We start from the raw sequence: 228,038 nt of genomic DNA, 5'->3' as shown, positions 1-228,038 counted from the left end.
CGACAAAGGCTTCGTGCCCCAGCCACAACGATGGGTCGTCGAGCAGACCTACGGGATCTTGATGTTCCACCGGCGCCTGATTCGCGACTACGAGCACCGTCCAGCCAGTTCTGAATCACGGGTGTATTGGGCGATGGCGGACGTGATGTCCCGGCGCCTGACCTCCGTGACCCCGTCCTGGCGGTGGACATGGCCAGGCCCGATACCCGCCCGCCCGATCCCGGAACCTGGCTTCTGGACCGCCTCGATACCCGCGAACAGGCCCTGACCCCGCGGCTCAGCGAACTCAGCCAGGAGGCCGAGCATCTGCGGATCAGCCGTAAGCCGCGGCATCCTCGTCGAAACCGAGCCCGGCTTGTTCACTCAGCCGTGACGACAGACCGAGCGGCGACCCATCGACCAGCAGACCTCATCCAACCGCAACGACGAAAAGGGCGTCAGCTCACGTAACGCACTCTCAGACGGCCACGACGCTGACGCTGCGGCGAAGGCGGCGGCCGCCGAGCGGGCGTGGCTGATCGAGATGATGCGCGGCCGCTCCGCAGTCGGCCGATGACGGGCTCCGCCCGGGTCCGTGCAGTGGGCCCTGACAGCGCTGTTGGGCAGCCCGGTGTGGATGTTCAGGTGCTGTCGGGATTGGTGAGGTCGTCAGCGGCCATCGCCCGGCGCCGGTCGTCGGCATCGAGGGGGAAGAAGGCGCCCAGCTGGGCGATGTCGGGGACGGCGTTGAAGACGCCGTATCGGCTGCGTTGCTCGGCGGACAGGAAACTGACCGGCATGGGGCTTCCAGGCGAGCGAGGGCGCCCCACCGCGCACGGCGCGGCATGGGCGCCCTCGGCCATCAGCAACGGCCAGCCAGATGATCAACATGACCGATGACGTGGTGCATTGTGCCAGTCTCACGGCAGCCGTGATCACGTCGTCCAGCACATGACGAGGCCGGCCGGCCGAAGGATGGAACGACCCGCGTGGCCGGGGGCGCGAGATCACCGCCGTTGACGGGCGACCGACTTCAGATCGTGGCTGGGCGGGTGTCGTATCGCGGCCTGCGCCGATCGTCTTGTTGGTGACGGACCGGTGCGGACGCGCGGCGCGCGCCCTGCGGACAGGCCGAGAAGATGGAGTTGGTCATGAATCCGACGCTCAACACGATCGACATCGTGGTTTCCGACATGGACGCGACGATCGCCTTCTACGCCCACCTCGGGCTGGAGTTCAAGCTCGACCCGAACACGCCCGAGCACGCCGGCTGCGACCTGCCCGGCGGGCTGCACATCATGCTGGACACGGAGGCGTTCCGCACCCCGTTCCTGCCCGGCTGGAGCGCGCCGACCGGCGGGCCGCGCACGCTGCTGTGCTTCGAGTTCGACAGCCCGGCCGGGGTGGACGCCACGTACGCCGAGCTGGTCGAGGCAGGCTACGGCGGGATCGCCGAGCCGTTCGACGCGTTCTGGGGGATGCGTTACGCCACGGTGGCCGACCCGGACGGCAACGGCGTGGATCTGTACGCGACGCTCCCGGCAAACTGACCATAGCGAGGAGGCCAGAAGGTGAAGTACGTGCTGATGTTCGTCGAGACCGAGCAATTCGCCAAGCAACTGGAGGCGATGGGCGAGCTGGAGCAGCAGGCCGCCTACGCGGCCGTCGGACAGTGGTTCGCCGACCACGCCGACAAGATCACCCACCATACGCATCTGGCGCCGGTGCACACCGCCACCACGGTGCGCCTGGATCAGGGCGAGCCCGTCGTCACGGACGGGCCGTTCGTCGAGGGCAAGGAGGTGGTCAGCGGGTTCGCCGAGGTCGAGGTGGCCGACCTGGACGAGGCGCTGAAGATTGCTCGCTCCTGGCCGGCTTGCCCGATCGTGGAGATTCGCCCCATCTCATGAGCGAGCCGGTGCCCGAGCAGGTGAGCCGGGAGGTGCTGGCCCGCGTGGTGCGCGAGCACGCGGGCCGGCTGGCCGCGTCCTTGGTGTCGCTGCTGGGCGACTTCGCCGCCGCCGAGGACCTGGTACAGGACGCGGTGGAGGTCGCGCTGCGCCGCTGGCCGGTCGAGGGGATCCCCGAGCGCCCAGACGCCTGGTTGTTCACCGTGGCCCGGCGGCGCGGCCTGGACGTGCTGCGCCGGGAGTCGAACTACCGGGCCAAGCTCGCCCAGCTCACCTGGCCGGCCCCCGCCCCGCGTGACGACCGGTTGCGGCTGATCTTCACCTGCTGCCACCCGGCGCTGTCGCGTGCCGCGCAGATCGCGCTCACGTTGCGCGTGGTGTGCGGGCTGTCGGCCGAGCAGATCGCCGCCGCGTTCCTGGTGCCCGAGTCCACGGTGGCGCAGCGCATCACCCGCGCCAAACGGAAGATCGGCGAAGCCGGGATCCCTTACCGCGTCCCGGCGCAGGAGGAGTTGCCGTGGCGCGTCGGCGAGGTGCTGGCGGTCATCTACCTGCTGTTCAACGAGGGCTACCTGTCCAGCACGGCCGAGCGGGCCCAGGCACGTGACCTGGTCGAGGACGCCGAGTGGCTGGCCGCGCTCTTGGCGAACCTGCTGCCGAAGGAGCCGGAGGTGGCCGGGCTGCTGGCGCTGATCCGGCTGCACCGGGCGCGGGGCGTGGCCCGCTTCGACCCCCAGGGCCGCTTGGTGCTGCTGGCCGATCAGGACCGAGGTCTGTGGGACCGGCAGGCCATCGAGCAGGCCACCGCCCTCCTCACGCGCGCGGCCCTCGCCCACCGGCGGCCGGGGCCGTACCAGCTGCAGGCGGCGATCGTTGCCTGCCACGCCGAGGCCGAGACCTTCGCCGCCACCGACTGGGCGCAGATCCTGGTGCTCTACGACATGCTGCTGCACCTGGCGCCCTCACCGGTCACGCGGTTGCACCGGGCGATCGCCCTGCGGCACGTCCAAGGCCCTGAGGCGGCCCTGGCCGAGCTGGAAGACCTTGGCGACGTGCTGGAGCGCTACCCCCTCTTCCACGCCACCCACGCCGAGTTACTGCGTGATCTGGGCCGCCGTGAACAGGCGCGGCGGGCCGATGAGCGGGCGCTGGAGCTGACCGCCAACCCGGCCCAGCACGCGCTGCTGGAGCAACGCCTGGCCTGGCACTGAGGTTGCGCCTCATCACCACGGTGGCCACCTCTACCGGGGTCCGTCCTGCCGGCGGTCAGCAGACGGTCGCGCCGATGATGGCGGGCGTGCTCCAGCGGTCCAAGGACAGCCGCACTGCGGCGAGAGCGCCGGCCAGCCAGTGCCAGTGCGCGGTGGCGAGCCTGTCCCGGGCCCACTGGCCGAGTGAGATCGCCAGGGGCAGGGCAATGGTGAGGAAGACCAAGGTCATGATGAGCAGGCCGGTGACGTACGGCAGGGCGAACCAGCGGGCGACGCTGCGGTCGCGGCCGCTCATCGTGGTCAGTTCGTCTCGTTCGGCGGGGGTGAGGCGGAGGAGGCGGGCCTTGGTGGTCAGCCAGGTGGCCCGGTAGAGGTTGTGGCAGCGCAGGGCATTCGCGAGCAGCGCGTACGAGTCGCTGCGCAGTGGCAGGGCCGCCCACTGCCGGATGATGCGGGTGACCTAGGACGACCAGGGCGAGGAAGCGGTCGGCGGCTGCGTGCGGGTGGGCCAGGCGCAGGCGGAAGATCGCGGGAACGCCGATCGCGCGTCCTGCCATCCAGTGCCAGGCCTCGTGCAGGCCGGTGAGGACCATGGTGAGCAGGAGCCCTGCGAGGAGCGACAGGCCCGGGCTCGGCAGGAACCAGGCATCCTTCCGCGCAGTTCCTTCCTGGGTGGCCGCGGCGGAGTCGGGCTCTGCTTGTCACTGGTGTTCACCGCAGGGTGAGCGGTGTCTTGGGTTCGCTGGGACCGCCCTTCCCGGAATGACCGCCGTTCCCGGAACCCGGACGCGCTGGAGCGGAGGGCGCGCCCGCCGCGCGTGTGGCGGCACGGCGGGCGCGCAGGCCGCCGGCCAGGCAGAGCGTGAGCCCGAGCACGAGCCAGGCGACCAGGACGATGAGGGAGTGGGCAGCGCCGCGGCCGTCGAAGAACGCGGTGGAGCGCAGCAACTGGCCCCCCGCCCCCGGCGGCAGCAGTTGGCCGAGCGCGCCGGACCAGCCGGGCAACATCTCGGGTGCGGTCGCGGCGCCTGACAGGGGATTGCCGATGAGCATCACGGTGGCGGCGCCGAGGCCGAAGCCGGCGTTCCCGAGCAGGGACGCCAGGCCGAGGATGCTCAGGGAGGTGGCCGCGACGGTCAGGGCGATCGCGCCGCTGCTGGCCCAGTAGTGGCCGCTGAGCGAGCCGAGCCAGAACTGCAGGATCGCCGCCACCGCGAGGCCGCCGGTGACCGCGAAGGCGAGCGCTCCGGCGACCCGGCGACCGGTGCCGCGGACGAGCGTGGTCAGCAGCAGCCCGGCGAGCAGGCCGCCCATGGCCAGGGGCAGCGCTCCGGCAGCCAGGCCGGCGCCGCGCGGGTCGTCGGCCGGCAGGGCGACGAGATCGCGGACGGCGGCCGCGGGACCGGCGTCCTGCGCCTGACCGAGCGCGGTCGCGATGCCCTGCAGGGTCTGCGCGACCGCCGCGCTGGCGGCGGAGGCGATGATGACCTGCGGGGAACCGGAGCTGAGGTCGATCGCCCCGTACACCTGCCGGTCGCGGATCAACCGTTCGGCGGCCGCGGTGTCGGCGACCTCGGTGATCTCGAAGCCGCCCGGCAGGCGCTGGTCGAGGGCGGCGCTGGTCCGCTTGGCCAAGGCAGCCGGCCCGGCGACGGCGATCGGCACGTCGTGCACCGACGAGCGCACCGACGGCCAGGCGAAGGCGGTGAGCAGCACGGCGATGCCCGCCGTGAGCAGGACGACTGTCCTGGCCACCGCCGCCCAGGGTGACGGTGCTGTGTCGGCTGCCGGCGCGGCCCGAAAGGCCACGTCTACTCCTATATATAACGTTTGCGTGATGCCTGTGGCGAGGGTGGACTCAGCCTGGAATGCCCGCGCCGTACAGGGGTGTCGAGCAAGTCGCGACCGCTGAAGAGTCACCTCAGCGTGCGCGGCGATGCGGGCCGGCTTTCGCGAGTTGCGGACGCAGCAGAGGTCAGTGACGCGGGCGTCCTGGCCCGGACCCGCCATGACGCCGTCGGTCCGGCCGTCCGTGCGGAAGGGAACCGCTCGCGTCCCTGCGCCCGTACATGACTGGTCCCGCCTGTCACCCGCACCTCCTGTTCCGTACACAAGACGCCGGCCCGCACCACCGTGTGACACCCCGTCCTCTGTGGTTCGTTGTGGCGTACGACACAGCACCGCACTGTCACAAAGTTCGTGGCACCGACGCCACATGGTCGTCAGGATGCCGCGCGCCCCAGCACGTGGGAATCAGCGCTCTGCCGCCAGCCGAAAGAGGAAAGACATCATGAGCAAGGTTTGGTTCGTCACCGGTTCGTCCCGCGGCCTGGGCCGCGAGTTCGTCGAGGCCGCCCTGTCGCGCGGCGACAAGGTGGCCGCGACCGCCCGGACCGCCGAAAGCCTCGACGACCTGGTCACCGCCTACGGCGACCTGGTGCTTCCGCTGAAGCTGGACGTCACCGACACGGCCGCCGTCCACGCGAGCGTCACCCGGGCCAAGGAGCACTTCGGCCGCCTGGACGTCATCGTGAACAACGCCGGCTACGCCCAGGTCGGCGCGGTCGAGGAGCTGACCGGGCAGGACCTGCGCGACCAGCTGGAGACCAACCTGTTCGGCGCGTTGTGGGTGATCCAGGCCGCGCTGCCCTACCTGCGCGAGCAGGGCTCAGGGCACATCATCCAGCTGTCCTCGGCAGCCGGCCTCATGGCGATGCCGCTCAGCGGCGCCTACAGCGCCTCCAAGTGGGCGCTGGAAGCCCTGAACGAATCCCTCGCCCAGGAGGTCGCCGGCTTCGGCATCAAGGTGACCGTGATCGAGCCCGGCGGCTTCGCCACCCGCTCCGGCAAGAACCCCGACCCGCTCGCCAACGGCCACCTGTCCGAGCCCGACCCGATCTACGACGGTCTCCGGCAGCGCATCGCCGCGTACGCGGGCAAGCAGCCCGCCGGTGACCCTGCCGCCGCGGCCCAGGCGCTGCTCAAGCTCGTCGACTCCGACAACCCGCCCCTGCGGGTCCTCTTCGGGCAGGGCTTCTACCCCATGCTCCAGCAGGTCTACGCCGACCGGCTCAAGACCTGGGCCGACTGGCAGGACCTCTCGGCGGAGGCGCACGGCACCCTCGATCGAGAAGACCGCTGACGCAGGACCGAGTCCACGCTCACCAGCGAGAGCCAACCGACAGGAGCGACACATGAGGCATCGCATCGTCGTCCTCGGCGCCGGCTACGCCGGGGCCTACGTGGCCGGGAACCTGGCCCGCCGGCTGTCCCGCACGGACGTCAAGATCACTGTGGTCAACGCCGTGCCGGACTTCGTCCAGCGCATGCGGCTGCACCAGCTCGCGGCCGGCCGGGACCTCCAGGCCCCGACGCTCGTTGGCGTCTTCGCGGGAACGGGGATCGAGCTGCGCCTGGCCCGCGTCACCGCCATCGATCCCGAGCGCCGGATCGTCACCATGGCCGACGCCGACAGCGTCGCCGGCGGTGGCGGGGAGCTCGGCTACGACACGCTTGTCTACGCACTCGGCAGCCGCGGCGACGACGGCAGCGTTCCCGGCGCGGCCGAGCACGCCTTCGACGTCGCCGCCCGCCCCTCGGCGCTACGCCTGCGTGAGCGCCTGGACAGCCTGGACAGGCGAGGCGGAGGCGGGAACGTGGTGGTCGTCGGCGACGGGCTGACCGGCATCGAGTCCGCCACCGAGATCGCCGAGGCCCGGCCCGGCCTGTCGGTGACGCTCGTCGCCCGTCACGAGCTGGGCGCCCGGCTCTCCGCCGGAGCCCGCCGCTACCTGCGCCGGGCCTGCGACCGGCTGGGCGTCACCGTCGTGGAACACACCAGCGTGGAAGCGGTCGAGGCGACGCGGGTGCGGTTCGCCGACGGCACCACCCTGCCCTCCGACGCGACCGTGTGGACGGCCGGGTTCGCGCTCAGCCCCATCGCCGCCGCCGGCGGGTTGCAGGTCACCGGGAAGGGACAGATCGTCGTCGACCGCACCATGCGGTCAGTCTCGCACCCGGACGTCTACGCCATCGGCGACAGCGTCCACGCCATCGGCGACAACGGCCGGCCACTGCCGATGTCCTGCGCGTCGGCCGGCTACACCGGCCGGCAGGCCATCGAGGCCATCGTGGGACGCCTGACCGGCCGTAGGATCGCGCACACCAAGCTGGTTCACACGTACAACCACATCAGCCTCGGACGGCGGAACGCGATCCTGCAAACAGTCGACGACCAGGGGCAGGCGAAGCCGAAGTACCAGGGCGGTCGGCAGCCCTCGCGGGTCCAGGCGGCCATTCACAGGACGGCGCTGTGGGCCACCATGCACCCCACGTACGGCTTGCCCAAGCGCAGGCACCGCCTGGCCACCGCGCCGCCGTACACGACCGCAGAGAAGAGCCACGCGTGACCGCCACACGGGCCCGGCAGCTCGCCTCGTCGGTGCGCCCGATGGTGGCAGGCCCAGGCGGATCGGTGCGAGCAGGTGCTCGTCGGGACGGGGTGCGATCGCGTTAGGACGGGCGCAGCAGTGACGCCCCACGCCCGGCCAGGAAGGCGGCACCATCACCGGGCGGGGCTCCGCTTCCTCGCGTCGGGACTTCAGCACCCTGCTGCTCGCGGCCGCGCTGATCGCCCTGGCCGCCGGGCTTGTCGCAGCTGTCTGAGCCCGGCGCCGCATCGCAAGGATGCAATGCATGATTCTGGTCACCGGCGCCACCGGGAACGTCGGCTCGGAACTGGTGAAGGCACTCACCCAGGCCGGCCTGCTGACCCGCGCCCACCAGTCTGAGGTCGAGATCCCGCGGCCCCGCGCACGCCGGCGCCTTCCGCGAGGCCGCCTGGACATCCTCGGCTTCTCCACCATCGACCAGCGTCATGAGTGGACGACCTTCGACAGCGTGACCCCACCGCAGAACACGCGCAGTGGCGGGTCGGCGGTGTCGGCGAGCTCCAGCATGGCCTGACCTGCGACCACCGGATCTCCGACGTCCCGCGCCTGGGCGTACGCGGCGTGAGCCCTGCGGGTGGCGTCGTAGAGCGGGTTGGGCGGGGCCTGGACGCCGCTCACGCCACCATGCTGCTGCGCGCACTGCTGCTGACCCACAGCGAGATCAGCCGGTGACAGACGATCACCCACCATGATCAGGCGTCACCATCTGCCCGAACACCGCCGAACGAACTCAGACAAGGGGATGACCTGCGATTTCAAGATGGACCCGGCTCAAGGATGCGCATCACCCTCGATGCTCGCCCGACGGATGATCGCCGTTTCGAATCACGCCGGAAGGTGACGCGTAACCCAGCAGTGGAAGGAAGACCTCGTCGGCAACCGCGGCCAGGTCGGCATCGGATGGCCAGATCCCGAAGACCACGAAGTCGTCCCGCAGCAGGCTGATCGGCAGGGTGATCACCCGTCGCGGCCAGGGGCCGGGCGGGATCTGACCGCGCTCGGCCGCGCGCTTCAGCACCGTGGACATGGCGTCCGACAGGGCGGAGTTGGCGATGAGGTCCCGCAGTCGCTGTGCCAGCCGCGGGTCGTGAACTGTGTCCGCGATCAGCCCGGAGACCGTGTCGCGGCGGGTGTCGCCGAGGTTCGTCTGCGCCTGACGCAAGAGGTCCAGCACATCGTCGCGCAGATCACCGGTGTCGGGGACCGGCACGTTGGCGAACCGGCTCCGCAGCGTGTCCAGCACCAGCTCGGGCAGGCTGCTCCAGCGGCGGTACAACACGGCCTTGCTGGTACCGGCGCGGTTCGCGATGCCTCTCATGGTGGACTTCGCGTAACCCAGTTCGGCCAGTTCCTCGCGAGCCGCGTCCAGAATGGCGTCTTCGAGCTCGGCTCCCCGGCGGCGCGACATGGTCTCGCCTGCGGACGGAGCCGTCCTCGGTGTGTTCGGCATCACAACTCCCAAGAAACCTTGCGTTCCCTGATCGCCGAGCTTAGCCTGATCATAAGGAACTCAGGGTTCCTTATTTCGAGAGGTGACATCATGACAAATTCCGTCACTCAGGCTCCGCCGTCATTCCCGATGCCCCGCTCCTGCCCATTCGGTCCGCCGCCGCAGTACGAGCAAGTCAGACGGGAGGCACCGATCTCGCGGGTGACCCTGCAAGACGGCAAGCAAGCGTGGTTGATCACCGGGCACGCCTTCGCGCGAAAATTCCTGTCCAGTGACAAGATCAGCTCGAACCGCGCGAACCCCGGTTTTCCGCAGCTGATTCCCGGGGTCGCCTCGGTGCCACTGAAGGGCACGATCGTCGCCATGGACCCGCCGGAGCATTCCCAGCACCGGCGCATGATCACCAATGAGTTCACCGTCAAGCGAGTCAAGCAGATGCGACCGGAGATCCAGCGGATCACCGACCGGTCCATCGACGAGATGCTGGCCGGACCGCGGCCGGCCGACCTGGTGGAGGCCTTGTCGTTGCCGGTGCCGTCGCTGGTGATCTGCGAGCTACTGGGAGTGCCCTACGCTGATCGCGGTCAGTTCCAGGGCAGAACGAAGCTCATTCTCAGCCGCAACGCGACCAGCGAGCAGCGACGCGACACCGCATTGTGGTTGCGCCAGTACATCAACGGCCTGGTCGTGGGCAAGGAGACCGAGCCGGGCGAGGATCTGCTGAGCCGGCTGATCGACAAGTACCACGACATCGACGCCTATGACCGCGAGACCCTGACCGGGATCGGGCTACTGCTACTGGTCGGCGGTCACGAGACCACCGCCAACATGATCTCGCTGAGCGTGGCCTCGCTTCTGGACGATCCGGAACTGCTGGCCGGGTTGCGGGAGCGGCCCGAGCGGACCCCGCAGCTGGTCGAAGAGCTGCTGCGCTTTCACTCCATCGTCGACAACGCCACTTCCCGGGTGGTCGTCGAAGATTTCGAACTGGACGGCGTCACCTTCCGCGCCGGCGACGGCGTCATCGTGGCGGCCGCGGCCGCCAACCACGACCCGGACGTGTTCACGCGGCCGGATCAGATCGACGTCGACCGCGGTGCGCGGCACCACCTGGCCTTCGGTTTCGGGATCCACCAGTGCCTCGGACAGAACCTGGCCCGGCTGGAGCTGGAGGTCGTGCTGAACACGTTGTTCGCACGGATCCCGGACCTGGCACTGGCGGACCCGGTAGAGCGCCTGCCGTTCAAGAGCGACGCACTCGTCTACGGCATCCACCGGCTGCCGGTGACCTGGTAAGAGACACCTCCATGAAGATCACATTGGACGAGGGAAAATGCTGCGGTTCGGGCCAATGCGTGCTTACCGCTCCTGAGCTCTTCGATCAGCGAGAGGAGGACGGGATCGCGGTTCTGTTGCATCCATACGCTGATGCGGAGCAACACGAATCCGTCCAGGAAGCAGCCATGGTGTGTCCAGGACAGGCGATCTCGATCGAGGGATCACCATAGGGGACCAGATGGTCATTGTGGGCGCGTCCGTGGCGGGCATCAGTGCCGCGGACCCCCTGCGACAACGCGGCTTCACCGGCCGGATCACGTTGTTGGGCAGCGAATCCGTCTTCAACCGAACCGATCTTGACTGGTTGGGAGGATCATGGCCTTCGATCGCGGCAACGGATGGTGACCGAGCAATGTGTTCGACGTCAGATCTTCCACGTGTCGTTGGCAGCTGGCCGAGGCTCGATCAGGGCGTGTATTTGGTTGTGATCAATCTGCGGGATCCGCCCTCGTCTCGGGGCCGTTTTGCGTGACGCGGGTGCAGTTGACGGATGTGGAGTGGGAGTTCATCGAGCCCTACCTGCCGATCGGTGGGTTCGGCCCGTACCCCGAGCGGCTGCGGCAGCAGTTCGAGGGGGTGATCTGGCGGTTCCGGACAGGCGGGCGGTGGCGGGAGATGCCCGGGGAGTTCGAAGCTGGGCTGGAGGGCATGATCGCGGAAGCCGCGCAGCGACGCGAGGTGGACTTGTCCCTGGTCAGCGTGGACTCCACCACCGCGCGGGCTCACCACGACGCTGCCGGGATGCACCTCGGCCCAGGCGTCGTCACCGCCCTGGAGAAGGCCGCCGGGGAGGAGAAGACGTCCTGAAGTAGGCCACCCCTGAGCCTGATCTCTTCGCGACGGCTGTGGAGGCTGAGGCTCAGCCTCTCTGTGTCCGCTCCAGCCATGCCACGAGCATGTCCACCGTGCCCTCGAACAGATCGTCCGGCCGCTGCGGGCCTGCTTCTGCGAGAACCCGGCTCAGATGCGGCGTGTCGAGGTCGGCCACGGCGCGCTGAACCTGCGGGGCTGCGGTGGCCCAATCGGCCGGGTCCACCCCGGCCGGTGGCCGGTCGTGCCAGGAGTCGTAGAACTCGGTGAACCCGGCGATCAGCAGGATCAGGTGTTGATACGCACGGTGTGCGTCTTTCGGGCTCAGTCCGAGCTCGAGGAGGAACCCGAGCACGGTGTCCTGGTGACGTGCCAGGGTGTGCTGCGGGTCGGTGAGCGTGGCGAACTGTCCGCTCATGGCCAGGGCCAGCAGCCCTGCGTGACGGCGGTACCAGGAACGCGGCTCCCTGCAGTACTCGCGCAGGCTGTCTCGCCAATCATCCGCATCGAGCCGCGGTGTCGGCGCGTCCTCCTGGGCGACGCTCAGCGCCAGCGCCAGCACCTCGCGTTGGTCAGTGACGTAGTTGTACAGCGCGCGAGGCGAGACGCCGAGTTCGTCGGCCAGGATCCGCATGGTCAGCGCCGTGGGCCCGTTCCGCGAGATGAGCGTCAGCGCCGCCTGGCCGATCGACTCTCGGGTCAGGGTGGGCCTGCCCTTGCGGTGGGTGGGGCGGCGCCGCGTACGCGGGGTTTCGGACACGGGGCAAGACTGATCGAGCGTTGAACTTCACACATGTTGACTTTAAGTATCCGGCCCGGCAGCATCGACGAGGTGAGGCGGTCGACCTCGGGCTGGTGGCCGCGGTGGCGCCGCTGGCGGCGGTGTTCCCGCACGGGATGCACACCCTGATGCGCCAGATCGCGAACGGGCACGGCCTGGACGGGCTGGGGCTGCCGCACCTGGTGGCGCTGGCGTGGTCTGATCCACACGGTACGCACCACCGCCAGGACGATCCGGCAGCGGCGACGCCGGCGCATGCTGGTCGACGTGGTGGCCGATCACTGGCCGGACCACGACGCCTACGTCCTGCCGGTCGCCGAGCGGGTGGCCAGCTGCGTACCGGGCCGGCATCGGCGCATCGTGCTGAGCCAGGGCACGGTGGTCCTGCTGACGACGCAGGAGTTGGATGCCGTCCTGCGGCATGAGCGGGCGCCCGCACGCGGGCGCCACGATCTGGCCCTGCTGCCGTTCGTGGCGCTGACGCACGCGTTCCCGTGGCTGACGCCCGTGCGGACGGCACGGCAGGCGGTCGCCGTGCTGCTGGAGATGATCGCCGACGATCATGCCTGCCGCGCGCACGGCGAGCTGCCGTTGGCGCGCGCCCTGGTCCGCATGGCGGCCGGCGAGTCCGCTCCAGGTCCGGCGGCCACCTTCGCGTTGGCGGACGCGGGTGTCGTGGAGCGCCTGCAGCGCCTGCTCAGCCGGCGCGACCAGCCTCGTTGGGTGCCGGCGGCGGCCTCTTCGACGGCAGGGCACGGAGTGACGGCTCGACGGCCGGGCTCCCGATTCACACACGCGCAGGGCCTGCCGGCCGTGCTGATCGCTGCCGGCGGCTCCGGCCGACCCTCAGCCCACCGCCGAGCAACTCCGCAAGCAACTGAGCCGGCTGCAGAAGGACTTCGACGCCGTCGTGGCCGACTACAACGCCAACCGGGTGGCGCTCGCCGCCGCGGAACGGGCGGAACGCTCGGCCGCGGCGGGCTTGCGGGCCGCTCAGCGCGATTTCGATGCGGCCCGGCGGCAGATCTCCAAGCTGGCGACCCTGGCCTACCAGACCCCTCAGGTGCCCTTCAGCCTCCCATGGGCGCCGGCGAGCCGGGCAGCCGCCTGCACGCGGGCGCGATTTCGCACCTGCAAGCACAGAACCAGCAGGCGATGCGCAGGCGGCACGGCAGAGCGGCCGGCCGCAGGTACACCGCATGGCCAGCGCCATCCTGGCCGCCCAGCAAGCAGAGATCGACCTGATGCGGCGCATGCTGACGGCACGCGGCGCCACCGACACCTCACCACCGTCCGGCTGAACGAGGAGGCCAGGGATGACCGCACGCCTGACGCGCCTGCTCCTCGCCACCACCGGCGCCTCCGTGGCCGCCCTGGTGATCGGTCTGCTGTCCGGAGGGGCGGCCTTCACCCCCACGATCGCCGGTCTCGCCGACTCCGGAGCCGTGACCCGCTGGAGGTTGCCCGCCGCCAAGCTCGCCGCGAACCTGTCGGCCGTCGTGACGATCGGCGCGTTGCTGATGGCAGCGGTTCTGCTGCCCTCCGACAAGGGGCTGTTGTCAGCAGAGGCGAGCCGGTACGCGCGCCTGGCTTCCCGCGCCGCGCCGGCGTGGGCCGTGGCGACCATGCTGTTCACGCTGTCGGACATCATGGCGGTGCCCGTCATCCAGCTTCCCGGTCCAGCGGTGATCAGCTTCATCACGTCCATCCCGCAGGGCGCGCTCGCCGGCGCCCTGATCGCCGCGGCGGCCCTGCGCACCCGCGCCGGCGCGCCCGCCGACGAGGTCACCGCCTCCCGCGGCTGACACCTCAGAAGGCAGAAGATCTCATGTCCATCCTCATCGCCTACGACGGCTCCCCAGACGCCCGGCACGCCGTCGAAGAGACCGCACGTCTCTTCCCGGGAGCCTCCACCGTGGTTCTCTACGCCCGCCAACCGCTGGAAAGCCTCGCCGCCTATCTGGAAGGCCATCCGGCTCTGGAGGACCTGTGCGACCTCGACGCTCGAACCTTGGACGCCTCTGAGCACCTGGCGGCCGAAGGCGCCGAGCGTGCTCGGGCCCTCGGGCCGAACGCAGAACCTCGCGTTGCCTCTGTCCCCGAGAAGACGGCCGCCGAGGCCATCGTGGACGTGGCGGAGGAGACCGACGCATCGTTGATCGTCCTCGGTTCCCGTGGGCGCCGAGGGTTGTCAGCACTGCTGTCGGGCAGCACCTCTACCCGGGTCGTGCACTCCACCAGCCGGTCAACGCTGATCATCCCGTCCGGACCGCTGGCCGCTGCTCGCCGTGACGGCCGAGCAGGTGCCGAACGCTGAGGCGTACGCGCCCGGCTCCCGAGCCATCCGCGGAGGCCGGGGGCGCATACGCGTCTGTTGAACGCGATGCCCGTCGCGTGCGTATCCACACGTGACACCAGATCAGCTACCGCTGATAGTAAGTCGGTCCTACCTAGGGAAATTGCACGGAACAGGGCAAAAGCCTCCGCGCCTTCTGTACTATTTCGGCCCAGGCTCAGTGACTTACGAGGAGGCATCGTAGTGGCCGTGTGGACGAGGCTCGGGCGACCAGCAGTAGCCGCAGCATTAGCCTTGATCGCACTGGCCGCGACGCCCAGCGGCGCTCTCGCAGAGCCGTCGCCGGCCAAGATCCGGGCCAAGCTGGTGAAGCTGAACGAACAGGCCGACCAACTGGTCGAGCGGTACAACCAGGCGAATGAGGCGTACAAGTCGGCCAAGAAGAAGTACGAGAAGCTCAACACCGAGCTCAGCCGCAAGGACGCACAGGCCCGCGCGCTACGCGAAGAACTCGCCACGATTGCGAGCAACAGCTATCAGGCCGGCCCTTTCGGGGGCTGGCCGGCGTTCGCCCTGCAGGGCAACTCCGAGGCGGCTCTGAGCAGCATGGCCTCCCTTGAGCAACTGGCGCAGGACCGAGCGGCCAAAATACTTGCCTACGAGGCGGCGACGAAGGACCTGCGCGATCGGCGCACGGAAGCGCAGCGGGTTCTGACAGAAGCCGACGACGCTCGTGACAAGGTCCGCGACGAGAAGACGAAGGTGGACAAGCTGGTCAAAGAACAGACCAAGCTCCTGCGCCGGTTGGGCACCTTCCAGACCGGCGATCCCAACAGCCCCGGCATCGAGTACACCGGCCCGGCATCCGGCAACGCCCGCCGCGCGCTCCAGTTCGCCTTCGCCCAGGTGGGCAAGCCCTACCGATACGGCGGCACCGGGCCCGGCTCCTACGACTGCTCCGGCCTCACCCAGGCCGCCTGGCGCACCGGCGGAGTCGAACTGCCCCGGACGACCTGGACTCAATGGGCGTGGGGCGCCAGCCGCCGAGTTCCCCTGGATGCGCTGCAGCCTGGAGACCTGCTCTTCAGCAAGGGGCTCGGCCACATGGGGATGTACGCCGGCAACGGCAAGATGGTGCACGCGCCGCAAACCGGCGATGTCATCAAGGTGGTCGACCTCGACGACTACTGGCGCAACCGCCTGCTCGGTGCGGTCCGCCCATGATGGTCAGCGACGCTGTGCGACACCGAGCACGTAGTCCCCACCGATCCGGGTGACCCAGCGATCATCCACCTTCAGGCCATGGCGGGGCAGTTCGGCGAGGAACTCCCCCGCCGTGAACCGGTCTTCCTCGGGATGCTCAAGCAGACGCCGGAAGGACGGGCGTGCCAGGGCAGTCGCCGTCACCTCGCCGAAGTGGAACCCGCCCCTTGCGGCAAGGACTCGCGCTGCCTCAGCCAGTGCGGCTCGCCGATCAGGGATGTGGTGGATGATCCCGAAGGCGACACGGAGATCGGTGGCGTCGCCCAGCGCCAGCCGCACGTGCCCGGCGTAGCGCACCGACCGTCGCCGAGCGCCGATCTCCAGAACCCGGGTGCCCGGAGTTCGCCCGCCCAGCTTCATCAGCTGCGGCGCCTCGTACCAACGTTGCAGCGCTCGGCGTGGCGAGCTGTTGACCAGGAGCGTCTCGAACCGATTCATCAGCATGGGAGGCCCCTTTCCGCCGACGTCCGCTCCAGTCCGGTGGTCAGGGCAGGCGGAGTACGTCACTCGGCAACTTCGGATCAAGAAAACAGCGGGTGGCGCAGGAGACTCTCCCTCGCCACCCGCGATCCTTTGACCATCGCGCTGGCAAGGAGTCTTCGACCTGCTGCGTCAGGCCTTGTAATCGGGGTAGCCGTAGCCCACGACCTGGGACTTGGGCCGGATCCGCTGCTCGACCTTGCCGTTGCCGGTGTTGCCTTCGATCGCGGTGATCGTGCCGTTGCCGTTGTCCTGCTTCACCATGCCCACGTGGTCGATGCCCGAGGTGCTCTTGCCGTTCCAGTCGTAGAAGACGATGGCACCGGGCTTGGCCACCGTGCCCCAGCGCTTGTTCGCCTGGAACCACTTGGCGTAGGTGACGGTGTAGGCGTCCCAGCCGACGGTCGGCCGGGCGCCCGCCTTCTCGCCCACCCAGGAGACGAACATGGCGCACCACGGGGCGTTGGCGTACGCCTGAATGCTGCCGCCGTCACGGGCGATGGTCTCCTTCGCCCGCTGCGACGACATGTACCAGCTGTGGAATGGAGTCCCGCCGCCCGCGGAGTTCTCCGTAACGCCGATCTGCGACTCGGCAATCTTCAGCACCGCCTGTGCGCTCGCCTGAGTCGCCGGCCTCTGGGCCTGGCTCTGGGATTCATGGTCCGCGGCGAAGGCGGGGCCGGCGGCGAGAACGGCACCGGCTGCCACGCTGAGCCCCAGCGCGAGGCGGGAAAGGTTTCCGGGCATGAGGGCACGGGTGAAGCTGTGCTTGGCCATTACTGAAATTGCTCCTTGCTTCCATGCCGCCTACCGGGTTAGCTGACGGGTTCGGGCGTGGAAGTGCCCTACGGAGCGCTCACATGGAGCACACCGATTCACCCCAGAAACAGATGGGTCCCCGGTTCCGCGAGATCGCGAATTCGGCGGCCGCGTCACATCCGCACGTATGACGTACGCGCTGGTGAGACACGGTCTCGGCAATATGGAGGCGCCACGCGGCAAGCGATGCTGCCAGGCGTACGCCTTGAGTCCTTGAAGGTAAGCGAACTGCATAGAAAGATGCAAGCCAACCTCTGGACAATGCAACGGAATCCCCTGCGCCATGGGCGATGGCGAGGAAATTCTTTACCTACTCCCGATAGTAGATCCAGTTTGCCGAAGCTCATTGGCAGTCTGTTTCACGAAACGTGGACGCGACGGAAGCAGTGCGCCGATGAGCACGGCGCCGAGCGCCACGCAGACCGCGCCCGCCGTGAGCCCGCGTGAGTAGCCCAACATGGTCAGCGCGGCCACCCCGACAGCGCCACCGATCTGCTGGACGGAGGTGAACAGGGCCGACCCGAGACCGGCGTCCGCCTCGGTCGTACCGTCGACTGCGGCCGTGGCCATGAGGGGCAGGCTCAACCCGTTGCCCACGCTCAGTACGAGCATGCCGGGCAGGACGTGTGCGGCGTAGGAGTCGCCCGCCGCCACGTCGGACAGCAGCAACAGACCGGCGATGTTGACCACGAACGCCAGCAGAAGCGCCCATCGTGTCCCGATCCTGAGCGAGAGGCGGGACGACAGCCACATGCCTGCCAGAATGCCCGCACCGTAAGGCAGGTAGGCGATGCCGGCCAGCAGCGGGCTATATCCCAGAGCGGTCTGCACCTGAAGCATCAGCAGGAAGGACATGGCGTACATCGCCATCGAGAACAGCAGAGTCGCGCCGTTGGCGACCACCCGCGTCCGCGAGGCCAGGAACGATCGGGGCACCAGCGGCGCTGCCGCCCGTGACTCCGCCACCAGGAAGGCCACCATCAAGGCGACGGAGAGTACGACGGCACCGATGACGAGAGGATCGCTCCAGCCGGTCTCCCCCACTCGCAGCAGCCCGTACACCAGCGACACCGCAGCACCGGTGATCAGGACCGCGCCGGGAACGTCGAGGCGGCGCCCTCCGGGCGCGCGGGACTCGGGGACCAGGCGGGGCAGCAACGCCAGCGCCACGGCGACGACGGGCAGGTTGATCAGGAAGATCCCACGCCAGGACGCCAGGTCGGTCAGCGCCCCGGACAGCACCAGGCCCGTGGTCCCGCCGAGGGCCGCGATGCCGCCCCAGATGCCCAGCGCCTTGGCCCGCGCCTCGGGCCCCGGATACAGCAACGTGATCATCGACATCGCGGCAGGGCTGGCCATCGCGGAGCCCGCGCCCTGACCGAACCGCCCGATGACGAGCTGCCACGGCTCCTGCGCGAGCCCGCAGGCCAGGCTGGCCAAGCCGAACAGCGCCACCCCGATGAGGAAGACGCGACGGCGGCCCAGCAGATCCGCCATCCGGCCGCACAGCAGCAACAGCCCACCGAAGGCCAGGAAGTAGGCGTTGACTACCCAGGGCAGCCCGGACGCGCTGAAGCCCAGCTCATGGCGGATGCTGGGCAGGGCCACGCTCACGACGGTGTCATCGAGTACGAGCATGAACTGGACAAGACACAACACGATTATCGGCACCCGACGACGCTATTGATCTGCCATATTTGGCCACAATCCGCGATGGGGACAGACTATGTCGCATGGAGGACATGGGCGCGATCATCGTCGGCCACTTCCCACTGGCCTCTGGGGACTGGATCCCCCCGCACAGCCACACCCACCACCAACTCGCCTGGACCCGGCGCGGTGTCCTGAGCGTCAACGTGGGCCAGGTCTACTGGGTCCTGCCGCCCACCAGGGCGCTGTGGCTGCCGGCGGGTATCGCCCACGCGACCGGCGCGACCCGCGACGCGGTGCTGTGCAGCCTGTACCTGGCGCCGGAGCACTGCCCCCTGGACTGGCGCGAGCCCACCGCCGTCGGCGTCGATGGCCTGCTGGCCGAACTGATCGGCTACCTGGCCCGCACCGACCTCGCCGACGACGCGCGGCTGCGCGCCGAGGCCGTGGTGCCCGACCTGCTGCGTCCGCTGCCCACCAAGCCCATCGACGTGCCGGAACCCACCGACGAGCGGGTCCAGATGGTGGCGGCCGCCCTGCTGGCGGACCCGGCCGACTCACGCAGTTTGGAGGCTCACGCTCGCGCGGCCGGTGTGAGCAGACGGACGTTGACACGGCTGTTCGTGCGCGACACGGGCATGAGCTTCGACCACTGGCGCACACAGGTACGGCTGCGCGCCGCCCTGCCGCTGCTGGCCGAGGGGCAGCCGGTGTCCCGGGTGGCACACAGCGTCGGCTACGCCACGGCAAGCGCGTTCCTGGCGGCCTTCCGCCGCACGGTCGGCACCACACCGCGGCGCTACCTGCTCAGTCGTTGACTCATGACCCTCGCTGCGACGAACGTCCGGCCCGGGCAGCAACCAGGTGTGGTCAGAGCCGATTGAGGGGCCCTAGCCCCGAAGCGTGGAGTTTCAGTGCAACTTCGGTGAGTGGCGTGCTAAATGGCCTTCCATAGCGATATCTGAGACAGACCTGGCGGTCCGGGATGTGAAGTTCGCAGCCTGACAGCAGCCGTGCTGCCGTATCCGGACGAGCGGCAGCGCCGCTTGTATCCGGCTGCTGAGGCCGATGCGCTCGGGCATGGCGGGATCGTGGTGGTGGCCAGGCTGGCAGAGGTGTCGGAGCCGACCATCATGAGGGACTCCTCGAGCTCGCGGGTGGTGCACCGGTTCTGGGCCGGGTGCGCCGTCCCGGTGGCGGACGAAAGCCGGCTGCTGAGCATGACCCGGGCCTGGCGCCGGCGCTTGAGGCGTTGATCGAGCCGCGGGAGATCGGTGATCCGGTTTCCCCGCTGCACTGGACCACGGCCTCGCTGCGGGACCTGGCCCGGGAATCAACCGCAGCCGGGCACCCGATCAGTGCCCCGGCAGTGGGCGATCTGCTGCGCGGCGGGGTTCAGTCTCCAGGGCATGGCCAAGCGGCGCGCCGGCAGCCAGGTTCCCGACCGCGACGCCGAGTTCCAGCACATCAACACCACGGTCGAACAGTTCCTCGCCGACGGTTCGCCGGTAGTGAGCGTGGACGCCAAGAAGAAGGAACCGATCGGTGACCTCGCCCGAGCCGGCCGCACCTACCGGCCCAAGAGGAAGCCGATCACGGGCCCGATCACGACTTCCCTTCGCTGATGCCCCGGTCGCGATCCCGTACTCGGCCTTGAACTCGGGCGGGTAGTTCTTCATCACCATCAGGAACATCTCTTCCCCTGGACCTCAAGATCCAGTCTCCGAGGTGTCTGAGATTCCACGACAGCACTCCGGCTTGGCATGGCCGGACGGTGAGCAGTGGCCGTTTCGGTGGCGAAGCCTGGTCAAGCTATTAACTTAGCGTCACGGGCCAACTACAGTGAGTTACTGATGGTCGCAGATCGCGACCCGAGTCACCGGAGGTGCCCCCATGACACGCATCCCCACCAAGATCGCCGCCATACTCGCGGCGGTCATGACGCTCATCCTCACCCCAGGCGTCCCCGCCCATGCAGCCGAAACAGCCTATTTCCGCATCACCGACACCGACGGCCGCCCCCGATTCAACATCGAGCTCCGCGACGAAGCCAAGATCGCACACGCCCGCCGCATCCTCAGCGGCGAGGAAACCGGGCGCATCCACGTCCACGGCCGGATCATCAAGCGCCCCGTCCCCTACAACCCCGGATGGAGCTTCCACCTCGACCCCAACACGATCGACTTCTTCGAAGTAGCCATCGAGGTCTGCGACTCCAGCATGCAATACCTTGAGGACCACCTGGATGAGGCCGGCGGCGCATTCCTGCCCGGCGGCCACTGGTGCCCGTGGAGCTCCCGCCTGGTGGCTGAGATCCGGCCCTCATAGCCCTGACCTGCAAGCGATGCGGCACCTCGGGAGGGCATTTCCCGGGGTGCCGTTGTGAATCGCCGTTCGGTGGACACCAAGGTCTCCATCAAAGCCAGGGCGGTTCAGAACACCCCGCCTCTTCTGCCATTCGGCAGGTTGTGATATCCGGGCCTATCAGTAGAACCCGCCTTCGTGTTCCCGGCTCGCGTCTCGGTCCTGCAGGAGCCTCTGCCGTGCGCACCCTGACATGCGCACGATCACCACGCCAGGACACGACGCCGCTGGCTGCCGGCGTGGGCGGCGGCCTCGCCCCTTTGCGGGCGGCTGGTGGACAAGCCCTCCCTGACCGGCACAGGCCCGCCCTCGAGAGCGGGCGGCCCTTCCCGTGCCGCTCCTGTCAGTCCACCGCCGGCGCGCCGGTGAATATCCCCGAGGCCCACCCCAGCACTCGGCGCCGCGCAGTTGGATCCTCCAGCCCGGCGAGCATGTCGTGAATCTTCCCCATCGCTGCCAGTTCTGTGTTCACCGCGGTGCTGCCGCTCTTGGCCGCGATTTCCACCTCCACCTCTTCGACGCGGTCGCCGGGCTCGCCATCACCAGGTCCTCGCCGCTTGCGATGCTGGCCCTCATCCGCTGCTCCGGTGGAAGCGCTGTGCTCTCTTGTGTCGTCCTGCTTGGCATGCGACCGACCGGACGGCCCGCCCAGTTCCTTGAGCAGCGGAACAGCAAATCGCTCGCGTAAGTCACGTTCGCGCAGGCAAGGCCTCCCGAAGCCCCGGCGGGCGGCGGACCCTCGCAGCTCCTGGACGAGCTCGCACAGGTCGGCTCCGGCGCCCGCCAGGATGCGGGCGGCGCCGTTGGCATGGCCTTCGAGCAGCCCCCACACCAGGTCCTCGCCGGTGACCGGGCGGCCGGACGCCCGCCACATGGCCACCTCGACGGCCTTGCGGGCGTGCAGGGCGAGGGACAGCTGGCCGAGCGGCCCGTACAGCATGACCCGCAGCGGCCGCACCGGGGAGCGGCGCAGACTCCAGGGCGCCGGGTCGTCGGCCCCGGCCCTGGTGCTGCGGTGGGCCCGGTCGAGGTCGATGCCGAGCGTGGCGAGCAGCGCCCTGGCGTCCCCGGTGTCCACGCGCTCCGGCGTGGGCCTGGCGGCGGTGGCCGCGCTCTGCGGCGGATGTGGCCAAGCGCCTGCCGCTGAGCGGCGGCGATGGTGGCGAGCGCCGGCGAGAACCGGCGTAGCTTCAGTGCCTTATGGTCCTTTGATCCGGGGCGTGAGCCCTGCGTCCCAGGCCAGGACGGTGTTGAGGTCTGGTCAGCTGAGCAGGCCGCGCAGGCCTTTGGCGAGGAACAGCAGGGCGAAGACCAGGAGCAGCAGCAGGGTGAGGGCGCCGTTGTGCCGGATGAGCCAGCCGCGCATCCGCTGAAGTCGCTGTTCGCCGCCTGCGCTGAGGGCGGTGGCGTAGGGGGTGAGCACGCCAATGCTGCCGATGACGACGAACACGGCGGCGAGGATGAGTTGCCGGCCGAGCGGCAGCGGCTCGTGGGCGGCGGTGATGGCGCCGCCGGCCAGGGAGGCGAGGTTGACCGGGTTGGCGACGATGAGCAGTGCCGCCACAGCGATGATCTTGGGTGGGTTCAGGGTGTCCATGGCGGCGAGCCAGCGCGGCACCCGCGGGGCCGCGCCTTCCCGGCGGCGGATGGCCCGGCGGATCCCGATGCAGGCCATGAGGAGCAGGAGCAGGCCGATGATCAGGGCGAGCCAGGCGACCCAGGCGGGCCGGGCGTGCCCGGCGGCCCCGGCGGCGCTCAGCAGCGTGATGAGGGCGAGCAGCACGACCCAGCTCATGATCAGCCAGGTGAGCTCGAACAGCAGCGCCTTGGCGCGGCCGTTGGCGCTGATCAGCAGGGCGATGACGGCCACGACGGGGAACGGTGAGACGATCAGGCCCAGGGTGTAGGGCAGCATGTCGGCGAAGGCCTTACCCATGGTCATTCTCCCGGTAGGCGACGGCCGCGGCCTCGTTGGAGTCGTAGTAGGTGAGCTCGGTCAGGCCGTAGTGGTCCAGCAGGTGGCGCAGGTGCGTGGTGGCGCGGGCGACGGCGAAGGTGACGCCGCGTTCGCGCAGCATGCCGGTGGTTTCGCGGAGGGCGGCCGCGCCGGTGGTGTCGACGTCGGTGATGGCCTCGGCGTCCAGGACGATCCAGCGGGCGCCGTGGTCGGCCAGGCGGGTGATCTCGGCTTTGAAGGTGCCGGCGTTGGCGAAGAAGAGCTGACTCTCGAAGCGGTAGACGACCAGCGGGCCTTCGGCGGGGCCGCGGAGGTAGCGGCCGTGCTCGCCTGGTCGCAGGGTGGCGGTGCTGGGCCGGGCGGCGCGCCGGACGACGTCGATGGCTGAGAGCAGGAAGGCGATGATGACGGCGGTGAGCGAGCCGAGCACGGGCACGCCGAGCAGGCACACCACGGCGATCCAGAATTCCGAGCGGCGCAGCCGCCACAGCTCGGCCAGCTTGCGCACGTCGATGAGCCGGACGACGGCGACGGCGACGATGCCGGCCAGGGCGGTGTTGGGCAGGTAGGCCAGCACACCGGAGAAGAACGCGACCAGGACGGCGACCACGATCGCGCAGACGGCGCTGGGGATCTGGGAGCGGGAGCCGGCGGCGTCCATGGCGGCGGTGCGCGAGGCGCTGGAGCCGACGGTCATCGACTGGGTGAGCCCGGCGGTGACGTTGGCCAGGCCGAAGGCGCGCAGCTCCTGATTGGCGTCGAGCGCATACCCGTGCTGTTCGGCGTAGCGGCGGGCGGTGAGCAGGCCGTCGGCCAGGGTGACGGCGCAGATGGCGATGGCGCCGGGGACGAGCGCGGCCCACTGGCCGAAGGTGATCGACGGCCAGTGCGGGACCGGCAGCCCGGAGGGGACGTGGCCGAGCACCGAGACACCGCGCTGGTCGAGCCCGGCCCAGGCCACCACCGCCGTGGCGGCCACCAGCGCGATCAGCGGGCCCGGCAGGGCGGGGGCGAGCCTGCGCAGCGCGACGATCGTCAGCATGGTCGCGACGCCGACGGCGACGCTCCACAGGTGGGCTTGCGGGAGCTTGGTGAGGATCTCCCACAGCTCGGGGAAGAACCGCTCAGCGGTGGTGTGGATGCCGAGGATCTTCTTCGCCTGGCTGGTGAGGATCTCCACAGCCAGCCCGGCGATGAAGCCGACCAGGACCGGCTCGGACAGGAAGTTGGCCAGGAAGCCCAGCTTGAAGGCGTAGAACAGCAGGAACACCACCGCGCAGACCAGCGCCTGCGCATAGGCCAGCTCGACGTACTGCGGGCTGCCGGGGCGGGCCGCGATCGCAGCCAGCAGGGAGGCGATGAGCGCGGCGATGGGCGCGTCCGGACTGGCCACCAGCTGGCGGGAGGAGCAGAACACGGCGAACACCAGCATCGGCACGATCGCGGCGTACAGGCCGGCGATCGGCGGCAGCCCGGCGATCTGCGCGTAGCCGATGTTGAGCGGGATGGCCAGCGCGGCCAGCGTGACACCCGCGGTGATCTCCCGGGGCCAGGCCAGCGGGCCACGGATGCCCGCGGCGAACCAGGTCACGACACCGGCTCCCCCAGCCGCTCGCCGTCCCGCATCACGCCGTTGATCGGCGGCACGTCATCACCGCCATGATCGAGATCGGGTGGCCCTGCTTCTCGGGCAAGGCGAAGATCAGCAACCGAGACCCCCATCCACACCATCGCTCCCCCCGGTTTGCGACTGGCTTACCCCATTTGAACTGGGATGATGCTTGACGATCCGGCAGGCTTGCGCCAGCTCCGGCGTGGCTACGAACCAGAGGTCGGGCCATGTGAGGGGAGGCTGTGGGTGGGCTGGTCCGCCGTTCCCGGGTGGGCGGCTCTGCGCGGCTACCGGCGGGCGTGGCTGCGTCCGGATCTGCTGGCGGCGCTGTCGCTGTGGGCGGTACTGGTGCCGCAGGCGTTCGCCTACGCGCAACTGGCCGGGCTGCCCGCGGCGTCGGGCCTGTACACCGCGCTCGGCGCGATGGTCGGGTACGCCCTGTTCGGCGGGACCCGCCTGCTGAACGTCGGCCCCGAATCGTCGGTCGCGGTCGTGGTGGCCGGCGTGCTCGCGACCGTCGCGGGCCGCGAGCAGCCCGCCGTGGCGGCGCTGCTCGCGCTGCTGATCGCCGGTTTCCTGCTGATCGGGTACGTGGCGCGCGCGGGCGTGGTGATGCGGCTGCTGTCCACTCCCGTGCTGACGGTTACCTGGCTGGTTCCGGCGTGGTGATCATTGTCAGCCAGCTGGGCAAGGTGACCGGCATCAGGGCGAGCGGCACGACCCTGGCCAAGACCGGCACCGTCATGAGCCACCTCGCGAACCTGAACGTGTGGGCGCTCGGGTGCGCGGCCTGCCGATGCCGAGCCTGCCCTGGACCGCTCTGGCCGACCCGCTGTCCAGCACGATGTCCCTGCTCGGTCCCGCCCTCGGCATCGCCCTGCTGGTGTATGCGAGCAGCGTGCTGACCGCCCGCGCCATGGCGGCCAAGGAGGGCAAGGACGCCGACGCGCAGCAGGAGTTCCTCGGGCTGGCCGCCGCCAACGCCGCCGCCGGGCTGCTGGGCGGCTTCCCGGCCAACGGCAGCGACTCTCGCAGCGCCCTGCTGGCCGGCTCGGGCGCGCGGACCCGGCTGGCCGGACCGGCCGCCGGCGTCTCCATCGAGGCCGTACGCCGCCGCCCCGGGCGGGGCCGCCGGCGAACGAGCCCGTGCGGGACCTGCCCTCATCGTCAGAACGCGCCTTCCAGCGTCTGATCGCAGGCGGACTGCCACAAGCTCCGCGGCTACGACCTGCCGGCCTTTGCCCAGCGTCACGCTGTGGCTGTGGCCATCACCACGACCGGAACTCACCTCGTCTGGGTCGAGCTGATGAAGGCACCATGGCTGTTGGAAACCCGTCTGCTGCACCCGCACACATTGCGAGCTTGACCAGCTCGCCTTCTCTGAACCAAGTGAGGGGCGGCTGGGTACGAGCCCTCACGAATCTGGGTGTCAGTTTCCGAGGTCGAGTGCACGGATGCGCGGAGTGGTCTGCACGCCTGCAGGCTTACTGTCGGGTGTCGAAGATGCCGGCTTGGTGGGCTCGGGAGGCGGCCTCTGTGCGGGTGGAGACGCCAAGCTTGGTGAGGATTCTGGCCACGTGGGTGGGACGGTGTTGGTGGTGATGAACAACTCCCGGGCGATCTGGGGATTGGATCGTCCGTGGGCGAGCAGGCGCAGCACGTCCAGTTCGCGGCGGGTCAGATCGAAGACATGGCGCGCCGGTGCCGTGGCCGCGTCGCCGAGGCGGCCACGGTCGGTGAGGTCGTCGATGCGTGCGAGCAGCGGTTCAGCGCCCAGATCGGTGGCGATGGCGTGCGCCTCGCGAAGTCGGGAGCGGGCGCCGGGTCGGTTGTTGGACGCCAGGGCGGCGCTTGCCGCGTCGGTCAGCACGGCCGCGGTCTCGTAGCGGTTGCCGAGGTCGCGCCAGGCCGCGGCGGCCTGGTCCCAGGCGGGCAGGTTGTCGGAGGTGGCCGTTGCGTGGAAGGTGAGGCGGTAGGCGGTGAGCGTCGGTGCGGCGGGCCGCACGGTGGCGATCATGCGGTCGAGGTCGGCGAGCCGGTCGGCGCTGTGGTGGGCGACCTGCCGGTTGCGCGGGGCCGAGCTCCGTCGTACGCGCTGCACCCGGGCCCCGAGCACGGCGAGCCGCAGCAGGTGGTGCGGCGGCCAGGCGGGTGGCGGCGCCAGATGCTCGCCGAGGATGCGATCGGCCGAGTCCGGGTCGCCTTGGTCGATCGCCCAGGCGATCCGCTGCAGGGCCAGGCCGGCTTTGACCTCGGTCGCTGCGAGCGTGTGCCGGGCGAACTCCGTCAGCTGACGCAGCAGCGTCTCGAACCGGCCGATCTCGCCTCGGCAGCGCGCGATGTCGGCGGCCGCCAGGCGCAGGAACGCGGCGTAGAGCGGTGGCGGGCCTTCGGCGAGCGCGTCCTGGACGACCGTGAGGGCCTCGTCCCATCGGCCCAGGAACGTCAGGGGGAAGGCGCGCGCCGCGGCGAGCATGCTGCCGCGGGATCGGGCCTGGCCGAGCCGTTGCGCGGCCTGCTGCCCGGCGTGGGCCATGTCCGCTGCCTGCGCATACTGGCCGCAGGCCTCGATGGCATCCGCCTCCCATGGGAAGGTGGTCAGGAAGGTGTGCTCGTCCCCGGCCGCCTCGGCGATGCGGCGGGCCTCGCCAAAGGTGCGTCTGGCCGATTCCAGCTCTCCGGCGGCGCCGTCGAGCTGGGCCACTATCAGCAGGGCCGGCGCTCGCAACCGGTCGTCGTCGAGCCGCTCGGCGATGCGCAGCGCCTCGGCCGCGTGATGCCGTACCTGGTCGGGATGATGTGCCACGACGCCGACGAAGCCCAGAGCGGACAGCAGTCGGCTACGCAGCGCGTCCGAGGCGTCCGACCGGCCCGGTGGCAGCAGCGTGACCGCGCGCTCCAGGTCGTGTGCGCCGGTGCCGTCGGTGCGGTTCTGCATGCGGCCGCGCAGGCCGAGCAGCCCGGCCACGCGGTGCGCATCCACCGCCGGGCCGAGCATGTCCAACGCCGCGGTGCAGTGGGCGATGCCGACCGCGGACTTGCCCGCCGCGAAGGCCGCCACGGCCGCCTGTTCGAGCACGGCCGTACGGTCGGCGCCGATGAGCTGTGGCGGGTCGGCGACCCGCGTCCATTGCGTCAGTACCACTTCGAGCAGGTGGAGCTGCTCGTCGTAGGCGTTCTGGCGGCCGGCGCGCTCGGCAGCTCGCCATGCGGCCGGCAATGCGCGCGCGAACTCCCTGGCGGCCGTCCAGTGCTCTGCCAGTGTGGCGCTGTCGGGTGCGCGGCAGGCGAGTGCGCCGGGGTAGCGGGCGTGCATGCGACGCCGCCTGGCCGGCAGCAGCGACGCGTACACCGCCTCCCGGATCAGGTCGTGCCGGACCGCATACCCCTCTTCGCCGGCCGTCACGAGTTCCCGCCCGGCCAGGTCGGTCAGGGCCGACGCCAGCGGCTCCTCCGGCATGGTGGCGATCTCGTGCAGGATCTCGTCGGTCACTTCGGCGCCGGCCACCGCCAGCATCGCCATCACCTCGCGTACGGGGTCGGGCAGGCTGGTGATCCGATCGAGCAACAGGGTTCTCAGGTCGTCGGCCGCCGCCTCATCGGCGCTGCGCAGCGCCTCGACGAACAGCGGGTTGCCGCCGCTACGCCGGTGAATCCGGACGCTCCGTGACCGCTCTGGCGGCCGCCCGTCGAGCAGCGCGAGCAACTCGGCCACGTGCTCGTGCTCCAGTGGGTCCAGAACCAGGCGTACCACGTCGCCGCCGCGGCCCAGCGCGATCTGCTTGAACTTGGCGAAGACCGGGGTTGAGGAACCGGGGAACAGCCGTTGTCGATGAGAATGATCTTGTGCGGGGATGGCGACGGTTCCCGTCGGGTTGGCCTGGGACTCCTGTAGCCCCGGCGAGCCGCAAAGTAGGACCGGGACTCCTAGCGCTACGGCCAGGGGCGACGCAGAGCGTGAGCTCTGGTGGATCGTGGGGCCGCTCAGGTGTGTCCGTCGGCTGGGCCGTGAATGATGCGGTGGATGGTGGAGCGGCCGACGCTGTACTCGGTGGCCAGGTCCGCCAGGGAGACCTCGCCTCCGGCGTGGCGGCGGCGGATGGAGCGTCGGGCGGGTTCGGGCAGTTTGGGTTGCTTGCCCTTGAGCTTGCCGTTCTTCTTGGCCTGGGCCATGCCTTCGCGGGTGCGCAGGTGCCCGAGGTTGGCCTCGTACTCGGCGACCATGGCCAGGGTCTGCAGGAACAGCCGTCCGAACGGGTCGTTCCAGTCGTAGACGGACGCGCCCAGGCCGAACAGGACACCGCGGCCGGACAGTCCGGTGAGGATGTCGTTGGCGTCGGCCATGTTGCGGGCGAACCGGTCGAACTTGGTCACGGTGAAGATGTTGCCGTCCCAGACGGTGGCCAGGGTCTGGTAGAGGCCGCCTCGGTTGCGGCAGGTGGTGCCGGAGAAGCCGCGGTCGATGTAGATCCGGTCGGCTGAGACGCCGAGCGCGAGCAGCTGCCCGGTCTGGATGGTGCCGTCTTGTTCGTCGGTGCTACAGCGAGCGTAGCCGACACGTGCCGGTTGCCCGGGCGGCTGGTGTTCCGGTGGGGATCGCCTTACGGAACACCACCGGACCTCCCGCGCGAGATGCGAGGGCCGCCCGGCGGGGGATGGCGTCCTGCTCCCAAAGCTGTCTCGAACCTCAATGCAGCTGTGAGCTAGATCACGGTTGAGGTTGACCTTGGGTCAGGGTGGAAGCTCGGCGCAGCGGCGCGACGCCGACCCGGACATGACAACTTCGAAGGGCAACCATCATGACGATCACCCTTTCCGATCAGGACAAGAGCACCCTGCGGATTGCCGCGTACGGCGCCGTGTCGCTGATGGCCGCCGCCGGTGCCGCCGGCAAGCCTCACAAGATCGCCACCAACGGTGGCATCGCGCTGGCCTCGGCCACCGGCCTGATCGGGCATGTGCTCGCCGACTACCCTGAGGGCAAGGACCTGACCGGCAAGTCCGTGGCCGAGATCGCCGACCGCGTGCTGCCGGCCCTGACCGCGACCATGAACCTGCTGAAGCAGCAGGATCCGGCCGAGGCCGGCAGCTTCCGCAGCACCGTCCTCGTCGCTGTCGAGACCGCCCGGATGCACCAGGACCGGCCGAGTCCCGCCACGGCCGAGATGGCCCGCAAGATCACCGAAGCCCTCGACGCCGCCAGGGTGGCCGTTGCGGACAGCAGGGCCGTGCCGGAAGCTGCGGCCGGGCAGGATCGCCCGGAGCTGGAGAAGGCGATCGAGGAGATCGTAAAGTCCGGTTTCGTCGGGGTGTCGCTGCGGGTGAACGACGAGCGGGGCGCGTGGGCCGGCAGCGCCGGGGTGGCCGAGCTGGGCGGGACCGCCAAGCCGCCGGTCAACGGGCATGCCCGGATCGGCAGCAACACCAAAACCTTCACCGCGACCCTGGTGCTGCAGCTGGTGGCCGAGGGCAAGATCGAGCTGGACACCCAGGCGGCCGACTACCTGCCCGAGTTCGGGCTGGACCGGCGGATCACGGTGCGGATGCTGTTGCAGCACACCAGCGGGCTGTTCAACTTCACCGGCGAGGTCTACGACGACGGGTCGATCGTGCACGGGATCCCCGTGCCCTACGGCACCACGGGCAAGGAGTGGGTGGACAACCGCTTCCACACCTACCGGCCCGAGGAGCTGGTACGACTGGCGCTGTCCAAGCCGGCCCGGTTCGAGCCGGGGACGGGCTGGAGCTACTCCAACACCAACTACGTGCTGGCCCGGCTGCTGATCGAGAAGGTCACCGGCCGCTCGCTGACCGAGGAGATGCAGCAACGAATCCTGGGGCCGCTCGGGCTGTCGGGCACGGTGGTGCCGGACGCCTCGCCGGAGATCCCTGAGCCACACACCCACATCTACTACCGCCACGAGGATGCCGGCCGGCAGAAGACGATCGACATCACCCGCCACAACCCCTCCTGGGTCTCCACCGGCGGTGACATGATCTCGACCAGCCAGGACCTCCACACGTTCATCACTGCGCTGATAGGCGGCAAGCTCCTGCCGACCCCACTGCTGGCCGAGATGTGCACCCCACGCGCCACGGGCATCCCGAACTTCGAGTACGGGCTGGGATTGATCGTCCAGAAAACGGATTGCGGCGGCACCGTCATCACCCACAACGGCGGCACGGTCGGCTCCACGACGCTGATGTACAGCACACCCGACGGCAGCAAAACCATGACCGCCGTACTGAACTGGGTGGACGACGCCGACATGTCCATGGCGACAACGGTCCAGAACGCCCAGCAAAGGCTCGTCAACGAGGTGTTCTGCGGCAAGCAGGCCGATCCTGCTCAGCCGGCGGACTGAACACCTGTGACCCGTACGCCTCCAGAGGCGACCCCTTCCGGTCGTGCATCAGGGAGAACGTGCATGGGGGGCCACCTGCTCGGCCGGGGTCCGCCTTGTCGCCGAGCTCGAGCACAAGGCAGGATTCAGCCGATGAACGGAGTCACGATCGGGCAGGCGGCGGCCTTCGTCGGCGTCACGGTGAAGACGGTGCGGCACTACCACAAGCTCGGCCTGGTGCAGGAGCCGGAGCGCGACAGCTCCGGCTACCGCAGGTACGGCTCGGCCGAGCTGCTACGGCTGGTGCAGGTCAGGACGCTGGCCGCCGCCGGGGTGCCGCTGGCCGACATCGGGCCCCTGCTCGACGCCGACGCCGCCCAGTTCGCCGCCGCGCTCGCCGACGTCGAGCGGCAGCTCACCGAACGCATCGAGGAGCTGACCGCGCGCCGTGACATGCTGCACCGGCTCGCAGACGGAGACCGGACCCTGCTGCCCGACCGCGCCGTGGCGCTGCTGGAGCGGATGTCCGGCCTCGGCGTCCCCGCGGAGCAGGTGGCGGCCACCAGGGAGGGCTGGGTGCTGGCCAGGGCCCTGGTCCCCGAGGGCTTCGACAACTTCCTCACCCATGTCGAGCACGCCCTCGACGATCCCCGCTTCGTCGCGTTGAGCAAGCACGCCATCCAAGCCACGGCATGGGAGCCGGACGACCCGCGGCTGGCCGAGCTCGCCGCTGCCATCGCCGAGCACTTCCTCGCCAACCCCGCACACCTGAAGATCGTGACCGGCCTGCAAGCCCGCACCGACGCCGCGGCCCGGTACCACCTGATCGCCCACCACGGCGAAGAGCAGGGATCGGCCGCGGCCCGGGGGGTCGCGCTCGTCGAGGCCAAGCTCCGCGCCGCGGGCATCCATATCCCCAGACCAGACACCCACTGATCGCGCCGGTCCCCCGGGCCTTCGGCCCGAGGGACCGGCCGGGGTCTGCCGGCGGACGCCGCTGGAGCGGCTCGTCCCACGCTGGGTGCATCTCCTCAGCCATCCACGCGTCCTTCGACGGAGCGGCCAAAGGACAGGATCGCGCTGCCAGGCCGGGCACGACGGGGCGATTCGCCGTCCAGCTCAAGGAAAGCCTCAGGACAAGGACGCCGGTCGTGGCCGCTACATACCCTCCTCGTCCACGCCGCTGTCGCCGTCGGGCACGTCGGGTATCTCGCCGAGCTGCCGCAGCCCTTCGGCCGGGGCGGAGGAGGCGATGACGTAGCGGCCCAGGACGACCACCTGACAGACGCCAGACGGTTGGCTCCTTACCAGAAATGATCACCTCCAGCCCGCGTCAGAGAAGCAAGCTCATTCTCATCGATAACGGCTGCTCCTCGGTTCCTCAACCCCGAGGACGCCGAGACGGATCCACTCGTTGCGGCGGTTGCGGATCGTGATGGCCGAGCAGGTCGTGTCGGCGATCGCCTGGTAGGAGCAGCCGAAGCGCAGGAGTTGCAGCGTTCTGTCGAAGATGATCCGGTCGCTGATGCGCGGGCGGTGGCAGCCCAGCGGATGGTCCGGGTGGTGCTGCGGCCGCATACAGCAGCAGGGACGCGGATTGGTCCCGAAGCGGTTCGGTCAGCCATGATGGCAGCACAGGCACAGGTCTCCCCAATGAGTGGTGTGCCTTGTGAAGTTGCTGGTCACGGCTCTGATGTGAGGGGCAGGAGAACTACTGGCGCTGGTCGTCGGCTGGTGTCCACGACCATCAGGTCAGAGGCCATATGGCCATGCCGCGGGTTCGCCCTTGGTCCGCAGACCTTCCCGGTCCGCGAGGCGGTGGAGCCGCCGCTGTCGGCTCGTGGAGCGACAGCAGATCCTCAACGTCACCGGCCCGCAGGTAGTCCATGAACACGGGCCCCACCTGCTGAGGTGTCTCGGCACGGCGCCGGGCGGTGAGGCCGACCTGCTTGTCGCCCCGGTCGGCCGCGGCAAGCAGGTCGGGCGGGGTGCGTATCACCGCGGGAGGGTCGGGCCTCGGCCTCGCGCTGTCACGCGGCGGGGCGTCCCGCGGGTGATCGTGGACGAAGTCGATTTTCAGGCTGGTGCGAAGGCTGTGATTGCGTCGACGAGGTCGGCCGGAGCTTCCAGCGGGATCAGGTGACCCGTGTTCGGAATCACCGTGAAGTCGGCTCCGGGGAGGTAGGGCACCAGGTTGTTGGCGAGCACGTCGACGGGCTCGACATGGTCGTTCTCTCCGGCGACGACGAGGGCGGGGACGCTGATCATGCGGGTGTGCTCGCAGACGTCCTCCGCGATGCCGCGCAGCGGCCACTCCGTGCGGGCGGCGTCGCTGCTGGCCCGCGAGTCGGTCGCGATCTGCGACTTGATCGCTTCGGGCAGCTCTGTCGCGGTGAGGATGTGATCCCGTGCGTCAGCGACGGACTCGTCGGAGTCGTAGGCGTGGGAAAGGCCTTCCCGGTACTCGGGAGTGATCTCTACGGCGGGCTTCGCCGGAGCGGAACCGACGAGGATGATCCCGCGAAGGCCTGCAGGCCGGGTCGCCGCTATGAGCTGCGCGATCTTGCCACCCATGGAATGTCCGACGAGGACGTATTCGGTGACGCCCGCGTCGGCGATCACGGCGAGCGTGTCGTCGGCGAGTTGGCGGAGGGTGTAGGGGCCGGTCAGGCTGCTCGAGCGGCTCCACCCGCGGAAGTCGACAGTGAGCATGTCGCGTCCCGCGAGGCGGTCGACGACGAGGTCCCAGGTGCGGGCGGATCCACCCCAGTAGTGCAGAAACACCAGGGTCGGTCCGGTCCCCGGCCGGTGGTCATAAGCGGGCAGGAGGGGCTGCTGCGTCGTGTTCATCGAGACTCTCTTGATCAAGGTTCTGATGCGGTTGTTCTGTGTGTTCATCCAATCTCTTCCGCTGCGCCAGGGCATCGGCACGACGGGTCACCTGATGGTGGAAACTGGACAGATGACCGTGATCCGGCAGATGACGTACCAGCCCGCCGGGCGCCGTGCCGCCACTGTCGAAACCATGACGTTCGGCCGCCTTCGCGAGCTGAATGACGGCGGGACACAGCGTGCCGACTTCCACGTCCTCGCCGTCGTCGATGCCGGGCACGGATCCGTCACCGTGGACTTCCTCCGACACCCGCTCCAGGAGCGGTCCGTGGTGTGGGTCGCTCCTGGGGCTGTGCACCGATGGGATGACATCGCTGGCGTGGCTGGGCACGTCGTGCTGTTCGTGCCGACCGCGCCGGTCACCCACGCCACCCGGGAGCTCGTCGCGTCCCCGGACCTGGTCGCACACTGGTGCATTTCCGACGCGGACTGGCCGTTCGTCGACGCCGCGCGCGACCATCTCCTCCTCGAAGCATCCGCCCCACCCGGGGATATCTCGACGGAGCTGCCCGAGATCCTGCTCTCCGCGCTCATCGCCCGGCTACGGCCCCCTCACGCCGAAGCACGGTCGATCAATCCGGTGTTCCGACTGTTCCGGTCCAGCGTCGACGCGCACTTCCGGGAACATCACGACGTCGGCTACTACGCCCGGACACTGGGATACGCGCCCCGCACCCTCACAAGAGCGGTGCAGCAGGTCACCGGCCGCAGCGCGAAGGCGTACATCGTCGATCGGATCGTCCTGGAGGCCAAACGGCTCCTCGCACACGACCGCCTCACTGCGGCCGCCTGCGCCAACACGCTCGGCTTCTCCGACGCGTCCAACTTCTCGGTGTTCTTCCGGAAGGCGACAGGCATGCGCCCGGGCGCGTGGCAGGCGACGGGGGCGGCATCACCGACGTCGTCCTCGCCGCCGGCCAGGCCGCGCCCCAGGACACCGGGCTGGCCGGCACCCGTCCCCATGAGCTGCGCCACACCTACGCCACCCGCCTGCGCCACGAGCGGCGAGCCCGTTCAGGGGTGAGCCCGCTCGCGGCTCAGCTCGATCAGGTCTTGAAGCACCCTGTCGGTGAGCAGGTCGCCCACGAAGCCACGGAACTGGCGCATCGGCAGGGATTCCACCATGCGCAGCATGTCGCCGTGCTCGGCGGCCTGCTCCTGCTGTTCCTGGGACATGTTCGCGGCCATGTGGGCCATGAGCGCCGGTCCGACCGCGGGATGGCCGAACCACTCGGCGACGCTGGAGTGCAAGCTGAGCTCCTTGGCGATCACCTCGCCGGCGAGCTTGATGGTCTGCTCGGCCACGATCGTGGCGGCGTTCTCGCCGATCTGCACGGTGTAGTCGCCGGGCGCGACGAGCCAGTGGTGCTCCAGGACGTCCCAGTAGGCGAAGGCCCGCGCGTCCAGCTCGAACTCCACCATGGTGGACTGGGCGGGCTCCAGGAACACCTTGGTGAAGGCGCGCAGCTCGCGGGCAGGTCGCCGGACGGGTCCTGCGTCGGTGGCGACGTAGAGCTGGACGACGTGCTTGCCGGGGCGTGTTCCGGTGTTGGTGACGGTCAGCGACGCCTTCGCGGTGTCGTCGCCGGTCGCCTCGACGACCAGGTCGCTCACGGCAAAGGTGGTGTAGGTCAGGCCGTGGCCGAAGGGGAAGCGGACGGGCCGTTGCACGGTCTCGTGGTAGCGGTAACCGACCATGACGCCCTCGCCGTACCGGACGATGTCCTGCTCGCCGGGGAAGTTCACGAACGACGGGGTGTCCTGCAGGCGCAGCGGGATGGTTTCCGCCAGCCGCCCGGACGGGTTGACCCTGCCGAACAGGAGGTCGGCCAGGGCACCGCCGCCCGCCTGGCCGAGCAGCCAGCCCTCCAGGATCGAGTCCACCTCGTCATGCCAGCCCTCCAGGGACACCACCCCGCCGTTGGACAGGACCACGACGGTACGGCGGGCGGCCGCGGCGGTGGCGCGGATGAGCTCGACCTGCTCGCCGGGCAGCTCGATGGTGGTGCGGTCGTAGCCTTCCGACTCGTCGGCCTCGGCCAGTCCGGCGAAGACGACGGCCAGGTCGGCCCCCTCGGGGTCGGTGGTGACGGTCCGGTTTCCGGCCAGCTTCCTGATCTCCTCCAGCGGGATGTCCACCCGGGTGGGGTTGATGTGGGAGCTGCCGCCGCCCTGGAAGCGGGGCTCGGTCGCGAAGGGGCCGACCACGGCGATGGTGCGGATCTCCGGGCCGACGGGCAGCACGCCACCGTCGTTCTTCAGCAGCACGGCGCAGTCGGCGGCCAGCTCGCGGGCCAGCGCGTGGTGGGCGTCGGCGTCGAAGCTCCCCGGCCGCGCCGGCCATGTGTCCACCATGGCGCGTACGCGCGCGACGGACCGGTCGATGACCGCCTCGTCGAGCCTTCCCTCGAGTACGGCCCGCACGAGCTTGGCGTCGTTGTCCGGGTTACCGGGCATCTCCAGATCCAGCCCGGCCTTCAGCGCCGCGACACGGTCGTTGACCGCGCCCCAGTCGGAGACCACGACGCCGTCGAAGCCCCACTCCTCGCGCAGCACCTGCGTGAGGAGCCAGGGGTGCTGGCTGGCGTAGGTGCCGTTGAGCTTGTTGTAGGCGGCCATCACCGTGGCGGGCTCGGCCTGCGTGACCACGCGCTCGAAGGCGGGCAGGTAGATCTCGCGCAGGGTGCGCTCGTCGACCTCGGCGCTGACCCGCATGCGCCGCGTCTCCTGGTTGTTGGCCGCGAAGTGCTTGACCGACGCCCCCACCCCCTCGGCCTGCAACGTTTCCACGTGGGCTGTGGCCAGCACGCCGGTGAGCAGCGGGTCTTCGGAGTAGTACTCGAAGTTGCGCCCGCACAGCGGGGAACGCTTGATGTTCACTCCCGGCCCCAGGCTGATCTGCACGTCCAGCGCACGGGCCTCGGCGGCCACCGCGGCGGCCAGCCTGCCCGCGAGCGCGGGATCCCAACTGGAGCCGACCGCCACGGCGGGCGGGAAGCAGGTGGCGGGCAGGCTCTCGTGGATGCCCACGTGGTCGGCCTCCCCGCTCTGCCGCCGCACGCCGTGCGGGCCGTCGCTCAGCACGGCGGACGGGAGGTCGCCGACCGGCTCGGTGCTCCAGAAGTCCCGGCCGGACAGCAGGGACGCCTTGTCTTGCAGGTTCACGTGATGGCTTCCTTCAGGTCGTTGCGCAGTTCGTCGGAGGCGCCGGGAATGAACTCGAGGACGCTGTTGAGCGAGAACGCGGCGGCCTCGGGAGCGTCCCCGTCGATGGGGACGCCGGGGAAGTGCTTGGCGAACACCTCCTTCAGCGCCCGCCACACCACCGGATCCGCGGCGAGCGTCTTGAGCGAGGTGTCCATGCTGTACGGCTCCCGCTCGGGCTGAGCGAGTTCGCAGGTGAAGGTGTGGTGGCCGGCGGAGATCTCGGCGCTCTGGCCGTCAGGCAGTTCCACCACGGCCTGCGTCCCCTCGGGAATCGTGGCGTCCAGGGTGAAGCGGTCGTCGATGCGCCAGGTGATGCGGACGTCGCCGTGCACGGTCCAGTGGCTGAGCGTGGCGTGGGTGAGGCCGCCGCCGGGTTTGGGGGCGATCAGCATCGTGCGGTAGCCAGGCTTCAGCGGGGTCAGGCCGCCGACAGTCTTGTGAATCCAGTCGCACACCGCGCCCAGGGCGTAGTGGTTGAGCGAGGTCATGCCGGTGGAGTTGAGCGTGCCGTCGGGCTGGATCGCGTCCCAGCGCTCCCAGATGGTGCTCGCGCCCATGGTCACCGGGTAGAGGAATGAGGGGCACCCGGTCTCCATCAGCATCAGGTAGGCCTCGGTCAGGTGGCCGGTCATGCTCAGCGCGGGCAGGATCAGCGGGGTCCCGGCGAAACCGGTGGAGATCCGGTATCCGGCCTTCGCGACCAGCTCGGCCAGCCGATTTCCCGCCTTGGCCTGCTGGTCGGGGTCGAGCAGGCCGAAGCAGATGGCCAGCGCGTAGGCGGTGGCGGTCTCCCCGGCGACGCGGCCTTTCGGGGTGAGGTATTCCGCGCGGAAGGCTTCTCGCACCCTGTCGGCCAGGGACTGGAAGTCCTCGGCGTCCTCGGTGCGCAGGATGCGGGCGGTCTCGGCCATTTCGCGAGTGGTCTTGGCCAGGTAGGCGGCGGCCACCAGGTGCCGGTCGGTCTTGCCGCCCGCCGGGTTGTCGGCGGGCGCGTCGGGGTCGAGCCAGTCGCCGAACTGGAAGCCAGTGCTCCACAGCCCGTCCTCGTCCAGGCGGGTGGCCACGTCGCGGATGAAGGCGGCCATGGAGTCGTAGCTCCTGCGCAGGATGTCGGCGTCGCCGTACTCCTGGTAGAGCGTCCACGGCAGGCTGACCGCCACGTCACTCCACAGCGCGGTCGGGGTCGAGGGGTTGGACAGCACGTTCGGGACCACCCACGGCACGTAGCCGAGGGCGCGCTGCTCGGCGGCCAGGTCCTGCAGCCAGGAGCCGAGCACCCCGCGCACGTCGTACAGGAATGCGGCGGTGGGGGCGAAGGCGTTGAGGTCGCCGGTCCAGCCCAGCCGTTCGTCGCGCTGCGGGCAGTCGGTGGGCACGCCGACGAAGTTGCCGCGCATCGACCAGACCGTGTTGGCGTGCAACCGGTTGAGCAGGTCGTCGGAGGTGTCCAGCCAGCCGGTGCGGCGCATGTCGCTGTGCACGACGACGGCCTTGACCTCGTCGAAGGGGCCGTCGATCTCGGCGTAGCGGAAGCCGTGGAAGGTGAAACGCGGCTCCCACGTGGCCGTGCCGCCGGCGTGGATGTAGGTGTCGGTGGACTTGGCCGAGCGCAGGGTCTCGGTGTCGAGCTCGCCGTCCTTGAGCAGCTCGGCATGGCGGATCGTCACTCTCTGCCCGGCCTCGCCAGTAACGGTGAGCTTCACCCAGCCGGAGAGGATCTGCCCGAAGTCGACGATCTTTCCGGTGATCTTCACCGGGGCGATCTCCTCGATCCGGCGGATCGGCTCGGCGGACCTGGGCACCAGGGCGTCCAACGGCCAGGCGAACGGCTCGACGGGTGCCCAGCCGCCGGTGAAACCGGGCAGGTGCCAGCCCTGCGGCTCCAGCCGGGCGTCATAGGTCTCCCCGTCGTACAGACTCGCGGCCAGCACCGCGCCGGTACCCGCAGTCCATTGCTCGTCGGTGACGATCACTTCGGTCCTGGAGCCATATGTCAGCTCCAGCCGCATGTACAGCGCGGGCCGATCGGTGTAGTGGCGGCTCTTGCCCTCGTAGCCGAGGCGGCCGGATGCCCAGCCTTCACCGACGATCGCGCCCAGCGCATTGCTTCCCGAGCGGATCAGGTTGGTGACGTCGTAGGTGCTGACCTGGAGCCGGTGCCGATAGGAGGTCCAGCCGGGGGTGAGCACCTCGTCCCCGACGCGGGCGCCGTTCAGGTACGGCTCCACGATGCCCAGCGCGGTCACCTGCAACCGGGCCCGCTCAGGCGGCCGGTCGGCGGTGAACTCGTGCCGGAAGTAGGGGGCTTCGGCCTGGAACGGCGCGGTGACGAACGACATGGACGCGAGGCTCCTCAGCGGACGGACTGGATACGAAGGACGATCAGGCCGCCGAGCAGGGTGCTGGCGGCGGCGATCAGGTAGAGCAGCGTGTAGTTCTTCTCCCCGCCGCCGGCGCCAACGGCCAGGAACAGCGGCGCGATGAACGGCGCGGCCGACTGCGGCACCGAGGTGGCGAAGCCGAACACGCCCAGGTAGCGGCCCGCGTTCGTCTCCCGCTCAGGCAGGACGTCCAGGGCGAGTGCCTGGTCCACGGCGGAGAACATCCCCAGCCCTGCCGAGCAGATCAGCGACCCGGCGAACAGCAACGGCACGCTGGAGGAGAGCGCCATGGTCACCGAGCCGAGCGCGTAGATCGTTCCGGCGGCAAGCACGAAGACCCGGCGGCGGCGCAGATTGTCCGACAGGAAGCCACCGCCCATGGCCCCCGCAGCGGTCGCCAGGACGCCGATGCCGGAGACCACCGCGAGCGTGGCGGCCACATCCTTGACCTCCACTCCCAGACGGGAGGCGAAGAAGAAGGCGGTGAAGGTCGTGTTGAGCGTCAGGCCGAAGTAGAAGGCGAAGCGCCCCGCCCAGTTGAGCGAGAAGTCGCGATATCTCCGCACCGGCCACGTGTACAGCACCAGCAGCGACCTCGCCGTCAGCGGCTCGGCGGGCGGCATGTCACGGCTGTCGGCCTCGTCGACCAGCCAGGCGAACGCCACGATGGCCACTACGCCGATGGCACCGGGCACGAGGAAGAGCAGCACGGCGTCGTCGGCCAGGCCGCCTGACAGGATGACGCCGATGACCGGAGCGATCAGTGTCGCGAATCCGCCGAGCCCGGCCACTTTGCCGCGTTGCTCTTCCGGGAGCCGGTCGGCCTGCGAGATGATCAGGTTGCCGAAGGCCTGGCCCCACCCGAACTGGGCCAGCACCCAGCCGGAACCCAAGACGAGCACGTTCGGGGCCAGCGCCATCACGACGAGGGAGACGACGCCGAGCAGCATGCCGCCGAGGATGAACGGGCGCCGGCGGCCGAAGCGGGTTCGGGTCCGGTCGCTCAAGGTGCCGAGGACAGGCCCGGCCACCAACGGCACCAGGCCACCGATCCCGGTGATGTAGCCGAGGTACTCCTCGTGGCCGGGCGCGAGCTCGCTGAGCCGGACGGACAGGGAGATGGCCACCGGCGTGATGAACGCCATGAAGACCCCGAACTGGGCCAGGACCATCAAGGCGATGTAGCGGGACCCGACCCTGGGCAGTACGGGGGTGGTCGGTGTGCTCATGAAGACCCCACAGGTCGAAGAGGGGTGGAAGGCGTGTCCCGGATGCTAGCCATCGACTACTTACACGTGCAAGTGATCGGAAGGTCACATTTCATGCAGGTGAAGCAAACGGTCTACGCGGACTCGCGCTCCACGACATGCAGGGCGGCGCCGGGGAAGGTTTCCAGGTCAGGCTGCTCGCCCTGGAGAGCGTCCAGGAGAGCGCGGGCGATGTGCGCGCCGAGCTCGCCGCTGTCCTGGGCCACCGTGGTGAGCGGCGGTACGGCGAAGCGCGCCGCCGGAATGTCGTCGGCGCCGATCACGGCCAAGCTCTCTCCCCGCGCCCGCAGACCGGCCTGCAGCGCCAGCGCGACCTCGTCGTTGTAAGCGCAGATTCCGGTCACGCCGGCGCCTCGCCACGTGCCGATCACTTCCGCCGCCGCCTCGGCGTCCAGCGGAACCGTCGAGAGCACGGGCCGCGGCAGCCCCGCCTCCGCGCACACCAGCGCCACACCTTCGGCCCGCGCCCGCCCCAGCGCCGTCAGGCGCGGCTCGTCCGGCAAGGCGCAGGCGAGCCTCGTATGGCCCTTCCCGATCAGATATTGGGCCTGCAACCCGCCCACACCCAACACCCACAGCGAGCCGCCGACGTCCTCGCCAGGCTGGTCGGTGTACGGCAGGACGGCGGAGATGCCGGCGCGCCGCATGCTCTCCAACTCCACGGCGCTGAAGGGACGCATGCCGAACACGGCGGCAGGAGTGAGGGACGTCCAGAGTCTGGCCAGCCCGTCATCGCCGGCGGCGTGCACGTGGGTGACGAGGGTCAGCCCGGCCTCGGCCAGGACGTGCGCGGCCCGGTCGACCAGGTCGGCCATGGTCGGCCCCTGGGGCCAGTCGGGCAGCACGAAAAGCACCACGTCGCTGCGGCCGCTGCGCAGCGTGCGAGCCGGGGCGTAGGGCGTGTAACCGAGGCGTTCGGCCGCCTGCAGCACGCGCTGGCGGGTCGACTCGGGGATGGACTGACCGGGCGTGTTGTTCAGCACGTAGCTGACCGTCGCCCGGGACATGCCTGCCTCCCTGGCCACGTCCACGCTGGTCACCCTGCGCTTGGCCGCTCCGCGTGCCGCGCTCTCCGCCACGGCCCGCCGCTTGGCCTTCTCCTCCGCCACGTGCTCCCTCGTCGCGTTTGCCCAACTGCTTCAACGATGTTAGCGTCTGGCCGTCGTGGAGTTACACGTGTAAGTGACGATGTCGTGAATGCCGGGTCGCCGTGCGATGAGTCCTCTGTGACCTGGTGGGCGGGCTGTCACGCGCGGACGGTGGCGCCGCGAGCCCAGCACTGGTTTTGGAGGACATGCACATGGAACGGCTCGCCGGCCGACGGATCCTGATCACTGGAGCGGCATCGGGCATCGCCCGCGCGACCACGCTGCGACTGCTCGAAGAGGGCGCGCACGTCGTGGCCGCCGACATCGCCGAAGACGGCCTGCAGGAGCTGGCGGGAGCCGAGCGGCTCACGCTCGCCACGGTCGACATCTCCGCGGAGAACTCGGTGAACGCCCTGGTCAGTACGGCTGTCGCCGAGCTGGGCGGGCTGGACGCGGTAGTCAACGCGGCGGCGATCCTGCGCGGCGCGCACACCCACGAGTGCTCCCTGGAGCTGTGGAACCACGTCATCGGCACCAACCTGACGGGGACCTTCCTGATGACCCGCGCCGCCCTGCCGTACCTGCTCGAAAGCGGTCACGGCGTGGTGGTGAACTTCAGCTCGACCGCCGCGTTCTTCGCCCACCCGTTCATGGCCGCGTACTCGGCCAGCAAGGGCGGCATCTTCTCCTTCACGCACTCCATCGCCCAGGAGTACGGCAAGCAGGGCCTGCGGGCGGTCAACGTGGTCCCGGGCGGGATCAGCAGCGGGATCACCAACAATATCGGCCACCTCGTGCCCGAGGACACCGACTGGGACCTGTTCCTCAAGCTCACGCCCGCCCTGCCCGGTGGCATCCCGGGGCCGGAGAAGGTCGCGGGCGTCGTCGCCATGCTGATCTCCGATGACGGCGCGTTCATCACGGGTTCCGAGATCCGCATTGACGGCGGCGCCCACCAGTAAGGCCCTCCACTCGGGCGGCGCGATGAGCCCGAAGTAACTCTATGGTGCGAATCGGTGCGGTGCTGCTCGCGGGGCGCTGCGCGGCCGTGCCACCACCGCAACCACCCACGAACGCGCCCACGACGTTGCCCCGCACCGGAATGTCGACGCCTGACGCCGGCGTCCAGACGCATTCTCCGCGCCGTCGCGGCGCGAGGCGTCATCGCTGATCTTGAGGAATCCCCTATGTCCGCAGCTCGCCCGACGTTCCGCAACCCCGTCGTGCGGGGCATCGCGCCCGACCCGTCCGTGTGCCGGGTCGGCGACGACTACTACCTCGCCAATTCGACCGTGGACTTCTGGCCGGGCATCGCGATCCGCCACTCCACCGACCTGGTGCACTGGGACCTGATCGGCTACGCGGCCACCCGGCCCGAGCAGTTCCGCCGCGACGGCGCCGGCGGCCCGTTCACGCTCTTCGCCCCGACCTTGCGCCACCACGACGGCACGTTCTTCCTGGCCTGCACCAACAATGGAGACACGGTCACCCGATGGGTTGGACTCTGCGATCTCGAGCAGCTCTGGGGCTTTGACACCTGCGCCTGGGACATCAGCGAGCCAGTGGCCTGGCTCCACAAGAGGAGCCCGGCGTCACCGGCCGCGCTCCTTCCCGTCGGGCACCCGGTGCGCCATGACGGCGAGATTCTCCAGTACGGAGTCAATGGCGTCCATATGGCGTCCAGATGGCGGACGGACCTCTATGAGCGCTGCGGCCCTGGTCTGCCGCTCATACGTAATGTTCCTCCTTCAAGCGGCACGCGCCCCGGACGTCGGTTTTCGAGTCCATGCCGGTGGCCTTTTCCTGGTCAGCCGCCGGGTCAGGAGCGCGATCGCGGCTACGGTCAGGTGTGCCTCACTGTGTGAAGGCTTGCGCTCGTAGTCCATCGCATTGCGACGCGCGTTCATCAACCAAAAAATGGATCTTTCGACGATCCACCTTCGCGCAAGTACCTTGAACCCGGTCTGACCTGGCCGTTTGGTCACGATCTTCAACGTCAGGCGCAAGAAGCGGCGGGCCCACACCACCAGCGTCCCGGCGTAGGCACTGACGGACCGGACCAGGGTGAGCTGCGGATGCAGCATCCGCAGCCGGGCCAGAAGTTCCCGGGCGGCGTCGCGGTCGGGCTGCCCGGACGGGGTGACCATGATGCCCATGAGCAGGCCGAGCGTGTCCACGACCAGATGACGTTTCCTGCCCCCTACCCGCTTGCCGGCGTCGTACGAGTGTGAGCGGCCGGTGACGGTGGCCGCCGCACGCACGGTCTGGGAGTCGATGACGCCTGTGACCGGGTTCGGGCACCGGCCGGCGCGCAAGCGGACGGCGCGGCGGAGCTGATCACGAATCTGGTTGAACACCCCGGTCCTGGCCCAGCCTCCCGCGGTCTCGACCGTCCAGTAGATCAGCACGCCCCGTTTGGTCCGCCTGTACCGCGAGTTGACCGAGGAAGCGCGGTACGGCACACGCCGAAACGACGGGAACCCGGTCGTCGACGCGGATATCGACGCCGCCCTCGCCGCGGTCGTCGAAGCTCGTCAAACGGCTGAAGTGCAGGAACTGTGCGTGCTTCACGGCGCCCGCAAGCGCGGTCGCACCTGGGAACAGATCGCCGAACTGATGGGGGGCGAGTCTCACCCTTCCCTGGGGCGCCGTCACGCCCGATCAGGCACGGCGTCGGTATGCGGAACTGAAGAGGCGGCACCCCGACGACATCATCCTGCGCGCGAGCGCCGAGCACCGTGACACCCCAGCGGCACCATGAACGACGGCTTGGACCTTGGCAAGCGCCGTGAGGCGCTGCGCCGCCTTGTGCAGCGCCAGGGCACCACCGCCGAACGTGACCGCGATGGTTATCTTCGGCCTCATCACCGTCGGCATCGAAGCCGAACTCGCCGAACTGGACGATGGCTGGCGACCGCTGCGCCCCACGCTGGTGCACGAGTCAGGCACCACCTTCCTGGTCAACCTCTGATACCCGAACCCTGGAAGAACCATGATCGTGGCCGCCTGTCGGCGTGCGGGGCCGTATGAGCGGCTCACTCCTGAAAACCCGCCGCAGGCTCAGCCTCTGTTCTGGCCCCCGCGTCAAGCTCTACGGCCCGTTCCGGTTGGAATGGGCACCCGGCTCCACCTCATCACCGCTTACCCGCTCACTTCCCCTCACCGAGGGCGGATGTAGCCGGGCTGGCCGGCGGGCTCGCGCCGCGGCCGGCCGGCCCGGCGGCCTTACTCGGCGGAGGGCGGGGACGGCCGCGTATCGGTCCAGCCGGACTCCAGCACCCTGGTGACCCGGTCTTTCACCTGTGGCATGCCGCCGGTGACTTCGAAGGTCAGCACTTTGGAGGTGTCGGGGTCGATGATCAGTCTGCCCTGGGTGGGTTGGCCCTGCTGGATCGGGAAGGTCACGGAGACGCCCGGCCGCCCCTGCGGATCGGTGGTCCGGCCTTCGACCCGCACTGCGGGCAGCGTCGCCAGCGCCTGGTAGGCGGCGCTGCGCACCTGTGGGGAGGCGGGCAGCTCGTACAGGAGCGAAGCTAGGGTACGTGGCAGCCAGTCCTCCGCCGAACCGGCGAAATCCTGATCGCTACGGATCGCCTCAGCGGCCCGCTTCTTCAGCGCTTCGGGGTCGGCGGGCAGCGCCTCGATCTCCTTCAGGGTCAGGGGCAGGGCACTCCAGTAGAGCTTCTGCTCCCCCTTGAGCCGGGTGAGCGTGCCCTCGCCGGGCGAGGTGGAGTAGACGCCGCCGTCCTTCCCCATCTCCCATTCGGCCGGCGAGCCGTCCCGGCGCCATGCCTCCACATCCAGGGGGCGTGCGGCCAGCTGCCTGCGGCCGATCCAGCCTCGGCCATCCTTGGCCACCCACGTCTCGGAGAGGTATGAGGTTTCCAGATGGTAGGTGTTACCGTTCTGGCCGTACGGCCCCGCCGAGCCCACGTACAGCTCCTTGAGGTGCCAGTAGGCGCCTTCCGGGGCGGCTTGGGCCTTGGTAGCGGCGGCCAGCAGGATCGACGTGCCCGACAGGGCGGTGCCGCCGGATGTGACCGTGGGAGAGGGCGCTGCGGTGAGGGTGACCTGGCCGAGGAAGACCGCCGCCGCGGCCGCGGCCGCTGCGAGCCCGATGGCACCGGCCCGCCGCGGCAGACGCCGGGCCGTCCGGTGCGGGCGCGCCTGGGTCGCCATGATCGCCGCACGCAGTTCGCGCGCGCCGGGCCCCTGATCCGGCGCGTGTGGTGCCGGGTCGATGGCCCTTACCAGGTTGTCGATGTCGCTCATGCTTCCCCCATCGCGATTGTCAAGGACGACTGCCGCTCCAGCGCCGCCGCCATCCGTTTGCGAGCCCGATGCAGCCGGGTCCGGGCGGCAATAGCCGTACATCCCATAACTTTGGCGATCTGCTGGCTGGTCAGGCCCTCCCAGCAGGCCAGCGCCAAGACCTCGCGGTCACGTTCGGGTAACCCGTCGAAGGCGGCGCGAACATGGTCCAGATCGACCGGTCTGACCGGCCGGTCGGCTGCCAACTCCGCACGCAGCCGTTCGGTGAGAACAGCTCTGCGCAAATCGCCGCGCTGCTGGTTAGCCAGCACGCGGCGGGCCACCCCGTACAGCCACAGCAGCGCCTCCTCCCCCTCGGGCACATCCCCGATGCGCCGCCAGGCGGTGAGGAACGTCTCGGAGATGACGTCGGCCGTGTCGTCGGGCGAACCGGTACGGCGTGCGGCGTACTGGTGTATCGCCGGGTAGTACGCGTCATAGACCGCTTCGAAGCGATCTCGGTGTGTCACAGAGTCTCCTTGCCGAAAGGTGCCGGACACCTGGTAAATGTCCGGCACCTCCCGGAATGTGGCAGCTGGCTATGAGCAGTTTGCGCTACTCACCCTGTAGTCCGGACGCCATACCGTCGCCGGGGCTGGTGTAGCTGGGAGCGCATCGACCGAACACCGCCACTGCCGACGCAGGTGCCCGAGGACGGGAACGCCCTCAGGGTTGTGATCGGGGCCGGGGCTCGACCAGTTCTTAGATAATCTGCGTTATCTGGCAAGGTAGCGATCACCGACGTAGCGCGAGTTGGGCGAGCGTTCCTCACTGCGGAGGCTTCGTTTCCCTGTTATCTGGCAACCCGGCGGATCAGGGAGGGCGACACGATGGATCTGATCATCGTCGAGCAGCTCGGGCACTCCCACCCGCTCGCCCGGCACCTGGACGATTGCCTCACCGACCTGGCCAACGCCGGCGCCTCCGTCCACACCCGGCGCGCCTACCGCGGCGACCTGATCGCTTTCGCCGCCCCACCACGGCGAGGAGTCGGCGCACTGACCGCCGCGCCGATCCGGGCCTTCCTGGCCGAGCTCGCCGGCCAACCGCGAGCGCAAGCGCGCCGCCGTCGCCTCCTTCGGCAAGTGGGCGGTCCGCCACGACCTCCTGGCCGCCAACCCGATGGACCGCATCGACACGGTCAAGGTGCCCAAGAGCCTGCCCCGCCCCGCCGTGGCCGCCGACGTGGCTGAAGTGCTGGCGGTGATCTGCTCGCGGCGGCCGCGTAAGGACCTGCCGCTGGACCGGCTGCGGGATCGGGTGCTGTTCTAGACCGCCTACGTCTGCGGCGCCCGCGCCTCCGAAGTCTGCGGCCTGTACGTGGAGGACCTCGACTTGCGCCTGAACGACGAACACGTCCGCATCCACGGGCAAGGGCGGCAGCGTCCGCACTGTCCTGTTGGACGACCGCGGCTACGTCACCCTGCTCAAGCTCTACCTGACCCACGCCGGCTACACCGCCGGGCCGCTGTTCCGCGCCTCCATCAACGGCCGCAGCGGGCCGCGGTCCTACGACGCCGCCCACCACCGCTGGCAGACCTACTGCGCCGCCGCGAAAGTCAAGATCGACATCCACCAGCTGCGCCACGCCCACGCCACCGAGCTCATCAACGCCGGTGTCTCCATCGAGGCAGTTCGCCGCCGCCTCGGTCACGCCTCCATAGCACGCCGCCCGGATCCCCAGCTGCTCCATCACGTAATCACGCAGGTCCACACGGACTTCCCGTGGATCCCAGCGCACGTTGTTCAGTAACCGCTGCATCCGATGAGGCTGCGCATCACCCGCGGCCTCGGCCAACTGCCAGCAGTTCTTCCGTTCCACCGGCGCCAACAAACCGACCAGATGCGCCCGCGTGCCGACGCGGCTCCACCCGCCCGAACCGACTAGCAACCCGCGCGAACAACTCATCCAACCCCGCCGCCCACGACTGGAGATCCTCAGACGTCACCACATCCGGCACGGATGAGACTCTAGATCACAGAACATGACTGTAGTACTAGCGCCTCGTGCAGCGAGCGGAAGCCGATGGTGCGGCGCTGGACGGCGCCGATGGTGCGGCGCTGGACGGCGTCGACGCGCTGGTGGAGACGTGCCCGCCACTCGGCGAAATGATGATCTAGACGCTGGCATCGCGCAGGCGCGCATCTCCGGCTCCCCGCTCGACCGGCACGAACCAAAGGGTTACCTGGAGCGCGCCGGCACACGCGCCTCGCTCGGCTAGTGAATGTCCAGGCGGTGCTGGAGCCGCGCACGCGTCGCCATCGCCCCGAGCGCGATCATCACGACCCCCAGCACCAGGTGCAGCCAGTTGTCGGCCGTGTTGAACGGGACGAAGTTGGCCCCGCCGCCGTGCGGGACGAACAGCCCGTAGAGCCAGAGCACCAGGTAGATGATGCCGCCGATGAACAGGAACCCGCGTGCCCCTGCCCACGTCCTGGCCAGCAGGACGCCAGCGACCCCGAACACCAGGTGGACGATGTTGTGCAGGACCGACACCTGGAACAGGCCCAGCAGCATCGCGCCCGACTCGTGGCCAGCGAACTGCATCTGACCGTAATTGGTGGTGATGCCGGGGATGAACCCAAGAATGCCGATCAGCAGGAACACGGCGCCGACGATGAGCGCCGCCAGCTGAACGGGGGTCTTGGTGGCGGAGGAAAGAACGCCGCTCATGGCGCCTCCCTTGTTGTACTGGTGATAGTCATCAGCGCCTACCCCTCAAGGCGGCCCTCACACACTGTGACCTACAGCAGGTCAGGCAGGGATCTTCGTAGTTTTGGCGGCTTTTGACACGTTGGTTAACGGCACCCCCTCTCTAGGGCGACCACGCTGCACGTGTCGGCCTCGCGGCGTCCTGTGGGCGCCAGGGGCAGACCTCGCGCCTGCCCGCTTCCGAGCCGCTCGGCGCCCACGTCGCCGGTGGCAACGGGGACAAGGGGCACCGCCTCGCGTGACGCCGGCTCACTCCCCCGCCCGATCGCGACTGATCGCAGCCCGGTGGAGTGACGTGGGCACCCGCAGAGAAATGAGCCGATCATGACCGCAGACAAGGCGAGGAAGAGGGCGATCAGGGCGCGAACGGCCCGGACCGGCGAGGCGTACAACGCGGCCGCCCGCGCCCTCGACCACGAGCGCCAGGCCAACGCCGAGCCCGCCGTCCCCACGTCCCTTGCGGGCCCGGCCCGGGACGGCCGCCTGTGGGTCTCCTCCTGGGACGGCAACCCCCGAGCACGACGTCAACCCGGCGTGCGGCCACTACCTGCGCGCACCGTGCGGCGGGTGCGGGGTCTGCCCCATCTGTGACGGCTGCTACTGCGCCGAGCTGGCGCACGAGGCCGCCATCGACGCCGAGATTCATCGGGAGATGCGCGAGCACCTGGAGCACGACGAGCACCGGCCGGACTGCGAGCGCTGCGAGCACGAGCGCCAGGAGACCGCCGACTACACCGCGTGTCCGGAGTGCGGCCTGGCCTACCCGGACGGCATCGGCGACCACCACAAGCACAACCCGCCCTACTGCGGCGTCAGGTAGCCGGGGAACCACTGCCACATCCATCGGTGCGGGCCGGGCAGGGCGGAGGCGATCAGCTCGCCGGCGAGCCAGATCAGGGCCCAGACGGCGGTCGGCCAGAGCAGGCGGCGCAGCCGGCTTCGGACGAACCGGCCCGCGGTCGTCCCGCGTTCTTGAGCCCGCTGCCAGCCGACGAGGTCGGCGTACCCGCCGACCAGGAAGAACACCGGCATAATCTGCAGCACCCAGGTGGCCAGCCAGCCACCGGGCACGGCGTGGATCGGGTTGGGCATGGACAGGCTGCCGTCGGCGGTGCGGTGGGTGACCGACAACGTCCAGTGCCAGAGGGGTCACGACCACGATGCACAGCGCCCGGGCGGCGTCAACCACGCGGTCGCGGGACGCCGGCGTGGCCGCAACCAGCCTGTCGAGTGCCGATCGTCCATCGCTCAGCGGTACAGCTCCTCGATGTCGGCCGCGAAGTCCTTGTGAACCAGGGCGCGCTTGACCTTCAGGGTCGGGGTCAGATATCCGTTCTGCTCGGTCAGGTCGATCGCAAGGATGCGAAACCTGCGGATCGACTCGGCCCGGCTCACCGACGTGTTGGCCTCGTCCACGGCCGTCTGCAGCCTGGCCAGCAGATCCGGGTCGTCGCGCAGGTCGGCCGGGCCGGCCTGCTCGGGCCTGCCGGCGGCCCGCTTCCATGACGCCAGCGCCTTGGCGTCCAGGGTGATCAGCGCGGCGGTGTACGGCCGCCGGTCGCCGACTACGACCGCCTGGCTGATGAGCGGGTGGGTGCGCAGGCGGTCCTCCAGCGGCTCCGGGGCGAGGTTCTTGCCGCCGGCGGTGACGATGATCTCCTTCTTGCGGCCGGAGATCGTGAGGAAGCCGTCCTCGTCCAGGGCGCCGACGTCGCCGGTACGCAACCAGCCGTCATCGGTCAGACTCTCCCTGGTCTTCTGCTCGTTGCGCCAGTAACCCCGGAACACGATCGGGCCCTTGATCAGGATCTCGCCGTCGTCGGCGATCCGGATGTCGACCCCGGGCAGGGGCGGCCCCACCGTGCCGATCTTCTGCGCGTGGGGCAGGTTCACGGTCGCGGCGGCGCTGGTCTCGGTCAGCCCGTAGCCTTCCAGCACGGTGATGCCGATTCCGCGGAAGAAGTGACCCAGCCGGACGCCCAGCGGCGCTCCGCCGGAGATGGCGTAGCCGACCCGGCCGCCGAGCGCGGCCCGCAGCCGCCGGTACACCAGCCGGTCGCACAGGCGGTGTGCCAGGCGCAGGCGTCGGCCTGGCCGCCCGTCGTCCAGCGCCTGGCTGTAGGCCACGGCGGTTCGCTCGGCCCAGTCGAAGATCCTTCCCTTGCCCTGAGCATGGGCCCGCTGCTGAGCAGCGTTGTGGACCCGCTCGAAGACCCTGGGCACCGCCAGCAGGAACGACGGTTTCAGGGCGGCCAGGTCCTCGGTCAACCTGGCCCGGTCGGCGTTGTGCGCCAGGCACACGCCCCGCTCCACGCAGGCCAGCTGGATCACCCGCGCGAAGACGTGCGACAGCGGGAGGAACAGCAGGGTCGAGGCGTGCCGGCCGAAGATCTGCTCCAAGCTGTCGATCGCGGCGCGGGCCTCGTACAGCAGGTTGCCGTGGCTCAGCATGCAGCCCTTCGGGCGGCCGGTGGTGCCCGAGGTGTAGACGATCGTCGCCAGGTCATCGGCCGATACCATCCGGCAGCGCTCACGCAACTGGGCGTCGTCCACGTCCCGCCCGCCCTCGCGCAGACGGTCCAGCCCGCCGCCGTCGATCTGCCACACCCGCGGCGGCCCGGGCAGGCCCTCGGACGCGTCATCGACCAGGCGGCGATGCTCCTCGTGCTCGGCCACCACGGCGACCGGGCCGGCGTCCTGAAGCACCCAGCGGATCTGCTCGGCCGAGGAGGTCTCGTAGATCGGGACCGGCAGCGCCGCCACCGTCCACAGGGCATAGTCCACCACCGTCCACTCGTAGCTGGTGGCGGCCAGCAGCGCGACCCGATCACCGGGCTGGATCCCGCCGGCGAGGAAGCCGGCCGCCAGACTGCGAACGTCGGCCGCGAACTGCCGGGCCGTCACCGGACGCCAGCCTCCGGCCGACCGGCGCTGGAACAGGACGAGGTCGCTGTTGGCCCGTTCGTCGGCGAAGACCGCGTCGGCGAGCTGGGCATCGGGCGCGACGGTCATCGGGGCCGGGGCCGTATTGACACGCATCGTCGATCTCCCATGAGGAAAGGCCAACCAGGCAGACGGCGGCACCGGGCGTCGCGGGTATGGCGGCGATTAGCAGCCAATGGTGTTGTTTCCCCAGGTCAAAAGGCACAAACGGGGAAGGCGATACGAGGGCGCGGCCCGGTTCATGACGGCCAGCAGGATCCTCGCCGGTGGCCGGCCCGACCGCGCCTGGGGTAGGCGGCTCGCCACGCTCACCCGCCCCGCCGTCCTGGTCCTGGTTCTCCTGGACGACTTCGACATGCGCGAGCTCACCGCGCCCCAGGCCGACGACCTCTACGGGCTCATCACCATGACACAGGCGGAGCTACCGCCCGGACAAGAGTCCCTCGCCAACCGGGAAACAAGCGACAAGGAGACTGACAAAACGTCCAGGACCTGGGGAATTACCTGATCAGAGCCCCTGGGGAACAACGTAAGCGCCGATATCCAGGTGGATGGAGTCTCTCGTGCCAACCACCGAAACCGAGCGCCGCACCGCCACCGTGGACGTGGTGAACCGGCTCGCCCATCCCACCGACGCTGACGTCGCCGCGGTCGACGCGTGGTGGCGCGCCAACAACTACCTGACCGTCGGCCAGATCTACCTGATGGCCAACCCGCTGCTGCGCGAGCCGCTGGCCGGCGAGCACATCAAGCCGCGGCTCCTGGGACACTGGGGCACCAGCCCCGGCCTGGCGCTGGTGTACGCGCACGCGTCCCGGCTGATCCAGCACACCGGGCAGCAGATGATCTACCTGGCCGGTCCCGGGCACGGCGGCCCGACGCTGGTCGGGGCCGGCTACCTGGAGGGTACCTACACCGAGATCTACCCGCACGTCACCATGGACGATGAGGGGCTGCTGCGGCTGTTCCGCCAGTTCTCCGCACCCGGCGGGGTTCCCAGCCACGCGTCGGTGCCGACCCCGGGCTCGATCCACGAGGGCGGCGAGCTCGGCTACGTGCTGCTGCACGCGTTCGGCGCGGTGATGGACAACCCGGATCTCATCGCGCTGGCGGTGGTCGGCGACGGGGAGGCGGAGACCGGTCCGCTGGAGGGGTCGTGGAGCGGGATCTCCTTCATGAACCCGGTTCGCGACGGCGCGGTGCTGCCGGTCATCCACGTGAACGGCGCGAAGATCGCCGGGCCGACCCTGCTGGCCCGCAAGGACCGGGACGAGGTCCGGTCCCTGCTGAGCGGACATGGGTATGACGTGATCGAGGTCGAGGGTGACGACCTGCCCGGCATGCACCATCGGTTCGCCGACGCGCTGACGCGGGCGTGGGTGTCGATCCCAGCACCAGGAACAGCGCGGTGGTCGGCCGAAGCAGTCGGTCGGTACGCCGCCGCACCCAGCTGATGCCGTCGCTGTACCGCTTCAAAATTCATCGCATGGGGCTTGAGCTAGGCGTTCTCCGGAGCGGCTACGCGGCTCGATGGTACTCATTTATCAACCCGTCGAGCACCTTCCTGCGTTCGATCCGGCCTCCAACGGTACGACGGTCCGCTCGTCCTGATCGGGTGGCCACTGCGCGCGGGACTGGTGCGGCCGGTGGCCGTTGTAGTGATCGGCGTACTCGGCCAGCACCGAGCGCAGGTGCCGTTCGCCGTAGATCAGCATGCGGTCAGTGCACTCGGCCCGTACGGTGCGCACCCACCGCTCGGCATAGCAGTTGGCCCGCGGTGTGCGCGGCGGGGTCTTCAGCACCGTCACGCCCTCGCCGGCAAAGACAGCGGTGAATTTGGTATCCCGTTCGCGGATGAGGAAGCGGAAGGATCTGACCCGGTCACCGAGGTCCATGAGTAGGTTGCGGGCCTGCTGGGCCATCCAGGCGCTGGTCGGATGGCGGTCACACCGAGGGTGTGCACGCGCCGGGTGGCGATTTCCATCACGAACAGCACATACAGACGCTTCAGAGAAATCGTGTCGATGTGGAAGAAGTCGACGGCCAACAGCCCTTGTGCCTGGGTGCGCAGGAACGTTCGCCATGAGGTGTCGGCGTCTCGGGGAGCCGGGCCGCTGCGCCGGCCCCGCAGGATCCGCCGCACTGTCGCTTCGCTCACGCGGTAGCCGAGCCCGACCAGCTCGCCGTGCACCCGGCGATATCCCCAGGCCGCCTGTACGCGAATCCCAGCGCCCCGGCGTACGTGGCCGGTGAACACGGCGTCGGCGTTGCGGACGCCGCCGACCGAGGCCGCTTCGTAGATCAGCCGGGCGAAGCGCTTGCCGGTCACCGCGCGTACGCCGCGCAGCGCTGGGCTGTCGAGCAGGAACTTTTCGGCTTCGGCGAAGCGGGCGTCGTTCGCGGCGGGGCTGCCCTTGTCGTAGACGATGATCAGGATGGCCTGCGGATCTCGGGCGACCACCTCCTCCCAGCCGACCTTGGTGTAGGCCTTGTTCTGGTCTCCGAAGAGGTTGCGCCCGCCGGCCTTGACATCCGCCTCGACCCCGCCTGACCGGCCCCTCGCAGCGCGGGCGCCCGCCCGTGCCGCGGCGGGCAGGTGGCCACACCCCACCGAAGCGGTGGTGCGTCAGGCCTCCACCGCCATGAGCATCAGTCCGTGCCTTGGTGTGGGCGCAGCGTCGGCAGGCCTGCGAGGAACGCGGTGAGGGCGCGCTTCAGTGTCGGGAGGAACGGCGGGCGGCCGGCGGCGATCCACGGCTCCCGCGCGTAGAGCTCGGCCAGTACCGGAGGCGGGTGAGCCATCGGGTAGAGGAACGCAGCCAGCGCGGTGGCCGTCCCGAGCAGTTCCAGGCCTTCACCGTCGGTCAACCCGGTGACGCGCGCCACTTCGGCCCCGATCTCGGCGCCCGCGTCGAGGAGTGCCACCTTGAACGCGCGGGCCGCCTCGAGCGACACGTTGTGCTCCAGGCCGGCCGCGGCGTAGCCGAGGAGGTCGCACAGGAGCGGCCGTGCCTCCAGCGTCTCGGCGAGCGCGTCGACCACGTCGCCCGGACCGTCGGCGGCGCGCAGCCGCTCGGTCACCGCTTGTTTCCAGCCTTGCCATTCTTCGGCGGCGAGTTCGAGGTAGATCTCCTCGCGCGTGCCGAAATAGCGCACCACGTTGGACTTCGCCAGCCCCGCGGCCGCCGCCACGGCGCGCAGGCTGACCGTGCGCACGCCCGAGCGCAGGGCGAGCTCGCGCGCGGCGGCGAGGATCGCCTCGCGTCGCTGTTGCTTGTGCTCCGGCCGCCTGGCCCGCAGAAACTCCGGCTCTGTCATGTTCCCGGACAGCATAACGGCACTCGTAACAGACCGCTGTCCGCTTGTTAAGCGGACAGTGGTCTGTTAGCGTCGCCGGGTACCCCATCGACGGAGGAACCATGCCCGCTGTACGGCTGCAGGTGAACGGGACCACCCAAGAGCTCGACCTGGAACCGCAGGTCAGCCTGCTGGATGCGCTGCGTGAGCGCCTCGGGCTGACCGGCGCGAAGAAGGGCTGCGACCAGGGCGCGTGCGGAGCCTGCACCGTCCTGGCCGACGGCGTGCGCGTCAATGCCTGCCTGGCACTCGCCGTCCAGTACGAGGGCCGCGAGATCACCACGATCGAGGGAGTCGCGAGCCCGCTCCAGGCGGCGTTCGTCGCCCACGACGGGTTCCAGTGCGGCTACTGCACCTCCGGCCAGATCTGCTCGGCGATCGGCATGCTGGCCGAGCACGCGGACGGCGAGCCGAGCGCGGTCAGCGAGCACCTCACCGCCGACGGCGTGGAGCTGACCGGCGCCGAGATCAGGGAGCGGATGAGCGGCAACCTGTGCCGCTGCGGCGCCTACAACGGCATCGTCGCCGCGATCCAGGAGGTCGCCGGGGCGGACGCCGCGGCCCGGGTTCCGGCGGAGGCGGCGCGATGAGGTCGTTCGCGTACGTGCGCCCGCCCGACGTGGCCACCGCCGTCCAGGCTGTCGCGACAGAGCCGGACGCGAAGTTCCTCGGCGGCGGCACCAACCTGGTCGACCTGATGCGCGAGGGAATCGAGCGGCCCGCAACCGTCGTCGACGTCACCGGGCTGCCGCTGGAGGAGATCGAGGAACTGCCCGGTGGGGGCGTGCGCATCGGCGCGGGGGTCCGCAACAGCCGCCTCGCCTCGCACCGGCTGGTCCGCAGCCGGTACCCGATGCTGGCCCAGGCGATTCTGTCGGGCGCGTCGGCGCAGCTCAGGAACATGGCGACGGTTGGGGGCAACCTGCTGCAGCGCACTCGTTGCCCGTACTTCTACGACGGCGCGGCCACCTGCAACAAGCGCGAGCCGGGGGCCGGCTGCGCCGCACGCGAGGGGTTCCACCGGGGCGGCGCGATCCTCGGCGCGAGCCCGGCCTGCGTGGCCACTCATCCGTCCGACATGTGCGTCGCGCTCGCCGCGCTGGACGCCGTGGTCGAGGTGGAGAGTGTGCGCGGCGTCCGCCGTATCGCGCTGGCCGGCCTTCACCGGCTGCCCGGCGACACCCCGCACCTCGAGACCGAGCTGGCCGCCGACGAGCTGATCACCGCCGTTGAGCTGCCCGCATTGCCGGTCGCCGCGAACTCGCGCTACCGCAAGGTGCGTGACCGCGCCTCGTACGCGTTCGCGCTGGTCTCGGTCGCCGCCGCGCTGGAGGTCCGGCACGGGGCGGTCACCGGCGTGCGGCTCGCGCTGGGCGGGGTCGCCGCCAAGCCGTGGCGGGCCTCGAAGGCCGAGCAGGCCCTGCTCGGCGCGCCCGCCACGGAGGAGTCCTTCCGGCACGCCGCCGAGATCGAGCTCGCGCCCGCCGAAGGGCTTCCGGGAAACGCATTCAAGATCGAGCTCGCCCGGCGAACGATCGTCGCGACGCTGCGCCAGGTGCTCACGGAAGGAGGCGCGGCATGACGGGACCGCGCGACGTCGCGAACCAGAACCAGCTCATGACCCAGATCCAGAGCCCGCCGAGGCCACAGACCGCGGCGGGGCCGGTGGTGGGCAAGCCTGTCGACAGGGTGGACGGCCGGGCCAAGACGAGCGGGCAGGCGCGGTTCGCGGCCGAGTACCCCTACCCCGGTCTCGCGTACGCCGCGCTGGTGCACGCGACGATCGCGCGCGGCCGCGTCACCGGATTCGACGTGGCCGAGGCCGCCGCCGTGCCGGGCGTGCTGGCCGTCCTCACGCACGAGAACGCGCCCCGGATGAAGCCGCCGCCCCGGGCGACCCTGGCGAACATGGGCATGATCCTCATCGGGACCACGGTCAACTACCTCAACACTGACGAGGTGCACTGGAACGGCCAGCCCGTCGCGGTCGTCGTCGCCGAAACCCTGGAGGCCGCGCGCGAGGCCGCGGGACTGGTCAGGGTCGCCTACCGGCAGTTCCCGGCCACTGTCGACTTCGCCGCCGAGGAGGAGCACGCCGTCCCGCTGAAGGGCAACCCGCTCATGCCAGGAAGCGCGAGGAAGGGCGACGCCGAGACGGCGCTCAAGGCCGCCCCGGTGTCGGTGGACCTGCGCTTCACCACCCCTCCGCTCAACCACAACGCGATCGAGCCGCACGCCACCACCGCCGTGTGGGACGGCGACCTGCTGACCGTGCACGAGGGGACACAGGGCACCACCTCGCTCCGTGCCCATCTCGCGGCCAGGTTCGGCGTGCCCGAGGCGTCCGTGCGGGTGATCTCGCCGTTCGTCGGCGGCGCGTTCGGCGGCAAGGGCCCGGTGTGGGCGGGCACGCTGCTCACCGTGCTGGCGGCCCGCGCGACCGGGCGGCCGGTGCGGATGATGCTCACCCGCGAGGGCGTCTACCGCACGGTAGGCGGACGCTCGGCGTCCATCCAGCGGGTGGCGCTCGGCGCGACGGCGGACGGTGGGCTGACCGCGATCATCCACACCGGCGTGACCAGCACCGGGCGGGTCGGCGGTCTGCCCGAAGCGGTCACCTCGCCGTCCGGGCACCTGTACGCCGCGCCGAACATCCTCCTCCGGCACAGCCTCGTCGAGCTCGACCAGCTTCCCAACACCTTCATGCGTGCCCCAGGCGAGGCACCCGGCACGTTCGCGCTGGAGGCGGCGGTGGACGAACTCGCCTACGAGCTGGGCATGGACCCGATCGCGCTGCGGATGCGCAACGAGCCGGAGACCAACCCGATCGACGGCAAGCGCTTCTCCCACCGGCTGCTGCGCGAGGCGTACGCGTACGGCGCGCAGCGGTTCGGCTGGGCGGACCGCACGCCGGAGCCGGGCTCGATGCGGGACGGCCGGTGGCTGGTCGGCATGGGCGTGGCCACCGCGCATCACGGGACGATGCGGTTCACCGCCAACGTCACGGTGCGGCTGTCGGCGGACGGGAGCGTGCTGGTGCGGTGCGGCCTGCAGGAGGTGGGCGTGGGCGCGGCGACCGTCCAGGCGCAGATCGCGGCCGACGCGCTCGGCGTGCCGTTCGAGGCGGTGCGGGTGGAGCACGGCGACTCCACGCTGCCCGCCGGGTCCGGTGCGGGTGCCTCCGCGCAGACCGTGAGCGTCGCCGCGAGCCTGCTGACCGCCTGCGACAAGCTCAAGCGCAAGGTGCGCGCGCTGGGCGAGGGCGGGTCGTACGCGGAGATCCTCGCCAGGGCCGGAAAGGACCACGTCGAGGCGGCGGTCGGCTCCGGGACGCGGCTCGGCGCGCTGGCCGGGCAGGCGAGGTTCATCGCCCGCTTCGTCCGCGACCAGCGGCGCTGGGTGAAGGCGGGCTGCGGCGCCCAGTTCTGCGAGGTACGGGTGGACGCCGACACCGGCGAGGTGCGGGTGTCGCGCTGGCTCGGCGTGTTCGACGTCGGCAGGGTGATCAACGCCAAGACGGCCACGAGCCAGCTCCGGGGCGGCATCGTGATGGGCATCGGCATGGCACTCTCGGAGGAGACTCTGGTGGATCCGCGCACCGGGCGGATCATGAATCCGAGCCTGGCCGAGTACCACGTCCCCGTGCACGCCGACATCCCGCCGATCGACGTCCACTACCTGGACGAGCCCGATCCGACCATGCCGCTCGGGCTGCTGGGGCTGGGCGAGATCGGTGTCACGGGGGTGGCCGCCGCGATCGCCAACGCCGTCCACCACGCCACCGGCAAACGCGTCCACGACCTGCCGATCACCCTGGACAAGCTTCTTTGACCGCACCATGTCCTCCACGGGGTCCTCCACAGGGTCCTCCACAGGACGGAGCCGGCGGCTGAAGGCGCCGGCATCGGCCCGCGCAGGACGAACCCGATGCCCCCTCGCCGCTGCGGGGGCATCCGTGCCGTCGGCGTGCCGGTGGGGTGGAGTCCGAGAGTCAGCCGGTCTGATCACCGGATCGGACCGATCGGCGTTCCCAGGCCAGGGCCGCGACCACACCGATGGCATAGGCGACCAGGTCCCACGGGTCGGGGAACGCGCCGACCAGGACACCGCCGATGCCCGGCGGGGTCATGCCGACTATTTGGTAGAACTCGACGGCGGCGGCGATCGCGGCCGTGGCCAGGGCGCGGCGTGCGGCGGTGGTGCGCCACAACAGGCCCAAGAACGCGTAGACCAGCATGGTGGCGCCGACGTCGCTCACGTAACCGCGGACGAACGGCTGTCCCGGGCCCCGGTAGAGGAGGGTGAACGCGCCGACGGCGAGGGCGACGCCACCCAGAAGGACCATGGCACGGCGCATGAGATTGACATCTTCTCCGAATCTCAACGATGAGGACGAACCTGATCATAGGAGTCGTCCCTCATGGCGGCATGCTGATTGCGTCAGGTCAGCGACCGCGGTGCAGTGCCATGGCGACGGCAGCCGGTGCGCCAGTACCTGACCCGACGCTTCATCAAGGGCTGAACCCCGAGCCGGCCCGATGGGCGATCAGTTCGCCGGTGCTGCGGCTGATCGAGACCCATCAGCACGCCACCTTCCTCTCCAGGCCGCCGGCCGCTGCCGTGATCGCCCACGACGGCGCGCCCACCGGGGCGCCGGGCACCTAAGCAACCGCAGTTGACTATCGCCGGTTTAGTCAACTACGGTTGCTTACATGCCGGCAGAAGACGTACCCGTACCCCAGGACCCCGCCGACGCGCTCGCGGCGGTCGCGGCGCTGCGGCGCCTGGCCGACCAGCTCGAGGACGCCGCGGTGGAGCAGGCCATGCGCGCCGGGTGGAGCTGGCCGGAGGTCGCCGAGGCGCTCGGCGTCACCCGCCAGGCGGTCCACAAGAAGCACGGCAAGCGGCTCATCGCCGCCGGCGTGACGCTGAGGAGACGACAGTGAGCACGATCGACCACTACATCAACGACATCATCGGGCGGGGGGCGGCCGAGGCGCGAGAGGAAGGCTCCGCCGCCACCGAGGCCCACCACCTCCTGCTGGCCATCGCCGCCGTCGAGGGCACCGCCGCGCACCGCGTGCTGACCGCGGCGGGGCTCGGGCGGCAGGCGATCAGGGATGCGCTGGACCGGGAGTTCGAGCACAGTCTCGACGCGGTGGGGGTGTCCCTGGCCTCCTACGACCTCCCGAAGCCCTTCCGCGACCCCAAGGATCATCCGAAGCCCGGCGCCTCCGCCCGGCTCGCGCTCGAACGCGGCTTCGCCGTCGCCAAGGGCAAGAAGGACCTGCGTCCCGCCCATCTGCTGCTCGGCGTCCTGAGCGCCGACATCGGCACCGTTCCCCGCGCGCTCGCCCTGGCCGGCGTCGACCGGGCCGGCCTGATGGATCGCGTCCAGGAGACGCTCACGCGCGAAAGCTGGTAACCAGCACCCAGCCCCCACGCTCCGGCCCCGTTCGGGCCGCGATGCGCCATGCCCTCGCGCCGGGCTTCGCCGGCATGCGCTCCGGCACGAGGTCATCCGATCACGAAGAGAGGTCATCTCATGACGAAGAGCAACGACATCGTGCTCGACGTCGGCGGGCTGCGCATGCGCTACGGCTCGCTCGACGTCCTGCACGACGTCACGTTCCAGGCCCGCCACGGCGAGGTTCTGGCTTTGCTGGGACCGAACGGCGCGGGCAAGACCACCACGATCGAGATCCTGGAGGGCTTCCGCATCCGGTCGCAGGGCCGGGTCTCGGTGCTCGGCGCCGATCCCGCGCACGGCGACGAGCTGTGGCGGGCCAGGCTCGGGATCGTGCTGCAGTCCTGGCGCGACCACGGCAAATGGCGGGTACGCGAATTCCTCGCCCACCTCGGCACCCACTACGCCCCCTACGCCGCCCCCGGGATCCCGCGGCCCTGGGACCCCGACGAGCTGATCGGGCGGGTCGGCCTGACCGAGCACGCCGGCAAGAAGCTCAAGACGCTGTCGGGCGGCCAGCGGCGCAGGCTCGACGTGGCGATCGGGCTCGTGGGGCGCCCGGAGGTGTTGTTCCTCGACGAGCCGACCACCGGTTTCGACCCGCAGGCCAGGTCCGACTTCCACGATCTCGTACGCGACCTGGCCGACGCCCGCCAGACCACCGTCCTGCTCACCACCCACGACCTGGACGAGGCCGAGAAGCTGGCCGACCGCATCCTCGTGCTGAACGGCGGCCGGATCGTCGCCGACGGCACCGCCGCCGAGCTGGCACGGCGGATCGCAGGCGAGGACGAGGTGCGCTGGGTGCGCGACGGGCGGCGGTACGCCGACAGGACGCCCGACTCGACCGCGTTCGCCCGCGAGCTGTTCGCCCGCTACGGCGACGACGTCCAGGAGCTGGAGGTCCACCGGGCCTCGCTGGAGCAGACGTACCTGGCGCTGGTGCGCGAGGCCGAGGGAGTGGCCCGATGAACGCGACCGTACTGCGCGCGGGCTGGTCCCGGGGCCTGATCGAGCTGCGGCAGTCGTTCACCAACGGTGCCGAACTGTTCTCCCACTTCCTGTGGCCCGCACTGATGGTGGCCACGCTGTTCTTCATCCGGGACCTGCCGGTGGGCGCCCTCCTTCTCGGCGCGCTGGCCTTACCCGGCATCCTCGGCATGAACGCCGCGACCGGCCTGATCAGCATGAGCCAGCAGCTCACCGCCGACCGCGAGGACGGCACGCTGCTGCGCGCGAAGGCGACCCCGCACGGCATGCCCGCTTACCTGATCGGCAAGGTGATCTCGGTGTCCGGCGGCCTGCTGGCCGACCTGGTGATCTTCCTCGTGCCCGCCGTGCTCCTCGTCGAAGGCCTGCGGATCGGCCCGGACTCCTGGCCGGCCCTGGCCTGGGTGCTGGCGCTCGGCCTGGTCGCGACCCTGCCGATCGGCGCGGTCCTGGGCTCGGTGTTCACCACCGCCCGCGCCCAGGGGCTGGTTCAGCTGCCGTTCCTCGCCTTGATCGGGATCTCCGGCATCTTCTACCCGATCACCGCGCTGCCCGAGTGGCTGCAGTGGACCGCCCAGATCTTCCCGATCTACTGGATGGGGCTCGGCATGCGCTCAGCCCTGCTGCCGGACTCGGCGGTCGCCGTCGAGATCGGCGAGTCCTGGCGGCACCTGGAGACCGCCGGAGTGCTGGGCGCCTGGGCGGTGCTCGGCCTGCTCGTGGCGCCGGTCGTGCTGCGGCGGATGGCACGCGGGGAGTCCGGCTCGACGGTGGCGGCACGCCGTGAGCGTGCCCTGCAGCGGGTCGGGTGAAGGCCGTGACCGTCACGACGGTGACCGGCCGATCCCTGGCGCCGGACCTGGCCCGGGGCGTGATGCTGCTGGCGATCGCGGTGGCGCACGCGCCGGTGTTCGCCACCGGCACGGCCTTCGGGGTGCTCGACGGCGTGGCCGCGTTCCTTGACCATCTGCTCGCCCACAACCAGGCCCGGCCGATGTTCGTGTTGATGTTCGGCTACGCGCTGGGCCAGTTCGCGTACCGGCATCAGGTGCGGGGCGGGGACTGGGGCTCGCTCAGGAAGCTCTTGCGGCGCCGGAGCCGATGGCTGATCGTCATCGGATTCGTGCACGGAGTGCTCGTGCCGCTGGACATCATCGCGGTGTACGGGCTGACGTTGCTGATGCTCGTTCCCCTGGTGCGGGCCCGGGACTCGGTGTTGTGCTGGACGGCCGCCCTGACCCTTCTCCCGGCGGTGCTCGTGACCTCCGGGCCGGTCCTGCTGGCCTTGGCCGGCGCCGTCGACGTCGCGGGGGCCGGGATCATGCCGGCCGACCTCAGCTCCCACCTGCTGTCCGGCCTCCAGATGTGGCCGGTGAAGACGGTCCTGGGCACGATCGACATCGTGCCGGGCATGATGCTGGGCATCTGGGCGGCTCGCCGCCGCGTCCTGGACGAGCCCGAGCGGCACCTGATCCTGCTGCGCCGCGTCACCGTGATCTGCCTCGGCGTCGCGCTCGCCGGCCGGCTCCCGGGAGCCCTGCTGCTGTCCGGCGCGTGGACGCCCCCCGCGCCTTGGGCGGCCGTCCTCGCACACACCCTCACCGGCCATGCCGGCGGCATCGGCCTGGCCGCCCTCATGGGGCTCATCGCGACACGGTCTCGCCCCGGCCCTCTCACCGCCGCACTCGCCGCCCTCGGCCGGCGCTCGCTGACCTTCTACCTGTTCCAGTCAGCGGTGTTCCTCGCCCTGTTCTACCCGTTCACGCTGGGCCTGTCCGACGACGTGGGCTTCGCCGCCGCCTTCGGAATCGCCCTCGCGATCGGCGCCGTCTCGATCGTCCTCGCAAACTGGCTGCATCGCACAGGTCGTCGAGGCCCGATGGAGGTCCTCCTACGGCGCCTGACCTACGGCCGCCGCAACACAACGGCCTAGTGTTGCTCACCATGTCGAACCCGGCTCGCGCCCGGCTCTGTGCGGGTTCACACCGCGCCGTTGATCACCGTCGTCCGCCGAACTCCCAGTCGTGCACCTCGATATCGGCATGGCGGTCCGGGGCCAGGATGGTGCGGGCCGTATCCCGATCCGTCGCCCGGATCAAGGCTGCGGTGCCCAGCCAGGTCGCGCCGTCGTCGGACAGCAGCGGCCCGTAAGCGATCAAGTCGTCCCGCCGGTCGGGCGGTGGGACGAGGCCGGCGGCCGGACCCGTGCCAAGGCCCAGAACCAGATAGCGGTCGCCGCCCTCGCGGCCACCGGAGAAGTCCCACATGGTGCGGCCCAGCACGTTGCGCCAGCGGCGCAGCATCACGTCCCGGTACACGCCGGCCTGGAAGTTGGGCTCGTCGAAGGCGAACGCCCGCGCGGCGGCCGGGTCCGGCAGGTCGACGATGTGCACACTGCCGGTGGCCGTGTCGCCGTCGAGGGTGGGGCCGCGGGCGATCAGCCGATCATCGTAGCGGTCCATGTAGGACCAGTGCTCCTCGGCGAGCTTCTCGCGCAGCGCCGCGGAGCCGGGCCGGTCACGGTGGTAACAGAAGAATTCCATGTCGAGCCTATCTATCACGGTTTGCGGCAGGGGGGGCGGGCGCGTCGGGGGCAGGGGCGTCGGCAGGGCGGAGCGTGGACGCGATTTCGTTCGTGCCGATGAGTTTTGTGCGGATCCGTGGTCGACACGGGCTGGACACACCGGCAGCGGTGGGCCTGTGCTGGGAACACGTCCCGGCGCGGGAGGAAGCACATGGAGGCAGTGATGAGCGTCGACGACTCCAGCCAGGAGCACACCATCCGGACTGGCGAGCAGGGGACGCGGGTGAGCGGTCCCAGGGTGTTGGTGGCGGGGGCGAGCATCGCGGGACCCGCGCTGGCCCACTGGCTGCGCCGGCGGGGGGCCGAGGTGACCGTGGTGGAGCGGGCTCCCGCGCTGCGTCCCGGCGGGCAGGCGGTGGACGCGCGCGGGGTCGCCAAGGAGGTCATCCGGCGCATGGGGCTGGACGCGGCGGTGCGCGCGGCGTGCACCGACACCGCCGGCGCGCACACCGTGGACGCGGACGGGAACGTGCTGGAGACCTTCCGTGCCGACGACCACGGTGGCGACGGGTTCATCGCGGACATCGAGATCCTGCGCGGGGACCTGTCCCAGGTGCTCTACGACGACACCCGGGACGGTGTCGAGTACGTCTTCGGTGACCGGATCGCCGAGCTCGGCCAGGACGCGGACGGGGTTGACGTGGTCTTCGCCGGCGGCGACCGGCGGCGCTTCGACCTGGTGATCGGGGCCGACGGGCTGCACTCGCAGTTGCGAGCGATGGTCTTCGGGTCGCGCGAGCGCTTCATCCGCCATCTCGGGCTCGTGCTGGCCTTCTACAGCGTGCCCAACGAGTTCGGCGTGGACCGCTGGATGATCGACCATCAGGAGGCCGGGCGGTCCGCCGGCCTGCGGCCCATCCCCGACGCCACCCGGGCGATGGCCATGTTCTCCTTCCCCGCGGTCGACTTCGACGTCGATCACCGCGACGTCGCGGCGCACAAGCGCCTGCTGCGCGAGCGGATGGACGGTTTCGGCTGGTTGACCCAGCGCATCCTCGCGCACGTGGACGACGCCCCGGACTTCTATCTGGACCAGGTCGCTCAGGTGGTGATGGACCGCTGGTCGAGCGGACGGGTGGGGCTGCTCGGGGACGCGGCGTTCAGCGCGTCGCCGATGTCCGGGGCGGGCACCGGGCTGGCCCTGGTCGGCGCCTACCTGCTGGCCGGAGAGCTGGCCGCCGCCGGGTGGGACCCGGAGGCCGGGTTCGCCGGCTACGAGGCTCGGATGCGCTCGTTCGTGGAGGCCAACCAGGAGATCGGCCGGTTGCACGTACACAGCCTCGAGGTCCCGGGGCCGGACGCCGAGCCGGGCCCCGATTTCGCCGGCGAATGGTTCACCGAACTGGTCGAGCGTGCGATCAACGGCGTCGAGCTGCCCGACTACGCGGGGGTGCCGGACTCCGGGGCGTCGGCCGGGCTGCCGATGATCTCGTCGGCCAAGCCGTAGGTGTCACATGACGTGCCGAGAGGGACCACGCTTCGGTAGGACACCGCCGGACGACCCCCGGTCATGCCCCGGCACCCGCGGCTTCACCCGCCGTTGCAACCGGCAGCACACCGGCCCGCCGCCGTCCGCCGCACCCGGCCTCACACCCCGCAGGATCGGCGGAGCAGAGGTGAGTGGCTCCGTGCACTCCTCTCCCGGCGAACACCGTCGTCGCGTCGCCGAGACCGAGGAGTACGTCGCGACGCTGCACCGGACGGTGGGGGCCCCGTGCTCTTCGCGCCGGGCGAGCATCGGTTGCTCGTGGACCCGAACGCGAACGGGCCTGATCCTGGTCGACCCGGCCACCGGAATGCGCTCCCGCCCACTCGGCGGCCTGTTCGCCCGCCGAGTGGGCGGGAGCGCATTCCGGAAAGCCCCGTCAAGGGCCCTGTCGTGACGGTCAGGTGATCTTGCGGAGCACCACGCCGAAGAGGCGGTCCGCGGTCAGGTAGCCGGTGTGGCGGGAATCGTGGGAGCGAGCCGGATTGTCGCCCAGGACCACGAGGCATCCGGCCGGCACCCGATCGTCCTGAAGTGCGGGGACGGTGGCACGTGGTGCCGGATCGCCCGGTACGGCGGCGGCCCGCTTGATGATCCAGTACGTGCCCGGCCGGTCATGGGCGATGTCCCTGAGCACGACGACCTGCCCGGCACTCACCTCGTCGATGGGCGTCCGCCGCACCAGCACCCGCTCACCCGGCCGGTACGCGGGCAGCATGCTCTCCCCTCGCACGGTCACCACGAGATACCGCCGGCGCACCCACCACATCGCGAGCGCCCCGGCAAGGGCGAGCCCCACCAGCGCCATCACCGCGCCGCCTCCGTCAGGTCGTCCCGGTAACCGGCGGCCTGCCGGGTGAACAACCGTGCGTACGTGCCCCCGTCGGCCAGCAACCGGTCGTGGGTGCCCTCCTCGGCGACGACGCCGCCGTCGAGGACCACGATCCGGTCGGCGGTGCGTACCGCGCCGAGCCGGTGGGAGATCACCACACTCGTACGCCCGGACCGCAGCGACGCGAGCCGCCGGTGCACCTCGTACTCGGCCTCCGGGTCCAGCCCCGCACTGGGCTCATCGAAGATCATCAGGTCGCGGTCGTGACGCAGGAACGCCCTGGCGAGGGCCAGCCGCTGCCACTGCCCGCCGGACAGCAGCACACCGTCACCCTCCTCCGGGGAGAACGCCCGGCTCAGCAGCGTGCCATAGCCGTGCGGAAAACCGGCAACGGCGTCGTGGACGTCCGCGTCCCGCGCCGCCCGCTCGATCCTGGCCTGGTCCCCGGCGGCGGACAGGTCACCGATGGTGATGTTGTCGGCGGCGGTCAGCTCGTAGGACACGAAGTCCTGGAAGACCGCGCCGATCCGGGCGCGCAGCTTCTCCGGCGGCACGTCGCGCAGGTCGACGCCGTCCCACGTGATCGCGCCCCTGGTCGGGTCGTAGAACCGGCACAACAGCTTGACCAGCGTGCTCTTGCCTGCGCCGTTGTGCCCGATCAGGGCGACCGTCTCCCCGTGCGGGACGAACAGGTCCACGCCGCGCAGGATCCACGGATGGTGCTCGCTGTAGCGGAACCACACGTCGCGCAGCTCGATGCCCCGGCTCAGGGGCGGCAGCGCGCGAGGGCGGGCGGGCGCCGGCAGGTCGGGGGCGTCGGTCACGATCGCGACGTGGTGGCGGAAGGTCAGCAGATGCTCGTACGCCATCACCCCAGCGCCCACCATGCCGCTCAGCGCCGCCTGCACGCCGGCCACGGCGGCCACGAACATCGCCACGTCGCCCACGCTGAGCCGCCCCTGCCCGGCCGCGAGGATCCCCCACACCAGCCCGGCCCCGGACACGATCGCCGACGCGCCCGACAGGCTCGCGTGGATGACGAACTCGCGCCGGTCCAGCCGGCGGCGGGCGGCGTTCGCGGTACGCAGTTCGCCCAGCATCCGCGACCGCAGGAAGGCACCGAGGTCGAACAGGCGGATCTCCTTGGCGGCCGGCGCCGTGGACATCAGCTCGGCGTAGAACAGCTCGCGGCGCTCGGCCGGGCCGATCCGCCACAACATGGCGTTGCGCTGCCGCGACATCCGTACCTCGATGAGCAACGCCGGCACCGCCGACAGCACCACCAGGACGGTGAAGGCCGTGTTGATCAGCGCCAGGGATCCGACGAAGCCGGCGGCGGTCACGGCACCGCGAGCGGCCGCCAGCGCGGAGTCCACGAGCCGTCCCGGATGGCTCGCGCTCTGCTGGGCCAGCCGCAGCCGGTCGAGGAACTCCGGGCTCTCGAACCTGGCCAGCCCCGGGAGCCGGCACACCGCGGCGAACAACTCGTCCTTCGCGCGCAGCGCCGTCCTGCGGTCCACCTCAGCGCGCAGGTAGTCCCCTGCGTGCGTTGTCGCCGCGGCGGCCGTGGTCACGACGGCGACGGTGACCGCCAGGGCGAGCAGCGTACCGGTCTGCCGGCCCGCCACCCCGTCCAGCACCGCCTTGGTCAGCCAGGCCACGGCGATCGGCGTGGCGGAGGCCACCAGCGTGACCGCGAGGTAGCCGGCGACGTACCCGGGCGCCGACCGCCACACCAGCGCGGCGGCGAGCGTCCAGTCGCGCCCCGGTCCGGCCGCGCCGTCGCCGGCCGGTTCCGTCACGCCGGTGCCCCGGCCGGCAGGCGCGAGATCTCCGGCCCCACCGCCAGGAGCCTGCCGCCCGCCGCCACTTGCAGGAACGTCGGATACGCCGGCACCCCGAACGCCCTGCTCACCGCACCGTCCACGACCACCTGCGCCACGGGCAGCAGCATGCCGAGCATCTCCCCGGGCTCGCCCGCCCGGTCGTCGAGCACCGCCACCACCCGGGCCCGATCCTGCCCCGCGGCCCATGCGGCGAACGCGGGCAGCTTGTCGTGACAGCCCTGGCAGTCGGGCGACAGGAAGGCGATGACCGTCCCGTCCGGCAGCAGGTCCCGGGTCAGCCGGGTGCCGTCCGTGGTCGTCGCCTCGAACTCGCCGACGACGTCGCCCACGGCCAGCCGCCCGCCCGCGCCAGGTGGGCCGCCCATCAGGTCGACGGCCTCGTACAGGGCGTCGATCAGCTTGGTGTGCTCCTTGAGCCGCCGGACCACGCCGAGCGTCAGCACCAGGTCCACCGCGCACAAGACACCGACGAAGGCCACGACGGCGATCAGATAGGACATACGACACCTCCGTGTGGGAGTGCCCGGCCGGCCGCGCCGGCCGGGCACTCAGGTCATGAGCAGTAGATGTAGGTCTGGCAGGAGCCGCACGTCTTGCCGGTGGGGCGGTAGCAGCACCACCGGCCGGCGTTGATCGGACCGCAGCACTCCCAGCCGCAGTCGGCCGCCCGCGCCTCGGTGTGCGGCGCGACGAGCTCGAGGAGCCGGTCCGCCATCCTGGTCACGACGCGCATCGAACCTTCCTTTCGATTGGCGCGGCGGGCCCACGCCCGCCGCTCGTCGCAGCCTGGGGCAGAGGTTTCAGCGATTTCTCAACGAAGTCTTAACGGCCACGGCCACGGCAGGTCCCCGTACGTCCCAGCGGACGTGGCCGTGCGTGGACCTCAGCCGATCTCAGCGGACGTGGCCGTGCGTGGAGATGCGGTCGCGTACCTGGTCGGCGCGCGGGTCGCCGACGGCGTCGTACCAATGCGCGGCCTGCTTCCACGCCTTGAGCGCCGATGCGACGTCACCTGCCCGCAGGTGCGTCTCGCCCAGGCGAACCAGCGTGGCCGCTGCGGCGTGCGGGTCGTCGCAGCCCTCCAGCAGCTCCACCGCCCGCTCGAAGCCGGCCACCGCGCCACGGGTGTCGCCCTTGAGGTCGAGTACGTGGGCGATGCTGTCCCACGCGTGCCCCTCCCCCTGGGCGTAGCCGACCTCGGCCAGCATGCGCTGGGCGCGGCGGCAGTCGGCGAGCGCCTCGTCGTACGCGCCGGTCTCGGCACGCAGCCAGCCCGCGTTGTTCAGCGCCCGTGCCTCGCCGACGACGTCGCCGGCCTGCCGGAACAGCTCCATCGCGCGCAGCGTGTGCCGCAGCGCGGGGCCGGCGCCCTCCTTGCTCAGCACGACGCACATGCCCAGGTGGACGTGCGCCTCCAGGCCGTGTTCGCCCAGCTCGCGATGCAGTTCCGCGGCCCGCTCGAAATGGTCGACGGCCTCGCGGTCGCGGCCCAGCCTGGCGTGCGCGCGGGCGATGCTGTTGTGGCAGCGGGCCCGGGCCAGCCCGTCGCCGAGCCGTTCGGCGGCGGCCAGCGCAACCGCATGCATCCGCAGGGTCTCCTCCCACAGGCCGCGGCGCTGCATGAACTCGGCGAACGCCCACGTGAGCTGCCAGGCGTGCCGATCCAGTCCGGCCGCGATCGCCTCCTCGAGCAACGGCGGCAGGGCCGGGGACTCGTCGGCGTACCAGCGCAGGGCGTCGGCCGGGCCGGCGAAGCGTTCGGGCGTCGTCCCCCGGGCCGGAGGATCCAGGGACAGGCTGTCGCGGTGCGGATAGCACAGGTCGTTGGCGGCGCACGCCGTGTGCACGTAGTGGTCGAGCAGACGCCGGGTGGCGGCGCGCCGTACCGTGCGGCTGTCGGTGGCGTGGGCCCGTTCGGCGGCGTACACGCGCAGGAGGTCGTGCAGCCGCAGGTGGCCGAGCTCGCGGACGTCCACCAGGTTGACGCGCTCGAGGTGCGCGGCCAGCTCCTTCGTCCGGTCCACCGGCAGCGCGGCCAGGCTCGCCGCCGCGGCCGGTGATACGCGCGGGCCGGGGTGCTGCCCGAGGCGGCGGAACAGCCGGGCCACGGGCGCGGGCAGGCTCTGGTAGGAGCGCCCGAACACGCCGCGCAGGTCGATCGCGGGATCGTCGTGGGCGAACGGTGCCAGGTCCGCGCCGGGCCGTTCGAGCTCGGCGGCGACCTCGGCCAGTGGCAGATCGACGCGCTGGGCCAGCCGGGCCGCGACGATCGCGAGGGCCAGCGGCAGCCGGCCGCAGCGCCGTACGATGCGGGCCGTCGCCTCCGGTTCCCCCGCCGGCCGGTGCTCGCCCAGCCACGCCACCAGCAGCCGGTACGCGTCCGTCCCGGGCAGGACGTCCAGCCGCAGCAGGTACGCGCCCTCGGTCACCGCCAGCCCAGGCAGCTCCGCCCGGCTGGTGACCAGCGTCAGACTGCCCGGCGCGGTGGCCAGCAGCGGGCGGACCTGCGCGGCGCTGCGGGCGTCGTCGAGCACGACGAGCACCCGGCGGGAGGCCAGCAGGCTACGGTAGAGACCGATCCGCGCCTCCGTCCCCGACGGCAGTTGCGCCTCCGGCACGCCCAGCGCGTTGAGGAACCTGGGCAGCACCGTGGCCGCGTCGGCCGTGCCCAGGTCGGCGTAGAGCTGGCCGCCGGGGAAACGGTCGCGGTGCAGGTCGGCCCAGCGCAGCGCCAGCGACGACTTGCCCACCCCGGGCGGCCCGGAGATCACGCACGCGGCGGCGGAGGGCCGGCGCCCGCCGATCATGGCCTCCAGGCGTTCGAGCTCCGCCGCGCGGCCGACGAAGTACCGCAGGGCGACCGGGAGTTGCGCGGGGACCAGGCGCTCGGTGACCTCGCCCGGGCGCAGCAGCGTGCGATGCACGCGTTGCAGGGACGCGCCCGGCTCGACGCCCAGCTCCTCTGCGAGCGTGGTCCGTACGCGGGCGAAGTGCGCCAGCGCCTCGGCCGTCCGGCCCCAGGCGTGCAGGGCCTCGATCAGCGCGGCCGCCACCACCTCGTCCAGTGGGTGCTCCTCGGCCAACGGCGACAGGGCGGTCACCGCGGCCGCGGCGTCGCGGGGTGTCATCGCCCGCGCCCAGCGCAGCACGGCCTCCTTGCGCTCGTCGCACAGGCGGCGGCGGGCCCGGTCCACCCACTCGCCGGGCAGGCCCGTCATCGGCTCGCCGCGCCACAACGCCAGGGCCTCGTCCAGCATCGGCACCGGGTCGGCCGCCGTCATCGCCCGATCGGCCAGAGCGCGGAACCGCGCCACGTCCACGGCCGCCGCATCGACGTCCAGCAGGTAGCCGCCGAGCCGGTGGACGACGGCGCCCTCGTCGGCCAGCACGTCGCGCCTGATGCGGGTGATGATCGTGTACAGGGTGCGCCGCGCGCCCTGCGGCACGCTCTCACCCCAGACGCGGGCGAGCAGCGACTCGACCGGCACCACCCGCCCGGTCTCCCACGCCAGTGCGGCCAGCGCGAGCGCTACCTGCGGAGGCCGCACGGCCCGGGGCTGCCCCGAGCGCTCGACCTCCACCGGCCCGAGTAAGCGAATCAGCACGACGTCCCTTCAATTGGATCTTCCGAGCGTAGCGAGGTGAAGGGCGCATCGGGGCGGCTGCTGGATTCGCCCCCCAAGCGTTCGGGGGCATCTGCCGGATTCCGGCCGGGTCTGTAGATCGCTTGTCGCTCTTGCCCGACTCGTCCGGTGGCGATTAGGTTGCGCTGGTGCAGTACGTCGATGTGGCCGCCAGAGCGCTGCTGCTCACCGTGTTCGCGCTCGCTCTGGTGAGCAAGATCACCAGCCGCGGGGCCTGGATCGCGTTCGCCGATTCGATCCGGGCGATGGATGTGATCCCCCGCGCGATGACGCCCGCGGCCGCGGTGGTGACGGCGGCGGGCGAGGCAGGCGTCATCGTGCTGGCCGCCGTACCGGTGCGGTGGGCCGGGTCGGCGGCGTTCGTCCTCGCGAGCTTGCTGCTCGGTTGCCTCACCGTCGCCGTCGTCATGGTCGTCCGCAGGGGCGCCGCGGTCCCCTGCCGCTGCTTCGGCGCCACCGAGACGACCATGGGCATGCCGCACGTGGTGCGCAACCTCATCCTCGCCGGGACGGCCCTGCTCGGCCTGGCCGCGTCGTTCGTCGGCGGCTCGTTCGACCCGCTCTTCACCGCGGTGGTCGCCCTCTTCGGCGCCGTACTCGGCCTGCTCATGGCCCGGTGGGACGACCTCTACTCCCTCCTCGGCACGTCCTGACCTGCTGGCCGCCGGCCGGCAGGTGGCGTCATACATCGGCCGGGATGGCCTTCACCCCGGCCCGGACCCATGGTCTCGTCGTCGGCGCGCGACACCTTGGTCACCGCGGCGCCGCACGCGAATGGGCCACAGGCGGGACAGATCCGCCCTAAGATCGGCGCCGGAAGATCAACGACAACAGGGGGCGTCACATGGCCGAGGCGGATCACCTACCTGCCGGCATCAACCCGAACGTGCCGAGCGTCGCCCGCATGTACGACTACTACCTCGGCGGCCGCGACAACTTCGCCGCTGACCGCGAGGCGGCCGAGAAGATGATCGAGATCGGCCGCCGGACGGGCAACGACGCCCGCGAGCTCGCGCTGGCCAACCGCGCGTTCATCGGCCACGCCGTACGCATGCTCGCCGAGGCCGGGGTGCGCCAGTTCATCGACATCGGCGCGGGCCTGCCCACTCAGGACAACGTCCACCAGGTGGCCCAGCGACATGCCCCCGGCTCCCGCGTCGTGTACGTCGACAACGATCCCATCGTCCTGGTCCACGCCCGCGCGCTGCTGGCCAGGGACCCCGACGTGCTGGCCGTCGAGGGCGACCTCAAGGACCCCGACGCCATCCTGGACGACCCGCGCGTCACGGAGCACCTCGACCTCTCCGAGCCGTTCGCCGTCCTGCTGGTCGCGGTGCTGCACTTCATCCCCGACGACGCCGAGGCCAACCGGATCGCCGCGCGCATCCGCGACCGGCTCGGTCCCGGCGGCCATCTGGTGCTGTCACACCTGCTGTACTCGGGTGACGCCGTGAAGGGCGCCGCCACGGCCGGCCAGCAGGTCTACTCCAGCACGACGTCGGGCGGCCTGGCGCGGCGCGGCTACGACGAGATCGTCCCCTTCTTCGACGGCCTGGAGCTGCTCGGCCCGGGTGTGGTGCCGGTGACCGACTGGACGCCCGACGCCTCCCCTGGCGGCTCGTACGACCTGTCCAGAGGCGGCGTCCTGGCCGGCGTGGGCCGCGTCAAGTCCTGAACCCCGCCCGGCGCGAACGCTCAAGCGTCCGATCCGCGCGGGAGCCGCAGCACCCTCTCGGTCGAGGTTGTCAGGGACGTGCGGCTCTCACAGGACCCACATGTGCCCAAATTCTGGCGTTATGTCAACAGCGCGGCCGTCTCCTGTTAGATTCGGGAGTCATGATCAAGGAGAGGCGCGTCCACCGCCCCGTCACGGGTCGCTGAGGCGTAACGGGGTGCTCCACGGTTCGGGGACCTTCGACGGGGGTCTGATCCTGTCCCCGCGCGGCCGTCCGGTACGGCGAGGCCAGGACCCGATCGTGTGCCGTGCGAGCAGCCCGGCGTGCAGATCGACGCGCCGATCGACGATAGGAGCAATGTGCTGAGAAGAACTCCCCTGCTCGCCACCGCCCTCATGGTGTTGACGACGCTGTTAACCGTCCCGATGGCGGGGACGGCCGGCGCGGCGGTGACCGGGCAGGACGTCACGGATGCCGTCGGCAAGCGCGGCATCACCTGGGGGCCGTGCGAGGAGGAACCCACCGTCGAGTGCGGCACGCTGAAGGTGCCCGTCGACTGGTCCAGGCCCTACGGGCCCACCATCGACCTGGCCCTGGCCCGCCGCAAGGCCACCGACCCGTCCGCGCGGATCGGCTCCCTGCTGAGCAACCCGGGCGGTCCCGGCAACTCCGGGGTGAACGGCATCCTGCGGCCGTCCGGCTTCAGCGAGGACGTCCAGCGGCGGTTCGACATCGTCAGCTTCGACCCTCGCGGCGTCGCCCGCAGCGGCTCGGTGACCTGCTCGGCCTCGGTGTACAACCAGATGCCGAACCCGGTCATGACCAGCCAGGCCGACTACCTCAAGTGGGTCGCGTTCGACGCGAGGCTGCGCTCCGACTGCCGCAAGCTCACCGGCCCCGTGTACGACCACCTCGACTCGGTCAACGTGGCCCGTGACATGGACGCCATCCGCGCCGCGCTCGGCGACGACAAGCTGACCTCCTACGGCGTCTCCTACGGAACGCTGGCCCAGCAGATGTACGCCGAGCTGTTCCCCCACCGGATCCGCGCCATGGTGCTGGACAGCAACATGGACCATAGCCTGGACGCCAAGGCGTTCCAGGTGAGCGAGGCGGCCGCCGTCGAGGACAGCTTCGACGAGTTCGTCGCCTGGTGCGAGCGCGACAGCGAGTGCGTCCTGCACGGCCGCGACATCCGGGCGCTGTGGAAGGGCCTGCTCGAGAAGGCGGACCGGGGCGAGCTGTTGTGGCCGGGCGACGGCCGTCCGGTGAGCGCCCACAACCTGCTGTGGCTCGGCGTGATGCTCAACGAGGGGCCCGCCTGGCGGCAGGAGGCCAAGGTGCTGCGCGCGCTGGACGGCGGCCCGGTGCCGGACGACATGCCCGGCCCTCCCGGCAACTGGCCCGTGAACGGCGAGCACGCCGAGCTGCCCACCGCGATCCTGTGCGAGGACTGGAACCTGTCGCTGCGGAGCTACGGCGAGTACGCCGAGGTGATGCGTGCCTCCAACGCGGTGGCCCCGGACATGCGGTACAACCCGATGCCGATGGGCGACATGCCGATCTGCCAGGGCCACCCGGTCAACAACCCGCAGCACCCGCTGCAGTACAGGGGCAGCACTCCGCTGCTGGTGACCACCACCATGCACGACCCGTCCACGCCGTACGCGTGGTCGGCCAACGTGGCCCGGCAGCTCGGCCCCAAGGCCACCCTGTTCACCTACGAGGGCTGGGGCCACGGGGTCTACGGCATGACCGAGTGCACGACGGCCGCCATGGACGACTATCTGATCTCGCTGACCGTACCCGCCAAGGGCGCCCGCTGCCCGGCGGAGGAGCCGCAAGGCTAGGCGGAACGGCGGTGTGAGGCACGTCCGGTTCGGGCGGGCGGCACGGGGAACAGACCGATGGCAACACCGGGAACTGCGCCCCGTGCCGGCCCACACCGGCCGCACCGCTCCCTCGCCCTGGCCGGCGCCATCGCGGTGCTGGACGCGGAACGCCGCGCTGGAGGGCCGCCTGATCGCGGCGACGCTGATGCCTTCGGCATCGCCCGGGCCCGGGCGCTATTGCCGGAAGCCGGTGAGCTCGATGAGGGCGTCTGCGACGGACGGGAACAGCTCGAGGTCGTCGACCGCGTGACCCGGCAGCACTCCGCCATCGATCACGATCAGCCGTCCGTCGGCGGCCCTGGCGTGCTGGGAGGCCGACGAGACGATGTCGCAGCCGCGCCCGTCGATCGCCGTCAGACAGGTGAGGTCCATGACCAGCAACGGGGGGATCCGGCTGACCAGGGCGTTGACCACGTACTGCTGGAGAATCAGGCAGGCCACGCCGTCGAGCCGCCCCGCCAGGGACAGCAGGGCGACGTCCCCGTGCCGGTCAAGGCGGATGTCGAAGTCGGGATCGTCCGGGTGAATGTCCGGCTCCGCGGAATCCATGATGTACGTCCCTGGTCCGAAGGCGCGCTTCTACAGCGCCGACCAGACTTCCCGGCTCACCCTGAGACGACCCTAGCAGTCCGTTGCCTTGTGCAACGCTCGCAGTGCGAAGAAGGCCGGAATGGCCGAACGGCACCTCCGAACTCAGTTGCACCATGCAAGGATATTCGGACAAGCAGCGTGGACGGGTCGAGCCGCCACGCGGCATCGACCACGACATCGCCGGGCGGGGTGACGTGGGGGTGGCCAGGATGATGTCGTGGTGTGCCGCTCTCTGGCGCAAGGCATCGCTTCCCCTGCTCGACGCCCGACCGTGTACAACTAATCACCATGAAGGAGCGCTCACCGGACCGGGTGGACACCGAGGATCTCCAAGCCGTCATCTCGGCTGTCCTCACCGGGTCACGGTTGCTGGTCGCCATCGCCGCCCGATCCCTGGCCGCCGTCCAGGACCAGGTGACGCTCCCCCAGTTCCGCATGCTGGTCGTGTTGTCCGCGCACGGCGAGACCAAGCTCGTCACCATGGCCGACGCGCTCGCGGTCAACAGCTCCACTGCCTCGCGGATGGCCGACCGGCTGGCCACCGCCGGGCTGATCGCGCGCGAAGTCAACCCGCACAACCGCCGGGAGACCCTGATGCGGCTCACCCCGGAGGGCCAGCGGCTGGTCGACGATGTCAGCACGCGCCGCAGCGAGGAGATCGCCGGCATCGTCTCGCGCCTGACGCCGATGGAGGCCCAGGCGTTGATCGCCGCCATGACGGCGTTCAACAGGGCGGGCGGCGAACCACCGGCGACCCTGCGCCATCCCCTCGGCTGGCCGGACCAGTAGGCCCGTCACCCCTCAGCCGCTCCATGCCCGGCCTGCCCGGTGCGCCCGAACTCCTTTCTCAGGCTGGTCCACGCCGGGGTCGGCGTCGGCGATGTGATGCTGACCTCGCCCTGGCGGCGGCCGCGATGGCCGAGGACGACGTGGCCGAGCGGCCGCGAAGCGCCCACCGCGCCCGCGCCGTGCTGCACAGGGCACTGTTCACCACGGACCGGCCACACCTGTCACCTCCCTCGATGATCGGCTGACGGAGGAAAGCCGAAGTCGTCGTGCCATTCGATCACGGGGGTCTGCCCGCCGAAGGGAATCGGCAGCCAGACGTAGTCGGCCACGGACGTGTTGACGTCCAGACGTGAAGAGGCCGGGGTCGCGCCCGGCCATCGGCATGCCCGGCTCCACGCTGACCATCAACGGCAGCCACCGCTACCGCGCCGTGCAGCCCTGAGACCCGATCCGCGGGAGATCGCCTCCTTCCTGAACGCGCTTCCGTCGCGCCCCGCGCTAATGTGATCTTGTGGCGGACGTGCGTGCGGGATGGCTGACGGCATGGCGGATCCTGCTGATCACGGCGACCGTGGCGGGCCTGGCCTGCCTGACCTCGTCGATCGGCCGCCCGTGGGCGTACTTCACGGTGCAGAGCAACGTCATGGTGACGCTCTACTACGGCTGGCGGCTGATCATGGGCCGCAGGCGGCCGGCCTCCGCCGACGTCAAGGGCGCGGTGACGCTGTATCTGCTGGTCACCTGCCTGGTCAACTACGTCTCGCGCGACCTGGAGAATCCGCTGGCGTTGCTGGACGGGGGCGGCGCGCGAGGGTGGGGCAACTTCCTGCTGCACTACGTGACGCCGCTGATGGCGGTGGCCGACTGGGCCGCGTTCGACCGGGGACGCCAGGCGCGGTGGGCGGCACCGTTCGCCTGGCTGGGGTATCCGCTCCTGTACGGCGCCTTCGTGCTGCTCGCCGCCCCTCACCTGCCGCGCCGCTACGTCTACCCGTTCCTGAACGTGGAGCGGCTGGGCTGGCCGACGGTGGCGTCGGCGGCGGCCGGCGTGCTGGTCGCCTTCGTGGTACTGGGCTACGCCCTGGTCGGCCTCCGCCGGCTCACGGCCCCCGGACCGCCGAAGAGCTCGCAGAGTGCCTCGACTGTGAGCGAGCGCCGGTGACGGCCGCTGCGAGTGGCTTTCCAGGCCCGAGCCGGCGACGACGGGGCGCTGCCGGCGCGCGCTGCCCCGTCCGCCGGTGCACTGATGCTGCTCGGTTTCTCCGGTGGTGGTCAGGTGGGTTCTTCCAGTTTGCGGGCGATGTTCTCCAGGGTGGACAGGTCGGTGGGTGAGAGCCGGTCGATGACGTGGCGGCGGACCGATTCCAGATGGGCCGGGGCGGCGTCCTCGAGCGTGTGCAGGCCGTGCTCGGTGAGGACGAGATAGCAGCCGCGGCCGTCGTCCGGGTCGGGCTCGCGCCGCACGAGACCGCGGGTCTCCATCCGGGTGGCGTGCCGTGACAGGCGGCTGCGGGACCAGCCCATCTTGGCGGCCTGCTCGTGCAGCGTGCTGGTGCGGCCCGGGCGCTCGGACAGCGTGCTGAGCACCTCGTAGTCGGCTTCGGACAGGCCGATCGCGGCCAGGTCGTGCGCGGTACGCGACTGGATCGCGATCATCATCCGGCGCAGCGCGCGCCAGGCGCGTTCCTCATCCGCGTCGAGCCAGCGCACCGTCTCGGGAGACCGCTTCTTTGACATGTAAACAAGTTACCAGCTACGTTCGTTTCCATGTCAACGAAACCTGTGCGGGTCCTCGTCCTCACCTGCAGCACCCGGCCCGGCGCTCTCGGCCCGGCCGTGAGCCAGTGGCTGATCGACACGATCACGCCCCGGGCCACCGAGCTCGGCGCGGAACTCGTGCCGGTGACCCTCGGCGACCTCGCCCTGCCCTTCCTCGACGAGGAGCACGAACCGGCCTCCGGCCGCTACCAGCACGAGCACACCAAACGATGGAGCGCGATGGTCGACGCGGCCGACGGCTTCATCGCCGTCACCCCCGAGTACAACCACGGCATGCCGGCGGCCTTCAAGAACGCCCTCGACTACCTGAGCCGGGAATGGGCGTGGAAACCGATCGGCTTCGTCAGCTACGGCAACACCTCAGCGGGCACCCGGTCGGTCCAGCACGCCAAACAGGTGGTGACCACCCTGCGCCTGGTACCGCTGGGCGCCACCGCCGCCCTGCGCATCGCCGACACCGTCGAAGGCGGCCGGCTGCGCCCCGACACCGGCCGCGACCAGGTCGCCGTCGGAGTCCTGGACGAACTCGTCCGCCTCGCCCACGCCCTGCGGCCGATGCGCGAGCAAACCCGCACCAGGCCTGCGGAGACGACACCCCTGCCGGGCTCGTACACGCGTGCGCTGACCCCCGACGACGCCGCGGAGGTCCTGGTGCTCCAGCGCTGCTGCTGGGTGGAGGAAGCACTCGCCAACGACACCCTGGCCATCCCCGCCCTGACCGAGTCGCTGGAGCAGGTCCGCACCTGGCTGGCCACCTGGCAGACCACAGGCCTGTGGCGAGACGGCCGGTTGCTGGGCATGGTACGCACCCGCCGCCTGAACAACGACTGGCACGTCGGCCGCCTCGCCGTCGTCCCCGACCTCCGCGGCCACGGCATCGGCCGCTGGCTCCTGCGCCAGGCCGAAACCGCAGCCGACCCCGGCTGCCACCGCGTCGTCCTGTCCACCGGCGCCCAGAGCCGGCACAACATCCGCCTCTACCACACCCAGGGCTACCACACGGAAACGACCGACGACACGACAACCCTCCTCACCAAACCCCTGCCCGCCAACCACACCCCCGGAACCGCCGGCGAAAAGCTGGCCCAGGTGAGATGACGAAACCCCGCCGCCCCCAGACGAACCACGTGGACCCGGCACACCCAGTCGAGGCCGGCTGCTTCGTCGATGAGCTTGCCAGCTCGGGCCCGCCTCAGCACGGCGGTGCAGCCGCGGGCGATGTCCTGCTGGAGGACGCGGCCAGCGCCTGCCGGTTGGCGAGGGGAACCTCACCAGCGATCAGATCGAAGCCTCGCCGGCCGGCGAAGGCACGGCGCGCGGACGCAGGACCATGAGCGAGTCGTCCATGGTCGCCACCATGGCAAAGGGGAACCGGTCGAGCTCAAGGCAGAGTGCGACGTCATCAGGATGGGCTCCTTGACGCACGCCCTCCGCCAGCTCGACGGCGGCGCGCGACTCGCCGGCGCGGCGAAGGAACTCGGTTGCATCCGTCCCGGCCCCGGCGGCCCTGCGAGCGATGTACTGAGCGCACGCCAGATCTTCATCGGCGTTCCCGTCCTCGCCGGTGACCACGAACGTGACACTGTCACACTCGCGTGCCCGCAAGAGCCGAGCCGTTGCCTCCGCCACCACGAAGCTGGCGCACAGCACCAGCGACGCCTCCTTGACCGCGAGCGCGCCGACCGTCCCCGCAGTGGTCTTCTGCACGACGGTCCGGCCGCCGAAGCTGACGGACCGCAGCAGGGCCGGCGAGTTCACAGCGTCGAACCCGGGCGCGGGCGGACCGTCTTTCAGCGCCACCCAATCCGGGTGGCGAGCCTTGAGCGCCAGGGCTTCGTCCAGAGACCCAGCAAGAACGATCCTCTCCGCGCCCTGGGCAAAGGCCCAGGCAGCCACCGTGAAAGCACGCATGACGTCGACCACGACCGCCACGGCCGGGGCTTGGACCAACTCAGCGATGCCAAGGAAACGAGCGTCCATCCGGTCATGATCGCGCATACCCGACCGAAACGCACCCGGACAATCGGAGTCGCGCGGACAGGCGGTCGACAGGGCGGCTGCCGTCTTTGCCCTGTCCAGGGCTGGTCGCCACCTTTTGGCCTTCACTTATAGTAATTGATTAACTACTATTTGTGGTATCCGCAGGTCTGGAGGCCTTCCCATGGTGCAGGCGACAGCCGAGATACCGCACGCGACCAGGCTGGAGAGCCTCACGTTCTCCTTGCTGTACTCCCTTCCGGAGTTCGCCCGCGGCCCCGTCATCCGCAGACCCTTGATGATGCGGCAGCTCGCCCGGCTCGATGCGCAGGCCGCGGCCCAGCGCTTCTGCATGAGGCTGCGCGTGCGCTACGGCGGCCGCTCGCTCTATGTGAAGGGCCCGCGGGGAAAGGTGCTCCTGCTTCTCTCGCAGGGCGACGTCGAACGGGTGCTGACCGGCAGCGACTCGGTCTTCTCCCTTCGTACGGAAGACAAGTGGCGCGCGTTCTCGCCCGTCCAGCCGGACAGCCTGCTGCTCTCGCGGGGGAAGTCGCGCGAGGACCAGCGCCGGTTCACCGACGCGGTGCTCCAGCCGGGAAGGGCGCCGCACGATCTGGCCAGGCGGATCGACCAGGTGATGGCGGAGGAACTGGACGGGATCTTCGGCCACCGCCCGGCCGTCGTGAGCTGGAAGCGGCTGCGCGACGGCTACTACCGGGCGGTCCTGCGGCTGGTGCTCGGCGATGCCGCCCGCGACGACGTCCAGATCCTTTCGGCGCTCAACGCGCTGCGCCGTGAGGGCAACTGGGTGGGCCTGCGCCCCTGGCGGGAGAAGAGGGTGCGTAGACTGCGGCAGGCCATGATGGCGCGGATCGAACCGCACGTGGCGGCGGCGGCCGACGGGAGCCTGGCGGGCCTGTTCGCGGCCGCGCCCCAGAGCCCGCTCACCCGCCCGGCCGTGCAGGTGCCGCACTGGCTGATGGCCCTGGAGGGGATCGGCACGACGGTGCTCGGTACCACCCTGGCGCTGCTCGCCGGCCATCCCGAGCACTACGAGCGAGCGCGGGCCGAGGCACGGGCGGCCGGCGGCGACCGGGAGCATCTGCGTGCCTGCCTGTACGAGTCCCTGCGCCTGTGGCCCCTCGTGCCCACGCTGCGGCGGGTCGTGACCACGCCCACCGGCTGGCACGGAGCCACGCTCGCCGCCGGGACCGACATCACCATCCCGGTCGCCGTGCACAGCCGGAACCCGCAGATCGACTACGCCGACACCTTCACCCCGCAGGCCTGGCTGGACGGCCGGGCCTCGGCCGACTGGTGGATCGTCCCGTTCTCGGCCGGGCCCGGCCGCTGCCCGGGGGCCGACCTGGGAGGCCAGGTCGGGGCTGCGGTGCTGGCCACGCTGCTACGCCAGTACGACTTCCATCCGGCCGGCCCGGAACTCGGAGCGGGTGGCCCGCTGCCCAAGACCCTGGACCCCTTCTCCCTGCGCCTGAGCGTCCGGCCCGGACGTCGGTGACGTAGCCCGCGCCGGCGGCGTTCACGTCGCGCGGGCCCTTCGCCGTAGGGCCCTCGCCCGTGCGGCCCTCGCCCGTGCGGCCCTGGGCCCGTGCGGCCCTCGCCCGTGCGGCCCTCGCCGTGGGGCTCGGCCGCGAGGGTTCGGCCACAGGGCCGGTTCGCTCCCGGGGAACTCCGCCGCTCACGGCAGGTCGCGGGCGGTCTTCAGCGCGCTGATCAGGTCGGCCGCGAAGGACCGATCGATCTCGCGGCCCGCCAGTGCCGTCACCTCGGCGCTCAGTCCTGTCAGGATGCCGCGCCTGGCCTGGGGGCGCTCCCACACCTCGGCCAGCACGCGAAGCCGCGCCAGCAGGCCGGCCCGCACGCCGGCATTCCTGATCGCCCCGGTCTCGGCGGCGTTCGTCACCGCCTCGGTCAGGGTCGCCGGGCTGAGCGCCGCCCAGGCGGGCCGGCGTACGGTGACCGTCACGGCCCCCGGCACCCGCGCGCCGCGCGGGAAGAAGGACGTGGTCGCCCCCTCCGAGCCGACCTCGAACGGCACCCAGTCGTGCACGCCGACGGTGCCGCGCGTGACCCGGTCGACACGCATCCCCCAGCCGCGTCCGTCACCCAGCGCGGTGGTGGCCCACAGCCCCTCGGCCCAGTCGGGGAACGTGCCCGCCACGGTCAGGGCGTTGGGCGAGGAGCTCGCCGGGGTGGCCGGGGCGCCGGTGTAGGCGCTGGAGGTGCCGGTCACGGGGAGCGTCCGATCGTCACCTGTGAGGCGGAACGCCCCGCCGTACAGGTGGCCCTCGCCGTTGACGTAGCCGGAGACGACGGCGCCGGTGGCCTTGTCGACGCGGGCCAGCACGAAGCGGCCGGCCATCGTGATCCCGTCCACGACGCGCTCCTGGGTGGAGTCGCTCACGTACACGATGTCGCGATATTTCGGTGTTTCGAGGCGGGTGACGGAGGTCATCGGGTCGCCGCCGAACGCCTCCTCGAAGGTGACCGACGACAGCTTGCCCCGCTGTCCCGCGCGCATGGTCTCGTAGACGGCCGCGTACGTCGTGGTGTCCGCGGGGGTGACCAGCCTGCGGCGCTGGAAGTGCCAGTTCGGGTAGGCGTCCTTCTTGGCCGCGTCGTTCGCGGTACGGCGGAGCGTCGGCACCTTGGAGAAGATCACCTCGTCGCCGGGAGAGCCGTTCACGAACGCGCGCACGGCCGTGCCCGTCCTGGCGCCCGTCCAGGTGAAGGAGAGGTCGCCGGTGCCCGGTCCGACGCGTGGGTCGCGCATCAGGTCACGGTCCTCGGCCAGCCCGTCGGTCTTGCCGGTCGACTCGTAGTAGGACTTCACCGTGCCGCCCTTGTCCTGCAGGGGCAGCGCGGTGTCGAGCGTGACGTCCTCGTCCTCCGAGGCGCGCAGGAACCACTGGTGAGCGTCGCCGCCCTTGAGCCGCGAGACGTCCAGGACGTACCGGCCCTCCGGAGACTGGATCACCGCGAGCAGGCGTCGCTTGACCTCGGCGCCGTCCTGCGCGGGCCCCGGCTCGGACGCCTCGATCAGCTGCACGCCCTTGCCCGAGGTGGCGCCGTCGTCGTAGGCGAGCACGGCCGCGCCGGTGCCGAGCGCGTCCTGGCAGGTGTAGCCGCCGGCGTTGTCCCTCGACCAGATCCACGGCGTGTTGTGCGCGGGGGTGTCCATGTGCCAGTAGCGGTGGTTGGGCACCTGGTGCGGGTAGCCCTGGTCGGGCAGGACCTCCATGCCCGATCCCCACAGGATCAGCCCCAGGTGGTCGCCGTGGCCGTGACCCGCCTTGTACGGCAGGCCCTCCGAGGTGGGCGGCAGCGTGAGGTGCGCCTGCAGCGCGTCCCGGGTGTCGCCGGCGGTCAGCGCGTAGTGGCCGTAGCCGTACAGCTCGATGTTCTTCAGGTCGGTGATCGGGTCCGTGGCCACCATGTCGTCGGCCTTGGGGAAGTGGGTGTCGTTGATCGTCACGGGCACGCCGTCGGGGAAGCGCAGCGCCTGGCCCATGGCCGCCGCCTTGGCGAAGATCGGATAGCGTGCCGGCACCAGATCGGTGTGGTCGAGCCGGAGCTCGCCGGCGTATCCGGCCGGGTCGGCGTAGTTCTCCGCCAGCAGGGTGAACGCGCCGCGGGCGAAGAACATCACCTGGTCGTGGTAGGAGGTGGTCGCCTCCTCCCAGGTGCCGTCGGCGAGGAACTGCCGGCCGGAGAACATCCGGTCGGTCATCGGCAGCACGTACCTGACCAGGTCGGGGTCGCCCAGGATGGAGGCGACGGCGAAGGCGTAGCGGAAGCCGTAGACCTCGATGTTGTGCAGGCCCGTCGGCTTGTCGGCCAGGTTGACGAAGCTGACGACGGTCCGCCGCAGCCAGCTCTCGACCAGCGCGCGCGTCTGCGGCGTCCAGTCCGGCGCGTCGTACACCAGGTCGTAGGCGCGCACGGCCTGGAACGGGATGGTGTTCTTCGACCAGGAGGGGTGGGCGTACGGCACGTCGTCGTAGCCGCGCGCGAGCTCGATCAGGCCGAGGACGGCCCGCCGCCGCTCCCCCAGCTCGGCGAACCTGCGCAGGTGCGTCTCGAACTCGGGGCGGACGTCCAGTCCCGTACGGCTCGCGCCGGCGGCCTTCGCCGCCGCGACGTAGTCGGACTCCGGCATGGTCGCCAGCGTGCCCAGTCTGGTGCGCTTGACCTCGTCCGGCTCGCCGGCGACGGCGCTCCAGTCGGCGCCGCCCATCATGTTCTGCGGATTCCTCAGCGGATGGCTCACCCGCGAGCTCGGATACTCGCCCCCGACGTCGGTGGGCAGCGCGGCGGGCTCGGCCGTCTCTATCCAGGCGGTCCCGGGACCGGTGAAGGTCACCTCGACGCGCACCGCGTCGGCGCCGGTCGGCATCGGCACGTTGTGGGCGACGGGGACGAAGTCGCGCTGCTGGTCGATGTCGGCGTAGGCCTGGCGGGCCCCGGGAATGGGCTGGCCCGCCCGCATCGGGGTGTAGGCGATCTCCAGCTTGCTGGACTGGCAGGCGATCTCGTCGAGCTTGACCCGCAGCCGCGAGGCGTAGACGGTGCGATCGTCGACGGGGAAGGTCCGGCGGTACTGGCCGCCGGCCCCCGCCGGGCCGCCGATCGTGAGCGTGCCGTTCTCCTCGGAGGAGGTCGGCGTGCCGGACATGGGGACGAACTGCCAGCCGTCCCCCGAGGGCAGCGGGCCCGCCCACTCGACGCTCAGCGCGTCCACGGCGAACGTGCCCACCCCGCTGTCGATCATCGGCTCCAGGGTGACGGTGGCGGTCCCGGCCGGAACCTCCAGGTAGCCGTCGACCTCGTGCCAGCCGGTGGTGCCCGTGGTCTGGGCGAAGTACCGCAGCCCGCTGGAGACGCCGGACGCGCTCAGCGGCTGCACCCTGATGCTGGTCCTGCCGCCGGTCAGCCCGGCGGAGCGGACCTTGGCCCGCAGGTGGATGAGGCCGCCGCCGCTGTCGGGCAGCGCCACCCGCTGCGTGATCGCCACCCGGTCGTCCGAGGAGTCCGTGCTCAGCTCGGCCGCGCTCGTTCCCTCGGCCGCGTCGGCCGAGGCGGTGATCCTGCCGTCGCCCCTGGGTCTCCAAGCGGACCACGAGGCGGGCAGGCCCGCCGCCGTCCACGTTTCGAAGCCGCCGTTGGCCAGGGGAAGCGGATCGGCGAGCGCGGCGGCGGGGGTCAGCAGGGCCAGGGCGAGAGCAGCATGGAACGAGCGCATGGGGGGTGCCTCTCAGAACGGGGGGCTACTTGCCGCTGCCGAGGGTCATGCCCTCGATGATGCGGCGTCCGAGCCAGATGTAGACCAGCAGGAGCGGCAGGATGACGATGGCGATGGCCGCGAACAGGCCGCCCCAGTCGGCGCCGCTGTACTGCACGCGGGTCATGAAGTTGAGCAGTGCCAGGGGCAGCGTCTGCTGGGTCGGGTCCTGCAGGAAGATGAGGGAGAGCAGGCCCTCGCTCCAGTGCCCGATCACGTTCAGGATCACGAGGGTGACCAGACCGGAGCGGGCCAGCGGCAACATGATCTGCCAGAAGGTGCGCAGCGGGCCGGCCCCGTCGATCGCCGCCGCCTCCTCCAGATCGCCCGGCAGGCTGCGGAAGAAGGCGGTCAGGAAGAACACCGCGAACGGGATGGACGTCGCGACGTACACGATGATCAGGCCGCCGAGGCTGTTGACCAGCCCCAGCTGCGACATGGCCACGAAGAGCGGCAGCATGATCGCCTGGACGGGCACACCGAGCCCCATGGCGAACAACGACGTCAGCGGGCCGGAGGTCCTGGTCGTGAAGCGGCTCAGCGCGTAGGCGGCCGGTGCGGCGATGAGCACGGTGCCCAGCGCGGTGGCCGCCACCACGGCGACCGTGCGCAGGATCGCCGGGCCGAACTCGCTGACCTCCCAGGCGCGTGCCCAGTTGTCGAGCCGCCAGTCGGCGGGCAGGCCGAAGGGGCCGGCGAAGATCTCCCTGGCCGTCTTGAACGACGACAGGACGAGCCAGAGCAGCACCAGGAGGTCGAAGGCGACGACGAGCCAGACCAGCAGCCTGCCGGGGCGCAGCCGTACGGGGACTGTGGCCATCACTCAGTACTCCAAGCTCTCGCGTCGGGTGACCCTGCGGGTCAGCAGCGTCAGCACGACGATCAGTGCGAGCGTCACCATCGTGGCCGCGGCCGAGGCCCCGTATCGCGCTTCGCCCGTGGGCTGGAAGGCCTCGGCGTAGGCGTAGAGCGACAACGTCCACGCCTTGGTCGTCGGCACCGAGCCCGCCGCTCCGGCGAAGACGTAGATGAACTCGAAGATCTTGATGGCGCTGATCGCCCAGAGGGTGGCGCTGACCGCGACGGCGTCCCACATCAGTGGCAGGGTGACGTTGCGGAACTTCTGCCAGGGCGAGGCGCCTTCCAGGTCGGCCGCCTCGTACAGGTAGGCGGGGATGCGGTCGACGGCCGCCATCAGGATCGTGGTGTAGAAGCCGGTGTTGACCCAGACCAGGCCCATGCAGATGACGTAGAACAGGTTGTCGTCCGCCAGCCACCTGGGCACGGCGTCCACCCCGGCCAGCCGCAGCAGGGCGTTGACCAGGCCGTCGGCCTGGAACAGGAAGCCCCACAGGATCGAGATGGCCAGGGCGGAGACGGCGTTGGGGAAGAAGATGACCGCGCGGACGAACTTGCGCCCGGCCATCTCCCGCAGCACCATCGTCAGCCCGAAGCTGAACAGGAAGGTCAGGAACCCGACGCCGATCAGGATCAGCAGCGTGTTGAGCAGCGAGGAGTGGAAGACGTCGTCGTACCAGAGCCGCCGGTAGTTGTCGAAGCCCACCCACTCGATCGGCCCGGCACCCGCCCACTCGGCGAAGCTGAGCACCACCGTGAACAGGCTCGGCACGATGAAGACCAGCAGGTAGACCGCCAGGGCGGGCAGCACGAAGGGCAGGTAGAGGCGTTGCCTGGCCCTGGCCAGCGGGCTGCCCGTCTCCGCGGCGGGCCTGACGGCGGCCGGTGCCTCTACGGTGGCCGTGGCCATCAGCCGTTGACCTTCCACCAGTTGACGGTGTCGGTCTTGAGCTTGGCGACGAAGTCCGCGGCGGTGACCTTGCCGGCGAACAGGTCCTTGGCCATCGGCAGGAAGATCTTGACGTTCCAGTCGTCCATGCCGCGCACGCCGTCCATCTGCAGGTGGAGGGGCACGCCCGAGTCGAGGGTCGCCTTGGCGTCGGCGACCTCGACGGGGGTGCTGGTGTCGGTGCGGATCGACATCACCTTCTCGTCGGCGGGGATGCGCTCCAGCCATTTCTTGTTCATGAAGTACTCGATGAACTTCTCCGCGTTCGCCGCGTGCCTGGCCTTGGCCGGTACGGCGAAGCCGAACAGCGAGACCTCTTCGGAGGTGAACCCGCCCTCGGTCCGGGGGAAGGGGAAGGAGCGGAAGGTGAATCCGGGGCCGGCGATCTCGGCCGTCTCGCTCGGCCCGTAGGTGCCGATGAACAGGAAGTCGGCCTGGCCCTGCGCCCACTTCTGCTGGATGGCGGGGAACTTGCTGGCGTCCCAGCCGTCGATCATGTACTGGCCCTTGGCGAGGCGCTCGATGTAGGTGGCCGCCTTGAGGAACCTGGGGTCGTCGAAGCCGGCTCCGCTCTGGTCGGTGAGCGCCTTGGCCAGGTTGCCGGGGCCGAACTCGCGGATCAGCGCCTGGGAGAGCCACTTGCCGACGTACCCCTGGATGTCTCCGTCCGCGGCGAGCGCGGCCCTGCCCGCCGCCTTGCTCTTGTCGAACAGCGCGAGCAGTTCCTCGAAGGTCTTCGGTGGGTCGGCCGCGACCTCGGGCAGCTTGGCCGCGTTGTAGTAGATCTGCCAGGTGTGCACCGACGTGGGAATCATGTACGTCTTACCCGCGTCGGCGATGACCTGCCGGTAGTTGTCGGGGATGACGTCGCCCACGGTCTTGTCCTCGCCGGGGATCCGGTCCTTCAGCAGGCCGGACAGGTCCTTGGCGTTGCCGGTGGCCTGCAGGAGGTTGAGCAGGCCGGCCTGCGAGCCGTCGACCAGGTCGGCCGCGACGTTGCCGCCGACCAGGGTGGGCTGCAACTTCTTCAGGTTCTCCCTGCCCTGGAAGACCAGGTTGACCTTGATCCCGGTGTCCTTGGTGAACGCGGCCGCCAGTTCGCCGAGCATCTTGGCGCGGGGCTCGTCCTGCTTGTGCATCGACCAGAAGGTGAACTCCTCGGCGTCCGAGGCGCCACCGCCACCGCCGCACGCGGACGTGCCCAGCATGAGGACGGCGACGGCGAGGGCAGCCGCACCCTTCTGAGGGAGATTCATGAGCACCGCCGTTGTTTCAGGGAACGATGTGCAGGATTCTGCGGGTATTCATACGCTATAGTCAACGGATTCTTAGGATTGAATTTGCGTGATGCAGCGCCGACGCGTCCTACGAGCTCCCCTTTCCTCGGCGGATGCGCCAAGATTCTCCGGGAGGTCCCGTGAGTGAACCCAAACGTGGCGAGAAGTTCCGCCAGCTCGCCGACGAGCTGCGCCGCGGCATCGCCGAGGTCCGGTGGCCGGAGGGCAGGCTGCCGACCGAGCAGCAACTGTCGAAGGAGCAGGGGGTCAGCCTCAACACCGTGCGCAGGGCGGTCGACCTGCTGGTCAACGAGGGTCTCGTCTACCGGCGTCAGGGCTCGGGCACGTACGTGCAGGCCGAGCAGCCGCGCACCGGCCCGGTGGTCGGCGCGATCGTGCCGTCGATGACGTACTACTACCCGAGGATCATCGCCGGCATCGAGAGCGAGTTGTCCAGGAACGGCGCGCAGCTGCTGCTGCGCAGCACCGGCTACGACGTCGCCCAGGAGGCGCAGGCGGTGGAGAGCATGGTCGCGGCGGGCGCCCAGGGCCTGCTCATCGTGCCCGAGCTGACCGGCCGGGCCGACGCGCACGCCTACCTCGACGGGCTCGGCCTGCCCCTGGTGCTGGTCGAGCGGCGGTTCAGGTCGGGCGGCGACATCCACGAGTTCGTCTGCTCCAACCACGCGGCCGGCGGTTACATCGCCGCCCGCCACCTGTTCTCGCTCGGCCACACCAAGATCGCGTTCCTGGCGCGGAGCAGCCCGCACGCCACCGAGGTCGCGCACGGGCTGCGCGATGCGCTGGCCCAGCGCGGGCTCGAACCCGCCCTGGAGCACACCATCGGCAGGTGGACGGCCGCCGACGCGGACAGCTGCCTGGACCGGCTGCTGGCCGGGGGCTGCACGGCCGCGCTGTGCTTCGCCGACAGAGAGGCGACGCTGCTGGTGGCGGCCGCGGCCAAGCGCGGGATGGCGGTGCCGGGCGACCTGTCCGTGATCGGCTACGACGACGAGATCGCCGACCTGTCCGCCGTGCCGCTCACCGCGATCTCCCCCGCCAAGCAGGCCGTCGGACGGCTCGCGGTGCGCACGCTCCTGCGCCGCCTCGCCGAGCCGGACGCGCCCCTCCAGCAGCATCTGGTCGTTCCAGCACTGGCGGTACGCGAGTCCACCAATATTCATTCCCCTTCAAGGGGTTGAATTAAGGGTAGGTCTTGAGCCAAGGTGGTCCCGTCATCCCCCGGACGTAAGGACATCTCCATGGCAGTTGTACGGCTCGGCCTCGTCGGCGCCGGCGGCGTCGCCCGGCTCTACGCGCAAGCCGCGCTGGACCTGCCCGACGAGGTGCGGGTGTCGGCGGTGTTCGACGTGGACGCCGGCCGCGCGGCGGAGCTGGCCCGGCTCACCTCCGCCACCGTGCACGACAGCCACCTGAGCATGCTCGGCGGCTCGGTCGACGCGCTGGTCGTGTGCACCCCGCACGCCCTGCACCTGGCTCCCGCCGTGGACGCGGCGGCGGCCGGGGTGCACGTGCTGATGGAGAAGCCCATGGCCACCTCGCTCGCCGACTGCGACGCGATGGCGGCCGCCTGCTCGGGCGCCGGGGTGGCGCTCTTCCTCGGTCACATCCAGCACTACCTGCCGATCACCGCGACCGCCCGTCGCGCGGTCGCCGGCGGCCTGATCGGCACGCCGGTCGCGATCGTGGACCGGCGCTCCACCGACTACCGGCCGGGCCACCGTCCCGGCTGGTTCTTCGACCCGGAGCTGGCCGGCGGCGGCGCGATCATGAACATCGGCGCGCACTGCGTCGACAGGGTCACCTGGCTGGCGGGCGGGCGGCCCGCCCGGGTCACCGCCACCGTGGTGCGGCGGGGGCCCGTCGAGACCGAGGGACTGCTCCAGATCGAGCTGGGCAACGGCGTGCTGGCCTCGGTGGCCGTCATCGACAGCGCGCTGGCCGGGATCGACGAGATCGAGGTCCTGGGCACGTCGGGGTCCCTGCGCGCCTCCCGCTCGGACGGGGTCCAGATCGCCACGGAACGAGGGGTTCGCACCCTGCTCCGCGCTCCCGCCGACATGGGTGAGCACGTCCGCACCGCCTTCGTGGACCAGCTCACCGACTTCGCCGCCGCCGTGCGCGGCGAGCGGCCCGTCGCCATCGACGCGCGGGTGGGCCGCGACGTCGTGGCCACGGTGCTGGGCGCCTACGAGTCCGCGCGGAGCGGAAAGACCGTGGAGGTGGAGCTCTTTGGCCAGTCGTGACCCCCGGCGGCCCAATGTCCTGTTCATCCTGAGCGACGACCAGGGGCCGTGGGCGCTCGGCTGCGCGGGCAACTCCGAGATCCACACCCCGCACCTCGACGGGCTGGCCGCCTCGGGAGTGCGGCTGTCGCGATTCTTCAGCGTCTCGCCGGTCTGCTCCCCCGCCAGGGCGTCGCTGTTCACCGGGCGGATCCCGTCCGCACACGGGGTGCACGACTGGCTGAGCGGGCCCTCGCCGGACGATCACCTGGCGGGGCAGCGGCTGTTCACCGACGACCTGGCCGACGCGGGCTACCGGCTGGGGCTGGTGGGCAAGTGGCATCTCGGCGCCAACCAGGAGCCCCGGCCCGGTTTCGTCCACTGGTACGCCCACCCGTCGGGCGGGGGGCCGTACTACGGGGCCACGATGATGGGCCGCCGGGTGGACGGCTATCTCACCGACGCGCTCACCGCGCGGGCGGCGGCCTTCATCGACCGGGAGGCCGGCCGTGCGGAGCCGTTCTACCTGTCCCTGCACTACACCGCGCCGCACAAGCCGTGGAAGGGGCAGCACCCGCCGGAGTTCGAGGCGCTGTACGAGTCGTGCCCGTTCGAGTCGTGCCCGCGGGAGCCCGCGCACCCGTGGCAGCCGGTGGACGGCGACGGCGTGCCCGTGGGCGGGGAGGCCGACGTCAGGGCCGCGCTGGTCGGCTACTTCGCCGCGGTCAGCGCCATGGACGCCGGGATCGGCCGGGTGCTCGCGACGCTGGAGGCCCGTGGGCTGACGGAGTCGACGCTGGTGGTTTTCAGCAGCGACAACGGCTTCAACTGCGGCCATCACGGCATCTGGGGCAAGGGCAACGGCACGTTCCCGCAGAACATGTACGACTCCTCCGTCATGGTCCCCGCGATCTTCAGCCAACCGGGCCGGCTCCCCCAGGGCGTGGTGTACGACTCGCTCGTGTCGGGGTACGACCTGCGCCCGACGCTCATGGACCACCTGGGCCTGCCCGACACCGGCGACGGCCCCGGCCGCTCCTTCGCCGCCTTCGACGACCGGGCGGGAGCGGAGGTGGTCGTCCACGACGAGTACGGGCCGGTGCGGATGATCCGTACCGACGCCTGGAAGTACGTGCACCGCCATCCGCACGGCCCGCACGAGCTGTACGACCTCGAACGGGATCCGGGCGAGCGGCACAACCTGGCGCACGCGGGACTTCCCGAGCTCGCCGAGCTCCGCGACCGGCTGGACGCCTGGTTCACCCGCCACGCCGACCCCCGCGTGGACGGCAGCCGCCTGCCCGTCAACGGCTCCGGCCAGCACTCCCCCGCCGGCCTCGGCGCCTTCGAGCCCGCCCCCTACAGAACGGAACCGCGGTGAAGAGCTGGTACACCGACGCCCGATTCGGCATGTTCGTCCACTGGGGCCTGTACTCCATGGTCGGACGCGGCGAGTGGGACAGAGCCGCGTCGCAGGTGCCGCGCGAGGACTACGCGGGGCTGATGAAGGTGTTCAACCCCGCCGCCTTCGATGCCCGCGCGTTCGTCCAGGTGGCCGCCGACGCGGGCCAGAAGTGGATCACCATCACCAGCAGGCATCACGACGGCTTCTCCATGTACGACACCCGCCTGTCCGACTTCAAGATCACCAATTCGCCGTTCCGACGCGACCCGATCGCCGAGCTGGCGCAGGCGTGCCGCGACTTCGGGATCAAGCTGGGCTTCTACGTCTCGCTGGTGGACTGGCACCACCCCGGCTACCGCGATCCCGCCGGCTGGCAGGACTACATCGGCTTCCTGCACGGCCAGGTCGAGGAGCTGTGCACGCAGTACGGCGAGCTCGGCCAGGTGTGGTTCGACGGCGACTGGCCGCACTCCAGCGCCCCCGAGCGGCATCCCGGCTGGTTCACCATGGACCGCCCATGGGGCTACGAGCGCCTCTACAGCATGATCCACGACCTGCAGCCGGAAGCCGTCGTGCTCAACAACCGCAAGTCCGGCCTCCAGCCCGGCGAGGATGTGCAGGGCTTCGAGAACGACCTGCCCGGCGAGAACTCCACCGGGCTGAACCCCACCCCGATCGTGCCGGGCGTCCCGCTGGAGACCTGCCTCACCATGAACCGGTCGTGGGGCCACGTGCCGCACGACAACGCCTGGCGCGACGTCGGCGAGCTGCTCGGCGTCCTGCTGCGCTGCGTCGCGGCGGGCTCCAACCTGCTGCTGAACGTCGGCCCCACCCAGTCGGGCACCATCCCGCAACCGGCGATCGACCGGTTGCGCGCCATGGGCCGGTGGCTGGCCCGGCACGGCGAGGCGGTCTACGGCGCCGGCCCGTCGGGCGACCGCGGTGCGATCAGGACCGCGGCGGGAGAGGTGCTGCCGATCAGCGGGCTGCTCGGCTAGCCGGCAGGACCTGCACGGACGATCCGGAGCCACGTCCCAGCAGCCCGCCCCCGGCTCCCGGATCGTCGGCTGGGCGGCGACCAGACGAGCAACCCGCGCGCCCCGCGTACGAAGAAGGAGGTGACCCGGGCGGTCAGGTCATCACCGGCGACCTGCCGCCCCGGGCGGTGCGGCTTCCGCATGCGGGAGGACCGCTCCTTCGCCGAGCGGGCGCGCGCGCTCTACGACCAGTGATGGGAGCTGCAACGCCGACGGGCCACCGATCCCGCGGTGCCGATGAAGCCGCAGGCGGTGACGTGCGCGCTGAGCGAGGTCATCCCCGATGCGCCTCGGGGAACTGGCCACGCTCGCGCAGCACCGCCTGCCGGTCAAGGTCGTCGTCCTGCGCAACGACACGCTCGGTCTGGAGGTGTGGGAGTCGAATGCGTCGTGGACGCGCACGAGCCGCCCTTCGGCGAGACCGTCACCCCGGCCCAGGTCGCCAAGATGGTCCAGGCGTACGAACGGGGGGAGAAGGCGGCGAGCCCATGGCCGCCAACCTGCTCGCACCGGGCCGCCCTCCGCTCTCCCCGGGCGTCGTTGCTGCGATCACCGGTGCGGAGGGCGTTCAGATGGCGTCGCGCTGGATCGGGCAGGTCATGCAGTGGGTGCCGCCGCGGCCCTTGCCGAGCTCGAAGCCCTCGATCTCGATGACCTCCACACCGTGCTCGCGCAGCTTGCGGTTGGTGAACTGGTTCTTGTGGTAGCCGACGACCACGCCGGGGGCCAGGGCGAAGAAGTTGTTGCCCGAATCCCACTGCTCGCGGGCCTGCTGGTAGTCGTCGCCGCCCGTGGGCACGATGTCCAGGCGCGGGATGCGCAGCGCGTCCTGCAGGGCCGGGAGCAGGCCGCTCTCGCGGTGGACGTCCAAGGTGCCGCTCTTGTCGCCGGGACGCAGGCTGTAGGCGGTGGCGGCCTCCAGGAACGGCGGGTAGGCGCTGGCCTTGTCGATGTCCAGGAACGTGAAGACGGTGTCCAGGTGCATGTAGGAGCGGGCCTTGGGCACCTCGACGGCGATGACGCGCTCGGCCGCGCCCGCGGCGAACAGGGACAGGGCGAGGTGCTCGATGGTGCGCGGGTTGGTGCGCTCGCTGATGCCGATCGCGACCGCGGCGTTGCCGATGGGCATCATGTCGCCGCCTTCCATGGCGGCGTTGCCGTAGGACTCCTCGTTGAAACGCTCGTCCTCGCCGGCGTAGGGGTACCAGTAGGCGAAGTCCTCACCGGCGAACATGGGATGGTGGTGGTAGACGGTGGACTGGTTCATCGTCTCCAGCAGCCGGGCGTGGAAGTACATCGGGTTGAGCGAGACCCCGCCGTACAGCCAGGCGGCCGGGTCGCGCTGGTAGAGGGAGTTGGGCAGCGCGGGCAGGATGAACTCGCGGGGATTGCAGGAGGCGGCGACCAGAGAGTGACCGTCCAGGTCCGCGACGCCGAACTCCTCCTTGGTGAGCCCGCCGATCAGGTGGGTGGCCAGCCGGGCGCCGCTCCACCGGACCAGGGCCTCGCGTACGGTGTCGACCAGGGCCGGGCCGACGGTCAGATGGGTGACGGCCTGCTCGACGGCGTGCTGCTTGGCCTCGAAGCTGGCGTCCAGCGCCTGCGCCAGCAGCTCGTGGTGGTAGTACACCTCGACCCCGCGCTCGCGCATCACCTGGACGAAGGCGTCGTGCTCGGCCTGCGCCTGCTCCACCCACAGGATGTCGTCGAACAGGAGCTCGTCGTTGTTGGACGGGGTGAGCCGGCGCAGGCTCAGGTCCGGCCGGTGGACGATGACCTTGCGCAGCGTCCCCACCTCGGAGTGCACGCCGAAGGGCTGATCGGTCATGTGCGGGTCTTCCTTCCTGTGCGGACCCCTGGAGCGGGGGTCTAGATGGTGAGCCATCCGGCGATCAGGCCGGCGATGGCGACGACCGCCCCGATGACGACGACGGCGAGCAGCAGCAGCTCGGCGGGGGCGAAGACCCGCCTGCCGCGTTCCCGCCGGGTGAGGATGAACAGGATCGTGCCGGGGGCGTAGATGACGCAGGACAGGAGCAGGAACTTCAGCCCGGCCGCGACGATCAGGAAGGCGGTGTAGAAGGTGGCCAGCGCCGCGACCGTCAGATCCTTGCCCCGGGCGTGCGGCGCGGTGTCGTAGGTCTCGCCGGTGAGGGCGAGGCGCAGCGCGTAGCCTGCGGCCAGCAGGTACGGGATCAGCGACAGCGCGCTGGTCAGTTCCAGCGTGAAGGTGAAGGCGTCGTCGGAGAAGAGCGTGACGGCGAGCACGGCGGTGATCAGGGCGCTCGTCATCACCAGCGCCGCGACCGGCACGTCCTGCCGGTTCTCGCGGGCGAGGAAGGCGGGCATGTCGTGGTCCTTGGCGGCCACGAACAGCACCTCGGCGGCCATCAGCGTCCAGGCCAGGTACGCACCCAGCACCGACACGATCAGGCCCACCCCGATGAGGGCCGCCCCCCAGGTCCCCACCACGGACTCCAGCACCCCGGCCATGGACGGCTGGCGCAGCCCGGCCATCTCGCCCTTGGACAGCGCGCCGTAGGACAGGATGGTCACCGAGGCGAACAGCGCGAGCACGGCCAGGAAGCCCAGCACGGTGGCCCGGCCGACGTCGGTGCGCCTGCGGGCGTAACGGGAGTAGACGCTGGCGCCCTCCACCCCCAGGAACACGAACACGGTGGTCAGCATGGTGGCCCTGACCTGGTCGAACAGCGCCCCCGCGGTGCGTTCGGAGCCACCCCACAGATTCGCGCCGAACACATCGCCGCGCAGCGCGACGGCCACGATCACGACGAACAGCAGGATCGGCAGAAGCTTGGCGACCGTGACGATCTGGTTGATCGTGGCCGCCTCGCGCACGCCGCGCAGGATCAAGAAGTGGAAGGCCCATACGCCGATCACGGAGACGGCCACCGCGGCGATCGTGGCGCCCTCGCCGAAGGCGGGGACGACCGCGCCGAGGGTGGACTTGATCAGCACCCAGTACGACACGTTGCCGACGCAGGCGCTGGCCCAGTAGCCGAAGGCGGAGAAGAAGCCGGGGTATTCGCCGAAGCCCGCCTTTGCGTAGGCGTACACGCCGGCGTCCAGGTGCGGCTTGCGCACCGCCAGCAGCTGGAAGACGAAGGCGAGCATCAGCATGCCCACGCCGGCGATCAGCCAGGCGACGACCGCGCCGAAGATGCCGGTGGCCTGGGCGAAGTTACGCGGCAGCGAGAACACCCCGGCACCGACCATGGACCCGACCACCATCGCGGTCAGGACCGGCAGCGACATGGTCCGCGCGCCCTCGGTGTGTGTGCTGGTCTGGCTCACGACGCTGGTCAGCCCCTCGCTTCTCGGCTCGGATGATGGTCGCCGGCCGTCCCCGGAGGCAGGTGCTCGATCTTGAAGCCGGTGACGCCGTAGGCCACGCTGAGCAGCGGGCTGGCGATGTTGAAGAAGCAGAACGGCAGGTAGGCCAGGGTCGGCACGCCCAGCACCGCGCCGAGGAACGCGCCGCAGGAGTTCCACGGCACCAGCGGCGAGGTGACCGTGCCGCTGTCGGCGGCCAGCCGCGACAGGTTCGTCGGCGCCAGGCCGCGCCGGGCGAACTCGGCCCGGAACACCCGCGTCGGCAACACCAGCGCGATGTACTGGTCACCGGCGATGACGTTGAGCCCGAAGGCGCCGACGAAGACCGTCGCGAACAGCCGGCCGGTGCTCCTGGCCGCCCGCACCGTCGGTTCGATCAGCCGGTGGAGCAGCCCGAACTCCTCCAGCAGAGTGCCGAACGTGACCGCGCCGACGATCAGCCACAGCGTGGGCAGCATGCTGTCCATCCCGCCGCGCGACAGCAGCCGGTCGACATCGGCCAGCCCGGAGCTCTTGTCGAACCCGTTCGCCATCGCCCGCCAGATCGCCTTGATCCCGGCCACGACCGGGCTCAGCCCGGGCTCGCCGACGAACGCGCGGATCACCGCAGGCTGGGTGAAGATCCCCACGATCCCGGCGGTGACGGCGGCCGCCATCAGCGCCAGCACCGCCGGCACCTTCCGGATCGAGAGCCCGACCAGCAGCAGCAGCGGCAACAGGTTCAGCGGAGTGATCCAATAGAGGTCGCCGAGCGCGGTCAGCTCGCTGCCGGTGTCGTCCAGGTCCGTCGCGGCCGGCCCCCACACCTGCCCGATCAGCAGGAACAGGACGAACGCGACCACGAAGGCCGGGATCGACGTCCACGCCTGGCGCTTGACGTGCTCGTAGACGTTCACCCTGACCATCTGGGCGGTCAGCACCGTGGTCTCCGACAGCGGCGACAGCTTGTCCCCGAGGTACGCGCCCGAGATCACCGCCCCCGCGGTGATCGGCGCCGACACCCCCAGCATGGTCGCGATCCCCACCAGGCCGACGCCGACCGTCGCCGCGGTGGTCCACGAGCTGCCGATCGACATCGAGACGATGGCGCAGATGAGCGCGGTGGCGGCGTAGTACCAGCCCGGCGACAGCACCTGGATCCCGTAGTACACCAGCGTCGGGATCGTCCCGGACATGTTCCAGGTGCCGATCAGCGCGCCCACCGCCAGCAGGATGAAGACCGCGCTGGTGATCGACGACAGCGCCCGCTGCCCGCTGGCCTCGACCTCCTCCCAGCGGTGCCCGTTCTTCAGCGCCACCAGCATCGCGACGATCGCGCACATCACCAGCGCGACCTGGAGCGGCCCGTCCAGGGCGTCGAGGCCGAACAACGCCAGCGATCCGCCGATCAGCACCACCAGCGTGGCCAGGACGATCACCAGGTCGGCCAGCGACGGCGCACGCACCCTCCGGCCCGGATCCTGCCCGCCGTCCGGGGCTCGGTCGCTCATGGCCCGCCTTCGGCCGCGCCGGCTCGCCGCCTGCCGGCCGGCCGGTCCACCCGCGGATGGACTTCCGGCCACGACCGACGCCGCATCGACGACTCCTCGGGGCCCTGACGGGGGCGCGCACGCCCTGGGAACTGCTTCACCTGCCAGGCGACGTACCCGTCAGCCGCGGCGGGAGTGGCCACGTCTCGGTCAAGTTCCTTCCACGATCACGCAGAGGGCCGCTGCAGCCGCCGAGGACGGATGTCGATGATGGTGTCATCCATCGTGCTGTGGGACCCGCGACCGTGCCGGTGCTCCTCGTGTCGCGGCCGGGCCAGGCTTTCGGCTGATGAAGACACCGACGAGGATCATCAGGCCGCCGAGCAGCGCGGCTGGATGAACGCTCTCGTCGAGGGCCGCCCAGGCGATGCCGATCGCCAGGAACGGCACGAGATAGAGCGTGTTGGCGGCAGTGGCCACCGGTAGGCGGGCCTGGGCGTAGGCCCAGGTGATGAAGCCGAGGGCGCTGGGCGCGGCGCCGAGGAAGATCAGGGCCGCAAGCGCTTCGCCGGAAGCGTGCGGCACCTCGCTGATCAGGGCGGGCAGCAGGGGCAACAACAAGGCGGTGCCCGACCATATCGCGTAGGAGGTGATCTCCACTCCGCTGTAGCGGGCCAGCAGAGGCTTCTGGAGCACGAAGAACGATGCCTGGGCGATGGCCGCGCCGAGGACGAGGCCTGCGTCCAGGCTTGGAGTCAGACCGTCGCCCTGCACCAGGGTGATGACCACGGCGCCCGCGAACCCGAGAGCCAGGCCGGCGACGCTTCGCCGGCTCAAGGGTTCGCGCAGCACGATGAGGGCGAGCACGGCGGCGGCGATCGGAGCGGTGTTGACGAGCAGGCTCGCGGTGCCGGCCGGCACGCTGCGTTCACCGGCGTTGAGCAGCAGCTGGTAAGCGGTCATCCCGGTCAGCCCGCAGCCGATGATGCGGGGCAGGTCGGCGCGGGCAGGCCGGCGTACGCGCAGCAGCGGGGCGACCACCGCGAGGACCAGGGAAGCCACCAGAAGCCGGCCCACCGACAGGCCTGCCACGCCGAAGCCAGGTAGAGCCACTCGGATGGCCACGAATGCCGCGGACCACAACAGCACGGTGACGGCCACGGCGGCGGCCACCCGTCGATCACTGAACATGGCCCAAGCCTGGCCGTCGCGGGCATGTAAGCGCCAGTAACTACTTTTTCTGCACCCATGTAGCATCGCTTTATGCTGGATGTGCGCCGCCTACGGGTGTTGCTCGCGGTAGCCGAACACGGGGGCATCGCCGCCGCCGCACGAGCGTTGACGTTCACCCCGCCCGCCGTGTCGCAGCACATCGCCGCCCTGGAGCGGCAGGTCGGCATGCTCCTGGTCGACCGCAGCGGGCGTACCGCTCGACTGACCGCCGCCGGGCATCGGCTGGCGGGTCACGCGCGTCAGGTCCTGGCGGGCCTGGAGGCCGCCGAGGCGGATCTCGCTTCCCTCGGCGGGGACCTGCGCGGGACGCTCTCCGTGGGCACCATCGCCACGCTGGGCCGGACGCTGCTGCCCGCCGCACTGACCACACTGCGCACCACGGCGCCCGACGTGGATCTGCGCATCGAGGAAGGCGAACCGGAAGACAGCCTTCCCGCCCTGACGCGCGGCGATCTCGACGTCGTGCTGGCCGGCGAGTACGGCCTGACACCACAGCGACCGCAAGCGCACGTCGACCGCATCGACCTGTTCACCGAGCCACTATTGATCGCGGTAGCTCGCGATCATCCCCTCCGGGGGCCCGAGGTCGATCTGGCGCAGCTGCGTGACGAGCGCTGGATCGCCCCGGCCGCCGGGAGTTCCTGCGAGACCATGCTGCAGCGCGTCTGCGCCCTGGCCGGGTTCGAGCCGCACGTCGTGGCGCACAGCGGGGACTTCGCGGTGGCCGCCGCCCTGGTCAGCGCGGGTCATGGCATCACCCTCCTGCCTGCCGTCGCCACGCTGGGGGACGCCACCGGTGTCAAACTGCTCGGTGTCCACCAGCCGGGCATGCACCGCACGCTCTATGCCGCCGTCCGCGCGGGCAGTCGCCGGCATCCTCTGGTCGGCTGTGTCCTGGACGCCTTGACCGCCAGTGCTGAACGTCTCGCTGCGTCCCGCGGGGAAACGTGTCCTGTCCCGCTCGGTGCTTGACGCGCGGCAGCAGGCTCCCGAGCACTGCCGGTCACCGGCTCATGCCCGGCCATTCGGAAGCAAGGACCGCCCAGATCTGCTTGTCGTGGCGCACGCCCTCGTACGGCCATGCCTCGCGCCGCACGCCTTCCAGCGTCATGCCGAGCCGCTTGGCCACCGCTGAGCTGCGCTCGTTGTCGGCCCGGCAGTGCCACTCGGCCCGGTGCAGCCCCCGGGACGTGAACGCCCAGTCCAGCAACGCGCCACACGCCTGCGTGATCAGTCCGTGGCCCTCAGCGGACGGCTCCAGCCAGCAACCGATCTCGCACGAGCCGACAGCGGCGTCGAAATCCGTGAACATCACACCGCCGACCAGCACCCCCTCCCGCCAGATGCCATACAGGCGGGCACCGTCGCGGGCCTGGCGTTCGGCGTACCGCTTGAGCGTGGCCCGCGCCGCGTCCACGTCGTCGGTGACGAAGGCGGGGCCGACCCAGGGACGGATGTGCTCGCGGGCCCGGTCCAGATGGCCGGCGAACTCCTCGGCGTGCCAGACCTCCAGCGGCCCGAGACGAGCACCGTCGCGCAGCGGCAGCGTGAACATGAAAAGCCCTCCATTCACATAACAAGCGTTACGGCAATGTACCGTGACAGCATGCCACGCACCAAGGGAGATCACGAGGCTCGCCGGCGCGACGTCTCCGCAGCGGTCTGGCAGGTGATGGCCACCCGCGGCTTCGCGGGCCTGACCCTGCGCGCCGTCGCCGCCGAACTCGGCGCGACCACCGGCCTGCTCACGCACTACTTCCCCACCAAGCACACCCTGGTGGAGTACGCCCTTGACCTGCTCGAACAGCGCACCGTCTCCCGCCCTCGCCGCCACGCGGGCGCCGGCCTGGCCGCCCTCAGGGCCGCACTGCTGGACATCCTGCCGCTGACCCCCGAGGCCACCGACAGCAACCGCATCTGGGTCTCCTCCTGGGACGCCGCGCTCTCCGACCCCGATCTGAGCACCGGCTACGCCCGCAAGTACGCCCAGAGCCGGGACCGGCTGAGCGAGCTGGTCGCCGCAGCCCAGGAACTCGGCGAACTGCCCCCCGGCGACCCCGCCCGCATCGCGACCGGCGCTCAGTCCTTCGTCCTCGGCCTGGTGGTCCAGGCCCTGTTCGACCCGGCGGCGTTCCCGCCGCAGCGACAAGCCGAGCTCCTGGACGACTACCTGGCCACCCTGACCGCCTCGCACTGATCAACCTGGATCACCCGGCGCGTGCCGCCGGTCGCTCGTTCCGCCTCCGGCCCCCTCCCCCGCCTGTCACTGTTCGCCCTCCGGTTCAGGGGCGCAGGAGGGCCTTGACATCGACGTCGGACAGGCTCACCACCTCGGACAGGACGAGGAGGGTCGTGGTGCGCCCGATCCCGGTGAGGCTGTCGATCATCTCTTCGAGATGAGCCGGGCTGCGGGCGGCCACCTCGATGACGTAGCAGTCGTCGCCGGTGACATGCACGCAGCTGAGCACATGCCCGAGGGCGAGCAACTTCTCGCGAAGCCCGTGAGCGCGGGCGTTGGGCTGGTGGGGGCGCAGCCGTACGTGCGCGCGCAGCGGAAGGCCGAGGCGGGCCGGATCGATGCGAGCCGCGTAGCCGGTGATCACGCCGGTGCTCTCGAGCTTGCGGAGGCGGTCGGCGACGGAGGGCCGGCTCAGGCCGACCTCGCGCGCGAGATCGGTCAGGCTCGCGCGGCCGTCCTTGGCCAGCCGGGCCAGCAGCGCGAGATCGATCGCATCCAGTGCGGCACCGTCTCCCATCTCCATCTCTGCCTCATCCCTTCCTTTCGTCGGTACGTCACGGAAGCGTTCATTCTTTCCGTAGGCATAGTAGCAATATTGCCTGTGACAAGGAGGCGTTGTCCCGCTATGGTCTCCCTCGTGAAAGATGGCGACTGGGACGTGCAGACGCGGTTGCTGGCCGGCGGCACGTCCGGCCGAACGGGGCCCGAGATCAGGCCGGTGGCCTGGCCGGTGTACGAGACGGCCTCCTTCGAACTGCCAGGCGTGGCCGAGGCAGGAATGCTCTACGGCGAGGACGCGCTCGGCGAGGCGTTCACCTACAGCCGTTACGCCAACCCCACCTGTGCCGAGCTGGAGCGGCGGGTCAGCGCCCTGGAAGAGGGCGTGGGCGCGGTCGCGACCGGCTCCGGCATGGCCGCGATCGCGCTGAGCGTTCTCAACCTGTGCCAGGCCGGCGACAGCCTGGTCTGCTCCTCGGACGTGTACGGCAGCACCCATGCACTGTTCGCCCACACCCTGCGCCGATGGGGCATCGAGACCCGATTCGTCGACGGATGCGATCCGCAGGCGTTCGCGCGCGCCGCCGACCACACCACCCGCGCGCTCTACGGCGAGACGATGCCGAACCCGTCCCTGCGCACCTTCCCGATCCGGCAGGTCGCCGACGTCGCCGACCGGCTCGGCGTACCGCTGATCGTGGACAACACGTGCGCGCCGGTGCTGTGCCGCCCCGGACGGCACGGCGCCGCCGTGGTGGTCCACTCGGCCACCAAGTACATCGGCGGTCACGGCACCGCCCTCGGCGGGGTCATCGTCGACACGGGCCGGTTCGCCTGGGGCGCCGCCGGCGCTCGGTTGCCGCTGCTCACCGAGCCCGATCCCGCCTACCGAGGGCAGGTGTGGACCGCGCTCGCCGGCGCCCGGAACTCCAGCGCGTACCTGGTGCGACTGCGACGGACGCTCATGCGCGATCTGGGGCCCGCTCTCGCCGCCTCGGCGGCGAGCCGGCTGGTGCAGGGCATCCAGACGTTGCCGCTGAGAATGGCCCGCCACTGTGACACCGCCGGTGTGATCGCCTCGCACCTGCACGGCCACCCGGCGCTGCGCCGCGTCAACCACCCGTCCCTGCACAGCGGTGACGACGCACGGCGTGCCCGGCGCTATCTCGGCGCCCGGGGCGGGCTGATCGGCCTCGAACTCGCCGGCGGCTTCGAGGCGGCCGCCGACTTCGTGTCACGCCTGCGGATAGTGCGCCACGTGGTCAACCTCGGCGACGTCCGGACCCTGGTCACCCACCCGGCCGGCACCACGCACTCCCAGCTCGGCGCCGAGGAACTGGCCTCGCTGGGCATCTCCCCCGGCTACGTACGGCTGTCGGTCGGACTCGAGGACCCGGCCGATCTCATCCACGACCTCACCCAGGCACTCAACTCCATCACCCTCCCGGAGCAGCCATGACCGACCACACGTACACCGACCACACGTACACCGAGCCGGCGAACACGATGGACGCGGCACTCGCGTCGATCAGCCTGCGCGGCACGCCCTTCATCGACGGTGCGCGCACGTCCTCCGAGGCCGGAGCCACCTTCGCCGACCACAGCCCGATCGACGGCCGGATTCTGCTTGAGGTCAGCGCCTGCGACGCCGCGGACGTCGACGTCGCCGTACGAGCTGCCCGGCGGGCCTTCGACGACGGCCGCTGGCGAGACCAGCCACCGGCGGCGCGCAAGCGCGTGCTCCTCGCCTGGGCCGACCTCCTGGAGGCACACGCCGACGAACTCGCGCTGACCGAGTCGCTGGACGTGGGCAAGCCCATCACCGACGCCCGCACGGTCGACGTCCCGGCCGCCGTCCGGGCCGTCCGCTGGTACGCCGAGGCGATCGACAAGGTGTACGGCGAGACCGCGCCCACCGGCGGCGACGTCCTGGCGACCGTCACACGCGAGCCGATCGGGGTGGTCGGATGCGTGACCCCGTGGAACTTCCCCCTGTACATGGCCTGCCTGAAGCTCGGGCCTGCCCTGGCCGCCGGCTGCTCCGTCGTGCTCAAGCCCGCCGAGCAGTCACCTCTCAGCGCGCTGCGGGCCGCCGAGCTCGCCGTCGAGGCGGGCCTGCCGGCCGGCGTGCTCAACGTCGTCCCCGGCCTCGGCGAGACCGCCGGGCAGGCCCTCGGCCGTCACCCCGGCGTGGACGCGCTGGCCTTCACCGGCTCCACCCAGGTCGGCAAGCTCTTCCTGCGCTACTCCGGCGAGAGCAACATGAAACGGGTCAGCCTCGAATGCGGTGGCAAGACACCGCACATCGTCATGGCGGACGCCCAGGACCTCCAGGCCATCGCGCGAGCCGTGACATGGGGCATCTTCTTCAACGCCGGCCAGGTGTGCAACGCCGGATCCCGCCTCCTGGTCGACCGGCGCGTCAAGCACGAACTGCTCGAGCACATCACCGCCCAGGCCCGCGCCATCCGGCTCGGCGACCCTCTCGACCCGGCGACCGAGCTGGGCGCCGTCATCGACCACGACAGCAGGGACGGCATCCTCGCTCGGGTACGCGAGGCCCAGGACGCCGGCGGGCGCCTGGTGCTCGGCGGCGGCGCCGCCCGCGTGGAGACCGGTGGCGCCTACGTCGAACCCACCATCGTCGATCAGGTCGGCAACGGCACCCGGCTCGCCCAGGAAGAGGTGTTCGGCCCGGTGCTGGCCGTCATCGACTTCGACGGCCCCGAGCAGGCGATCGAGCTCGCCAACGCCTCGACCTACGGCCTTGCCGCCGCGGTCTGGACGCAGGACATCGACGTGGCGCTCCATGCCGCGCGGCGCCTGCGGAGCGGGACCGTCTGGATCAACAACTTCGACGACAGTGACATCACCACCCCCTGGGGCGGCTTCCAGCAGTCCGGCATCGGCCGCGACAAGTCGCTCCATGCGCTCGACAAGTACACGGAGCTGAAGACCACCTGGATCAGCATCAGACACAACGGCCAGGGCAGGCTTCGAGATCGCTGAGCGGTCCGATCCGCAGGGCGGGCCGGCCTGCCCGTCGCGGTCGCCTGGCTCCTGAAACGGCGAGCCCGGGCCACCGCACCGGGACGCAAGAAACGTCCCCGCTAGGTGCCGGGGCGTTCCGTCAGCTGGAGCAGCTTCGGGCCCTGCCGGGTGAACGCCTCGTAGGGGCAGGCGGTCAGCTCGGGATCGCGTGACTCCCAGCCCTGCAGCCATCGCCGGAACCGCGGAGTGTCCACCTCGAGCGAGCCGTCGGGGAGCAGGCGCCCGACGGTGTTACCGGGTTCCGACAATCCGACAGTGCACTTGCCGAGGCGCCCGTCCGCACGCACCATCAGCGAGTTGGCGCGGGCGGCGTAGCACACTTGCTCCGGCTCGAACAGGCTCTCGCCCCGCCCGTCCGAGAGGACGATCTCCTCCAGCGCGGCGATCCTCTTGTCCTCGGCGTCGAGCACCTCCATCGACGCGTCGTCGGCGCCGCCGAGTCGCACCACCCGCTTGAGGAACACCCGGAATCTGCGGTCGTCCAGGAACGTGTCCCTCACCTGGGTGAGGAACGCCGGCATCACGTCCAGGTTGCCGGGAGTGAGGTGAACTCGCAGCAGTATGTGTGCGTCCACCGAACCGTCCCGGATCGACAGCAGGTTGCGCCAGATGCGATCGAACGTCCCCTGACCGTCAGCCCGCACGCGCGTGTGGTCGTGGTGGCGGGCTGGCCCGTCCAGCGACACCTGGAACCTGCGGATCCCCAGCCCGGCCAGGCGTTCCGCCGCCGTGTGGTCGAGCAGGTAGCCGTTGGTGGTCATGTCGCTGCCGTACCCGAGGCCCGGTGTCCGCCGCTGAACCTCGCTCGCGTGGGAGGCCACCTCCTCGATGACGGACCGCGCCAGCATCGGCTCGCCGCCGAACCACGAGATCTGCAGATGCGCCAGATCACCGTGGCGCCGGTCGATGAGGTTCTTCACACCCTCGACGACCTCGCGACGCATCCGTCCGATGGCGAAGTCCTCATAGCAGTAGGTGCACCGGAAATTGCACTGCTCGGTGGGAAGGAGGATGAGGTGCAGCCGGTCGCTGCGGAACGAGGTGACCATTTCCCGATCGAACGCAGAAATGCCCGTCAGGGTGACTCCGCTCATTGCGGGGCACAGCCACTGGAGCAGTTACCGCCGTGGCAGTTGTTGGTGACATGACCTGGATGGCCCGGGTTGGGGGTGAACCTGGCCAGCGCCGTCAGGGCCCGCGCGGTTTCCGGATCGTCGATCGTGACCCTGCCTTCTGCGTCGATGCTCACGTCGCTCGCCCGGACGGGCACGGAGGATGCCTCTTCGGCCATCATGAAACTCCTCTGTGTTGATTCCAGCCGGTCTTCGGCGATGACTGCGGAAACCGCCGAGCATGCGTGGTCCGGTGGTGTCATTGGTGGCTAGCGGAGCATGTACCCGAGGGGTGTCCGGGCGATAGCAAAGGCGCCGCCAAAACGGACGGCGATGGCTGCGCCTGCCCGCCCGCCCCCCCTGCGCGACCGGCCCATCTGCTGCTCCACCGCTGTCGTCGCGCCATAGGCGAGCAGCTCGACCTGCGCCCGGTGGTGACGGCGGACCGTGCCGTCACTCTGGAAGCACCGGGCGTGGAGACCGGATCAGCGCAGCTGGGCGGTGATGGAGGGGCCGGCGCGCGCAGCGTCCGAGGAAGGGCAGGTGGGCCCACGCCGGGCCAGGCGTTTGCGTTCGGCGCGGACGTTCTGGATGTCGTTGCGCGCCATGGGCAGGTCCATGGCCGGGATGACCTGGGCGAGAGCGTGATGGAGGAGTAGCGTGAGACAATGGATCGTCGCATCTTCGGCCTGGAGAACGAGTACGGCGTCACGTGCACGTTCAGGGGCCAGCGCAGGTTGTCCCCGGACGAGGTCGCGCGCTACCTGTTCCGGCGGGTCGTGTCCTGGGGCCGATCGAGCAACGTCTTCCTCCCCAACGGCGCACGTCTGTACCTGGACGTGGGCAGCCATCCCGAGTACGCCACGCCCGAGTGCGACAACGTGATCGAGCTGGTCACGCATGACAAGGCGGGCGAGCGCATCCTTGAGGGCCTGCTCGTGGACGCCGAGAAGCGGCTGCGCGAGGAGGGCATCGCCGGCGACATCTACCTGTTCAAGAACAACACCGACTCGGCCGGCAACTCCTACGGCTGCCACGAGAACTACTGTGTGGGCCGGCACGGGGAGTTCGGCCGGCTGGCCGACGTGCTGATCCCGTTCCTGGTCACCCGGCAGATCATCTGCGGGGCCGGCAAGGTGCTGCAGACCCCGCGCGGTGCCGTCTACTGCGTTTCGCAGCGGGCCGAGCACATCTGGGAGGGGGTGTCGTCGGCCACCACCCGGTCCCGGCCGATCATCAACACCCGCGACGAGCCGCACGGTGACGCCGAGCGGTTCCGCCGCCTGCACGTCATCGTGGGCGACTCGAACATGAGCGAGACCACGATGCTGCTCAAGGTCGGCGCCACCGATCTGGTGCTGCGCATGATCGAGGGGGGCACGGTGATGCGGGACCTGTCGCTGGAGAACCCGATCCGGGCGATCCGCGAGGTCTCGCACGACATGACCGGGCGGCGGCGGGTGCGGCTGGCCAACGGCCGCGAGGCATCCAGCCTGGAGATCCAGCAGGAGTACCTGTCGAAGGCGAAGGACTTCGTCGACCGCCGCGGCGGCGACGCGATCGCCCATCGGGTGCTGGAGCTGTGGGAGCGCACGCTGCGCGCGGTCGACACGGGCAACCTCGACCTGGTCTCGCGGGAGATCGACTGGGTGACGAAGTACCAGCTCATCGAGCGCTACCGGAAGAAGTACGACCTGCCGCTGTCCTCGCCGCGGGTGGCGCAGCTCGACCTGGCCTACCACGACGTGCACCGCAGGCGCGGCCTGTACTACCTGCTGCAGAAGCGCGGCTCGGTGGAGCGGGTGGCCTCCGACCTGAAGATCTTCGAGGCCAAGTCGGTGCCGCCGCAGACGACCAGGGCGCGGCTGCGCGGCGAGTTCATCCGCAAGGCGCAGGAGAAGCGGCGCGACTTCACCGTCGACTGGGTGCACCTGAAGCTGAACGACCAGGCGCAGCGCACGGTGCTGTGCAAGGACCCGTTCCGCAGCGTGGACGAGCGGGTGGACAAGCTGATCGCCGGCATGTGACCGAGCGGCCGGCCGGCGTCGCGTCAATGGCCACGCCACTCCGCGCCTGTACGGGCACCAGATCGCGCGCGGGCCCACGGGGCGGTCACGCCTTCACCTGGGCTCGTCGATCCCCCGGCCGGGCCGTCACTCCCCCGCTCGCCGGCCGCCACACCGCCGCGGTCGGCGGCGAACCATGCCCGGGCTGAAGGACGCGTTCAGGCTGGGTGGTGGCGGTACCAGTCGAGGGTCGCGGCGATGCCGTCGGCGTGCGGGGTGACCTTGACCGGCCCGAAAGCTCGGCGGAAGGCCGAGTCGTCGGCGATGAACGGGCGGTCGCGCTGGTACCAGGTTTCGCCGAGAGCGCGCACGGTCGGGTTGAACAGTCCGATGAGGCGCTGCGCTCCCCGGCCGAGTCCGGCGATCCGCGGCCGGCCTCCCGCGGCTGCGCGTACCAGGCCGAGGAATTCGCGGCCGGTGACCGGTTCGGCGGCGGGCAGGTGCCAGGCGCGGCCGTCGGCCTCGGCGCGCTCGCCGAGGGTGACCAGGGCGGCGGCGATGTCGGGCAGGTAGGCGACGGTGTGCGGCTGGTCGAGGTCGCCGACCCAGCGGGCGGTCTTGCCGGCCAGGGCGGCGGCGAACACGGTCGGTCCGATGGTGGTGTTGACACCGCCGGGGCCGTAGTAGTCGGAGACCCTTCCCAGGCTCGCGCGGATCCGCCCGGACCGGTGGGCGTCGAGGATCAGCCGGTCCACTTCGGTGCGGGCGCGGCCTTTGGGGTTGGTGGCGGCGTGCGGCAGGTCTTCGGTCATGGGGCCGTCGGTGGGTCCGTAGACGTACAGGTTGTCGGCCATGACCAGCTTCGCCTTGGCGGCCTCGACCCCGGCCAGGACCGTGCGGGTGAAGTCCGCGAACTCCGCAGCCCAGCGCACGTACGGCGGCTGCGCGCACTGGTAGACCACGGCGGCGTCCCGGCAGGCGGCGATGGCGCCGTCGGTGGTGGTGACGTCGGCCCGCAAGGTGTGCGGGCCGGTGGCTCCGCTCCGGCTGACGGCCCGGACGCGATGGCCGCGCGCGGTCAGCTCGGCAACGACGGCCGCGCCGATGCCGCCGGTGGCTCCAAGGACTACGTGCAGGTCGGACATGGCATTCACTCCCGCGAGTTCGTTTCATACCAACGTTATATAACGATGTTATGGTAACATGCCTGTCCATGGCAAGACCGAGAAACCGCGACTACGACGAGCTTCGCGGCGAGCTCGTCGACGCAGGCGGCCACCTCCTGGCCACGGAGGGGCCCGCGGCGCTGACCACCCGCCGTGTCGCCCAGCAGGCGGGCGTGTCCACCATGGCCGTCTACCAGCTCTTCGGCGACAAGGCCGGCCTCGTCCGCGAGATGTTCCTGGCCGGGTTCGAGCGACTCGCCGAGGCCTTCGCCGCCGTCCCGCGCACCAGCGACCCCCTCGCCGACCTCCTCGCCCTCGGCCACGCCTACCGGGCCAGCGCCCTGGCCAACCCGCACCTGTACGAGCTCATGTTCGGCCGGCCCATCCCCGAGTTCCAGCCCGACGCCGAAGCCGCCGCACGGATCCAGCCGACCTTCGACACGCTCGTCGCCGCCGTCGCCCGCTGTGTCCAGGAAGGCGTCTTCACCCCTGCCGCGCCCCATGACCTCGCCGTCGGGATCAACGCCCTCGCTCACGGGCTGTGCAGCCTCGACCTGCGCGGCGCCCTCGGCGACGCCGCCGAGTCACGCCGCCACTGGGACGACGCCTTCGACACGATGATGCGAGGACTGCGCGCCTGACGACCAGGCGCTGCACCGGCCTCACCGCTGTTCGCCGGACGAGGTCGGTCGCTGGTGCCGGGTCAGGCGGTTCGAGGCCGGATCAGGCGGTTCGATGCCGGACGCGCCCGCGCCTGCGCGGGTGTCGCGGCTCCGTCAGCGTCGGCGATCGTGCGGAACCTGTCCGGCGTCTCACGAATGCGCCGGAAGCGGGGCCGTGAGCGTCAGTCAGTTCGGAGGCAGCGCATCGCGCAGCAGCAGGGCCGCCTGTACCCGGTTCGTGCAGTTCAGCTTGGCGAGGATGCGGCTGACGTAGGTCTTGACGCTGGCCTCGGTCATGTGGACGCGCCGGGCGACCTGTGCGTTGGACAGGCCTTGCGCCACCAGGGCGAGGATGTCGGTTTCGCGTGCGGTGAGGGTGGCCAGCCGGCGGGCGGCGTCGCGTCCGCGCTCGTCGCCGCCCGGCGCTGCCATGTCGAGCACCTGACGCGCCACGGCCGGCGAGAGGTACGCCTGCCCGGCGTGAGCGGCACGGACAGCGCGAATCAGCTCCTCGGGGGTGCACGTCTTCAGGACGAACCCGGACACGCCTCGCCGCACCGCTCGCCGTACGTTGTCCTCGTCGCCGAAGGCGGTGAGCAGCACCACCCGCGGTCCTGCCAGCTCGGCCGCCGCGTCCAGGCCGTCCATCACCGGCATCGAGATGTCCAGGAGCGCCACGTCGACGTGGTGCCGGCGGGCGGCCTGCACCGCCTCGCGTCCGTCGCGCGCGACGGCCACCACCTCGATGTCCCCGGCCGACTCCAGGACGGTGCGGATGCCGGTGGCGATGAGGGGCTCGTCATCAGCGATCAAGGTCTTGATCATGTGGCGGCCTCCGCGAGGGCCGGCACCAGCGGGAGCATCGCGACGAGCCGGAACTCGCGCGGTCCCGGGTGGACCTGGAGCAGACCCCCAGCCGCGGCGACGCGTTCGGTGAGCCCGTGCAGGCCGCTGCCGCCGCCGGCGGAGGAGGAGGGACGGCGGGGCGCCGGGTTCGCCACCGAGACCAGGAGAGCGTCGGGCTGCCAGTCGAGCGACACGGTGATCGGCGTGCCGGGCGCGTGCTTGACCGCGTTGGTCAGCCCTTCCTGCACGACCCGGTAGGCGGCGTGGGACGCCTTCGGGTCGGTGAGCGGGACGGCCTCGCCGGACGTCTCGATCGCCACCATGGCCCCCGCCGCCCGGGACCCCGCGACGAGATCGTCGATGTTGTCCAGGCCGGGAGCGTCATGGCTGCGTAGCGCGTTGACCACCTCGTGCAGCTCCGCCGCGGCGGCACGGGCGGTGTCCGCCAGCGCGCCCACCGCCCGCTGCTGGCCGAGCGGCAAGGAGCCCACCTGCAGAGCCGCGGCCTGCACGGACACCAGGCTGAGCAGGTGGCCGAGCGAGTCGTGCATGTCATGGGCGATGCGCAGCCGTTCGCGTAGCCGCTCCTGTTCAGCGATGAGGGCCCTCTCCCTGCGCAGGTGCTCGCGCTCCTGGGCCACGTACCGGCCGGCGAGCAACGGCAGCGCCGTCAGCATGACGACGCGGGCCAGGGTGATCCAGACCTCCTGAGCGCCGGGCGAGCGCTGCACGGCCAGCAGGAGAACGCACACGTACACGCTCAGGGCACCCGCCGTCACGACGACATCCCTGCGTGCGGAGATGCGGTGCCCGGCCTGAAAGCCGGTGCAGACCAGCAAGGCCAGCGACCCGCCGGTGAGCACCGTGAGCGCCAGCGCCATGAGGAAGGCCACGAACGGCAGGCGGTGCATCGCCGCCATGGTCAACGCCGCGACCACGGCGTACGCGGACAGCGCCCATCCCCCCGTCCCGTCCAACCACAGCAGCGCCGTGTCCGCGACCACGACCGCCGCGATAAGCGCATACCTGGACATACGCCTCACCTTACTCGTTGCGTTCCGTGGCACTCATAGTCAACTTTGGTGAACAGTCATCGATGACTTTCGGCGGCAGACCCCGGCCGTCCGCGGCTCCTAGTGTTCTGCGCATGCTCAAGACCTTCATGGCGCTGACCGTGCTCGCGACACCGGTCAGCGCCCCGACGCCGCAGCCGCCTCTCCAGTGGAGCGCCTGCCCCATCGCGGGTGCGCCCGAACTCCAGTGCGCGGACCTGCCCGTCGCCCTGTCGCCCAGGAGCGACCGCAAGATCACCCTGAAGGTGGCCCGCCTGCCCGCCACCGGATCCAAGAAGGGATCCGTGCTGGTCAACTTCGGCGGCCCTCAGGGGTACCAGATCGCGTCCCTGGGCTCACGCACCCGGATCTTCGACAGGATGCGTACGTCGATGGATGTCGTGACCTGGGACCCGCGCGGCTATCCCGGGCTCGGCGGCGCGGTGCTGCAGTGCGACTGGGGCTTTGTGCGCACCCCGGCGTTCCCCGCCGACCAGGCCGGGTTCGACCGGCTCGCCGCGGCGAACAAGGCCAGGGGCGACAAGTGCCGCGACACCGATCCGGAGCTGTTCGACCACATGGGCTCGTCCGCCGACGCCCGCGACGCCGACGCCATCCGCAAGGCGCTCGGCGAGGACGAGATGAACTTCCTCGGCCTGTCGTACGGGGGGACGATCGCGCAGTCCTACGCCCGGCTGTTCCCCGGCCGTGTGCGCACCATGTACATCGACGGCACCCGCAACCACAGCCTCCGCAACTGGGAACGGGAACTCGACGCCGTGGCGCGCGAGACCGAGCGGTTCATGGACCGGTTCTTCGCCTGGGCGCCCGCCGGGACGGAGAAACGCTGGCGGGCGCTGATCGCCAAGGCCGACCGGGAGCCGATCCCCGCCCCGAAGGCCGGCGCCCGCTTCGACGGCACACAGTTGCAGGCGATCGCGTTCCTCAAGCTCCGGCCCGGCCCCGCGAGCTGGGGCGACTTCGTGGCGGCCATCACGGCGGCCGAGGGCGGCGACGCTTCCGGCTTCGCGCTGTCGAGCCGGCAGCCCTACCCCGGCGCCCCCGGCGGCGGGTACAAGGAGTGCCTGGACCTCCCGCGCCCCGCCAACCAGCGGAATCTCGCGCGCACGGTCAAGCGGCTGCGCGCCATCGCCCCGAACACCGGCGCCTCCTTCGCCCTCGCCTGGCACCTGCCGGTCACCTGCGCCGGCTGGCCGACCCCGGTGACCAACCCGCCCGCGCCGATGCCCCGCACGCTGCCGCCGCTCCTGGGCGCAGGCACCTGGCAGGACTTCGACTCCACCCGCCGGGTGGTCGAGCAGATCCCCGGCAGCCGCACGATCGAACACGACGGCCCTGGCCACAACCTCTTCGGCGCGATGGCCAACCCCTGTGTCATCGACCACGTCAGCAGGTATGTCACCGAGCGCCGGCTGCCCTCCCGGGGAACCACGTGCCCTTGATCCCACGCAGGCGGGCCAAGAACCCCCGTAGGCCACCACGCCGTCACAGGAAGCGCCTGTGGATCGTGGCCGCCGCCGCCGTGGTCCTCCTCACCGCCGCCGCGGTGGGGACGGCCATCGCGTTCCCCTCCGTGGTGGCCACCACCTGCCCCGGGTGCTACGGCCTGGAGCGGCTGCGGCCCGGCCTGTACGTGGAGCCGGATCTGCCGCATGCCCAACGCCGGCGTGTGATCCAGGTCATCGAGCAGGCCGACGAGCGGGTGCGTGACTTCTTCGCAGGGCGGACCAGCTCTCCGGACGTCCTGGTGTGCCTGACCGACGACTGCTACCGCAGGATCGGCGGCGGTCGCGAACGCGGCATCGCCGTGCTGAACCGGGCGGTGATGCTGTCCCCGCGCGGCGTCGATCCGGTGATCGCCTCGCACGAGCTGACCCACGTGGAACTCCACGCCCGCCTCGGTGACGGCCGAGTCCCGCAGTGGTTCGACGAGGGCCTCGCCGTCCTGGTCAGCGACGACCCCCGATACCTCGCCCCGACCGGCGACCGCTGCCTGTTCGACACCCGCCGGCCCCTCCCGGCCACGCTCGCCGACTGGCTGCGCGCGGCATCAGCGGATCCTCAGCTGTACGCCAGGGCCGCCTGCCGGGTGAGCCGGTGGGCGGGGACGAACGGCGGGAAGGAGGGCGTACGAACCCTCATCGAACGGCTGTCAACAGGACAGCCCTTCCCGCACATCTAGACGGTCAGCCCGCCACATCCGAGGCGGTACACGGGTGTTCGAGCCGCGCCCCGCCTCCCGCCGCGCCGCTACGCGGAGTGGCGAACCAGTTCATCGACAGCGGGCAGCCGTCATGGCGGAGAGGGGTGGCGACGACGAGTGCACCTGATGCCAGCTTTCCGCTCACATGCAGGCGAATGTCCGGCCCTTCAGCGTCGTTGCCCCCAAAGCCGCAGTGGGCTCTGGACGGACGTAGCGCGCGTCTCCGTGGGCTGTCATGATCGCGGCCGTGACGAGGAGGAGGTCTGCCGCAGGCTTCCGCGCATCGCGCGCCATCGCCGGATCTGAAGCCGGTGGCGCGCCCAGGCCGTGCGCCTCGGCGGCACCGTGCTGCTGCCCGACGTACCGGCCGATCAGCGTCATCCGCATGGCGGCGGTGGTCAAGACGGCCTGGACGCCATCCGGCTGATCCTCGCTCGTTCCAGCGCCCGGCGGGGTCCGCACCACCGCGGCCGCCGTACGGGATCCAACCGCACAGCAGCCCAGCGCGAGGCGGCTTCTTGAGCGCCAGGCGCTGAGGGGGCTGCTGAGGACAGCTTCCCGCGACCTCACCTGGATGAGCGTAGCGGGGGTTTCCGCAGGTCTGCGCAGACATGTTGGCCGGCGGAGGCCAGATGCCCGCAGCGCTCCGGCACCGAGCTCAGGCGCGGGCGCTCGTCCTTGGAGAGGGCGCGGACGACAGTGCGGGACGTGACGCGAGACGCGCCCCGCCCCTCAGCAGCGCGCGCCTTCTCGCATTTCCAGGAGCGGCAGGCCCGCCGCGTACCGCCGGAAGAAGCCGGCGGTCGGGGTGTCCGCGGTCGCGACGGCGTCCGGGGTGCCCTCCGCGATCACCGCACCCCCGTCCGGACCGGCTCCCGGCCCCAGGTCGATCACCCAGTCCGCGGACGCGGCGACGGGGATGTCGTGTTCGGCCACGACCACGGTGTTGCCCGAGTCGAGCAACACATCGAGCGCATCCACCACACGCTGAATGTCAGACGGGTGCAGGCCCGAGACGGGTTCGTCGAGAACGACCAGGCCGGCCATGCGGCCCGCGGCACCGCGCTGGATCGTGGACGCCAGCTTCAGCCGCTGCGCCTCGCCGCCGGACAACTCTGTGGCGCTCTGGCCGAGCTGGAGATAGCCAAGCCCCACCTGGTTCAGGGCTCCCAGAATTTCCGCGAGTTGCCGGGGTTCGGAGAACTGCTCCACCGCCTCGGCGACAGTCAGCTCCAGCACCTGGTCGATGGCCAACCCCTGATACCTGATCTCCAAAGCCTCCGGCTTGTAGCGCCGGCCCTCGCACGCGTCGCAGACCACCCACACATCCGGCAGGAAGTGCATGTCGACCAGCTTGCGGCCATAACCGGTGCAGGTTTCGCAACGGCCGCCACCCGCGGTGTTGAAGCTGAACCAGGAGGCGTTGACGCCACGTCCGCGCGCCACGTCGGTCTGGGCGAACAGCTTGCGGACAATGTCGAACGCCTTGCTGTAGGTGGCCGGGTTGGACCGAGGCGTCCGCCCGAGCGGTTCCTGATCGACGACGGCGACCCAGTCGAACCCCTCCAGGCCGGTCACCTGCCGCACCGTGTCGGTCGTCGTCCCGTTCAGGGCGGCCTCCACACTCACCGCGAGCGCGCCGAGCAGGCTGCTCTTGCCGCTGCCGCTCACCCCGGTCAGGCAGGTGAACCGACCGGCGGGGAAACGCACCAGGTCCGCGGTCACGTTGTGCGCACGCAGGCCGTGCAACTCCACCCACCCGGTGTCGTCCCCGGCCGGACGGCGGGTCCGGCGCAGCCGCGGACCCTCACCGGCCAGATGGCGTCCGGTCAGCGACGTCGGGTGGGCGGCCACGTCGGCGGGAGGCCCCGACACCAGGATCTCACCGCCGAGGCGGCCCGCACCGGGCCCCATATCGATCACCCAGTCGGCCCGGGCGATCAGTTCAGGGTCGTGCTCGACCAGGAGCACCGTGTTGCCGGCCTGGCGTAGCTCCAGGGCGATGTCGAGCAGGTGCGCCTTGTCCGCCGGATGCAGCCCGGTCCCGGGCTCGTCCAGGACGAAGACGACGCCGCTCAGCTCGGTACTGAGCTGCGCGGCGAGCCTGGTTCGCTGCAACTCACCTCTGGACAGCGTCGCCGCACTCCGCGACAGCTGGAGATGGGCCAGGCCGAGCCGCTCGAGGATCCCGAGCCTGCGGCCCAGGTCCTGCAGCAGCGGCTCACCCACCTCACGCTGCCGGGCGTCCAGGTCGTCCGCCACGCGCTTCGCCCAGCTGCGCACCTGCCGTACTTCCACCTCGATCAGGCCGGGATAGGTCAGCCCGCCGAGCCGCACGGACCGAGCCACCTGGTCGTACCCGCTGCCGCCGCAGGTGCCGCACGGCTGCTTACGCATGTACGGCAGGTAGCGCTGCTTGGCGCTGGAGGTCTGGGCGTTCACGAACACCCGCTCCACCTCGGCGAGCGCGCCCCGCAGCGGCTGGCTCGAGGTGTAGGTCACCGAAACCGTCTCCTTCCTGTTCGACACGTCAACGGTGGCCTCGACCTTCTCCTCACCCGTGCCGTACAGCACACAGCGGCGGAACTCCTCGGGCAGCGACTGCCACGGCCGGCCGAGGTCCACACCCCGCTTCTCGGCGAGCGCCGGCACGAACGCGTGCTCCCCCGACCGCCACTTCGCGTACCAGGGCGAGGCCCCCTCGAAGAGCGGGAGCTCCGGATGGGTGATGACCAGGTCCTCCTGCGCCTGCCAGCGCCCGCCCACCCCGTGGCAGTCCGCACAGCTCCCTTCCGGCGTGTTGCGGTCGAAATGAGCGGTCGTCAGCTGCCCGCCCCTGCCTTCCGCCGCCGGGTCCGCGCCGATCCCGGGAAGGCGCGAGTACAGCAGCCCCAGATGCCCGTCGATGCCGGTGATGGTCGCGACCGTGGACCGGGGGTTGCGGTTCAGCCGGCGCTGGTCGACCGCGAGCGTGGCGCCGAGTCCCAGGATGCGGTCGACCTTCGGCCGATTGCGCTGGGTGATGTACTGCCGCACGAACGGCGAAAGTCCCTCCAGATACCGCAGCTGGGCCTCGTTGTGCAGGGTGTCGACGGCCAGCGAGGTCTTGCCGCTGCCGCTCACTCCGGTGAAGGCGATGAGCCGCCCCTTGGGGATGCTCACCGACACGTCCCGCAGATTGTTGGTACGAGCCCCCACCACCTCGATGGTCTCGCACCCCATACTCGCAACGTCCCGTACGAACGCGGTCAACCTTCATCCATCCTCTCGCAACACAGCAGAACATGGGCGGACAGGCACCCCGCCCATGCCGAACAAAACCGATCACGCCACTACGTGGCGGCCGCTCGTCACCATGGCGTTCAGCGGCCGCTTCACCAGGTCTCTCAGCACGCGGCCGGTCTCGATGCCGGCCGTGCTGCGGGTCAGGGCCGGGACGCCGCGGTGAGCTTGTCGGCGTCGGGGGCGTAGACGGTCATCCAGTGCGGTTGCAGCCGGTAGTAGACCACGTCGTTGTCCCAGTCGAAGAAGTCGTCGCCGTAGAAGTCCTTGAAGTAGGCGAGCAGGTCCGGCCAGTCTGCGGCCCGTTCGCCGTGCTGGGGGTTGAGGATCTCCACCGTGCCGTGTGTGAACACGCCCAGGTCCTCCCCGCGCAGGTGCGCGGCGCTGATGGCGGGGCGGGCGGCGAGATGGCGGGCCTTGGCTGCGCCTCGCGCCGTGCCGAAGTGCCACTTTCCGTGCAGGAAGTGCCCGTCCACGCCGCTGATCCGCGGCTCGCCCTTCGCCGTCACGGTGGACAGTGCGAGGGTGCACATGCCGGTGAGGACCTGGGTGAGTTGCTCCGCGGTCAGTGTGCGCTCGGTGTTGATGATCGAGCGGAGGTGCGAGGTGGAGCGGGAGAGCGAGGCGTCCAGGAGAGCTTGAAGCTCTTGGAGGTCTTCTGGTGTTTCGCGCACTGCGGTCCTTGTCTGTCCATGGGCCCGGTCCTGCCCACATCGATGCCGACCGGTGAACCCAGGATCGATCCGAAACCCGACGTCCTATGTCATGTTTTTCCATCCGTCCTGAGGACGCCGCCGAGCCGCCTGGCCTGCGTCCTTCGCCTGAGCTTGTCCCCAGCTGCCCAGATTGGCGAGCGGCCGGTCACGTGATCCCCCCGTCTTGTGGCTGGGCGGTGGCGGTCACCTCGGATCGTGGCCGCGGCGATCTCCGACGGCCCGATGTGGCTGAGGTGTGCGGGGCCCGCGCCGGCCGCTGGAAGACGCTTGCCGTACGAGCTGGTTCCGTTGCAGGTCCACCCCCCCGCGGCGAGCGGTTCGCGAGCGGAAGACCGCAGGGGCCACCCGCGCTGCTGAGACCCCCGAGGGAGGCGCTCAGCTTCGCCCTGCCCGGCTGCGCGTATTCTCGCGCGGACCGATCCGCCATACCGCTGTCACTTCGCCGCTACTTCTCCGCCATGAGCAGCAGTGATTACTTAAAGTAGCAGTTCGATTGCAAAAGGTAATCAGATTTGGCTGGACGATCATGCATCTCCCCCTTCGCTACACCCTTTGCGGCCGCAGGACTGTCCCCGCATGCCGCGCGGTCTCCCTGCGCCGCAGCCGCTGACCTTCCCGGCCCCGCGTTGCCGTGCCCGTCCTCCGCCCAGCCGCGGCTGCCGCCTGCCTGCGGCGTCCTCCGGCCACCAGCTCACCCCGCCGCCATCCCGCGCCCCCTCGGCCACGACCCCTTCGGCCGCTACCACCCCGCGCGGGCGCACCCGCGGCAACGAAGGCCACATCATCTCGCACACCTGAAAGGGAAACGCCCATGAGATCACTACGCACAAGGTTCGCTCTCCCGGCCGCGCTCGCGGCGCTTGCGCTCAGCGGCGCGCTCCTGATCGTCAGCGCACCAGCAGACGCCGCCCCCGGCCGCGCCACCCAGCCCATACCGGCCCTCGCCGCGCCCTTCCCCCAGCCGTCCATCTACCCGCCGTTCGTCGACGACGGCCGCCGCCATGTGGTCGAGAACGTCAAGACCAGCGGCTACCTCATCCACGAGTACTATTCAGACCCCTCGTGCGTCGACGGCTTCTGCCGCCTGCTCGCCTGGGAGGGCGGCGTGATCCCTCCGGCCAACGAATGGTTCTTCGAAGAAGCGCAAACGCGGCACGGCTACGTCTGGTTCCGCATGCGCAACGCCAAGTCCAACAAGTGCGCCGTTCCCGGCGGCTGGGTCGAAGGCCTGCCCAGTGCCGTCGTCAAGACCTGCAGCAGCGGCGACGAGTTCCTGTGGCGGGCCGAGCCCGACCGCATCGGTGACTGGCGCACCGTCAAGTTCGTCTCCTACACCACCAGTGACGCCATCCGGCCCGTCTACGGCAACATCCCCAACGAGTACACCGTCCTGCACGACGACGGCTACACCCCCAACTTCTACTGGTCGGTCTCCCGCTGACCGGCCCCGTTCCCGGTCCTGATGCTGCCAGGCGCTGTCACCGAGGTGGCAGCGCCTGCGCCGCGGATTCTGGCCGCCTACCGGGCCGCCGCCACGGCGGCTGGGTGTTCCTCACCGGCCGGCGTGCTGCCGCCGGCGCCGCGCCAGGCGGGCGCGCGTCGGCGAGGGTCGCGGCGGTGACGGCCGTGTCGGTGATGGCGGTGTCGGTGATGGCGGTGTCGGGGGTGGCGCCGGGGAGGGACATGCGGTGGTTTGCACCACTTGAGCTCCACCCTGATCATGGAACCATGCCTGACACGACCCGGATGAGCGCGGGCGTCCCGCACGGCACGCGGAAGCGCCTCGCCGCCCGGATGGATGAGGAGAAGGAAAGGCGGCGCGAACTCCTCGCCGACCCCCGCTGGAAGGTCCCCCGGCGTGCGCCGGCCGAGATCCGGGCCGGCGCCCGAGCTCAGGTCCAGGCCCACCTGCGTGAGCTGCGCGAGGCCGGGGCACTGTGTGACACCATCGATGTGCTCGTGACGCACGCCGTACGCGCCGAACTCGCCGAACGAGGCTGGGACCACTCATGGCCGGCCCCACCCCCGAGCGCGCCCCGGTCCGGCCCGTGGCAGGGAACCCGTAGCCACGCCTGGCCCGAGCGAATCTACGTCCGCTTGCCTGGTGACCTCGCCGAGCGGCTCTTCCGCGCGTGCTGGCACGCCAGCGAACCGACCGTTACCACCCTGCGCGCCTGGGGTGAAGACCCCCTCCAGTACGCGAAGTACAGGGAGGTAGCAGATCAGGTGACCACTCCGGGCGACGTTCTCCGCGACGCAGTGGCCCGGGCGCTCACCGACTGACCCCATCCCGGCCACAGCCCCTGGCCGACCGGCGACGGACCGGGCAACCGCTGCCGCTGCCGGAAACGGCCACTTCGAAGGGCACATCCCCCCCTCGTCGTCCGCGACAGGAGAACGGGTCACGAGGTAGGGCCGGCACCACCAGGAACCAGGGTGGCAGCGGCAATGCTGCCCGGTGCGACCATATCTAGTGTTTCGGACATGACATTTCCTCGAGTCATCGTGACCGGCGCTCTCGCCCTGGGCTGCCTCACCGTGCTGATCCCCGCGGGGACCGCGACCGCACAGACTGTGGCGCGCGGCGCCGTGGTCTCCGCGACCCAGGTGGAGAAGCTGGACAAGGACCAGATCGTCGAGCGGCTCAAGGCGACCGGCATCGATGCGGCGCAGGTGAAGTACGGGGCCAGTGCCTACCGCGTGGTCTATCGCACCGTCGATGCCAAGGGCCGGCCCACCACCGCCAGCCAGTTGGTCGCCCTGCCCGACGACAGCCGGCGCACCCTGCGGGTCGTCTCCTGGTTGCACGGCACCACCGTCTACCGGGGCGATGTGGCCTCGGTGAACGCGAGATCCACCGACCGCGCCGCGGCGCTGCTGTTCGCGGGGGCCGGGCATGCGGTGTCCGCACCTGACTATCTCGGCCTGGGCACGGGGCCCGGCCACCACACCTACGGAGATCCGGAGACCACGGTCTCCGCCCCGGTGGACGCCCTGCGCGCGACCCGCGCCTTCGCCGGGGACCACCAGCGCCGGCTCGACTCGCGCGTGCTGGTCAGCGGCTTCTCACAGGGCGGTCCCGCGACCATGATGGTGGGGCGCTTCCTGCAGCAGGATCAGGACCCGTACTTCCGGCTGGGCGGCCTCGCTCCGATCGCCGGCCCGTTCGACCTGAGTTCCTTCGAAGCCGCCGCGGCGGACGACAGGATTCGAATGGCCTCGCTCTACCTGGCCTACTTCGTGATCTCGGCGGACCGCTTCGCCGACATCTACCGCACGCCGAGCGAGGTCTTCCGCGCCCCGTACGACAAGCAGGCGGAGAAGCTCTTCGACGGCGACCACCAGGCCGCGCAGATCGCCCAGGCGCTGCCGCCGACGTCCGAGAAGTTGTTCACCGCGCAGTTCCTGGACAGGGTCCGCAAGCCGACCGGCAAGCTGAAGGAGCTGCTGACCGCGCTCGACTCCACCTGCAACTGGAAGCCGGCTGTTCCGGTCCGCCTGCATCACGCCAAGGGAGACACGGACGTCGCGTACGACAACGCGCTGTACTGCCAGCGTCAGCTGCGTTCCCACGGCGCCACGCAGACCCTCACCGACGCGGGCAACGTGGATCACAACCAGACCGTCCGCAAGGCGCTGCCGCTGGTGGTCGCCGGCTTCACGGGCAATCGAGCTTGATCCGTCCGGTCCGCGAGAGGTGCGCCCGGAGCTCGACCGGCTGACCACCGGTGGCCGGCGGTCTCGTTGGCATGCGTGAAGGACCTCGATGCCGCCTGCCCGAACGTCGTGACCGTGCCGGGCAGAGGCGAACCCGATGGTGCCCGCCACCGGCGGATGTCCGGAATCTGCAAGCGGCCGGGTCCCCCACGGGAAAGACGGCACCGGCCCCTCCAGGATTCACTTCCGGGAAACAAGCGACGAAAGGGGCCGTTCACATGCCCGACATGCCCACCGGAGAGTTCTGGAAGGACCTCAAGCCGATCGAGAACTCCTTCCGCCCCGACGCCCTGCCCGAGGTCTACCTGTCCAAGGTGGCCACGGACGACGACCGCTACTACGTGCCGTTCACCGAGACCGTCGGCTCCCGCCCGCTGTGGATCAACGTCAAGGACAACAGCTGGGCCGACATCCTGCGGGCCAAGGAGGCGGGGCTGGTCAACCGGCACTACCATCCGCACGAGGTGTTCGCGTACACGATCTCCGGCAAGTGGGGCTACCTGGAGCGGCCCTGGACCGCGACCGCGGGCGACTTCGTCTACGAGGCCCCGGGCGAGGGGCACACGCTGGTCGCCTACGACAGCGACGAGCCGATGAAGACGTTCTTCATCGTCAAGGGCCCGCTCATCTGGCTGGACGAGCACGGCGAGCCCGACGGCTTCTTCGACGTGCACGACTACATCAAGATGTGCCGCGAGCACTACGAGCAGGTCGGGATCGGCGCCGACTACGTCAACTCCCTGTTCCGCTGAACCGCGGCGCACCCCCCCTTGAAGTGAGAACGTCATGACTGACACGACTGCGGCGCCGGACGCCCGCGCGGCCGACCGGTACGAGATCCGCCTGCTCGTCATCCTCTTCCTGTCCTTCGGTTTCGTCTTCTTCGACCGCCAGGCGCTGTCGTTCCTGGCGCCGTACATGGACAAGGACTTCGGCCTGTCCAACGCCGAACTCGGCACCCTGTCCGGCGTGCTCGCGCTCACCTGGGCGCTGGCCGGCATGTTCGCCGGCCGCCTGTCCGACGCGCTCGGCCGGCGCAAGCCGATTCTGATCGTGGCCGTGGTGCTGTTCTCGCTGTTCTCCGCCTCGTCCGGGCTCATGGGCGGATTCGCCGGGCTGCTCGTGGCGCGGGCGCTGATGGGCACGGCCGAGGGCGCGGTGCTGCCGATGGCGCAGTCGCTGATGGTGGAGGCGTCCAGGGAGAGCCGCCGGGGCCTCAACATGGGCCTGCTGCAGGGCTCGTCGGCGGGGCTGCTCGGCGGCATCCTGGCGCCGCTGGTCGTGGTGTGGATCGCCGAGACCTACGACTGGCGCGTCGCCTTCTACGTCACGATCATCCCTGGTTTGATCATGGCCGCGCTCATCTGGAGGTTCGTACGCGAGCGGTCTCCGCGGGCGCAGGCCGAGGCACCGCAGGCGGCGGCGGTCAAGGTGCCGCTGGGTGAGGTGCTCAAGCTGCGCAACATCGTCGTCTGCATGCTCATCGCCTGCTGCTACCTCACCTGGTTCGTCACCATCATCACCTTCACCCCGACCTACCTCACCGAGGTCAAGGGCTTCAGCCCCGGCACGATGAGCGGCGTCATGACCTGTTTGGGGGTGGCGTGGGTGTTGTGGGGCTTCGTGACTCCGGCCCTCTCCGACCGGATCGGACGCAAGGCGGCGCTGATCGGGTTCACGGCACTGGCGGTGTGCTGCCCGCTCGCCGTGGTCTACGTCGAGAGCCCTGTGCTGCTCGGCGCGATCATGGTGGTCACCTACACCGGGCTCGGCTGCTTCACGCTGTTCATGGCCACGATCCCGGCCGAGACGGTGCCGCGCGGCGCGCTGGCCACGGCGCTCGGCGTGATCATGGGTGTGGGCGAGCTGGCCGGCGGCTTCCTCGGGCCGATGGTCGCGGGCTGGGCGGCCGACCAGTGGGGGCTGCAGGCCGCGATGTTCATCGCCGCGGGTGGCGCGCTGGTGGTGGTGGCGCTGTGCTTCGCGCTGAAGGAGACGGCTCCCGCCGTGCTGCGCCGCCGGGCGGCCGCATGAGGGCGGCGCTCTGGTACGGAGCGGGTGACGTCCGCGTCGAGGACGTCCCGGTGACGCCACCCGGCCCCGGCGAGGTAGCGATCGAGGTGGCCTACTGCGGGATCTGCGGCAGCGACCTTCATGAATACGCCGACGGGCCGCACGCCGTCCCCGTGGGCAAGGCACATCCGGAATCCGGCGTGGCCGCTCCGCTCATCCTGGGGCACGAGTTCTGCGGCACCGTCACCGAGATCGGCAGCGGTGTCACCGGCCTCCTCCCAGGCGACCGGGTGGCGGTGGAGCCGCATTACCGGTGCGGTCGCTGCCCGCGCTGTCTGGCAGGGCAGTACAACATCTGCCGGCACTTCGGGTTCGCGGGACTCATGGGACACGGCGGGCTGGCCGAGCACGCCACCGTGCCCGCGTACATGCTGCACCGGCTGCCCGAGTCGGTCTCCCTGGAGCAGGCGGCGGTGTTCGAGCCGGCCGCCGTCGCCCTGCACGCGGTGCGGCGGGCCGGGATCCGCCCCGGCGAGAGCGTCGCCGTCCTCGGCCTGGGCCCGATCGGGCTGCTCGTGACCCAGTTCGCCGCCCGGTACGGCGCCGGGCTCGTCGTCGCCGCCGACCGGTCCGCGGCTCGCCGCGGGATGGCCCTGCGCCTGGGAGCCGCCGAGACCGGCGCGGACCTGGCCGATCTGGCCGGCGGCGAGGGGGTGGACGTCTCGTTCGAGGCGGTCGGCTCGGACGACACCCTGCGCGCCTGCCTGGCCGCCACCAGGCGGGGCGGGCGGGTGATGTTCCTCGGCCTGACAGGCACGGTCAGTGTGGACGCCTTCGCCCTGGTGAACAACGAGCAGACGATCATGACCAGCGTGGGCTACCGCGACGTCTATCCGGAGCTGATCCGCATGGTGGCCGAGGAGGGCGTGGACCTGGCCGGGATCGTCACCTCCACCATCTCGCTGGAGCACGTCGTACGTGACGGATTCGAGGCGCTGTCGCGCGGACAGGAGCAGGTGAAAGTGCTGGTACGACCTGGGGAGCAGGGCCGGTGAGCGGGGGGTTCGCGGGGCGGCGGGCGTTCGTGACCGGGGGCACCTCGGGGATCGGTGCGGCCACGGCCGTGCTCCTCGCCCAGTCGGGCGCCGACGTGACCGCGCTCGGCCTGCCGCCCGCCGACCCCGCCGACCTGCCCCGCCACCCGCGCGTCCGCGTGGTGGAGCACGACGTGCTGGATCGCGCCGGGCTGACCGGCCTGCTGTCCGCGGGCGAGCCGCTGGACGTCCTGGTGAACTGCGCGGGCGTCAGCCACGACCGCGAGGAGTACGATCTCGCCCGCTGGCAGCGGGTCATCGAGATCAACCTCACCGCCGTCATGGTCGCCTGCCAGGCCGCCCGCCCGTCCCTGGCCGAGAACGGCGGCGCCATCGTGAACGTCTCGTCCATGTTCGCCTTCTCCGGCAGCCGGGACCGGCCCGCCTACAGCGCGAGCAAGGGCGGCGTCTCCCAGCTCACCAAGTCGCTGGCGGCCGAGTACGCCGCCGACGGCATCAGAGTCAACGCCGTCGCGCCCGGCTTCGTGATCACCCCGCTGGCCCGGGGCGTGCTCGACGACCCCGGGGCCACGGCCCGGGTCCTGGCCCGCATCCCGGCCGGACGCCTCGGGCAGCCTCGCGAGGTGGCCTCGGTGGTGGCGTTCCTGTGCTCGCCGGCGGCCTCGTACGTCACCGGCGCGGTCGTCCCCGTGGACGGAGGCTACCTGGCGGTGTGACCCGTCACCTAAGCTGAGTCTCCCCTGACATGCACGTACACCAGGAGGTCGCATGTCCGCCCTCTCCGTGATCTCCCGAGCCACCACCGAGCACGTCGAGCCCGCCGAGCGCATCCATTACTGGGAGGACTACAACCGCAGGGCGCTGGTGGGCCTGTCCTGCACCTCCTATTCCGAGGCCGGCCTGCTGGCCAGGCAGACCAACATCGAGCTGGGCGGGCTGCGCCTGGCCGAGATCGCCGGCAACGCCCACGCCATCGAGCGCAGCCCGCAGACGGTCAGGTCGACGCCCAAGGACTCGGTGTTCGCGACCCTGCTGGTCAAGGGGGATGCGGTGTTCCTGCACGAGAACGGCTGCCTCGCGGCCACGGCGGGCGAGCTGGTCGTCTACGACACGCGCAGGCCGTACCTGTTCGGGTTCTCCTCCTCCATGCGGCAGATCCTGGTGGACGTGCCACGTGACCTGTTCGCGCAGGCGTGCGTGGGGGGCGGGCTGCCCGGGCCGATGCTGTTCGGGCGAGGCACGGCGCGGGAGGGCGCGCTCGTGGCCGCGCTGAGCTCCCTGCTCGGCGGGCTGGCCGCCTTGCGTGACAGGCACGACTCCGGCGAGTCCGGCGAGGCCGAACGTGCCGTGCTCGACCTGCTCGGGCAGCTCGCCGAGGAGCGTACGGGCGGGCGCACGGGGCCCGACGCCTACCGGTCGCAGCTCATCGTGGCCGAGGACTACATCGAGCGCCACCTGCACGACCCCTGTCTCGGAGCCTCCCAGGTGGCCGGGGTCATGGGCATCTCCGTACGGCATCTGGCGCGGATCTTCGAGTCGACCGGTAGGTCGCCGGCGCGGTACGTCATGGAGCGGCGCCTGGTCCGGGCGCATCAGGAGCTCACCGGGCCCGGGGCGCGGCAGACCACGATCGCCGACGTCGCGCACCGGTGGGGCTTCTCCAGCCAGGCGCACTTCGCCCGCCTCTTCCGCGCCAGGTTCGGCCTCACCCCGAGCGAGGCCCGCGGGGAGACGACGAGGCCGATCGCGTCAACGGAAGAGACACGCCTCCCGTAGCGCGAGCGGTGCGGGCGAGGTTCGCCCACATGAGCCGGGGACGATGGCCGGCTGGGCGACGGCCGCCGCCGCGGTGATGGTGGCGGCCGTCGCGCTGGCGCAAGGCTCCTGGCCCAGGTCGGCGGCTGGGCGGGGAGCCGGCCCTCCGCCCTGGCGCGCTGCGCCGGCCGGGCGGGCGGAGGCTGTTACGGCGTGACCGGTGTGCCGCCGAAGGTCACGACCAGCCGGCCGTCCGCGGCGAAGGACCAGGCCAGGGCGCCGCTGTAGGAGGAGCAGCGGGAGCCGTTCGAGCCGGACCAGAACTGGTTGGAGCTGTCGGCGTTGCCGATGATCCTGTCGTTCGATCCGCTGTCGCAGGAGGTGTTGTTGCGGAACACCGAGGAGCCGCCGTCGAAATTGAAGTTGCGTTCCTCGTTGCCGATGCTGACGTTGCTCGACACCGTCATCGTGCCGAGGTTGCGGTTGTAGGTGAACCCGTGCTTGCCGTTGCCGTGGGCGATGTTGCGCTGGATGACGTGGTTGACGCCGATGTCCTCGCCGCCGAGCTTGTAGCCGTTGCGGTCGCCGTTGCCGGCCTGGCCGCCGTTGCTGAGGGTGCCGTTGTCGTAGGCGAGGGAGTCCTCGATGGTCACCGCACCGATGGGGCCGGTGTCGGTCTTGGTGAACAGGTCGTAGCCGTCGTCGATGTTGTTGTGCGAGACGGTGTAGCGGAAGACGTTGCCGGGTCCCACGGTGAGCTTCGGGGCGAAGCCGTCGGCGTCCTCGCCGTCGGAGTCGGCGTTGTCGTGCGACACCGCGCTCAGGATGAGGTTGTTGGACGGCCACTGCTCCCGCGGCGCCCCGGCCACCAGCCGCGAGAGCTGCAGGCCCGAGTCGCGGTTGAAGCGCGTCACGGTGCGTTCGATGATGTTGTTGTTACCGGCGAGGAGGATCCCGTTGTCACCGGCGCGCTCGACGACGATGCCGTAGATGTGCCAGAACGACCCGCCCACGGCAAGCCCGCGGTTCGCCGGATCCTCGCTCTGGGCCGAGAAGTTCAGCACCGGCGTCTCACCCGGGTAGGCGGACAGCTTCTTGCGGGCGCCTGAGGTGCCGTCGTTGCCCGCCGCGATGGTGACCGTCTGCGAGAAGTCGTACCGCCCGCCGCGCATGTAGATCGTGCCGCCGGCCGCGATGCGGGTGATCGCGGACGTGAGCGTCGTCGGGTTCGACTCTGTCCCGGCCGCGCTGTCCGTGCCGTTCGGCGCCACGTACAGCGTGTCGCCCGGCGGCTGCGTCGTGCCGCCCGCTTCCACGTCGATGTAGTCGATGTTCGGCAGGCCGGCGCTGCTGGTGGGGTTGAACCGGATGGTGTTGCTGCCCGAGTTCACCGAGACGGTCATGGTCTTGGTGACCCAGGTGCTCCACGCGCCTGTGCCTTCGAACGACACCGACTGCACGGTCGTACCGTTGACGGTCAGGTCGGCGGGACGGCTGCTGCTGGTGCCGCTGGCGAACCGCACGGCCAGCGTCGCCGTACCCGCCGCGGAGGCGTTCACCGTGAACTGGGCGTGGGCGCCTGTGGTGTTGGTGCCGTTGCAGAAGCCGCTGCCGGAGAACCCGGCGTGGTTGGAGTCGATCGTGCCGGTGCAGACCGCCGGAGAGGTTTCGGCCTCGTACCGCGTGGGCGCGGCGTGTGCGGCCGATGGTGACAGTCCGACGAGTACGCCGGCGAACAGGCCGGCGCAGGCGGTGACGGCTTTCAGACGCATCCTTGGTCTCCAAAGGCTTGGTAAGCGCTTTCCCGGGACGAGCGAATCTAAGCACGCACCACCGGGCGGGGAAAGGCCGAGCATGCAAACGGAACCCGCCGCGGCACGGCAGCCCAGCGGCAGGCGGCGGATCGACCGAGGTCACGGGGGACGGCGCCGGGCGAAGGCGTCGTCATCATGCTGTGCAACCGCACCGCAGTGCTGTCATGAAACTTTCATGGAGGCCGCCGCCGATCTCGCGCGGCCGGGGCGGCGGCAAATACTTGGCTAGCCACATATTTGATGTACAGTGAATACGTGTCTAGCCACCTAATCCGTGGCGCAACGTGAGGAGTTGTCATGAAAGCCATCGTTTTCGACCGTTTCGGCGGCCCGGAAGTGCTGCACGAGGCGGACATCGACGTCCCGCAGCCCGGCCCCGGGCAGGTCCGTGTCCGCGTGAAGGCTGCGGGGCTGAACGCGGTGGACGGCAAGATCCGCTCCGGGATGCTGGAGGCCGTGTACCCGACGACCTTCCCCGCCGTTCCCGGCGGCGAGCTCGCCGGCGTGGTGGACGCCCTGGGTGAGGGCGTGGAGGACGTGCAGGTCGGAGACGAGGTGCTGGGCTGGTCCGACACCGGCTCGTACGCGGAGTACGCCCTGGCCACCATCGTGGCCCCCAAGCCCGCCGCCCTCGGCTGGCAGCACGCCGCCGCGCTACCGGTGGCGGGTGAGACCGCCGAGCGGGTCCTGAAGCTGCTCGGCGTCGCCGCCGGGGAGACCGTACTGATGCACGGCGCGGCGGGAGCGGTCGGAACCCTGGCGGTTCAGCTCGCCACGGCTCGCGGAGCACGTGTCATCGGCACCGCCGGCCCCGGGAACCAGGAATATCTCGCCTCGCTCGGCGCCACCGCGACCGTGTACGGCGAGGGCCTGGTCGAGCGGGTCCGGGCGCTCGCCCCTGACGGCGTGGACGCGGTGTTCGACCTGGCCGGGAAGGGCGCCCTCGAGGATTCCATCACCCTGCGGGGCGGCACCGACCGCATCGTCACCATCGCCGACTTCCGCGCGCAGCAGCTCGGCATCACCTTCGCCAACGGTCCTCAGGAGGCCTCGTCCGGCCGCCTGGCCGCCCTGGCCCAGGACGCCGCGACCGGCAAGGTCGTCACCACCGTCACCGCCTATCCGCTCGGCCAGGCCGCCACGGCCCAGCAGGTCAGCGACGCCGGGCATGTCCGGGGCAAGCTCGTCCTCACCGTCGGCTGAACACGCTCGCCACCTCATCCACCCCACCCGCCGTCTTCCGATGCCCACCCGGGCCTCGACGCACCGAAGGACCACACATGCTGGACTCCCTGTGGACGCCGACCACCGTCGGCGGCACATCCCTGCCGCACCGCCTGGTCATGGCCCCCATGACCCGCGACCGCTCCACGCCGGAAGGTGTCCCGACCGAGCTGAACGCCGAGTACTACGCCCAGCGAGCGTCTCACGCGCTGATCATCACCGAGGGGACGCAGCCCTCCGCCGACGGCCAGGGCTATCTCCTCACCCCCGGCATCTACCATGACGGGCAGATCGCCGGGTGGCGCAAGGTCATCGACGCCGTGCACGCGGCCGGCGGCCGGATCGTCATCCAGCTGATGCACGTCGGGCGCATCTCCCACCCCGACAACACGCCCCACGGGCGCCGGCCGGTCGCCCCGTCGGCGATCCGTCCCAAGGGCACGATGTTCACCGCGTCCGGACCCCAGGAGATGCCCACGCCCCGTGCCCTGTCGACGCAGGAGGTCGCGGCGACGGTCGACGACTTCCGGCACGCCGCGGCGGCCGCCGTCGCGGCAGGCGCCGACGGCGTGGAGATCCACGGCGCCAACGGCTACCTGGTGCACCAGTTCCTGTCCGACAACACCAACCAGCGCACCGACCGCTACGGTGGCTCCCTTGACAACCGCATCCGCTTCGCCGTCGAGGTCGCCGCCGCCGTGGCCGGCGAGATCGGCGCCGAGCGCACCGGTCTGCGCATCTCCCCCGGCAACCCCTACAACGACATCGCCGAGTCCGACACCGCCGAGCTGTATCCGGCGCTCCTGGACGCGCTGCGCCCGCTGGGCCTGGCCTACCTCCACGTGATGCACACGGGCGAGGAGGCCCTGCTGGAGACCCTGCGCGCGCAGTGGCCGGCCACGCTGATCCTCAACCGGGGCGGCACCGACCTGCCCACCCGCGCCAAGGACATCGACAATGGTACGGCCGACCTCGTCTCCGTCGGCGCCCTCGCGCTCGCCAACCCGGACCTGGTCGAGCGGCTCCGCGCCGGCGCGGAGCTGAACGTCCCCGACCCGGCGACCTTCTACGGCGGCGGAGCGGCCGGCTACACCGACTACCCCACCTACACGGATTGAGGCACCGAACCATGCCCCACGTCCCCACGACGGCCGGCAAAGGGCCGATGAGCTATGCGATCTTCCAGCTCGCCCGCGCCCACCGCGCCCACGCCGCCGCCCTGCTTCGCGCGATGGACCTGCATCCCGGGCAGGAACTGCTCCTGATGCAGCTCTTTGACCGGGACGGCCAGACCCAGTCCGAACTGCTCGAAAGCGTCGGCCTGGACCACTCCACCGTCTCCAAGTCCCTGCGCCGGATGCAGGACGCCGGCCTGCTCGTCCGCGAACCGGCCGCACACGACCGGCGCGTCATGGTGGTCCACCTCACCGACAAGGGCCGTTCCATGCGCGAACCCATCGCAGCCCTGTGGCAGACCCTGGAGGAGACCTCCGTGCGGAACCTGACGGAGCAGCAGGCGGAGTCCTTCGTCGACACCGCCTACGCCATCACCGAGGCGCTCACCAGCCGCGCGCATGCGGATGGGGCAGGGTGAAGAGTCAACCGCGCCGGTGCTGATCCGCGAACCAGAGGGTCAGTGGGCGGGCGGCCGTGGCGTCAGGGGTCGGTTGTCAGGCGGGTTCGGAGCAGGGCCAGGTCCGCGGGGGGCAGGCCCCCCTCCCGCAGGTACGCGTCGGCTCCGCCGTACCGGTCGTCCAGGTGGGCGAGGGTGGCGAGCATCGTGTCGGCGCGGACCTCGGTGAACAGGCGGCGGGACCTGGCCCGCTCCGCCTCGCCGGGCAGGGCGGCGAGGTGGGCGTCGAGGCTCATGCGGGCGGCGGTCTCGGCGTAGTCCGCGGCGACGTCCGCCGACGCCACCCCGGCCAGGGTGAGCGTCAGCGCGATCGCCAGGCCGGTCCTGTCCTTGCCGGAGTGGCAGTGCACCAGGGTGGCGCCCGGCGGCGCGTGGGCGATCGCGGAGACGACGGCGGCCAGGCTGCGGGAGCCGTGGTCGAGGATGCGCCGGTAGATGCCGGTCAGCGTGTCGGCCATCTCCTCCAGCACGGCGTCCTCCTCCCGCAGGACCGGCAGGTGGCGCCAGGTAATCCGCGGCTCGGACGGCCCGGGGTCGGCGGCGCGTTCGGCCTGTGAACGCAGGTCGACGACGAGCCGTACGCCGTGCCCGTACATCGCTGCCACGCTCGCCTGCCGCGGCCGGTCGCCCCGTACCAGGACGCCCGGCCGGATCCGGCCGCCCCCGGCGACGGGCAGCCCGCCCAGATCCCGCACGTTGGCGCACCCGGGCCAGCGCAGCGTACGTTCCACGCTGTTCACGCCAGGTCCCGCAGGTTGCTGGTCCAGGCGGCGAGCTGGGCCTGCCACTCCACCGGGTCCTCAGGACGCCCCGGCACGCCGGGCCGCGTCTGCCAGGGAAGCGGTCCCTCCTCGCGCCGGTACTCCACGCCCACCGCCTCCAGCCGCCGCAGGTGCACCGCGAGGCGGGCCCGGAAGTCGGCCAGGTCCCGTTCGGCGGGGCTCCAGACCGTCTCGGCGAAGGCCGCGAGCCGGGGGAAGGCCATGTAGTCGACATGCCGGCCGTTGTCGATCAGCTCGGTCCAGACCCCGCACTGCGCGCCCAGGACGTGCCGGGCCGCCGGGTCGCCCCGCAGATCGGCCGGGATCGGCTCGAAGGCGTAGACGTCGTCCAGCGTCAGCACCGTGCCGAACGGCACCGGCTCGTCCTCCCCCGGCCCCTGCCGGTAGTCGAGGTAGAGCTCGGTGTTCGAGCAGTTGATCACGTCGTGGCCGCGCCGCGCCGCCGCCACCGCGCCCAGGTCGCCGCGCCAGGAGGCCACGACGGAGCCGGGGGCGAGGCCGCCCTCCAGGATCTCGTCCCAGCCCACCAGGCGGCGCCCGCGCGCGGTCAGGAACGCGTCGAACCGGTGGACGAACCAGCTCTGCAGCTCCTCCTCGTCCCGCAGGCCGAGCTCGGCGATGCGGCGCTGCGCCGCCGGGCTGGCCCGCCACTGGTCCTTGCGGCACTCGTCGCCGCCGAGGCACACGTACGGGCTGGGGAACAGCTCCAGCACCTCCTCCAGCACTTCGCGGAAGAAGTCGATCGTGGCGTCCTCGACGTTGAGCACGTTCTCGCCGATTCCCCAGGTCGTGCCCACCTCCAAGGGGGTGCCGAGGTTGCCCAGCTCCGGGTAGGCGGCGATGGCGGCCTGGGTGTGGCCGGGCAGGTCGATCTCGGGGACGACGGTGACGTGCCGGCGGGCGGCGTAGGCGACGATCTCCCTGATGTCGTCCTGGGTGTAGTAGCCGCCGTGGGGGCGGCCGTCCATGGGGCCGTTCCAGCCGGTCTGGCTCTCCCGGCGCCAGGCGCCGACCTCGGTGAGCCGGGGGTGGCGGCGGATCTCGACGCGCCAGCCCTGGTCGTCGGTGAGGTGCAGGTGCAGCACGTTCAGCTTGTGCATGGCCAGCAGGTCGATGAAGCGCAGCACCTCGTGCTTGGGCATGAAGTGGCGGGCCACGTCGAGCAGGCAGCCGCGCCACCGGAAGCGCGGCGCGTCCTCGACGTGCACGCCGGGCGCGGTGAGCGGGCCGGCCGCCGCCTTCCTGAAGGCGGCGGGCGGCAGCAGTTGCAGGAACGACTGCGCGCCGTAGAACGCCCCCGCCGCCCCACCCGCGACGATCCTGGCCCCGTCGTCCCCCACGGTCAGCCGGTACGCCTCCGGGGCCAGGTCGCCCAGCCCCAGACTGATCGTTTCCGGGCCCTGCCCGCCCGGCAGCAGTTCCCCGCCGGTGAGGGTGGCGAGTTCGCCGCGCAACCAGCCGGCCACCTCGCCGAGTGCCGGGTCGGCGGCCAGCGAGGTGTGCCGGTCGAGGACGAACCGGCCGGGCCTGTGCCCGAAGGTGATGGGCTTGGGAACGATCATTCAGGGCAACTCCTTACGAGCAGGTGATGGTGGCGTCGGCGAAGTCGGCGTGGTCGGAGGTGGCGTTGTCGCCGCCGTTGGTCGCGACCAGCCGGACGAACCGGGCACCCTCGATGGGGGCGGTGACCGTGCGGGCGGGCATGGCGCCGGTGAGCACGCCCGAGTGCGCCACCCGGCCCCCGTCCGCCCAGACCTCGAAGTCGGCCGAGCCGGCCGCGCCGACCTCGTCGTCGATTCCCGCCTGGAACTCCACCGTGGAGCAGCGGCCGGCGGTGTAGAACTCGATGTCGGCGGGTGCGTGCGTGCCGAGGCCCTTGGCGTGGCGGACGCCCTCGATGGTGATCGGGCGGCCGTCGCCGGCGGCCTTCTCGCCGTTGCTGGTGTCCTTCTCGACCGGCCCGAAGTGGTTCTTCGCGCTGGTCCAGGCCACGTCGCTCAGGTACGTACGGCCCGGGCCAGGCGGGCGGGCCACGGTCACGACGGCCACGGCGCTCTGCCCGCCCTGGGTGAAGGCGAGCTCGTAGTTCTTCGGCTCGGCCGCCGCGGGCGGGGTGACCGCCCAGGTGACGGTGAACGTCTCGCCGGCGTCCAGCCGCGCCTTCTTCGCCGGGGTACGCGCCGAGACCTGCCACCCTTCGGGGACGGCGGCCGTGACCTCGACGTCGCGCAGCCGTCCCGTCGCCCCGGTGTTCGTCACGCGGGTGACCAGGTCGGCGCTCTTGCCCGGCTCCAGCACCGACGGCCGGTCCTCGCCGAGGAAGGCGGGCGGGTCGGCCTCGAACGTCACCAGTGGCGGCGCCTGCTCGCGGCTCTCCGAGACCCGGTAGAGCAGGGCGGCGTGTGCGGGCACCTGGGCCGCCAGCTCGCCGTTGGAGGAGGCGACGGCGCCGGTCCACAGGTTCTCGACGCGGTAGCGGGAACGGCCGAGCGACGTGGAGATCGTGGCCGCCCGGTCGCTCTCGTTGAACAGCACGATCGCCCGGTCGCCGTTCTCCAGCGGCTTGGCCAGCACGTGGTACCAGCCGTCGGTGCGGACGAACGTGCCGTGCGCGCCCAGCGGATCCTGGTCGACCGCGATCACCTTGGGGTTGGCGACGATCGCGGGCGGAGCCTTGGCGGGGTCGGCCTGGAGGATCAGCGGGGCCGCCCCCACGGCCCAGAGCGTGAACTGGGTGCGGTACTCGGTCTCGGTCATCCCGCCGCGCCCGGCCTGGATCAGGTCGGGGTCGGCCCAGCTTCCCCGGCCGGCGTACTCGGCTCTGAGCTGGTTGGTCTCCCAGATGTCGACCATGCTCGCGTACGCGTCGGGGATGGGCTTGTTGTAGACGTTGGTCCGCCAGGTGGTGGCGGCGGCGTCCTTGCCCCACAGCCAGGGCACGGTGCTGCCGTCCTCGTTGTTCATGGCGAACACGACGCCGTCGCCGAGGGCCTGGCGCATGCGGGGGTAGAGGGTCTGGGCGATCTGCTGGACGTTCTGGCCGGGGAAGTCGGCCGTGGGCACCGAGCACCAGTCGTACTTGACGTAGTCGGCGCCCCAGCCCTTGACCTGCTCGGCGTCGGCGGCCTCGGTGTTGTACGAGCCGGGGCCGCCGCCCGAGCACGCCTTCGTGCCGGCCGACAGGCTGAGGCCCAGCTTGAGCCCCTTGCCGTGGACGTAGTCGGCCAGAGCGCGCATACCGCCGGGGAACCGGGCCGCGTCGGGGGCGAGGGCCCCGCCCGTACGCTGGGCGGCCAGCCAGCAGTCGTCGAGGATGACGTACCGGTAGCCGAGGGGCGCCAGCGGGGCGAGCGCGTCGGCGGCCTGGCGGACCGACGTCTCCGAGACCGAGCAGCCGAGCGTGCGGCTGCTCCAGCCCATCGGCGGGGTCTGCGCGGCGGCGGCGGCGCTGGCTAACGGCAGGAACGGAAGGGCGAGGAAGGCCGTCGCGACGGCGGCCGTGGACTTACGCATGGGGGTCCCGTCAGGCTGGGTGGAGTGCCGGGCGGCCCGGCTCGATGACGAACCGGCCGGAGGTGTAGGCCGGGGCGTAGGGCTCGGTGACGCGGGACACCGAGCGGAAGTCGACCTGCATCTCCTGCCGGCTGATCCTGGTACGGACGTAGCCGCGGCGGCCGTTGAAGAACTTCACGTGCGGGTTCTCGTCGAGCAGGATCTGCGTGTTCGGGTACTCGTCGAGACCGTTGCCCGCGCTCGTCACCGACGTGGTGACCAGCTCGACGGCGACCGACTTGGACTCGGGGTCCTGGTGGTCGCGCTTGATCTCGCCGGCCCAGTGGGAGTGCACGTCGCCGGTGAGCACGACCGCGTTGCGCTTGTAGGCGTCGATGGCGGCGGTCAGCCGGTTGCGGGAGGCGACGTAGCCGTCCCAGCCCTCGTTGGAGTAGCCCTTGCCCTCGCCGTTGGTCCAGTCCATCTCCATGAGGAAGACCTGCTGGCCGAGCAGGTCCCAGGTGGCCTCGGAACGCCTGAGCTCGCCGTCGAGCCAGCTCTCCTGCTCCTGGCCGAGGATCGTGCGGTTCGGGGCGAAGCGCTCCTGGCAGTCGGGGCCGATCGTGCCGCTGCTGCCGGTGCAGGCGTACAGGTCGCGGTACTGGCGGGTGTCGAGCAGGTGCAGGTTGGCGACCGCGCCCCAGCGGATCGACCGGTGCAGCCGCAACGAGGAGCCGTTCGGCTTCTGCGCGCGGCGCAGCGGCATGTTCTCGTAGTAGGCCTGGAAGGCCGCCGCCCGGCGCTGGAGGAAGGGCGGGTCGGGCTGCTCGGGCACGTCGCCGGCCCAGCCGTTCTCGATGTCGTGGTCGTCCCAGACCACGACCCAGGGGGCGACGGCGTGCGCGAGCTGTGACTCCGGGTCGGCCTTGTGCTGGGCGTGGCGCAGCCGGTATCCGGCGAGGTCGAGGCATTCGCCGCCGGCCTGGTCGCGTACGGGGTACTTGTAGTCGCCGTACTCGTAGATGTAGTCGCCGAGGAAGGCGATCAGGTCGGGCTGGTCCTCGGCCATCCTGCGGTACGGGGTGAACCAGCCGGTCTGGTAGTCGGCGCAGGAGGTGAAGGAGAGGTTCAGCGGCCTGCCGCGGGTGCCGGGGGCGGGCGCGGTGAGGGTGCGGCCGGTGGGGCTGAGCTCGCCGTCGGCCTTGAAGCGGTAGAAGTACTCCGCGCCCGGCCGGAGCCCGTCGAGCTCGACGTGCACGCTGTGGGCCGACTCGGGCCGGGCCACCTCTGTGCCCCGGCGTACGACATGCTTGAAGTTCTCGTCGGAGGCGAGCTGCCACTGCACCGGTACCGGGCGGCCCGGCATGCCGCCGAGGCCGTCGAGCGCGATCGGGTTCATGGCGAGCCGGGTCCATAACACCACGCCGTCGGGCGTGGGCTCGCCGGAGGCGACGCCGAGCTGGAAGGGGTCGGACACGGGGGCGCGCCGGACCGCCGCGCGCACGGGTGAGGCACCCAGTGCGGCGGACAATCCCAGGCTGGCGCCCCCGGCGAACAACGCGCGCCGGGTGATCATGTTCTTCCTTACTTGATGGAGGCGTTGCCCTCGGAGACGGCCTGGTCGGCGGCCTGCTGCGGGGTGAGCTTGCCGAGGTACATCTCGTTGAAGATCTGGTTGAGCTTGGTCTCGAAGCCGGTGAAGCCGGTGGTGATCGGCAGCGGGAACGTGGTGCCCTTCGACTCCTCCAGGAACGGCGAGACGTCGAGCTTCTTGGACTTCCAGTAGTCGACGTAGCCCTGGGCCAGGCTGGTGATGGCGGGGAAGACGTAGCCGCCGTCGGCCATCATCTTCTGCGGCTGCTCGGTGCCGAGCCAGGCGGCCAGCTTCATGGCCTCCTTGGGGTGCTTGCTCTTGGCGTGGACGGCCTCGGCGAGCCCGTTGAGGTTGACCGAGCGGCCGGCCGGGCCCTCGGGCATGAGGGCGACGCCGACCTCGAAGGTGGCCTCGGGGGCGACGAACGGCAGCAGCGCGTTGTTGGCCGGGAACATCGCGACCTTGCCCGCCTTGAACATGTCGGTGACCTTGCCGGTCGGCGGGTTGGTCTGCGTGGCCGGCGGCGACACGTGGTGCTTGTTGATCAGGTCCACGCCGAACTGCAGCGCCTGCACGGAGGCCGCGTCGTTGAAGGTGTACGTCCCGAAGGGCTTGTCCACGAGCTTGCCGCCGTTGGAGCCGACCCAGTTCATCCACTGCGTCTGGTAGTGGTTCCAGGACGCGAACCCGTACGTCGTGACCTTGGCGGGGTCGAACCCGGCCTCGTCGGGGTGCTTGCCGGCCTCGTCCACGGTGAGCTTGCGGGCCGTGTCGAGCAGGCTGCCGGAGCCGTCGGCGGCCCAGGTGAGCTTGTCCGGCATCTCCACGCCGGCCTTGGCGAACAGGTCCTTGTTGTAGAGCAGGCCGACGATGCCCCAGTCCTTGGGCACGCCGTACAGCTTGTTCTGGTAGGTGAACGACTGGACGACGGTCTGGTGGTACTTGGCCGTGTCGCCGGCCTCGACGGGGGCGAGCACGCCCTTGGTGACGTACTCGGGGAACTGGGTGGGGGTCATCCAGAACACGTCGGGCGCGGTGCCGGCGACCGCGTCGGCGGTGAGCTTGGTCCAGTACTGGTCGTACGGAAGCAGCTCGATCTTGACGTCGATGCCCGGATTGGCCTGCTCGAAGGCCGCCATGACCTTCTCGTAGCCGGCCTTCTGCTGCTCGTCCCAGAGCCGGTACGTCAACGTGACCTTCTCCGCGTCACCGCCGCCGCCCGTGCCGCAGGCGGTGAGCGTGAGCAGGGCGGCGCCGAGCAGCGCCCCGGCCCAGCGAATCGGGGGGTTGTGCGACATTCGCTGACCTCTTCTATTTGAGGCCGGTGAGAGCCACCGACCTGACGATGTGCTTCTGGAAGAAGATGAAGACGGCCACCATGGGCGCGAGCGCGATGAGGCTGCCGGCCATCATGAGGTTGTAGTCCACGCCGATGCCCGACTTGAGGGTGGCGATCGCGACGGTGATCACCTTGGTCTCGTCGCCGCTGGTGATGATGAGCGGCCACAGGAAGCTGTTCCAGGAGGAGATCACGGTGATGATCGCCAGCGTGCCGAGCGCCGGGCGGCAGAGCGGCAGCATGATCCGCACGAGGATCGCGAGCGGCCCGGCCCCGTCGATCCGCGCGGCCTCCTCCAGCCCGGCGGGCAGGCCCTTGAAGAACTGGCGCATCAGGAAGATGCCGTACGGGGTGCCGAGCACGTACGGGGCGAGCAGGCCGTACCAGGTGTTGACCAGCCCGAGCTCCCGCATGATGAGGAACAGCGGGATCATGGTGACGGCGCTCGGCACCATCATGGTCGCGACGTACAGCCAGAACAGCACGTCCCTGCCCCTGAAGCGCAGCCGCGCGAACGCGTAGGCGGCGAACGTGGTGAACACCAGCTGCCCCGCCGTCAGCGCCAGCGTCATCAGGGCCGTGTTGAGCACGTAGCGGGGGAAGTCGCCGGCCAGCATCTCGGTCAGGTTGTCGGCGGTCGGCGGCAGCGGCGGCAGCCAGGGGGCGGTGGAGCTGAGCTGGGCCTGCGTCTTGACGGCCGTCAGCACCACGAGCAGGTACGGGAAGACCGAGACGAACGCGCCGGCGGCGAGGGTGAGGTAGAGCAGAACGCGCTTGGTCATGTGAACCCTCAGCTAAGGTCATAGGTCGTGCGCTTGCCGAAGAACCTGACCTGCGCCAGCGTCACCACCAGGATGATCACGAAGAGCAGCATCGACAGCGTGGAGGCGTAGCCGAAGTCGAACTGTTTGAAGGCCGTCTCGAAGATCCGGAAGTTGATGACCTCGGTGCTGCGGCCCGGCCCGCCGGCCGTCATCGCGTAGACCGTGTCGAACACCTGGAAGGCCCCGATCAGGTTCGTCACCGTGACGAAGAACATCGTGGGGTTGAGCAGCGGCAGCGTCACCCGCCAGAACCGCTGCGCCGGGGTGGCGCCGTCGGTCGAGGCGGCGTCGTGCAGCTCCTTCGGGATGCTCTGCAGGCCGGCCAGGAAGAACAGCATGTTGTAGCCGGTGTGCTGCCAGACGCTGACCAGCGCGACGGCGGGCAGCGCCCACGAGGGGTCGGACAGCCAGTCGGGGCCCGTGATGCCGACGAGCCCGAGCGCGCTGTTGAGCGCGCCGTCGCGGGGGTCGAAGATCCAGTTCCAGATCAGTCCGAGCACGATCGGCGTGGCCATCCACGGCACCACGTACAGCGACCGGAAGAACCTGACGCCCTTGACGGGCCGGTTGAGCAGCATCGCCATGCCCAGCGCGAGCACGGTCTGGAGCGGGATGCAGAGCAGGACGTAGACGACGCTCACCAGGAGCGAGTGCCAGGTCTCGCCGTCGCCGAGCAGCCGCCGGTAGTTGTCCAGGCCGACGAACTCGGGGGCGGACAGCAGCTCCCAGTCGAACAGGCTGAGGACGAGCACGATCACCATCGGCAGCAGCAGGAACGCCACGACACCGAACAGGCTGGGCCCGATGAACAGGTAGGCGTGCCAGCCGGCCGTCCGCCGGCGCGCCCTCGCGCCCTTCCGCCCCGCGCGCTCGCGCTGGGCGACGTCGGGGAGGGTGCCGCTGGTCACGACGGGTCCGTCGTGGTGGGCACCATGAGCCGCCTGGTCGTCTCCAGGCCCCAGTCGTCCAGCGCGGCGATCGGGTCGCTCGCCCCGCGCAGGCCGCCGGTCGCCTCGATGTGGGCCGCCCACTCCTGCCTGGCCTCCACCTCGGGGCGCACGATGATGCAGTCGGGGTCGTTGACCCACCAGCGGGCGTGCAGGAACTCGCGGGCCGCGCCGGTGAGCCGCGCGCCGAGCTGCGACGGCTGGCTGATGTCGCCCGACTTGGGGTGCAGGGTGGGCGCGATGTCGGGGCTGACCCGCATGATGTCGACCAGGCCGATGCTGGGCAGCATCGGCGCGCCGCACCCGTGCAGGGTGGCGTCGCGGCCCGCGCCCTCGCGGATCAGCTCCAGGCCCCTGCGGTACGCCGTGATCGGGTCGACGTCCTCGTGCCGGGTTCCGGCCAGGGCGCCGGCGTAGACGAAGTCGAGCTTGAAGTGGCTGATGCCCATCGCGGCGAACGTGCGGAAGACGTTCACCACGTGCTCGGCCGCCCCGGGGTGGGTGACGTCGAGCACCGCCAGCTCCTGGTCCCACATGCGGCCGGCGTACGCGCCGCCGACCAGCCATTCCGGGTGCTCCCTGAAGATCCGGCTGCGGTGGCCGACCAGGAACGGCGCGGTCCAGATGCCGGTCCGCCGGCCGGCGGCGGTCACGGCGTCCACGGCGCGTGCCAGCGAGCCGAACTCCGGCCGTGGCTCCAGCCAGTCGCCGATCTCCGCCTCGTAGCCGTCGTCGATGAGGAACATGTCCGCGCCCAGGCCGAGCCGCTCGGACAGCTCCAGGTTCTCGATCACGTCGGCGTCGGTGACCTTGCCCCAGTAGCCGTACCAGGTGCACCACATGGGCGGGACCGCCGGGAAGGAGGCCGGGGCGTGCCCGGCGGCGACGGTCGTGGCCCACTCGCGGAGGGCGGCGTCGAGACCGCCCTCGGCGCGGTGGTGGCGGACCGGGCCGTTCGCGGAGATCACCAGGCGGTCCGGGCCCACGCGCCGCGCCCTGATCGAAGGCACCTGGAGCGGGTTCGGCGCGGACCACAGCTCGACGGACCCGTCGCCCGGGTCGACGGCCAGCAGCCCCTCGCCCTGGAAGACGCCTGCGGGGATCGGTGTCTCCGGCCGGTAGCAGAGGATCTGGATCGTCTCGTCGGCGGGGCGCGGCGGGCTGTCGTCCAGCCGGTAGGCGCCGGTGGGGCTCCACGACTGCCAGCCGTGCTCGAACACCCGCGCCTCATCGGGACGGCACCTGGTCTCGCCGATGTCAGTGAACGACATCAGTCCTCATTTCCACTCAACTTACGAAGGAGCGCTTCATTAGTAGCACCGGGCTTATCGGAGGGTCAATGCCCTGATTTCCGGGTTAATGCCAGCTAACCGCTCTATGATCACCGCTCGAACGCTGGCATAATCTGAAGCTTACGGAGGAGACCTACATTAAGGAGGGTGATGGCGGACCTACGCGGGGGCGACCTGTCCCGGCTGCGGCAGCTCAACTCCCTGACCGCCATCAGGGCGATGCGCGGAGCGGGGCCGCTCACCCTGTCCGCGCTGGCCGAGCGCACCGGCCTGTCGCGTCCCTCCATGAAGGAGGTCGCCGACGAGCTCATGGAGCTGGGCTGGGTGGAGGAGGTGCCGCCGAGCCCCGGCAGCATGGGCAGGCCCGCCCGCCGCTACCGCTTCCGCGCCGACAGCGGCTATCTGGTGGGCGTCGACATAGGGGGTTACAACATCCGGGCCGCCCTGTCCGACCTCGACGGGGTGATCCTGGCCGAGACCCGCCAGCCCGTGCAGCTCGACGCCACGCTGGAGGAACGGCTGGCCGCGATCCAACGTGCGGTCTCCGGCTGCCTCGCACTCAGCCGTACGGCCATCGAGGACGTGTGGACCATCGCCTTCGGCACCATCGGCGTCATCGACGTCGAGGGGCGGGTCGTCTACTCGGCGGCAGTACCCGCCTGGCGCGATCTCGACCTGGCCGGCAAGCTGCGGGAGATCTTCCCCTGCCAGGTGCTGATCGAGAACGACAGCCGGCTCGCCGCCATGGCCGAGCACCGCCGCGGCGCGGCCCGGGGCGCCAAGGACGTCGTGTTCCTCCACGTCGGCAGGCGGATGGGCGCCGGCCTGATCATCGGCGGGAAGGTGCACAGGGGGTTCGGCGCGGCGTCGGGCGAGATCGCGATGCTGCCCGAGGCCCGCTGGTTCGACGCCCCCGAACACCTCAACACCTGCGCGTCGGTCCCGGAGGGCACCCCGCCGGAGGACGCGGCGGGCTACACGCTCGCCGCCGCCAGGAACGGCGACCCGGTGGCGCTGGAGGCGGTCGGCCGGTACATCGACGACCTCGTGGTCGGCACCGCCGCGATGGTCCTCCTGCTGGACCCGGAGGTCGTGGTGCTGGGCGGCGGCTTCTCCCGCTCCGCCGACGTGCTGCTCGGGCCGCTGCGCGACCGGCTGGAGCGCAGGTGCATGCGCATGCCCGAGGTCCGCGCCTCCACCCTGGGCGACGAGTGCGTGGTGACCGGCGCGATCGACTACGCCGTCGACCACCTCGACGACCAGCTCTTCACCCCCGACCGGGGCCCGCTCCCGGTGACCCGCTGACCGAGCGGCGGCCTTGCGGCCGAGGTCGTCATCGGCGCGGCGGGAGGGCCGCCGACCAGGGCCGAGGAGCTTGTGGAGGTTGGCCTTGGCCGCCTCTGCGCCGGTGAACAAACGCTCGCTGGTGTGCCTGACAAGGACCGGGCGTCCCAGCCGGGCGGGCCCATGACATCAAAACGACGCCACACGCACCCCTATTGGGCTTGTGATGACATCACAGTGGTGTCATTATGGCGTCATGGACCTTGCGCCGTATGTGGATCACCTCCGCCGCGAGCTCGCCATCGCGGCGGGTGCCGGTGGCGAGGAAGCTCGTGCGCTGGCCGAACGTCTCGCCGCGACGCTCGAATCGGCCACCCGGCTCGCGCTGCTCGAAGCCCTGTCCGCCGCCGCGGACGAGATCACGCACGACCTCACCCCCGGCTCGGTGGAGGTGCGCCTGCGCGGCCGCGACCCTGATTTCGTCGTGACACCACCGCCGGCCGCCCGGCCGTCGGAGGAGAGCGAGCCCGGCCGGATCGAGAGACCGCAGGCCCCGCCCCTGCCCCCGCCTCCGGATGGCGACGAGGGCGGCACGTCCCGGATCTCGCTCCGGGTCCCCGAGCACCTCAAGCCCCGCATCGAGGAGGCGGCGGCCCGGGACGGGCTGTCGGTCAACGCCTGGCTGGTGCGGGCCGTCTCCGCCGCGCTCGATCCCGGCGCCGCCGGCGACCGTGCCGGCCGGCGCCCCGCTCAGCAGTCCGGCAACCGCTACAGCGGCTGGGTGCGCTGATGACCATGACAACCCACGACGGGGGAATCGGTATGCCGACCTTCGACACCTCCGAGCCGATCGCCGCCGTTCTCGACACGGCGACCGCCACCATCCGGATCAACGCGAGCGACCGCGCCGACACCGTCGTCGAGGTGCGCCCGAGCGACGCCCACAACGACGCCGACGTGCAGGCCGCGCTGCGCACCCGGGTCGACTACGCCAACGGCAGGCTCCTGGTGCGGACCGACAAGGAACACGCCGGCTGGGGCTCCGACTGGGGGCTGTCGCTCGGCAAGCTCGTCGAGTCGCCCAAGGACTGGGCGCGCTCGCTGGTGCTCGGCCCGGGCTCGATCGACGTGACGATCGACCTGCCGGCCGGCTCCCGCCTCGACGTCAAGACGGCGGGGACCGTCGTGTGCCGGGGGCCGCTCGGCGAAGTGTCGCTGTCCACCTCCTACGGCGACCTTCAGGTCGAGCAGGCCGACCGGCTGCGGCTGAAGAGCACCTACGGCGATGTCACCGTCACCCGCGCCTGCGGGCCCGCCGACATCACCGCGCCCCACGGCGGCATCGACATCGGCCTGATCGAGGGCGCCGCCACGGTCAGCAGCGCCCACGGCCACGTCCGGGTCCGGGAGGTGACCGGCGAGCTGCGGCTCAACAGCGCCCACGGCGACATCACCGTCGACCGGGCCCTGGCCGGCGTCACCGCCAAGACCGCGTACGCCGACGTGCGGATCGGCGAGGCGGTGTCCGGCTCGATCGTCATGGAGACCACCGGCGGCGGCCTCGACCTCGGCGTCCGCAGAGGCACCGCCGCCTGGCTGGACGTGAGCTCCACCTACGGCACCGTGGACGTCTCCCTCGATGCCAGCGACGCCCCCGATGAAGCGGATCCGGTCGTCGAGGTGCGGGCCCATACCGACCATGGCGACATCGTCATCCACCGTTCCTGACGGCCGAAGGAGACCTCCGTGACCGACGCGATCGTGGCCGAGGGCCTGGTCAAGAAGTACGGCGAGCTGACCGCCCTCGACGGGATGGAACTGACCGTTCCCGAGGGGACCGTGTTCGGGCTGCTCGGCCCGAACGGAGCCGGCAAGACCACCACCGTGCGAATCTTGACGACGTTACTGAAACCGGACGCCGGGCACGCCCGGGTGGCGGGGCTCGACGTCGTCCGCGACGCCTCCCGGCTGCGCGCCCGCATCGGCGCCTCCGGCCAGTACGCCGCCGTCGACGACCACCTCACCGGCGCCGAGAACCTGGAGATGGTCGGCCGCCTCTACCATCTGGGCGTCAAGCGCAGCCGGCAGCGCGCCCGCGAGCTGCTGGAACGCTTCGATCTCGGCGAGGCCGCCGACCGCCCGGTGCAGGGCTACTCGGGCGGCATGCGGCGGCGGCTCGACCTGGCCGGCGCGCTGGTCGCCGACCCGCCGGTGCTGTTCCTCGACGAGCCCACGACCGGCCTGGACCCGCGGGCGCGGGCGAGCCTGTGGGAGGCCATCGGTGAGCTCGTGGGCGGCGGCACCACGGTTCTGCTCACCACCCAGTACATGGAGGAGGCCGACCGGCTCGCCCACCGCATCGCCGTGGTCGACCACGGCCGCGTGATCGCGCTCGGCACCGCCGACCAGCTCAAGGACCAGGTCGGCGGCGACCGCATCGAGCTGTCGGTGACGAGCGCGGCGGACCTGCGCACCGCCACGCGCACGCTGACGCCGCTGGCCGCCGGCGACATGCGGGTCGACGCCGCCGCCCTGCGGCTGACGATCCCGGTCGACGGCGGCGCCGCCACGCTGACCAGCGCGCTCGGGCACCTGGCCGCCGACCGGATCGCCGTACGCGACGCCGGCCTGCGCCGGCCCACCCTGGACGACGTCTTCCTGAGCCTCACGGGACACCAGGCCGAAGAGACGGTGAAGGAGAACGCCCGATGAACGCCCTGCAGATCGCCGTCGCCGACGGCATGACGATCACCAAGCGCAACGCGTTGAAGATCCGGCGCGCCCCCGACCTGCTGGGTGGCGTGGTCATGCTGCCGGTCGTGTTCGTGCTGCTGTTCACCTACGTCTTCGGCAGCATGATCGAGCTGCCCGGCATGTCGTACGGCGAGTACCTGCTCCCCGGGATCTTCGTCATGACGATCGTCAGCAGCGCGCAGATCACCGGCTACACCCTGACGCAGGACCTGCGGAAGGGCATCTTCGACCGCTTCCGCACCCTGCCGATGTCACCCTCGGCCGTGCTGACCGGCCAGACCGCCGCCGACCTGATCATGAACGTGACCAGCATCGTCACCATGGCGCTCGTCGGGCTGCTGGTGGGCTGGCGCATCCACAGCTCACCGCTGGAGGGCGCTGCCGGGTTCCTGTTGCTGCTGCTGTTCGCCTACGCCTTCTCCTGGGTGACGGCGACCGTCGCGCTGGCCCTGCGCACCCCGGAGGTCTTCAACAACGTGGCGACTCTCCTGTCGTTCCCGCTGATCTTCCTGTCCAACGCCTTCGTGGACAGCACGCGCCTGCCCGGCCCGCTGCGGGTGGTCGCCGAATGGAACCCGGTCTCCACGCTCGTCCAGGCCGCCCGCGAACTGTTCGGCAACACCAGCTCGGCCATGCCGGCGCCCACCGCCTGGCCGCTCCGGCACGCGGTGCCGGTGTCGCTGCTCTGGTCGGTCCTGCTCCTGGTCGTCTTCGCGCCGCTGGCCACGCGGCTGTACAAGAGAGCTGTCAGCCGATGACCCCCATCTCCGACCTGGACCGCGACAGGGCCGTGGAGCTCGTCCAGCAGGCGTACGCCGACGGCCGGCTCGACCCGGCCGAACTGGAGATCCGGCTCGAACGGGCGCTCACCGCCACCTCCTCCCACGAGCTGGAGCCGATCGTCGCCGACCTGCCGGGCGACGAACTGGTCCGGCTGGAGTCCGTAGGCGGACGCCTCACGCGGACCGGCGACTGGCAGGTCCCGCGCCGGCTGCACGTCGACTCCGAGTACGGCAACGTGCGGCTCGACCTGTCCCAGGCCCACGTCCCGTACGCACGCGTCGACATCGAGCTCCGGCTCGCGTACGGCCGCGCCCTGATCATCCTGCCCGCCGGCGCGAGCGCGAACACCGACGGAGTACGCACCGAATGGGGCCGCGTGACCTGCAAGGTGCCGGGCCGCCCCCGCCCGGGCGGGCTGCACGTCGAGGTCACCGGAGAGCTTCCCTACGGCCGCCTGACCATCCGCACCTCACGCAGCTGATGATCACGTCACCTCCGCCATGCCGGCCACGAGCATGACGAACCAAACCAGCCACACCGATCTGCCGCAACGTGATGGACAGGTCAAGGCGGGCCGCTCGCCCGTCACCGCTCAGGAGCGGCGGGCCCGCAGCAGCCGTCGGAGCACCCATCCGCGTCGCCGGCACTGGCGGGAGACGCGCCGCGGGCCGTGGCGGCGGGCACGGCGCAGCAGGCGTCGCCGCGCCAGGCCTCGCGGCCTTCCTTGACCGCGACGGCGGCGATGACCAGGGCGGCGATCGGGTCGGCCCACGACCAGCCGAACAGGCTGTTGAGTGCCAGCCCCACCAGCAGCACGGCCGACAGGTACGTGCACAGCAGCGTCTGCTTGGAGTCGGCCACCGCCGAGGCGGAGCCTAGCTCCCGGCCCGCACGCCGCTGGGCGTACGACAGGAAAGGCATGATCATCAGGGAGAGCGCCGCCAGGATCAGCCCCGGCGTGGAGTGCTCGGCCTGGCCGGCTCCGAACAGGGCGCGGACGGCGTCGAGGGTGACGTACGCGGCCAGGGCGAAGAAGCTCATCGCGATCACGCGCAGCGCGGCCTTCTCCCGGCGCTCGTGGTCGGCGGCGGAGAACTGCCACGCCACCGCCGCGGCCGAGGCGACCTCGACGATCGAGTCGAGCCCGAAGCCGATCAGTGCCGCCGAGGAGGCGACGGTGCCGGCGGTGATGGCGACCGCGGCCTCGATCACGTTGTAGGTGATGGTGGCGGCGACCAGCAGCCGGATCCGGCGCTGCAGCGTGGCCTGCCGGGAGGGGGCGGGACCGGTGCCGGGCAGGTTCAGCGCGGTCACGGTACCGGCTCCTCGTCGGCCACCAGGTGGGCGGCCTCGTCGTCCAGAGCGGGACACAAGGTCACCATGTGACCGGTGGCGGCGAGCAGGTGTTGCGCCGCGGCCAGCAGGTCCATCAGCTCCGGCCGGGTCAGGGAGTAGAACGACTGCCTGCCTTCCGCCCGGTAGTCGACCAGGCCGCAGTCGCGCAGGCAGGCCAGGTGCTTGGACACGGTGGACTGGGCCAGCCCGAGCTCGGCGGTCAGGTCGACCACGCGGGCCTCACCCCGCGTCAGTCGCTGCACGATACGCAGCCGTGTCTCATCGGCCAGGGAATGGAACAGCGCCGCCGCCGGGGAGACACCTGCCGCGATCCCGGCGCTCACGCATCGCCCGACATCACTATCTATCGCCATATAGCGATGATATCCCAAACGCGCATTTCATGGTCATACGGCTATGAGAAGGAGCCGCATGACGGGTGAAGGCGGTCAGTGAGGGGATGCCGGCCGGGCGCTGCTGGAATTCACGCTGGTCAGCAATCCCCGCCCCTCCTTTATGGCGGATTTGTACCGCCCGTATGGCGGCCGTCCCTACTGTGTCCTCTGAACGAAACAATCTTCGTTGAAGGGGTTGCGTGATGAGGACCAGTCTCAAGGCATTGGCGGTGACCGCGGGCGCCGCGCTCCTACTGGCTGCCGGGGCGAGCAGCGTGAGCGCGCAGAGCGCGCAGGCAGCGGACTGCATCAAGAAGGTTGATGGCGGCCGTGAACTGACGGGCAACGTGTGGGTGAAGATCAGGAACGACTGCGCCTGGACGTACGACATCAAGGTCGTGTGGAAGTTCTCCCCTGACAGCACCTGCAAGGCGCTCTCCCCGGATGCGACGAGGAGGTACGAGTCGACGTACGCCGCCGTGTTCGACAAGGTAGTGCTCTGCTGACGTGAACCAGGCGGCACCGCACGGCGATCAAAGATGATCATGTCCGGGCCGATGGCTGAGGTCCGCACGGTGGTGTGCGGGAAGCGTGGTGGATGGCGTCGGCGAGGCCGTTCAGGCCGTCGGTGCAGGTAATGAGGATGACGCGCACGTCCCGGTTGCGCAGGCCGGTCATCACCGAGGTCCAGCAGCCGGCCGATTCGCCGACGGTAGCGGGGGTCTTGGCGGGCCAGATCCCGGGGATGTGGTTCTCGCCGTCGGCGCCGATGCCGACGGCCAGATGGGCGGGCTTGGCCTGGACGCTGTGGTTGTCGCGCACGCTCGTGCCATGCGCGTACAAGCTGGTGATCATGTCGTCCAGGCTGCCGGAGATGCGCCCGGCCCGCTCGGGCACCAGCACCGGCTCGAAGGTGCCGGCCCGGTCCCGCGGCACGGCCAGCCGGGCCTCTCCCCTGCGCTGTCTCGCCGACCCTGCCCGCGACGGCGCATGATCGTCTACATCGACCCGCTCTCGCCGGAGAGGCGATCCGGCGACGACCCGCACGCGCTCGATCGGTTGATGGACGGGCTGCGCTCCCGCCGCCGGCGAAGCAGGCCGCCTGCGACCTTCTTCCACCGGCTCACCACGAAGCGGGTCATCTGGCGGCGGCGAAGTCCTGGGTCCAGTAGATCGCGCCGTCGGAGTCCTCGACCGCGCCGACCCCGATGAAGGTGAACCTGCAGTTCATGATGCTGGCCTTGGTTCCGGAGGCGTCCATCCAGGACTGCACGACCGCGGCCGGGGTGCGCTGGCCCTTGGCGATGTTCTCCGCCCACCTGGTGCCGCCGGTGAAGCCGGCCTCCTTGATGCGGTCCATGAAGGAGCGGCCGTCGCGGGAGGTGCTCGAGAAGTAGTTGTGCTCCGCCATGTCGGCCGAGTGCCCGCGGGCGGCCCGGTGGAGTTGCGGGTGGTGCTTGAGCGCCCGGCACCCCTTCTTCTTCGCCCGCCGCGCATTGACCAGCCGCACGACCAGGTTCTCCCGCGCCGTGCCCACTCTGGCGGCGCCGGATACCGACGCCGTGGCGGCCGGCCCGAACAGGCTGGACGAGCCGTACCGGCCGACACCGGAAGCCGGAGACGCCGCGACAGCCTGCGCCGTACTCACGGGCACGGCGAACGTGGCCAGGGCAGCGGCTGCGGCGAGTAACCCAAGGGGCCGGCGCATAGGAAATTCCTCCGGTTGCGGTAGACGGTGGACGGCTCCCGCATTCTGGCGCGCCCCATGTCGATCTGTCACCTCATGTCTCTGCGATCAACGCACGCTCAAGGCCGAGACGCCACAGCGGGTCGCCGCCATGTCGAGCGCGCTCACCACGAACCGTCCCCGCCGTGTACCTCCTGGTGCCCCGGCATGCCAAATGTCTGCTCGGCCGTGCTGTGTTCGCCCGAAATCGGATTGTTGTGCGGGTCGAAGAGCGTCATGATCGCGTCGAGGCCTTTGACTGTACGCAAGAGAATGGAAGACCGTGGACGGAGAGCGGGTGCGGTGGGAGCTGCGCGTAGAGATGTACGCGACCCCAGAGCAGGCACGGGACGTTGAGCAAAGGGTGCAACGCCTGCTGTGCCCTGATCCTGATCATCGTTCGCCATGTCCGATTCCCTGGTCCACCGGTCTTTTCGAGGCCGAAGGTGACGTTGCGGCGGATCTCGAAGAGCAGTACCTGATCGAGCGGGGCGGGAACGGCACCGCTGGCCCGTTGAGGTGACCATCCCGACGACGAACCGGGACGTGACCTGCCTTCGAGCGCGGGATCTCACCATCTTGGCGTTACGCGCCGGTCGGAGGCCGGTGGCGAAGATGGCCAGGTAGGGCGAGGCTCCCGGTTCGGCGGCGGCGATCCGGTCGTCGAACAGGTGGCCGTCGCGGTCGGTCATCATCGTGGCGAAGCCGCGGACCAGCGCGGCAGCCCTGACCGCGAGCTCGCCTCGCTCAGCGTGAGATCGCGCGGTGGCCGCCGGAATGCCGATCGCGTCGAGAGGCGGGATCGGAGAGCTCGTCTCGCTTGGGGGACGAATGACCAACGCCAGGCGCTCCAGCCGGGCGGACGCCGGGTTCGGCCGCGCCGCGGCGTGTGGCAGCCGGCGTGAACAACTTGACGGTCTGTAGCGTCATATGTGCGTTGGGATACCACCGTGGCACCTCGGAGTGGGGACGCGCATGAACGGCAGCTGGCACCAACGACAGCATCAGGATTTCCTCGACCGGTGGGAACGAGACGATCAGCTCCGGCGACGGCGCAGGCGCACTTCGAGCGCGGATCCGAGCTCCGGCGACCTCCTGTTCGTGCCGGCGCTGATCGGCGGCGGGCTGCTGGTGGCCGCGCTCCTCGGGCATCCCCCGGCGGAGGTGTGGGACTGGGTGCGCACCACGGCTGAACACCTCATCAACGCGTGGCTGAACGGGTGACCCCACGTCCCTGCTCGTGCTTGTGGATCTCCTCTCAAGAGAGGCAAGGAGCTCGTCCGGCCGGGCAGGTCACTTGGCCGCAGGGGTGAGCCAGTCGCTGAGCACCTTCCGATCGGCCTCGGTGAGCGGGCCGGGCTGCAGCGCGGTCCCGGACGTCGCCCTGCGGTTCCACTCGTTGTTCGGATCGAGGGCGCCGCCCGGCCCGTGGCACTGGGCGCAGAACGGGTTGCGTCCCTCCTGGATCGCCTTGTCGGCGAGCTTCTGATCGTAGTAGTTGTCACCCTGCGGCCCCAGGAGGCCGAAGACGACCGAGTGCGCCGTACCGACCGGGGTGTAGTAGTAGATGTCCTGAACCGCGCTCCAGGCCACGTTCTCCGCGTTGACCTCGCCGTGGACGAGCGTCTCCGTGGTGTTGGCCGCGGGGTTGATCGCCTGTCCCGCGGCGTAGACGTCCCCGGTCTCCAGCAGGACGTAGCCCGAGATCCCCACGCCGATCGCCAGGCCGATCCAGCCGCCGATCTTCTTGCCCTTGGGCACCTTCGGGGCGTGCGGGGCGTGCGGCACGTGCGGCGCGGGGCTGAACTCCGGCACCCTCGGCTGCACCCCTTCGGCCGCCATCGTGGTCTTGACGTGCTGGCCCGGATTCTTGACGCCGGCCGCGTGGGCCTTGTTCACCTCGTGCGCGAAGTTGTGCGCCGATCCCTTCGAGCCCGCGTGGCCCTGCTGGAAGCTCAGGTTGGTGGTCTCGAGCGCCTGCGCCGGGTTCTTGGCCAGCTCGTCGAAGGTGTGGTGGACCTGGATGCCTTCGAGTGAGATGCCGGTGGACTGGGCCAGTTTCCCGAACCTGGTCCTGACCTTGGCGTACGTCTCCCTGGCGTAGTTGATCCCGGTGCCCTTCTTCCTGTTCGAGCCCAGGCCCTTCGCCGCCGTGCGTTCCCCGAGCTCCTTCTGGAAGGCCTCCACCACGCCCTGGTAGGTGTCCTGCTTGAAGCCGGGGCCGAGCTCCTCGACCACGGCCTGCTCCCACAGCTTTCCGACCTTGGCGTCGTTGCCGATCAGCCCCGGCAGCGGTGGTTTGCCCTGGTAGCCGGAGGGGTCGTGCAGGGTGATGGGGTTGTCGCCGCAGTAGGCGTACGGGCAGGGTCCGTCGGCGAGCCCGGCCGGGTCGCAGCTCAGCCAGCGGGCCAGCCAGGGCGCGTAGTAGCGGGCGCCCTGGTGGACGAACCCGGTCTCCTCGTCGCGTTCCTTGCCCGTGCCCCGGTAGCGTTTCGCCACCTCGGTCAGGCTCCTGACTCCCTGGTACGTCGTGCTGCCGAAGGGGGCGTACTCCTCGTAGGAGATGATCCGCGCCTGGTCGTCGAGCTCCAGCACCGCCGAGTCGAGGTGGTTGCCGAACTGGAAGCGGATCCGCCGCCGGGGCACGCCCGGCTCGGTGCCGGACAGGCGGGTCTCCACCAGGAGGACGCGGCGCTGGTCGTCCATGAGGTGCAGCGTCTCCCGCTCGACCTGGTCGGAGCCGTGCGAGCGGTAGATCTCGGCGGTCTCCAGGTAGACGCGCTCATTCTTGATCCGGCCGTCGGCCCGCTCGGTCACCTTGCGAACGCGCTGGCCGGAGGAGTCGTAGACGTAGTAGGTGCGCTCGCTGCCCCGCTCGGTCATCCGCAGGTGGTCCTCGTCGTCCCAGGCGATGACGGGCAGGTGCGGCAGGCGCAGCAGGTTGCCGTGCGGGTCGTAGCCGTCCCCTGCGACGCTGTAGGTCTCGTTCACGCCGTCGATGGCGGTGCCCGTCAGGCGGTTGCTCCTGGCGGCCGGCTCCAGCGCGCTGGCCTCGTCGTAGGTGAAGGTGCGCCGCCAGCCCGCCTGGGCGGGGCCGCTGCCGTGGTGCCGCATCGCGAGCATGTTGCCGGCCAGGTCGTAGGCGTACCGCTCCACGTAGCCGGCCATGGCGTTGCCGTCGCCGGGGTGCGGCACCGGGACGCGCGGGGCGTCGTCGGACGAGTGCGGGACCGGCGTCGCGCTCTGGCCGAGGTGCTCGCGGCCGGTGGCCTCGATCAGCCGGTAGGCGGCGTCGTAGACGTAGTCGTTGCTCGGCTCGACCCGCCGGTTGCCGAAGAAGATCGTCTGCTGGGCGTCGTCCCTGATGTGGGTGATGTTGCCCGCCGGGTCGTAGGTGTAGCGCAGGTTCTGGACCTGGCAGCCCGGCCATCCGGGCGGTGCCGGGTCGGGGCAGTCGCCGGGGAACGCGGCGGCGGGGCGGCGGGTGCTCAGCCTCCTCAGGCGGAAGGTGTCCGGGTCGTAGGCGTAGCGGGTCTCGGTGCCGTTGCCGTAGGCGATCAGCAGCCGCCGGCCCAGCGCGTCGTAGTCGATGCCGGTGACCGCGTCCAGCCCGGCGGTGGCGGGGTCGAGGGGCGCCGGCGGTTCGGTGGCCTGTTCGAGCCAGGCGTGCAGGCGCTCCAGCAGGTTGGCCTCGTTGTAGACGGGCTGGATCACGTTGACCGTGGTGCCCGGCCGGTCGCTGTGCGGCGCGACGAGCTGGGTCGGCCGGTTGAGCGCGTCATAGCTGGTCCTGCTCGTGAAGCTCTCCTGCTCCAGCGCGGGCGCGGCGGACCAGTCGAGGCTGTCGCGGTAGTCTCGCGCCAGCCTGCGCCGGCCGCTCAGCAGGTTGCCCTTGAAGTCGTAGTCGTCGGTGGTGACGACGCCCGCCTGGTCGCGGCGCTCGACCAGCCGGCCGCGCTGGTTGCGGGCCTGCGGGTCCGGCCGGCTCTCGCCATACGCGCTCCGCTCGACCAGCTGGTCGGCTGCCGTGCCCGAGCGCAGGAACGTGTCGAGCGGCCGCTGGAGCGCGTCGTAGGAGAAGCCGAAACGGTGGCCGCGGCTGTCCCAGGTGTAGCGGCGCTTGCCCGCCACGTCCAGCAGCATCCAGCGTTCGCCCGACTCCATGCTGGACTCGTGCACGGAGTTGCCCAGCATGTCCTGGTCGTAGCGGATGACGACGCGGTCGCGGGCGTCGGTCACCTCGCGCTGGTTGCCTTCGACGTCGAGCAGGACGCTGGTGCGCTGGACCTCCTCGACCGGCGGCTCCGCGGCGGGCGAGTCGCTGTACTTGTACCGGTTGTGCACCAGGGTGGCCATCGCGCGGCCGAGCGAGTCGCAGTGCACGACCCTGGGCGTGGCGGCGTGGATCTCGGTGCCGCGCGCCGCCCTGGTCTCGGCGGCGCGGTCGCCGGGGTCGGGGTGCCTGGCCGCGAACGCGGCGGCGTGCGCCGGGTCGGTGCGCAGCGCGTGCCAGGTGGGCAGGTAGTCGGTCGCGGGCAGCCGGGCGAAGTGGTCGCCCACGTCGGGGTCGGTCGCCGGGTCGGCGACGGCCACGGTGTCGTTGACGGTCCAGCTCTCCTCGCGCCACGGGTCGAACGCCGTCTTCTCCCAGGTGTGGTCGGGGTGCAGGGTGGCCACCACGCGCTCGGCCGGGTCGTAGAACATGGTCACGGCGACGCCGACCCGCACATCGGACTCGTACCGGTGGGTGTCGGTGAAGAAGGGTTCGTACTGCCTGACCGGTTTGCCCTTGTTGTTGTAGACCGTCCAGCCGCTGCCCACCCAGCGGGGGTTGATGGCGTCGTCCGTGGTCAGCGGGCGCCCGTCGGGGCCGAGCAGGATCCGGCCGTCGGCGTCACGCCGCGGCCCCGGGCCGGGCTCCGCCTGGATCTTCTGCTGTGCCACCCGGCCGAAGCCGTCGGAGTAGCCGATGCCGACCTGGACGGGCCCGGCGCCATCGGAGGCGTGCCGTTCGCGGGCCAGCGTGGCGATCGGGGTCGGCGGCCGGCGCGCCGGGTCGGGCTCGCGCCAGTGCGCCGCCGGGTCGGTGACGTAGCGGGTGCCGGCCTCGCCGAGCAACGCCGCCGCGAGCGGCCCGCGCGGGTCGGCGAAGAACGCGTCGGTCTCGGCCCGCGTCAGGTCGGCGCGGAACGCGGCGGTCAGCCGGTCGCCCCGAGCGGGTGTCTCCTCGGGCTTGCCCATGACCGCGACGCCCGCGACCACGCCGAGCGCGTCGAACGCGATCGCCGAGCGGTTGCGGTTGGCGTCCATCACGAGCGCGGGCTGCAGCACCCGGTAGTCGTGGCCGCGCCGCACCAGCGGCTGGTCCGGGTCGGGAGCACGCTCGCCGACGGTGACCCGGTTGCCCAGCGCGTCGCGCGTCTCCTCGGGCAGGAGGTCGTGCAGGTCGTAGCGGACGGTGCTGTCGGTGCTGACCGCGCCGGTGTGGAACGGGTCGCGCGTGCGGTGCGGCAGGAAGAAGTGCCGCCTGGCGTGGGCGAGCTCCTGGGCGGGCGAGTCGGCCGGGTCCGGCGAGTAGAAGCTCCGCCCGCTCGGCGCCCACCAGCCGGCGTCGCCCTCGGAGTGCAGGTAGCGCCCGTCGGACTCGAACATCGCGTCGGTCGTCCTGCCGCCGTACAGCTTGGAGACCAGCGCCGGGGTGAACGCCAGCTTGTGGCTCTGGAACGGCAGCGCCAGCGGCTCCAGCCGGCCGAGCGGCAGCGGCCCGGTCAGGTCGTCGCGCCTGAAGTAGGTGCGCACGCGCTCGATCAGGCGCTTCTCCCGGCTGCCCGGGGTCGGCGCGAGCGCGTAGTCGAGCGGCAGCGCGGCCGCCGCCGCGTCGCGGATCTCCTCGATGCCGAATCGGGCGCGACCGGCCGGCAGGAGCACGCCGGTCAGCTCGTACGTGCGCGACTCGCACGGCCGCGGTGCCTGCCGGTCGCCACCGGCGTCGATCTCGTTGGTGACGTCGTTCTCCGTGTACGTGATCACGATCCGCCCCTGCCTGGCCTGGTCGCCAGGCGGGAGTGACGGGTCGGGGCGGCGGCGCCCGTAGGCGACCGAGGCGGACCCGAGTACGTTGCCGAAGTCGTCCACCGCGAGCGTGAGCGCGTGCCCGATCCGCGGATCGGCCGGATCCCGCTCGTAGTGGTAGCTGATGGACTCGTTGGCGTGGGTGAGGAACACGCCGGGATGCCCGCCCGCCGCGGCGCGCAACCGGCGGACCCTGAAGTTCTGCTCGGTCACCAGGTAGGGATGCCCGTACGGGTGGCCGGGGGTGCCGGTCCCGTCGAGGGCGTACACCTCCTGGCGCAGGACGGAGCCCTTGAGCGCCCGGCACGCGTCGCGCTCCTCGGCGGCGCTCAGGCCGCCCGGCAGCCCCGTGACGTCGATGACGGTGTCGTCGAGCAGCAGCGCCCGCGCCTGCTCGTCGGTCAGGCCGGGCTCGCGGTAGTACTCGCCCTTGTCCACCGGGTCGAGCAGCCCGGCGACGGCGTCGGAGACCCGCTCCCGGCCCTGGTACAGCCCGGTGTGGAACCAGGTCCTGGTGAGGATGGGCGGGACGTGGGAGGCCGGGTCGAGGTTGCCGCTCACCGGGACGGGGCCCGGCGCCAGGTGCTCGGTGTCCCACTGCTGCACCATGCCGAAGCCGCGGAACTCCCGCTCCACCCCGTCGAAGTAGCCGTGGTGGTAGGCGTACCGGGTGACGAACCGGTGCCGGCTGACGTGGTCGAAGGTTTCCACCCGCTCCACGACGTGGACGGGGAACGGCAGCCGGCTCACCCACGGGCGGCCGGCCCGCCGGTCGGCCAGGCAGAACGCGGTCGAGGTCGCGTAGTGCACGCGCGTCTCCGCGCCCAGGTTGTTGACCACCCGGGTCAGCAGGTGCGGCTTCGCGCCGCCCATCAGGTCCACGTAGCGCATCGGGCGGCCGGCGTCGGCCGGCATCGGCAGGGACCAGACCAGGCAGGTGGTGCCGTTGCCGAGCAGGTCCACCGCGGTGACGAACGCGCCGTCGGGCGCCGCGGGCAGCCCGTGCAGGTGGCGCGGGCCGCTCAGCCGGTTGCCCGCCTGGTTGACGTACAGGCGGGTGCTGTCGCGGTGCAGGTAGACCAGGTCGGTGGGCCCGGACCCGTCAAGGTCGGCCAGCAGGACGCGGCGGTGGTCGAACGCGTCGGGCTCGTCGAACCAGGGCACGTTGTCCAGCGTGACCTTGGCGCCGAACCGGCCGTAGCCCTGGTTCGGCCAGTAGCAGACCTCGCCGTTGCGCACCCGGACCAGGTCGGCCAGCCCGTCACCGCACATGTCGGCCATGTGGACCGACTGGACGGCGTCGCCGAAGACCACGCGCGGGCCCTGCTCCTCGTCGAACGCCCGCGCCACCCGGGCGGCCGGGCCGAAACCCGACTCGGCCAGCGAGGGGTGCCAGACGAGGTCGTCGTTCTCGGTGATCAGCACGTCGGCCAGGCCGTCGCCGGTGAGGTCGACGAACCTGAGGTTCGGGTCGCCGGTGTCGCGCCAGAGGCGGGAGGTGAACGGGCGCAGCGGCAGCCAGCCCTCGGCGCCGTCGTTCTCGTACAGTCCGGGCGCCGGGCCGTCCAGGGTGACCAGGTCGAGACGGCCGTCGCCGGCCAGGTCGAGGAAGTGCGCGCCGGCCAGCGACAGGTTGGGCTTCGAGCCGACGAGCCTGGCCGGGCCGAACCCCGCCGGCCGCTCGTCCAGCAGCGGGCTGTGGTTGCGGCGGTAGAACCAGCCGCCGTCCTGCTCGGTCAGGATGCCGGGGACGCCTTCGCCGTACAGGTCCACCCATTGGCGCAGGGTCCCGCCGACCGGGAGCGTTTCGCGCGCCTCCGCGTCCACGTCGCGGATCCGGGGGTCCACCACGACCTTGCCGTACTCCAGCTCGATCGGCGGCAGCGACCGTTCGAGGTAGACGTCCGGCCGGGTCGCGTCGCGGTTGTGGCCGGACTGGGCGATCCGGCGCAGGAAGGACGCCGTGCGGGTGCTGCCCTGGTGGGCCAGCTCGTCGTCGATCGCGACCGGATGGCCGTAGTCGAGGTCGGCGTAGTCGAGCTCGACGGCGCGGACCAGCCCGTCGTAGCCGGGTTCGCCGGGGATGTGGTGGAACATCAGGATGCGGCGGCAGCGGCGGTGGCTGCGGATCTCGAAGCCGGCGCGGTAGGAGGAGAACGGGTCGGGGCGGGCGGCCCAGGGCAGGGCGGGCGCGGCCGAGACGCGGGCGAAGCGGTGCTGTTCGGCCACCGGCCGGCCGGTGTCGGGAGGGAGCGCCTCGTAGTGGCCCTCGTCGTAGTCGAAGACCACCTCGAACAGCCAGGACGCCTGGCTCAGGTCCGGCTGGAGCAGATGCGAGACCTGGTTGCCGTACGTGATGCGTTTGATGTAGCGGTTCGCGCCGCGTGTCCGGTTGTGCTCGCTGATCAGCGTGCGGTCGACGCCGTCCGCGTTCTCCGGTGCGTAGGTGTAGACGGCCGCGCTGCCCTTGTCGTCGCGGGTCTCGCAGATGAGCCAGCTGAACACGCGTGACGGGTCGGCGGGGTCGGCGATGCGGGAGTTGTCGTCCTTTCCGTACAGCGTGGTCAGGTTGTCGGCGGTGATCGTGCGCCAGTGGACGTCGCCGGTGTCGGTCCGCGTCCAGCGTTCGATCCTGGCGAACAGGCCCTCGATGCGGGGGCGGTACCTGCGCACGGTGTGGCCGGGTACAGCGGTGACCTCTCCCGGGACCAGGTCTTCGACGCCGGACAGCAGGTACACGTCGGATTCGCCGGCGTCCTGGTAGCGCGGCAGGCCCTTGTCGGTCTTCCTGGTGATCGAGCCCAGGGACAGGCTCCAGCCCAGCCCGAAGGGGCCGTTGCCGCCGCCCGAGTCGTAGGCGAGGGTGAGCGACGGGCCGAAGCCGGACCGGCCCGGCGTCACGGGGATGGGCACCGACAGCGAGCCGGTGCCGGTGGCGGGGACGGCGGCGAACTTCTCCCCCATGCCGCGGATCGCGCCGCCGCCCTTGGGCAGCGCGATCGACGGCGCGGCCGTCGGCTCGGCCCCGCCCGAAGCGCCGCCCGAAGCCTCCTCGGGGGCGCGGTCGGGGGCGCGGTCAGGGGCGCGGCTGGGGGCTCGATCGGGGGCGCGGACGGAGCCGCGGTCGCGATCCAGGCGCGGGACGCGGTCGGCGGCGGTCACGTGACTCCCCCGCCGTCGTGCTGGTAGAGGGTACGGCCGGACCGCAGCACCGAGTGCAGGAAGTGATGCTCCTGCCTGCCGTACTCGCGCAGCTCCTCCTCGGTGACCACGTGGATGTCGACGGGTACGATCCAGCCGCCCAGGTAGGGCGCGAAGTCCGACGGCCGGGGCCGCGGCGCCTCGTCGCCGGCCACCACGACCAGCAGGTCGAGGTCGCTGCGGCCGGTCGCCCGGCCCTTGGCGTACGAGCCGAACACCATCACCCGCCGCGGCCTGGCCACCATGACCACGCGCGCGACGATGGTGTCGATCTCCCTGCCGCTCAGGTTGGCGTTCATGGCTGCTCCACCGTGTAGTTGACGATCAGGAACAGCTCCCGGATCGCGTCCGCGGGCAGCGAACGGAAGTCCGCCGCCCCTGCCCTGCGCACCTTCAGCGTCCAGCCCGTCAGCGGCGCCTCGTTGCCGGTCAGGTCCTTGGCCGCGCGGTGCAGCCCCTGGTAGGCCGGGTGGGCGGCCAGCGGCAGCAGCTCCGCGCCCAGCGGCGCCAGCGACGCCTCGTACGGCTGCGCGTCGTGCATCCTGGCGGCGACCTCCACCGTGCGGATCTTCTTCGTGGTGAACGCCCGCGTGAAGAACGGCAGCCGCTCGGCCAGGTCACCCAGGTCCATCACCTGGTCACCGGCCGCCGGGTGGAGGAACCTGTAGAACTCATCGGGGAAGTCCCGCTTGAGGTCCAGCACCCGGTACAGCCCCTTCCTGCCGCCGGCCAGCACCGCACCGGTCAGCGTGTCGTCGATGTCCTTCAGCGCCTGGGCGCGCAGCAGCCCGCCGCCCTCGCGCGCGGTGTAGCGCAGGTGGATCACGACGTCGGAGATGGTGTCCGGGTCGAACTGCGGGATCTCGGTGTTCAGCTTGAGATGCCAGGAGCCGATCGCGCCCGCCCCCTCGAACGGCATGTACCGCTGATCGTCGAAGCGCAGGTCGAACAGGCCGTTGTCGTCCACGGCCGAACTGGTGGCGATCGACTGCACCGCGGTCACGCCGTCGCGGAAGCGGAGGTCGCCGGCCGGGTCCCTGGCGTACTGGCCGGCCAGCAGCGTCGCGTCCTTGCGCAGGCTGTTGCCGGTCAGCGTGAGCGTGGCCGCCACCGTGCCGTACGGCCCCACGACGCACGGGATCGTCAGCCCGACCGACCTGAGCCGGCGGAAGTAGTGGCCCGGGTGGTCGAGGTCGAAGACCACTTCGGGGATGTCGACGAAGCATTCGCCGTTCCGCTTGAGCTGCAGCAGCGCCACCGGGTCGAGCTGGGCCAGCGAGACGTGCTTGGTCAGCTCGTACTCGCGCTTGTTCAGCTCCAGGTAGGCCGCGTCCAGGCGGCGCAGGTCGTGGCCGAGCCGCTCGCCGGCCAGCAGCCCCTTGCGCAGGCTGTCCCAGTAGCCGTAACGGACGTAGCCGGACTCGGTCAGCCCCAGCTCGTGGCGGAAGCACCGTTCGGCCCGCTTGGCCAGGTCGAAGGCGAGCTGGTAGCTCTGGAAGTACACGGTGGAGAGCTGGCCGATCATCCAGTCGTACAGCTCGGCGCTGGTGAACTTGCCTCGCTGGAACTCGTCCTGGGTGGCCGCGTTCGAGCGCTGCCTGTCGTGGTGGCGCAGCTCCTGCTCGGCGATCCGCTGCCGGATCTCGGCGGCCAGGATCTGCTTGTCGATCTGCGGCAGCTCGGTGGCGGCCAGGTCGCGCTGGTGCCCCCACTCCTGATGCCGCCGGTCGTGGCCGCCCATGACGGCGGCCAGCGACGCGCCCTTGTCGGCGGCCGTGGCGATCGAGCGCAGCGTGGAGACCGCCATCTCGGCCGCGTTGCCGATCTGCTGCCCGCCGAGGCTGGCCGACACGGTGGGCGTGCCGCCGAACCCGGCCGCGCCCGCCAGGAACGTCGGGATCAGCTTCAGCCCGCCCGACAGGATGTAGCCGACCGCGACCGCCGCCTCCAGGCCGAGCGACACGCCGGACAGCGCGAGCGCGATGTTCTCGCCCGTGTTCAGCCCGTCGTCGAGCAGCCGCTGGTGGTAGGCCCGGCGCAGCTCCGCCAGGTCCCGGCCGCGCCTGGTGGCCTCCCAGGTCTCCCGCGCCTCGGCGACCTGGCTGCCGCGTACGTCCCTGAGCAGGTCGAGCAGGGCGATCTCGTGGCCGGAGCGCAGCGTGGCGAACAGCTCCGCGTCGCGCTTCTCCAGCGCGGCGAGCATCGCCGAGCCCAGGTTGGTGACGGCCGCGCACACCTCCTGGGCGCGCTGCATCATCACCGGGAATCGGTAGGACGGCATCGGCGCGCTGATGTCGCTGAGCGCCGCGCCGACGTCGAGCCCGGCGGCCGTGGCCTTGACCAGCAGCGCCGGGTCGATCGGCGGTTCGAACAGCGGGAGCCCGCGCACGGTGCCGGCGAGGTTCATGCAGTGACGGATCTTGAACAGCCGGTCCTCGACGGTGTCCCAGAGCGTCAGCAGCGTGTCGTTGGTCGGGATGCCGAAGTACAGCACGTCCAGCCGCGGCAGCTCGGGCCCGTCCGGCGCGGGCGCCGTGGGGCCGGGCACCTCGGGCAGCAGGTTCTCCACCGTCCGCAGCACGTTGCCGAAGTCGTCGATGCCGCGGGCCAGGAGCTGGTTGAAGGTGCGGACCGGGTTCGGGACCCGGCGCGGCACGCTCTTGGGCCGCCTGCCGAGTATCGTCGCGGCCAGCACGTAGAGCTGGGTCGCCTCGTTGATCGACTCGATGGTGTCCTGGCCGAACAGCTGGTCGCCCCACGCGGTCAGCGCCTGGACGTACTTGATCAGCACGTTCTTCTGGTAGGCGACCGTGCGCATGCGGGCGATCGCGTGCGGGTTGAACGGGTGGTCGCGCCACTCGGCGACCTGGGCCCGCAGCTCGGCGTCGCCCTTGGCGACGGCCAACAGCATGTTCTCGATCTTCTGCTGGTAGTAGCCGGCCCTGGTCGTCTCGTAGAACGGCTTGGTGATCCAGTACTTCTGCTGCGGCGTCTCAGGGTCGGGTGTCGCGGTGTCGGTGCTGGTCGGGTCGAAGACGTAGTGGAACCACTCGAGCGCCTCCTCGAAGCGCTGGTTGGCTGCCAGCTTGCCGGCGATCAGCATCGGGATGTGGAAGAACAGCTCCCAGTTGTAGGGCGCGTACGCGCCGCGGTAGCCGAAGTCCACCTCCTCCACCGGGTGCGGCGCGACGACCGTGAAGTCCGGCTGGTAGGCGGCGAAGTCGAACGGCGGCGGACTGCCCGGCACGCTGCGCGGGTCGATCTGGATGCGCCGGTTGAGTACGCCGCGCAGCCCCCAGATGTTGAGCTCCTTGATGAACAGCTCGACGAACGGGTGGTAGTGCGGGGAGAAGCGGAACGCCGAGATCGACCAGCTCTGCCAGCCGTTGGAGTTGTACGACCAGTACGTGCGGTGCTCGTAGTCCACGAAGTAGCTGCGCGCCTGGTCCCAGGTGAACATCGACCCGGTCTCGGCGAACCCGGACGCCTGCGCGTCGAGCACCGTCCACGTCCGGTTGGGCGTGATGTTGCGGCGCAGCCGGATCGCCGGGGCGCTCTGGTGCACCGGGATCGTGTGCGGCTTGCCGAACTCGGTGGTCGCGGAGTAGTAGAAGTACTGGGCGGCGGTGTGGTGCCGGAGCAGGTTGCCGTGATGGACGCTCTCCGGCCCCGACACGAGGTGCTCGAAGAAGCCGAGCGTGTCCGGGGTGATCTGCGGGCCGAGCTTCTCGTAGTTCTTCCCCGCCATCGGGGCGATCCTGAAGGGGTCGCTGGTCACGTACAGGTGGGTGCGGATCTGCGGGGTCATCCTGGTGCGGAAGGCGATGTTCTGCGGCTGGTCGCCGCCCGTCTCGGTGTGCAGCACCCGCATCGGCACGTCCGAGAGGACCTTGGGCGTCCACGTGCCGTTCTTGAGCTCGCTCCAGAAGAGCTGGACCTCCCAGTACTTGCGGGGCCGCTCGACCGGGAAGGTGGTGTTGGCGTTCGGCGTGCGCACCGCGGCCGGCTCCTCGGCCTTCTCCATCAGCTGCGGCCACATCACGTACAGCCTGCGGTTGTGCATGCCGAGCATCAGGTGGTCGCCCGTGATCTCCAGGTCCACCGGCTGCCAGGCGGTCCAGCGGGCCCGGTTGAGCCGGGTGCGGTAGAAGTACTCGGCGCCCTTGCTGCTGCGGGTCCGGCCGATCACGTGCAGCACCGACTCCTCGCCGATCCGCTGCTCGAACATGGCGCGGATCTCCAGGTTGGCCACCTTGTCGAGCTTGTCGAGGTAGACGCGGTAGGCCTGCTCGACGGTCTCGGCGGTGACGTCCTGCTGCTGCAGGTCGTGCTCCAGGTCGAGGAAGAACGGCGACTTCTCGTCCCGCAGTTCCGGCTCGATCCAGTTCTCCGGGTACAGGAAGACCTTGCGGTTGGCCTCCCACACCCGGTAGCGGCGCATCCACTGCCACTGCTTCCACTTCGGGTCGGTGACCGTGCCGGCCACGATGTCGAGCTCCAGGCTCTGCAGCACCCGCTGCACGAAGAGCTGCGCGGAGCCGGTGGCCTGCTTGAGCCGGGAGGTCAGCGCGCAGGAGCCCATCTCCACGTCGATGAGGAAGTGGCTGTACAGGCCGTTGGAGTCGGTCCAGCTCTGGCCGCGGCCCGGGTCGGGGTGCGCGACCAGCCAGTGCGCCAGCACGTCGCGGCGGCGTTCGCGCAGCGCGTCCTGGACCGGGCGGTTGGCCTCCAGCCACTGCGGCAGGTCGTACCTGGCCTTGAGCACCTGCTTGATCTCGTCGGCGACGGCCGCGTCGGGGGTGGCGTCGGCCCAGGCCACGGCGCGGGCGGCGGTGACGCCGAGCCTGCGCAGCGCCGCCATGGCGGTGGCCAGCCTGCGCAGGTTGTCCGCGTCAGCCAGGCGGGACTTGACCTGGTCGGGCGTCGCCCAGCCGTACGCGGCGGCCAGGGCGGTGAGGTCGGCGGCCTTCCACGCGGTCAGCCCGGCCAGCGCCGTGATCGTGTCGGCGGAGCTCACGGCGGGGTCGAGCAGCCGGTCGGCGAAGTCCAGCGCGGTCAGGTCGGAGGCGGGCAGCTGGGGCGTCCAGTCGAACCACCAGCGCATCGCGCTCCAGCGGGTCAGCTCGACCGTGGTGCTCTGGTCCACGCCGAGCGCGGTCGCCTTGATCCAGCCGAGGCGTTCGGCGTTGTCGCCGATCATCCACCAGGTGACGTCGGCCGGTCGCATGCCGAGCCGGCCGACGAGGGTGGCCACCTTGTGCAGCAGCCGCAGCGCCGTGTAGACGGCCGGGAACGTCGCCTCGTCCAGCGCGAACGCGGGGTCGGCCAGCCGCGGGTCGTTGATCACCGTGCGCAGGTCGGCCGGCGAGGCGGGCAGGCGCAGCCGGGTCAGCGCGGTCGCGGTGGACACCTCGTCGATCCTGAGCAGCGCGGCCACCTGCTGGTCGATGAACAGGTCCTGCTGCGTGCGCAGCAGGAAGGCCTCCAGGCGCGGCGCGACGGCGGCGAACCGGGCGTCGATCCTGACCTGCCGCTGGGACGGGGTCTCGCCCGGCGGCAGCTCGGCCAGCGCCGCGCGGGCGGCGGCCAGATCGCTGAAGATGGCGGCGAAGTAGCGGCCGATGAGCGCGTCACGCTGGGCGGGCGGGCCGGTCCAGCCCCCGTCCACCAGGGCCAGGGCGGCGATCAGGTCGGCGTCGGCGGCCAGCGCGGGCAGTTGGCCGAGCTTGGCGCCGACGTAGCCGGCGGCGGTCTCGTCGTCCTGCTGGCGCAGCCGGTTCCCGATCTCGGCCAGGCCGGTCCTGAGCTGGCGCAGGAAGGCCAGCACGCTGCGGCTCTCCAGCGCGACTCCCGCCGTGACCTGGTGGGTCAGCAGGTAGTCCAGCTCGGCCACGGTGAACGCCGAGGCGCTGACCTGCCCGGCCAGCTCGGCGAAGGCCGACGCCTGGGCGGGCGAGCCGAACGGGTCGGCTCCGGCGATCCTGGCCAGCCGTACGAAGTCGCGTACGGACAGGCCCAGGCCGCGGGCCAGCACGACGACGCGGTGCAGCAGGCCGAGCACGGTCGCGTTCAGCGGCGCCGATCTGGCCAGTCCCAGGTCGGCGAGGATCAGGTCGAGGTCGGCCTCGCCGATCCGCAGCCCGGCGAGCAGCCCCGGCACTCGCTGCTCGATGGTGCCGCCGAGGTCGGCGGCACGCGGCGGGAAGGTGCCGGCGGCGTCCACCAGCCGGTTGCGGAACAGCCGCTGGTAGAGCGTCTGCACCGGGACGCCGTCACCCTGCGCGCGGTCGGTGTACTCGTGATCGTCGAAGCCGCGGAACACGGTGACCAGCGTCGGCAGGTCCAGCCCGGTACGCTCGCCGAGCCGCCGCAACCCGGCCAGGTCGCGCAGCGCGGCCTCGTCCAGCGGGCGTCCGGCCAGGCACAGGTCGAGCTCCCATGACGGGATCCCGAGCCGCTGCCACAGCCGGGTGAAGCGGTGCACGCGGCCGAGCGCCTCAGTGGTCAGCCCGCCGATGGTGAAGGCGGAGGTGTCGCAGGAGGCCCCGTTCGAGCCGGGCAGGTCCTGGATGGCGATGGTCCTGCCGGGATCGACGTAGCGCAGCTCCAGGAGCTGGACCAGGTCGCGGTAGCCGAGCTCGGCCCGGTGCAGCATCACCGGCACCTTGCCGAGCACCTCGATCCAGGTCCCCGTCACGAGCTGCGCCGGGTCGTCGGGATGCGGGATGGAGTTGCCTGTCTCGGCCAGGCCCCAGTACTCCCAAGGCTGCCTGCCGGGCAGCAGGGCGGTGATGACCTGCCGTTCGGCGTCGCCGATGCCCAGCAGCGCGCAGTCCACCTGCAGCGGCGTCGGCGTGCTGCCGCCGGGGCCGCTCTGCCCGAACAACTCGAACAGCCGCGCCTGCGGCAGGCCGAGCTGGTCGAGATAGCCGCGGCTCTGCTCGGCCGACAAATCGAACGGCACCGCGAACGGGAAAACCTCGCCGGCCAGCTTCGCGTACGCGGCCAGGTTGACGTGCTCGGGATTGGCCCGCACCTCGGCCGCCGACCCGATCGTCTGCCGGGTGACCCGCACGGCCAGGTCGGGGCCCTGCCGGGACACGCTGTAGGAGCGCGCCCTGTCCCTGATCGCCCAGCGGCCGTTGATGTCCCGGTCGTAGACGTAGGCGTCGGCGGCGACCGCCACGTTCTTGGCGCGCAGCTCGGCCAGCACCTCGGCCGCGATGGGCCCCTCCGTCAGCCGCGGCTGGATCGCGGCCGACAGCAGGACGGCGGGCGGCGGCGCGACGACGTCTTCGAGTATCTCGTTGACCAGGTCGATGTAGGGCAGCGGCGTGTTGGTGTTCTCACAGCTCAGCTCGATGTCGCCGAGATCGGGCCGCCGTTCGAGCAGCACCTGCCTGACGGTCTTGCCGGCGTTGATCCCCTGCCCCTGCGTGTTGCGGTCGCCGAGGAAGCGCAGCACGTCCACGAAGTGCGCGGCCGGGCTGTAGACGGACTGGCAGGCCGAGCACTCGCAGTAGTCGAGCGAGCCGAAGAGCGTCTGCAGGTTCGGCAGAGTCGCGATCTTGTCCTGGGTCTCGGGGGTCAGCGTGAGCGCGGGCAGGGCCGCCGGGGCGAGGCCGTTGAGCGCGAGGTTGAGGTCGGCGAACGTGGTCAGCGCCAGCGCGTACGTGTTCTCCGCCTTGCGGTAGATCGTGCGTGCTTCGACCCGGTTGATCGGCGTCTCGACCAGCGTGTCCACGAACTGGCCCTCGCCCATGAAGTAGATCTGCTGTGCGGAGTCGACGCCCTGGCGCAGCAGCGTGTTCGCGGCGGCGAAGGTCGGCTTGAGCTTGAAGACCCGCTGCACCGCGGCCAGCTCGTCCAGCAGGCCCGCGTCCACCTCGCCGTCGCCGTTTGCGTCGCCGCTTCTGTCGCCGCGCTGCCGCTCCTCTGCCAGGAAGTGGTCGATGCGGAAGCGGTCGAGCTGGAGGCCGGGATGCTCATCGAGGAAGTCGGCGACCCTCCGGCTGAGCTGCGGCGCTGCCGAAGGGGCCCGTCTGGCCTTGGCCGCCAGCGACGCCGTCGGATACGACCGCTCGAACTGCTGGTCGAGGATGGCGGCGTAGGTCTCCCGCTGCTCCTCCGGCGTGTCGCCGTCGATGTTGTCCGGCACGCCGACCGGCCGGCCGTCGGGTCCTGGACGGGCGAACGCGGCGAACCAGTCCTGCCTGGAGAACTGGGCGAGGGCCCGCTTGGTGAGCTGCCCCGCGGTGACCTGCTTGGCCAGGTTCGTGACCAGCGGGACGTGGTTGCGGGTCAGCGTGCCCAGCTCCACGTTCAGCCGTACCTGCTTGACCGTGGCCTCGGGCAGCGACTCGTCCTCGTCCAGGCGCTTCCACAGCTCGGTCAGCGAGCCGGAATGCGCGGAGATCGTGGCCAGGATCGTCTTACGGTGGTCGGGCCGCACGCCGGCCGAGTCGAGCAACTGTCCGATCGTGCCCTTGCCGCCGCCCACGCTGACGTCGGCGGTGAACTGCACGTTGATCCTGGCCAGCACGGCGAGGATCTCGTCGATCTGCGTGCGCAACCTGGCCGGCACCAGGTTGTCGGCCACGGCCTTCTCCAGCAGGTCGCGCTGGCGCTGCGGGAGCATCGCGGCCAGCGCTCGCAGCAGCGCGTCCTCCATCAGCGCGATCCGCTCGGGGTGCTGGACGTCGTTCAGCAGCGACTCGCGGAAGATCGACGGCTCGCCCTGGCGCAGGAACGCGAACAGCGCTTCCGGCGGCAGCCCGTTCTTGTCCCGCTCGGTCCGCTCGGCCAGCCGCCACGACGCCGCCCACGTGCCGATCTGCAGCGCGGTGTAGCCGCTCTCGCCGACCAGGAACGACACGTCCTGGAACTGCTCGTCCTCATGCAGGTCCACCGGGCTCAGCCCGTCGAGCAGCGGCATCAGGACGCCGGTCTGCACCTCCCACTCGGAGGGGCCTGCGTAGACGGCGCCTTCGAGACCCAGGTCGAGCTCGTACTCCGCGGGGGCGTTGTAGTGCACCGTGGAGCGGAACAGTTGCGCGCCCGAGCCGTCGGACACGGTCAGGACCAGGTCGGCCGAATCCTTCTCGGCGCGGCGGAACTGCGCGTGGGAGTAGCGGATCTCGTACTTGCCGTCCCGCACGGGCGACTGGCCGAGCGGCTGCTCACGGCGCAGGTCCCGGTCGAAGGCGCGCACGGTGACGCCGGTCATCAGCTCGCCGAACGCGTCCCGCACCGTCCCGAAGACCCGGCGATCCAGCGGCGTGGCAGCTGGCCTGAAGTCCGCCTGGAGATCGATGACGGTCTTGGGCATCTCCTTGCGGTGCGGCCTGCTCTTACCGACCTCGCGGTCGCCGACCAGCACCCGGATGATGACGGTGGCGACGTGGGTATGCGGGTTCTGCGGGTCCTCCACGACCTTGATCCCGTAGCGGCCGTCGGACCCGGTACGCTTCTCGCCGAGCGGGACGTCCTGGTGAGCCGATCCGGGGCCGGACGCCTTGATCAGCGCATCAGGCAGCGGATTGCCGTCCAGGTCGATGATCAGTCCGGTGACGACGTACTCCCGTGCTTCTGACATGTTCCCGCCCCTTGGCCTGACGACGCGCAACGAGGCCCAGCCACCACCGACAGGACAACCGGGCTATATGGGTACAGATGCTTGGGTTCTGCAGGAACGCCGGCCGGACCACGTGCGGCTCGTGAAGGGTCGGCGTCAGGGAATATCGACAGGCAACTGCAGAACGGTCGTCGCCACGAGCCCAGGGAGAGCGCGGGGCGCACAGCCGCCGTGCACATATATGTCCGCAAGCCAACTGTGTCCGTGCCGTGCGGGAAACAACCGATTCCTTATCAGGCCATCACCGCGACTGATTGCCATGCCACGGGGGGCACCACCCGGCCCGCCGATGCTCGCTCCCGGTCACCTGCCGGCAGCCGAGCGACGGGCAAGATGGCGCCGCATCCTGGGACCGCGTCGGCCTGCCGTGCCCTTCACGGATGAGCTACGGCCCATCCCGAAGGAGGATGCGCGTGGTGCCAGGGCGCTGCCAGAGTCGGAAGGCAGGCGACCGCTGGGCCGCCCCGTTCCGGAAGGACACCAGCAGTGTCATCGAGACACACCAGGGCGGTGCGAGGTTCGGCGCTGATCGCGGGGCTCGCGCTCGCGGGCGGGCTCACCGCGACCGCTCCCGCCGTGGCGGCCGAGCAGGCCAAGCTCTCCGCGCCGGCCCTCATCGGCCGGTACGACGTCGGCACCGCCGACCTCCACCTCGTCGACCCCTCCCGCCCCGATCCGTGGAAACCGGAACGGCGCCGGGAACTCATGGTCACCCTCACCTACCCGGCGGACCGGTTCGCCGAGGGCCCGCGGGCACCGTGGCTCACGCCGGGCATGAGCACCGTCGTCGACCAGGCGCTGGCGGGCGAGGACTACCTCGATCTCCCGGCCGGCTCCATCGACTGGGCATCGGCCAAGCGTAGGGCCGAGACCGGCGTCCCGGTGGCGCACGGCGCGCCGAAGCCGGTCGCGCTCTTCTCCCCCGGCTTCGGCGTCCCGCGGGAGACGTACACGGGGATCATCGACGATCTGGCGAGCCGCGGCTACGTGGTCGTCTCGCTCTCGCACACCTACGAGAGCGCGGCGGTCGAGTTCCCCGGCGGGCGACTCGAACTCGCGGTGTCCGGGGGTGAAGGCCCCGATGACGAGAAGAAGGCGCTCGACGCCCGGGTCGCCGACAGCCGGTTCGTCCTCGACCAGCTCACGAAGATCAACCGGGGCGAGAACCCCGACGCGGGGAAGCGTCCGCTCCCCCGCGGGCTCGGCCGGTCGCTCGACCTGTCCCGGGTCGGCGCCTACGGGCACTCCTACGGCGGGTTCACCGCGGGCGAGACGATGGTCCACGACCGCCGCATCGACGCCGGGATCAACCTGGACGGCGCGATGGCGACCGAGATCGGCTATCCCCCGGGAAGTCCTTACGTGCCCGGCGAGGTCGCCAAACGCGGCCTGGACAGGCCGTTCCTCCTGATGGGCGCCGAGGGCGTCGACGGGAACGGGAAGCTGCTCGAGCACACGCACCGGAATCCCGAATTCGACCGGAGCTGGGCCGACTTCTGGGCCGGCCAGCGAGGCTGGAAGCGGGATCTGCTCCTGCGCGGCGGCAGCACGCACCTGGCCTACAGCGATCTGCAGATCATCGTGCCGCAACTCGGCGCGCGCGTGGCGCCGCAGAAGCGTGAGGCGGTCATCGGCACCATCGACCCCCGTCGTTCGCTGGCCGCGCAACGGGACTACATCGGCGCCTTCTTCGACCTGCACCTTCTCGGACGGGACCGGCACCTGTTCGACGGCGAGTCCCCGCGCCACCCGAACATCGACTTCATCGACTAGTGGTTCGGCTCGCAGCCTTGGCCGGGTGATCGACGTGCCGTCTCACGGTCAGCAGCCTGTCTGCAGGGGCCGCGGCGGGCGATCGTGGTGCTGATGCGCATGCTCGCCGCCATCGCCGCCTGCATCCGCCGGCACAACGCCCGCGCCGAGCCGAAGACCCGCTTCGCACCCGAGTCGGCCATGCGGAGGGGCGGCCGCGCTTCGATCGACGAGAAACGCATCCGAAGGTCAGGTCACCAGGGTACGACCCCGTTGTCGTCGAACAGCCGGCCGGTCGGGCCCCCGTCCGGCAGGGTCGCCAGCCGGATGGCGATCGCCGCGCCCCGCTCGGGGGTCCGGGTCCCGCTGAATCCGTTGAGGTCGGTGGCCACGTAACCGGGGCAGGCGTTGTTGATCAGGATGTTGGTGCCGCTCAGCTCCTTGGCGTACTGGATGGTGACGGCGTTGAGTCAGGTTTCGTCGGCGCGTAGGCCCCGCTGATCCCCCCGAGGTCGACGCCGGGCGTGGTCTGCAGGGCCAGGGAGCCGACGTGGCTGGACTGGTTGACGATCCGCGGGCGCTCCGAGCGGCGCAGCAACGGCAGCATCGCGTTGGTGACCCTGATGACGCCGATGACGTTGGTCTCCACCAGTCACCGGACGGTCTCGAGGTCGATGGTCGTGGATTCCTCCGGCCAGCCGCCGGCAACGCCGGCGGTGTTGACCAGTACGTCGAGCCGTCCTGCCCGCTTGCCGATCAGTTGGACCGCGGCGGCCACGCTCCCGTCGCCGGTCACGTCCAGGGGTACGCACCCGCTCGCCGGCCGCTCCCGGGTCCGGATGGCCGACGTCACCACGCTGCCAGAGCTCCCGATGGCCCGCTGGCCCGGTCCCGGCGGCAGCTACCCAGAAGGGCCGGGCGCAGAGGTACGGAACCTGACACAGCTCTTCCAGCTGATCGCGCTCGGCCGTACCACTGCGGTCATTCCCGAGTCAGCCGCCGCCGACTTGCGCCGGGACCTCGCCGCCGTGCCGGTCCTGGACGCTCCGCCCGTGACAACGGTGATCGCCTGGCCGCCGCACAGCCGCCTCCGTGCGGTTGCCGACCTGATCCGCGTCGCGACATGTCTTTGAACCCGGAGGTGGAGGGCGGCCACCCGGCGAGCCGTCTCGATCAGTAGGCGCGCGTGCGCCCGACCCATACGTTCTGGGCCCGGAAGTAGGTGTTGCCGGTGGGCCCCGGCAACTGGTCCGCCCAGCCCGGGGAGCTCTCGTCGTCCAGGCCGGACGCGTACGTGCCCATCTGCAGGTTGATGATGAGCCACATCGGGATGCCGGCCCAGCCCTTGCCGAGATGGTCGGCCACCCAGTTGCCGCCGAAGGAGTACTCGAGCCTGACGTCGTTGCCGTCCTTGTACATCCAGACGCGGTACTTGATGAACTTGCTCCTGGGATCGGTCTCGGCGGTGGTCTGCTCGGTCGTCCGGGTGACGTAGTTGCCGCTGTCCTCGAACTCTCTGTCGTCGCCCGTACTGGTGGCGTTCCAGGTGTTGAAGAGGTTCTGAGGGTATGCGCCGTCCTGCCCGACGTACTCGAGGATGTCGGTCTCCGGCGGCCACACGTCGACCCCGGTCAGCCAGAACGCCGGCCAGATGCCCGGGCCGGTGTCCGTCCTGAACTCGCCCTCGATGTCGTATTCGGGGAACTGATCGTTGATGACGATCTGCTGCTTGGCGTGGATGGCGCCGGAGTTCCACCACAGCGGGGCCTTCGGTGGATGGGAGCTGGTCCCGGCCGGCTGGGACAGCCGGGTCGCGGTCAGGGTGAGCACGCCTCCGGAGAGGGAGACCTGGCTGTCCAGCATCTTGGCGGCGCCGTTGTGCGTCGTGACGTCGCCGAAGGTACTGGGGTAGTTGCGGGCCCACACCTGGTCGAAGGCCGTCCAGCTGTTGAAGGACGTCTTCTCGATGATGTTCTCCCACGTCTCGGCGCCGCGCGCGGCTGCACGGGCGGCGCGGCGGGTGGCACTGCCCGCGGACGGGGAGGCCGCCTGGGCACCGGCCGGGAGGCCCGCCAGGCCCACCGAGAGACCGCCGACGGCTAAGGCCGAGGTCAGGAGCCGTCGCCGGCTGATGCCTTGCTCGGAGTTGTTCTCAGAAGTCACCACAATCGGCCCCCATCAGTCAGTGATCATGGTCAAGCAGCATCAGTATGCCTGAATGATCGCCTTTTCGGGAGAGCGGCGACCCCGCGGGTGCTGGGGGTGATCAGCTGCCGGATTCCTTCGTGGCCTGGCCGGATGGTGATGGCGGCTAGGGTGAGTCCGTGCGGTACGTAGTGATCTTGCTGGCGGTGATCGTCGGCGTTCTCGCCATCGCCCGGCGCCGGCTGGTGATCGTCCAGGTGACCGGCCCGAGCATGCTCCCGCTGTACCGCTCCGGAGACCGGGTGCTCATCCGCCGCGTGGCCGGCTCGAAACTCCGGCGGGGTCAGGTGGTGGTCTTCCAATCGGCGCTGGGAGGCCGATGGCGCACCGGTCCGCTGTCCGCCCCGGAGGATTCGAAGTGGCTCATCAAGCGGGTGGCCGCACTGCCCGGTGATCCGGTACCGCCGGCTGTCACGCACGCGGTGAACGCCCCCGAGGGGGCGCTGGTCCCCGAGGGGCGGCTGGTCGTCATCGGCGACGGACCGATGAGCGCGGACTCGCGGAACTGGGGCTATCTCCCGGCAGACCGGGTGCTGGGTGTGGTCGTGCGCAGGCTCTCCCCGGCGCAGCCTTCCGGGGGCGCGGCAGAGGGCTCCGGCGTGAGCTCGTAACCGCTGGCCTGCAGGCCGAACAGCCGCGCGTACGTCCCTCCCCGCGCCATGAGCTCGCTGTGGGAACCGCGTTCGGAGATCTTGCCCTCGTCCAGCACGACGATGAGGTCCGCCTCCCGCAGGGCGCCCAGCCGGTGCGAGATCAGGACGCTGGTACGGCCCGCCCGGTGCCGGCGCAGTCCCAGGTGGACGGCGTGCTCGGCCTCCGCGTCCAGACCGGAGCTCGGCTCGTCGAGGACGAGCAGATCCCGGTGGTGGCGCATCAGGGCGCGGGCCAGCGCCAGCCGCTGCCACTGCCCGCCCGACAGCGTCACTCCCGCCTGCCGCTCGTCGCTGTCGCCGAAGAAGATCCGGCTGAGCAGCGTGTCGTAGCCCCTGGGCAGCGCGTCGAGCGTGTCGTGGATCCCGGCGCGCCGGGCGGCGGCCCGGACGGGCTCCGGGTCGGCGCCCGCGGCCAGGTCACCCAGCATGATGTTCTCGGAGGCGGTGAGGTCGTACGACATGTAGTCCTGGAACACCACGCCGAGCCGTGCGCGCAGGTCGTCCGGATGCACCTCACGCAGGTCCACGCCGTCCCAGTGGATGGAGCCGCGGACCGGGTCGTACAGCCGGCACAGCAGTTTGACCAGGGTGCTCTTGCCCGCACCGTTCAGGCCGACCAGAGCGACGGCGTGGCCGTGCGGGATGAAGAGGTTCACGCCGCGCAGCACCCAGGGGTGCTCGTCGTCGTAGCGGAACCACACGTCACGCAGTTCGATGCCCTCCCGCAGCGGGGGCAGCGCGGTGGGCTCCGCGGCCACCGGGAGACCGGGCTCGGCCCTGACGACGCCGATGTAGTGCCCGAACATCAGCAGGGCGTTGTGCGCGCCGGCCCACTGGCTGACGATGGAGGTCAGGGCCGTCTGCACCCCGGCGACGGCGGCGACGAACACGGAGACGTCCCCCACGCTCAGCCCTCCCGCCGCGGCGGCCAGCACGGCCCAGAGCAGGCCGCCGGCCGCGACGGCGGCACCCAGCACGGACAGCAGCCCCTGGCTGCGCAGCGTCCGCCGGTCCAGATCCCGCTCGGCCTCGTTGACGGTCCGGAGTTCCGTGAGCATGCGGGTGCGCAGGAAGTCGCCCAGCCCGAACAGCCGCACCTCCTTGGCCGCGTCGGGGCTGGTGAGAAGGGCGCCGTAGAAGAGCTGGCGGCGCGTGTTGGAGCTGATGCCCCACATCGTGCGGGCCCTGCGGCGGCTCAGCGCGAGCTGTACCCGGGCCGACGGCAGCGCGGCGGCGATGACGATGACGACCATGACCGGGCTGAGCACGGTCAGCGTGACGATGAAGCCGAGCAGCGTCAGGATGCCCTGGCAGATCGCCAGGGATGAGCCGACGATCTGCTGCGGCGCGTTCTGGCCGGCCTCGTGGGCCAGCCGCAATTCGTCGTGGAAGGAGGGGTTCTCGAAGCGGCTGAGCCCGGGATCGGCGTTGACGGCCCGGAACAGCCGGTCGTAGACCAGCCTCTGCAGCCCCCGATGCAATTGTCCCTGCAGGTACTCGGAGACATGCGGCAGGGCGACCAGGGCCAGGCCCGCCACTCCGAGGGCGGCCGCGACGGGAAGGAGGCCGTCCTGGCCCTCACCACTCGCCAGCGTGTCGAGAACCAGCTTGGTCAGCCATGCGGTCGCCACCGGTGCCGCCCCCATGAGCAGCACCGTCGCCAGCGAACCCAGCACGGCGGCCGGCTGCGCCCGCCAGGCCAGCTCGGCCGCCACCCACCCGCGGCGAGACAGGGGGCCCACGCCGGAGTCCCTCCCCGCAGGGCCTTCGGGACCCTCGGGGTCCTTCACGTGAGCGCCACCAGCGGCAGCTCATCCGGGGTGAGCGCCGCGGCGGTGATCACCGCCCGGCCGTCGACGAGATAGAAGGCCGGGAAGAACGACACCTGGAACGCCTTGCCCAGCGGTCCGTCCGGCGGCTCGGCGACCACGGTCGCCACCGGGGTCAGGGCGGCGGCGAACGCGCCGGCGTCCGCCTGATCGTCCACCACCACCGCAAGCGCGCGCCCGGGCCCCAGCGACCGCGCCCGGGTGGTGAACTCGGGCAAGCGCTCGTGACAGGCGGCGCAGGTGGTGGAGAACATCCCCACCAGGGTCGGCCCGGTGAAGAAGTCCCGCGACACCGTCGTGCCATCGGACGCGGCGGAGGCGAACCCGGGCAGCGCGGTGCCGGGTGTCACGAGGGGCGGTCTCGTCGGCCGGTCGGTGGCGAGCTGGGCCGAATGCTCGCGGAGGCGGCGGATGACCGCCAGGGTCAGCAGCAGGTTCCCGGCGCACAGGGCCCCGACGAGGACTACGGCGACAACGAGGTACGACATCGGAATCCCTTCACAGGCCGGCTCGCCGGAAGGCCGGCGGCGGCCCGGCGAACAGGTCGGCCAGATCGTCGAAGAAGACGATGGCCACAACGAGCACACCGGCGCAGGCCAGCGCGATGGCGACGGCGGCAGGGTGAGTCTCACCCGGTGCGGTGAGCAGCTGGGCCGTACCGCCCGCCGCCGTTACGGTGAGCAGGACGGCGTTGCGGACCAGGTGCCTGCCGCTCGACGGGGTCGCCGTGGCGCCGAAGCAGCGGCAGGGCGTCCGGGCGCCGGAGCGTACGGCCCGCGCGATTCCCGCGCAGAACGCCGGCAGCACGGCGCCGGCCAGCATGAAACCGGCCGGTGCCGTCCGCTGGACCGCCAGCAGCACGATGATGGATGCCTCGGAGAGGACCACCGCGGCGCTCAAGAGGGTCGCCCCGCCCGCCGGAAGCGCCACCATGTCGAGCACGGAGGCGCGGAAGGCACGGAAGGCGTCCCTGCCGCGCACCTTGCCGAGCACTGCCACCAGGAAGACGGCAGCCAGCGCGCGTCGGCAGGCCCACGCCACGTACTGCATGACGGTCACTCGGCGGGGATCTCGGTCAGCGCCAGGGGGTGCAGGCCGTGTAACCGGCGGCGATGCAGCACGTCCTGCGCACGACGTAGCCGACGAACTTCGTCTCGTCCCAGCAGGTGTCAGCGGATGCGGAGGTCGTGGGCAGCAGCTTGTCGAGCAGCCGGTCACCCAGCTTGCCAAGAGCACGGATCATGAAATCTCCTCTGTCGAGCCCTGTAGGGTCACTGACACCGAACGGTCATCGAGCACTGAGCACCTCGTCCGTTCGGCATCGTTGCGCCGCCGGAGTCGGTGATCATTACTTGTCGGCGCCTGCAACCTACGTCGGACCAAGATCAGAAATTAATGATGCAAGTCATCATGTGACATAACTTTATTTTGATGACTTGTGCCGTTGACAAGATTCATTGCTCCATGTAGGGGCGCGAGTCAGCCTGTGGGGCTCGCCTACTCGATTCGGATGGTGACCTGCAGTTACGGGCAGGAGTTCCGGCCTCATGAGTTACCTGCCGGCTCCCCAGTCCATGGCGCCCAGCTTCGGCCTGCCGAGCTGGCCCCGTGGCGAGCGGCGCGGGACTCCTCGCCGTCAGGGGGATCCGGGACGTGGTGTCCGGCCTGGTCATCCTCGCGATCCTCGCCATCGGGAACCGCCGCGTCCTCGGGTGGGTCATGCCGGCCATGGCACTCACCCCGTTCGGCGACATGATCATCGTGCTGCCGCGACCGCCTTCGGCGTGCACGGCGCCACCGCAGCCGCGGTCATCCTCGCCGGCAGCCTCCTGCTCAGCGGTTCCCGACCGCAGCCCGCCACGCCTCTGGCAGCCCCCACAGGTTCCCCGCGGCAGCTCGGCCGTTCGGCTTGATTCTGGCGGGATCCGCGCATGGCGACCTCCTCAGGCAAGCACCGGGTGATCGACGGCGCACCAGCCGTCCTTCATTGTTGAGTTGAACTCAACTAATATGAGCGGGGTGGAGCCCTTGTCCGAACGTGCCGCCACCACCCGGAGCCGCATCCTCCAGGCCGCCGCCGACGAACTCGTCGACACCGGCGACATCGAGGTCGCGGCCGTCGCCCGCCGCGCCGGGCTCAGCGCCGGCCTGCCGTACCGCTACTTCGGCACCCGCAGCGGCCTCATGAGCGCCCTGATCGCCGACTTCTACGACCGGCTCGTCACCGAGACCGTGCTCGGCCACTTCTCCGGCCGCACCTGGCTCGAACGCTGGCGGGCCCAGCTGACCCGGTGGGTCGACTGGGTGTACGACGAGCCGCTGGCCCCCGTCGTGCTCGGGCGCATGGTCGGGGACGCCCGGGTCGCCGCCATGGAGGCCGACTGCGCCCGGCGGGTCATCGCCCTCGGCGCGAAACACGTCGCCGCCGGGCAGGCCGAGGGCGCCGTCACCCGGGGGCGGGACCCGGAGCTCATGTCGGCGGCCGTCGTCGGCGGCATGCGATCGATCCTGGCCGTCGTGCTCGATCAGGAGCCCCGTCCGGAGCGGGCCGCCGTGCTGGAGGAGATCTGGCAGTTCAGCACCGCCGCCCTCGGCGCCGAACCCACGAGCGCGCCATGACCGGCGACGAACGCGCCTCGGCCGCCACGAGCGGTGGCGGGCGGGCCGAGGGAGTCGCGGGCGGTGGCGGCCAGTCCGAGGGCACCACGACCGGTGGTGGGCGGGCCGGGGGCGTCCTGTCCGCGTTGCACCGGGACGGCTACCTCGTCCTGCGCGACCTGCTCGATCCGGGCGGCTGCCGCCGGATCCGCGCCGAGCTCACGCCGCTGCTCGGGCCCGCGGGACGCGACCCGTTCCGGTCGCGTCACCTCCGCCGCGTGTACGGCGTGCTCCACAACACCCGGGCCGCGGACCCGCTCATCGACCACCCGCGCGTGCTCCCCCTCCTCGACCGGCTCCTGCTGCCCAACTACCTGCTGTCCCAGCTGGAGGTCGTCGAGGTGGGCCCTGGCGCGCCCGCCCGGCCGCCGGGCTACGACGACGAGCCGTACCCGCTGCCGCGCCCGCGTCCCGCCCTGTCCGTCGCCGCCCTCTGGGCCCTCGACGCCGGCACCGCCCTCACCGTGTGGCCGGGCAGCCATCGCTGGCCCGCCGGCGATCCCACCGGACCGGGCGTCCCCCTGACTCCCCCGCCGGGCTCCTGCACCATCCTCCTGGGCACCCTCTGGCACGCCCGCCCCCCGCAACCGGCGACGGCCCTCACCGTCACCGCGCACTACTGCGAGCCGTGGCTGCGCACCCGGGAGGCGTTCGCCCTCTCCCCCGGCAGGCATGTGGCGCGGCAGCTCAGCAGCCGGGCCCGCCGCATGCTCGGCTACAGCATCCATCCACCCGACCTGGGCCTGGTGGACGGCGTGCACCCGTACCGCCTCTTCACCTGACCCACCGGCTCCGGTGAAAGTTTCATCGCGGCGGCCATACCGGGCGCGGGCGCCGGCGGCTCCGTCGTCACGCGCGCCGAACTGCGCGAATTCCTCTTGCGCGGCTGGCGCCCGCATGCCGTTCGCGGGGACCAGCCGGCCGTTTGCAGCCAGGTCGGCAGTCGCCGCTTCCCGTGCCCGGCCGCGCTGTGCTTGACTCGGCGCCGTCCCGGAAAGCGCTTACCGAGGAGATGGGCGATGCGCCTCAGAGCTGTCCTCGCGTGTGCCGGCCTGGTGGCCGGCACCTACGCCGCGTTGTCACCCTCGCCCGCGTACGCGGCGCCGACCCGCTACGAGGCCGAGGTGTCACCGGCGGTCTGCACCGGCGCCATCGAGTCAAACTGGGCCGGCTACTCCGGCGCCGGCTTCTGCAACGCCGACAACGCCGCCGGCGCCCACGCCCAGTTCACCGTGAACGCCACCGCCGCCGGCACCGCCACCCTCGGGATCCGCTTCGCCAACGGAACGACCACGTCGCGCCCCGCCGGCCTGATCGTCAACGGCTCCACCGTCCAGACCCTGTCCTTCGAAGGCACCGGCGCCTGGTCCACCTGGGTCACCAAGACCGCGACCGTCCAGCTGAACGCCGGCTCCAACACCATCAGGCTCCACCCGACCGGCTCCGCCGGCCTGCCCAACGTCGACCACCTCGACGTCGAGGCCGGCGGCCAGCAGCCGGAGACCGCGCTCCACGTGGCGACCGACGGCGACGACGCCAACCCCGGCACCCTGGCCGCCCCGCTCCGGACCATCCAGCGCGCCGTGGACCTGGCGCAGCCCGGTTACACGATCTTCATCCGCGGCGGGACGTACGCGCCGAGCACGAACATCCAGCTCGTCAAGAACGGCACGGCCGCCCTGCCGATCACGATGACCGCGTACAACCGGGAACGGGTGATCATCGACGGCGAGAACATGCCGTACACGCCGGGCGCGGTCGGCTCCAGCATCCCGCGCGCCGAGCGCGGCGCCGTGCACATCGAGGGCGACCACTGGCGGCTGATCGGGCTGGAGATCGTCCACGGCCCGTACGGGATCTTCGGTCTCGACACCAACGGCAACGTCTTCGACCGCCTGGTCACCAGGGACAACTACGAGTCCGGGCTGCACCTGCAGGGCGCGTCCAGCGACAACCAGATCATCAACCTGGACAGCTACGGCAACCGCGACCCGCGCAAGAACGGCGAGAGCGCCGACGGCGTCGCGATCAAGGAGGGTTCCGGCGGCGGCAACGTGATCCGCGGCGCCCGGCTCTGGAACAACTCCGACGACGGCCTGGACTTCTGGATGTTCCTCAGCGGGGTCACCGTGGAGTCGTCCGTGGCCTGGGGGAACGGCTTCAACCGGTGGAACCTGCCCGACTACACCGGCGACGGCAACGGCTTCAAGCTCGGCGGCGGCGACCCGGACCCGGCGGTCGGCCACGTCGTCCGCAACTCCATCGCCTACGACAACGCGGTGGACGGCTTCACCGACAACGGCAACCCGGGCCGCCTGGTGACCGACCGCAGCACCGCCTGGCGCAACGGCGGCACCGGCTTCGACTACGCCGACTCCGTGTCGGTCCTCACCAAGAACCTGTCGGTGGCGAACCAGACCCAGGCCGCGCTCGGCTCGTCGTCCAGCTCGGGCAACTCCTGGAACCTCGGCGGCACCTGGACGTTCACCAGCACCGATCCGGGCACGAGCACCGGCCCGCGCACCGCCGACGGCTCGATCCCGTCCTCCACCTTCCTGCGACCCAGCAACGGCGCCGACATCGGCGCCCGCTTCTGAGCCACCGACGTGCCAGGCCCCCGAGGTGCGGGTGTTGATGACGTGCAAACGATTCGTGACTCCAGGATCTTGTCCGGGACGGTCGGGGAGTAGAGCGAACGGTTGCACGCAGGACTGCAGGAACCTGCACGTCACAGCCAGCCGCGTTCCTTGGCGCGCAGGGCGGCTTGCAAGCGGGTGGACGCGCCGAGGCGGGCCATGAGGCCGGCGATGTGGGCGCGGAACTTGCGCACTGAGACGTTGACCGAGCGGGCTGCGGCCTCGTCGGTGTCGTGGCAGGTCAGGGCGCGCAGGATGTGCTGCTCGATCGGCGACAGGGGCAGGTCGTCCGCCTGCGCCGAAAGGTCCTGCCAGCCGTCCCAGGTCGTGAGCCGCTCGGCGCGGGCCTGCTGGATCATCGGATGGAAGCCCCGGCAGAAGAGGATCCGCGGGGGCGGGCTGCCGGGGTCGACCGGCTGGAGGAGTGCCTGGGCGGCGGCGAGGGCGCCGGCGGGCTGCTTGCCGGCGACCGCGCCTCCATATGCGGGTGCTGGATGGCTCCGCCGGCACTCACGCCATATCTGAGTTCATTCCGATGTGGGCAAGCTTGTCGGGGTTGGCCACCGAGTGAATCGCGTTGACCATGCCATCGGAGATGTCGAGCTCGATCACGCCGATCGCGCGACCTTCGGCGTCGAACTTGACGGCGCCCGGTCGGCCGTTGACCCAGGCCGGCCGGAGGGTGACCCCCAGGATCCCGGCCCGGCGGAACACGCCGACGATCAGCCGCACGACGGGCAGCCGCCCTGCCAGCCGCTTTCCGAAGGCCTGCACCTTGCCGCCACCGTCCCCGTGCAGCACCACGTCGGGTGCGAGCATGCCGAGCAGGGCGTCCATGTCGCCGCCCGCGGCGGCCTCGAAGAACCTGCGGGCGAGTTTCTCGCCTTCCGCCCGCCGCTCGCGGAGCGGCGTGCTGTCGGCCACCTGCCCGCCGGCGGCGATGCGCTGCCGGGCGCGGGCGAAGATCTGCCGGCAGTTCACCTCGGTCTTGCCGATGGTCCTCGCCACCTCCGGGTAGCCGTACCCGAACACCTCGCGCAGCATGAACACCGCCCGCTCCACCGGCGAGAGCGCCTCCAGCAGCACCAGGAACGCCATCGACAGCGAGTCGGCCAGCTCGGCCTGCTCGGCCGGCCCCGGCCTGTCGGCGGGCACGACGACCGGCTCGGGCAGCCAGTCGCCCACATAGGTCTCCCGCCGCACCCGCGCCGAACTCAGGTAGTTGATGCCCAGCCGCGTCACCGCCGTGGTCAGGTACGCCTTCGGATTGTCGATCACAGTCCCCTTCTGCTGCGCCCGGCTCAGGCCGAGGAACGCGTCCTGCACGATGTCCTCGGCGTCGCCCACGGACCCGGTCATCCCGTAAGCGATGGAAAACAGCAGCGGCCGGTAACCGACAGCCTCTTTCTCATCCGTTGATCCCGGCATACGACCCTTCCCAACTCGCGTATCGAGACTCCACGCGGAGCCCGCCTGTCTGCCCGCCTACCACCTCGGACGCCCCTCGGTGCCTGGCGGCTCGCGCCCGCCTGCTCGAACGGCTGTCGACGGCGGCCGGGTCCCGGACTCCGGGCGGCCGGGCCGCTGTGTCCGCCGACTCCGAAGGCTGTGCCACCGATCGTGCCCTCACGCGGGGACGCGGACGGGCACAGCCGGGCCGGGGTGAGCGAGATCCATGTCCTTCATCCGGGCCGCCCTGCCCCTGGTCCGCCACCAAAGGAACAACGGGGAGGTCACCGGCATCTTGCTCACTCGCAGCATTATCGTGCGCCGTGCGAGTTCGAAGCGGGTGGCCGGGACGAACAGGCTGCGCATCTGCATCCCGTTGCCCTGCAGGTAGCCGATGGCGGGGCGCAGCTGCTGCTCCCATCGCGTCAGTGCCTCGGTCACGTTGCCGCCGTGGCGGGCCAGCATGCTGCCCAGCAGGTCGGCCCCGGCCATCCCGGTCGAGGCGCCCATTCCCGCGTACAGCGTCACGCACCAGGCCGCGTCGCCGACGAGCACCACCCGGCCGCGATGCCAGCTGGCCATGTGTACCTGTTCGACCGAGTCGAACAGCACATTCTCGGCCGTCTCCAGCGCGTCCAGCGCCGCGCCCAAGGCCGGGCCGGCCGGCTCGGGGCCGAACACCTCGCGCACCCGATCGACCATCGGCCGGGTGAACTCGGCATTCACATCGTCGGTGTGGTAGCTCAGCAACACGGTCGGCGGACGGTCCTTGAACGGGAAGATCCACATCGACCGCCGGGGTTCGGCCAGGATGACCGAATCGCTCTGGTCGTAACCCGGTAACGCGCTGGGCATCTGGAAGGCGACGGCCATGTAGCCCGTCCGGCGCAGGTACTTCTCGTGCGGCCCGAACACCAGCCGCCGCACCGTGGAGCGCAGCCCGTCCGCGCCGACCACCAGATCGAAGCGCTCGGTGGCCGAGGTGCCGTCGGCGGTGTCGGCCAGCGTGACGTCCACTCCGTCGGCGTCCTGCTCGATCCGGGTCGGCACGGTGGCGTAACGGATCTCGACGTCGGACGGCAGCGCGGCGAAACCGGCTGCTTCCACGTCTCCTCGCGTCATCATCCACGGCCGGCCAGGAAAGTCCTTGAAACCCAGCCCGGGCCGACGCCCGCCGGCCCGGTCGATGTCGTAGGCGGCGCCGTCCGCACCGCGATCGGTGAGCCTGTCCAGGATGCCGAGGCGCTGGGCGGCGGCCCGGCCCGCGCCGAACAGCGCGATGAAGTACCCGCCGGAGCGCCGCCGGGCAGCCCGCTCGACGATGACCGGCCTCCAGCCGATCTGCCGCAGCCGCAGCGCCGTCGCGATCCCGCTGATGCCCAGCCCGACCACCAGAGCCCGGCGGCCACTGTCGTTCGTCACGTCCATGAACGTCCTCCTTGCAAGGGGTGCGTGCCCGGAAGGGCCTTGCCTGGCCTGCACTGAAGCGACCGGGTCGGCCTTGCGACCATCCCCACCCCGTCCTCGGTCTTGTCCACGCTCTTGTCCACGCTCTTGTCCACGCTCTTGTCCACGGTGTCGACGTGCAGCCACCGGCTGCACCTTGGTCAGCCGATGAAGGACTCGGGGCCGAAGCGGCCCCACGCCACGAAGGCGGCCAGGGCGAGATAGACCAGGTTGCCCACGGCCGACATGACCTCACCACGGCGCAGGTGCGTGACCATCGCACCGACCATCAGCACCACCACACCGACCGCCGCCACCGGCACCAGAACCGGCGCGATGCCGGTCACGGCGGGCAGGAGGAGCCCCACCGCCCCCAGGACCTCGATGGCCCCCAGGACCTTCAGGAACCCGGCGCTGAAGTCCGCGGTCCATCCCGCACCGCGCATGGCGGCCATCTTCTCCCGAGGCACGATCAGCTTGCCGACGCCACCGGTGAGGAGGACAACGGCCAGCAACCCGGCGCAAATCCACAGGGCGATGTTCATGAGATCTCTTCCATTGAGAGTTGCAGGGGAACCCGGTCCTGAAACCGGAGCCGCGCCTTGCTGGTTATCCGTGCTGGCCGGGCTGGTAGTCACCGGCGGGCTGCCGGGTCATGACGTTGAAACGGTTGAGGGCGTTGATGAGAGCGATCAGCGCGACCAGGGCGGCGAGTTCGTCCTCGGTGTAGTGCTTGCCGGCCTCGGCCCAGACCTCGTCGCTGACACCACCGGCGGCGTCGGCGATGCGGGTGCCCTGCTCGGTCAGTTCCAGCGCGGCGCGTTCGGCCTCGGTGAAGACTGTGGCCTCGCGCCAGGCGGCGACCAGGTTGAGGCGGGTGGAGCTCTCCCCGGCGTGTGCGGCGTCCTTGGTGTGCATGTCGATGCAGACGGCACAGCCGTTGATCTGGCTGGCGCGGTGCATCACCAGCTCGCGCGTCGCGGCCGGCAGCGTCGAGTCCGCGAGCGCCTTGCCCGCCGCGACGAGGTGCTTCAGGGACTTGCCTGCGACCGGGTTGCCGAAGAGGTTCAAACGAGGATCCATCGTGGGCTCCTAGCGTTGTTTCGCTGTCGCCCCTCTCAGACAGATCAGCCGGCAACCTGTGACGGCAACGAAGTGTGATGTGCGTCTCTCCGTACCAGGCGTCTCTCCGTACCAGGCGTCTCTCCGTAGCAGGTGACGCCCGTCTGCCGGAGGCCTCGGCACGGTCGGGCACCCGCCGGATCACCGCGCGAAGCGGCGCAAGGCACGAGCGAGCGTCGCGGTGGCCTGGGGAGACCGGGGAAGATCAGGCTCCACCTCGCCCAGTAGCCGCGCAGGTCCGCGAGCAGGGTCGAGGCGGCCAGGGCCTCATCGCCGGAGAGCCGGTGGTCGTCAGCGGAGCGGTACGGGCTGGTCAGGTCGTAGACGTCGGTCCGCGCGGGCATCGTGCACGTTCCCGGCCGGTACGAACTGAGTGGCGGCCTCGACGACGCCTTCCCCCGCTGCACCGGGGGCTCGCCGAGCACGCTGACGTGTTCGGGCCGCTCGGCCCGGCAAGCCTGGTTCTGTCGGCTCGGCCAGATGACGCCGGAACTTCCTGGCGGCCATTGACCACCGGAACTTACAGCCAGGCAGGGGTGAGGGGACGCGCGTGGTGGTGTGGCCGGCGTCCGAGGACGCCAGTGCCGTGCTCGACACCGACGTCGACGCCTCCGGCGGCTACGTCACTGGCTGAACCGGCGCCGGCGCCACGAACGAGCAAGGCACGACCGCATGACGGGGCGTACGAGCGCGCCCCGGAGCACGCGCCGAGCACGGCCTATCTCAGGCCGCCGACCGACAGCCCTCCGCGCCAGTGCCGCTGAAGCGTGAAGAAGGCGATGACGAGGGGGACGACGGATACGAGCGCACCCATGATGATGAGGCTCCAGAGGGAGGTGCTGCCCGCGTTGTTCGCCGAGGCGATCCCCTGCCAGAGGCCGAGCCCGACGGTGACGGGGAAGAGGCGGTTGTCGGAGAGCATGGCGAGGGGCAGGAAGTAGTTGTTCCAGGACGCCACGGCCGACAGGAGCAGCACGGTGACCACCGCGGGCCGCATCAGGGGGAAGGCGACCTGGAGGAACGTTCGTATCTCACCGGCGCCGTCGGCCCGCGCCGCGTCCAGGATCTCGTCGGGGACGGCGTCGCGCGCGTAGACGTGCATCAGGTAGACGCCGAACGGGTTGAGCAGTGACGGGAGGATCACCGCCCAGATCGTGTTGGTCAGCCCGAACTCGGAGAACATCATGAAGGTGGGGATCACCAGGGCCGTCGCCGGCACCATCAACGCGCCGAGCACGAGCGAGAAGCTGAAGCGCCTGGCGGCGAACCGGTACTTGGCGAACCCGTAGCCGGCCATGACGGCCAGGACGGTGGCGCCGACGCCGCCCGCGAGGGCGTACAGCGTGGAGTTGAGGATCCACCTGCCGTAGATGCCGTTGTCGTAGGTGAACAGTTGCTGGAGGTTGCCGAGGTAGTCGATCCGGTCGGCGAACCACAGGGTGTTGCCGCCGCCGAACAGGCCGGGCGCGTCCTTGGAGCTGTTGACGATGACCCACCAGAACGGCACGAGGAAGTACACGACCAGGAAGCCGAGGAGCACCTGGAGGGGGAGGTGGCGTTGCGGCCGGTGGCGGGCGCCGGCGCGGGAACGGTCACTCATCACAGGAAGCTCCTCCGCTTGCGGGTGAAGAACAGGAAGGCGTAGACGCCGACGAAGACGATCCCGCCGAGCGCGAAGGAGATCGCCGATCCGTAGTTGAAGTTCGCGAGCGCGAACGCCTGCTGGTACGCGTACATGTTGGGGGTGAAGTCCGGGCCGATCGTGCCGGCCGCGAGGGATCGGAGAATTTGCGGTTCGTTGAAGAACTGCAGGGTGCCGATGAGCGAGAAGACCAGGATCAGGACCAGTGCGGGGGCGATCAGCGGGATTTTGATGCGGAGCGCGATCTGCCATTTGCCGGCACCGTCCATGCGGGCGGCCTCGTAGAGTGCTGGGTCGATTCCCTGGAGCGCCGCGTACAGGATGATCATGTAATAGCCGGCCCACTGCCAGGTGACGACGTTGACCAGGCCGGTGAAGATCAGGTTGCTGCTGAGGAAGTCGGGCGGGGCGGCGCCGAACAGACCGAAGAGGTCGGCGAGCGGCCCGAAGCTCTTGCTGTACAGAAATCCCCACATGACGGCTCCGATGACCGTGGGGATCGCGTAGGGCAGGAAGATCATGAGGCGGGAGAAGCGGGTGAACAGCGAGGTCACGGCGTCCAGGATCAGGGCCATCGCGAGCGCGATGATGATCTGCAGCGGGATGGAGACCAGCGAGAAACGGATGACGAACCAGGACCCGGAAAGGAAACTCGGGTCGGTGAACGCCTTCACGTAATTGTCGAGGAAGACGAAACTGGTGCCGCCGATCAGCCTTTTCTGGAAAAGGCTGAGGTACAGCGCGTACGCGAGCGGCGCGATGAGCAACGCCAGGAAGACGATCCCGAATGGCCCGACGAAGAGCCACCCCATCACGTGCTCACGAAGGCGCACCTTGCCGCGAAATCCACGCGTCCTGTCCTGGGTGTCCGGGGCACTTTTTTCGATCATGAGGGTCAATCTGGACTCCGGGAGGTCGAAGCTGGGATCGCGGGCGGGCCGGCCGGTGGAGGACGGCCCGCCCCGCACGTCACTGAACGGTGAAGCCTTGCTCTTTGGCGTATTTCGCCACGTCCTCCTGCAGCCGGTCGGCGGCCTGCGCACCGGTGACGGAGCCTTCGATGAGCGCGCTGACCTGCTTGGTCATGGCGTCGAAGTAGTACTGGCCGAACGGGCTGTAGGTCATGCCCTGGTAGGCGTTGGCGGCGGGGACGTAGACCTCCTTGTTGGCCTGCTGGCCGCCGAAGAAGGCGACCTTCAGGTTCACGAACTCGGGGTCGTTGAGCGCCTTGAGGTTCAGCGGGAAGATGATCTGGTTGGTCCAGCCGTGGGTGAGCGACTCCTTGTCGGCGTAGAGGCCGTAGGCCACCTTGGCTGCGAGCTCGGGGTTCTTGGCCTGGCTCGTCACCGAGAAGGCCGACCCGCCCCAGTTCACCTGCACCGGGTTGGCCGCGTCCCACTGCGGGAGCGGCGCCACCGCGAACTTGCCGGTGTCCTCACCCTTGCCGACGCCGGCGCCGGTGAGGTAGCCGGGAGCCCAGGCCGCCGAGATGTACGTCGCGTACTTGCCGTTGATCACTCCGGAGATGTACTCCGGGGTGAACTGGTCCTGCGTCCCGACCAGCCCCTCGCGTGCGAGGCGCCCCCAGTAGTCGAGCACGTCCTTGGAGGCCTGGTCGTTCAGCTTGACGCCGATCGAACTCTGCTGCGCCGGGTCATAGGTGAACGGGGCCGCGCCCTTCTGGATCTGCAACGCCATCGTGAGGGCCGAGACGTTGGCGGCGAAGTCGCCGAACGCCGGGCCGCCCGCCTCCTTCATCTTCCGGGCCGCCTGCTCGTATTCGGCCCACGTCTTCGGCGGGGTGATGTCGTACTTCTCGAAGATGTCCTTGCGGTAGATCATCGCCATCGGGCCGCCGTCGACCGGCACGCCGTAGACCGCGTCACCGATCGAGACGTCCTTCCACGCGCCCTGGCTGTAGTCGGCCTTGACGGCGTCGAAGCCGTACTTCTTGATGTCGACGAGCGCGTTCTGGATCTGGAAGGTGGGGATGCGGTCCATCTCGATCATGATCACGTCGGGCGCGCCGGTGCCTGCCGAGATGGCCGTCTGGAACTTGTCGTACTCGTCGCTGCCCTGGCCGACGTTGGTCCAGCAGACCTGTGCCTCGCCGTTCTGCTTGTTGAAGTTGTCGACGACGAGCTGCATGTTGGGGTACCAGCCCCACATCGTCACGACCGGCAGGTTCTTCTTGGGGATCGTGTTCGTGCAGTTGCTCGCGCCGCTGCCGCCAGCGGTGTTCGCAGCCCCTCCCCCGCCGGAGGAGCAGGCCGCGAGCGAGACCGCGGCGGCGAGCATGGCCGCCGCGGCGGAGAGCCGTTTCTTGTTCATTGGCATATTTCCCTTGGGATCGCGGCGCACGGAGGTTCGTGCGCCGCCGTTGAGATCGAGCGTCCGGCCGGAACGGGGCACGGGTGACGCGACCCACGCCCCGTTCTTCGTGCCGATCCTCATGTGAGCGCTAACACGGGCCGCGTCCGGCGGCGAAGGCCGGGCGCGCAGGCCCGCCTAGCGTTTGAACAGGCGCGGTGCCAGGTCGATGAGGTTCTTCTGCCACACGTCCCAGCCGTGCGGCCCGGGGGTGACCCCGTCGAACTCGTAGCGGATACCGAGGTTGTTCAGGGTGGTCAGGGACGTCATGAAGGACGGGTAGACGAAGTCCGTCTGGTCGCCGACGTACAGGCGCAGCAGCTTGGTGCCGCTGTTGATCGCCTCCGCGTCGACGCCGGCTGCGCTGCCGAACCCCGCCGAGAACGCCGCGACGTAGGCGAACCGCCCCGGGAAGGCCTTGAGCACGCCGAACGTCTGCCCGCCTCCCATCGACAGGCCGGCGAGGGCCTGCTGCGAGGGGTCGTCGGAGACGTTGTAGCGGGCGCGGGCCGCCGGGACGAGGTTCTCCAGCAGTTCCTTGTTGAAGTCGGGCACGTTGCCGTTGCCCATCACGACGACCATCGGCACCAGGTTCCCGTCGAGGAAGTGGTGGTCGAGGATCTGTTTGGCGCGCCCCATCTCGACCCAGTCCGTGTAGTTCTGGCCGCCACCGTGCTGGAGGTAGAAGACGGGGTACGGCTGCGCGCGGTCCGGGTCGTATCCCGGCGGGGTCCAGACCAGCGCGGTCCGGCCCTGGTTCGCGACGCCGCTCCGGTACGTCATGCTCTCGACCTTGCCGCCCTGACCGGCGGGAACGTCCGTGAGCAGGCGGGCCTTGTCCCCGTTGACGAGGAAGGTGCTCCACGTCGGTTCGGTGGTCACCTTCGTCGGGTTCGACACGTCCTTGACCGAGACGCCGTCCACCATCAGGCGGTAGTAGTAGAACCACGGGTCGAGCGGGCCCACGGTCGCCCGCCACCGGTCGCCCTCACGCGACAGCGGGATGCGCAGCCAGCTACCGTTGGGCGCCCAGTTCGCCCACACCTTGACGCGCTGGGCGTCCGTGAACGCGGTCGTGGTCTCGAAGGTGACGAAGCCGTCCTCGGTCACGAACGGTGTCGGCGTGGTGCCGGGCGCCGGCGGGGCGAACTCGCCCTTCAGCCGCCCGTGACCGGCGCTCGGACCGTGGTCCTGCACCCTGCGGAACAGCCGCGGCACGAAGTCGATCAGGTTCTCCTGCCAGGCGTTCCAGTTCGCCCCGGCGTCGGGGTTGACCCCGTCGAACTCGTACCTGATCCGGGCGCGGTCCAGCGCCTTCGTCAGGCGGTTGGCGGCGTTGTACGCGGGGTCCGTCACGTTCCCCGTGTACAGGCGCAGCAGCTTGACGTGGCGGTTGATCTCGTTCGCGTCCGCCCGGCCGGCGCCGTCCGTCAGCAGACCGGAGAACGAGCCGGCGTAGGCGTACAGGCTCGGCCGGGTCAGTACGGCACGCAGCGCCCGCGTCCCGCCCTCGGCCGCACCGGCGACGGCCTGGTGCGCGGGGTCGCGATGGACGCGGTAACGGCCGGCGACCGCCTTGCGGAGATCCGCCGAAGCGTCACCGTCGCTGATCACGACCACCATCGGCTCCATGGCCCGCCGGATCGACAGGTTGTCCAGGATCTGCTTGGCCCGGCCGAGGTCGAGCCAGTCGGTGGCGCTCCCGCCGTCGCCGGGCTGCAGGTACAGCACCGGGTAGACCTGGGGGCCCTTGGCCGCGTATCCCGGTGGCGTCCACACCTGAGCCGAGCGCTCCTGGTGCTCGGTCCGGTAGGTCAGGGTCTCGACCTTGCCGCCCTGCCCCTGGGGCGCGTCCGCCAGCAGGCGCGCCGCGTCGCCCGGCACGAAGAAGGTGCTCCAGAGCGGCTTGGACGCCACTCCGGTGTTGTTCGTCGGATCCTTCAGACCCTTGGTGTCATCGCCGGTGACCTGGTAGGAGTACAGCCCCGGCCGGAGCGGGCCGAGGACTCCTGACCAGACCTCGCCCCGGCGGGTCAGGCCGAACTCCGCCCAGGTGAAGGAGGGGCCGAAGTTCCCCTCGATGACGACCTGCGACACCGGGCCCACACCGGCCTCGACGGCGGCCGCCGGAATGCTGAAGGACGCGTAGCCGTCCTCGGACACGTTCAGCCACGGCGTGTCCGCCGCCGCCGGCCGCGGCGCGAGCAGCAGGGCCGCGATCGCCATCACCCCGGCGGTGATCGCCGCTGCGAACCGGCGCCCGCCGTGGCGTTGTGACCTGCCGTGATAAAGTAAAAAAGGCATGCGAAAACTCCCTTGATGGCCGACCACGGTTGATGCCCGACTGGTCGGCCTGATTCATGCGGTGGATAGTTCGTGGTTGGTGTTCGCACCTCCATCCGTCGTGGGGTCTGCTTGCCCACCTGACGTTCGTTGCCGCGAGCGTCAGGTGCGCCGGAACGCCACCCCTGTGGGTGGCGTCCTGGTCACACAGGGTTCCTCGGTGCCGCGGTGGAGCCGCGAACCACCAGGCGGGTTGGGAGCACGGTCCGGTCCGGGCCCTCCCAGTCGCCCCGCACCAGCGACTTCAGCATGCGCGCGGCCTCGTACCCGAGCCGGTACATCGACTGGTCCACGGTGGTCAGTCCCGGCTCCGCCAGCGCGGATTCCGGGATGTTGTCGAAGCCGGCCACCGAGAGGTCGCCGGGAACGTCGAGCCCCAGGTCCTTGGCGACCTGCAGCGCCTTCAGGGCCATTCCGTCGCTCGCCGCGAAGATCGCCGTCGGCCGGTCCGGCCTGTCCAGCAGCGCCCGCGCGAGCGGTGCCGCGGACTCGGGATTGAAGCTCCCTCGTGCGATCAGCTGCGGATCGAGGGGAACGCCGGCCTCGGCCAGCGCTGTGCGGTAACCCTCCTCGCGTGACCACGCTGCCTCCAGGCCGGCCCGGCCCGCGATGAAGCCGATGCGCCGATGCCCCAGGCCGAGCAGGTGCTCGACCACCGCGGTGGCGCCCGCGAAGTTGTCCGCCGTCACCGACGACGCCGTCGAACCCCTCGCCGGGTCGATGACCACGACCGGAGTGCCGCTCCGCACCTCGCCCGAGGGCGTGACCACGATGCACCCGTCGGTGAGCGTGCCCGCCAGGCGGGCCAGGTGCCGCTGCTCCCAGCCGTCCGAGTACGTCCCGTAGAGGTCGCTGTTGGCGTAGATGATCAGGTCGAAGCCCGACTGGCTCAGCGCATCCATGACCCCCTTGAGCACCTCGGCCGTATAGGACTGGAAGCTGTGCGTCACCAGCCCCAGGACGTTGGTCCGACTGCGCCGCAGGCTCGTCGCCACCAGACTCGACTCGTAGCCGAGCTCCTCGATGGCCGAACGGACCTGCTCGATGGTGCTCACGCTGACGCCGTAACGCCCGTTGACCACGCGCGACACGGTCGCGGTGGAGACGCCCGCCAATCGCGCGACATCGCTCATCGTCACTGGCGCACCGCCCTTGGCCATGCCGCCTCACAAGTTGCAATCGTTATCGGTTACGTTTGCAGCGGCAAAGGTAAGCGATGACGATCGCGGAAACAAGACCTTTCCGGCCGGCCGTTCATCAGGTAGAAACATGACCGGATCACCCGGCCGGGGCCGGGTGCCCCGGTGCCATGACCACGGATACCGCTGCCGAGATGGGCGTTCGCAGGACGATCAGGATGACGGGGCGGGGCCTGTCGAGTCGCGGACGCTGAGGGTCGTCGCCAGTTGCAGGTGCTGCGAGGCGGGCTGGACACCGTCCGCCATGCCGAGGACGGTCTCGACGGCCATCCGGCCCATGCCGACGAGAGGCTGCCGGACGGACGTGAGCCGGGGCGTGGTCCACTCGGTCTGCGGCGTGTCGTCGAACCCGGTGACCGACAGCTCGCCCGGGACCGGGATGCCGAGCTCCTTGGCCGCGGCCAGGACCCCGACGGCGATCTCGTCGTTGCCCGCCACGATCGCGGTCGGCCGCTCGTCGAGCGAGAGCAGGTCACGGCCGTGCCGCTGCCCCGCCTCGACGGAGAACGCCTCGTGACGGATCAGCGCGCGGTCCGGCGCGAGACCGGCCGAGTCGAGCGCGGCCTGGTAGCCGTGGAAACGCTCCAGCGAGGGGGCGGAGCCCAGCGGCCCGCCGATCCAGCCGATCCTGCGGTGGCCGAACTTGATGACGTGCTCGGTCGCCGACCGCCCGCCCGCCCAGTTGGTGGAGCCGATGCTGACCACCCGTGATTCGGTCGTGTCGATGGGGTCGATCGTCACGACCGGCACCTCGAGATCCTCCGCGGCGAGCAGCACCGAGTCGGGCACGGCGACGGCCAGCGCGATGATGCCGACGACCCCGGACGCCTTCTCCTCCTCCATCCAGGCGCGGGCCGCCGTACGGCTCGTGCTGATCGGCTCCTCGGGCGGCAGGCGCAGCAGGAGCTCGGCCCGGGCCGAGGTCGCGGCCACGAGGATGCCCTGGAGCACCGTTCCGGCGTAACGGGACTCCACGATGTCGAGCACGGTGACGAGGGTGCGGTCGCGGGTCTGCTCGTGTCGCACCGCCGTCGGCTTGTAACCGATCTCGGCCATGACCCCGAGGACCAGCTCGCGCGTCTTCGCCCCCACATCGCTGCGCCCGTTGAGGACCTTCGAGGCTGTCGTCGGTGAGACGCCGGCCAGCCGGGCGACATCCGCCAAGGTGGCTCGCTCGGAACGACCTCGCCGTCTCATCAGGGCTCCCTTCGGGGCTACGAAATTATTTCGAAACCTACCACGAACCCTCCTCTCCGGCCTTTCCCGCTCGTCCACCCGTTGACACGGAACAGAAACGGCACCTAATGTCCTCGCAACAACGAACAAGTTGCGAAATATTTTCGTAACCAGCTCAGGACGAGAGGAGAGGCCCATGCGGCTCTCCCAGAAGGTCAGGCTTCTTGCCGGGGCGCTCGTGCCGCTGCTCGCGCTGACCGCCTGCTCGGGCAGCGGCAGCGGCAGCGGCGGCTCAGCCGGCGGTGACGAGCAGGTGAAGGTCACGGTGTGGAGCTGGGACGGCACCGTCGAACGGGCCGTTCCCGGCTTCCAGGCAGCCAACCCGAACATCAAGGTCGAGGTCGTCAACGCGGGCTCGTCCCAGGACGAGTACAAGGCGCTCGACAACGCCATCCAGGCCGGTTCCGGCGTGCCCGACCTCGTGATGTTCGAGTACTTCGCGGTGCCCTACTTCGCCGTTCCCGGCAAGCTCGCCGACCTCGCGGAGTTCGGCGTGGACCGGCTCAGGAACGACTACGTCCCGGCCGCGTGGAGCGACGTGACGGTCAACGGCAAGGTCTACGCGCTGCCCTCCGACTACGGCCCGTCAGCGATGTTCTACAACGCGGCCACGCTCAAGAAGGCCGGCATCGCAGAACCCCCGGCCACCTGGGACGAGTACTACGAGGCCGCCAAGAAGATCCGCGCACTCGGCGACGGCTACTACATCGCTCAGGACACGGGCGACATCTTCTTCCTGCTCTCGCTCATCTGGCAGGCCGGCGGCCGTCCGTTCAAGGTGGACGGCACCAGGGTGCACATCGACTTCTCCGACCCCGGCACGACCAGGGCCGTGGCCTTCTGGCAGAAGATGCTGGACGAGGGCCTGGTCAACACCAAGATCACGGGCTGGTCCGACGACTGGAACCGGGCGCTCAACGACGGCACGCTCGCCACCCAGACCATGGGCGGCTGGCTGACCTCCACGCTGCCCGAGCGCGCCCCGGAGGCCGCCGGCGACTTCAGGGTCGCGCTGATGCCGCAGTGGCAGCAAGGTGACAAGGTCGGAGCGGCGAACGGCGGCAGCTCCTTCGGCATCCCCGCCGCGGCCGAGCACAAGGAAGCGGCCTTCAAGTTCCTCGAGTACTTCGCGCACGGCGGCGGTCTGGCGACCCGCGTCGATGCGGGCGCCTTCGTGCCGAACACGTCAGTGCTGGAGAACAAGGAGTTCCAGAGCAAGGCCAACAAGTACTTCGGCGACCAGAAGACCGGAGTCGTGCTGGCCGAGGCCACGGAGATCGTCGGGAGCGGCTGGCAGTACCCGCCGTTCTTCGAGTGGGCGCGCTCGATCTACGGCGACCTCGCATCGCCGTTCTACACGAGCGGCAACGGCTCCCTGGCCGAGATCCTCGAACAGTGGCGGCAGCGCTGCATCCAGTACGGCAACGAGCAGGGCTTCCAGGTGGACTGATGGACCAGGCAACCGCTCCGGCCATGGCCGCGCCGGGCGCGAGACGGCATCCGGCGCCGGCACGCAGGCGACGCAAGCCGCAGATCGGACTGGCGTTCATCGCGCCCTTCGCGGCGCTGTTCGCGCTCGTGTTCATCGTGCCCATCCTGTACGCCGCCTACCTCAGCTTCTTCCAGGACAAGCTCGTCGGGGGCAACACGTTCGTCGGATTCGCCAACTACGCCAAGCTGTTCCAGGATCCCCAGTTCTGGGACGGCGTGGCACGCGTCTTCCGGTTCACGCTCGTCCAGGTGCCGATCATGCTGATCCTCTCCATGGCGCTGGCGCTCGCCCTGGACTCCCTGCGCCTGCACGGCGCCAGGTTCCTGCGGGTGACGATCTTCCTCCCCTACGCGGTGCCGGCGATCGTGTCGACGCTCATGTGGGGATTCCTGCTGGGCATCAAGTACGGCCTGTTCGGCAGCCTCAACGAGGCCCTGGGCACGGACCTCGACCCCTTCACCCCCGGCACCACGCTCATCTCCATCGGGGTGATGGTGACGTGGGCGTTCACCGGCTTCAACATGCTCATCTTCTACGCCGCGCTCAAGGCAGTCCCGCGCGAGCTGTACGAGGCGGCCGCGATCGACGGCGCGAACGAGTTCCAGATCGTGCGCGCGATCAAGCTGCCGGCGCTGCGCGGATCGCTGGTCGTCACGGTCATCTTCTCGATCATCGGCACGTTCCAGATGTTCAACGAGCCGCAGATCCTGCCCTCCATGGTGGCCAACAGCGGCGTCACCACCTTCTACACGCCCAACCTGTACGCCTACAACCTGGCCTTCACCGGGTCCCAGCAGGGCTACGCGGCAGCACTCGCGCTGGTCATGGCGGCGATCACGATCGCCGTCGCCTACGCCGTCCAGATCAGGGGGTTGCGCCATGCGTCCGACCGCTAGCCGGCTCCACACGGTGGGCAATCCCGGGAAGAGCACGACGCTCACCGTGATGACGGGCCTGTTCACCCTGTACTGCCTGCTGCCGCTGGTGTGGCTGGTCATCAACGCGACCAAGTCGCAGGCCGACTTCGTGTCGTCGTTCGGGCTCGCTCCCGGCAGCGAGTTCGCCCTGTGGGACAACATCGTGGAGGTGTTCCGCTACCAGGACGGGATCTTCTCCCGGTGGCTGCTCAACACCGTGCTCTACGTCGTCGTGGGTGCGACCGTGTCGACCTTCCTGGCCGCCCTCGGCGGGTACGCGCTGGCGAAGCTCGACTTCACCGGCAAGCGGGTGTTCCTGCTCGTCGTGCTGGGGTCGATCTCGGTCCCCGGCATCGCCCTGGCGATCCCGCAGTTCCTGCTGTTCGCGCAGCTCGGCATGACCGACACCCCGTGGGCGGTGCTCATCCCGTCCTTCATCAACCCGTTCGGGTTGTACCTGATGTGGGTGTTCACCGCCGAAGCCGTGCCGGCCGGGCTGCTGGAGGCCGCGAAGATCGACGGTGCCGGGGAGTTCAGGACCTTCCTCCAGATCGCGCTCCCGCTGCTCGCGCCGGCGAGCGTGACCGTCCTGCTCTTCTCGTTCGTCTCGATCTGGAACAACTACTTCCTGCCGTTGATCATGCTCAAGGACCCCGACTGGTACCCGCTGACCGTCGGCATCAACCAGTGGAACAAGCTGGGCTCGGCGGCCGGGAACGGCGCCCTCGTCCAGAACCTCGTGATCACCTCCGCGCTGCTGACCATCATCCCGTTGATCATCGCGTTCCTCAGCCTGCAGCGGTACTGGCAGTCCGGCCTGTCGCTGGGCGCCGTCAAGGGCTAGTCCCTGTGAAGTCTTTCGTGAAGAGAAGTGAGGCCATGAAGACAGAACCCCGGCTCCGCATCGACGGTGCGCCGTGTGAGGACAGGGTGCTCCCGCACGTCTGGAGCAGGTGCATCGGCGCCGGGCGAGCGAACGAGGCGCTGCGCGCGGACTGGCAACGGCAGTTCGCCGAGGCCGTCGCCACCTTGGGGGTCGAGTACATCCGCTTTCACGGCGTCTTTCACGACGACATGTTCGTGTATCGGGAGAGCTATGGCAGCGGTTTCGGCCCGGACGGGCCCCTTGCCGCGCCCGTGTACACCTTCAGCTACGTCGACAAGGTCTTCGACTTCCTGCTGGACTGCGGCGTCCGTCCCTTCGTGGAGCTGGGCTTCATGCCGCGCGAGCTGGCGACGCAGACGGAGACGGTGTTCTGGTGGGGCGCCCACTGCAGCCCGCCCAAGGACATGGCGCGCTGGGTCGAGCTGGTCACGCGTACGGTCGAGCACTGGGTCGGCCGGTACGGGCTCGACGAGGTGCGGCAGTGGCGCTTCGAGGTGTGGAACGAGCCGAACCTGGTCCCCCACTTCTGGACCGGCACGAAGACCGAGTACTTCGAGCTCTACGAGCGGACCGTCCGGGCGATCAAGAAGATCGATCCCGCGCTGAAGGTGGGCGGCCCCGCGACGAGCGTCTTCGTGCCCGACGACCGCTACAAGGGCGAGAGCGAGGACCGCTCCGCGATGCTCGCGACGGCAGCCGCGACCGACGTGGACGCGCTCGACTGGCGCCCGGTCTGGATCGAGGACTTCATCGCCTGGTGCGCCGAACGCGAGCTCCCGATCGACTTCGTCTCCACCCACCTCTACCCCACCGACTTCGCGTACGGCGCCAACGGGGAGGCCGTGCACATCACCCGCTACGCCGATGCCACGTTCGACGACCTGACCCTGCTGCGCGAGCTCGTGCGCAACAGCGCGTACCCCGAGGCGGAGATCCACATCACCGAGTGGTCGACGTCGCCGTCGGCCCGCGACTTCATCCACGACACGCCGTTCGCGGCGGCCTCCATCACCAGGTCGTACCTGCAGTGCGCCACCCTCGCCGACTCCATCTCCTACTGGACCTTCACGGACGTCTTCGAGGAGGGAGGAGCCGGGATCGGACCGTTCCACGGCGGGTTCGGGCTGGTGAACGAGGGCGGCATCCACAAGCCCACGTTCCACGCGTTCACGATGCTGGGGCGGCTCGGCGACCGGCTGCTCCTCGCGACGCCCGACGGGGTCGTGACCCGGGACAGCCGGACGTCGGCCGTGTCGGCGGTCTTCTACAACTATCCCGAGGACATGGCCATGAAGGGCGTCGGCTCGGCGAACTCGTACCCGGCGGCGCGCGCGCTGGCCGAGGTGGGGCCGTCCCGGCGGATCCGCCACTCGATCGCCGGGCTGGAGCCCGGCACGACGTTCCTCGTGGAGATCGTGGACTGGGAGCACGGCAACGCCGCCGAGGCCTGGTACCTGCTCGGCTCACCGCTCAACCTGTCGAGGGCCGAGAGCCAGTACCTGAGCCGGGTCGCCGACTCGCTCCTCAGGTTCACGCTGACCGTGCCCGGTGACGGGGTGCTCGAACTCGACGTCGAACTCGCGCCCTGGGCGGTGATGTCGCTGCGGCAGCCGGCCTGAGCGCATCACCGCCGCCGGGGGCATCAGAGGCGGGTCCACCGCTGGTTGGCCTGCCCGTTGCAGAAGAAGGTGTTCCAGTCGTTCCCTCCGTCAGGACGCGTCGCAGGTGAGGGCGGGGGTGGCCGGGGTACCGCCGGCGGTGAAGCCGAACGTGGTGGTGCCGTCGGTGCCGATGGAGCCGTTGTAGGCCTCGTTGCGTACGGTCACCCCGGCTCCGGAGCCGGAGCGGACGCCGTTCCACAGGCTGCTGATCGTCTGCCCGCCCGGCCAGGTCCAGCCGACCGTCCAGCCGTTGACGGCGCTGCCGCCGGCGCGGACGGTCACGGTGGACTGGAAACCGCCGGACCAGGAGTTGACGGTCTCCATCGTGGCCGTGCATCCACCGGGGGCGGGGGTCGGCGTCGACGAGCTGCCGAACTGGGAGAAGAACTTCCACACCTCCGCCTTAGTCCAGGTCGTGATGCCGTTGTCGGTGTAGGTTCCGTCCACCGGGGCGGGAGTGTGACCGTTGTCGAACGCGGCCCAGACGACCGGATAACCGGCCCGGCACCCGGAGTAGGTGGTGACGATGTGGCTGCGGCTGCCCGAACCCGGCTCGGGCGGGTTCTGCGCGGTGCAGCCGTTGTTGCGGACGAACCGGTCACGCAGCGCCCGTCCCTGCGCGATGCCGAGCACCGTGTCCCCGATGCCGTGCAGTCCCATGTACGCGACCGGCTGGGTTCCGCCGCTGCACCCGCTGAGCTGCGCGCCGGAGAAGACCGCGACCGCCCGGAAGACCGTCGGCCGCGAGCACGCGAGGGAGAAGCTCATCCCGCCGCCGTAGCTGAAACCGGTGGCGAAGCGCTGCGAGGTGTCGACGCAGAGATCCGCCTCGATGAGCCGGATCAGGTCGTCGACGAAGGTGACGTCCTCACCGTTGCTGTTTGCCCAGCCGTTGTTGAAGCCCTGGGGGGCGACGAAGATCGCGCCGTTGTTCGACAGCTGCCGGAGGCCGTAGAAGGACCAGGGATAGCCGCTGGTCCCGCCGGAGTCGACGTCGGCGGCGGTGCCGCCCCGCCAGTGGAAGCCGAAGATCAACCGGTAGGGGGTGCCGTTGTGGTAGTTGTCGGGCAGCCGGAGGATGAAGGAGCGGTTCTTGCCGCTGGTCTGTATCGACTGCGTACCGCTCCTCAGTGCCGGGGTCTTGCCGCATCCGGCGCTCGTCGCGAGGGCGCCGGCGGGTGCCGCGGCTGTGCCGGTGTCGCTGCTCATCGCCGCCCGGCCCGTGGCCAGTACGAGCAGTGCCGCGACAGCGACCACGATCGTGGTGAGAAGAGAGCCGCGTCCTGACATCACGTAACTCCGATCTTGGTGCGGATGGCGATGCGTCTGGATGGATGAGCCCTGCGCCGCTCCCGTGGTCGGCGGGAGCATCGGCTCAGGACTGCTGGGACGAGGCGTCGTCGGGGGAGAGAGCGCCGGTGCCCGCCGTCGTCCCGGCGTGGAGGGTGGTGCCGGTGAACTGCCACCAGTTCACGTTGAACAGGTAGCCGCCGCCGCCGGTGTACCTGAGGTACAGGTCACGGGTGCCCGTCGCGCCGTTCACCGGGCAGGTGACCGTCGTCCACGTCTGCCAGCCGCCGGTGCCCGGCACGGTGCACGTCCCCGCCGGCATGCCGTTGACCCCGTCCAGGCGGAGCTCGATCCGGCCACCGCTGGTCGCCGAGGCCACCCGCGCGCTGAAGGACGTCGCGCCGGAGCCGAAGGCGACACCCTTGACCTTGATGTAGTCGCCGTTCTCGATCCACCCGACGTTCATGCCGCCCTCGCCGGAGGGTTCGGTCTCCACGCCGGACTCCCAGGCGATCGTCTCGGCCTCCTGGCGGACGTAGGGGTTCAGCGTGCCCACCTGGGGCGCTCCGGTCGTGGTCATGTTGATCGTGGGGATGGTCCCGTCGGCGTTGTAGGTGAACTTCTCGACGGCCACCGAGCGGGTGAAGCCGCCACCGCCCGGCAGGGCGCCGTTGTGGTAGAAGAAGTAGGATCCGCCGTTGAAGTCGATGACGCCGGGGTGGTTGGTGAAGCTGCTGCCCTGCGTCGGCATGACCGTCCCTCGGTAGGTCCAGGGGCCGGTGGGGCCGGGCGCTGTCGAGTAACCGATGAACTCCGAGCAGCATTTCGCGGCGAAGACGTTGTAGTAGAGGCCGTTGCGCTTGTAGACCCAGGGGCCCTCTTCGTACAGAGTGGGCCGGCTCGGGTTGCCGGTGCGGGTGCCGAAGCCCGCGGTGGTGAGCGGGATCTGGGTGGGGCTGCCGGAGTACGAGATCATGTCGGCGTTGAGCCTGACGTACCAGAGGTTGGGGTTGCCCCAGTACAGGTAGGCCTGGCCGTTGTCGTCGATGAAGACCGAGGGGTCGATCTCCCCGTTCCTGACGAGGGGGCGGCCGATGGCGTCCGTGAAGGGCCCGGTGGGGCTGTTGGAGACCCCGACGCCGATGGCCATCTGGCCGCTCGCCCGGTCCTTCACCGGGACGTACCAGTAGAACTTGCCGTTCCGGTGGACGGCCTGGCCCGCCCACGCGTCCGCGCTCGCCCAGCTGAAGGTGGCCACGCTCATCGGCGAGCCGTGGTCGGTCCAGTTCACCATGTCCGCCGACGACCAGACCCGCCACTCCTTCATGGTGAAGTACGTCGAGCCGTCCTCGTCGTGTCCCGTGTAGAGGTAGACCCGGCCGTTGTGCACCAGTGGAGCGGGGTCCGCGGTGTATATCGTCTGGACTATCGGGTTGTCCGCCCTGGCCGTGCCCGGGATCATCGTCATGACACAGAGCAGCATCATGATCACAAGCCCCCCGCGCCCGGGTGAGGCACCGAACCGAACTTTCATGATCACCTTTCAGGATCCTTAGCGGCGTGTCAGGTGCGGGTCCAGCGCTGGTTGGCGCCGCCGTGGCAGGAGTAGAGCTGGAGCCGGGTGCCGTTGGCGGTGCCCTGGCCCACGGCGTCCAGGCACAGCCCGGACTGCACGCCGGTGATGGTGCCGTCGGCGTTCAGCCGCCATTTCTGGTTGTTGCCGCCGTGGCAGGAGTAGATCTGGATGCCGGCGCCGTTGCCGGTGCCGGCCGCGTCGAGGCATTTGTTGCCGTAGACCCGGAGCTCGCCGGCCGAGGTGGCGGCCCACTGCTGGTTGCCGCCTCCGTTGCAGTCCCACAGCTGCACCGCGGTGCCGTCGGCGGTGGCGGCGCCGGGCACGTCCAGGCAGCGCCCGGAGCCGGCCCCCTTGATCTGGCCGGCGGGCGGTGGAGTCGGCGTCGTGGTGGACGAGCCGCCGTCCAGGCCGAAGAAGCGGATGGCGTGCGCGGCCATCCCCGGCCGCGGCAGATCATGACCGGCTCCGGTGATGGTGTACGCCTCGACCTGCCCGGAACCGAACACCCGCCGGGTCCACCCGGATTGCGGGCTGTCCGTGGAGGTGGGGGTCTGGCTCAGCCCGTGGACGTTCGTCCACTGGTCGACCTCTTCCTGCAGCATCGTGTAGGGCAGCACGGAGTCGGCGGTGCCGTGCCAGGCCATCACGCGCGGCCGGGGCCCGGTGTAGCCGGGGTAGGCGTTCCTCGCCAGGTCGCCCCACTGCTGCGGCGTCTTGTCGCCGCACCCGGCGGGCCCGAGGCAACCGTAGGGGACGCCCGCGAACGGCGCGCCGGCCTTGAACACGTCCGGGTACGTGGCGAGCAGGTTGAGGGTCTCCATCGCGCCGGAGGAGAAGCCGGTGGCGAAGACCCGCTGCGGGTCGCCGTTGTAGCGTTGCAGCACGTGGTTCGCCATGGAGACGATCGACACCGGGTCGCTGCCGCCGCCGTGGCGCAGGGCTTCGTTCGACCACACGTCGAAGCAGTTCGACATGCCGTTGGCGCTTTTGTTCGCCTGCGGGTAGATGACGATGAATCCGTGCCGGTCGGCCAGCGAGGCGAACTCGGTTCCCTGGTGGAAGCCCGGCGCCCAGCCGTTGCAGCCGTGCATCGCCACAAGGACGCCCGGCTGGGACGCCAGCCTGTCGGGGACGTAGAGGTACATCCGCAGGCCGCCGGGGTTGGCCCCGAAGTTCGTCACCTCGGTCAGGACCGCCGCCGACGCCTGCGGCGCGGCCGTGAGGAACAGGGACAGCGCGGTGACCACCGCCGTGATCAGGGCCGCCAGGGCGGCTCCGGCGCCCGCGTGCCTTCGCTGCGATTCGCTTCGCTTCATTGTTCCGCCTCTCCGCTGTTAGCGCTAACAATGGCGCTGGCTGGACGAGATATCCCCGGGCCGGTGTGGAGGTGGTGGCGGGACGGAGCAAATATGAGGCAGAAAGGTACTGTCAAGAGTGCCTTAGCTTGCAGCCGGCCAAAGGAGGCGGCGGCGGGGCGCGCTCACCTCGGATTTTCGGCTCTTGCCGCAGCCGACCAGCGAGAGCCTCGCCGTGAAACTTTCACCACAGCCCTGCCCGCCGACACCGGCCGAAAGTTTCAAGTGCAGCAAGTCGCACCTTGAGCCAGCACAATGGGGACGACCAGCGCCTGGCGCTCCCGAAAGTTTTCACTACATCCTTGACAATTTTCGGCGACATTCCCACACTGAGTGCCCGAGGTGATCTCCCCTACCGGCTCGGTGGTGCTCAGCAGGGAGACCGCCGTCCCCACGCCTGTGGTGTGCGCCCCGCCGGGGCGCGGCGCCGGTCCCCCGGGGGTGTCCCGCACGAACCCTTCCCCCTGATTCGCATACGGAGGCTCAAGCATGCGTGTCAACGCCATGTCCCCACCTACCGCCCGACGGCCGCTCGGCGGACACCGCCGGACGCTGATCGCCGGCGCGCTCGGCGCACTCGGCCTGGTCACGGCACTGGCGACGGCGATTCCGGCCGATGCCGCGGCGAGCACCCTCGGCGCGGCGGCCGCGCAGAGCGGCCGCTACTTCGGCACCGCCATCGCCTCGGGCAGGCTCGGCGACTCCGCCTACACGACGATCGCCAACCGCGAGTTCGACATGATCACGGCCGAGAACGAGATGAAGATCGACGCCACCGAGCCCAACCGGGGGCAGTTCAACTTCACGGCCGGGGACCGGGTCTACAACTGGGCGGTGCAGAACGGCAAGCGGGTGCGCGGGCACACCCTGGCCTGGCACTCCCAGCAGCCGGGCTGGATGCAGCAGCTGTCGGGCAGCTCCCTGCGCCAGGCGATGATCAACCACATCAACGGCGTCATGGGCCACTACAAGGGCAAGATCTACGCCTGGGACGTGGTCAACGAGGCCTACGCCGACGGCAACTCCGGCGGCCGGCGTGACTCCAACCTCCAGCGCACCGGCAACGACTGGATCGAGGTGGCCTTCCGCACCGCGCGCGCCGCCGACCCGGCCGCCAAGCTGTGCTACAACGACTACAACATCGACAACTGGAGCTGGGCCAAGACGCAGGGCGTCTACAACATGGTCAGGGACTTCAAGGCCCGCGGCGTGCCGATCGACTGCGTGGGCCTGCAGTCGCACTTCAACAGCAACAGCCCCTACAACAGCAACTACCGCACGACCATCCAGAGCTTCGCCGCGCTGGGGGTCGACGTGCAGATCACCGAGCTGGACATCCAGGGCGGCTCGGCCACCACGTACGCCAACGTCGTCAACGACTGCCTGGCGGTGCCGCGCTGTACCGGCATCACGGTCTGGGGCGTTCGTGACAGCGACTCCTGGCTCGGCGCAGGCGCCGCCCCGCTGCTCTTCGACGGCAACGGCAACAAGAAGCCCGCCTACACCGCGGTGCTCAACGCGCTCAACGGCGGCACCACGACACCGACGCCCGGCGGCGACGAGGGCCAGATCAGGAGCACGGCCGCCGACCGCTGCGTGGACGTGCCCAACGCCGGCACCGCCGACGGCACCGGGGTGCAGCTGTGGGACTGCAACGGCCAGTCCAACCAGCAGTGGGCCCAGACCTCGGCCGGGGAGCTGAGGGTGTACGGCAACAAGTGCCTGGACGCCGGGGGCACAGGCAACGGCGCCAAGGTCCAGATCTACTCCTGCTGGGGTGGCGACAACCAGAAGTGGCGCGTCAACTCCGACGGCACGATCGTGGGCGTGCAGTCCGGGCTGTGCCTCGACGCCGTCGGCGGCGGCACCGGCAACGGCACGGGGCTGCAGCTCTACAGCTGCTGGGGCGGCAGCAACCAGAAGTGGACCTACAACCCCGCGTAGCCTCACAGCGCCAGGACGGAATCGGCGCGGCCGGTGACCGGGCTCAGCGACAGGAGCCCGGTCACCGGTCGTGGTCGCCGTGCGGCCATGCCGCCGCCCGCCGAGCGGGTCGGGCGGCCCGGCGGTCACACGCCGGTGATCGTCCATTGGTTGTTGGTGCTGCTGTTCGGCGTCCACAAGGCGACGGTGGAGCCGGCGGTGCCGCTGCCCATGCCGTCCAGGGCGGTGCCGGTGCCCCGATTGATGATCTGGTGGCGGCCGTTGCCCGTGCTGTTGAGGCGCCACTGCTGGTTGGCGCCGCCGTTCCAGGCCGACTGCCGGGCGTTGGCGCCGTTGGCGGTGTTGCCCCAGCTGTCGATGACCATGGCGTTGGTGCGGTTGACGATGCGGTACCAGCCGCCGCCCAGGTCCACGAGCTGCCACTGCAGGTTGGTGCTGCCGTCCCAGTTCCACTGCTTGAGGTTCGACCCGGAGGCGACGTTCCCGCCGCTGTCCAGCACCAGGCCGGTGGTCGCGTTGGCGATCCGCACGTAGCTCGCCGGCGCGGGGCCGGACCCGGTCATGCGGTACGTACGACCGGCTTGGCCGGTCAGCCTGATGACGTCGTCCTCTGGTTCGGCGACGGTGACCGTATCGCCGGTCGTGGTGTCGACCACCTGGTAGGTTCCGGCGAACATCCGGCTGCGCACGTTGACTGTCCCGTCACGGTCGAACCTGATGAGGATCTCGGTGGCCCCGCCGGAGCTCCACGTCGCGTCCACGGTGTGGCCGCCGCGTCCCCGAAGGCCCTGCACCTTGCCGTTCGGCCAGGCCGGCGGCAGTGCCGGCAGCACGTGCAGCTCGCCGTTGTGGCTCTGCAGCAACATCTCGGCGATGCCGGACGTCGCGCCGAAGTTGCCGTCGATCTGGAACGGCGGGTGCAGATCGAACATGTTCGGCGCCAGGCGGGCCGTCGTCACCAGGAGGCGGAGCAGCGCGTGCGCCCGGCTGCCTTCCTCCATCCGCGCCCAGTAGTTGATCTTCCAGGCGAGTGACCAGCCGGTCCCGTCGTCACCGCGTAGTTCCAGGGTGCGCCGCGCGGCGGTGTAGAGCGCCGGGGTGCCCCGCTTGCTGATCTGGTTGCTGGGGTGCAGGCCGTAGAGGTGGGAGATGTGCCGATGGCTGGGCTCGGTCTCGACCCAGTCGTACAGCCACTCCTGGATGTTGCCGCGCGAGCCGATCTTCATCGGCGGGAGCCGGTCCCGGGCGGCCAGGACCCGCGCCCGGAAGTCGGCGTCGACGCCGAGCGCCTGGGAAGCCTGGGCGCAGCCGTTGAACAGGTCCCGCAGGATCTGGTTGTCCATGGTGGGGCCGGCGCAGACGCTGGCATCCGCGTGGTGGGCGAGTTCCGGAGAGTTCGACGGGTTGGTGACCAGATAGCCGAGGGTCGGTTCCGGTACGAGGGTCTCGAGGAAGAACTGCGCGGCGCCCTTCATCGCGGGGTAGTGCCGCCGGAGGAACTCCAGGTCGCCGGTGAAGCTGTAGTGGTCCCAGACGAGGGTGGCCAGCCAGGCGCCACCGGTCTGCCACATGCCCCAGAACGCGCCGTCCACGACCGACGTCCCCCGCCACGCGTCGGTGTTGTGATGGGTCACCCACCCGCCGGCGTTGTACTGGACGCGTGCCGTCCGGGCGCCGCTGACCGCGAGCTCGTCGATCATCGCGAACACCGGCTCGTAGCACTCGGACAGGTTCGTCGTGTCGGCCGGCCAGTAGTTCATCGGCAGATTCGCGTTGATGGTGTATTTGGAGTCCCAGGCCGGCGCGAGCGAATCGTTCCAGATGCCTTGCAGGTTGGCCGGCTGGGTGCCCGGCCGAGAGGAGGAGATCAGCAGGTACCGGCCGTACTGGAACAGCAGCGCGGAGAACTGCGGGTCGTCGGTGTTCGCGTGCTGAGCGATCCGCACGTCGGTGGGCTGGTCGGCCGCCGCGGTGCGGCCGAGGTCGAGCGTCGTGCGCCCGAAGAGCCGCTGGTAGTCGGCGACGTGCCGGGCGCGCAGGTCGTCGTGGCTCCTGCCGGTGGCGGCGTCGAGATGGCGTCGCGCGATGCCCTGGTAGTCGCCGCCGACGTCGCGGAAGTTGCGGTAACTGGAGCCGATGGAGACCAGCACCGTCACGCTGTTGGCGGCCCTGACCTGCAGGGTGCCGCCGGAGCTGCTGACGCTGCCGCCGTCGGCGACGGCCCGGGCCAGTGCCAGGAACCGGACGGACCCGGCCACTCCTTCCATGTCGCCCGAGATGCCGTCGAGCGCGACCGTGGTTGCGTCGGGGCTGGAGCGGGTCGTCCGCTGCGGGCTGCCGAACGTCGCGGAGAACGTGATCGAGCCCGGCCTGTCGGCGGTCAGGCGGATGGCGATCACCTGGTCGGGCGCGCTCGCGAACACCTCGCGCCGGTACCGGACGCCGTTCTGCGTGTAGGACACGACCGTGGTGGCGGTGGTCAGATCGAGGTGGCGGTTGTACTCCGCGACCCCGGCGGCGCTGCCGAAGCCGAGCCGCAGGTCCCCGACGGTCTGGTAGGCCAGCTGTCCCACCGGGCTTCCGCGCAGGTTCCGGTCGATCAGGGTCTGGGCTTGGCCCCACTGGTTCTGGAAGACCAGTTGCCGGATCTGGCCCAGCGCCGCCGCCCCTGCGGGGTTGCTCTGGTCGTACGGTCCGCCGGCCCAGACGGTGTCCTCGTTGAGCTGCAACCGCTCGGTGTCGACGTTGCCGAACACCATGGCGCCCAGGCGGCCGTTGCCGATCGGGAGCGCTCGCAGCCAGTCGGTGCCGGCGCTCTCGTCGTACCACAGGGCCAGATCGTTCGCGGCGCTCACCTCCCGGGGAGGCGCCGAGGCGGCCCGGGCGGCGGCCGTCCATCCCAGCGGCAACATCGCGGCTCCGGCCCCCGCCGCGCCGAACCTGATCGCTTGCCTTCGCGATAAATCAGCCATCTCGACTCTCGCTCCCCTGCAGGGTGTTGTGGTCCGTCCGTCAGCCGGCCGGTACGGATGCGCCGGTACCGGCACGCTTCGTCGGGAGCGCTTCCGCCGGGCCACTGACCACGCACTGGTCTCCGGGCAGCGGAAGGTGCTCGTGAACGTCGTCGTCTCGTTCTGTCGGGGTGAGCACAGACGCGTTCGGTGGGTGTTCTCCGCCGCGTCACGGACCGCGGATCTCTGCAGGAAGGTAAAGCCCTGACTGCGGCCCGTCAACCATGCTCGGACAGAAACTTAACCCCTCATCCGTCGCAAATTACCCCATTGCCATCTGGTAACTTCTGTGAAACTTTCACAAGCACGAGCAGTGCGGCGTGATCTCCGTGGAGACGAAACTCCAGGCGGGGAGGCGTTCCGACGGCAACGTCCGAGCCGGCGAGGGGTGCCCCTCGTTGACGCCGGACCGGACCGTCGGATGTACTCCGCCACAGCGCGCCCAACGGAGTGGGCCACACAGCTCTGCATGATTGGTTGTTAGCGCTAACAAGTTGGATGGCCCCGTCCGCGATCCAGTGAAGGAGCCCAGGATGTCCCCTCTCATCCCCGGCGACGGCACACTCGTCGCGACCGGCACCCGCTCTGTTCGGCCCTGCTGGGCAGTCCGCGGAAGGCCTCCCGGCCCGACCGACGGGATGTTAACGCTAACACGCACACTGGCGGCGTCTCCTCCCCGGCCGCCCTGACCGGCGAGCCGGAGACCAGACCCGGTGAACTCGTGACCGGCGGCGGCCGGTCACCACCCCCCATCCCCAAGGAGTTCCGCATGTCCTTGAGCCGTCGTCAGCTCTTGCAGGCCGCGGGCGCGACCGCCGCGCTCTCGGTCGCCGGCCAGGTGGCCGGCGCGTCCCCCGCGCTGGCCGCACTCCCCTGGGCCAGATCCGACATCGGCGTCTCGGCCTACGAGTTCGATCTCGGCCAGGTCCGGCTGACCTCCGGTCGCCTGCTGGACAACCAGAACCGCACCCTCAGCTACCTGCGCTTCGTCGACGTCGACCGGCTCCTCTACGTCTTCCGGGCCAACCACCGGCTCTCCACCGGCGGCGCGGCGGCCAACGGCGGCTGGGACGCACCCAGCTTCCCGTTCCGGTCCCACATGCAGGGCCACTTCCTGACGGCGTGGGCGCAGGCCTACGCCGTACTCGGCGACACCACCTGCCGCGACAAGGCCGCCTACATGGTGGCCGAGCTGGCCAGGTGCCAGGCGAACAACGGCGCCGCCGGATTCACCAGCGGTTACCTGTCCGGTTTCCCCGAGTCGGACATCACGGCCGTGGAGAACCGCACCCTGAGCAACGGCAACGTGCCGTACTACTGCATCCACAAGACCCTGGCCGGGTTGCTGGACGTCTGGCGGCTGATCGGCAACACCCAGGCCAGGGCCGTGCTGCTGGCCCTGGCCGGATGGGTGGACACCCGCACGTCGCGGCTCAGCTCCAGCCAGATGCAGGCCATGCTCGGCACCGAGTTCGGCGGCATGAACGCCGTGCTGACGGACCTGTACCAGATGACGGGCGACGCCCGCTGGCTGGCCACGGCCCGCAGGTTCGACCACGCGGCCGTGTTCGACCCGCTGGCCGCGGGCCAGGACCGGCTCAACGGGTTGCACGCCAACACGCAGGTGCCCAAGTGGATCGGGGCGGCCCGGGAGTACAAGGCGACGGGCACGACCCGCTACCGCGACATCGCCGCCAACGCCTGGTCCATCACCGTCGGCGCGCACACGTACGTGAACGGCTCCAACAGCCAGGCCGAGCACTTCCGCGCCCCCGACGCGATCGCCGCCCACCTGACCAGGGACACCGGCGAAGCCTGCAACACCTACAACATGCTCAAGCTGACCCGGGAGCTGTGGCTGCTGTCGCCGTCGCGGGCCGACTACTTCGACTACTACGAGAACGCGCTGCTCAACCACCTGATCGGGCAGCAGAACCCGGCCGACGCCCGCGGGCACGTCACCTACTTCACCCCGCTCAACCCGGGCGGGCGGCGGGGCGTCGGCCCGGCCTGGGGCGGAGGCACCTGGAGCACGGACTACAACTCCTTCTGGTGCTGCCAGGGCACCGGGATCGAGACCAACACCAAGCTGATGGACTCGATCTACTTCCACAACGGCACCACGCTGTTCGTGAACCTGTTCGTGCCCTCCACGCTCGACTGGAGCCAGCGCGGCATCACCGTCACCCAGTCCACCTCCTACCCGGTCGGCGACACCACGTCCTTACAGGTCACCGGCAACGTGGGCGGATCGTGGACGATGCGCATCCGCATCCCGGCCTGGACCCAGGGCGCGACGATCAGCGTCAACGGAGCCCAGCAGGACATCGCCGCCACGCCGGGCACCTACGCCGACCTCACCCGGACGTGGGCGCCGGGCGACACCGTGACCGTGCGGCTGCCCATGCGGGTGGTCATGAAGGCCGCCAACGACAACCCCGGCGTGCAGGCCGTCACCTACGGCCCTGTCGTGCTGTCGGGCGACTACGGCAACACCGCCCTCTCGTCGGCCCCCACCCTCACCCCTTCCTCGATCGCCCGGACCAGCACCTCCTCGCTGGCCTTCACGGCCACGGCCAACGGGGCGCAGGTGCGGCTGGCGCCGTTCTACGACGCCCACGACCACAACTACGTCGTCTACTGGAACACCGGTGGCGGCACCGGCACGGCGAGCTTCCGGCTGGTCAACGCGGCCAGCGGGCTGGCCCTCGGCATCCAGAACATGTCCACCGCCGACGGCGGCCTGGCCCTGCAGTGGACCGACAACGGCACCGCCGACCACGACTGGGTCCCGGTCACCGACGGCGGCGCCCTGCGCTTCCGCAACGTGCACAGCGGCAAGGTGCTCGGGGTCGAGAACATGTCGACCGCCGACAACGCCCGGGTGCTCCAGTGGGGCGACACCGGCACCGCCGACCACCGCTGGACGGTCACCGACGCCGGGGACGGCTCCGTCAAGATCCGCAACGTGCACAGCTCCAAGCTGCTCGGCATCCAGAACGGCTCGACGGCCAACGGCGCCCAGGTCGTCCAGGACTCCGACAACGGCCGCCCGGACAACCAGTGGCGGTTCGTGCCGAACGGCGCGCGGCGCCTCCAGAACGTCGGCACCGGGATGGTGCTCGGCGTCACCGGCATGTCCACGGCCGACGGCGCGCTCGTCGTGCAGTGGGGCGACACCGGCACCGCCGACCACCTGTGGACGGCGATCGTCGACACGGGCGGCTACCTGCGGCTGCGCAACTCCCACAGCCAGAAGGTGCTGGGCGTGGAGAACATGGGCACCGCTGCCGGGTCGCGCGTCGTGCAGTGGGCCGACAACGGCACCGCCGACCACCGCTGGCGGCTGCGTTACGGGTCGGGTGCCGCCTTCCGCATCCAGTGCGCCGGCGGCGGCCGGGTCCTCGGCCTGGCCGGCGTGTCGCAGGGCGCGCAGGTCGTGCTCGCCGACGACAACGGCACGAACAACAACCTCTGGAGGTTCCTGTGAGGCGCCTGCTCGCGGTTCTGTCGTCCCTGCTTCTCGTGGGCGTGTTCCTCACGCCCACGGCGTCGGCCGCGACGGTCGACACGAACGCCTGGTACGTCCTGGTCAACCGCAACAGCGGCAAGGCGCTGGACGTCTACAACCTGTCCACCGCCGACGGCGGCCGCATCACCCAGTGGACCCGTAACAACGGCAACCAGCAGCAGTGGCAGTTCGTCGACTCCGGCGGCGGCTACTACCGCATCAAGTCCCGCCACTCCGGCAAGGTCCTGGACGTCTACAACTTCTCCACCGCCAACGGCGGCGCGATCGTGCAGTGGGCCGACGGCAACGGCACCAACCAGCAGTGGCGGCTGGCCGACAGCCCGGACGGCCACGTGCGGTTCATCTCCCGCCACAGCAACAAGGCCCTCGAAGTGCAGGGCGCCGCCACCGCCGACGGCGCCAACATCGTCCAGTACGACGACTGGGGCGGCAACAACCAGCAATGGCAGCTCGTCCGCGTGGACGGCGGCGGCAGCGGCTACACCAACCCGGTCGTCTGGCAGGACTTCGCCGACGGCGACATCATCCGGGTCGGCGACGCCTACTACTACTCGGCCTCGACCATGCACTACTCTCCGGGCGCGCCGATCCTGCGCTCCTACAACCTCGTGGACTGGGAGTACGCCGGCCACTCGGTTCCCAGGCTCGACTTCGGCTCGGGCGCCTACGACCTCAACGGCGGCCGGGCGTACGTGAAGGGCATCTGGGCCTCGACCCTGAACCACCGGCCCAGCAACAACACCTACTACTGGATCGGCTGCGTCGAGTTCAACCGGACCTACGTCTACACCGCCTCCGCCGTGGACGGCACGTGGACCAAGCGCTCGCAGATCAACAACTGCTACTACGACGCCGGCCTGCTGATCGACACCGACGACACCATGTACGTCGCCTACGGCAACGGCACCATCAGCGTCGCCCAGCTCTCGGCCGACGGGCTCAGCCAGGTGCGCGCCCAGCAGGTGTTCCAGACCCCGAGCAGCGTCGGCACCCTGGAGGGCGCCCGCTTCTACAAGCGGAACGGCTACTACTACATCTGGCTGACCCGCCCCGCCAACGGCCAGTACGTGCTCCGCTCCACCTCGCCGTGGGGCCCGTACGAGATGCGCCAGGTCCTGCTCGACATGCCCGGCCCCATCTCCGGCGGCGGCGTCCCCCACCAGGGCGGGCTCGTCCAGACGCAGAACGGCGACTGGTACTACATGTCGTTCGTCGACGCCTACCCCGGCGGCCGGGTCCCGGCGCTCGCGCCGATCACCTGGAGCGGCGACTGGCCGACCGTGCAGACCGTCAACGGCGGCTGGGGGGTCACCTACCCGAAGCCGAACATCCAGACCAGCCGCACCGTGGCGTCCATGATCGGCCCCGACACCTTCACCTCGGGCAGCCTCGGCCACCGCTGGGAGTGGAACCACAACCCCGACACCAGCCGCTTCTCCACCGGCAACGGCCTGCGACTGCAGACCGCGACCGTCACCGGCGACCTCTACAACGCCCGCAACACGCTGACCCACCGCATCCAGGGCCCGTCGTCCACGGCGACGATCGAACTCGACTATTCGCAGATGAGCAACGGCGACCGCGCCGGGCTGGCCATGCTGCGCGACCAGTCGGCCTGGATCGGCGTCAAGCGTGACAACGGCGTCAACCGGGTCGTGATGACGAACGGCCTGACCATGAACAGCTCGTGGCAGACCACCGGCACCGGCACCGAGGCGGCGAGCGCGGCCGTCTCGGGCGGCCGGATCTGGTTGCGGGTCAACGCCGACATCCGGCCGGGGTCCGGCAGGCAGGCCCGCTTCTCCTACAGCACCGACGGCAGCACGTTCGTGAGTCTCGGCCCGGCCTTCACGTTGAACAACGCCTGGCAGTTCTTCATGGGCTACCGCTTCGGGATCTTCAACTACGCCACCCAGTCCCTCGGCGGCGCGGTCACCGTACGCCGCTTCGACCTCACCACCCCCTGACAGAAAGGAACAGACGTGACATTCAAACCCCTGTCCGTCCTCGCGACGGTGGCCACCTTACTGGCGAGCCTGTTCATCGCCCTGCAGACCCAGCCCGCCAACGCTGCCACCGTCGACACCAACGCCTGGTACGTCCTGGTCAACCGCAACAGCGGCAAGGCCCTGGACGTCTACAACCTCGCCACCAGCGACGGCGCCCGCATCACCCAGTGGGCCAGGAACAACCAGAACCAGCAGCAGTGGCAGTTCGTCGACTCCGGCGGCGGCTACTACCGCATCAAGTCGCGCCACTCCGGCAAGGTACTCGACGTGCACAACTTCTCCACCGCCAACGGCGGCGCGATCGTGCAGTGGAGCGACACCAACGGCACCAACCAGCAGTGGCGGCTGGCCGACAGCTCGGACGGCCACGTGCGGTTCATCTCCCGGCACAGCAACAAGGCCCTGGAGGTCCAGGGCGCCTCCACCGCCGACGGCGCCAACATCGTCCAGTACGACGACTGGGGCGGCAACAACCAGCAGTGGCAGCTCGTCCGCGTGGACGGCGGCGGCAACCCCGGCGAGTGCGATCTTCCCTCCACCTACCGCTGGACCTCGACAGGCCCCCTCGCCACCCCCAAGGCGGGCTGGGTCTCCCTCAAGGACTTCACCGTCGCCCCCTACAACGGCCGGCACCTCGTCTACGCCACCACGCACGACACGGGCACGAGGTGGGGCTCGATGAACTTCAGCCTCTTCACCAACTGGTCCGAAATGGCCACGGCCAGCCAGAACACGATGTCGAACTCCACTGTCGCGCCCACGCTGTTCTACTTCGCACCCAAGAACATCTGGGTGCTCGCCTACCAGTGGGGCGGCACCGCCTTCTCCTACCGCACCTCCAGCGACCCCACCAACCCCAACGGCTGGTCCGCGCAGCAGGTGCTCTTCTCCGGCAGCATCTCCGGCTCCGGCACAGGCCCCATCGACCAGACCCTCATCGGTGACGGCACCAACATGTACCTGTTCTTCGCCGGCGACAACGGCAAGATCTACCGGGCCAGCATGCCCATCGGCAACTTCCCCGGCAGCTTCGGCAGCAACTCCACAGTGATCATGAGCGACACCACGAACAACCTGTTCGAAGCCGTCCAGGTCTACAAGCTCCAGGGCCAGAACAAGTACCTCATGATCGTCGAAGCGATCGGCTCCCAGGGCCGCTACTTCCGCTCGTTCACCGCCACCAGCCTCAACGGCTCGTGGACTCCTCAGGCCGCCACCGAGGGCAACCCCTTCGCCGGCAAGGCCAACAGCGGCGCCACCTGGACCAACGACATCAGCCACGGTGAACTGATCCGCACCAGCGCCGACCAGACCATGACTGTCGACCCCTGCAACCTGCAGCTCCTCTACCAGGGACGCAGCCCCAACTCCGGCGGTGACTACGGCCTCCTGCCCTACCGGCCGGGCCTGCTGACACTGCAGCGCTGATGGTCAGGGGCGGCCCGGACCACCGGGCCGCCCCCCGTCAGAGGAGAGGAGTCAACGGCAGGAGCGGGCGGCGTACGGCGCGACCAGCGACGCCCGCACCGGCTTGCCGGGCACGCGCGCGGTCACGGTCACCGTCACCTCGCCGGCCGGCACGCTCGCCGCCCGGGCCGGGAACGACCGGGACTTCTGCTCGCCGGCCGGGATCGTCCCGAGCGGCTTCGTCCCGTAGGGCGAGCTCGCCCACGCCGACACGTGGGTCCGCTCGTTGTTCGTCACGCGAACCGTCAAGGTCACCTTGCCGCCCGTGCAGCGGGCCTCCGCCTGGGCGGACACCTCGAGCGACGGCGCGGCGGCCTTGAGCGTGCCGAGCCGGGCGAGCTGCCGGCTGAGCGCGCGTTCCGGCGCGTCGATCTGGTTCTGGGTGCCGAAGGCGCCGGCCCGCGCGGCCTTCGCGGCGGCGAGCGCGGCGCGCATCGCCGCCCAGGCGTCCTTCGGGTAGTCGCGCTTGTCGAGAGTGCCGGCATGGGCGATGGCCGCGTCGAGGCCGGTCGTGTCGAGCGGGCGGTCCTGCGCGGTCAGCGTGTCGCTGAGCAGGTAGTGGTCGAAGTCGACGTGCCCGCCCCGCTCCTGGGTGGCGTAGCTGAACAGGCCGACGCGGTGGCCCATGAAGTGCGCGAGGCTGCCGTCGAGGCTCTGCGGGCCGACGCGTCCGCCGAGCCGGGTCCAGTGGAGACCGTCGAGGCTGTAGGAGAACGTGGTCCACAACTGTCCGGGCGGTGAGGCGAAGTCGAGGTCCGCCTTCACGTGCACCTCCGTCACGTCTTCCAGAGCCACGGTCGTGCCCGGCAGGAAGCTCTCGAGGGCGGCCTGGTCGAGGTCGGCCGCGAACGGCTGCACGCGGTTGACGACGCCGAGCGTGCTGACGCCGCCCGCGCGCCTGACCGCGATGTAGGAGAAGCCGCGGTTGTAGGCGGCCAGGCCCGCGACATCGCCATCCTTCATGCCGGAGATGTCCATCTTTGTCTCGACGGACTGCCGCGGCCCGAACGTGCGCTGCGACAGCGTGTTGCGGGCCTCCTCGAACCAGGCCAGCTCGGGCCGGTCGGCGAGCTTGGTGTGGCGGTACGCGCCGGTGACGACCCTGCCGTTGGTCAGCCGCAGCCATCCGTCCCGGGCGGTGAGCGACCAGTAGCGGTTGTCGGGGGCGTGGTTCCACTGCCACACCGGGTCGAGCCGGGAGCCGTTGGCAGCGAGCTCCTCCTGCGCCGGGTACTCCGCCGTCACCGGCTGCCCGACGATCGACACGTCGTCGATCAGGTACTCCACGGTGGATGACGGCGGCTGCGGGCTGCCCCACGGCGTCTCCACCGCGAACCTGAACGCCTCCGGGTGCGCCGTCTCCGGCACGGTGTACTGGCCGGACACCGTCGTCCACTGGCCGGACGGGACCTCCTTCGAGGCCATCACCTGGACACCCGCGCCCCAGTCGGCGACGAGGTTGAACCGCACGCCGGCCGGGCCGGAGGTGTACTTGATCTTCGCTGACACGGTGTAGGTCACGCCGCGCTGCATCTTCCCGGCCAGGAACTGGTTCGGGCCGGAGCCGTTGAGCGTGCGGCCGCTCACCTTCAGCGCCGAACCGCCCGCGGCGGGATCGGTGGTGTCCCGGCCGAGGGTGGCGCCGTACTGCGCGCCCCACGGTGCGACCGTCTCGGCTTCGAAGCCCGGGTTGTCCAGGAGTTCGACGCCGATGAGCGTCTCGTCCACGTCGGGCGGCTCGGGGATCGTCCACTTCTCGTCCATGTACGCCTTGTGCGGGGCGTCGTTGGCGAAGTCGTCCGAGGCGACGATGCTCTTCTGGCGTTCGAGCGTCTCCTCCGCCTGGCTGAGCCTGATCGGCTTGCGGAGCAGGCCGTCCACCGGCACGGCCCCGTTGTCGCCGAAGGTCGGCCAGCCGTCCTGCCAGGTGGCGGGGATGAGCGCCGGGATGCGGCCGATCGGGAACGTGTCGCGGAAGAACATGCCGTACCAGTCCGTCCGGCCGCCCTCACGCGCGATGGGGACGAGGCTGCCCTGAGCGAAGCCGTTGGAGTTGAGCACCCCGCGCGCCTCGTAGGTGTTCACCCCGCCCGCCGACGTGTAGCGGCCCAGCAGCTCCTTCGAGCGGAGCATGACGACCTGGCGGCCCTGCCCCGGCGGCCAGGTGATGATGACCGCGTAGTAGTAACCGTCGATGTGGTAGAACTGGGCGCCCTCGAACAGGCCGCCGATGAAGGGCCTGCCGGCGTAGTCGCTCGCCCGGAAGATGTTCGGGTGGTCCTGCTCGATGGCGGTCAGGCCGGCGTCGAGGCGGACGGCGCTCGTGCCTCCGGAGCCGTAGAAGATGTACGGCGTGCCGTCGGTGTCGAAGAAGAGCGACGGGTCGTGCAGACTCCGGCCGAGCGCCGTTCGCTGCCAGGCGCCGTTCTCGATGTCGTCGGTGCGGTAGACGTAGGCGCCGCCGAGGTTGTTGGTGTTGAAGACGACGTAGAACACGCCGTCGTGATGGCGCAGGGAGGACGCCCACTGGCCCTGGCCGTACGACGACTGGCCGTTGCGCAGCGAGAAGGCGTCGCCGATGCTCGCGCGGTCGAAGACGTAGTTGACGATCTCCCAGTTCACCAGGTCGTAGGACTTCATGATCGGCGCACCCGGGCTGAGGTGCATCGTCGTGCTGATCATGTAGTAGACGTCCCTGCCCTCGCCGTTCTCGGCGGCCGGGACCCGCTCCACGCTGACGTCCGGCACGTCGGAGCGCAGGAGCGGCACGGAGTACGTGCCGTCCCCCTGGTCGGTCGAGGTGGAGGAGGGCTTCGGCGTCCATGGCGTGGCGGCCTCCGCCACGCTTCCCGTGGACACCAGGGCTGTGCTCAACAACACCGCTGCCACTCCCCCCGACCCGGCTGCGGACAGGTGGCTGAACTTGGACATGACGACGCTCCAGAAACGAGAGTAAGGCAATTGTTAGCGTTAACATCACGTGCCGCGGGCACGAGCATCCAGCTCACGGGCGCGCGGGATCAGCCCTTGAAGGCGCCGTCCATGATCCCGGCGACCATGCGCCTGCCGACGAAGACGAACAGCACGATCAGCGGCAGGGTGGCCAGGAAAGAGCCGGACATGGCCAGGCCGAGGTCCACCGTGTAGCTGTTCTGCAGCGCCTTGATGGCGATCTGCGCGGTGTACATCTCGGGCGACTTCAGCACGATGAACGGCCACAGGAAGTCGTTCCAGGCGGTGACGAACCCGAGCAGCCCCAGCACGAACGCGGCCGGCCGCACCAGCGGGAACGCGATCCGCCAGTAGATCTGCCAGGTGCCGGCCCCGTCGATGCGGGCGGCCTGCAGGATCTCGTCGCTGATCGTGGTGGCCAGGTGCTGGCGCATCCAGAAGATGCCGAACGCGCTGGCCAGCCCCGGCACGATGAGCGCCTGCAGGGTGTCCACCCACCCCAGCGACGAGATGATCATGTATTGCGGGATGACGGCGAGCTGGGTCGGCACGGTCATGGTCAGCACGACGACGAGGAACAGCGCGTTGCGGCCGGGGAAGCGCAGCTTGGCGAAGGCGAACCCGGCCAGCGAGCACAACACGGCGTGCCCCACGCCGATCGTGCCGGCCACGACGAGGCTGTTGACGATCGAGCGGACGAACGGCACGGTCGAGAACACCAGCCCGGCCAGATGGAAGAAGTTCCCGCCGGGAACGACCTCCGGCGGCAGCCTGGTGGCGGTCGCCGTGTCGGTCGTGGCCACCACGAACATCCAGTACAGCGGGAACACGCAGGCCAGCGTGGCCACCGCGAGCAGCAGGTAGGTCCACCAGCGGACCCGGTCGGCCTTCTTCATCATCGCTCCGGGCGGATACGGGCGGACAGGACGTAGTTGAGCGCCGCGATGGCGATGATCAGCACGAACAGCGCCACGCCGATGGCCGCGCCGTAGCCGAACTGGAACCGGCCGAAGCCCTGCTCGTACAGGAAGAGCGTGAGCGTCTGGCACTGCCGCACCGGCCCGCAGGTCAGCGGCGCGGAACGGGAGACGAGCAGCGGTTCGGTGAAGATCTGCAGGCCGCCGATCGTGGAGGTGACCACGGTGAACACGATGACCGGGCGCAGCGACGGGATGGAGATGTGCCGGAACTGCTTCCACGCGCCGGCGCCGTCCACCGCGGCGGCCTCGTAGATCGTGCGGGGCACGGCCTGCAGCGAGGCCAGGTAGAGCAGGGTGGTGTAGCCGAACCAGCGCCAGGTCACCATCACGGCGATCATCACGTGACTCCCCCACCCCGACTGCAGGAAGTCGATCGGCCCCACGCCGGCGAGTCCGAGCAGCCAGTTGAGCAGGCCGTAGTCACGGTCGAACATCTGGGCGAAGACGATCGTGGTGGCCGCCACCGAGGTGATGTACGGCACCAGCATCGACATGCGGAAGAACACCGCCAGCCGGAGCCGGGCGTGGTTGAGCAGGTGCGCCAGCACCAGCGCGATCAGCAGTTGCGGCACGGTGGACAGCAGCCAGATGCTGATCGTGTTCCAGGCCGCGTTCCAGAAGCGGGTGTCGCCGAGCAGCCGGGTGAAGTTGTCGAAGCCGATGAAGACGTGCTCGCCGATCGGGTTCCAGTCGAACAGCGCGACGTAGAAGGTGAACAGCAGCGGGACGAGCCCGAAGACCGCGAAGAGGAGGAAGAACGGGGCGATGTAGGCGTACGGGGCCACCCGCTCGGCCAGGCTCTGCCGCACCCGCGCCTCGGCCTCGGGCATGACCCGCGAGGGGCTGAGCGTCGTGGTCACGTCACTTGCCGATCGCGGTCTTGATGTTGGCCAGCGCCGCGTCCCACGCCTTGGCGGGATCGCCCTTGCCCTGCTCGACGTTCGTGATGGCGTTCAGGAACTCCTGGCCGATGGCGGAGCTGTCCGGCCCGATGAGGAACGGCTTGAGCCCGAGCAGCGAGTCGGTGTAGATCTTCCCGGTGGGCGCGTCGGAGAAGAACGGGTCCTTCAGGCCGGTGAGCTTGGGATCCTGGTAGACCGACGGCGTGGTGGGCAGCGCGCCGGAGTCGGCGAAGTGGTCGAGCTGGCCTTGCGGCGACTGAGTCTTGGAGATGTAGTCCCAGGCCGCCTTCGGGTTGGCCGCGCCCTTGGGGATGGCCAGGTAGCTGCCGCCCCAGTTGCCGGAGCCGCCCGGGATCGTGGCGATGTCCCACTTGCCCTTGGTGCCGGGGGCGTTGTCACGGATGGAGCCGAGCATCCACGACGGCGCGGAGACCACGGCGAAGTCGCCCTTGCCCATCCCCACGCTCCAGCCCTCCTCGAAGGAGTCCTGCTTGGCGGTGATCCCGGCCTGCACGGTCTTGATCGCCAGGTCGAAGGCCGTCCTGACCTGCGGGCTGGTGGCGTAGACGACGTTGCCCGAAGGGTCGTAGTACTTCTGCGGGCCCTGGTTGACGGCCTGGTAGAACACGCTGGTGGCGGCGTTGTCGACGAACGCCTTGCCGGTGGCGGCGGTGTACTTCTTGCCGGTCTCGATGAAGGCGTCCCAGGTCGGCCAGAGCTTGCTCACCTCCTCGCGGTCGGTGGGCAGCCCGGCCTCCTTGAACAGGTCGGTCCGGTAGGCCACGGCCATGCCTCCCACGTCGGTGGGGATGCCGATGATCTCGCCGCTCTTGGCCGTGGACTGGCTGATCACCCAGTCGAGGTAGTCGCCCTTGATCTTGTCGGCGCCGTACTGCCGCAGGTCCTGGAAGTTCTGCGGCTGCTGGACGAACTTCGGCAGGTCATCGCCCTGGATGAGCACCAGGTCGGGCACCTTGCCCCCGGCCAGCGCCGTGGTCAGCGCCTGTGCGGTCTCCACCGAGGTGCCCACTTCGGTGAGCTTCACCTCAACGCCCGGGTTGGCCTTCTGGTAGTCCTCGACGGACTTCTTCTGGTTGATGCCGGTGAACGACCAGAACTCGAACGACTTGCCGTCGCCTGACGGCTGCGCCGATCCACCGCTGCCTCCGCAGGCGGCGGCGGTGAGGACGAGCGCTGCGGCGAGCACGATCGGTGCGGTTGTACGGAGCTTCACAGGTGATCTCTTCCTGAGCCGTGCGGCCCATGGACGGGGGGTCGTGCTGCGCTCCTTCGGAAATACGCGCAGCTCAGAAACTTTCGGAAATAGTCACGATCGTTAATGCGGGACCATACGTGCGGGCTCCGAAATTCGTCAAGAACTTGCTCGCAAGAACACCGAAACGTGAGCGAGGTGGCGCCGAAACTGATCGTTAGAAGTCCGCCATGAGCACGGCCGATGGCTCGCCCGACGACGGCGCCACCAAGTCCCAGCCGTTGACCATCGCGCAGCTCGCGGAGCTGGCCCGAGTCTCCACCGCCACGGTCTCGAAGGTCGTCAACGGCCGCGCCGAGGTCGGGCCCGAGACCCGCGCCCTCATCGAGCGGCTCATCCGCGAGCACGGCTACCGGCCGCAACGGCGCCGCGCGGCCTGCGCACCCCTGGTCGAGCTGGTCTTCCACGCGCTGGAAGGCGAATATCCCACCGAGATCGCCAAGGGGGTCGAGCAGGTGACGCGCGAGCACCGGCTGGCCGTGGTGCTCTCGCAGCTGCAGCACCGCGACACCCCGGGCAAGGGTTGGATCGAGGGCGTGCTGAGCCGCCGTCCCATCGGGGTGATCTCGGTGTTCTCCAGCTTGACCGAGGCGCAGCGCGAGCAGCTCGCGACCCGCGGCATCCCCCTCGTCCTGCTCGATCCGAGGGGCGATCCCGCTCCTGCGGTTCCCTCGGTGGGCGCGAGCAACTGGAACGGCGGGCTGATGGCGACGCGCCACCTGCTCGGCCTGGGGCACCGGCGCATCGCCGCCATCGCCGGGCCCGACTACGCCCTCGCCAGCCGGGCCCGGCTGGACGGATTCCGCACCGCGCTCGACATGGCCGGCGTCCCGGTCGACCCGGAGCTGATCGGCCGGGGCGATTTCCTCGTCGAGGGCGGCCTGGCCGAGGCCGAGCGGCTGCTGCGGCTGCCCTGCCCGCCGACGGCCATCTTCACCTGCAACGACGGCCAGGCCGCCGGCGTCTACCGCGCCGCCTACCGGCTCGGCCTGCGCGTCCCCGACGACGTGAGCGTGGTGGGCTTCGACGACCTGCCCGCGGTCCGGTGGATGAACCCGCCCCTGACCACGGTCCGCCAGCCGCTCACCGAGATGGCCTCCGCCGCCACCGAGATGCTGCTCAAGCTGGCGCGAGGCGAGTTCCCGGCCCGGCATCGCGTGGAACTCGGCACCGAACTGATCATCAGGGAGAGCACCGCGCCGGCGGCAGGCTGACGAAAGTTAATCGAGTTTTGCCCGAAAACAATCCTTGACAGCTTTCGGCGCGGCGACCTAGCGTGTCGCCCACCACGGCCGCGAACACACTCGCGATGTTAACGCTAACAGCCGTGCGACGCCGAGGAGCTCCCCACTCATGAAGCGATCCGCCCTGCTCTCAGCACCCACAACCCTCCGCCGGAAGGGGACGCCTTGGGGCCACCTGCCGAGCGCCACCTGCCGGTCATGGCTGATGTGGCCAAACTCGCCGGCGTGTCGCACCAGACCGTCTCGCGGGTGCTCAACGACCATCCGAAGGTCCGGGAGGAGACGCGCGCGCGTGTCCTGCACGCCATCGACGTCCTCGGCTACCGCCGCAACCTGACCGCGCGGGCGCTGGTCACCCGGCGCTCGCACCGGCTCGGGGTGGTCAGCTTCGACACCACGCTGTACGGCCCGGCCAGCACCGTCTACGGCATCGAACAGGCCACCAGGGCAGCCGGCTACTTCGTCAGCATCATGAGCCTGCGCACCATCGACCGGGCCGGGGTCAACGAGGCCATCGGCCACCTGGCCGAGCAGGGCGTGGACGGCGTGGTCGTGGTCGCGCCGCAACGCGCTGCGGCGCAGGCCCTCGCCGACCTGCCCGCGGGGCTGCCGGCGGTGGCGGTCGAGGGCCGGCACGGAGGCGACGTGTCCGTGGTCAGCGTGGACCAGGTCGAAGGAGCCCGGCAGGCGACCGCCTACCTGCTCGGCCTCGGTCACGAAACCGTCTGGCACGTCAGCGGCCCGGACGACTGGCTGGAGGCGGAGGGACGGCGCGAGGGCTGGCGCGCCGCCCTGTCGGTTGCCGGCCGGGCGATCCCCGAGCCGCTGACGGGCGACTGGACCCCCAGATCCGGATACCGGGCCGGCAAGATCCTGGCCGGCCGTGTCGCCGAGGTCACCGCGGTGTTCGTGGCCAACGACCAGATGGCGCTCGGCCTGCTGCGGGCGTTCTCGGAGGCCGGTGTCAAGGTGCCCGAGCAGGTGAGCGTGGTGGGCTTCGACGACATCCCGGAAGCGGCGTACTTCACCCCCGCGCTGACCACGGTCCGGCAGGACTTCGGCGAGGTCGGCCGGCTCAGCATCGGCCTGCTGCTCAAGCAGATCGAGCCGGCCGAGCCGTTCGGCCACGAGCACCTGATCGTGCCTCCTCAGCTCATCGCCCGCGACAGCACCGACAGGGCGAGAACCGCTCTGCTTCATTGATCGATTTCACCAACAGGACAAGGAAGGTCGTCATGTCGAAGAGAATGTCAGCGCTCATCCTGATCGCGGCCGGAGCGTTGTTAACCGCAGGCTGCGGCAGCAGCGGCGGCGGCACCACCAGCGCGGGTACGGACGGCGGCGCGGACTCGATCACCATGGGCTTCTCCCAGGTCGGTGCGGAGAGCGGCTGGCGGACCGCGAACACCAAGTCCGTCCAGGACTCGGCGAAGAACGCGGGCATCACGCTCAAGTTCTCCGACGCCCAGCAGAAGCAGGAGAACCAGATCAAGGCCATCCGCTCCTACATCCAGCAGAAGGTGGACGTGATCGCCTTCTCGCCGGTGGTGGAGTCGGGCTGGGACACGGTGCTGAAGGAGGCGCAGAACGCGAAGATCCCGGTCATCCTGACCGACCGCGCGGTCGACTCCAAGGACACCTCCCTCTACAAGACCTTCCTCGGCTCGGACTTCGTCGAGGAGGGCAAGAAGGCCGGCCAGTGGCTGGTGGAGGAGTACAAGGACACCAAGGACCCGGTGAACATCGTCGAGTTGCAGGGCACGACGGGCTCGGCGCCGGCCAACGACCGCAAGGCGGGCTTCGCCGAGGTCATCCAGGCCGACCCGAAGTTCAAGATCGTCGCCTCGCAGACCGGTGACTTCACGCGGGCCAAGGGCAAGGAGGTCATGGAGGCCTTCCTGAAGTCGACCCCGGACATCGACGTGCTGTACGCGCACAACGACGACATGGGGCTGGGCGCGATCGAGGCGATCGAGGGCGCGGGCAAGGTACCCGGCAAGGACATCAAGATCATCACCGTGGACGCGGTGAAGGACGGCATGCAGGCGCTGGCCGACGGGAAGATCAACTTCATCGTCGAGTGCTCGCCGCTGCTCGGCCCGCAGCTCATGGACCTGGCCAAGAAGGTCGTCAAGGGCGAGCAGGTGCCCGCCCGGGTGGTGACCGAGGAGACCACGTTCACGCAGGAGCAGGCCAAGCAGGTCCTGCCCACCCGCCAGTACTGATCGCACAGATGCCGGGCCGGCGGGGGCCGGTCCGGTGTCTCGTTGGAGGGGGTCCATGACCGTGTCCGCCCCGGTCCTGACGATGACCGGGATCAGCAAGCAGTTCCCCGGCGTGAAAGCACTCGACGGCGTCGACTTCCGGCTGCTGCCGGGCGAGGTGCACGCGCTGATGGGAGAGAACGGCGCCGGCAAGTCCACCCTCATCAAGGTGCTGACCGGCGTCCACGACATCGACGAGGGCCAGATCGAGCTGGAGGGCACCGGGGTGTCCTTCTCCAGCCCCCTGGCCGCCCAGCAGGCCGGCATCAGCACCGTCTACCAGGAGGTCAACCTCTGCACGAACCTGTCGGTGGCCGAGAACATCTTCATCGGCCGCGAGCCACGCCGCCGGGGACGCATCCTCTGGAAGGAGATGCGCCGACGCGCGGCCGGCATCCTGGCCCGCCTCGACCTGGACCTCGACGTGTCCGCCTCGTTGTCGTCGTACTCGCTGGCCATCCAGCAGATGGTGGCCATCGCGCGCGCCGTGGACATCCAGGCCAAGGTGCTCGTCCTCGACGAGCCCACCTCCAGCCTGGACGCCGGCGAGGTCGCCCAGCTCTTCAAGGTCATGCGGCGGCTCAAGGACGACGGCATCGCCATCCTGTTCGTCTCCCACTTCCTCGACCAGATCTACGAGATCTCCGACCGCATGACCATCCTGCGCAACGGGCGGCTCGTCGGCGAGTTCCTGACCGAGGAGCTGCCGCAGGTCGAGCTGGTCGCCAAGATGATCGGCCAGGAGCTGGCCGAGCTGGAGCGGCTGCACGGCGAGGCCAGGGCGTTCGACCGCCCGCTGGTCGAGGCGCGCGGGCTGGGCCGGGCCGGGGCGATCGAGCCGTTCAGCATGACCATCCACGAGGGCGAGGTCGTGGGCCTGGCGGGGCTGCTCGGCTCGGGGCGTACGGAGGTCGCCCGGCTGCTGTTCGGCGCCGATCACGCCGCGACCGGCTCGATTCACGTCAGCGGGAAACCCGCCACCCTGCGCAGCCCGCGCGCGGCCATGAGCCACGACATCGCCTTCTGCTCGGAGAACCGCCGCGCGGAGGGGCTCATCCCGGACCTCACCGTCCGCGAGAACCTCATCCTCGCCCTCCAGGCCGCCCGCGGCTGGATGCGCCCCATCCCACGGGGCAACCAGGGCGAGCTCGTCACCAGGTACATCGCCGCGCTGAACATCCGCCCGGCCGATCCCGACCAGCTCATCCGCAACCTCAGCGGCGGCAACCAGCAGAAGGTGCTGCTGGCCCGCTGGCTCATCCTCCAGCCCCGGCTGCTCATCCTCGACGAGCCCACCCGTGGCATCGACGTCGGCGCCAAGGCCGAGATCCAGCGCCTGGTGGCCGAGCTGTCCGACGGCGGCATGGCCGTGCTGTTCATCTCCGCCGAGCTGGAGGAGGTGCTGCGGCTCAGCCACCGGGTGGCCGTGCTGCGCGACCGCCGCCTGGTGGCCGAACTCGACAACGATCACCGTCTCACCACGGAGAGCCTCATGGAGACCATCGCGAGCGGAGGGCGCGCCTCATGAGACGCCTGTTGTGGCCACTGCTCGTCCTGGCCGCGCTGCTGCTGCTCAACGTCGCCTTCACCGACGGCTTCCTCAGCGTCCAGATCAAGGACGGCCACCTCTACGGCAGCCTCGTCGACATCGTCCGCTTCGGCGCCCCGCTCATCCTGGTCTCGATCGGCATGACCCTGGTCATCGCCACCGGCGGCATCGACCTGTCCGTCGGCTCCGTCGTCGCGATCGCCGGAGCCCTCGCCTGCCTGCGGATCAGCGGGCTCGACGAGCAGAACTCCATCGGCGGCGTGCTGGCCGCGGCCGGAATCGCCCTGGCGCTCTCGGCGGTCCTCGGGCTCTGGAACGGCCTGCTGGTGGCCGGGGTGGGCGTCCAGCCCATCATCGCCACCCTCATCCTCATGGTCGCCGGCCGCGGCCTGGCCCAGCTCATCACCGACGGGCAGATCATCACCGTCAACAGCGCCCCCTACAAGCTGATCGGCGGCGGCTACTGGCTCACCCTGCCGTTCGGCATCATCATCGTCGCGGTCATCTGGGCCGTCACGGCCTTCCTCACCCGCCGCCTCGCCCTCGGCCTGATCATCGAGTCGGTGGGCGGCAACCCCGAGGCCAGCCGGCTGGCCGGCATCGACTCCCGCCGGGTGATCGTCATGGCCTACACCGTCTGCGCCCTGTGCGCCGGCATCGCCGGCCTGATGATCAGCTCCAACGTCTCCAGCGCCGACGGCAACAACGCCGGCCTGTGGATCGAGCTGGACGCCATCCTCGCCGTCGTCATCGGCGGCACCTCGCTGGCCGGCGGCCGGTTCTCCCTGGGCGGCACCGTGCTCGGCGCCCTCATCATCCAGACGCTCACCACCACCATCTACTCCATCGGCGTCCCGCCCGAGACGACCCTGCTGTTCAAGGCGCTCGTCGTGACGGTCGTCTGCCTGCTGCAGTCCCCGGCCTTCCGCGCGAAGGTCTTCCACCGCCGCCGCCCGATCCCCGCACCCCGGGCAGCGGCCGACGAGAAGATGAAGGTTTCGGCATGACCACCCTCCTGGGCGCGGCCGGGCCCCTCCCGCGCAAGTACGTCCCCGTGCTGGTCACCGCCGGCCTGTTCGCGGCGATGTTCCTCGCCGGCGGCGTCCGCTACGAAGGCTTCGCCACCGGCCAGATCATCCTGAACGTCTTCATCGACAACGCCTTCCTGCTCGTGGTCGCCGTCGGCATGACCTTCGTCATCCTCACCGGCGGCATCGACCTGTCCGTCGGAGCCGTCGTCGCGCTCGCCACGATGATCTCCGCCAGCCTGCTCCAGGCCGGCTGGCCCTGGTGGGCGGTCATCGCCCTCGTGCTGGCCATGGGGACGCTGCTGGGCAGCGGCATGGGCGCCATCATCCACTATTTCGGCATCCAGCCGTTCATCGTCACCCTGGCCGGAATGTTCCTGGCCCGCGGCCTGTGCTACACCATCGGCACCGACTCCGTCCCCATCGCCGACGGCGCCTTCACCGCCATGGCGCAGACCAGGATCGACCTGTTCGCCGACCTGTGGATCTCCCCCAGCGTGCTCGTCACCACCGCCGTCGTGCTGGCGGCGGCGTACGTCCTGCACTACACCCGCTTCGGCCGCGCCGTCTACGCCATCGGCGGCAGCGAGCAGTCGGCGCTGCTCATGGGCCTCCCGGTGGCCCGCACCAGGATCACCGTCTACACCGTCAGCGGCCTGTGCTCCGCGCTCGGCGGCGTGCTGCTGTCGTTCTACATGCTCTCCGGCTACGGCCTGCACGCCGTCGGCATGGAGCTGGACGCCATAGCCGCCGTCGTCATCGGCGGCACCCTGCTCACCGGCGGCAGCGGATACCTGCTCGGCACCGTCCTCGGCGTGCTCGTCCTCGGACTGATCCAGACCGTCATCAGCTTCGAGGGCACGCTCAGCTCCTGGTGGACGAAGATCTTCATCGGCGCGCTGCTGCTCGTCTTCATCCTCCTGCAACGTCTCATGTCCAGACGCGGGACCTGACCCCGGGCCGCGGCAGCCTTGATCGTGGGAAGGCGGTACCGCCCGCCTTCCCGCACCCCGTGACTAGACTGCCGCCATGACCACGGAGTCGTCCCCTCTCACCATCGCCCAGCTCGCCGAGCTGGCCGGAGTCTC

General features: G+C 70.3%; 197 protein-coding genes, 5 pseudogenes and 1 riboswitch (1 of these 203 running past the window's edge). Of the genes and pseudogenes, 100 read left to right on the top strand and 102 right to left on the bottom strand.

What is annotated here, in order from left to right; genetic code table 11:
* Positions 1-268, top strand: a pseudogene (locus ACBJ32_RS32845) (IS5 family transposase); its annotated part reaches 533 nt to the left of the window's first position; the annotation flags it as partial.
* Positions 269-620: 352 nt separating this feature from the next.
* On the opposite strand, the gene ACBJ32_RS32840 reads toward ACBJ32_RS32845, so the two are convergent.
* Positions 621-779 carry a hypothetical protein gene (locus tag ACBJ32_RS32840; RefSeq protein WP_375130043.1) on the bottom strand — a complete coding sequence of 53 codons (159 nt, stop codon included), beginning with the start codon at positions 777-779 and terminating at the stop codon, positions 621-623.
* A 351-nt stretch (positions 780-1,130) separates the two neighbouring features.
* On the opposite strand from ACBJ32_RS32840, the gene ACBJ32_RS32835 reads away from it, so the two are divergent.
* From ACBJ32_RS32835 to ACBJ32_RS32825, 3 genes are read left to right on the top strand one after another with little or no spacing between them, the layout of a single operon-like run.
* Entirely contained in the window at positions 1,131-1,529 is a 399-nt protein-coding gene (locus ACBJ32_RS32835; protein WP_375130042.1) for a VOC family protein, read from the top strand.
* Between the two features lie 21 nt (positions 1,530-1,550).
* Positions 1,551-1,889, top strand: a complete 339-nt coding sequence (locus ACBJ32_RS32830; protein ID WP_375130041.1) for a YciI family protein — start codon at positions 1,551-1,553, stop codon at positions 1,887-1,889.
* Entirely contained in the window at positions 1,886-3,100 is a 1,215-nt protein-coding gene (locus tag ACBJ32_RS32825) for an RNA polymerase sigma factor (RefSeq protein WP_375130040.1), read from the top strand. Before ACBJ32_RS32830 ends, ACBJ32_RS32825 begins: the two co-directional genes overlap by 4 nt.
* A gap of 55 nt (positions 3,101-3,155) precedes the next feature.
* Here the strand turns inward: ACBJ32_RS32825 and ACBJ32_RS32820 are convergent, their stop codons facing one another.
* Together ACBJ32_RS32820 and ACBJ32_RS32815 are read right to left on the bottom strand one after the other, a co-directional pair.
* Positions 3,156-3,395, bottom strand: coding sequence for a hypothetical protein (locus tag ACBJ32_RS32820; RefSeq protein ID WP_375130039.1), 240 nt, complete (start codon positions 3,393-3,395; stop codon positions 3,156-3,158).
* A 416-nt stretch (positions 3,396-3,811) separates the two neighbouring features.
* Entirely contained in the window at positions 3,812-4,855 is a 1,044-nt protein-coding gene (locus ACBJ32_RS32815) for a hypothetical protein (protein WP_375130038.1), read from the bottom strand.
* A 535-nt stretch (positions 4,856-5,390) separates the two neighbouring features.
* On the opposite strand from ACBJ32_RS32815, the gene ACBJ32_RS32810 reads away from it, so the two are divergent.
* From ACBJ32_RS32810 to ACBJ32_RS32800, 3 genes are all read left to right on the top strand, one after another.
* On the top strand, positions 5,391-6,242 hold the full coding sequence (locus ACBJ32_RS32810) for an SDR family NAD(P)-dependent oxidoreductase (protein ID WP_375130037.1): 852 nt from the start codon (positions 5,391-5,393) through the stop codon (positions 6,240-6,242).
* 52 nt (positions 6,243-6,294) lie between these two features.
* A complete protein-coding gene (locus ACBJ32_RS32805) occupies positions 6,295-7,509 on the top strand; it encodes an NAD(P)/FAD-dependent oxidoreductase (RefSeq protein ID WP_375130036.1) in 1,215 nt (404 codons plus the stop codon).
* 286 nt (positions 7,510-7,795) lie between these two features.
* Positions 7,796-8,065, top strand: coding sequence for a hypothetical protein (locus ACBJ32_RS32800; RefSeq protein ID WP_375130035.1), 270 nt, complete (start codon positions 7,796-7,798; stop codon positions 8,063-8,065).
* 270 nt (positions 8,066-8,335) lie between these two features.
* On the opposite strand, the gene ACBJ32_RS32795 is transcribed toward ACBJ32_RS32800, so the two are convergent.
* Positions 8,336-9,001, bottom strand: a complete 666-nt coding sequence (locus tag ACBJ32_RS32795) for a TetR/AcrR family transcriptional regulator (RefSeq protein WP_375130034.1) — start codon at positions 8,999-9,001, stop codon at positions 8,336-8,338.
* Positions 9,002-9,202: 201 nt separating this feature from the next.
* Between ACBJ32_RS32795 and ACBJ32_RS32790 the strand changes: the two genes are divergently transcribed.
* The 3 genes and pseudogenes from ACBJ32_RS32790 to ACBJ32_RS32780 all read left to right on the top strand — a co-directional run.
* A complete protein-coding gene (locus ACBJ32_RS32790) occupies positions 9,203-10,297 on the top strand; it encodes a cytochrome P450 (protein ID WP_375130033.1) in 1,095 nt (364 codons plus the stop codon).
* Positions 10,298-10,308: 11 nt separating this feature from the next.
* The gene (locus tag ACBJ32_RS32785; RefSeq protein WP_375130032.1) at positions 10,309-10,509 is read left to right on the top strand and encodes a ferredoxin; all 201 of its coding nucleotides are present in this window, start codon (positions 10,309-10,311) and stop codon (positions 10,507-10,509) included.
* 298 nt (positions 10,510-10,807) lie between these two features.
* Positions 10,808-11,137, top strand: a pseudogene (locus ACBJ32_RS32780) (transposase); the annotation flags it as partial.
* A 61-nt stretch (positions 11,138-11,198) separates the two neighbouring features.
* Here the strand turns inward: ACBJ32_RS32780 and ACBJ32_RS32775 are convergent.
* Positions 11,199-11,909, bottom strand: a complete 711-nt coding sequence (locus tag ACBJ32_RS32775) for a TetR/AcrR family transcriptional regulator (RefSeq protein ID WP_375130031.1) — start codon at positions 11,907-11,909, stop codon at positions 11,199-11,201.
* Positions 11,910-12,185: 276 nt separating this feature from the next.
* On the opposite strand from ACBJ32_RS32775, the gene ACBJ32_RS32770 reads away from it, so the two are divergent.
* The 4 genes from ACBJ32_RS32770 (at position 12,186) to ACBJ32_RS32755 (ending at position 15,450) form a co-directional block, all read left to right on the top strand.
* On the top strand, positions 12,186-13,175 hold the full coding sequence (locus tag ACBJ32_RS32770; protein WP_375130030.1) for a M56 family metallopeptidase: 990 nt from the start codon (positions 12,186-12,188) through the stop codon (positions 13,173-13,175).
* Positions 13,176-13,246: 71 nt separating this feature from the next.
* Positions 13,247-13,735, top strand: coding sequence for a hypothetical protein (locus tag ACBJ32_RS32765; RefSeq protein WP_375130029.1), 489 nt, complete (start codon positions 13,247-13,249; stop codon positions 13,733-13,735).
* 23 nt (positions 13,736-13,758) lie between these two features.
* Positions 13,759-14,247, top strand: a complete 489-nt coding sequence (locus ACBJ32_RS32760; RefSeq protein ID WP_375130028.1) for a universal stress protein — start codon at positions 13,759-13,761, stop codon at positions 14,245-14,247.
* Positions 14,248-14,520: 273 nt separating this feature from the next.
* The gene (locus tag ACBJ32_RS32755; RefSeq protein WP_375130027.1) at positions 14,521-15,450 is read left to right on the top strand and encodes an NlpC/P60 family protein; all 930 of its coding nucleotides are present in this window, start codon (positions 14,521-14,523) and stop codon (positions 15,448-15,450) included.
* Between the two features lie 3 nt (positions 15,451-15,453).
* Here the strand turns inward: ACBJ32_RS32755 and ACBJ32_RS32750 are convergent, their stop codons facing one another.
* The 3 genes from ACBJ32_RS32750 to ACBJ32_RS32740 form a co-directional block, all read right to left on the bottom strand.
* On the bottom strand, positions 15,454-15,933 hold the full coding sequence (locus tag ACBJ32_RS32750; protein WP_375130026.1) for an SAM-dependent methyltransferase: 480 nt from the start codon (positions 15,931-15,933) through the stop codon (positions 15,454-15,456).
* A 168-nt stretch (positions 15,934-16,101) separates the two neighbouring features.
* Positions 16,102-16,575, bottom strand: a complete 474-nt coding sequence (locus ACBJ32_RS32745; protein WP_375130025.1) for a CHAP domain-containing protein — start codon at positions 16,573-16,575, stop codon at positions 16,102-16,104.
* 183 nt (positions 16,576-16,758) lie between these two features.
* A riboswitch (cyclic di-AMP (ydaO/yuaA leader) is annotated at positions 16,759-16,905 on the bottom strand.
* Positions 16,906-17,094: 189 nt separating this feature from the next.
* The gene (locus ACBJ32_RS32740; RefSeq protein WP_375130290.1) at positions 17,095-18,447 is read right to left on the bottom strand and encodes an MFS transporter; all 1,353 of its coding nucleotides are present in this window, start codon (positions 18,445-18,447) and stop codon (positions 17,095-17,097) included.
* Positions 18,448-18,521: 74 nt separating this feature from the next.
* Here ACBJ32_RS32740 and ACBJ32_RS32735 point away from each other — a divergent pair, with 74 nt between their 5' ends.
* The 3 genes and pseudogenes from ACBJ32_RS32735 to ACBJ32_RS32725 all read left to right on the top strand — a co-directional run bounded on the left by ACBJ32_RS32735 (position 18,522) and on the right by ACBJ32_RS32725 (position 20,766).
* Positions 18,522-19,256: a helix-turn-helix transcriptional regulator gene (locus ACBJ32_RS32735; protein WP_375130024.1), complete on the top strand. Its 735-nt coding sequence runs from the start codon at positions 18,522-18,524 to the stop codon at positions 19,254-19,256.
* 362 nt (positions 19,257-19,618) lie between these two features.
* Positions 19,619-20,063, top strand: a pseudogene (locus ACBJ32_RS32730) (hypothetical protein).
* Positions 20,064-20,331: 268 nt separating this feature from the next.
* The gene (locus tag ACBJ32_RS32725; protein ID WP_375130023.1) at positions 20,332-20,766 is read left to right on the top strand and encodes a calmodulin-binding protein; all 435 of its coding nucleotides are present in this window, start codon (positions 20,332-20,334) and stop codon (positions 20,764-20,766) included.
* A gap of 379 nt (positions 20,767-21,145) precedes the next feature.
* Here ACBJ32_RS32725 and ACBJ32_RS32720 read toward each other — a convergent pair whose 3' ends face one another.
* The 3 genes from ACBJ32_RS32720 to ACBJ32_RS32710 form a co-directional block, all read right to left on the bottom strand.
* Entirely contained in the window at positions 21,146-21,880 is a 735-nt protein-coding gene (locus ACBJ32_RS32720; protein ID WP_375130022.1) for a hypothetical protein, read from the bottom strand.
* Between the two features lie 183 nt (positions 21,881-22,063).
* Positions 22,064-22,738 carry a GAP family protein gene (locus ACBJ32_RS32715; RefSeq protein ID WP_375130021.1) on the bottom strand — a complete coding sequence of 225 codons (675 nt, stop codon included), beginning with the start codon at positions 22,736-22,738 and terminating at the stop codon, positions 22,064-22,066.
* On the bottom strand, positions 22,731-24,350 hold the full coding sequence (locus tag ACBJ32_RS32710; RefSeq protein WP_375130020.1) for a SulP family inorganic anion transporter: 1,620 nt from the start codon (positions 24,348-24,350) through the stop codon (positions 22,731-22,733). The genes ACBJ32_RS32715 and ACBJ32_RS32710 overlap by 8 nt, the downstream gene beginning before the upstream one ends.
* Before the next feature lie 267 nt (positions 24,351-24,617).
* Between ACBJ32_RS32710 and ACBJ32_RS32705 the strand changes: the two genes are divergently transcribed.
* Together ACBJ32_RS32705 and ACBJ32_RS32700 are read left to right on the top strand one after the other, a co-directional pair.
* A complete protein-coding gene (locus ACBJ32_RS32705) occupies positions 24,618-25,040 on the top strand; it encodes a SulP family inorganic anion transporter (RefSeq protein ID WP_375130019.1) in 423 nt (140 codons plus the stop codon).
* Between the two features lie 100 nt (positions 25,041-25,140).
* Positions 25,141-25,563, top strand: coding sequence for a SulP family inorganic anion transporter (locus ACBJ32_RS32700; RefSeq protein ID WP_375130018.1), 423 nt, complete (start codon positions 25,141-25,143; stop codon positions 25,561-25,563).
* 237 nt (positions 25,564-25,800) lie between these two features.
* Here ACBJ32_RS32700 and ACBJ32_RS32695 read toward each other — a convergent pair whose 3' ends face one another.
* Together ACBJ32_RS32695 and ACBJ32_RS32690 are read right to left on the bottom strand one after the other, a co-directional pair.
* Entirely contained in the window at positions 25,801-28,077 is a 2,277-nt protein-coding gene (locus ACBJ32_RS32695; RefSeq protein ID WP_375130017.1) for a LuxR C-terminal-related transcriptional regulator, read from the bottom strand.
* A 278-nt stretch (positions 28,078-28,355) separates the two neighbouring features.
* Positions 28,356-29,063 carry a recombinase family protein gene (locus ACBJ32_RS32690; RefSeq protein WP_375130289.1) on the bottom strand — a complete coding sequence of 236 codons (708 nt, stop codon included), beginning with the start codon at positions 29,061-29,063 and terminating at the stop codon, positions 28,356-28,358.
* Between the two features lie 107 nt (positions 29,064-29,170).
* Between ACBJ32_RS32690 and ACBJ32_RS32685 the strand changes: the two genes are divergently transcribed.
* On the top strand, positions 29,171-30,736 hold the full coding sequence (locus ACBJ32_RS32685; RefSeq protein ID WP_375130016.1) for a serine hydrolase domain-containing protein: 1,566 nt from the start codon (positions 29,171-29,173) through the stop codon (positions 30,734-30,736).
* Positions 30,737-30,868: 132 nt separating this feature from the next.
* A complete protein-coding gene (locus ACBJ32_RS32680; RefSeq protein WP_375130015.1) occupies positions 30,869-31,651 on the top strand; it encodes a MerR family transcriptional regulator in 783 nt (260 codons plus the stop codon).
* 456 nt (positions 31,652-32,107) lie between these two features.
* Here the strand turns inward: ACBJ32_RS32680 and ACBJ32_RS32675 are convergent.
* Together ACBJ32_RS32675 and ACBJ32_RS32670 are read right to left on the bottom strand one after the other, a co-directional pair.
* A pseudogene (locus ACBJ32_RS32675) lies at positions 32,108-32,357 on the bottom strand (IS5/IS1182 family transposase); the annotation flags it as partial.
* 434 nt (positions 32,358-32,791) lie between these two features.
* Positions 32,792-33,565 (bottom strand): alpha/beta fold hydrolase, encoded by a 774-nt coding sequence (locus tag ACBJ32_RS32670; RefSeq protein ID WP_375130014.1) that lies wholly within the window; start codon positions 33,563-33,565, stop codon positions 32,792-32,794.
* On the opposite strand from ACBJ32_RS32670, the gene ACBJ32_RS32665 reads away from it, so the two are divergent.
* Positions 33,558-34,631 (top strand): helix-turn-helix domain-containing protein, encoded by a 1,074-nt coding sequence (locus ACBJ32_RS32665; protein ID WP_375130013.1) that lies wholly within the window; start codon positions 33,558-33,560, stop codon positions 34,629-34,631. The two genes, ACBJ32_RS32670 and ACBJ32_RS32665, sit on opposite strands and share 8 nt — an antisense overlap.
* Here the strand turns inward: ACBJ32_RS32665 and ACBJ32_RS32660 are convergent.
* The 4 genes from ACBJ32_RS32660 to ACBJ32_RS32645 all read right to left on the bottom strand — a co-directional run bounded on the left by ACBJ32_RS32660 (position 34,622) and on the right by ACBJ32_RS32645 (position 41,572).
* On the bottom strand, positions 34,622-36,772 hold the full coding sequence (locus ACBJ32_RS32660) for a glycoside hydrolase family 3 C-terminal domain-containing protein (RefSeq protein WP_375130012.1): 2,151 nt from the start codon (positions 36,770-36,772) through the stop codon (positions 34,622-34,624). The two genes, ACBJ32_RS32665 and ACBJ32_RS32660, sit on opposite strands and share 10 nt — an antisense overlap.
* Positions 36,769-39,153 carry a family 78 glycoside hydrolase catalytic domain gene (locus tag ACBJ32_RS32655; protein WP_375130011.1) on the bottom strand — a complete coding sequence of 795 codons (2,385 nt, stop codon included), beginning with the start codon at positions 39,151-39,153 and terminating at the stop codon, positions 36,769-36,771. Before ACBJ32_RS32655 ends, ACBJ32_RS32660 begins: the two co-directional genes overlap by 4 nt.
* Before the next feature lie 14 nt (positions 39,154-39,167).
* Positions 39,168-40,424, bottom strand: a complete 1,257-nt coding sequence (locus ACBJ32_RS32650; RefSeq protein ID WP_375130010.1) for an MFS transporter — start codon at positions 40,422-40,424, stop codon at positions 39,168-39,170.
* Between the two features lie 113 nt (positions 40,425-40,537).
* The gene (locus tag ACBJ32_RS32645) at positions 40,538-41,572 is read right to left on the bottom strand and encodes a LacI family DNA-binding transcriptional regulator (RefSeq protein ID WP_375130009.1); all 1,035 of its coding nucleotides are present in this window, start codon (positions 41,570-41,572) and stop codon (positions 40,538-40,540) included.
* Positions 41,573-41,763: 191 nt separating this feature from the next.
* Between ACBJ32_RS32645 and ACBJ32_RS32640 the strand changes: the two genes are divergently transcribed.
* Positions 41,764-42,513 (top strand): SDR family NAD(P)-dependent oxidoreductase, encoded by a 750-nt coding sequence (locus ACBJ32_RS32640; protein ID WP_375130008.1) that lies wholly within the window; start codon positions 41,764-41,766, stop codon positions 42,511-42,513.
* 225 nt (positions 42,514-42,738) lie between these two features.
* Positions 42,739-43,416 carry a family 43 glycosylhydrolase gene (locus ACBJ32_RS32635; RefSeq protein ID WP_375130007.1) on the top strand — a complete coding sequence of 226 codons (678 nt, stop codon included), beginning with the start codon at positions 42,739-42,741 and terminating at the stop codon, positions 43,414-43,416.
* Here the strand turns inward: ACBJ32_RS32635 and ACBJ32_RS32630 are convergent.
* Positions 43,300-43,959, bottom strand: coding sequence for a transposase (locus tag ACBJ32_RS32630; protein WP_375130006.1), 660 nt, complete (start codon positions 43,957-43,959; stop codon positions 43,300-43,302). The two genes, ACBJ32_RS32635 and ACBJ32_RS32630, sit on opposite strands and share 117 nt — an antisense overlap.
* A gap of 7 nt (positions 43,960-43,966) precedes the next feature.
* Between ACBJ32_RS32630 and ACBJ32_RS32625 the strand changes: the two genes are divergently transcribed.
* Both ACBJ32_RS32625 and ACBJ32_RS32620 read left to right on the top strand, forming a co-directional pair.
* Positions 43,967-44,293, top strand: a complete 327-nt coding sequence (locus ACBJ32_RS32625) for a hypothetical protein (protein ID WP_375130005.1) — start codon at positions 43,967-43,969, stop codon at positions 44,291-44,293.
* A 94-nt stretch (positions 44,294-44,387) separates the two neighbouring features.
* Positions 44,388-44,522: a hypothetical protein gene (locus tag ACBJ32_RS32620; protein ID WP_375130004.1), complete on the top strand. Its 135-nt coding sequence runs from the start codon at positions 44,388-44,390 to the stop codon at positions 44,520-44,522.
* 254 nt (positions 44,523-44,776) lie between these two features.
* Here the strand turns inward: ACBJ32_RS32620 and ACBJ32_RS32615 are convergent, their stop codons facing one another.
* The 3 genes from ACBJ32_RS32615 to ACBJ32_RS32605 form a co-directional block, all read right to left on the bottom strand.
* The gene (locus tag ACBJ32_RS32615) at positions 44,777-45,823 is read right to left on the bottom strand and encodes a CU044_5270 family protein (protein WP_375130003.1); all 1,047 of its coding nucleotides are present in this window, start codon (positions 45,821-45,823) and stop codon (positions 44,777-44,779) included.
* A complete protein-coding gene (locus ACBJ32_RS32610; RefSeq protein WP_375130002.1) occupies positions 45,820-46,332 on the bottom strand; it encodes an RNA polymerase sigma factor in 513 nt (170 codons plus the stop codon). Before ACBJ32_RS32610 ends, ACBJ32_RS32615 begins: the two co-directional genes overlap by 4 nt.
* Before the next feature lie 246 nt (positions 46,333-46,578).
* Positions 46,579-46,947, bottom strand: coding sequence for a hypothetical protein (locus ACBJ32_RS32605; protein WP_375130001.1), 369 nt, complete (start codon positions 46,945-46,947; stop codon positions 46,579-46,581).
* A 37-nt stretch (positions 46,948-46,984) separates the two neighbouring features.
* Between ACBJ32_RS32605 and ACBJ32_RS32600 the strand changes: the two genes are divergently transcribed.
* Both ACBJ32_RS32600 and ACBJ32_RS32595 read left to right on the top strand, forming a co-directional pair.
* Positions 46,985-47,134, top strand: coding sequence for a hypothetical protein (locus ACBJ32_RS32600; RefSeq protein WP_375130000.1), 150 nt, complete (start codon positions 46,985-46,987; stop codon positions 47,132-47,134).
* 127 nt (positions 47,135-47,261) lie between these two features.
* Entirely contained in the window at positions 47,262-47,615 is a 354-nt protein-coding gene (locus ACBJ32_RS32595) for a tyrosine-type recombinase/integrase (protein ID WP_375129999.1), read from the top strand.
* On the opposite strand, the pseudogene ACBJ32_RS32590 reads toward ACBJ32_RS32595, so the two are convergent.
* Both ACBJ32_RS32590 and ACBJ32_RS32585 read right to left on the bottom strand, forming a co-directional pair.
* Positions 47,541-47,823: pseudogene (locus ACBJ32_RS32590) on the bottom strand (transposase); the annotation flags it as partial. The gene ACBJ32_RS32595 and the pseudogene ACBJ32_RS32590 overlap by 75 nt on opposite strands.
* A 257-nt stretch (positions 47,824-48,080) precedes the next feature.
* Positions 48,081-48,536, bottom strand: coding sequence for a DUF4383 domain-containing protein (locus tag ACBJ32_RS32585; RefSeq protein WP_375129998.1), 456 nt, complete (start codon positions 48,534-48,536; stop codon positions 48,081-48,083).
* Positions 48,537-48,899: 363 nt separating this feature from the next.
* Here ACBJ32_RS32585 and ACBJ32_RS32580 point away from each other — a divergent pair, with 363 nt between their 5' ends.
* Together ACBJ32_RS32580 and ACBJ32_RS32575 are read left to right on the top strand one after the other, a co-directional pair.
* Positions 48,900-49,166 (top strand): hypothetical protein, encoded by a 267-nt coding sequence (locus tag ACBJ32_RS32580; protein ID WP_375129997.1) that lies wholly within the window; start codon positions 48,900-48,902, stop codon positions 49,164-49,166.
* A gap of 61 nt (positions 49,167-49,227) precedes the next feature.
* The gene (locus ACBJ32_RS32575; protein WP_375129996.1) at positions 49,228-49,395 is read left to right on the top strand and encodes a hypothetical protein; all 168 of its coding nucleotides are present in this window, start codon (positions 49,228-49,230) and stop codon (positions 49,393-49,395) included.
* Here ACBJ32_RS32575 and ACBJ32_RS32570 read toward each other — a convergent pair.
* Both ACBJ32_RS32570 and ACBJ32_RS32565 read right to left on the bottom strand, forming a co-directional pair.
* On the bottom strand, positions 49,377-49,706 hold the full coding sequence (locus ACBJ32_RS32570; protein ID WP_375129995.1) for an acyltransferase family protein: 330 nt from the start codon (positions 49,704-49,706) through the stop codon (positions 49,377-49,379). The genes ACBJ32_RS32575 and ACBJ32_RS32570 overlap by 19 nt on opposite strands.
* Positions 49,707-49,823: 117 nt before the next feature.
* Positions 49,824-51,614, bottom strand: coding sequence for an AMP-dependent synthetase/ligase (locus tag ACBJ32_RS32565; RefSeq protein WP_375129994.1), 1,791 nt, complete (start codon positions 51,612-51,614; stop codon positions 49,824-49,826).
* A 145-nt stretch (positions 51,615-51,759) separates the two neighbouring features.
* Between ACBJ32_RS32565 and ACBJ32_RS32560 the strand changes: the two genes are divergently transcribed.
* The gene (locus tag ACBJ32_RS32560; protein WP_375129993.1) at positions 51,760-52,026 is read left to right on the top strand and encodes a hypothetical protein; all 267 of its coding nucleotides are present in this window, start codon (positions 51,760-51,762) and stop codon (positions 52,024-52,026) included.
* Between the two features lie 55 nt (positions 52,027-52,081).
* Positions 52,082-52,972: a hypothetical protein gene (locus ACBJ32_RS32555; RefSeq protein WP_375129992.1), complete on the top strand. Its 891-nt coding sequence runs from the start codon at positions 52,082-52,084 to the stop codon at positions 52,970-52,972.
* Between the two features lie 90 nt (positions 52,973-53,062).
* On the opposite strand, the gene ACBJ32_RS32550 is transcribed toward ACBJ32_RS32555, so the two are convergent.
* Genes ACBJ32_RS32550 through ACBJ32_RS32540 form a run of 3 tightly spaced genes read right to left on the bottom strand, consistent with a single transcriptional unit; the run spans position 53,063 to position 54,836 of the window.
* Positions 53,063-53,326, bottom strand: coding sequence for an integrase core domain-containing protein (locus ACBJ32_RS32550; RefSeq protein ID WP_375129991.1), 264 nt, complete (start codon positions 53,324-53,326; stop codon positions 53,063-53,065).
* Positions 53,323-54,129 carry a hypothetical protein gene (locus ACBJ32_RS32545; protein ID WP_375129990.1) on the bottom strand — a complete coding sequence of 269 codons (807 nt, stop codon included), beginning with the start codon at positions 54,127-54,129 and terminating at the stop codon, positions 53,323-53,325. Before ACBJ32_RS32545 ends, ACBJ32_RS32550 begins: the two co-directional genes overlap by 4 nt.
* Positions 54,130-54,167: 38 nt before the next feature.
* Positions 54,168-54,836 (bottom strand): TetR family transcriptional regulator, encoded by a 669-nt coding sequence (locus ACBJ32_RS32540; protein WP_375129989.1) that lies wholly within the window; start codon positions 54,834-54,836, stop codon positions 54,168-54,170.
* A 101-nt stretch (positions 54,837-54,937) separates the two neighbouring features.
* Between ACBJ32_RS32540 and ACBJ32_RS32535 the strand changes: the two genes are divergently transcribed.
* From ACBJ32_RS32535 to ACBJ32_RS32525, 3 genes are read left to right on the top strand one after another with little or no spacing between them, the layout of a single operon-like run.
* Positions 54,938-55,465, top strand: coding sequence for a 2Fe-2S iron-sulfur cluster-binding protein (locus ACBJ32_RS32535; RefSeq protein ID WP_375129988.1), 528 nt, complete (start codon positions 54,938-54,940; stop codon positions 55,463-55,465).
* Complete coding sequence (locus ACBJ32_RS32530; protein WP_375129987.1) at positions 55,462-56,457, top strand: FAD binding domain-containing protein; 996 nt, start codon at positions 55,462-55,464, stop codon at positions 56,455-56,457. Before ACBJ32_RS32535 ends, ACBJ32_RS32530 begins: the two co-directional genes overlap by 4 nt.
* Positions 56,454-58,706 carry a xanthine dehydrogenase family protein molybdopterin-binding subunit gene (locus tag ACBJ32_RS32525; protein ID WP_375129986.1) on the top strand — a complete coding sequence of 751 codons (2,253 nt, stop codon included), beginning with the start codon at positions 56,454-56,456 and terminating at the stop codon, positions 58,704-58,706. The genes ACBJ32_RS32530 and ACBJ32_RS32525 overlap by 4 nt, the downstream gene beginning before the upstream one ends.
* A gap of 160 nt (positions 58,707-58,866) precedes the next feature.
* On the opposite strand, the gene ACBJ32_RS32520 is transcribed toward ACBJ32_RS32525, so the two are convergent.
* Positions 58,867-59,220 carry a DUF2809 domain-containing protein gene (locus ACBJ32_RS32520; RefSeq protein WP_375129985.1) on the bottom strand — a complete coding sequence of 118 codons (354 nt, stop codon included), beginning with the start codon at positions 59,218-59,220 and terminating at the stop codon, positions 58,867-58,869.
* A 367-nt stretch (positions 59,221-59,587) separates the two neighbouring features.
* On the opposite strand from ACBJ32_RS32520, the gene ACBJ32_RS32515 reads away from it, so the two are divergent.
* The 5 genes from ACBJ32_RS32515 (at position 59,588) to ACBJ32_RS32495 (ending at position 63,265) form a co-directional block, all read left to right on the top strand.
* Entirely contained in the window at positions 59,588-59,821 is a 234-nt protein-coding gene (locus tag ACBJ32_RS32515) for a hypothetical protein (protein WP_357893828.1), read from the top strand.
* The gene (locus ACBJ32_RS32510; protein WP_375129984.1) at positions 59,818-60,300 is read left to right on the top strand and encodes a Clp protease N-terminal domain-containing protein; all 483 of its coding nucleotides are present in this window, start codon (positions 59,818-59,820) and stop codon (positions 60,298-60,300) included. Before ACBJ32_RS32515 ends, ACBJ32_RS32510 begins: the two co-directional genes overlap by 4 nt.
* 120 nt (positions 60,301-60,420) lie before the next feature.
* A complete protein-coding gene (locus ACBJ32_RS32505) occupies positions 60,421-61,314 on the top strand; it encodes an ABC transporter ATP-binding protein (RefSeq protein ID WP_375129983.1) in 894 nt (297 codons plus the stop codon).
* Positions 61,311-62,144, top strand: coding sequence for an ABC transporter permease (locus ACBJ32_RS32500; RefSeq protein ID WP_375129982.1), 834 nt, complete (start codon positions 61,311-61,313; stop codon positions 62,142-62,144). Before ACBJ32_RS32505 ends, ACBJ32_RS32500 begins: the two co-directional genes overlap by 4 nt.
* Positions 62,145-62,149: 5 nt before the next feature.
* Positions 62,150-63,265 carry a DUF418 domain-containing protein gene (locus ACBJ32_RS32495; RefSeq protein WP_375129981.1) on the top strand — a complete coding sequence of 372 codons (1,116 nt, stop codon included), beginning with the start codon at positions 62,150-62,152 and terminating at the stop codon, positions 63,263-63,265.
* 64 nt (positions 63,266-63,329) lie between these two features.
* On the opposite strand, the gene ACBJ32_RS32490 is transcribed toward ACBJ32_RS32495, so the two are convergent.
* The gene (locus ACBJ32_RS32490; RefSeq protein ID WP_375129980.1) at positions 63,330-63,875 is read right to left on the bottom strand and encodes a YciI family protein; all 546 of its coding nucleotides are present in this window, start codon (positions 63,873-63,875) and stop codon (positions 63,330-63,332) included.
* Positions 63,876-64,079: 204 nt separating this feature from the next.
* Between ACBJ32_RS32490 and ACBJ32_RS32485 the strand changes: the two genes are divergently transcribed.
* Positions 64,080-65,363 (top strand): FAD-dependent monooxygenase, encoded by a 1,284-nt coding sequence (locus ACBJ32_RS32485; protein WP_375129979.1) that lies wholly within the window; start codon positions 64,080-64,082, stop codon positions 65,361-65,363.
* Positions 65,364-65,802: 439 nt separating this feature from the next.
* Here ACBJ32_RS32485 and ACBJ32_RS32480 read toward each other — a convergent pair whose 3' ends face one another.
* The 5 genes from ACBJ32_RS32480 to ACBJ32_RS32460 form a co-directional block, all read right to left on the bottom strand.
* Positions 65,803-66,210 (bottom strand): S26 family signal peptidase, encoded by a 408-nt coding sequence (locus ACBJ32_RS32480; RefSeq protein WP_375130288.1) that lies wholly within the window; start codon positions 66,208-66,210, stop codon positions 65,803-65,805.
* Positions 66,210-68,036 (bottom strand): ABC transporter ATP-binding protein, encoded by a 1,827-nt coding sequence (locus ACBJ32_RS32475; protein ID WP_375129978.1) that lies wholly within the window; start codon positions 68,034-68,036, stop codon positions 66,210-66,212. Before ACBJ32_RS32475 ends, ACBJ32_RS32480 begins: the two co-directional genes overlap by 1 nt.
* Positions 68,033-68,581, bottom strand: a complete 549-nt coding sequence (locus ACBJ32_RS32470; RefSeq protein WP_375129977.1) for a TlpA family protein disulfide reductase — start codon at positions 68,579-68,581, stop codon at positions 68,033-68,035. The genes ACBJ32_RS32475 and ACBJ32_RS32470 overlap by 4 nt, the downstream gene beginning before the upstream one ends.
* Positions 68,582-68,634: 53 nt before the next feature.
* Complete coding sequence (locus ACBJ32_RS32465; RefSeq protein ID WP_357893810.1) at positions 68,635-68,814, bottom strand: hypothetical protein; 180 nt, start codon at positions 68,812-68,814, stop codon at positions 68,635-68,637.
* Positions 68,815-68,974: 160 nt separating this feature from the next.
* Positions 68,975-71,686, bottom strand: a complete 2,712-nt coding sequence (locus ACBJ32_RS32460; RefSeq protein WP_375129976.1) for a BTAD domain-containing putative transcriptional regulator — start codon at positions 71,684-71,686, stop codon at positions 68,975-68,977.
* 167 nt (positions 71,687-71,853) lie between these two features.
* Here ACBJ32_RS32460 and ACBJ32_RS32455 point away from each other — a divergent pair, with 167 nt between their 5' ends.
* The 3 genes from ACBJ32_RS32455 (at position 71,854) to ACBJ32_RS32445 (ending at position 75,251) form a co-directional block, all read left to right on the top strand.
* Entirely contained in the window at positions 71,854-72,378 is a 525-nt protein-coding gene (locus ACBJ32_RS32455) for a MauE/DoxX family redox-associated membrane protein (protein ID WP_375129975.1), read from the top strand.
* A gap of 191 nt (positions 72,379-72,569) precedes the next feature.
* The gene (locus tag ACBJ32_RS32450) at positions 72,570-73,400 is read left to right on the top strand and encodes an SAM-dependent methyltransferase (protein WP_375129974.1); all 831 of its coding nucleotides are present in this window, start codon (positions 72,570-72,572) and stop codon (positions 73,398-73,400) included.
* Between the two features lie 360 nt (positions 73,401-73,760).
* Complete coding sequence (locus ACBJ32_RS32445; RefSeq protein ID WP_375129973.1) at positions 73,761-75,251, top strand: alpha/beta fold hydrolase; 1,491 nt, start codon at positions 73,761-73,763, stop codon at positions 75,249-75,251.
* 216 nt (positions 75,252-75,467) lie between these two features.
* Here the strand turns inward: ACBJ32_RS32445 and ACBJ32_RS32440 are convergent, their stop codons facing one another.
* Entirely contained in the window at positions 75,468-75,842 is a 375-nt protein-coding gene (locus tag ACBJ32_RS32440) for an STAS domain-containing protein (protein ID WP_375129972.1), read from the bottom strand.
* 330 nt (positions 75,843-76,172) lie between these two features.
* Here ACBJ32_RS32440 and ACBJ32_RS32435 point away from each other — a divergent pair, with 330 nt between their 5' ends.
* Entirely contained in the window at positions 76,173-76,673 is a 501-nt protein-coding gene (locus ACBJ32_RS32435) for a MarR family winged helix-turn-helix transcriptional regulator (protein WP_375129971.1), read from the top strand.
* A gap of 511 nt (positions 76,674-77,184) precedes the next feature.
* Complete coding sequence (locus ACBJ32_RS32430) at positions 77,185-77,835, top strand: Pr6Pr family membrane protein (protein ID WP_375129970.1); 651 nt, start codon at positions 77,185-77,187, stop codon at positions 77,833-77,835.
* A gap of 110 nt (positions 77,836-77,945) precedes the next feature.
* Here the strand turns inward: ACBJ32_RS32430 and ACBJ32_RS32425 are convergent, their stop codons facing one another.
* The gene (locus ACBJ32_RS32425) at positions 77,946-78,410 is read right to left on the bottom strand and encodes a MarR family transcriptional regulator (RefSeq protein WP_357893790.1); all 465 of its coding nucleotides are present in this window, start codon (positions 78,408-78,410) and stop codon (positions 77,946-77,948) included.
* A gap of 30 nt (positions 78,411-78,440) precedes the next feature.
* Between ACBJ32_RS32425 and ACBJ32_RS32420 the strand changes: the two genes are divergently transcribed.
* The gene (locus ACBJ32_RS32420; protein ID WP_375129969.1) at positions 78,441-79,550 is read left to right on the top strand and encodes a GNAT family N-acetyltransferase; all 1,110 of its coding nucleotides are present in this window, start codon (positions 78,441-78,443) and stop codon (positions 79,548-79,550) included.
* Between the two features lie 180 nt (positions 79,551-79,730).
* Here the strand turns inward: ACBJ32_RS32420 and ACBJ32_RS32415 are convergent, their stop codons facing one another.
* Positions 79,731-80,432 (bottom strand): 2-phosphosulfolactate phosphatase, encoded by a 702-nt coding sequence (locus ACBJ32_RS32415; protein ID WP_375129968.1) that lies wholly within the window; start codon positions 80,430-80,432, stop codon positions 79,731-79,733.
* Positions 80,433-80,613: 181 nt separating this feature from the next.
* Between ACBJ32_RS32415 and ACBJ32_RS32410 the strand changes: the two genes are divergently transcribed.
* Complete coding sequence (locus tag ACBJ32_RS32410; protein WP_375129967.1) at positions 80,614-81,948, top strand: cytochrome P450; 1,335 nt, start codon at positions 80,614-80,616, stop codon at positions 81,946-81,948.
* A gap of 180 nt (positions 81,949-82,128) precedes the next feature.
* On the opposite strand, the gene ACBJ32_RS32405 is transcribed toward ACBJ32_RS32410, so the two are convergent.
* The 4 genes from ACBJ32_RS32405 to ACBJ32_RS32390 are packed head-to-tail and all read right to left on the bottom strand — an operon-like array spanning position 82,129 to position 88,794.
* Entirely contained in the window at positions 82,129-85,692 is a 3,564-nt protein-coding gene (locus tag ACBJ32_RS32405) for a heparinase II/III family protein (RefSeq protein ID WP_375129966.1), read from the bottom strand.
* A 25-nt stretch (positions 85,693-85,717) separates the two neighbouring features.
* A complete protein-coding gene (locus tag ACBJ32_RS32400) occupies positions 85,718-86,551 on the bottom strand; it encodes a carbohydrate ABC transporter permease (protein WP_375129965.1) in 834 nt (277 codons plus the stop codon).
* Positions 86,552-86,554: 3 nt separating this feature from the next.
* Positions 86,555-87,517 (bottom strand): carbohydrate ABC transporter permease, encoded by a 963-nt coding sequence (locus tag ACBJ32_RS32395; RefSeq protein ID WP_375129964.1) that lies wholly within the window; start codon positions 87,515-87,517, stop codon positions 86,555-86,557.
* Positions 87,499-88,794 (bottom strand): ABC transporter substrate-binding protein, encoded by a 1,296-nt coding sequence (locus ACBJ32_RS32390; protein ID WP_375129963.1) that lies wholly within the window; start codon positions 88,792-88,794, stop codon positions 87,499-87,501. Before ACBJ32_RS32390 ends, ACBJ32_RS32395 begins: the two co-directional genes overlap by 19 nt.
* A gap of 161 nt (positions 88,795-88,955) precedes the next feature.
* On the opposite strand from ACBJ32_RS32390, the gene ACBJ32_RS32385 reads away from it, so the two are divergent.
* The 4 genes from ACBJ32_RS32385 to ACBJ32_RS32370 are packed head-to-tail and all read left to right on the top strand — an operon-like array spanning position 88,956 to position 93,464.
* Positions 88,956-90,017 carry a substrate-binding domain-containing protein gene (locus ACBJ32_RS32385; protein ID WP_357893774.1) on the top strand — a complete coding sequence of 354 codons (1,062 nt, stop codon included), beginning with the start codon at positions 88,956-88,958 and terminating at the stop codon, positions 90,015-90,017.
* A 60-nt stretch (positions 90,018-90,077) separates the two neighbouring features.
* Complete coding sequence (locus ACBJ32_RS32380) at positions 90,078-91,082, top strand: Gfo/Idh/MocA family protein (RefSeq protein WP_375129962.1); 1,005 nt, start codon at positions 90,078-90,080, stop codon at positions 91,080-91,082.
* On the top strand, positions 91,069-92,442 hold the full coding sequence (locus tag ACBJ32_RS32375) for a sulfatase-like hydrolase/transferase (protein WP_375129961.1): 1,374 nt from the start codon (positions 91,069-91,071) through the stop codon (positions 92,440-92,442). The genes ACBJ32_RS32380 and ACBJ32_RS32375 overlap by 14 nt, the downstream gene beginning before the upstream one ends.
* Positions 92,439-93,464 (top strand): alpha-L-fucosidase, encoded by a 1,026-nt coding sequence (locus tag ACBJ32_RS32370; RefSeq protein ID WP_375129960.1) that lies wholly within the window; start codon positions 92,439-92,441, stop codon positions 93,462-93,464. Before ACBJ32_RS32375 ends, ACBJ32_RS32370 begins: the two co-directional genes overlap by 4 nt.
* A 607-nt stretch (positions 93,465-94,071) precedes the next feature.
* Here the strand turns inward: ACBJ32_RS32370 and ACBJ32_RS32365 are convergent.
* From ACBJ32_RS32365 to ACBJ32_RS32350, 4 genes are all read right to left on the bottom strand, one after another.
* Positions 94,072-95,331, bottom strand: a complete 1,260-nt coding sequence (locus ACBJ32_RS32365; RefSeq protein WP_375129959.1) for an arginine deiminase — start codon at positions 95,329-95,331, stop codon at positions 94,072-94,074.
* A 41-nt stretch (positions 95,332-95,372) separates the two neighbouring features.
* Positions 95,373-96,818: a basic amino acid/polyamine antiporter gene (locus ACBJ32_RS32360; protein WP_375129958.1), complete on the bottom strand. Its 1,446-nt coding sequence runs from the start codon at positions 96,816-96,818 to the stop codon at positions 95,373-95,375.
* An 8-nt stretch (positions 96,819-96,826) separates the two neighbouring features.
* On the bottom strand, positions 96,827-98,347 hold the full coding sequence (gene nhaC, locus ACBJ32_RS32355; protein WP_375129957.1) for a Na+/H+ antiporter NhaC: 1,521 nt from the start codon (positions 98,345-98,347) through the stop codon (positions 96,827-96,829).
* Positions 98,348-98,602: 255 nt separating this feature from the next.
* Positions 98,603-99,517, bottom strand: a complete 915-nt coding sequence (locus ACBJ32_RS32350; RefSeq protein ID WP_375129956.1) for a DMT family transporter — start codon at positions 99,515-99,517, stop codon at positions 98,603-98,605.
* A gap of 72 nt (positions 99,518-99,589) precedes the next feature.
* Between ACBJ32_RS32350 and ACBJ32_RS32345 the strand changes: the two genes are divergently transcribed.
* Complete coding sequence (locus ACBJ32_RS32345) at positions 99,590-100,531, top strand: LysR family transcriptional regulator (RefSeq protein ID WP_375129955.1); 942 nt, start codon at positions 99,590-99,592, stop codon at positions 100,529-100,531.
* Positions 100,532-100,562: 31 nt separating this feature from the next.
* Here the strand turns inward: ACBJ32_RS32345 and ACBJ32_RS32340 are convergent, their stop codons facing one another.
* Entirely contained in the window at positions 100,563-101,114 is a 552-nt protein-coding gene (locus ACBJ32_RS32340; RefSeq protein ID WP_375129954.1) for a GNAT family N-acetyltransferase, read from the bottom strand.
* 51 nt (positions 101,115-101,165) lie between these two features.
* On the opposite strand from ACBJ32_RS32340, the gene ACBJ32_RS32335 reads away from it, so the two are divergent.
* Positions 101,166-101,756 carry a TetR/AcrR family transcriptional regulator gene (locus ACBJ32_RS32335; protein WP_375129953.1) on the top strand — a complete coding sequence of 197 codons (591 nt, stop codon included), beginning with the start codon at positions 101,166-101,168 and terminating at the stop codon, positions 101,754-101,756.
* Positions 101,757-101,841: 85 nt separating this feature from the next.
* On the opposite strand, the gene ACBJ32_RS32330 is transcribed toward ACBJ32_RS32335, so the two are convergent.
* A complete protein-coding gene (locus ACBJ32_RS32330; protein WP_375129952.1) occupies positions 101,842-102,321 on the bottom strand; it encodes an Lrp/AsnC family transcriptional regulator in 480 nt (159 codons plus the stop codon).
* 114 nt (positions 102,322-102,435) lie between these two features.
* Here ACBJ32_RS32330 and ACBJ32_RS32325 point away from each other — a divergent pair, with 114 nt between their 5' ends.
* Both ACBJ32_RS32325 and ACBJ32_RS32320 read left to right on the top strand, forming a co-directional pair.
* Positions 102,436-103,755, top strand: a complete 1,320-nt coding sequence (locus ACBJ32_RS32325; RefSeq protein ID WP_375129951.1) for an O-acetylhomoserine aminocarboxypropyltransferase/cysteine synthase family protein — start codon at positions 102,436-102,438, stop codon at positions 103,753-103,755.
* Positions 103,752-105,305, top strand: a complete 1,554-nt coding sequence (locus tag ACBJ32_RS32320) for an aldehyde dehydrogenase (protein ID WP_375129950.1) — start codon at positions 103,752-103,754, stop codon at positions 105,303-105,305. The genes ACBJ32_RS32325 and ACBJ32_RS32320 overlap by 4 nt, the downstream gene beginning before the upstream one ends.
* Before the next feature lie 101 nt (positions 105,306-105,406).
* Here the strand turns inward: ACBJ32_RS32320 and ACBJ32_RS32315 are convergent, their stop codons facing one another.
* From ACBJ32_RS32315 to ACBJ32_RS32305, 3 genes are all read right to left on the bottom strand, one after another.
* Entirely contained in the window at positions 105,407-106,396 is a 990-nt protein-coding gene (locus tag ACBJ32_RS32315) for a radical SAM protein (protein WP_375129949.1), read from the bottom strand.
* 41 nt (positions 106,397-106,437) lie between these two features.
* Positions 106,438-106,641, bottom strand: a complete 204-nt coding sequence (locus tag ACBJ32_RS32310; RefSeq protein ID WP_375129948.1) for a hypothetical protein — start codon at positions 106,639-106,641, stop codon at positions 106,438-106,440.
* Between the two features lie 303 nt (positions 106,642-106,944).
* Positions 106,945-107,067 (bottom strand): hypothetical protein, encoded by a 123-nt coding sequence (locus ACBJ32_RS32305; RefSeq protein WP_375129947.1) that lies wholly within the window; start codon positions 107,065-107,067, stop codon positions 106,945-106,947.
* Between the two features lie 60 nt (positions 107,068-107,127).
* On the opposite strand from ACBJ32_RS32305, the gene pafA reads away from it, so the two are divergent.
* Complete coding sequence (gene pafA / locus ACBJ32_RS32300; RefSeq protein WP_375129946.1) at positions 107,128-108,486, top strand: Pup--protein ligase; 1,359 nt, start codon at positions 107,128-107,130, stop codon at positions 108,484-108,486.
* A gap of 197 nt (positions 108,487-108,683) precedes the next feature.
* Here the strand turns inward: pafA and ACBJ32_RS32295 are convergent, their stop codons facing one another.
* Positions 108,684-109,610, bottom strand: coding sequence for an NAD-dependent epimerase/dehydratase family protein (locus ACBJ32_RS32295; RefSeq protein ID WP_375129945.1), 927 nt, complete (start codon positions 109,608-109,610; stop codon positions 108,684-108,686).
* A gap of 68 nt (positions 109,611-109,678) precedes the next feature.
* Here ACBJ32_RS32295 and ACBJ32_RS32290 point away from each other — a divergent pair, with 68 nt between their 5' ends.
* Entirely contained in the window at positions 109,679-110,272 is a 594-nt protein-coding gene (locus ACBJ32_RS32290; RefSeq protein WP_357891459.1) for a TetR/AcrR family transcriptional regulator, read from the top strand.
* Positions 110,273-110,479: 207 nt separating this feature from the next.
* On the opposite strand, the gene ACBJ32_RS32285 is transcribed toward ACBJ32_RS32290, so the two are convergent.
* Together ACBJ32_RS32285 and ACBJ32_RS32280 are read right to left on the bottom strand one after the other, a co-directional pair.
* Complete coding sequence (locus ACBJ32_RS32285) at positions 110,480-111,118, bottom strand: response regulator (RefSeq protein WP_375129944.1); 639 nt, start codon at positions 111,116-111,118, stop codon at positions 110,480-110,482.
* Positions 111,115-112,173 (bottom strand): sensor histidine kinase, encoded by a 1,059-nt coding sequence (locus tag ACBJ32_RS32280; RefSeq protein ID WP_375129943.1) that lies wholly within the window; start codon positions 112,171-112,173, stop codon positions 111,115-111,117. Before ACBJ32_RS32280 ends, ACBJ32_RS32285 begins: the two co-directional genes overlap by 4 nt.
* A 113-nt stretch (positions 112,174-112,286) precedes the next feature.
* On the opposite strand from ACBJ32_RS32280, the gene ACBJ32_RS32275 reads away from it, so the two are divergent.
* Entirely contained in the window at positions 112,287-113,654 is a 1,368-nt protein-coding gene (locus ACBJ32_RS32275; protein ID WP_375129942.1) for an alpha/beta fold hydrolase, read from the top strand.
* On the top strand, positions 113,645-114,394 hold the full coding sequence (locus ACBJ32_RS32270) for a hypothetical protein (protein ID WP_375129941.1): 750 nt from the start codon (positions 113,645-113,647) through the stop codon (positions 114,392-114,394). The genes ACBJ32_RS32275 and ACBJ32_RS32270 overlap by 10 nt, the downstream gene beginning before the upstream one ends.
* A gap of 162 nt (positions 114,395-114,556) precedes the next feature.
* On the opposite strand, the gene ACBJ32_RS32265 is transcribed toward ACBJ32_RS32270, so the two are convergent.
* The 3 genes from ACBJ32_RS32265 to ACBJ32_RS32255 form a co-directional block, all read right to left on the bottom strand.
* The gene (locus ACBJ32_RS32265) at positions 114,557-114,802 is read right to left on the bottom strand and encodes a hypothetical protein (RefSeq protein ID WP_375129940.1); all 246 of its coding nucleotides are present in this window, start codon (positions 114,800-114,802) and stop codon (positions 114,557-114,559) included.
* 345 nt (positions 114,803-115,147) lie between these two features.
* Positions 115,148-117,637 carry an excinuclease ABC subunit UvrA gene (locus tag ACBJ32_RS32260; RefSeq protein WP_375129939.1) on the bottom strand — a complete coding sequence of 830 codons (2,490 nt, stop codon included), beginning with the start codon at positions 117,635-117,637 and terminating at the stop codon, positions 115,148-115,150.
* 203 nt (positions 117,638-117,840) lie between these two features.
* Complete coding sequence (locus ACBJ32_RS32255; RefSeq protein WP_375129938.1) at positions 117,841-118,371, bottom strand: pyridoxamine 5'-phosphate oxidase family protein; 531 nt, start codon at positions 118,369-118,371, stop codon at positions 117,841-117,843.
* Positions 118,372-119,224: 853 nt separating this feature from the next.
* On the opposite strand from ACBJ32_RS32255, the gene ACBJ32_RS32250 reads away from it, so the two are divergent.
* The 8 genes from ACBJ32_RS32250 (at position 119,225) to ACBJ32_RS32215 (ending at position 126,974) form a co-directional block, all read left to right on the top strand.
* Positions 119,225-119,854, top strand: coding sequence for an RICIN domain-containing protein (locus tag ACBJ32_RS32250; protein ID WP_375129937.1), 630 nt, complete (start codon positions 119,225-119,227; stop codon positions 119,852-119,854).
* 287 nt (positions 119,855-120,141) lie between these two features.
* Positions 120,142-120,696 (top strand): hypothetical protein, encoded by a 555-nt coding sequence (locus ACBJ32_RS32245; RefSeq protein ID WP_375129936.1) that lies wholly within the window; start codon positions 120,142-120,144, stop codon positions 120,694-120,696.
* A gap of 201 nt (positions 120,697-120,897) precedes the next feature.
* Complete coding sequence (locus ACBJ32_RS32240) at positions 120,898-122,091, top strand: lipase family protein (RefSeq protein WP_375129935.1); 1,194 nt, start codon at positions 120,898-120,900, stop codon at positions 122,089-122,091.
* Between the two features lie 257 nt (positions 122,092-122,348).
* Positions 122,349-122,882 (top strand): 2,4'-dihydroxyacetophenone dioxygenase family protein, encoded by a 534-nt coding sequence (locus ACBJ32_RS32235; protein WP_375129934.1) that lies wholly within the window; start codon positions 122,349-122,351, stop codon positions 122,880-122,882.
* Positions 122,883-122,916: 34 nt separating this feature from the next.
* On the top strand, positions 122,917-124,164 hold the full coding sequence (locus tag ACBJ32_RS32230; protein ID WP_375129933.1) for an MFS transporter: 1,248 nt from the start codon (positions 122,917-122,919) through the stop codon (positions 124,162-124,164).
* Positions 124,161-125,198, top strand: coding sequence for a 2,3-butanediol dehydrogenase (locus tag ACBJ32_RS32225; protein ID WP_375129932.1), 1,038 nt, complete (start codon positions 124,161-124,163; stop codon positions 125,196-125,198). The genes ACBJ32_RS32230 and ACBJ32_RS32225 overlap by 4 nt, the downstream gene beginning before the upstream one ends.
* Complete coding sequence (locus tag ACBJ32_RS32220) at positions 125,195-125,914, top strand: SDR family NAD(P)-dependent oxidoreductase (RefSeq protein ID WP_375129931.1); 720 nt, start codon at positions 125,195-125,197, stop codon at positions 125,912-125,914. The genes ACBJ32_RS32225 and ACBJ32_RS32220 overlap by 4 nt, the downstream gene beginning before the upstream one ends.
* Positions 125,915-125,966: 52 nt before the next feature.
* Positions 125,967-126,974 (top strand): helix-turn-helix domain-containing protein, encoded by a 1,008-nt coding sequence (locus ACBJ32_RS32215; protein ID WP_375129930.1) that lies wholly within the window; start codon positions 125,967-125,969, stop codon positions 126,972-126,974.
* Between the two features lie 185 nt (positions 126,975-127,159).
* On the opposite strand, the gene ACBJ32_RS32210 is transcribed toward ACBJ32_RS32215, so the two are convergent.
* Positions 127,160-128,725, bottom strand: coding sequence for a carbohydrate-binding protein (locus ACBJ32_RS32210; RefSeq protein WP_375129929.1), 1,566 nt, complete (start codon positions 128,723-128,725; stop codon positions 127,160-127,162).
* Between the two features lie 339 nt (positions 128,726-129,064).
* Between ACBJ32_RS32210 and ACBJ32_RS32205 the strand changes: the two genes are divergently transcribed.
* The 3 genes from ACBJ32_RS32205 to ACBJ32_RS32195 all read left to right on the top strand — a co-directional run bounded on the left by ACBJ32_RS32205 (position 129,065) and on the right by ACBJ32_RS32195 (position 131,585).
* Positions 129,065-129,970: an NADP-dependent oxidoreductase gene (locus tag ACBJ32_RS32205; protein WP_375129928.1), complete on the top strand. Its 906-nt coding sequence runs from the start codon at positions 129,065-129,067 to the stop codon at positions 129,968-129,970.
* 77 nt (positions 129,971-130,047) lie between these two features.
* Positions 130,048-131,109, top strand: a complete 1,062-nt coding sequence (locus ACBJ32_RS32200) for an alkene reductase (protein ID WP_357891500.1) — start codon at positions 130,048-130,050, stop codon at positions 131,107-131,109.
* A gap of 47 nt (positions 131,110-131,156) precedes the next feature.
* Positions 131,157-131,585 carry a MarR family winged helix-turn-helix transcriptional regulator gene (locus ACBJ32_RS32195; RefSeq protein WP_375129927.1) on the top strand — a complete coding sequence of 143 codons (429 nt, stop codon included), beginning with the start codon at positions 131,157-131,159 and terminating at the stop codon, positions 131,583-131,585.
* 62 nt (positions 131,586-131,647) lie between these two features.
* Here ACBJ32_RS32195 and ACBJ32_RS32190 read toward each other — a convergent pair whose 3' ends face one another.
* From ACBJ32_RS32190 to ACBJ32_RS32155, 8 genes are read right to left on the bottom strand one after another with little or no spacing between them, the layout of a single operon-like run.
* Positions 131,648-132,364: a tyrosine-protein phosphatase gene (locus tag ACBJ32_RS32190; protein WP_375129926.1), complete on the bottom strand. Its 717-nt coding sequence runs from the start codon at positions 132,362-132,364 to the stop codon at positions 131,648-131,650.
* On the bottom strand, positions 132,361-133,968 hold the full coding sequence (locus tag ACBJ32_RS32185) for a beta-N-acetylhexosaminidase (protein ID WP_375129925.1): 1,608 nt from the start codon (positions 133,966-133,968) through the stop codon (positions 132,361-132,363). The genes ACBJ32_RS32190 and ACBJ32_RS32185 overlap by 4 nt, the downstream gene beginning before the upstream one ends.
* Before the next feature lie 13 nt (positions 133,969-133,981).
* Positions 133,982-135,919: an NPCBM/NEW2 domain-containing protein gene (locus ACBJ32_RS32180; protein WP_375129924.1), complete on the bottom strand. Its 1,938-nt coding sequence runs from the start codon at positions 135,917-135,919 to the stop codon at positions 133,982-133,984.
* Between the two features lie 10 nt (positions 135,920-135,929).
* On the bottom strand, positions 135,930-137,474 hold the full coding sequence (locus ACBJ32_RS32175; RefSeq protein ID WP_375129923.1) for an alkaline phosphatase D family protein: 1,545 nt from the start codon (positions 137,472-137,474) through the stop codon (positions 135,930-135,932).
* Positions 137,475-137,482: 8 nt separating this feature from the next.
* A complete protein-coding gene (locus tag ACBJ32_RS32170; protein WP_357891525.1) occupies positions 137,483-138,790 on the bottom strand; it encodes a sugar ABC transporter substrate-binding protein in 1,308 nt (435 codons plus the stop codon).
* A 13-nt stretch (positions 138,791-138,803) separates the two neighbouring features.
* Positions 138,804-139,613: a carbohydrate ABC transporter permease gene (locus tag ACBJ32_RS32165; RefSeq protein WP_375129922.1), complete on the bottom strand. Its 810-nt coding sequence runs from the start codon at positions 139,611-139,613 to the stop codon at positions 138,804-138,806.
* An 8-nt stretch (positions 139,614-139,621) separates the two neighbouring features.
* Positions 139,622-140,563, bottom strand: coding sequence for a carbohydrate ABC transporter permease (locus ACBJ32_RS32160; protein ID WP_375129921.1), 942 nt, complete (start codon positions 140,561-140,563; stop codon positions 139,622-139,624).
* Positions 140,560-141,873: a glycoside hydrolase family 36 protein gene (locus ACBJ32_RS32155; protein ID WP_375129920.1), complete on the bottom strand. Its 1,314-nt coding sequence runs from the start codon at positions 141,871-141,873 to the stop codon at positions 140,560-140,562. The genes ACBJ32_RS32160 and ACBJ32_RS32155 overlap by 4 nt, the downstream gene beginning before the upstream one ends.
* Positions 141,874-142,044: 171 nt before the next feature.
* Here ACBJ32_RS32155 and ACBJ32_RS32150 point away from each other — a divergent pair, with 171 nt between their 5' ends.
* The 6 genes from ACBJ32_RS32150 to ACBJ32_RS32125 all read left to right on the top strand — a co-directional run bounded on the left by ACBJ32_RS32150 (position 142,045) and on the right by ACBJ32_RS32125 (position 147,196).
* Positions 142,045-143,199, top strand: coding sequence for an ROK family protein (locus tag ACBJ32_RS32150; protein ID WP_357891537.1), 1,155 nt, complete (start codon positions 142,045-142,047; stop codon positions 143,197-143,199).
* Positions 143,200-143,434: 235 nt separating this feature from the next.
* The gene (locus ACBJ32_RS32145; protein ID WP_375129919.1) at positions 143,435-143,968 is read left to right on the top strand and encodes a hypothetical protein; all 534 of its coding nucleotides are present in this window, start codon (positions 143,435-143,437) and stop codon (positions 143,966-143,968) included.
* Positions 143,969-144,000: 32 nt separating this feature from the next.
* Positions 144,001-144,906 carry a DUF4097 domain-containing protein gene (locus ACBJ32_RS32140; RefSeq protein WP_375129918.1) on the top strand — a complete coding sequence of 302 codons (906 nt, stop codon included), beginning with the start codon at positions 144,001-144,003 and terminating at the stop codon, positions 144,904-144,906.
* Between the two features lie 18 nt (positions 144,907-144,924).
* Positions 144,925-145,890 carry an ATP-binding cassette domain-containing protein gene (locus tag ACBJ32_RS32135; protein WP_375129917.1) on the top strand — a complete coding sequence of 322 codons (966 nt, stop codon included), beginning with the start codon at positions 144,925-144,927 and terminating at the stop codon, positions 145,888-145,890.
* Positions 145,887-146,690 (top strand): ABC transporter permease, encoded by an 804-nt coding sequence (locus ACBJ32_RS32130; protein ID WP_375129916.1) that lies wholly within the window; start codon positions 145,887-145,889, stop codon positions 146,688-146,690. The genes ACBJ32_RS32135 and ACBJ32_RS32130 overlap by 4 nt, the downstream gene beginning before the upstream one ends.
* Positions 146,687-147,196 carry a DUF1707 domain-containing protein gene (locus ACBJ32_RS32125; RefSeq protein WP_375129915.1) on the top strand — a complete coding sequence of 170 codons (510 nt, stop codon included), beginning with the start codon at positions 146,687-146,689 and terminating at the stop codon, positions 147,194-147,196. Before ACBJ32_RS32130 ends, ACBJ32_RS32125 begins: the two co-directional genes overlap by 4 nt.
* 104 nt (positions 147,197-147,300) lie before the next feature.
* On the opposite strand, the gene ACBJ32_RS32120 is transcribed toward ACBJ32_RS32125, so the two are convergent.
* Together ACBJ32_RS32120 and ACBJ32_RS32115 are read right to left on the bottom strand one after the other, a co-directional pair.
* Positions 147,301-148,029 carry a cation transporter gene (locus tag ACBJ32_RS32120; RefSeq protein ID WP_375129914.1) on the bottom strand — a complete coding sequence of 243 codons (729 nt, stop codon included), beginning with the start codon at positions 148,027-148,029 and terminating at the stop codon, positions 147,301-147,303.
* The gene (locus tag ACBJ32_RS32115; RefSeq protein WP_375129913.1) at positions 148,026-148,424 is read right to left on the bottom strand and encodes an ArsR/SmtB family transcription factor; all 399 of its coding nucleotides are present in this window, start codon (positions 148,422-148,424) and stop codon (positions 148,026-148,028) included. Before ACBJ32_RS32115 ends, ACBJ32_RS32120 begins: the two co-directional genes overlap by 4 nt.
* Before the next feature lie 224 nt (positions 148,425-148,648).
* On the opposite strand from ACBJ32_RS32115, the gene ACBJ32_RS32110 reads away from it, so the two are divergent.
* Positions 148,649-148,951 carry a hypothetical protein gene (locus ACBJ32_RS32110; RefSeq protein ID WP_357891564.1) on the top strand — a complete coding sequence of 101 codons (303 nt, stop codon included), beginning with the start codon at positions 148,649-148,651 and terminating at the stop codon, positions 148,949-148,951.
* 37 nt (positions 148,952-148,988) lie between these two features.
* Here ACBJ32_RS32110 and ACBJ32_RS32105 read toward each other — a convergent pair whose 3' ends face one another.
* Together ACBJ32_RS32105 and ACBJ32_RS32100 are read right to left on the bottom strand one after the other, a co-directional pair.
* The gene (locus ACBJ32_RS32105) at positions 148,989-149,492 is read right to left on the bottom strand and encodes a transposase (protein WP_375129912.1); all 504 of its coding nucleotides are present in this window, start codon (positions 149,490-149,492) and stop codon (positions 148,989-148,991) included.
* Between the two features lie 91 nt (positions 149,493-149,583).
* Positions 149,584-150,153, bottom strand: coding sequence for a CAP domain-containing protein (locus ACBJ32_RS32100; RefSeq protein ID WP_375129911.1), 570 nt, complete (start codon positions 150,151-150,153; stop codon positions 149,584-149,586).
* A 993-nt stretch (positions 150,154-151,146) separates the two neighbouring features.
* On the opposite strand from ACBJ32_RS32100, the gene ACBJ32_RS32095 reads away from it, so the two are divergent.
* Entirely contained in the window at positions 151,147-151,395 is a 249-nt protein-coding gene (locus ACBJ32_RS32095; protein WP_375129910.1) for a hypothetical protein, read from the top strand.
* 69 nt (positions 151,396-151,464) lie between these two features.
* Here the strand turns inward: ACBJ32_RS32095 and ACBJ32_RS32090 are convergent, their stop codons facing one another.
* The 3 genes from ACBJ32_RS32090 to ACBJ32_RS32080 are packed head-to-tail and all read right to left on the bottom strand — an operon-like array spanning position 151,465 to position 169,039.
* On the bottom strand, positions 151,465-159,405 hold the full coding sequence (locus ACBJ32_RS32090; protein WP_375129909.1) for a SpvB/TcaC N-terminal domain-containing protein: 7,941 nt from the start codon (positions 159,403-159,405) through the stop codon (positions 151,465-151,467).
* Positions 159,402-159,743 (bottom strand): nucleotidyltransferase domain-containing protein, encoded by a 342-nt coding sequence (locus ACBJ32_RS32085; RefSeq protein ID WP_375129908.1) that lies wholly within the window; start codon positions 159,741-159,743, stop codon positions 159,402-159,404. Before ACBJ32_RS32085 ends, ACBJ32_RS32090 begins: the two co-directional genes overlap by 4 nt.
* Positions 159,740-169,039, bottom strand: coding sequence for a neuraminidase-like domain-containing protein (locus ACBJ32_RS32080; protein ID WP_375129907.1), 9,300 nt, complete (start codon positions 169,037-169,039; stop codon positions 159,740-159,742). Before ACBJ32_RS32080 ends, ACBJ32_RS32085 begins: the two co-directional genes overlap by 4 nt.
* 525 nt (positions 169,040-169,564) lie before the next feature.
* On the opposite strand from ACBJ32_RS32080, the gene ACBJ32_RS32075 reads away from it, so the two are divergent.
* Positions 169,565-170,851 carry an alpha/beta hydrolase family protein gene (locus tag ACBJ32_RS32075; protein WP_375129906.1) on the top strand — a complete coding sequence of 429 codons (1,287 nt, stop codon included), beginning with the start codon at positions 169,565-169,567 and terminating at the stop codon, positions 170,849-170,851.
* A gap of 233 nt (positions 170,852-171,084) precedes the next feature.
* Here ACBJ32_RS32075 and ACBJ32_RS32070 read toward each other — a convergent pair whose 3' ends face one another.
* The 3 genes from ACBJ32_RS32070 to ACBJ32_RS32060 are packed head-to-tail and all read right to left on the bottom strand — an operon-like array spanning position 171,085 to position 171,626.
* Positions 171,085-171,222, bottom strand: coding sequence for a hypothetical protein (locus tag ACBJ32_RS32070; RefSeq protein WP_375129905.1), 138 nt, complete (start codon positions 171,220-171,222; stop codon positions 171,085-171,087).
* A 41-nt stretch (positions 171,223-171,263) separates the two neighbouring features.
* Complete coding sequence (locus ACBJ32_RS32065; protein WP_375129904.1) at positions 171,264-171,479, bottom strand: hypothetical protein; 216 nt, start codon at positions 171,477-171,479, stop codon at positions 171,264-171,266.
* A gap of 3 nt (positions 171,480-171,482) precedes the next feature.
* Positions 171,483-171,626: a hypothetical protein gene (locus tag ACBJ32_RS32060; protein WP_375129903.1), complete on the bottom strand. Its 144-nt coding sequence runs from the start codon at positions 171,624-171,626 to the stop codon at positions 171,483-171,485.
* 43 nt (positions 171,627-171,669) lie between these two features.
* Here ACBJ32_RS32060 and ACBJ32_RS32055 point away from each other — a divergent pair, with 43 nt between their 5' ends.
* Positions 171,670-171,963 carry a hypothetical protein gene (locus tag ACBJ32_RS32055; protein WP_375129902.1) on the top strand — a complete coding sequence of 98 codons (294 nt, stop codon included), beginning with the start codon at positions 171,670-171,672 and terminating at the stop codon, positions 171,961-171,963.
* Positions 171,964-172,003: 40 nt separating this feature from the next.
* Here ACBJ32_RS32055 and ACBJ32_RS32050 read toward each other — a convergent pair whose 3' ends face one another.
* Positions 172,004-172,996 (bottom strand): hypothetical protein, encoded by a 993-nt coding sequence (locus ACBJ32_RS32050; RefSeq protein ID WP_375129901.1) that lies wholly within the window; start codon positions 172,994-172,996, stop codon positions 172,004-172,006.
* 158 nt (positions 172,997-173,154) lie between these two features.
* Here ACBJ32_RS32050 and ACBJ32_RS32045 point away from each other — a divergent pair, with 158 nt between their 5' ends.
* Positions 173,155-173,646, top strand: coding sequence for a S26 family signal peptidase (locus tag ACBJ32_RS32045; RefSeq protein ID WP_375129900.1), 492 nt, complete (start codon positions 173,155-173,157; stop codon positions 173,644-173,646).
* On the opposite strand, the gene ACBJ32_RS32040 is transcribed toward ACBJ32_RS32045, so the two are convergent.
* Genes ACBJ32_RS32040 through ACBJ32_RS32025 form a run of 4 tightly spaced genes read right to left on the bottom strand, consistent with a single transcriptional unit; the run spans position 173,547 to position 176,760 of the window.
* Complete coding sequence (locus ACBJ32_RS32040) at positions 173,547-175,430, bottom strand: ABC transporter ATP-binding protein (protein ID WP_375129899.1); 1,884 nt, start codon at positions 175,428-175,430, stop codon at positions 173,547-173,549. The genes ACBJ32_RS32045 and ACBJ32_RS32040 overlap by 100 nt on opposite strands.
* Before the next feature lie 44 nt (positions 175,431-175,474).
* The gene (locus ACBJ32_RS32035; protein WP_375129898.1) at positions 175,475-176,005 is read right to left on the bottom strand and encodes a TlpA family protein disulfide reductase; all 531 of its coding nucleotides are present in this window, start codon (positions 176,003-176,005) and stop codon (positions 175,475-175,477) included.
* Between the two features lie 10 nt (positions 176,006-176,015).
* Entirely contained in the window at positions 176,016-176,567 is a 552-nt protein-coding gene (locus ACBJ32_RS32030; RefSeq protein WP_375130287.1) for a MauE/DoxX family redox-associated membrane protein, read from the bottom strand.
* A gap of 25 nt (positions 176,568-176,592) precedes the next feature.
* Positions 176,593-176,760, bottom strand: coding sequence for a hypothetical protein (locus ACBJ32_RS32025; protein WP_357891595.1), 168 nt, complete (start codon positions 176,758-176,760; stop codon positions 176,593-176,595).
* Positions 176,761-177,125: 365 nt separating this feature from the next.
* Here ACBJ32_RS32025 and ACBJ32_RS32020 point away from each other — a divergent pair, with 365 nt between their 5' ends.
* The 4 genes from ACBJ32_RS32020 (at position 177,126) to ACBJ32_RS32005 (ending at position 180,772) form a co-directional block, all read left to right on the top strand.
* Complete coding sequence (locus ACBJ32_RS32020; protein WP_375129897.1) at positions 177,126-177,479, top strand: DUF4267 domain-containing protein; 354 nt, start codon at positions 177,126-177,128, stop codon at positions 177,477-177,479.
* Positions 177,480-177,545: 66 nt separating this feature from the next.
* A complete protein-coding gene (locus ACBJ32_RS32015; protein ID WP_375129896.1) occupies positions 177,546-178,136 on the top strand; it encodes a TetR/AcrR family transcriptional regulator in 591 nt (196 codons plus the stop codon).
* Positions 178,133-178,957: a phytanoyl-CoA dioxygenase family protein gene (locus ACBJ32_RS32010; RefSeq protein WP_375129895.1), complete on the top strand. Its 825-nt coding sequence runs from the start codon at positions 178,133-178,135 to the stop codon at positions 178,955-178,957. The genes ACBJ32_RS32015 and ACBJ32_RS32010 overlap by 4 nt, the downstream gene beginning before the upstream one ends.
* A 237-nt stretch (positions 178,958-179,194) precedes the next feature.
* Positions 179,195-180,772, top strand: a complete 1,578-nt coding sequence (locus tag ACBJ32_RS32005; protein WP_375129894.1) for a carbohydrate-binding protein — start codon at positions 179,195-179,197, stop codon at positions 180,770-180,772.
* A gap of 131 nt (positions 180,773-180,903) precedes the next feature.
* Here the strand turns inward: ACBJ32_RS32005 and ACBJ32_RS32000 are convergent, their stop codons facing one another.
* From ACBJ32_RS32000 to ACBJ32_RS31950, 11 genes are all read right to left on the bottom strand, one after another.
* A complete protein-coding gene (locus tag ACBJ32_RS32000; protein ID WP_375129893.1) occupies positions 180,904-181,170 on the bottom strand; it encodes a hypothetical protein in 267 nt (88 codons plus the stop codon).
* 151 nt (positions 181,171-181,321) lie between these two features.
* A complete protein-coding gene (sigJ, locus tag ACBJ32_RS31995; protein WP_375129892.1) occupies positions 181,322-182,239 on the bottom strand; it encodes an RNA polymerase sigma factor SigJ in 918 nt (305 codons plus the stop codon).
* Between the two features lie 198 nt (positions 182,240-182,437).
* Entirely contained in the window at positions 182,438-183,688 is a 1,251-nt protein-coding gene (locus tag ACBJ32_RS31990; protein ID WP_375129891.1) for an FAD-dependent monooxygenase, read from the bottom strand.
* Between the two features lie 179 nt (positions 183,689-183,867).
* Complete coding sequence (locus ACBJ32_RS31985) at positions 183,868-184,251, bottom strand: DoxX family protein (protein ID WP_375129890.1); 384 nt, start codon at positions 184,249-184,251, stop codon at positions 183,868-183,870.
* Between the two features lie 64 nt (positions 184,252-184,315).
* Positions 184,316-184,789, bottom strand: coding sequence for a carboxymuconolactone decarboxylase family protein (locus ACBJ32_RS31980; protein WP_375129889.1), 474 nt, complete (start codon positions 184,787-184,789; stop codon positions 184,316-184,318).
* Positions 184,790-185,546: 757 nt separating this feature from the next.
* A complete protein-coding gene (locus ACBJ32_RS31975; protein WP_375129888.1) occupies positions 185,547-186,428 on the bottom strand; it encodes a carbohydrate ABC transporter permease in 882 nt (293 codons plus the stop codon).
* Complete coding sequence (locus ACBJ32_RS31970) at positions 186,428-187,513, bottom strand: carbohydrate ABC transporter permease (RefSeq protein WP_375129887.1); 1,086 nt, start codon at positions 187,511-187,513, stop codon at positions 186,428-186,430. Before ACBJ32_RS31970 ends, ACBJ32_RS31975 begins: the two co-directional genes overlap by 1 nt.
* The gene (locus tag ACBJ32_RS31965; RefSeq protein WP_375129886.1) at positions 187,440-188,801 is read right to left on the bottom strand and encodes an ABC transporter substrate-binding protein; all 1,362 of its coding nucleotides are present in this window, start codon (positions 188,799-188,801) and stop codon (positions 187,440-187,442) included. The genes ACBJ32_RS31970 and ACBJ32_RS31965 overlap by 74 nt, the downstream gene beginning before the upstream one ends.
* A gap of 177 nt (positions 188,802-188,978) precedes the next feature.
* Positions 188,979-191,144: an alpha/beta hydrolase gene (locus tag ACBJ32_RS31960; protein WP_375129885.1), complete on the bottom strand. Its 2,166-nt coding sequence runs from the start codon at positions 191,142-191,144 to the stop codon at positions 188,979-188,981.
* A 182-nt stretch (positions 191,145-191,326) separates the two neighbouring features.
* Entirely contained in the window at positions 191,327-192,316 is a 990-nt protein-coding gene (locus ACBJ32_RS31955) for a LacI family DNA-binding transcriptional regulator (RefSeq protein ID WP_375129884.1), read from the bottom strand.
* A 219-nt stretch (positions 192,317-192,535) separates the two neighbouring features.
* Positions 192,536-193,546: a LacI family DNA-binding transcriptional regulator gene (locus tag ACBJ32_RS31950; protein ID WP_375129883.1), complete on the bottom strand. Its 1,011-nt coding sequence runs from the start codon at positions 193,544-193,546 to the stop codon at positions 192,536-192,538.
* Positions 193,547-193,754: 208 nt separating this feature from the next.
* On the opposite strand from ACBJ32_RS31950, the gene ACBJ32_RS31945 reads away from it, so the two are divergent.
* Genes ACBJ32_RS31945 through ACBJ32_RS31930 form a run of 4 tightly spaced genes read left to right on the top strand, consistent with a single transcriptional unit; the run spans position 193,755 to position 198,532 of the window.
* On the top strand, positions 193,755-195,068 hold the full coding sequence (locus ACBJ32_RS31945) for an ABC transporter substrate-binding protein (protein WP_375129882.1): 1,314 nt from the start codon (positions 193,755-193,757) through the stop codon (positions 195,066-195,068).
* Positions 195,068-196,006, top strand: coding sequence for a carbohydrate ABC transporter permease (locus tag ACBJ32_RS31940; protein WP_375129881.1), 939 nt, complete (start codon positions 195,068-195,070; stop codon positions 196,004-196,006). The genes ACBJ32_RS31945 and ACBJ32_RS31940 overlap by 1 nt, the downstream gene beginning before the upstream one ends.
* Positions 195,990-196,871, top strand: a complete 882-nt coding sequence (locus tag ACBJ32_RS31935) for a carbohydrate ABC transporter permease (RefSeq protein WP_357891643.1) — start codon at positions 195,990-195,992, stop codon at positions 196,869-196,871. The genes ACBJ32_RS31940 and ACBJ32_RS31935 overlap by 17 nt, the downstream gene beginning before the upstream one ends.
* Positions 196,872-196,906: 35 nt before the next feature.
* Positions 196,907-198,532: a beta-xylosidase gene (locus ACBJ32_RS31930; RefSeq protein ID WP_375129880.1), complete on the top strand. Its 1,626-nt coding sequence runs from the start codon at positions 196,907-196,909 to the stop codon at positions 198,530-198,532.
* A gap of 90 nt (positions 198,533-198,622) precedes the next feature.
* On the opposite strand, the gene ACBJ32_RS31925 is transcribed toward ACBJ32_RS31930, so the two are convergent.
* The 3 genes from ACBJ32_RS31925 to ACBJ32_RS31915 form a co-directional block, all read right to left on the bottom strand.
* Positions 198,623-199,864, bottom strand: coding sequence for a cellulose binding domain-containing protein (locus ACBJ32_RS31925; protein ID WP_375129879.1), 1,242 nt, complete (start codon positions 199,862-199,864; stop codon positions 198,623-198,625).
* A gap of 85 nt (positions 199,865-199,949) precedes the next feature.
* Complete coding sequence (locus ACBJ32_RS31920; protein ID WP_375129878.1) at positions 199,950-201,332, bottom strand: glycoside hydrolase family 43 protein; 1,383 nt, start codon at positions 201,330-201,332, stop codon at positions 199,950-199,952.
* Between the two features lie 95 nt (positions 201,333-201,427).
* Entirely contained in the window at positions 201,428-202,756 is a 1,329-nt protein-coding gene (locus tag ACBJ32_RS31915; protein WP_375129877.1) for a PHB depolymerase family esterase, read from the bottom strand.
* 528 nt (positions 202,757-203,284) lie between these two features.
* Here ACBJ32_RS31915 and ACBJ32_RS31910 point away from each other — a divergent pair.
* Positions 203,285-204,739 carry an endo-1,4-beta-xylanase gene (locus ACBJ32_RS31910; RefSeq protein ID WP_375129876.1) on the top strand — a complete coding sequence of 485 codons (1,455 nt, stop codon included), beginning with the start codon at positions 203,285-203,287 and terminating at the stop codon, positions 204,737-204,739.
* A gap of 125 nt (positions 204,740-204,864) precedes the next feature.
* Here ACBJ32_RS31910 and ACBJ32_RS31905 read toward each other — a convergent pair whose 3' ends face one another.
* Entirely contained in the window at positions 204,865-207,711 is a 2,847-nt protein-coding gene (locus tag ACBJ32_RS31905; protein ID WP_375129875.1) for a glycoside hydrolase N-terminal domain-containing protein, read from the bottom strand.
* Between the two features lie 808 nt (positions 207,712-208,519).
* On the opposite strand from ACBJ32_RS31905, the gene ACBJ32_RS31900 reads away from it, so the two are divergent.
* The 3 genes from ACBJ32_RS31900 to ACBJ32_RS31890 are packed head-to-tail and all read left to right on the top strand — an operon-like array spanning position 208,520 to position 214,719.
* Positions 208,520-211,240, top strand: a complete 2,721-nt coding sequence (locus ACBJ32_RS31900) for a beta-L-arabinofuranosidase domain-containing protein (protein ID WP_375129874.1) — start codon at positions 208,520-208,522, stop codon at positions 211,238-211,240.
* Positions 211,237-213,249 (top strand): family 43 glycosylhydrolase, encoded by a 2,013-nt coding sequence (locus tag ACBJ32_RS31895; RefSeq protein ID WP_375129873.1) that lies wholly within the window; start codon positions 211,237-211,239, stop codon positions 213,247-213,249. The genes ACBJ32_RS31900 and ACBJ32_RS31895 overlap by 4 nt, the downstream gene beginning before the upstream one ends.
* Positions 213,250-213,264: 15 nt before the next feature.
* Entirely contained in the window at positions 213,265-214,719 is a 1,455-nt protein-coding gene (locus ACBJ32_RS31890; protein ID WP_375129872.1) for a non-reducing end alpha-L-arabinofuranosidase family hydrolase, read from the top strand.
* A gap of 51 nt (positions 214,720-214,770) precedes the next feature.
* On the opposite strand, the gene ACBJ32_RS31885 is transcribed toward ACBJ32_RS31890, so the two are convergent.
* The 4 genes from ACBJ32_RS31885 to ACBJ32_RS31870 form a co-directional block, all read right to left on the bottom strand.
* Complete coding sequence (locus ACBJ32_RS31885) at positions 214,771-217,689, bottom strand: family 43 glycosylhydrolase (RefSeq protein ID WP_375129871.1); 2,919 nt, start codon at positions 217,687-217,689, stop codon at positions 214,771-214,773.
* A gap of 89 nt (positions 217,690-217,778) precedes the next feature.
* Complete coding sequence (locus ACBJ32_RS31880) at positions 217,779-218,609, bottom strand: carbohydrate ABC transporter permease (RefSeq protein ID WP_375129870.1); 831 nt, start codon at positions 218,607-218,609, stop codon at positions 217,779-217,781.
* Positions 218,606-219,550 carry a sugar ABC transporter permease gene (locus tag ACBJ32_RS31875; RefSeq protein ID WP_357891679.1) on the bottom strand — a complete coding sequence of 315 codons (945 nt, stop codon included), beginning with the start codon at positions 219,548-219,550 and terminating at the stop codon, positions 218,606-218,608. The genes ACBJ32_RS31880 and ACBJ32_RS31875 overlap by 4 nt, the downstream gene beginning before the upstream one ends.
* Position 219,551: 1 nt before the next feature.
* Positions 219,552-220,826, bottom strand: a complete 1,275-nt coding sequence (locus ACBJ32_RS31870) for an ABC transporter substrate-binding protein (RefSeq protein WP_375129869.1) — start codon at positions 220,824-220,826, stop codon at positions 219,552-219,554.
* A 209-nt stretch (positions 220,827-221,035) separates the two neighbouring features.
* Between ACBJ32_RS31870 and ACBJ32_RS31865 the strand changes: the two genes are divergently transcribed.
* The 6 genes from ACBJ32_RS31865 to yjfF all read left to right on the top strand — a co-directional run bounded on the left by ACBJ32_RS31865 (position 221,036) and on the right by yjfF (position 227,903).
* Complete coding sequence (locus ACBJ32_RS31865; RefSeq protein WP_375129868.1) at positions 221,036-222,079, top strand: LacI family DNA-binding transcriptional regulator; 1,044 nt, start codon at positions 221,036-221,038, stop codon at positions 222,077-222,079.
* Positions 222,080-222,307: 228 nt separating this feature from the next.
* A complete protein-coding gene (locus ACBJ32_RS31860) occupies positions 222,308-223,312 on the top strand; it encodes a LacI family DNA-binding transcriptional regulator (RefSeq protein WP_357891688.1) in 1,005 nt (334 codons plus the stop codon).
* Positions 223,313-223,344: 32 nt separating this feature from the next.
* Complete coding sequence (locus ACBJ32_RS31855; RefSeq protein ID WP_375129867.1) at positions 223,345-224,334, top strand: ABC transporter substrate-binding protein; 990 nt, start codon at positions 223,345-223,347, stop codon at positions 224,332-224,334.
* Positions 224,335-224,389: 55 nt separating this feature from the next.
* Positions 224,390-225,901, top strand: coding sequence for a sugar ABC transporter ATP-binding protein (locus ACBJ32_RS31850; RefSeq protein ID WP_375129866.1), 1,512 nt, complete (start codon positions 224,390-224,392; stop codon positions 225,899-225,901).
* Positions 225,898-226,929, top strand: a complete 1,032-nt coding sequence (locus ACBJ32_RS31845) for an ABC transporter permease (RefSeq protein ID WP_375129865.1) — start codon at positions 225,898-225,900, stop codon at positions 226,927-226,929. Before ACBJ32_RS31850 ends, ACBJ32_RS31845 begins: the two co-directional genes overlap by 4 nt.
* Positions 226,926-227,903, top strand: a complete 978-nt coding sequence (yjfF, locus tag ACBJ32_RS31840; protein ID WP_357896314.1) for a galactofuranose ABC transporter, permease protein YjfF — start codon at positions 226,926-226,928, stop codon at positions 227,901-227,903. Before ACBJ32_RS31845 ends, yjfF begins: the two co-directional genes overlap by 4 nt.
* Positions 227,904-228,038 lie beyond the last annotated feature (135 nt).

The organism is Nonomuraea sp. GTA35 (assembly GCF_041950525.1).
In the GTDB taxonomy this organism is placed as follows: Bacteria; Actinomycetota; Actinomycetes; order Streptosporangiales; family Streptosporangiaceae; genus Nonomuraea.
This window is presented reverse-complemented; position numbering and strand designations above follow the sequence as displayed.

Excerpts from the sequence above, each read along its gene's own strand:
- ACBJ32_RS32840 (WP_375130043.1), bottom strand. The coding sequence starts at position 779 with ATGCCGGTCAGTTTCCTGTCCGCCGAGCAACGCAGCCGATACGGCGTC.
- ACBJ32_RS32835 (WP_375130042.1), top strand. The coding sequence starts at position 1,131 with ATGAATCCGACGCTCAACACGATCGACATCGTGGTTTCCGACATGGAC.
- ACBJ32_RS32825 (WP_375130040.1), top strand. The coding sequence starts at position 1,886 with ATGAGCGAGCCGGTGCCCGAGCAGGTGAGCCGGGAGGTGCTGGCCCGC.
- ACBJ32_RS32820 (WP_375130039.1), bottom strand. The coding sequence starts at position 3,395 with ATGAGCGGCCGCGACCGCAGCGTCGCCCGCTGGTTCGCCCTGCCGTAC.
- ACBJ32_RS32810 (WP_375130037.1), top strand. The coding sequence starts at position 5,391 with ATGAGCAAGGTTTGGTTCGTCACCGGTTCGTCCCGCGGCCTGGGCCGC.
- ACBJ32_RS32805 (WP_375130036.1), top strand. The coding sequence starts at position 6,295 with ATGAGGCATCGCATCGTCGTCCTCGGCGCCGGCTACGCCGGGGCCTAC.
- ACBJ32_RS32800 (WP_375130035.1), top strand. The coding sequence starts at position 7,796 with ATGATTCTGGTCACCGGCGCCACCGGGAACGTCGGCTCGGAACTGGTG.
- ACBJ32_RS32795 (WP_375130034.1), bottom strand. The coding sequence starts at position 9,001 with ATGCCGAACACACCGAGGACGGCTCCGTCCGCAGGCGAGACCATGTCG.
- ACBJ32_RS32785 (WP_375130032.1), top strand. The coding sequence starts at position 10,309 with ATGAAGATCACATTGGACGAGGGAAAATGCTGCGGTTCGGGCCAATGC.
- ACBJ32_RS32770 (WP_375130030.1), top strand. The coding sequence starts at position 12,186 with ATGCTGGTCGACGTGGTGGCCGATCACTGGCCGGACCACGACGCCTAC.
- ACBJ32_RS32765 (WP_375130029.1), top strand. The coding sequence starts at position 13,247 with ATGACCGCACGCCTGACGCGCCTGCTCCTCGCCACCACCGGCGCCTCC.
- ACBJ32_RS32760 (WP_375130028.1), top strand. The coding sequence starts at position 13,759 with ATGTCCATCCTCATCGCCTACGACGGCTCCCCAGACGCCCGGCACGCC.
- ACBJ32_RS32750 (WP_375130026.1), bottom strand. The coding sequence starts at position 15,933 with ATGCTGATGAATCGGTTCGAGACGCTCCTGGTCAACAGCTCGCCACGC.
- ACBJ32_RS32735 (WP_375130024.1), top strand. The coding sequence starts at position 18,522 with ATGGAGGACATGGGCGCGATCATCGTCGGCCACTTCCCACTGGCCTCT.
- ACBJ32_RS32725 (WP_375130023.1), top strand. The coding sequence starts at position 20,332 with ATGACACGCATCCCCACCAAGATCGCCGCCATACTCGCGGCGGTCATG.
- ACBJ32_RS32715 (WP_375130021.1), bottom strand. The coding sequence starts at position 22,738 with ATGGGTAAGGCCTTCGCCGACATGCTGCCCTACACCCTGGGCCTGATC.
- ACBJ32_RS32685 (WP_375130016.1), top strand. The coding sequence starts at position 29,171 with ATGACGATCACCCTTTCCGATCAGGACAAGAGCACCCTGCGGATTGCC.
- ACBJ32_RS32680 (WP_375130015.1), top strand. The coding sequence starts at position 30,869 with ATGAACGGAGTCACGATCGGGCAGGCGGCGGCCTTCGTCGGCGTCACG.
- ACBJ32_RS32670 (WP_375130014.1), bottom strand. The coding sequence starts at position 33,565 with ATGAACACGACGCAGCAGCCCCTCCTGCCCGCTTATGACCACCGGCCG.
- ACBJ32_RS32655 (WP_375130011.1), bottom strand. The coding sequence starts at position 39,153 with ATGTCGTTCGTCACCGCGCCGTTCCAGGCCGAAGCCCCCTACTTCCGG.
- ACBJ32_RS32650 (WP_375130010.1), bottom strand. The coding sequence starts at position 40,424 with ATGAGCACACCGACCACCCCCGTACTGCCCAGGGTCGGGTCCCGCTAC.
- ACBJ32_RS32640 (WP_375130008.1), top strand. The coding sequence starts at position 41,764 with ATGGAACGGCTCGCCGGCCGACGGATCCTGATCACTGGAGCGGCATCG.
- ACBJ32_RS32635 (WP_375130007.1), top strand. The coding sequence starts at position 42,739 with ATGTCCGCAGCTCGCCCGACGTTCCGCAACCCCGTCGTGCGGGGCATC.
- ACBJ32_RS32615 (WP_375130003.1), bottom strand. The coding sequence starts at position 45,823 with ATGAGCGACATCGACAACCTGGTAAGGGCCATCGACCCGGCACCACAC.
- ACBJ32_RS32600 (WP_375130000.1), top strand. The coding sequence starts at position 46,985 with ATGGACCGCATCGACACGGTCAAGGTGCCCAAGAGCCTGCCCCGCCCC.
- ACBJ32_RS32585 (WP_375129998.1), bottom strand. The coding sequence starts at position 48,536 with ATGAGCGGCGTTCTTTCCTCCGCCACCAAGACCCCCGTTCAGCTGGCG.
- ACBJ32_RS32580 (WP_375129997.1), top strand. The coding sequence starts at position 48,900 with ATGACCGCAGACAAGGCGAGGAAGAGGGCGATCAGGGCGCGAACGGCC.
- ACBJ32_RS32575 (WP_375129996.1), top strand. The coding sequence starts at position 49,228 with ATGCGCGAGCACCTGGAGCACGACGAGCACCGGCCGGACTGCGAGCGC.
- ACBJ32_RS32565 (WP_375129994.1), bottom strand. The coding sequence starts at position 51,614 with ATGCGTGTCAATACGGCCCCGGCCCCGATGACCGTCGCGCCCGATGCC.
- ACBJ32_RS32560 (WP_375129993.1), top strand. The coding sequence starts at position 51,760 with ATGACGGCCAGCAGGATCCTCGCCGGTGGCCGGCCCGACCGCGCCTGG.
- ACBJ32_RS32540 (WP_375129989.1), bottom strand. The coding sequence starts at position 54,836 with ATGACAGAGCCGGAGTTTCTGCGGGCCAGGCGGCCGGAGCACAAGCAA.
- ACBJ32_RS32535 (WP_375129988.1), top strand. The coding sequence starts at position 54,938 with ATGCCCGCTGTACGGCTGCAGGTGAACGGGACCACCCAAGAGCTCGAC.
- ACBJ32_RS32530 (WP_375129987.1), top strand. The coding sequence starts at position 55,462 with ATGAGGTCGTTCGCGTACGTGCGCCCGCCCGACGTGGCCACCGCCGTC.
- ACBJ32_RS32525 (WP_375129986.1), top strand. The coding sequence starts at position 56,454 with ATGACGGGACCGCGCGACGTCGCGAACCAGAACCAGCTCATGACCCAG.
- ACBJ32_RS32520 (WP_375129985.1), bottom strand. The coding sequence starts at position 59,220 with ATGGTCCTTCTGGGTGGCGTCGCCCTCGCCGTCGGCGCGTTCACCCTC.
- ACBJ32_RS32515 (WP_357893828.1), top strand. The coding sequence starts at position 59,588 with ATGCCGGCAGAAGACGTACCCGTACCCCAGGACCCCGCCGACGCGCTC.
- ACBJ32_RS32505 (WP_375129983.1), top strand. The coding sequence starts at position 60,421 with ATGACGAAGAGCAACGACATCGTGCTCGACGTCGGCGGGCTGCGCATG.
- ACBJ32_RS32500 (WP_375129982.1), top strand. The coding sequence starts at position 61,311 with ATGAACGCGACCGTACTGCGCGCGGGCTGGTCCCGGGGCCTGATCGAG.
- ACBJ32_RS32490 (WP_375129980.1), bottom strand. The coding sequence starts at position 63,875 with ATGGAATTCTTCTGTTACCACCGTGACCGGCCCGGCTCCGCGGCGCTG.
- ACBJ32_RS32485 (WP_375129979.1), top strand. The coding sequence starts at position 64,080 with ATGAGCGTCGACGACTCCAGCCAGGAGCACACCATCCGGACTGGCGAG.
- ACBJ32_RS32480 (WP_375130288.1), bottom strand. The coding sequence starts at position 66,210 with ATGGCGCTGGTGGGGCTCGCCCTTGCCGGGGCGCTCGCGATGTGGTGG.
- ACBJ32_RS32470 (WP_375129977.1), bottom strand. The coding sequence starts at position 68,581 with ATGTCCTATCTGATCGCCGTCGTGGCCTTCGTCGGTGTCTTGTGCGCG.
- ACBJ32_RS32465 (WP_357893810.1), bottom strand. The coding sequence starts at position 68,814 with ATGCGCGTCGTGACCAGGATGGCGGACCGGCTCCTCGAGCTCGTCGCG.
- ACBJ32_RS32450 (WP_375129974.1), top strand. The coding sequence starts at position 72,570 with ATGGCCGAGGCGGATCACCTACCTGCCGGCATCAACCCGAACGTGCCG.
- ACBJ32_RS32440 (WP_375129972.1), bottom strand. The coding sequence starts at position 75,842 with ATGGATTCCGCGGAGCCGGACATTCACCCGGACGATCCCGACTTCGAC.
- ACBJ32_RS32435 (WP_375129971.1), top strand. The coding sequence starts at position 76,173 with ATGAAGGAGCGCTCACCGGACCGGGTGGACACCGAGGATCTCCAAGCC.
- ACBJ32_RS32425 (WP_357893790.1), bottom strand. The coding sequence starts at position 78,410 with ATGTCAAAGAAGCGGTCTCCCGAGACGGTGCGCTGGCTCGACGCGGAT.
- ACBJ32_RS32420 (WP_375129969.1), top strand. The coding sequence starts at position 78,441 with ATGTCAACGAAACCTGTGCGGGTCCTCGTCCTCACCTGCAGCACCCGG.
- ACBJ32_RS32415 (WP_375129968.1), bottom strand. The coding sequence starts at position 80,432 with ATGGACGCTCGTTTCCTTGGCATCGCTGAGTTGGTCCAAGCCCCGGCC.
- ACBJ32_RS32410 (WP_375129967.1), top strand. The coding sequence starts at position 80,614 with ATGGTGCAGGCGACAGCCGAGATACCGCACGCGACCAGGCTGGAGAGC.
- ACBJ32_RS32405 (WP_375129966.1), bottom strand. The coding sequence starts at position 85,692 with ATGCGCTCGTTCCATGCTGCTCTCGCCCTGGCCCTGCTGACCCCCGCC.
- ACBJ32_RS32400 (WP_375129965.1), bottom strand. The coding sequence starts at position 86,551 with ATGGCCACAGTCCCCGTACGGCTGCGCCCCGGCAGGCTGCTGGTCTGG.
- ACBJ32_RS32390 (WP_375129963.1), bottom strand. The coding sequence starts at position 88,794 with ATGAATCTCCCTCAGAAGGGTGCGGCTGCCCTCGCCGTCGCCGTCCTC.
- ACBJ32_RS32380 (WP_375129962.1), top strand. The coding sequence starts at position 90,078 with ATGGCAGTTGTACGGCTCGGCCTCGTCGGCGCCGGCGGCGTCGCCCGG.
- ACBJ32_RS32365 (WP_375129959.1), bottom strand. The coding sequence starts at position 95,331 with ATGACCGATCAGCCCTTCGGCGTGCACTCCGAGGTGGGGACGCTGCGC.
- nhaC (WP_375129957.1), bottom strand. The coding sequence starts at position 98,347 with ATGAGCGACCGAGCCCCGGACGGCGGGCAGGATCCGGGCCGGAGGGTG.
- ACBJ32_RS32350 (WP_375129956.1), bottom strand. The coding sequence starts at position 99,517 with ATGTTCAGTGATCGACGGGTGGCCGCCGCCGTGGCCGTCACCGTGCTG.
- ACBJ32_RS32345 (WP_375129955.1), top strand. The coding sequence starts at position 99,590 with ATGCTGGATGTGCGCCGCCTACGGGTGTTGCTCGCGGTAGCCGAACAC.
- ACBJ32_RS32340 (WP_375129954.1), bottom strand. The coding sequence starts at position 101,114 with ATGTTCACGCTGCCGCTGCGCGACGGTGCTCGTCTCGGGCCGCTGGAG.
- ACBJ32_RS32335 (WP_375129953.1), top strand. The coding sequence starts at position 101,166 with ATGCCACGCACCAAGGGAGATCACGAGGCTCGCCGGCGCGACGTCTCC.
- ACBJ32_RS32330 (WP_375129952.1), bottom strand. The coding sequence starts at position 102,321 with ATGGAGATGGGAGACGGTGCCGCACTGGATGCGATCGATCTCGCGCTG.
- ACBJ32_RS32320 (WP_375129950.1), top strand. The coding sequence starts at position 103,752 with ATGACCGACCACACGTACACCGACCACACGTACACCGAGCCGGCGAAC.
- ACBJ32_RS32315 (WP_375129949.1), bottom strand. The coding sequence starts at position 106,396 with ATGGTCACCTCGTTCCGCAGCGACCGGCTGCACCTCATCCTCCTTCCC.
- ACBJ32_RS32310 (WP_375129948.1), bottom strand. The coding sequence starts at position 106,641 with ATGATGGCCGAAGAGGCATCCTCCGTGCCCGTCCGGGCGAGCGACGTG.
- ACBJ32_RS32305 (WP_375129947.1), bottom strand. The coding sequence starts at position 107,067 with ATGGCGCGCAACGACATCCAGAACGTCCGCGCCGAACGCAAACGCCTG.
- pafA (WP_375129946.1), top strand. The coding sequence starts at position 107,128 with ATGGATCGTCGCATCTTCGGCCTGGAGAACGAGTACGGCGTCACGTGC.
- ACBJ32_RS32295 (WP_375129945.1), bottom strand. The coding sequence starts at position 109,610 with ATGTCCGACCTGCACGTAGTCCTTGGAGCCACCGGCGGCATCGGCGCG.
- ACBJ32_RS32290 (WP_357891459.1), top strand. The coding sequence starts at position 109,679 with ATGGCAAGACCGAGAAACCGCGACTACGACGAGCTTCGCGGCGAGCTC.
- ACBJ32_RS32285 (WP_375129944.1), bottom strand. The coding sequence starts at position 111,118 with ATGATCAAGACCTTGATCGCTGATGACGAGCCCCTCATCGCCACCGGC.
- ACBJ32_RS32280 (WP_375129943.1), bottom strand. The coding sequence starts at position 112,173 with ATGTCCAGGTATGCGCTTATCGCGGCGGTCGTGGTCGCGGACACGGCG.
- ACBJ32_RS32275 (WP_375129942.1), top strand. The coding sequence starts at position 112,287 with ATGCTCAAGACCTTCATGGCGCTGACCGTGCTCGCGACACCGGTCAGC.
- ACBJ32_RS32265 (WP_375129940.1), bottom strand. The coding sequence starts at position 114,802 with ATGCGGATGACGCTGATCGGCCGGTACGTCGGGCAGCAGCACGGTGCC.
- ACBJ32_RS32260 (WP_375129939.1), bottom strand. The coding sequence starts at position 117,637 with ATGGGGTGCGAGACCATCGAGGTGGTGGGGGCTCGTACCAACAATCTG.
- ACBJ32_RS32250 (WP_375129937.1), top strand. The coding sequence starts at position 119,225 with ATGAGATCACTACGCACAAGGTTCGCTCTCCCGGCCGCGCTCGCGGCG.
- ACBJ32_RS32245 (WP_375129936.1), top strand. The coding sequence starts at position 120,142 with ATGCCTGACACGACCCGGATGAGCGCGGGCGTCCCGCACGGCACGCGG.
- ACBJ32_RS32240 (WP_375129935.1), top strand. The coding sequence starts at position 120,898 with ATGACATTTCCTCGAGTCATCGTGACCGGCGCTCTCGCCCTGGGCTGC.
- ACBJ32_RS32235 (WP_375129934.1), top strand. The coding sequence starts at position 122,349 with ATGCCCGACATGCCCACCGGAGAGTTCTGGAAGGACCTCAAGCCGATC.
- ACBJ32_RS32230 (WP_375129933.1), top strand. The coding sequence starts at position 122,917 with ATGACTGACACGACTGCGGCGCCGGACGCCCGCGCGGCCGACCGGTAC.
- ACBJ32_RS32225 (WP_375129932.1), top strand. The coding sequence starts at position 124,161 with ATGAGGGCGGCGCTCTGGTACGGAGCGGGTGACGTCCGCGTCGAGGAC.
- ACBJ32_RS32215 (WP_375129930.1), top strand. The coding sequence starts at position 125,967 with ATGTCCGCCCTCTCCGTGATCTCCCGAGCCACCACCGAGCACGTCGAG.
- ACBJ32_RS32210 (WP_375129929.1), bottom strand. The coding sequence starts at position 128,725 with ATGCGTCTGAAAGCCGTCACCGCCTGCGCCGGCCTGTTCGCCGGCGTA.
- ACBJ32_RS32205 (WP_375129928.1), top strand. The coding sequence starts at position 129,065 with ATGAAAGCCATCGTTTTCGACCGTTTCGGCGGCCCGGAAGTGCTGCAC.
- ACBJ32_RS32200 (WP_357891500.1), top strand. The coding sequence starts at position 130,048 with ATGCTGGACTCCCTGTGGACGCCGACCACCGTCGGCGGCACATCCCTG.
- ACBJ32_RS32195 (WP_375129927.1), top strand. The coding sequence starts at position 131,157 with ATGAGCTATGCGATCTTCCAGCTCGCCCGCGCCCACCGCGCCCACGCC.
- ACBJ32_RS32185 (WP_375129925.1), bottom strand. The coding sequence starts at position 133,968 with ATGATCGTTCCCAAGCCCATCACCTTCGGGCACAGGCCCGGCCGGTTC.
- ACBJ32_RS32180 (WP_375129924.1), bottom strand. The coding sequence starts at position 135,919 with ATGCGTAAGTCCACGGCCGCCGTCGCGACGGCCTTCCTCGCCCTTCCG.
- ACBJ32_RS32175 (WP_375129923.1), bottom strand. The coding sequence starts at position 137,474 with ATGATCACCCGGCGCGCGTTGTTCGCCGGGGGCGCCAGCCTGGGATTG.
- ACBJ32_RS32170 (WP_357891525.1), bottom strand. The coding sequence starts at position 138,790 with ATGTCGCACAACCCCCCGATTCGCTGGGCCGGGGCGCTGCTCGGCGCC.
- ACBJ32_RS32165 (WP_375129922.1), bottom strand. The coding sequence starts at position 139,613 with ATGACCAAGCGCGTTCTGCTCTACCTCACCCTCGCCGCCGGCGCGTTC.
- ACBJ32_RS32155 (WP_375129920.1), bottom strand. The coding sequence starts at position 141,873 with ATGTCGTTCACTGACATCGGCGAGACCAGGTGCCGTCCCGATGAGGCG.
- ACBJ32_RS32150 (WP_357891537.1), top strand. The coding sequence starts at position 142,045 with ATGGCGGACCTACGCGGGGGCGACCTGTCCCGGCTGCGGCAGCTCAAC.
- ACBJ32_RS32145 (WP_375129919.1), top strand. The coding sequence starts at position 143,435 with ATGGACCTTGCGCCGTATGTGGATCACCTCCGCCGCGAGCTCGCCATC.
- ACBJ32_RS32140 (WP_375129918.1), top strand. The coding sequence starts at position 144,001 with ATGCCGACCTTCGACACCTCCGAGCCGATCGCCGCCGTTCTCGACACG.
- ACBJ32_RS32130 (WP_375129916.1), top strand. The coding sequence starts at position 145,887 with ATGAACGCCCTGCAGATCGCCGTCGCCGACGGCATGACGATCACCAAG.
- ACBJ32_RS32125 (WP_375129915.1), top strand. The coding sequence starts at position 146,687 with ATGACCCCCATCTCCGACCTGGACCGCGACAGGGCCGTGGAGCTCGTC.
- ACBJ32_RS32115 (WP_375129913.1), bottom strand. The coding sequence starts at position 148,424 with ATGGCGATAGATAGTGATGTCGGGCGATGCGTGAGCGCCGGGATCGCG.
- ACBJ32_RS32110 (WP_357891564.1), top strand. The coding sequence starts at position 148,649 with ATGAGGACCAGTCTCAAGGCATTGGCGGTGACCGCGGGCGCCGCGCTC.
- ACBJ32_RS32100 (WP_375129911.1), bottom strand. The coding sequence starts at position 150,153 with ATGCGCCGGCCCCTTGGGTTACTCGCCGCAGCCGCTGCCCTGGCCACG.
- ACBJ32_RS32095 (WP_375129910.1), top strand. The coding sequence starts at position 151,147 with ATGAACGGCAGCTGGCACCAACGACAGCATCAGGATTTCCTCGACCGG.
- ACBJ32_RS32085 (WP_375129908.1), bottom strand. The coding sequence starts at position 159,743 with ATGAACGCCAACCTGAGCGGCAGGGAGATCGACACCATCGTCGCGCGC.
- ACBJ32_RS32080 (WP_375129907.1), bottom strand. The coding sequence starts at position 169,039 with ATGTCAGAAGCACGGGAGTACGTCGTCACCGGACTGATCATCGACCTG.
- ACBJ32_RS32055 (WP_375129902.1), top strand. The coding sequence starts at position 171,670 with ATGGCCGACGTCACCACGCTGCCAGAGCTCCCGATGGCCCGCTGGCCC.
- ACBJ32_RS32035 (WP_375129898.1), bottom strand. The coding sequence starts at position 176,005 with ATGTCGTACCTCGTTGTCGCCGTAGTCCTCGTCGGGGCCCTGTGCGCC.
- ACBJ32_RS32030 (WP_375130287.1), bottom strand. The coding sequence starts at position 176,567 with ATGCAGTACGTGGCGTGGGCCTGCCGACGCGCGCTGGCTGCCGTCTTC.
- ACBJ32_RS32025 (WP_357891595.1), bottom strand. The coding sequence starts at position 176,760 with ATGATCCGTGCTCTTGGCAAGCTGGGTGACCGGCTGCTCGACAAGCTG.
- ACBJ32_RS32010 (WP_375129895.1), top strand. The coding sequence starts at position 178,133 with ATGACCGGCGACGAACGCGCCTCGGCCGCCACGAGCGGTGGCGGGCGG.
- ACBJ32_RS32005 (WP_375129894.1), top strand. The coding sequence starts at position 179,195 with ATGCGCCTCAGAGCTGTCCTCGCGTGTGCCGGCCTGGTGGCCGGCACC.
- ACBJ32_RS32000 (WP_375129893.1), bottom strand. The coding sequence starts at position 181,170 with ATGATCCAGCAGGCCCGCGCCGAGCGGCTCACGACCTGGGACGGCTGG.
- sigJ (WP_375129892.1), bottom strand. The coding sequence starts at position 182,239 with ATGCCGGGATCAACGGATGAGAAAGAGGCTGTCGGTTACCGGCCGCTG.
- ACBJ32_RS31990 (WP_375129891.1), bottom strand. The coding sequence starts at position 183,688 with ATGGACGTGACGAACGACAGTGGCCGCCGGGCTCTGGTGGTCGGGCTG.
- ACBJ32_RS31985 (WP_375129890.1), bottom strand. The coding sequence starts at position 184,251 with ATGAACATCGCCCTGTGGATTTGCGCCGGGTTGCTGGCCGTTGTCCTC.
- ACBJ32_RS31980 (WP_375129889.1), bottom strand. The coding sequence starts at position 184,789 with ATGGATCCTCGTTTGAACCTCTTCGGCAACCCGGTCGCAGGCAAGTCC.
- ACBJ32_RS31975 (WP_375129888.1), bottom strand. The coding sequence starts at position 186,428 with ATGAGTGACCGTTCCCGCGCCGGCGCCCGCCACCGGCCGCAACGCCAC.
- ACBJ32_RS31965 (WP_375129886.1), bottom strand. The coding sequence starts at position 188,801 with ATGAACAAGAAACGGCTCTCCGCCGCGGCGGCCATGCTCGCCGCCGCG.
- ACBJ32_RS31960 (WP_375129885.1), bottom strand. The coding sequence starts at position 191,144 with ATGCCTTTTTTACTTTATCACGGCAGGTCACAACGCCACGGCGGGCGC.
- ACBJ32_RS31955 (WP_375129884.1), bottom strand. The coding sequence starts at position 192,316 with ATGAGCGATGTCGCGCGATTGGCGGGCGTCTCCACCGCGACCGTGTCG.
- ACBJ32_RS31945 (WP_375129882.1), top strand. The coding sequence starts at position 193,755 with ATGCGGCTCTCCCAGAAGGTCAGGCTTCTTGCCGGGGCGCTCGTGCCG.
- ACBJ32_RS31940 (WP_375129881.1), top strand. The coding sequence starts at position 195,068 with ATGGACCAGGCAACCGCTCCGGCCATGGCCGCGCCGGGCGCGAGACGG.
- ACBJ32_RS31935 (WP_357891643.1), top strand. The coding sequence starts at position 195,990 with ATGCGTCCGACCGCTAGCCGGCTCCACACGGTGGGCAATCCCGGGAAG.
- ACBJ32_RS31930 (WP_375129880.1), top strand. The coding sequence starts at position 196,907 with ATGAAGACAGAACCCCGGCTCCGCATCGACGGTGCGCCGTGTGAGGAC.
- ACBJ32_RS31925 (WP_375129879.1), bottom strand. The coding sequence starts at position 199,864 with ATGTCAGGACGCGGCTCTCTTCTCACCACGATCGTGGTCGCTGTCGCG.
- ACBJ32_RS31920 (WP_375129878.1), bottom strand. The coding sequence starts at position 201,332 with ATGACGATGATCCCGGGCACGGCCAGGGCGGACAACCCGATAGTCCAG.
- ACBJ32_RS31915 (WP_375129877.1), bottom strand. The coding sequence starts at position 202,756 with ATGAAGCGAAGCGAATCGCAGCGAAGGCACGCGGGCGCCGGAGCCGCC.
- ACBJ32_RS31910 (WP_375129876.1), top strand. The coding sequence starts at position 203,285 with ATGCGTGTCAACGCCATGTCCCCACCTACCGCCCGACGGCCGCTCGGC.
- ACBJ32_RS31905 (WP_375129875.1), bottom strand. The coding sequence starts at position 207,711 with ATGGCTGATTTATCGCGAAGGCAAGCGATCAGGTTCGGCGCGGCGGGG.
- ACBJ32_RS31900 (WP_375129874.1), top strand. The coding sequence starts at position 208,520 with ATGTCCTTGAGCCGTCGTCAGCTCTTGCAGGCCGCGGGCGCGACCGCC.
- ACBJ32_RS31885 (WP_375129871.1), bottom strand. The coding sequence starts at position 217,689 with ATGTCCAAGTTCAGCCACCTGTCCGCAGCCGGGTCGGGGGGAGTGGCA.
- ACBJ32_RS31880 (WP_375129870.1), bottom strand. The coding sequence starts at position 218,609 with ATGATGAAGAAGGCCGACCGGGTCCGCTGGTGGACCTACCTGCTGCTC.
- ACBJ32_RS31865 (WP_375129868.1), top strand. The coding sequence starts at position 221,036 with ATGAGCACGGCCGATGGCTCGCCCGACGACGGCGCCACCAAGTCCCAG.
- ACBJ32_RS31860 (WP_357891688.1), top strand. The coding sequence starts at position 222,308 with ATGGCTGATGTGGCCAAACTCGCCGGCGTGTCGCACCAGACCGTCTCG.
- ACBJ32_RS31855 (WP_375129867.1), top strand. The coding sequence starts at position 223,345 with ATGTCGAAGAGAATGTCAGCGCTCATCCTGATCGCGGCCGGAGCGTTG.
- ACBJ32_RS31850 (WP_375129866.1), top strand. The coding sequence starts at position 224,390 with ATGACCGTGTCCGCCCCGGTCCTGACGATGACCGGGATCAGCAAGCAG.
- ACBJ32_RS31845 (WP_375129865.1), top strand. The coding sequence starts at position 225,898 with ATGAGACGCCTGTTGTGGCCACTGCTCGTCCTGGCCGCGCTGCTGCTG.
- yjfF (WP_357896314.1), top strand. The coding sequence starts at position 226,926 with ATGACCACCCTCCTGGGCGCGGCCGGGCCCCTCCCGCGCAAGTACGTC.